The 230,686-nt window shown below is 38.9% G+C and carries 178 protein-coding genes, 1 tRNA gene and 4 pseudogenes (1 of these 183 cut by a window edge); 92 read left to right on the forward strand and 91 right to left on the reverse strand.

The features are described 5' to 3' along the window. Positions 1 to 594: 594 nt before the first annotated feature. The gene (locus tag RCZ04_RS06210) at positions 595 to 2,301 is read left to right on the forward strand and encodes a L,D-transpeptidase family protein (protein WP_460485117.1); all 1,707 of its coding nucleotides are present in this window, start codon (positions 595 to 597) and stop codon (positions 2,299 to 2,301) included. 44 nt (positions 2,302 to 2,345) lie between these two features. Here RCZ04_RS06210 and dapA read toward each other — a convergent pair whose 3' ends face one another. Next, positions 2,346 to 3,218, reverse strand: a complete 873-nt coding sequence (dapA, locus tag RCZ04_RS06215; RefSeq protein ID WP_460485119.1) for a 4-hydroxy-tetrahydrodipicolinate synthase family protein — start codon at positions 3,216 to 3,218, stop codon at positions 2,346 to 2,348. Between the two features lie 6 nt (positions 3,219 to 3,224). Then, positions 3,225 to 3,743 (reverse strand): DUF6913 domain-containing protein, encoded by a 519-nt coding sequence (locus tag RCZ04_RS06220; RefSeq protein WP_460485120.1) that lies wholly within the window; start codon positions 3,741 to 3,743, stop codon positions 3,225 to 3,227. Positions 3,744 to 3,807: 64 nt separating this feature from the next. Here RCZ04_RS06220 and RCZ04_RS06225 point away from each other — a divergent pair, with 64 nt between their 5' ends. The 3 genes from RCZ04_RS06225 (at position 3,808) to RCZ04_RS06235 (ending at position 5,676) form a co-directional block, all read left to right on the forward strand. Next, positions 3,808 to 4,593, forward strand: a complete 786-nt coding sequence (locus RCZ04_RS06225; RefSeq protein WP_460485121.1) for a bifunctional UDP-sugar hydrolase/5'-nucleotidase — start codon at positions 3,808 to 3,810, stop codon at positions 4,591 to 4,593. Between the two features lie 7 nt (positions 4,594 to 4,600). Continuing rightward, complete coding sequence (locus RCZ04_RS06230; protein WP_460485123.1) at positions 4,601 to 5,509, forward strand: bifunctional metallophosphatase/5'-nucleotidase; 909 nt, start codon at positions 4,601 to 4,603, stop codon at positions 5,507 to 5,509. A gap of 87 nt (positions 5,510 to 5,596) precedes the next feature. Then, positions 5,597 to 5,676, forward strand: a tRNA-Leu gene (locus tag RCZ04_RS06235). Positions 5,677 to 5,733: 57 nt separating this feature from the next. Here RCZ04_RS06235 and RCZ04_RS06240 read toward each other — a convergent pair. The 12 genes from RCZ04_RS06240 to RCZ04_RS06295 all read right to left on the reverse strand — a co-directional run bounded on the left by RCZ04_RS06240 (position 5,734) and on the right by RCZ04_RS06295 (position 21,669). Further along, complete coding sequence (locus RCZ04_RS06240) at positions 5,734 to 7,308, reverse strand: flotillin family protein (protein WP_460485125.1); 1,575 nt, start codon at positions 7,306 to 7,308, stop codon at positions 5,734 to 5,736. 170 nt (positions 7,309 to 7,478) lie between these two features. Then, positions 7,479 to 8,237, reverse strand: a complete 759-nt coding sequence (locus tag RCZ04_RS06245; RefSeq protein ID WP_460485126.1) for a hypothetical protein — start codon at positions 8,235 to 8,237, stop codon at positions 7,479 to 7,481. After that, the gene (locus tag RCZ04_RS06250) at positions 8,234 to 10,621 is read right to left on the reverse strand and encodes a YfhO family protein (RefSeq protein WP_460485127.1); all 2,388 of its coding nucleotides are present in this window, start codon (positions 10,619 to 10,621) and stop codon (positions 8,234 to 8,236) included. The genes RCZ04_RS06245 and RCZ04_RS06250 overlap by 4 nt, the downstream gene beginning before the upstream one ends. 41 nt (positions 10,622 to 10,662) lie before the next feature. Continuing rightward, entirely contained in the window at positions 10,663 to 10,971 is a 309-nt protein-coding gene (locus RCZ04_RS06255; RefSeq protein ID WP_460485128.1) for a DUF4834 family protein, read from the reverse strand. 582 nt (positions 10,972 to 11,553) lie between these two features. Continuing rightward, positions 11,554 to 13,497: a TonB-dependent receptor plug domain-containing protein gene (locus tag RCZ04_RS06260; RefSeq protein ID WP_460485129.1), complete on the reverse strand. Its 1,944-nt coding sequence runs from the start codon at positions 13,495 to 13,497 to the stop codon at positions 11,554 to 11,556. 70 nt (positions 13,498 to 13,567) lie between these two features. Next, positions 13,568 to 14,206 carry an HmuY family protein gene (locus RCZ04_RS06265; RefSeq protein WP_460485131.1) on the reverse strand — a complete coding sequence of 213 codons (639 nt, stop codon included), beginning with the start codon at positions 14,204 to 14,206 and terminating at the stop codon, positions 13,568 to 13,570. A gap of 130 nt (positions 14,207 to 14,336) precedes the next feature. Next, the gene (locus RCZ04_RS06270; protein WP_460485132.1) at positions 14,337 to 14,918 is read right to left on the reverse strand and encodes a 5-formyltetrahydrofolate cyclo-ligase; all 582 of its coding nucleotides are present in this window, start codon (positions 14,916 to 14,918) and stop codon (positions 14,337 to 14,339) included. Between the two features lies 1 nt (position 14,919). Further along, positions 14,920 to 15,780, reverse strand: a complete 861-nt coding sequence (locus RCZ04_RS06275) for a glycoside hydrolase family 25 protein (RefSeq protein WP_460485133.1) — start codon at positions 15,778 to 15,780, stop codon at positions 14,920 to 14,922. 434 nt (positions 15,781 to 16,214) lie between these two features. Continuing rightward, the gene (locus RCZ04_RS06280) at positions 16,215 to 16,796 is read right to left on the reverse strand and encodes a hypothetical protein (protein ID WP_460485134.1); all 582 of its coding nucleotides are present in this window, start codon (positions 16,794 to 16,796) and stop codon (positions 16,215 to 16,217) included. Next, on the reverse strand, positions 16,783 to 17,880 hold the full coding sequence (locus RCZ04_RS06285) for a methylmalonyl-CoA mutase family protein (protein ID WP_460485135.1): 1,098 nt from the start codon (positions 17,878 to 17,880) through the stop codon (positions 16,783 to 16,785). Before RCZ04_RS06285 ends, RCZ04_RS06280 begins: the two co-directional genes overlap by 14 nt. A 17-nt stretch (positions 17,881 to 17,897) precedes the next feature. Continuing rightward, positions 17,898 to 19,175, reverse strand: a complete 1,278-nt coding sequence (locus RCZ04_RS06290) for an NAD(P)/FAD-dependent oxidoreductase (protein WP_460485136.1) — start codon at positions 19,173 to 19,175, stop codon at positions 17,898 to 17,900. 85 nt (positions 19,176 to 19,260) lie between these two features. Continuing rightward, a complete protein-coding gene (locus RCZ04_RS06295) occupies positions 19,261 to 21,669 on the reverse strand; it encodes an efflux RND transporter permease subunit (protein WP_460485137.1) in 2,409 nt (802 codons plus the stop codon). 705 nt (positions 21,670 to 22,374) lie between these two features. Between RCZ04_RS06295 and RCZ04_RS06300 the strand changes: the two genes are divergently transcribed. The 5 genes from RCZ04_RS06300 to RCZ04_RS06320 all read left to right on the forward strand — a co-directional run bounded on the left by RCZ04_RS06300 (position 22,375) and on the right by RCZ04_RS06320 (position 31,188). Continuing rightward, positions 22,375 to 23,376, forward strand: a complete 1,002-nt coding sequence (locus RCZ04_RS06300) for a TonB-dependent receptor plug domain-containing protein (protein WP_460485138.1) — start codon at positions 22,375 to 22,377, stop codon at positions 23,374 to 23,376. Between the two features lie 60 nt (positions 23,377 to 23,436). Continuing rightward, positions 23,437 to 25,002 carry a hypothetical protein gene (locus tag RCZ04_RS06305; protein WP_460485139.1) on the forward strand — a complete coding sequence of 522 codons (1,566 nt, stop codon included), beginning with the start codon at positions 23,437 to 23,439 and terminating at the stop codon, positions 25,000 to 25,002. A gap of 46 nt (positions 25,003 to 25,048) precedes the next feature. Beyond that, positions 25,049 to 26,245, forward strand: a complete 1,197-nt coding sequence (locus tag RCZ04_RS06310) for a DUF4876 domain-containing protein (RefSeq protein WP_460485140.1) — start codon at positions 25,049 to 25,051, stop codon at positions 26,243 to 26,245. A gap of 147 nt (positions 26,246 to 26,392) precedes the next feature. Continuing rightward, positions 26,393 to 27,853 (forward strand): DUF6850 family outer membrane beta-barrel protein, encoded by a 1,461-nt coding sequence (locus RCZ04_RS06315; protein WP_460485141.1) that lies wholly within the window; start codon positions 26,393 to 26,395, stop codon positions 27,851 to 27,853. A 596-nt stretch (positions 27,854 to 28,449) separates the two neighbouring features. Then, the gene (locus RCZ04_RS06320; protein ID WP_460485142.1) at positions 28,450 to 31,188 is read left to right on the forward strand and encodes a beta propeller repeat protein; all 2,739 of its coding nucleotides are present in this window, start codon (positions 28,450 to 28,452) and stop codon (positions 31,186 to 31,188) included. 92 nt (positions 31,189 to 31,280) lie between these two features. Here RCZ04_RS06320 and lacZ read toward each other — a convergent pair whose 3' ends face one another. From lacZ to RCZ04_RS06355, 7 genes are all read right to left on the reverse strand, one after another. After that, positions 31,281 to 34,385: a beta-galactosidase, LacZ type gene (lacZ, locus tag RCZ04_RS06325; protein ID WP_460485143.1), complete on the reverse strand. Its 3,105-nt coding sequence runs from the start codon at positions 34,383 to 34,385 to the stop codon at positions 31,281 to 31,283. 73 nt (positions 34,386 to 34,458) lie between these two features. Then, positions 34,459 to 35,988, reverse strand: a complete 1,530-nt coding sequence (locus tag RCZ04_RS06330; RefSeq protein WP_460485144.1) for a sulfatase family protein — start codon at positions 35,986 to 35,988, stop codon at positions 34,459 to 34,461. Between the two features lie 523 nt (positions 35,989 to 36,511). Beyond that, complete coding sequence (locus RCZ04_RS06335) at positions 36,512 to 37,135, reverse strand: WbqC family protein (protein WP_460485145.1); 624 nt, start codon at positions 37,133 to 37,135, stop codon at positions 36,512 to 36,514. Further along, positions 37,136 to 38,689 (reverse strand): signal peptidase I, encoded by a 1,554-nt coding sequence (gene lepB, locus RCZ04_RS06340; protein ID WP_460485146.1) that lies wholly within the window; start codon positions 38,687 to 38,689, stop codon positions 37,136 to 37,138. 26 nt (positions 38,690 to 38,715) lie between these two features. Further along, positions 38,716 to 39,540: an HAD family hydrolase gene (locus RCZ04_RS06345; RefSeq protein ID WP_460485147.1), complete on the reverse strand. Its 825-nt coding sequence runs from the start codon at positions 39,538 to 39,540 to the stop codon at positions 38,716 to 38,718. 99 nt (positions 39,541 to 39,639) lie between these two features. After that, complete coding sequence (gene dapB, locus RCZ04_RS06350) at positions 39,640 to 40,341, reverse strand: 4-hydroxy-tetrahydrodipicolinate reductase (protein ID WP_460485148.1); 702 nt, start codon at positions 40,339 to 40,341, stop codon at positions 39,640 to 39,642. Between the two features lie 227 nt (positions 40,342 to 40,568). Then, a complete protein-coding gene (locus tag RCZ04_RS06355) occupies positions 40,569 to 41,345 on the reverse strand; it encodes a C40 family peptidase (protein WP_460485149.1) in 777 nt (258 codons plus the stop codon). 129 nt (positions 41,346 to 41,474) lie between these two features. On the opposite strand from RCZ04_RS06355, the pseudogene RCZ04_RS06360 reads away from it, so the two are divergent. From RCZ04_RS06360 to RCZ04_RS06370, 3 genes and pseudogenes are all read left to right on the forward strand, one after another. Then, positions 41,475 to 41,654: pseudogene (locus tag RCZ04_RS06360) on the forward strand (NTF2 fold immunity protein); the annotation flags it as partial. Then, entirely contained in the window at positions 41,617 to 42,372 is a 756-nt protein-coding gene (locus tag RCZ04_RS06365) for a class I SAM-dependent methyltransferase (RefSeq protein ID WP_460485150.1), read from the forward strand. The pseudogene RCZ04_RS06360 and the gene RCZ04_RS06365, both read left to right, overlap by 38 nt. A 755-nt stretch (positions 42,373 to 43,127) precedes the next feature. Beyond that, positions 43,128 to 43,331 carry a hypothetical protein gene (locus RCZ04_RS06370; RefSeq protein WP_460485151.1) on the forward strand — a complete coding sequence of 68 codons (204 nt, stop codon included), beginning with the start codon at positions 43,128 to 43,130 and terminating at the stop codon, positions 43,329 to 43,331. A gap of 4 nt (positions 43,332 to 43,335) precedes the next feature. Here the strand turns inward: RCZ04_RS06370 and RCZ04_RS06375 are convergent, their stop codons facing one another. The 7 genes and pseudogenes from RCZ04_RS06375 to RCZ04_RS06405 all read right to left on the reverse strand — a co-directional run bounded on the left by RCZ04_RS06375 (position 43,336) and on the right by RCZ04_RS06405 (position 54,845). After that, the gene (locus RCZ04_RS06375; RefSeq protein ID WP_460485152.1) at positions 43,336 to 46,044 is read right to left on the reverse strand and encodes a M16 family metallopeptidase; all 2,709 of its coding nucleotides are present in this window, start codon (positions 46,042 to 46,044) and stop codon (positions 43,336 to 43,338) included. A gap of 105 nt (positions 46,045 to 46,149) precedes the next feature. Beyond that, a complete protein-coding gene (locus RCZ04_RS06380) occupies positions 46,150 to 47,343 on the reverse strand; it encodes a DUF4929 family protein (RefSeq protein ID WP_460485153.1) in 1,194 nt (397 codons plus the stop codon). 237 nt (positions 47,344 to 47,580) lie between these two features. Then, positions 47,581 to 48,972: a RagB/SusD family nutrient uptake outer membrane protein gene (locus RCZ04_RS06385; RefSeq protein WP_460485154.1), complete on the reverse strand. Its 1,392-nt coding sequence runs from the start codon at positions 48,970 to 48,972 to the stop codon at positions 47,581 to 47,583. A gap of 10 nt (positions 48,973 to 48,982) precedes the next feature. Next, positions 48,983 to 52,003, reverse strand: coding sequence for a SusC/RagA family TonB-linked outer membrane protein (locus RCZ04_RS06390; protein ID WP_460485155.1), 3,021 nt, complete (start codon positions 52,001 to 52,003; stop codon positions 48,983 to 48,985). 129 nt (positions 52,004 to 52,132) lie between these two features. Next, positions 52,133 to 52,931, reverse strand: a pseudogene (locus RCZ04_RS06395) (class I SAM-dependent methyltransferase). Positions 52,932 to 53,179: 248 nt separating this feature from the next. Continuing rightward, on the reverse strand, positions 53,180 to 53,779 hold the full coding sequence (locus tag RCZ04_RS06400) for a 50S ribosomal protein L25/general stress protein Ctc (RefSeq protein WP_460485156.1): 600 nt from the start codon (positions 53,777 to 53,779) through the stop codon (positions 53,180 to 53,182). Positions 53,780 to 53,900: 121 nt separating this feature from the next. After that, positions 53,901 to 54,845 (reverse strand): ribose-phosphate pyrophosphokinase, encoded by a 945-nt coding sequence (locus RCZ04_RS06405; RefSeq protein WP_460485158.1) that lies wholly within the window; start codon positions 54,843 to 54,845, stop codon positions 53,901 to 53,903. 881 nt (positions 54,846 to 55,726) lie between these two features. On the opposite strand from RCZ04_RS06405, the gene RCZ04_RS06410 reads away from it, so the two are divergent. Both RCZ04_RS06410 and cysK read left to right on the forward strand, forming a co-directional pair. Then, positions 55,727 to 56,569, forward strand: a complete 843-nt coding sequence (locus RCZ04_RS06410) for a serine O-acetyltransferase (protein ID WP_460485159.1) — start codon at positions 55,727 to 55,729, stop codon at positions 56,567 to 56,569. A 71-nt stretch (positions 56,570 to 56,640) separates the two neighbouring features. Further along, entirely contained in the window at positions 56,641 to 57,549 is a 909-nt protein-coding gene (gene cysK, locus RCZ04_RS06415) for a PLP-dependent cysteine synthase family protein (RefSeq protein ID WP_460485160.1), read from the forward strand. A 47-nt stretch (positions 57,550 to 57,596) separates the two neighbouring features. Here the strand turns inward: cysK and RCZ04_RS06420 are convergent, their stop codons facing one another. From RCZ04_RS06420 to RCZ04_RS06435, 4 genes are all read right to left on the reverse strand, one after another. Beyond that, positions 57,597 to 59,501, reverse strand: a complete 1,905-nt coding sequence (locus RCZ04_RS06420; RefSeq protein WP_460485161.1) for a S9 family peptidase — start codon at positions 59,499 to 59,501, stop codon at positions 57,597 to 57,599. A 19-nt stretch (positions 59,502 to 59,520) separates the two neighbouring features. Continuing rightward, positions 59,521 to 60,651 carry an acyltransferase family protein gene (locus tag RCZ04_RS06425; RefSeq protein ID WP_460485162.1) on the reverse strand — a complete coding sequence of 377 codons (1,131 nt, stop codon included), beginning with the start codon at positions 60,649 to 60,651 and terminating at the stop codon, positions 59,521 to 59,523. A gap of 170 nt (positions 60,652 to 60,821) precedes the next feature. Further along, entirely contained in the window at positions 60,822 to 61,373 is a 552-nt protein-coding gene (locus tag RCZ04_RS06430) for a DUF4199 domain-containing protein (RefSeq protein WP_460485163.1), read from the reverse strand. Positions 61,374 to 61,542: 169 nt separating this feature from the next. Beyond that, complete coding sequence (locus RCZ04_RS06435; protein WP_460485164.1) at positions 61,543 to 61,875, reverse strand: hypothetical protein; 333 nt, start codon at positions 61,873 to 61,875, stop codon at positions 61,543 to 61,545. 225 nt (positions 61,876 to 62,100) lie between these two features. Between RCZ04_RS06435 and RCZ04_RS06440 the strand changes: the two genes are divergently transcribed. From RCZ04_RS06440 to cdaA, 3 genes are read left to right on the forward strand one after another with little or no spacing between them, the layout of a single operon-like run. Continuing rightward, on the forward strand, positions 62,101 to 63,519 hold the full coding sequence (locus RCZ04_RS06440) for a serine dehydratase alpha family protein (RefSeq protein WP_460485165.1): 1,419 nt from the start codon (positions 62,101 to 62,103) through the stop codon (positions 63,517 to 63,519). A gap of 44 nt (positions 63,520 to 63,563) precedes the next feature. Beyond that, positions 63,564 to 64,382 (forward strand): dihydropteroate synthase, encoded by an 819-nt coding sequence (gene folP, locus RCZ04_RS06445; protein ID WP_460485474.1) that lies wholly within the window; start codon positions 63,564 to 63,566, stop codon positions 64,380 to 64,382. After that, positions 64,379 to 65,155 (forward strand): diadenylate cyclase, encoded by a 777-nt coding sequence (gene cdaA / locus RCZ04_RS06450; protein WP_460485167.1) that lies wholly within the window; start codon positions 64,379 to 64,381, stop codon positions 65,153 to 65,155. The genes folP and cdaA overlap by 4 nt, the downstream gene beginning before the upstream one ends. 63 nt (positions 65,156 to 65,218) lie before the next feature. On the opposite strand, the gene RCZ04_RS06455 is transcribed toward cdaA, so the two are convergent. Both RCZ04_RS06455 and RCZ04_RS06460 read right to left on the reverse strand, forming a co-directional pair. Then, a complete protein-coding gene (locus RCZ04_RS06455) occupies positions 65,219 to 65,875 on the reverse strand; it encodes a hypothetical protein (RefSeq protein WP_460485169.1) in 657 nt (218 codons plus the stop codon). Positions 65,876 to 65,954: 79 nt separating this feature from the next. Further along, positions 65,955 to 66,557: a fumarylacetoacetate hydrolase family protein gene (locus tag RCZ04_RS06460; RefSeq protein ID WP_460485170.1), complete on the reverse strand. Its 603-nt coding sequence runs from the start codon at positions 66,555 to 66,557 to the stop codon at positions 65,955 to 65,957. A gap of 564 nt (positions 66,558 to 67,121) precedes the next feature. Between RCZ04_RS06460 and RCZ04_RS06465 the strand changes: the two genes are divergently transcribed. Next, positions 67,122 to 69,467 (forward strand): alpha-ketoacid dehydrogenase subunit alpha/beta, encoded by a 2,346-nt coding sequence (locus RCZ04_RS06465; protein WP_460485171.1) that lies wholly within the window; start codon positions 67,122 to 67,124, stop codon positions 69,465 to 69,467. A 30-nt stretch (positions 69,468 to 69,497) separates the two neighbouring features. Here the strand turns inward: RCZ04_RS06465 and RCZ04_RS06470 are convergent, their stop codons facing one another. Then, positions 69,498 to 69,887: an RNA-binding S4 domain-containing protein gene (locus RCZ04_RS06470; RefSeq protein ID WP_460485172.1), complete on the reverse strand. Its 390-nt coding sequence runs from the start codon at positions 69,885 to 69,887 to the stop codon at positions 69,498 to 69,500. An 82-nt stretch (positions 69,888 to 69,969) separates the two neighbouring features. Between RCZ04_RS06470 and RCZ04_RS06475 the strand changes: the two genes are divergently transcribed. Both RCZ04_RS06475 and RCZ04_RS06480 read left to right on the forward strand, forming a co-directional pair. Beyond that, positions 69,970 to 70,803, forward strand: coding sequence for an FKBP-type peptidyl-prolyl cis-trans isomerase (locus tag RCZ04_RS06475; protein WP_460485476.1), 834 nt, complete (start codon positions 69,970 to 69,972; stop codon positions 70,801 to 70,803). Position 70,804: 1 nt separating this feature from the next. Beyond that, complete coding sequence (locus RCZ04_RS06480; protein WP_460485174.1) at positions 70,805 to 71,509, forward strand: CDP-alcohol phosphatidyltransferase family protein; 705 nt, start codon at positions 70,805 to 70,807, stop codon at positions 71,507 to 71,509. On the opposite strand, the gene RCZ04_RS06485 is transcribed toward RCZ04_RS06480, so the two are convergent. The 3 genes from RCZ04_RS06485 to RCZ04_RS06495 form a co-directional block, all read right to left on the reverse strand. Next, positions 71,495 to 73,411, reverse strand: a complete 1,917-nt coding sequence (locus tag RCZ04_RS06485) for a ComEC/Rec2 family competence protein (protein ID WP_460485175.1) — start codon at positions 73,409 to 73,411, stop codon at positions 71,495 to 71,497. The genes RCZ04_RS06480 and RCZ04_RS06485 overlap by 15 nt on opposite strands. Beyond that, on the reverse strand, positions 73,408 to 74,319 hold the full coding sequence (locus RCZ04_RS06490; protein ID WP_460485176.1) for a C40 family peptidase: 912 nt from the start codon (positions 74,317 to 74,319) through the stop codon (positions 73,408 to 73,410). Before RCZ04_RS06490 ends, RCZ04_RS06485 begins: the two co-directional genes overlap by 4 nt. Positions 74,320 to 74,383: 64 nt before the next feature. Next, positions 74,384 to 76,915 (reverse strand): ATP-dependent Clp protease ATP-binding subunit, encoded by a 2,532-nt coding sequence (locus RCZ04_RS06495; RefSeq protein WP_460485177.1) that lies wholly within the window; start codon positions 76,913 to 76,915, stop codon positions 74,384 to 74,386. Positions 76,916 to 77,116: 201 nt separating this feature from the next. Here RCZ04_RS06495 and RCZ04_RS06500 point away from each other — a divergent pair, with 201 nt between their 5' ends. The 6 genes from RCZ04_RS06500 to RCZ04_RS06525 all read left to right on the forward strand — a co-directional run bounded on the left by RCZ04_RS06500 (position 77,117) and on the right by RCZ04_RS06525 (position 84,570). Continuing rightward, positions 77,117 to 77,926 carry a M48 family metallopeptidase gene (locus tag RCZ04_RS06500; RefSeq protein ID WP_460485178.1) on the forward strand — a complete coding sequence of 270 codons (810 nt, stop codon included), beginning with the start codon at positions 77,117 to 77,119 and terminating at the stop codon, positions 77,924 to 77,926. Between the two features lie 762 nt (positions 77,927 to 78,688). Continuing rightward, complete coding sequence (locus RCZ04_RS06505) at positions 78,689 to 79,639, forward strand: glycoside hydrolase family 18 protein (RefSeq protein WP_460485477.1); 951 nt, start codon at positions 78,689 to 78,691, stop codon at positions 79,637 to 79,639. A 51-nt stretch (positions 79,640 to 79,690) separates the two neighbouring features. Continuing rightward, positions 79,691 to 80,773: a UDP-N-acetylglucosamine--N-acetylmuramyl-(pentapeptide) pyrophosphoryl-undecaprenol N-acetylglucosamine transferase gene (murG, locus tag RCZ04_RS06510; protein ID WP_460485179.1), complete on the forward strand. Its 1,083-nt coding sequence runs from the start codon at positions 79,691 to 79,693 to the stop codon at positions 80,771 to 80,773. A gap of 5 nt (positions 80,774 to 80,778) precedes the next feature. Beyond that, complete coding sequence (locus RCZ04_RS06515; RefSeq protein WP_460485180.1) at positions 80,779 to 81,687, forward strand: hypothetical protein; 909 nt, start codon at positions 80,779 to 80,781, stop codon at positions 81,685 to 81,687. 54 nt (positions 81,688 to 81,741) lie between these two features. After that, positions 81,742 to 83,094: a UDP-N-acetylmuramate--L-alanine ligase gene (gene murC / locus RCZ04_RS06520; RefSeq protein ID WP_460485181.1), complete on the forward strand. Its 1,353-nt coding sequence runs from the start codon at positions 81,742 to 81,744 to the stop codon at positions 83,092 to 83,094. Positions 83,095 to 83,154: 60 nt separating this feature from the next. Then, the gene (locus RCZ04_RS06525; protein WP_460485182.1) at positions 83,155 to 84,570 is read left to right on the forward strand and encodes a Do family serine endopeptidase; all 1,416 of its coding nucleotides are present in this window, start codon (positions 83,155 to 83,157) and stop codon (positions 84,568 to 84,570) included. A gap of 103 nt (positions 84,571 to 84,673) precedes the next feature. Here RCZ04_RS06525 and RCZ04_RS06530 read toward each other — a convergent pair whose 3' ends face one another. The 4 genes from RCZ04_RS06530 to RCZ04_RS06545 all read right to left on the reverse strand — a co-directional run bounded on the left by RCZ04_RS06530 (position 84,674) and on the right by RCZ04_RS06545 (position 89,208). Next, positions 84,674 to 85,930, reverse strand: a complete 1,257-nt coding sequence (locus RCZ04_RS06530; protein ID WP_460485183.1) for a hypothetical protein — start codon at positions 85,928 to 85,930, stop codon at positions 84,674 to 84,676. Positions 85,931 to 85,981: 51 nt separating this feature from the next. Beyond that, complete coding sequence (locus RCZ04_RS06535; protein WP_460485184.1) at positions 85,982 to 87,517, reverse strand: hypothetical protein; 1,536 nt, start codon at positions 87,515 to 87,517, stop codon at positions 85,982 to 85,984. Positions 87,518 to 87,522: 5 nt separating this feature from the next. Further along, a complete protein-coding gene (locus RCZ04_RS06540) occupies positions 87,523 to 88,269 on the reverse strand; it encodes a hypothetical protein (RefSeq protein ID WP_460485185.1) in 747 nt (248 codons plus the stop codon). A gap of 180 nt (positions 88,270 to 88,449) precedes the next feature. Beyond that, positions 88,450 to 89,208: a DUF6261 family protein gene (locus RCZ04_RS06545; protein WP_460485186.1), complete on the reverse strand. Its 759-nt coding sequence runs from the start codon at positions 89,206 to 89,208 to the stop codon at positions 88,450 to 88,452. Between the two features lie 369 nt (positions 89,209 to 89,577). Between RCZ04_RS06545 and RCZ04_RS06550 the strand changes: the two genes are divergently transcribed. The 3 genes from RCZ04_RS06550 to rlmH are packed head-to-tail and all read left to right on the forward strand — an operon-like array spanning position 89,578 to position 90,947. Continuing rightward, entirely contained in the window at positions 89,578 to 89,949 is a 372-nt protein-coding gene (locus RCZ04_RS06550) for an SMI1/KNR4 family protein (RefSeq protein WP_460485188.1), read from the forward strand. A 15-nt stretch (positions 89,950 to 89,964) separates the two neighbouring features. Then, a complete protein-coding gene (locus tag RCZ04_RS06555) occupies positions 89,965 to 90,429 on the forward strand; it encodes a macro domain-containing protein (protein WP_460485190.1) in 465 nt (154 codons plus the stop codon). 44 nt (positions 90,430 to 90,473) lie between these two features. Then, positions 90,474 to 90,947, forward strand: a complete 474-nt coding sequence (gene rlmH, locus RCZ04_RS06560; RefSeq protein ID WP_460485191.1) for a 23S rRNA (pseudouridine(1915)-N(3))-methyltransferase RlmH — start codon at positions 90,474 to 90,476, stop codon at positions 90,945 to 90,947. Here the strand turns inward: rlmH and RCZ04_RS06565 are convergent, their stop codons facing one another. The 3 genes from RCZ04_RS06565 to RCZ04_RS06575 all read right to left on the reverse strand — a co-directional run bounded on the left by RCZ04_RS06565 (position 90,948) and on the right by RCZ04_RS06575 (position 93,631). Then, positions 90,948 to 91,742 carry a lysophospholipid acyltransferase family protein gene (locus RCZ04_RS06565; protein ID WP_460485192.1) on the reverse strand — a complete coding sequence of 265 codons (795 nt, stop codon included), beginning with the start codon at positions 91,740 to 91,742 and terminating at the stop codon, positions 90,948 to 90,950. Positions 91,743 to 91,927: 185 nt separating this feature from the next. Then, on the reverse strand, positions 91,928 to 92,878 hold the full coding sequence (locus tag RCZ04_RS06570) for an electron transfer flavoprotein subunit alpha/FixB family protein (protein WP_460485193.1): 951 nt from the start codon (positions 92,876 to 92,878) through the stop codon (positions 91,928 to 91,930). Positions 92,879 to 92,884: 6 nt separating this feature from the next. Then, positions 92,885 to 93,631: an electron transfer flavoprotein subunit beta/FixA family protein gene (locus tag RCZ04_RS06575; protein WP_460485194.1), complete on the reverse strand. Its 747-nt coding sequence runs from the start codon at positions 93,629 to 93,631 to the stop codon at positions 92,885 to 92,887. 157 nt (positions 93,632 to 93,788) lie between these two features. Between RCZ04_RS06575 and RCZ04_RS06580 the strand changes: the two genes are divergently transcribed. Next, complete coding sequence (locus RCZ04_RS06580; RefSeq protein ID WP_460485195.1) at positions 93,789 to 94,448, forward strand: class I SAM-dependent methyltransferase; 660 nt, start codon at positions 93,789 to 93,791, stop codon at positions 94,446 to 94,448. 15 nt (positions 94,449 to 94,463) lie between these two features. Here the strand turns inward: RCZ04_RS06580 and RCZ04_RS06585 are convergent, their stop codons facing one another. From RCZ04_RS06585 to lepA, 8 genes are all read right to left on the reverse strand, one after another. After that, positions 94,464 to 95,198: a shikimate dehydrogenase family protein gene (locus tag RCZ04_RS06585; protein ID WP_460485196.1), complete on the reverse strand. Its 735-nt coding sequence runs from the start codon at positions 95,196 to 95,198 to the stop codon at positions 94,464 to 94,466. A gap of 69 nt (positions 95,199 to 95,267) precedes the next feature. Continuing rightward, positions 95,268 to 96,248, reverse strand: a complete 981-nt coding sequence (locus RCZ04_RS06590) for a polyprenyl synthetase family protein (protein WP_460485197.1) — start codon at positions 96,246 to 96,248, stop codon at positions 95,268 to 95,270. Further along, entirely contained in the window at positions 96,245 to 98,095 is a 1,851-nt protein-coding gene (locus tag RCZ04_RS06595) for a DNA topoisomerase IV subunit B (RefSeq protein ID WP_460485198.1), read from the reverse strand. Before RCZ04_RS06595 ends, RCZ04_RS06590 begins: the two co-directional genes overlap by 4 nt. A 79-nt stretch (positions 98,096 to 98,174) precedes the next feature. After that, positions 98,175 to 99,080 carry a hypothetical protein gene (locus tag RCZ04_RS06600; RefSeq protein WP_460485199.1) on the reverse strand — a complete coding sequence of 302 codons (906 nt, stop codon included), beginning with the start codon at positions 99,078 to 99,080 and terminating at the stop codon, positions 98,175 to 98,177. Between the two features lie 43 nt (positions 99,081 to 99,123). Further along, entirely contained in the window at positions 99,124 to 99,882 is a 759-nt protein-coding gene (locus RCZ04_RS06605; protein WP_460485200.1) for a hypothetical protein, read from the reverse strand. Positions 99,883 to 99,958: 76 nt separating this feature from the next. Continuing rightward, a complete protein-coding gene (locus RCZ04_RS06610) occupies positions 99,959 to 100,486 on the reverse strand; it encodes a hypothetical protein (protein WP_460485201.1) in 528 nt (175 codons plus the stop codon). Between the two features lie 22 nt (positions 100,487 to 100,508). Further along, on the reverse strand, positions 100,509 to 101,747 hold the full coding sequence (locus RCZ04_RS06615; protein ID WP_460485202.1) for an FRG domain-containing protein: 1,239 nt from the start codon (positions 101,745 to 101,747) through the stop codon (positions 100,509 to 100,511). Between the two features lie 131 nt (positions 101,748 to 101,878). Continuing rightward, complete coding sequence (lepA, locus tag RCZ04_RS06620) at positions 101,879 to 103,675, reverse strand: elongation factor 4 (protein ID WP_460485203.1); 1,797 nt, start codon at positions 103,673 to 103,675, stop codon at positions 101,879 to 101,881. A gap of 240 nt (positions 103,676 to 103,915) precedes the next feature. Between lepA and RCZ04_RS06625 the strand changes: the two genes are divergently transcribed. Further along, entirely contained in the window at positions 103,916 to 105,100 is a 1,185-nt protein-coding gene (locus RCZ04_RS06625) for an alpha-hydroxy acid oxidase (protein WP_460485204.1), read from the forward strand. Positions 105,101 to 105,190: 90 nt separating this feature from the next. Here the strand turns inward: RCZ04_RS06625 and RCZ04_RS06630 are convergent, their stop codons facing one another. From RCZ04_RS06630 to RCZ04_RS06640, 3 genes are read right to left on the reverse strand one after another with little or no spacing between them, the layout of a single operon-like run. Beyond that, positions 105,191 to 106,075: a Ppx/GppA phosphatase family protein gene (locus RCZ04_RS06630; protein ID WP_460485205.1), complete on the reverse strand. Its 885-nt coding sequence runs from the start codon at positions 106,073 to 106,075 to the stop codon at positions 105,191 to 105,193. A gap of 7 nt (positions 106,076 to 106,082) precedes the next feature. Beyond that, positions 106,083 to 107,141 (reverse strand): PdxA family dehydrogenase, encoded by a 1,059-nt coding sequence (pdxA, locus tag RCZ04_RS06635; RefSeq protein WP_460485206.1) that lies wholly within the window; start codon positions 107,139 to 107,141, stop codon positions 106,083 to 106,085. A 23-nt stretch (positions 107,142 to 107,164) separates the two neighbouring features. Then, on the reverse strand, positions 107,165 to 108,082 hold the full coding sequence (locus RCZ04_RS06640; protein ID WP_460485207.1) for a leucine-rich repeat domain-containing protein: 918 nt from the start codon (positions 108,080 to 108,082) through the stop codon (positions 107,165 to 107,167). A gap of 66 nt (positions 108,083 to 108,148) precedes the next feature. Here RCZ04_RS06640 and RCZ04_RS06645 point away from each other — a divergent pair, with 66 nt between their 5' ends. Then, complete coding sequence (locus RCZ04_RS06645) at positions 108,149 to 109,048, forward strand: GYDIA family GHMP kinase (RefSeq protein ID WP_460485208.1); 900 nt, start codon at positions 108,149 to 108,151, stop codon at positions 109,046 to 109,048. 632 nt (positions 109,049 to 109,680) lie between these two features. Here RCZ04_RS06645 and bshA read toward each other — a convergent pair. Next, positions 109,681 to 110,805, reverse strand: coding sequence for an N-acetyl-alpha-D-glucosaminyl L-malate synthase BshA (gene bshA, locus RCZ04_RS06650; RefSeq protein WP_460485209.1), 1,125 nt, complete (start codon positions 110,803 to 110,805; stop codon positions 109,681 to 109,683). A gap of 100 nt (positions 110,806 to 110,905) precedes the next feature. Between bshA and RCZ04_RS06655 the strand changes: the two genes are divergently transcribed. After that, positions 110,906 to 111,331, forward strand: coding sequence for a hypothetical protein (locus tag RCZ04_RS06655; RefSeq protein WP_460485210.1), 426 nt, complete (start codon positions 110,906 to 110,908; stop codon positions 111,329 to 111,331). Positions 111,332 to 111,458: 127 nt separating this feature from the next. Here the strand turns inward: RCZ04_RS06655 and RCZ04_RS06660 are convergent, their stop codons facing one another. The 3 genes from RCZ04_RS06660 to RCZ04_RS06670 are packed head-to-tail and all read right to left on the reverse strand — an operon-like array spanning position 111,459 to position 115,829. Continuing rightward, the gene (locus tag RCZ04_RS06660; protein WP_460485211.1) at positions 111,459 to 113,828 is read right to left on the reverse strand and encodes an ATP-dependent helicase; all 2,370 of its coding nucleotides are present in this window, start codon (positions 113,826 to 113,828) and stop codon (positions 111,459 to 111,461) included. Between the two features lie 51 nt (positions 113,829 to 113,879). Then, entirely contained in the window at positions 113,880 to 115,094 is a 1,215-nt protein-coding gene (locus RCZ04_RS06665) for a metallophosphoesterase (RefSeq protein WP_460485212.1), read from the reverse strand. Between the two features lie 3 nt (positions 115,095 to 115,097). Further along, positions 115,098 to 115,829 carry a copper homeostasis protein CutC gene (locus RCZ04_RS06670; RefSeq protein WP_460485213.1) on the reverse strand — a complete coding sequence of 244 codons (732 nt, stop codon included), beginning with the start codon at positions 115,827 to 115,829 and terminating at the stop codon, positions 115,098 to 115,100. A 1,119-nt stretch (positions 115,830 to 116,948) separates the two neighbouring features. On the opposite strand from RCZ04_RS06670, the gene RCZ04_RS06675 reads away from it, so the two are divergent. The 6 genes and pseudogenes from RCZ04_RS06675 to RCZ04_RS06700 all read left to right on the forward strand — a co-directional run bounded on the left by RCZ04_RS06675 (position 116,949) and on the right by RCZ04_RS06700 (position 126,477). After that, positions 116,949 to 118,124 carry an AGE family epimerase/isomerase gene (locus RCZ04_RS06675; protein WP_460485214.1) on the forward strand — a complete coding sequence of 392 codons (1,176 nt, stop codon included), beginning with the start codon at positions 116,949 to 116,951 and terminating at the stop codon, positions 118,122 to 118,124. 10 nt (positions 118,125 to 118,134) lie between these two features. Further along, a pseudogene (locus tag RCZ04_RS06680) lies at positions 118,135 to 119,277 on the forward strand (cyclically-permuted mutarotase family protein); the annotation flags it as partial. Then, on the forward strand, positions 119,274 to 120,506 hold the full coding sequence (locus RCZ04_RS06685) for an MFS transporter (protein WP_460485215.1): 1,233 nt from the start codon (positions 119,274 to 119,276) through the stop codon (positions 120,504 to 120,506). The pseudogene RCZ04_RS06680 and the gene RCZ04_RS06685, both read left to right, overlap by 4 nt. A gap of 26 nt (positions 120,507 to 120,532) precedes the next feature. Next, on the forward strand, positions 120,533 to 121,456 hold the full coding sequence (locus tag RCZ04_RS06690; RefSeq protein WP_460485216.1) for a beta/alpha barrel domain-containing protein: 924 nt from the start codon (positions 120,533 to 120,535) through the stop codon (positions 121,454 to 121,456). Between the two features lie 61 nt (positions 121,457 to 121,517). Beyond that, positions 121,518 to 124,754, forward strand: coding sequence for a SusC/RagA family TonB-linked outer membrane protein (locus RCZ04_RS06695; RefSeq protein WP_460485217.1), 3,237 nt, complete (start codon positions 121,518 to 121,520; stop codon positions 124,752 to 124,754). Between the two features lie 133 nt (positions 124,755 to 124,887). Then, complete coding sequence (locus RCZ04_RS06700) at positions 124,888 to 126,477, forward strand: RagB/SusD family nutrient uptake outer membrane protein (protein WP_460485218.1); 1,590 nt, start codon at positions 124,888 to 124,890, stop codon at positions 126,475 to 126,477. Between the two features lie 161 nt (positions 126,478 to 126,638). On the opposite strand, the gene RCZ04_RS06705 is transcribed toward RCZ04_RS06700, so the two are convergent. From RCZ04_RS06705 to RCZ04_RS06725, 5 genes are all read right to left on the reverse strand, one after another. After that, complete coding sequence (locus RCZ04_RS06705; RefSeq protein ID WP_460485219.1) at positions 126,639 to 128,345, reverse strand: phospho-sugar mutase; 1,707 nt, start codon at positions 128,343 to 128,345, stop codon at positions 126,639 to 126,641. 110 nt (positions 128,346 to 128,455) lie between these two features. Then, entirely contained in the window at positions 128,456 to 129,217 is a 762-nt protein-coding gene (locus tag RCZ04_RS06710) for a carboxypeptidase-like regulatory domain-containing protein (RefSeq protein ID WP_460485220.1), read from the reverse strand. Positions 129,218 to 129,267: 50 nt separating this feature from the next. Further along, the gene (locus tag RCZ04_RS06715) at positions 129,268 to 130,677 is read right to left on the reverse strand and encodes a CCA tRNA nucleotidyltransferase (protein WP_460485221.1); all 1,410 of its coding nucleotides are present in this window, start codon (positions 130,675 to 130,677) and stop codon (positions 129,268 to 129,270) included. Continuing rightward, on the reverse strand, positions 130,677 to 131,468 hold the full coding sequence (gene kdsA, locus RCZ04_RS06720; protein ID WP_460485222.1) for a 3-deoxy-8-phosphooctulonate synthase: 792 nt from the start codon (positions 131,466 to 131,468) through the stop codon (positions 130,677 to 130,679). The genes RCZ04_RS06715 and kdsA overlap by 1 nt, the downstream gene beginning before the upstream one ends. A gap of 187 nt (positions 131,469 to 131,655) precedes the next feature. Next, positions 131,656 to 132,237, reverse strand: a complete 582-nt coding sequence (locus tag RCZ04_RS06725; RefSeq protein WP_460485223.1) for a MarC family protein — start codon at positions 132,235 to 132,237, stop codon at positions 131,656 to 131,658. A 499-nt stretch (positions 132,238 to 132,736) separates the two neighbouring features. Here RCZ04_RS06725 and RCZ04_RS06730 point away from each other — a divergent pair, with 499 nt between their 5' ends. From RCZ04_RS06730 to fumC, 6 genes and pseudogenes are all read left to right on the forward strand, one after another. After that, positions 132,737 to 132,946 (forward strand): hypothetical protein, encoded by a 210-nt coding sequence (locus RCZ04_RS06730; RefSeq protein WP_460485224.1) that lies wholly within the window; start codon positions 132,737 to 132,739, stop codon positions 132,944 to 132,946. A gap of 44 nt (positions 132,947 to 132,990) precedes the next feature. Beyond that, positions 132,991 to 135,685, forward strand: a pseudogene (locus tag RCZ04_RS06735) (SusC/RagA family TonB-linked outer membrane protein); the annotation flags it as partial. A gap of 16 nt (positions 135,686 to 135,701) precedes the next feature. Continuing rightward, positions 135,702 to 137,327, forward strand: coding sequence for a RagB/SusD family nutrient uptake outer membrane protein (locus RCZ04_RS06740; RefSeq protein WP_460485226.1), 1,626 nt, complete (start codon positions 135,702 to 135,704; stop codon positions 137,325 to 137,327). Positions 137,328 to 137,338: 11 nt separating this feature from the next. Beyond that, positions 137,339 to 138,439, forward strand: a complete 1,101-nt coding sequence (locus RCZ04_RS06745) for a zinc-binding metallopeptidase (protein ID WP_460485228.1) — start codon at positions 137,339 to 137,341, stop codon at positions 138,437 to 138,439. 3 nt (positions 138,440 to 138,442) lie between these two features. Further along, positions 138,443 to 139,792: a DUF4302 domain-containing protein gene (locus tag RCZ04_RS06750; protein ID WP_460485230.1), complete on the forward strand. Its 1,350-nt coding sequence runs from the start codon at positions 138,443 to 138,445 to the stop codon at positions 139,790 to 139,792. Positions 139,793 to 139,966: 174 nt separating this feature from the next. Further along, complete coding sequence (fumC, locus tag RCZ04_RS06755; protein ID WP_460485231.1) at positions 139,967 to 141,364, forward strand: class II fumarate hydratase; 1,398 nt, start codon at positions 139,967 to 139,969, stop codon at positions 141,362 to 141,364. Positions 141,365 to 141,454: 90 nt separating this feature from the next. On the opposite strand, the gene RCZ04_RS06760 is transcribed toward fumC, so the two are convergent. From RCZ04_RS06760 to RCZ04_RS06770, 3 genes are all read right to left on the reverse strand, one after another. Further along, positions 141,455 to 142,909, reverse strand: coding sequence for an aminoacyl-histidine dipeptidase (locus RCZ04_RS06760; RefSeq protein WP_460485232.1), 1,455 nt, complete (start codon positions 142,907 to 142,909; stop codon positions 141,455 to 141,457). A gap of 141 nt (positions 142,910 to 143,050) precedes the next feature. After that, complete coding sequence (locus tag RCZ04_RS06765) at positions 143,051 to 145,273, reverse strand: patatin-like phospholipase family protein (protein WP_460485233.1); 2,223 nt, start codon at positions 145,271 to 145,273, stop codon at positions 143,051 to 143,053. Positions 145,274 to 145,350: 77 nt separating this feature from the next. Continuing rightward, positions 145,351 to 145,992, reverse strand: a complete 642-nt coding sequence (locus tag RCZ04_RS06770) for an O-methyltransferase (RefSeq protein ID WP_460485235.1) — start codon at positions 145,990 to 145,992, stop codon at positions 145,351 to 145,353. Between the two features lie 597 nt (positions 145,993 to 146,589). Here RCZ04_RS06770 and pncA point away from each other — a divergent pair. From pncA to speB, 9 genes are all read left to right on the forward strand, one after another. Further along, positions 146,590 to 147,126 (forward strand): nicotinamidase, encoded by a 537-nt coding sequence (gene pncA, locus RCZ04_RS06775; protein ID WP_460485237.1) that lies wholly within the window; start codon positions 146,590 to 146,592, stop codon positions 147,124 to 147,126. Positions 147,127 to 147,133: 7 nt separating this feature from the next. Continuing rightward, positions 147,134 to 147,511, forward strand: coding sequence for a hypothetical protein (locus tag RCZ04_RS06780; RefSeq protein ID WP_460485238.1), 378 nt, complete (start codon positions 147,134 to 147,136; stop codon positions 147,509 to 147,511). 11 nt (positions 147,512 to 147,522) lie between these two features. Then, a complete protein-coding gene (locus tag RCZ04_RS06785) occupies positions 147,523 to 148,980 on the forward strand; it encodes a M14 family metallopeptidase (protein ID WP_460485239.1) in 1,458 nt (485 codons plus the stop codon). A 7-nt stretch (positions 148,981 to 148,987) separates the two neighbouring features. After that, entirely contained in the window at positions 148,988 to 149,770 is a 783-nt protein-coding gene (locus RCZ04_RS06790; protein ID WP_460485241.1) for a hypothetical protein, read from the forward strand. Positions 149,771 to 149,799: 29 nt separating this feature from the next. Further along, on the forward strand, positions 149,800 to 150,624 hold the full coding sequence (locus tag RCZ04_RS06795) for an endonuclease/exonuclease/phosphatase family protein (protein ID WP_460485242.1): 825 nt from the start codon (positions 149,800 to 149,802) through the stop codon (positions 150,622 to 150,624). A 15-nt stretch (positions 150,625 to 150,639) separates the two neighbouring features. Then, positions 150,640 to 151,830: a pyridoxal phosphate-dependent aminotransferase gene (locus RCZ04_RS06800; protein ID WP_460485243.1), complete on the forward strand. Its 1,191-nt coding sequence runs from the start codon at positions 150,640 to 150,642 to the stop codon at positions 151,828 to 151,830. 80 nt (positions 151,831 to 151,910) lie between these two features. Next, positions 151,911 to 152,816, forward strand: coding sequence for a YitT family protein (locus RCZ04_RS06805; RefSeq protein WP_460485244.1), 906 nt, complete (start codon positions 151,911 to 151,913; stop codon positions 152,814 to 152,816). Positions 152,817 to 152,871: 55 nt separating this feature from the next. After that, complete coding sequence (locus RCZ04_RS06810; RefSeq protein WP_460485245.1) at positions 152,872 to 153,240, forward strand: DUF4293 domain-containing protein; 369 nt, start codon at positions 152,872 to 152,874, stop codon at positions 153,238 to 153,240. 101 nt (positions 153,241 to 153,341) lie between these two features. Next, positions 153,342 to 154,247, forward strand: a complete 906-nt coding sequence (gene speB / locus RCZ04_RS06815; protein WP_460485246.1) for an agmatinase family protein — start codon at positions 153,342 to 153,344, stop codon at positions 154,245 to 154,247. Positions 154,248 to 154,305: 58 nt separating this feature from the next. Here speB and idi read toward each other — a convergent pair whose 3' ends face one another. The 4 genes from idi to RCZ04_RS06835 all read right to left on the reverse strand — a co-directional run bounded on the left by idi (position 154,306) and on the right by RCZ04_RS06835 (position 157,265). Continuing rightward, complete coding sequence (idi, locus tag RCZ04_RS06820) at positions 154,306 to 154,824, reverse strand: isopentenyl-diphosphate Delta-isomerase (protein WP_460485248.1); 519 nt, start codon at positions 154,822 to 154,824, stop codon at positions 154,306 to 154,308. Between the two features lie 18 nt (positions 154,825 to 154,842). Continuing rightward, positions 154,843 to 155,358 (reverse strand): DUF192 domain-containing protein, encoded by a 516-nt coding sequence (locus RCZ04_RS06825; RefSeq protein ID WP_460485249.1) that lies wholly within the window; start codon positions 155,356 to 155,358, stop codon positions 154,843 to 154,845. A 61-nt stretch (positions 155,359 to 155,419) separates the two neighbouring features. Then, positions 155,420 to 156,379, reverse strand: coding sequence for a prolipoprotein diacylglyceryl transferase (lgt, locus tag RCZ04_RS06830; RefSeq protein WP_460485251.1), 960 nt, complete (start codon positions 156,377 to 156,379; stop codon positions 155,420 to 155,422). Between the two features lie 517 nt (positions 156,380 to 156,896). Continuing rightward, the gene (locus RCZ04_RS06835; protein WP_460485253.1) at positions 156,897 to 157,265 is read right to left on the reverse strand and encodes a helix-turn-helix transcriptional regulator; all 369 of its coding nucleotides are present in this window, start codon (positions 157,263 to 157,265) and stop codon (positions 156,897 to 156,899) included. A gap of 163 nt (positions 157,266 to 157,428) precedes the next feature. On the opposite strand from RCZ04_RS06835, the gene RCZ04_RS06840 reads away from it, so the two are divergent. The 8 genes from RCZ04_RS06840 (at position 157,429) to RCZ04_RS06875 (ending at position 166,725) form a co-directional block, all read left to right on the forward strand. After that, positions 157,429 to 158,580, forward strand: a complete 1,152-nt coding sequence (locus RCZ04_RS06840; RefSeq protein ID WP_460485254.1) for a collagen-like protein — start codon at positions 157,429 to 157,431, stop codon at positions 158,578 to 158,580. A 66-nt stretch (positions 158,581 to 158,646) separates the two neighbouring features. Further along, on the forward strand, positions 158,647 to 159,294 hold the full coding sequence (locus RCZ04_RS06845) for a hypothetical protein (RefSeq protein WP_460485255.1): 648 nt from the start codon (positions 158,647 to 158,649) through the stop codon (positions 159,292 to 159,294). A gap of 24 nt (positions 159,295 to 159,318) precedes the next feature. Further along, positions 159,319 to 159,846 carry a DUF1643 domain-containing protein gene (locus tag RCZ04_RS06850; RefSeq protein WP_460485257.1) on the forward strand — a complete coding sequence of 176 codons (528 nt, stop codon included), beginning with the start codon at positions 159,319 to 159,321 and terminating at the stop codon, positions 159,844 to 159,846. A gap of 354 nt (positions 159,847 to 160,200) precedes the next feature. Further along, on the forward strand, positions 160,201 to 161,130 hold the full coding sequence (locus tag RCZ04_RS06855; protein WP_460485479.1) for an ABC transporter ATP-binding protein: 930 nt from the start codon (positions 160,201 to 160,203) through the stop codon (positions 161,128 to 161,130). A 152-nt stretch (positions 161,131 to 161,282) separates the two neighbouring features. Further along, the gene (locus RCZ04_RS06860) at positions 161,283 to 162,557 is read left to right on the forward strand and encodes an ABC transporter permease (protein WP_460485258.1); all 1,275 of its coding nucleotides are present in this window, start codon (positions 161,283 to 161,285) and stop codon (positions 162,555 to 162,557) included. 1 nt (position 162,558) lies between these two features. Then, a complete protein-coding gene (ppk1, locus tag RCZ04_RS06865) occupies positions 162,559 to 164,664 on the forward strand; it encodes a polyphosphate kinase (protein WP_460485259.1) in 2,106 nt (701 codons plus the stop codon). Continuing rightward, entirely contained in the window at positions 164,665 to 166,338 is a 1,674-nt protein-coding gene (menD, locus tag RCZ04_RS06870) for a 2-succinyl-5-enolpyruvyl-6-hydroxy-3-cyclohexene-1-carboxylate synthase (protein ID WP_460485260.1), read from the forward strand. Positions 166,339 to 166,377: 39 nt separating this feature from the next. Continuing rightward, entirely contained in the window at positions 166,378 to 166,725 is a 348-nt protein-coding gene (locus RCZ04_RS06875) for a DUF2853 family protein (protein ID WP_460485261.1), read from the forward strand. Between the two features lie 106 nt (positions 166,726 to 166,831). Here the strand turns inward: RCZ04_RS06875 and priA are convergent, their stop codons facing one another. The 8 genes from priA to porW all read right to left on the reverse strand — a co-directional run bounded on the left by priA (position 166,832) and on the right by porW (position 178,187). After that, positions 166,832 to 169,285 carry a replication restart helicase PriA gene (gene priA / locus RCZ04_RS06880; RefSeq protein WP_460485262.1) on the reverse strand — a complete coding sequence of 818 codons (2,454 nt, stop codon included), beginning with the start codon at positions 169,283 to 169,285 and terminating at the stop codon, positions 166,832 to 166,834. Beyond that, positions 169,285 to 170,196 carry a YihY/virulence factor BrkB family protein gene (locus tag RCZ04_RS06885; RefSeq protein ID WP_460485264.1) on the reverse strand — a complete coding sequence of 304 codons (912 nt, stop codon included), beginning with the start codon at positions 170,194 to 170,196 and terminating at the stop codon, positions 169,285 to 169,287. The genes priA and RCZ04_RS06885 overlap by 1 nt, the downstream gene beginning before the upstream one ends. 228 nt (positions 170,197 to 170,424) lie before the next feature. Continuing rightward, complete coding sequence (locus tag RCZ04_RS06890) at positions 170,425 to 170,868, reverse strand: SMI1/KNR4 family protein (protein ID WP_460485265.1); 444 nt, start codon at positions 170,866 to 170,868, stop codon at positions 170,425 to 170,427. A 50-nt stretch (positions 170,869 to 170,918) separates the two neighbouring features. Continuing rightward, a complete protein-coding gene (gene ung, locus RCZ04_RS06895; protein WP_460485266.1) occupies positions 170,919 to 171,584 on the reverse strand; it encodes a uracil-DNA glycosylase in 666 nt (221 codons plus the stop codon). A 6-nt stretch (positions 171,585 to 171,590) separates the two neighbouring features. Beyond that, positions 171,591 to 172,346: a DUF6261 family protein gene (locus RCZ04_RS06900; protein WP_460485267.1), complete on the reverse strand. Its 756-nt coding sequence runs from the start codon at positions 172,344 to 172,346 to the stop codon at positions 171,591 to 171,593. 477 nt (positions 172,347 to 172,823) lie between these two features. Continuing rightward, positions 172,824 to 174,995: a MutS2 family protein gene (locus RCZ04_RS06905; RefSeq protein WP_460485268.1), complete on the reverse strand. Its 2,172-nt coding sequence runs from the start codon at positions 174,993 to 174,995 to the stop codon at positions 172,824 to 172,826. Further along, positions 174,996 to 175,592, reverse strand: a complete 597-nt coding sequence (locus RCZ04_RS06910) for a lipoprotein signal peptidase (RefSeq protein ID WP_460485269.1) — start codon at positions 175,590 to 175,592, stop codon at positions 174,996 to 174,998. A gap of 84 nt (positions 175,593 to 175,676) precedes the next feature. Continuing rightward, entirely contained in the window at positions 175,677 to 178,187 is a 2,511-nt protein-coding gene (gene porW, locus RCZ04_RS06915) for a type IX secretion system periplasmic lipoprotein PorW/SprE (RefSeq protein ID WP_460485270.1), read from the reverse strand. 454 nt (positions 178,188 to 178,641) lie between these two features. Between porW and RCZ04_RS06920 the strand changes: the two genes are divergently transcribed. Then, the gene (locus RCZ04_RS06920) at positions 178,642 to 180,765 is read left to right on the forward strand and encodes a Tex family protein (protein WP_460485272.1); all 2,124 of its coding nucleotides are present in this window, start codon (positions 178,642 to 178,644) and stop codon (positions 180,763 to 180,765) included. Between the two features lie 98 nt (positions 180,766 to 180,863). On the opposite strand, the gene gltX is transcribed toward RCZ04_RS06920, so the two are convergent. From gltX to gyrA, 4 genes are all read right to left on the reverse strand, one after another. Next, on the reverse strand, positions 180,864 to 182,366 hold the full coding sequence (gene gltX / locus RCZ04_RS06925; protein ID WP_460485273.1) for a glutamate--tRNA ligase: 1,503 nt from the start codon (positions 182,364 to 182,366) through the stop codon (positions 180,864 to 180,866). Between the two features lie 6 nt (positions 182,367 to 182,372). Further along, positions 182,373 to 183,035 carry an aspartate kinase gene (locus RCZ04_RS06930; protein ID WP_460485274.1) on the reverse strand — a complete coding sequence of 221 codons (663 nt, stop codon included), beginning with the start codon at positions 183,033 to 183,035 and terminating at the stop codon, positions 182,373 to 182,375. A gap of 50 nt (positions 183,036 to 183,085) precedes the next feature. Then, a complete protein-coding gene (locus RCZ04_RS06935; protein ID WP_460485275.1) occupies positions 183,086 to 183,445 on the reverse strand; it encodes a PDDEXK family nuclease in 360 nt (119 codons plus the stop codon). A 539-nt stretch (positions 183,446 to 183,984) separates the two neighbouring features. Continuing rightward, positions 183,985 to 186,510 carry a DNA gyrase subunit A gene (gyrA, locus tag RCZ04_RS06940; RefSeq protein WP_460485277.1) on the reverse strand — a complete coding sequence of 842 codons (2,526 nt, stop codon included), beginning with the start codon at positions 186,508 to 186,510 and terminating at the stop codon, positions 183,985 to 183,987. 300 nt (positions 186,511 to 186,810) lie between these two features. On the opposite strand from gyrA, the gene RCZ04_RS06945 reads away from it, so the two are divergent. The 4 genes from RCZ04_RS06945 to nagB all read left to right on the forward strand — a co-directional run bounded on the left by RCZ04_RS06945 (position 186,811) and on the right by nagB (position 192,077). Continuing rightward, the gene (locus RCZ04_RS06945; RefSeq protein ID WP_460485278.1) at positions 186,811 to 187,761 is read left to right on the forward strand and encodes a glycosyltransferase family 2 protein; all 951 of its coding nucleotides are present in this window, start codon (positions 186,811 to 186,813) and stop codon (positions 187,759 to 187,761) included. Between the two features lie 53 nt (positions 187,762 to 187,814). Beyond that, positions 187,815 to 188,258 carry a DUF6232 family protein gene (locus RCZ04_RS06950; RefSeq protein ID WP_460485279.1) on the forward strand — a complete coding sequence of 148 codons (444 nt, stop codon included), beginning with the start codon at positions 187,815 to 187,817 and terminating at the stop codon, positions 188,256 to 188,258. Between the two features lie 26 nt (positions 188,259 to 188,284). After that, positions 188,285 to 189,763, forward strand: a complete 1,479-nt coding sequence (gene cysS / locus RCZ04_RS06955) for a cysteine--tRNA ligase (RefSeq protein ID WP_460485281.1) — start codon at positions 188,285 to 188,287, stop codon at positions 189,761 to 189,763. Between the two features lie 370 nt (positions 189,764 to 190,133). Next, the gene (gene nagB / locus RCZ04_RS06960; protein ID WP_460485282.1) at positions 190,134 to 192,077 is read left to right on the forward strand and encodes a glucosamine-6-phosphate deaminase; all 1,944 of its coding nucleotides are present in this window, start codon (positions 190,134 to 190,136) and stop codon (positions 192,075 to 192,077) included. Between the two features lie 229 nt (positions 192,078 to 192,306). On the opposite strand, the gene uvrA is transcribed toward nagB, so the two are convergent. From uvrA to nagA, 5 genes are read right to left on the reverse strand one after another with little or no spacing between them, the layout of a single operon-like run. Next, positions 192,307 to 195,144: an excinuclease ABC subunit UvrA gene (gene uvrA / locus RCZ04_RS06965; RefSeq protein ID WP_460485283.1), complete on the reverse strand. Its 2,838-nt coding sequence runs from the start codon at positions 195,142 to 195,144 to the stop codon at positions 192,307 to 192,309. A gap of 10 nt (positions 195,145 to 195,154) precedes the next feature. Then, positions 195,155 to 198,472 (reverse strand): transcription-repair coupling factor, encoded by a 3,318-nt coding sequence (gene mfd, locus RCZ04_RS06970; RefSeq protein ID WP_460485285.1) that lies wholly within the window; start codon positions 198,470 to 198,472, stop codon positions 195,155 to 195,157. 41 nt (positions 198,473 to 198,513) lie between these two features. Further along, positions 198,514 to 200,415, reverse strand: coding sequence for a RecQ family ATP-dependent DNA helicase (locus RCZ04_RS06975; RefSeq protein WP_460485287.1), 1,902 nt, complete (start codon positions 200,413 to 200,415; stop codon positions 198,514 to 198,516). A gap of 4 nt (positions 200,416 to 200,419) precedes the next feature. Next, positions 200,420 to 201,232, reverse strand: coding sequence for an endonuclease I family protein (locus RCZ04_RS06980; protein ID WP_460485288.1), 813 nt, complete (start codon positions 201,230 to 201,232; stop codon positions 200,420 to 200,422). A 28-nt stretch (positions 201,233 to 201,260) separates the two neighbouring features. Next, positions 201,261 to 202,403, reverse strand: coding sequence for an N-acetylglucosamine-6-phosphate deacetylase (nagA, locus tag RCZ04_RS06985; protein ID WP_460485290.1), 1,143 nt, complete (start codon positions 202,401 to 202,403; stop codon positions 201,261 to 201,263). A gap of 473 nt (positions 202,404 to 202,876) precedes the next feature. Between nagA and pyrH the strand changes: the two genes are divergently transcribed. From pyrH to RCZ04_RS07020, 7 genes are all read left to right on the forward strand, one after another. Continuing rightward, entirely contained in the window at positions 202,877 to 203,584 is a 708-nt protein-coding gene (gene pyrH, locus RCZ04_RS06990; RefSeq protein ID WP_460485292.1) for a uridine monophosphate kinase, read from the forward strand. 266 nt (positions 203,585 to 203,850) lie between these two features. Next, a complete protein-coding gene (gene frr / locus RCZ04_RS06995) occupies positions 203,851 to 204,405 on the forward strand; it encodes a ribosome-recycling factor (protein ID WP_460485293.1) in 555 nt (184 codons plus the stop codon). Positions 204,406 to 204,438: 33 nt separating this feature from the next. Further along, positions 204,439 to 205,543 (forward strand): peptide chain release factor 2 gene (gene prfB / locus RCZ04_RS07000; protein ID WP_460485294.1). Its coding sequence is split into 2 segments (ribosomal slippage): positions 204,439 to 204,498 and positions 204,500 to 205,543, totalling 1,104 coding nucleotides; the frame shifts between segments, so codons are not numbered across the junction. Positions 205,544 to 205,583: 40 nt separating this feature from the next. Further along, positions 205,584 to 207,326 carry an alpha-amylase family protein gene (locus RCZ04_RS07005; protein ID WP_460485481.1) on the forward strand — a complete coding sequence of 581 codons (1,743 nt, stop codon included), beginning with the start codon at positions 205,584 to 205,586 and terminating at the stop codon, positions 207,324 to 207,326. Beyond that, positions 207,323 to 208,081: a Mur ligase gene (locus tag RCZ04_RS07010; protein WP_460485296.1), complete on the forward strand. Its 759-nt coding sequence runs from the start codon at positions 207,323 to 207,325 to the stop codon at positions 208,079 to 208,081. Before RCZ04_RS07005 ends, RCZ04_RS07010 begins: the two co-directional genes overlap by 4 nt. Positions 208,082 to 208,108: 27 nt before the next feature. Then, complete coding sequence (locus RCZ04_RS07015) at positions 208,109 to 208,669, forward strand: hypothetical protein (protein ID WP_460485297.1); 561 nt, start codon at positions 208,109 to 208,111, stop codon at positions 208,667 to 208,669. 3 nt (positions 208,670 to 208,672) lie between these two features. Beyond that, the gene (locus RCZ04_RS07020; protein ID WP_460485298.1) at positions 208,673 to 209,143 is read left to right on the forward strand and encodes a hypothetical protein; all 471 of its coding nucleotides are present in this window, start codon (positions 208,673 to 208,675) and stop codon (positions 209,141 to 209,143) included. On the opposite strand, the gene mnmE is transcribed toward RCZ04_RS07020, so the two are convergent. Beyond that, the gene (gene mnmE / locus RCZ04_RS07025; protein ID WP_460485300.1) at positions 209,105 to 210,523 is read right to left on the reverse strand and encodes a tRNA modification GTPase; all 1,419 of its coding nucleotides are present in this window, start codon (positions 210,521 to 210,523) and stop codon (positions 209,105 to 209,107) included. The two genes, RCZ04_RS07020 and mnmE, sit on opposite strands and share 39 nt — an antisense overlap. A 52-nt stretch (positions 210,524 to 210,575) precedes the next feature. Continuing rightward, on the reverse strand, positions 210,576 to 211,025 hold the full coding sequence (locus RCZ04_RS07030) for a helix-turn-helix domain-containing protein (protein ID WP_460485302.1): 450 nt from the start codon (positions 211,023 to 211,025) through the stop codon (positions 210,576 to 210,578). Positions 211,026 to 211,413: 388 nt separating this feature from the next. Here RCZ04_RS07030 and RCZ04_RS07035 point away from each other — a divergent pair, with 388 nt between their 5' ends. From RCZ04_RS07035 to RCZ04_RS07120, 18 genes are all read left to right on the forward strand, one after another. Continuing rightward, positions 211,414 to 212,469 (forward strand): M14 family metallopeptidase, encoded by a 1,056-nt coding sequence (locus RCZ04_RS07035; RefSeq protein WP_460485303.1) that lies wholly within the window; start codon positions 211,414 to 211,416, stop codon positions 212,467 to 212,469. 538 nt (positions 212,470 to 213,007) lie between these two features. Next, positions 213,008 to 213,514 (forward strand): Lrp/AsnC family transcriptional regulator, encoded by a 507-nt coding sequence (locus RCZ04_RS07040; protein ID WP_460485305.1) that lies wholly within the window; start codon positions 213,008 to 213,010, stop codon positions 213,512 to 213,514. Positions 213,515 to 213,610: 96 nt separating this feature from the next. After that, entirely contained in the window at positions 213,611 to 215,917 is a 2,307-nt protein-coding gene (locus tag RCZ04_RS07045) for an McrB family protein (protein WP_460485306.1), read from the forward strand. After that, positions 215,918 to 217,195 carry a 5-methylcytosine restriction system specificity protein McrC gene (locus RCZ04_RS07050; protein WP_460485307.1) on the forward strand — a complete coding sequence of 426 codons (1,278 nt, stop codon included), beginning with the start codon at positions 215,918 to 215,920 and terminating at the stop codon, positions 217,193 to 217,195. A 12-nt stretch (positions 217,196 to 217,207) separates the two neighbouring features. Next, on the forward strand, positions 217,208 to 217,903 hold the full coding sequence (locus RCZ04_RS07055) for a class I SAM-dependent methyltransferase (protein ID WP_460485308.1): 696 nt from the start codon (positions 217,208 to 217,210) through the stop codon (positions 217,901 to 217,903). A gap of 185 nt (positions 217,904 to 218,088) precedes the next feature. Next, entirely contained in the window at positions 218,089 to 218,922 is an 834-nt protein-coding gene (locus RCZ04_RS07060) for a hypothetical protein (protein ID WP_460485309.1), read from the forward strand. Positions 218,923 to 218,934: 12 nt separating this feature from the next. Further along, positions 218,935 to 219,423 carry a DUF1877 family protein gene (locus RCZ04_RS07065; protein WP_002679046.1) on the forward strand — a complete coding sequence of 163 codons (489 nt, stop codon included), beginning with the start codon at positions 218,935 to 218,937 and terminating at the stop codon, positions 219,421 to 219,423. 27 nt (positions 219,424 to 219,450) lie between these two features. Further along, a complete protein-coding gene (locus tag RCZ04_RS07070) occupies positions 219,451 to 221,085 on the forward strand; it encodes an ABC-F family ATP-binding cassette domain-containing protein (protein WP_460485311.1) in 1,635 nt (544 codons plus the stop codon). Positions 221,086 to 221,252: 167 nt separating this feature from the next. Next, positions 221,253 to 222,122, forward strand: a complete 870-nt coding sequence (locus RCZ04_RS07075; RefSeq protein ID WP_460485312.1) for a hypothetical protein — start codon at positions 221,253 to 221,255, stop codon at positions 222,120 to 222,122. 4 nt (positions 222,123 to 222,126) lie between these two features. After that, positions 222,127 to 223,020, forward strand: a complete 894-nt coding sequence (locus tag RCZ04_RS07080; protein ID WP_460485314.1) for a DNA-methyltransferase — start codon at positions 222,127 to 222,129, stop codon at positions 223,018 to 223,020. A 213-nt stretch (positions 223,021 to 223,233) separates the two neighbouring features. Beyond that, positions 223,234 to 223,887 carry a PQLLE family protein gene (locus tag RCZ04_RS07085; RefSeq protein WP_460485316.1) on the forward strand — a complete coding sequence of 218 codons (654 nt, stop codon included), beginning with the start codon at positions 223,234 to 223,236 and terminating at the stop codon, positions 223,885 to 223,887. A 36-nt stretch (positions 223,888 to 223,923) separates the two neighbouring features. Beyond that, a complete protein-coding gene (locus RCZ04_RS07090) occupies positions 223,924 to 224,349 on the forward strand; it encodes a hypothetical protein (protein WP_460485317.1) in 426 nt (141 codons plus the stop codon). 117 nt (positions 224,350 to 224,466) lie between these two features. Then, positions 224,467 to 224,913: a GyrI-like domain-containing protein gene (locus RCZ04_RS07095; RefSeq protein WP_460485318.1), complete on the forward strand. Its 447-nt coding sequence runs from the start codon at positions 224,467 to 224,469 to the stop codon at positions 224,911 to 224,913. A gap of 43 nt (positions 224,914 to 224,956) precedes the next feature. Next, entirely contained in the window at positions 224,957 to 226,306 is a 1,350-nt protein-coding gene (locus RCZ04_RS07100) for a tetratricopeptide repeat protein (protein ID WP_460485319.1), read from the forward strand. A 2-nt stretch (positions 226,307 to 226,308) separates the two neighbouring features. Beyond that, a complete protein-coding gene (locus RCZ04_RS07105) occupies positions 226,309 to 227,763 on the forward strand; it encodes a lipopolysaccharide biosynthesis protein (RefSeq protein WP_460485320.1) in 1,455 nt (484 codons plus the stop codon). A gap of 252 nt (positions 227,764 to 228,015) precedes the next feature. Beyond that, positions 228,016 to 228,468: a hypothetical protein gene (locus RCZ04_RS07110; protein WP_460485321.1), complete on the forward strand. Its 453-nt coding sequence runs from the start codon at positions 228,016 to 228,018 to the stop codon at positions 228,466 to 228,468. 112 nt (positions 228,469 to 228,580) lie between these two features. Then, the gene (locus RCZ04_RS07115; RefSeq protein ID WP_460485322.1) at positions 228,581 to 230,056 is read left to right on the forward strand and encodes an SLC13 family permease; all 1,476 of its coding nucleotides are present in this window, start codon (positions 228,581 to 228,583) and stop codon (positions 230,054 to 230,056) included. A gap of 1 nt (position 230,057) precedes the next feature. Beyond that, a protein-coding gene (locus tag RCZ04_RS07120; RefSeq protein WP_460485323.1) for an SDR family NAD(P)-dependent oxidoreductase crosses the window boundary here: on the forward strand, positions 230,058 to 230,686 show its 5' portion. Its footprint extends 49 nt past the window's final position; the window shows 629 of its 678 coding nt (coding positions 1–629); its start codon is at positions 230,058 to 230,060; its stop codon lies off the right edge, out of view.

Here is a 230,686-nt window from a genome sequence, read left to right on the forward strand (position 1 = left end):
CCTGTCGCTTTTGCATCACATTTCCCCCTTTGAAGGGGGTTAGGGGGATGTTTCTACAATATGCTACCAGTATAATAAGCGTCCCCACATTCCCCCTTTGGAGGTTGTCCGCGATAGTGGAGTAAGTGAATAGCAGGAGGTTTCTTTCATTTTTCCGTCACTAATTCCCCCTCTCCGAGGGGGCTAGGGGGAGGTTTCCTCCTTCCTTCGTCTCTCTTAATTCATCATTCGTCCCTCGTCATTATCTGCTTGTGCGGCTCGCACTTCTCTTTCTTTCGCCTCGAAACCCTATTTTTAGCATTATTGGCATTATTGTATTACAGTATTAATCAATCACTTATACACCCTTTGTATACCAATCGTCCAAGATTCGTATAAGTATCCTATAAGCTTTGTATAAGCTAAGCATACCCTTCTAATGCCTCATCTTTTATCTTTTACCTAAAAAACCTCTTCCGAATTTCTCCGATATCTTCTGATATCCACAAAACCTCTACAGCTTGTCGTGCTACGACCTTTGCCAAAGTTCATTATTTGGTATTATTGTCATTATCAATATTATTATTATCTTTGCACCCAAAATATGTTTTTAATATGATTCATATTAATTTTAAGATAAAAATAGCACTGTTCATAGCTGTTTTTATCACTTTGCAAAGCTGTAAAAAAACTACATCTCACCCCAATTCTTCACTAAATGAAGCTGGTAAAGAGGTTTATGCTGAGGCTCTTACTATTGAAGTAGATACCTCTGCAACTTCATTTGAAAATCTCACAGTTCTCGATGCTACTTATAAAAAAGGAGTTCTCTCCGAGACACATACTTATTATGTTGAAAATGGAGGAAAAACTCGTTGGCTCTACGAAGATATCCCTTCTCGTATTTTTTCACAATATATAGAAACTTTAAAATGTGTTGATGAAGAAGGTCTCAACCCCGAAACTTATAGGCGTTCTGCCCTAAAAAAAGTGGTAGATAGCGCCTATGCATATAAACTTCCTAATGATTATAAGGCTTATTTAGACAAACAAATTACAGCCTCTTTTCTGCTTTTTGCCAAACATCTTACCTCTGGTCGATTTTCTAAAACTGCCTATGGTAAACACACTTGGATAAAACCAAAATATAAATACAGAAATATAGATATACTCTTGCATCTTGCAGATGATGATAATTTAGAAACTAAACTTACCGCTCTTTATCCTAAAGGAGAACAGTATAAGCGAATGAAATATAAGTACATACAGCTCAAAAACCAGCCTCTTGATACTGTCAAAACAATTAAATTCTCAGACCCTAAAAACTTTGTTTACGGATATACCGCTCCTGAGGTAGAGAGATTGCGCAATGCCTTAGCTAAAAAAGGATTTAGGTCAGTTCCCGAAATCGACCCTCAAGAAGTAGATAGTACCCTCATATGGGCTCTCCAAAGATTCCAGCGCAGTAATGGGCTTCCCTCCAATGGTTTTTTAGGCTATCAAACACTCAATCGTTTAAATATGAACAAAGCACGAGAGCGCGATTTGCTTCAGCTCAATATGGAGCGTATGCGTGTTTTCAATAATGATTTAGGTGATGATTATATAATTGTGAATGTCCCCGATTTTAAACTCTCTTTATATCATAAAGATTCGTTAATATATCAAACTAAAGTAGTCGTAGGTCGTTCTGAAACCTCAACTCCCATTTTCACCGATTCTATTCGCTCTGTAGAATTTCGCCCTACTTGGTCAGTACCTCAAAGTATTATCAGAAAGGAAATGATTCCGCAAATCCTATCGCAAGACGACCCCGAGAGATATAAGAACAGAGGTTATACAATGTATGAAAACGGTAAGATAATAGACCCCTTAGAGGTAGATTGGACAAGCCCCTCAGTCCGCAAACGTGCTTTTTACTTTGTTGAAGCTCCCTCTGAGCGCAATTCATTAGGCTTGGTGAAGTTTTTGCTGAATAATAATATGAGTATATATTTGCACGATACACCATCAAAGTATCTGTTTGAACGTGAGCAACGCGCCTTGAGTCACGGCTGTGTACGTGTGCAAAACCCTTCACAATTAGCCTATCATCTACTGAAGAATGAAGGTGATGGCAAGTCGTGGACAGAAGAAAAAGTCAAGGACTATATGAATAGTGATAAGCGCAATCAGTATCGCGTAAAGCTCAATACGAAATATATGATTAACATTTTATATTACACTATATCAGTAGATAATAAAGGTGAAACAACTATAAAAAACGATATCTACAATCTCGATAACGAACAGTTAAAAGACATAAAGCGGTTTGAAAGCTAACTTTCAAACCGCTTTTTAATTTGTTACTTATTTTCTATGAGCTTTTATCTTAAAGCTTCTCTAATTTCTTCTTTTAAACTATCTGAAGCCTCTACTAAAGGCAATCGCACATAAGGCTCACATAAGCCTTGAGCTGCTAAAATAGCTTTAATACCCGTAGGGTTACCTTCTTTAAAAGCTAAATTCATCATAGGTAATAGAGCATATTGCAGACTATTAGCTTTAGAAGTATTACCATTTAACCCTAATCTTACCATCTCAGAAAATTCTTTAGGATAAGCAATGCCAATCACCGAAATTGCACCACTACCACCCATATATACTGAAGGAAGAGTTGTAGTGTCATCTCCTGATAAGAAAGTGAAGTGTTTAGGCATATTTTTTAAGATATTCATATCTAATACCAAATTGCCAGAAGCTTCCTTTACAGCGACGATATTTTTAAAGTCATTAGCCAATCGCAACACAGTTTCAGCAGTCATTGATACCCCCGTACGTCCAGGTACATTATATAAAATAATAGGCAAAGGACTCTCTTGGGCTATAGCTGCAAAGTGTGCATATAAACCGTTTTGTGAAGGCTTGTTATAATAAGGTGTTACAGAGAGAATAGCATCAAAAGCCGTTAAATCTGTACTCTTGATTTCCTCAATAACACTTTGGGTATTATTTCCCCCAATACCCAATACCAAAGGTAAATGCTTTTTATTAGCCTTGATAATAGTCTCTCGCACAAGAGCCTTTTCTTCTTTACTGAGAGTAGGAGCTTCGCTGGTAGTTCCCAAAACTACAATAAATTCTACTCCGCCATCAGTTACATATTCTACTATACGAGTGAGCGCCTTAGTATCCACCCGATTCTCAGCTGTGAACGGTGTGATAAGAGCCACACCTGTTCCTTTTAGTTGTTTTGTCATAACTTTCTATTTGTGAATAATGGTTTCTAATATTTTTTTTAATTCATCAGCAAAAACCTTTTCATCAGCAGGAGAGCAAGCTATCACAATATCGTTGTACTGTAACCCTATTCCTTCAAAACCAGCTCTTAATTTGGCTTTGATAGATGAAGACAACAGCAACAATGGCAATTTAGGCTCACTAAAATAATTAATGAGCAAATCATATTCTTGTTCAGCTAACCTATCAGCGTGGTAATTCCTAATCTTTCCTTGCCAATTAATTTCCTTATCAATCAGAAAAGGAGTTCCATTAGCGTGTGTCTCTTCTGATTCACGCTTATATCCCAAGACAATGTAGTTCTCAGGACGAATAGAATAGTGTTTTATGAGCTCCAATAAGGGGTCTACATTCTTCACTACATCCATATCCACAATACAACCAACTTTAGCTAAGTCGTTGTCTAACCTCTTGTTATAACTCTCTAAGGCTCTAAAATTCTTCCGAATTTTATTTTTTATGTTATAATTCTTTAAGATGTCCAAAATATATTGTAATTTTGCGTGTGATTGCAAAGGTAAAAATAATTTTTAAAATAGAAATATATTTATGAAAAAGTTTGATGTAATGAAGCATTATTTTTTTGTATTACTTGTAATAATAGGATTTTTAGCTTCTTGCTCTTCGCCTAAAACACAGCTTACAACAGTAAAAGCTAAGAACATTCCTATTACTGATACTATTTCACAAAATGCTGAGATAGAAACTTTTATCACACCATATCGCGAACATATATCTAAAGAGATGAACACCGTATTAGCTCAAAATCCCGTCGATTTGGTGAAAGATAGAAAAGAAAAAGCATTAAACACCGCTATTGGTAATTTTATGGCTGATGCCGTCTTCGAAATTGTAAATCCCCTTTACAAAAAACGTACGGGTAAAGATATTGATTTTGTTATGCTCAATTGGGGGGGCATTCGTTCCGATTTGCCTAAAGGTGATGTTACAGTAGGTTCTGTTTATGATATAATGCCTTTTGAGAATAAAACAGTAGTACTTACAATGTCAGGAGAGAAAGTGCAAGAGCTTCTTAACTATCTCATTAAAGAGCGCAAACCTCATCCGCTTTCAAAGCAAATAGATTTGCAAATCACTAAAGATGGTAAGATGGTTCACTTCAATATCAATGGGAAGCCTTTTGATTCTAAAGCTACATATGTAGTTGCCACTTCCGATTATTTAATGAATGGGGGAGATGCAATGTACTTTTTCGAGAACTCTTTAAAAGTAGATGAAACGGATTATAAACTCCGTAATGTACTGATTGACTATTTCAAAAAAATAGATGTATTAGACGCTAAAAAAGATAACCGATTTGAATATAAACCTTAATATGATTATGAAAAGACGTACTTTTATTAAAAACATAGGAGCTTCATCTTTGCTAATAGGGGTAGGAGGTCTATCACTATCAATGAAGCCAAATAATGCAAAACAAATTACTATTTTGCATACGAACGACGTACACAGCCACATCGACCCTTTCCCTATTACTGACCCTCATAATCCTAATAAAGGAGGGATAGCACGTAGGGCATATCTCATTGACCAAGTGCGTAAGGAGAACCCTCATACCTTGCTTTTCGATGCAGGAGATATTTTTCAAGGAACTCCCTATTTTAATTTCTATGGAGGTGAGTTAGAGTTCAAACTAATGTCAATGCTCAAATACGATGCCGCTACTTTAGGGAATCACGATTTCGATAATGGGGTAGAAGGACTTTTTGCACAGCTTCCTAATGCCAAATTCGATTTTATCATTTCTAATTATGATGTAAGTAAAACGCTCCTCAATGGGCATACTAAACCTTATAAAATTTATATGGTAGATGGTATTAAAATAGGTGTTTTTGGTCTGGGAGTTGAATTGGAAGGATTGGTAAATAAAAAACAATACGGCGAAACAGTTTACCTGAACCCTATAGAGATTGCACAGGATATGGAACGCAAACTTCATAATGAAGAACATTGTGATTTAATACTCTGTCTGTCTCACTTGGGTTATGATTACAAAGATAGTCCTAAAGTCTCCGATTTAAAAGTAGCTGTTCAAACCTCATATATTGATTTAATTATAGGAGGTCATACACACACTTTTTTACCTCGTCCTACTTTGGTTACAAATAAAAGTGGAAAAACTACTTTGGTAAATCAAGTAGGTTGCTATGGTATTAATTTGGGTAGAATAGACTTCTTTTTTGAAGATAATAGTCTTATGAAAAATAAGGCTGTCACTATTGAAGTATAGGTTGTTATAAATTATTTTGTAAAAAAGTACTCGTTTTTTTTGTATATTTGAAAAACTTATGTACTTTTGCACCCGAAATTAAAAGGAGCCTGAGTGGCGGAATTGGTAGACGCGCACGACTCAAACTCGTGTTCTTCGGAGTGAGGGTTCGATTCCCTCCTCAGGTACAAAAAGGGAGCTACAGTAATGTAGCTCCCTTTTTATTTTATAGATAGTTTTAAAAACTATTTATTATTTTTAGGTTTTGTTCCAGTACTTACTTCTTCTGCAGGTGTATCAGTTGTTTTTTCAGCTTCTTTAGCGAGGTAAGTAGGGAGGTTGAGTCCTGCCATATTGAAGAGGTCATTAAGCGGAGGGACGGTTTTCATCATTCCCGACACAAAATTGGCAGTAGCGGTATTGCCGTCTTGATTTTTACCCGAATCCCATACGGTAACCTTGTCAATCTTGATATTTTTAACGGCTTCCACTTGGGTTTTAACGAGTTCAGGCAACTTTTCGATAAGGAGTAATTGGAATGCTTTGGTGGGGTCGCCACCAGCAGCTCCGACCACATCCTTGTAACCTTCTGCTTGTTTGGTAAGGATTTGGAAGAGACCTTTCGCTTCGGCTTCCATTTTGGCATAAATAGCATCCGCTTCCCCTTTGGCTTTCTCGCGAAGTCGTTCGGCTTCGGCTTGTGCCTCAATGATTGCGCGTTGTTTATCGATTTCAGCAGGCACGATGATGTTAGCCATTTGGGTAGCACGTTCGCGTTCTGAACGGGCAGTTTCAGCTTTTTCTTCAGCCGAATAGGCTTCTTCTAAGGCTTTGGCCTGTTGCACTTTTTCTGCCGAAATAGCGATGCGCAACGATTCCGCTTCTTTTTCACGGCGCAAGGCTTCTGAGTTCGCAATGGCAATTTTAGCCTCGTTTTCCCCTTTAATTGCTACTGCATTGGCTTCCGAAATCTTGATACGACTATCGCGGTCGGCTTCTGCTTTACCGATAGATTCAAACTTCTTAGCTTCAGCAATCCCTACGGTTTCGTCTTTCTTAGCCTCGGCGATACTAATTTCTTTGTCTTTTTGGGTAATCGCAATTTTTACATCTCTATCTCGGTGCGTTTCAGCGATTTGAGTATCTTTCTCACGATCGGCGAGGGCTTTACCAGTTTCCCCGATTTTCTCTTGCTCAGCCACACTGATTTTTGCTTCGTTGATCGCTTTAGCAGCCGCTTCTTTACCCAAAGCCTCAATATAGCCCGACTCGTCCTTGATATCGGTTACGTTCACGTTGATGAGCTTTAAGCCTATTTTCTTGAGCTCGCTGTCCACGTTCTTAGAGATGTTTTCGAGAAACTTATCGCGGTCGGAGTTGATTTCCTCAATGGTCATAGTAGCGATCACCAAACGCAACTGACCGAAGAGAATATCTTTAGCCAACTCTTGAATTTGCTCGGGTGAGAGCCCTAACAAGCGTTCGGCTGCCGCATTCATATTCTCGTGTTCGGTAGAAATGGCAATCGTAAAACGACAAGGCACGTCTACACGAATGTTCTGACGGCTAAGCGCATTGGTAAGGTTAGCTTCGATAGAAAGCGGACGCAAATCCAAATACGCATAATCCTGAATTACAGGCCATACGAAGGCACCGCCCCCGTGTATACACTTAGCCGAAGAGCCTCCAGTTTTACCGTAGATTACAAGGATTTTGTCGGACGGACAACGTTTGTAGCGCGCCACCAGCGACGAGATAGTAACGAAAAGGACAACCGCCAAAATGACGATAAGCCCAATAGGTGAAGTGAATGTTTCCATTAAAATATTGTTTTTTATTGTTTATTCTTTGTTGCGACAAAGGTAAGAAATAAATTAGGATTTACCAAATTTTCTCTTCTTCGTTTTACAATAAATTTCAAATCCCCCATAAAGCCCTTTGAGACTGTATTTTCAAGAGCTTAAAAGCTTCCTAAAGACTTTTTCATCATTTATCGCTGTTTTTTCCTTTCTTTAGCTCGTTGCTTTAAGTCCTTTTCGGTAAAGTAGTAAACAGTAACTTTATTACTGAAATATTCTTCCCGTAGGTAGTAATAAGTGTTCGTTTTGAGGTCTTTTACAAGGTAATGAGTGCTATAGTCACTGGGGAGAGCTTTGAGGATTTCATAGGAAGTGAGATGGAAGAGTTTGCGCACGAATTTACCAATGCGCTCGTCTTTAGGTACATCTCTTTTTAGTTGGAAAGAAGGATTGGGTGATTTTCCTCGTATATCATAAATTTTAATAAAGTACGCTAATGCTTCTACGTTCTTTATCTTCTGTTTGTCGGTTGCAATTTTTCCTGTGCTTTTGATGAGGTAAATTTCATCATTAGAAGCCTTGTGAATGTAGTAACTACCAAGTCTTTTATGGAGTTCTATAGGGATACTGTCACATTCTACCCCTCGTTTTTCCATTCTATCTACCTGAATAGATAAATATTTCCCTACCATTTGATAAGTGCCTATAGTAGGTGAAGAGCAAGTATTTCCACAATCAGCTACTAACCAAGACGAAAAAGTACCATCAGATTTAAATAAGATGCGGTCGCCAAAGCTGTATTTTCCATAGGGAGTTTTTAGGAAATATACATCAGTAACATCTTCGTATTCTGCTAAAAAATTATCAATTTCCCATTCTTTCCCGATAAAATCTTGAGCGTGAACGGCGCTGATTAGCAGTAGTCCAATAGTAGTAAAAAGCGTTTTCATTTTTTAAATCGTACAAAAATACCTCCCGCAAGCCATAAAAGCAATAAAATACCTCCCACAAGACTTAACCTGCTACCCGTTTTTACTATTTCTGGTTCAAAGGCAAAGCGTATCTCGTGTTTGCCCGCTGGAACTGTCATTCCCCGCAAGGTATAATCTACGCGATAAATAGGTGCTTCTTTACCGTCAATAGTCGCTTTCCAGCCGTGAGGGTAGTACATTTCCGAGAAAACTGCAAAGCCCTCGTGAGAGTTGTTACTTTCATAAGTCAGTTCATCAGGACGCATATGCTTTAGTGCAATCGTAGCCGTACTATCTACGGCGTATTGTGTTGGAAGAGCTGTTTTTAAATCTTTCAGCGTTGCTAAAGCCTCCTCCGCAGGGTGAAAATCTTTCAAGGCTTGCATCACCTCATCATCGTTGTTTTTTAAGCTCAGTTGCTTTACAAACCACGCATTACCTAAGGCATCTTCGTTGTGTATGGGTTGTATCTGTCCCTCTTGATTGCGCAAGATTATATATTTCACGTTCAGCATATTGAGCATCTCCATATTTCCTTTGGCTATTTGGTAATCGAAAAGCTCCTGCAAGCGCTTGGGTTTAGCTGCGTGATAGCCTCCAATCGAATGGTGAAAATACGAAGTACGTGCGCCATTAATCCCCACTTGTGGTTCGTGCACGCGGTAATAACTCTTGTCTTGAAGAATTGCCATATCGGCAGGAGTCGCCTCAAAAGGATTTTCTATTTGGTATTTATCCACAAAACTGTCTTTGTTCACATAACGTTTAGCTACCCCTCCTAAATCAAAGAAAAGTAAGAGCAGCAGTGCTACTTGCATTCCCCTAAGTGGAATTTTGTTGTACTGATAAAGCACCAACGCCAAAGCCGTGAGTAGTATAAGCACAGTGCTTCTTAGTAAATCAGCAGTGTAAATACTCTTGCGGTCTTCCACTATCATTTGCACAATCTCTCTGTTGCCGTAATATACATCGTTTGCGCTTTGGAAATCAAAGAATCCCTTGCCTAAGAAGAGCAACAACATCACCCCTAAGCAAATGTAAAGCGTGTTGAGTAAGTATTTCTTGCGCTCCTCTTCAGGAGTTTTGAGGAATTGTTGTAAGCCAATGATTGCCAATATAGGCACACAGAGTTCTAAAATTACTTGTATAGATGATACCGCTCTAAACTTATTGTATAACGGAAAATAGTCTATCATAAAATCAGTGAGCAGTCCGAAGTTCTTTCCCCACGAAAGCAAGAGCGCCATTACCGAGCCTGCAATGAGCCACCATTTAATTCTTCCTTTTACTACAAATAGTGCCAGAACAAATAAAAAGAATACCACAGCTCCTATATAAGCAGGAGCAGCCACGATAGGTTGATCGCCCCAGTAAGTAGGCAAGTGCCGTGTTTCTTGTAGTGCCTGCATAGGGGGGACTCCCATTTGCACCAAATACTGATACGTCTTAGAGTTTTCACCCAAGTCTTCGTGGTTAGAACCTCCAAAAAGGCGAGGTACGATAAGGTTTAGCGATTCACCGATACCATAACTGTATTCAGTGATATATTCTTTTGAAAGTCCGCTATTTTGTACTTTTGGTGTTCCCTCAGGCGTAATAGAAAGCGTCGATTTACTACGTGTGCTCCAGTCCGCATATTCTCGAGTTGTGAGCAGTAAAGTAGCGTTCGCCAATACACTCACCACTACAGCCCCAATGAGTACAGCCGTAGCTTTCCCAAAGTCTCTGAGTTGTTTCTCTTTGATAGCTTTATAAAGGAAGCCCAAACCTAAGAGCAATACCAATAAAAGCAGATAATACGTCATCTGGAAGTGATTAGCGCACAGTTCTAATGCCAAAGCAACTGCTGTGAGTAACCCTCCCCAAAGGTATTTCCGCTGGAAGACTAATAAAATACCCGCCAGTACAGGAGCAAAATAAGCAATAGCGTGCGCTTTAGCATTATGTCCTGCCCCTAAGATAATAATCAAGTAAGTAGAAAGTCCAAAAGCAATAGCCCCCAAGAAAGCATTCTTGTAATCCACTTTTAGCACCAAAAGTAGAACGTAAAAGCCTACAAAGTACAAGAAGAGATAATCAGCAGGGCGAGGCAAAAAGCGCAAGGTTCTATCTAATTGCTTTATAAAGTCATTAGGATATTGTGCCCCCAACTGATAGGTAGGCATACCCCCAAAAGCACTGTTCGTCCAGTAAGTCTCTTTGTTTTCTGTTTCACGGTAATCATTGCGCTCCTTCGCCATACCGGTATACTGAACAATATCGCTTTGGAAAATACCTTTTCCCTGTAACACAGGATAAAAGAAAGCAAGCGCTATCACAGCAAATAGCGCTATTATTACAACGTGAGGGACGAGTTTTTTCATTTAGTTATTTTTTATCTTTTATCTTTTATCTCTTACCTAAATCAAACTTCCTCGTAATCTATATACTCACCAACTTGTTTAGTCGTCTGAGGGTTTTTAGAGTGAGGATTCTTATTTATAATAGTTTCTTTACCTTCCTGTTCTTGCGAACGATTTTGTCCATAAGCATTTCGTTGATACTGATTTTGGGTGCGCTCAAATTCCTTTTGCATTCTTTCACCCACCTTGTTGATAAAGAAACGCATCATATAAGGAGCCAATATCCTCAAGAGGATTCTCAGTCCCCAAAATACCAATATTATAATAAGGATAGTTTGAATAAATCCTGAAAAAGAAGCTTCTGACATCATTTTATTTTTAGTTTTGGTGCAAAGATACAAAATAATTATGAATTAGCAAATTTGTAAATTTACTAACCCTCTCCATTTTCACCTCATTATGTTTTTACCTTTTACATCATTATCTCTCTATCTTCTCAGAAGAGCTTCTCAATAACTACCGAATAAGTAAAAGTTAAAAAGCTTCTTTCTTTCTCTTATTTTCGTCTCGAAACCCTGTTTTTAGCATTATTGACATTGTTGTATTATGCTATTAATCAACTTTTTATATAGCTATTGTATAACAATCGTCCAAGATTCGTATAAGGTTCCTATAAGCTTTGTATAAGCTAAGCATACCCATTTTACCTTTCACCTTCTACTTTTCACCTAAAAAATCCCTTCTGAATTCCTTCGTTTTCTTCCGTAAGTTCTAAAAACGCCACTACCTGTCAAAATTATCCTATTTATTTGAAAAATCTGAAAGAAAAATCCAATGAGTCGCTTTTCCAACACACACTTTGCCAAAGTTTCCTCCTGTCCGTGCCACTCGCACGGCTTGTCGTGCTACAACCTTTGGAAAAGTTTACCTGTTACTTGTTAATCTATTAACTGTCAATAGCTCCACTTCAGTCCTACTAAGTAAGTTCTCCCCGGAGAAATGCTGGAGTAGAAACTCGTGGTTTTAGTTACATAGTCAAAAAGATTGTCAATACCGGCAGTAAAGGTCAGGTGATAAGGAAGTTTAGAGAATAGCTGCAAATGCCAAACACTATAAGGCTCATAATAAGTATAAAGCTTATTGTTATTGCTGTCAGTATCGTGAATGCGAGTAGCACTTACGTATTTACCGCTAAGCACAATATTAGGAATGTAGAGAGCATCGTGCTTAGGAATGTATTCAGCTTTTACGGTAAAGGTATGAGGTCGGTTTTCGCCTGTGCTATTGCTAATGTAGTAGTACGCATACGAACCTTTAAAACGAAAGGCTTTCGTAGGGCGATAAGTCGCCGATATCTCAGAGCTTACAATCTCAGTATTACCATTAAAATTTACATAACGAATAGTATCGCTGGCAGCCGTCCAGCGGAAGGCTATTTTATCTCTTACCGACGAGAGTTGCGTCATCGCGGTAATATTCACCTTCTTGCTGTCGAAATCTACTGAAACGTTAAGGTTATTACTGGTTTCGGGTTTAAGGTTTTTGTTACCCATTATTTGGAAGCCACCCCCCCAAGGGTGAAACCAATTAGTGTAAAGTTCTTTGAGGGTAGGTGAACGGAATCCTGTGGAAAAACCTCCTCTAAAAGTAAACTGCTCTACCTTAAACATTCCTGACAAGCGATAAGTAAAGTGTTCTTTAAAAAGAGAATGATAATCTATACGTGCCCCAGTTACCAAGGAGAAAGCAGAAGAGAGAGCCCATTCTTGTTGGGTGAAAGCAGTGTAGTTTTGTGCGTTTTCTTTGGCTTCAGTACCTGTATTATCAAAACGGAAACTAAGCAGTTCATCTGAAAATACTTCTGCTCCTGCTACCAGCGAATGTTTTTCCCATAGTGATTGGTTGTATTGCATTCCTGCACGCCATATAGTGTTTTCATAGTTCTTTTCTTTTTCTTTTAATAACGGGAAGTAGTTAAACTTGTCGTAACGGTCAAAAGCCCCCGATAAGCTTAATTTTTTGCTCTCAGTGAGAGCCGTGTTCAACTTAGCCGATAGAGTGTAATTATAGTAACGGTCTCTTTTTCTATCGGAATCTTGGTTGCCTTGGTTGCGCTCACTAAAGTAGTAGTTAGGTGTAAGGGTAAGGTCAGTTTTAGGGGTTATATTAAAAGTGAGTTTAGGAGTAACTCCATAGGTAGTAAAGCCCGCAATATTAAGCTTACCCTTTTCAGAAATCACAGCTGTACCATTCTTATAAACGGTTAATGGCTCGCTGTCTTCCAACACATACGGTTCGCGGAAGTTGTAGAAAGAGGTCAAGCGGATACTACCCCATTTTTGCTTAGAGCCTATGCCTACATTAGCTTTATGGCTTTGGGTGCTCTCGTACTGATAGCTCGCACTGCCTTCAAAAGGTTTCTTAGCATTTTTAGTAATGATGTTAATCACTCCTCCCAGTGCATTCGAGCCGTAGAGAGAAGAAGAAGCCCCTTTAATGATTTCAATACGCTCAATATTGTCTAAGTCAATGCGATTATAATCAATATTGTCAAAAGTTTCACCTGCCATACGTTCGCCATCCATTAGGAAAAGCACATATTTACCTCCAAATCCCATCATATTAATATTAGGCATTCCACCGTCGTACGTAAAGTTAATACCTGCAAATTCCGTTTCTAAAAACGATTGAAAGTCGGTAGCTTGCGATTTCCGAATATCTTCAGCGGTAACTACTTGTACAGTAATAGGCACGTCTTTTAGATTCTTTTGTGCACGTGTAGCCGTTACAATTATTTCATTGAGTTTTATAGGTTCATCTTCCTTCTCATCGTTTTGAGCAAAAATAGATAATGAGTAGAATAATGAAATAAAAGCAGTGATAAAAATCTTTCGCATATTGATAATTTAATTTAGAAGAAAGAGGCTGCCTATGTTAAGACAGCCTCATAGTAATTATTTTTTAGGTTTAAAATTTACCGTCCTTACTAACTACATAGTTGAATTTAGGGTGTCCTCCTTTACCTTTTGCACTTAGATAATCTGTAAATTGTATTTTTACAAAATCACCATTTGCTGTTTTTAATACATAAACATATTTATAGAGTTCATAAGGACTTCCACCACCACTTTGCATTATTTTAGGGTCGTAAGTAACATAACCTGTAGTAGATTCTCCTTTCATACCTCCAGAAACCACTTTAGAAAAAGAACCTTCTACAGCTTTAGGAGGCATACCAAGTTGCATAGTACCGTTCTCATCTTTGGTGTAGCCTGAAGTAGGAGCTTCTTTTACTTCATTCCATACTGTTTTATCGGTTTTTAAAGCCTCACCTTTACCACTACCTGATTCACCTCCATTCAATTTCACATAGTAACGATTGAAGGCAATGTCCCAATCTAAACTTGTAGTAGGACTTGCTACTGATACTTCTTTTTCTTGTGAAAAAGAAAAGTATTTCCACTCAGTACCTGAAGAAGCGTCAATAGTTGCTTCTTTAGCATTAATTACGGGAGCTTCAGGATCTTTTTTATCATCTTTACTACAAGAGGTAGTAAGCACCATCATTCCTGCGATAAGCACAGGAGCTAAAAATTGTGATCTCATATCTTTTTTTGATTTTTATGATTTGACGGTGCAAAGATACGACTTATTTAGAATTATACAAAACAATTTAGTATTTTATTTTGAAAAGTTCAATATAAGCGAACTTTCTCTTCATAAAAAATTATCAATACTATTTCTTTATTAGCGTGTAAATTTCTGTAGGAGTGATAGTATAATCTAAAGAAACATCAGTAGTATTTCTTAAAGAATAGAAATTATCTTCGGGAGGGAAGTAGGATAGACCTATTTTAAGTGTTTCGTGTCTGCAATTACTTAAAAAACGGTCGTAATAGCCACCGCCATAGCCTATGCGGTTACCATATTTATCATAAGCTAAAAGTGGAACGAATACTACGTCTATAGCCTCAGGAGCTATGATAGCCCCTTGTTTAGGTTCGGGTATACCCCAATCATTTTTAATGAGTTGAGTATCTTTGGTGAGAAGAATAGAGGTTAGAGAATGAGTAGAGTTATCCATTTTAGGGATTGCTATTTGCTTATTCTTATCGCGTAGTATCTTCAATATATAATAAGTGTTGATTTCAGCTAATCGTTCTATGGGGAGGAATATATGATAAGTGTGATGTTTCCATATAAAATTGGGAAAATGGAGTAACCTTTCAGCTATTTGCTTACTGAGTAGCTCTCGCTCTTCAGCTGATAGTGTACTGCGTTTTTGCTTATAAAGTGTTCTGAGTTCTTTCTTTGTCATACTACAAGAGGAGTTGTTTCAGTTCGGTAGTATCACCATTGAAAATATTAAAATCTATTTTCACTTTTGCTCCTGCAGTAATGCCATTTTCAGTGAATTGCCATAACTGCCAAGAAAAAACAGAGGTGGGAACTGATACATTGTTGTAATTGGCTATCCATAATGGGTATTGTTTGAAAGTGGGATATAAATAATCTTCGTAAAAACTAATGTAAGTGTAAATGATTGGTTTGCGTTTATAGTGTTTTTTGACAATATCTAACCACGTTTGTATATCTTTGAGAAACTGTTCTTTGGATTTCTTTTTAGGGAGTTGTTCTATATCTAAGATTGGTAAGAAATCGCCTTTTTCTAACCGAGCGTTTTTTAAATAGGAGTTGGCTTGTAACTTAGGGTCTTCGTCTGGGCGATAATAATGATAAGCGCCTCTGATAAGCTGATGTTTTTTAGCTTCTGAAAAAAAGTGTGCAAAGTTCTTATCGGTGGCATCGTTTCCCATTGTTGCTCTAAAAATAGCGAATTGTATGGGGTATTTTACAGTTTTATTTTGGATATAGAGGCTATCCCATTCTATTTCTTCACGTTCTTGATAGTGTGAAAGGTCGATACCGAAGGTTTTATCGTAGTATAGACTTATAATATGCTCAATACGATTGCTTTCGTAGGTAGAATTTATCTTACGGGCAGTAATTTTGTTTAGTATTTTTTGGTAGATAGCGGGGTAATAGGTTCTGATATAGAAAACGCTACCTGCTCCCAAGAGCAAAAGGCATAGGAGGCATACAGTAAAAAAGTTTCCGAAAAGGGGTTTCTTTTTTGCAGATATACGAGACTTAGTTTTTTGTAGCTTTTTCTTTTTCATTTTGCAAATATACATTAAAAATCTGAATTACGTATAAAACTTTAAAAATATTAATTAGTGAATTAGCCGATTAGCAGATGTAATAATTAGCAAATAATGGGGGAGGGATGAAAATAGTTATTTGATTGGTGGGACTTGTAGGAGTATTTGGAAAGAGTGAGAGAGGCTCTAATAAATTCTGAGAAACTCAAAGAGATTTGGAGCTTCCGGAGGAAAACGAAAAATATCAGAAGCGATTTAAGAGAAGTTTTGAAGGAAAAAGACTATTGGGTGGGTATGCTTAGCTTATACAAAGCTTATAGGAAGCTTATACGAATCTTGGACGATTGGTATACAAAGAGTGTATAAATGGTTGATAGTTAATCCTTAAAGGTGAAGGTTAAAGAGGGATTTTAAGGAAAATAAATCGGAATAAAAGGAAAGGTAGGAGGGCTTTAGGGAAAGAAGGGGTCGATAGTTTTAGTGATTAGACTATTTTCTATTAGGAGTTGGCTTTCAGGTGAGGTCAACTCTTTATTCTTAATATCACATATCAAATCATCAGCTTGGGCGATGAGGGCATATAGATAATCGGTGATGGAATGGACTAGGCAGGTGATAGGCAGTTGGGCAAGAGCGCGCAAACTACGAAGCATTGCTATGATTTCAAAGCCGTTGTGAGTGCTATCTACTAAAATGCGGAGTTTATTGTTGGGGGTAAAATTGTTAATAAAGGTTTCTCTAAAGGTATTTTCTAAAAGGAGAGAAGCGGGGATATAAAAGAACTGAGCCTCTTTGAGTGATAGGGCTTGGGGTAAGGTATCAATAACAGTTATCAGTAACGATTTACAAGAAGCGTTACTGTGTGTAAAATTCTCAATGTTTTGGTAGAGTATTTCAATGGGCTCGCTGGGTGAAAGGTTTTCTTCTTCCATAGCCACGATGCGCAAAGAGGGCATACCATCTAAATACCCCATTGCGTGATAACCGCGTTCATAAGGAGGCAAACCAGCTATATTTTCACTATTTTTGCTCATACGATTCTTGTTTTATGCTTTTTTCAAAGGGTTCCCACAAGCGCTTGGGAGCTAATGAGTCAGCAGTATGATTTTTGGCAAAAGGGTAGAAATCCCATTCTTTACGGGGGTATGTTTCTACAAGGGTATCTTTAGAAAAAAAAGTAGTGCTCTGTTTGTTGAAAAGTAGCTGTTCTTGTTGTGCTTTTCCCTTAATTTGCTTTTGTAGATTGTGATTTTTTAGCATCACTGATAGTCCGCCTTGTTTTTGAACTTGCTGGTATAGCACAAGGGCTTTCTTGTACATTTCGTAGCTGAGTGCCTCAATGGCATACATTCCGTTAAGCATATTTGCCTTGCGTGTAGCGGTGATATGCTGAATTACAGCTACATTAGCTTTTTCGATATTTACACTATTCTTCTTGAAAAACAGAGGGTTTTTAGGTAATAACTCATCCACTCCACCTAACACAGCAGCTTCATAAGCCAATTGCACGTAGTTTTCGTTATACGATGATTTCAGTAGCGAGAGTCCTCTGTTAGATACTTCACCGATAAAGCAAAGGGGTAGGGTAGGAGCTTGCTCAGTGAGCAGTCGGCGGAAAGCACGCAGTTTAGCAATTTCCAATAGAAAGGTGCTACCTATTGCTATTTTTATAAAAACAGTATTTACTTTTGAAGTATTGAGGACTTCCTGCATTTGTGCTACCCCCAAAGCGATTTGTTGCACCATTGTAGCCCCTGCGTTTTGGTAAGCAGTAGTGTCAATACTGAATGAATCGGTAAAGGTATAGTGTAAATGAGTGGGGAGCCATTGCTTCACTTCTTCTTGGGTGAGTGAGGGATGTAAAGTGAGTAGAAAGAAATCCACCGATTGGCTTTGCCAGAAGGTAATGCGCTTGAGGGTTTGCTCTTTATCGGATACAAAAAGAGGAATAGCTACTTGGGTTTGGATATCAATGGGATAAGGACTTTTTACGTTCTCGGCGGTGTAAAAAGGCAAGATAGGAATATCTTCTGCTGAAGAGTAAATAAGCGACTCGTAGTCCTTTCCGTCCAGCAGATATTGCAATTGTTGTTTCCATTGTTTTGCAACGATGTCCATTCCTCTTTTACCTTTTGTTACTTATTACCCAAGTGACTATTAGGGCGCAATACCATACGATACGACTGGTCTTTGCTGATGTAATACCCTATCCAGTTGTACAAGGCTTTCAGCTTGTTGCGAAAGTTTACAAGCGACATTATGTGAATGAACGCCCAGATAGCCCACGCAATAAATCCTTTGAGGAAAATATTTTTAGGCAAATCGGCGACGGCTTGATTGCGGCCTATGATAGCCATAGAGCCCTTATCCACATAACTGAAAGGGGTAGGGTTTACAAAATTGTTGTTGAAGTTTTTACCTAAGTTGGCTGCTTGCTGTATAGCTACTTGAGCGAGCTGTGGGTGACCATCAGGGAAGTGAGGGTTGGTGGTCATAATAGAGGCATCGCCAATGGCATAGATATTGTCAAAACCGTCCATTTTGTTATAAGCATCGGTTTTCATACGTCTGCCGCGACCTAAATGTGCTTTATCATCAATCCCCTTGAAACTTTTAGCCGAAATCCCTGCTGCCCAAATGAGGTTGCGTGCATCGAGCACTGTACCGTCCGAAAGGTGCACTTCATCATTTACAAAGTCGGTTACGAGTACTCCTAATTTGAGTTTCACGCCTTTTTTGAGCAGTGATTTCTCAGTATAGGCTTGTGCTTTTTTGCTCATAGGGGCAAGCACAGTCTCTTGTCCGTCGATGAGATAAATATCTCCTAAATCTTCATAAGTAAGCTCAGGGTAGTCTTTGCGCATAATGTTTTGCTTCATCTCGGCAAAGATACCTGATAATTCCACCCCTGTAGGGCCTGCTCCAGCGATAGCAAACGATAGCAATTTGCGACGCATTTCTTTATCTTCAGTACGGGTAGCGCGTTCCAAACGCGTGTACACCAAGTTGCGGAGCATTAGAGCATCGCCCACGGTTTTCATAGGCATAGCTTTTTCTTCTACATTCTTGTTGCCAAAAAAGTTAGATTCAGCACCTGTCGCCATTACCAAGATGTCGTAATGAAGTTCGCCGTTGCTCAAGATGAGTTTGTTCTCTGCAGGAATGACCTCTTGCAGGGTAGCCATACGGAAACGCGCGTTCTTATACTTGCGGAACAAACGGCGAAAAGGGTAGGAGATAGACGACGGCTCCATAAATCCTGCCGCCAATTGGTATAATAGGGGTGGAAAGAAATTGTAGTTATTCATATCCACCAAGGTGATTTTATATTTATTGGAGCGGTTCAGTACTTTTACTAACTCCAAGCCAGCAAAGCCCCCGCCCACAATTACAATGTGTTTTTTGTTTTCCATAATAATGTTTTCTAATTAGCCAATTAGCTAATTAGCCAATAATTAAGTGTTTCTTTTTTATGAATTTGATTATTAAATTTGTAAATTATTTTTCACTATTCTCTTCTTTCTCTTCCTCTTCTTCTTTAGGAAAAATATCAATCTTAGGCTCTTTGATGGTTTCTTTGTTGGACAAACTGCGTTCTAAGGCTAATAGCAAACTTGGCAAGAGCAATAAGTTGGTCATCATAGCGAAGAGCAAAGTAGCCGATATGAGTCCGCCGAGGGCTTTGGTACCTCCAAAACTGGAGAGCAAGAACACTGAGAAACCGCAGAGCAACACGATAGAGGTATAGAACATACTCACCCCTGTTTCGCGCAACGCTGCATATACTGATTTGCTGATTTTCCAATTGCGCGACACGAGTTCTAAGCGGTATTTTGCCAAGAAGTGAATCGTATCGTCTACCGAAATACCAAACGCAATACTGAATACCAATATGGTAGAAGGCTTGAGCGGAATACCGAAGTACCCCATTAGTCCTGCAGTGATAAGTAGCGGCAAGAGGTTAGGAATCAGCGATACTACTATCATTTTGAACGAACGGAACATATAGGCCATAATGAGTGCAATGAGCAAAATGGCTAATGCTAATGACCATATAAGGTTGGTTGCTAAATAATTAGTACCTTTGGTGAACAAATAGGCTTTACCGGTAATCTTCACTTCGTACTTGTCGCTGGGGAAGAGCTTTTGCGCCTTGCCATAGATATTGTCTTCTATTTGTTGCATCTTCTCGGTGCCTATATCCTTCATAAAGGTAGTGATACGCGCCGTTTGTCCTAATGAATCCACATAAGCGGAAAGCATATTGGCATTGCCTTGAGAATTCTTTACGTACGAAAGGATAAAGTTTTGCTCTTGGGTAGTAGGCAAGTCGTAATATTTAGGGTTGCCGTTGTAATACGCTTGTTTGGCGTATTTTACCAAATTCACTAACGAAATAGGTTTGGATATTTCAGGAATTTCCTCGATATGAGTGCAGAGCTCATCCATACGTTTGAGGTTTACCAAACGCATTACACCGTTTTTCTGTTTGGTATTAATGGTAATTTCGAGTGGCATAATGCCCCCATAATTCTTTTCAAAAAAGCCAATATCGTCAAAAAAAGCAGCCGATTTAGGCATATCTTCAATGAGGCTACCCGAAACCTTGATTTGGTAAATACCGATGATGCTCACAATAAGCAGTGTTATAGCCGTTGTGAATACCGCAATGCGATGATGTTTTACTGTGTTCTCAATGAATTTGATAATCCCTCCCATCCAGTTGCGGTGCAAGTGCCTTAGGTGTTTCTCCTGAGGAATGCGCATATAACTGTAAATAATAGGGATAACTATCAGCGAAATCAAGAAGATAGATACGACATTGATAGAGGCGATTACCCCAAACTGTTTGAGCAAAGTGCTTTCGGTAAAAATAAAGGTAGCGAAACCGATAGCCGTAGTAAGGTTGGTGAGCAGGGTTACATTGCCCACATTGCGTATCACCCTAATCAATGATTTAGCTTGATTGCCGTGCTTGCTGATTTCTTGTTGGTATTTATTGATGAGGAACACGCAGTTAGGGATACCAATTACGATGACCAAAGGTGGAATGAGCCCTGTGAGAATGGTGATTTCATAATCAAAGAGTCCGAGGAAGCCAAACACCCACATTACCGCAATAGACACCACGCCCATTGAAATGAACATCGCGCGGAACGAACGGAAAAAGAAGAAGAAAATGGCTGAGGTTGAGAGCAAAGCTGCCAAGATGAACAAACCAATCTCGTCCATTATGTTCTGAGCGCTGAGGGTGCGGATATAGGGCATCCCTGAGGTGTGCACCTTGAGCCCTGTTTGTTGTTCAAATTTTTCGACTATGGGGATAAAATCGTTGAGGATAAAGTCCTTGCGGGCTTGTGTATTGACAATCTTTTTGTTCATATACACAGCGGTTTGCAAGGTATTGTTTTTCTTGTTGTAGATGAGCCCTTCGTAAAAAGGCAGTTTTTCGGAGAGTACTTGTTGCAGACTATCAGCTTGGGCTTGGGTTTTCACCTCACCTTCAATGAATTTGTGGGTAACAAAGCGTTGCTGAGCAGTGTCCTTCACTAAAATAGGCAGATTGTCAATAGAGATTACCGCGTCTATTTGTTTGAACTTTTTCAGTTCGCTACTGAGGGCAATCCACTTGTTGAGTACCTCGGGGGTATAGATTTTAGGGTCGTCCAGCGCCATTAATATGAGGTTACCTTCCTCGCCAAACTTGTCGAGAAAGTGCTTATACTCCATATTCACAGGGTGGTCGTCGGGGAGCATATTCGCTTCGGTAAAAGTAAAGCGAACGTTCTTCCATTGGGTAGCCAATCCTGCGGTGATAGCTGCTATGAGTAGTAGAAAAGCGATTCGGTTGCGCAATAGTAAGCCAGCAATGGTACCCCAAAAGCTGGCTTTTATCCATTTAAACATCTCGTAATTTGTTTATCTTTTTGAGGGTGCAAAAGTACAAAAATAATATACAATCACAAAAATAAATATCGATGATAAATGGTAAATGATTAATGATTAATGATGAATGACTATGTGATGTTAATTTATAAATTAACAGAGAGTTTGGTATAGGAAATAGCGTATCTTAGAAGATAAGAATCCTTAGCAAGACAAGAAAATTTAATTTTTTTTGCCAAAGAAAAGGAAAAGAAAATAAAAATAACAAGGGAAGACGCTTTTTGGCTGAAGGAATCTTATGCTTAGCTTATACAAAGCTTATACGAACCTTGGACGAATGTTGGACGATTGATATACAAAAGGTATATAAATAATTGATAGTGAATAGTAAAGAGTGAAGAAAAAAGTGCTAAAAATAGGGTTTCGATGCGAAGTAAAAAGAAATGTGAGAGCTACACGGGCAAGTAATTAGTAGATTAGGGAATTTAGAAATTAGCAAATGAAAAAGTGATTTTATCGGAGCTATTTGCTTATGATGCTATTGCGAGCAACCTCTAAAGCGAGAGGTACGACAGTGCAAATACGATTGAAAAAAGAGTGTTTTGTTATATTGAACAGACATTAAATTGAACATTTTTGCAAGTTACACGCGATATTATTTAGATTTGTTTTATATAATTGAAAAAAAGTAGTATCTTTGCACCCCGATTTAGTTTAAAGTTAAGATTGAATAGTGAAAGAAAACATATACAACCATTACATAACCAAAGACTTATTTCTTTGGGTATCATCTTTATTTGTCTTCTTTATACCTCTCTTCAAGCTCAAACTGTTAGTCCTACTACTGCAACTCCTACAACGGCTTCTGATACCACTGAACCTATCCAATTAGAGGAAGTAGTGGTAACTGCTAAGGAGATTGCAGCACCTACTTCTACCTCACTGATTGATCAGAAGGCGATGCGTCATCTTCAGCCTTCCAGTTTTGCCGATTTGGTGAGCTTGCTACCGGGGCGTAATGTAACGACTCCTTCATTGAATAACGTTAATCTACTCACTCTTAGGCAAGCAGGTACGCCCAGCAGTGGTTATGGTATTTCGTCTTTAGGTGTAGGTTTCAATATTGATGGCACGCCCTTGAATGTGAATAGCAATATGCAAGCTACCATAGGCTCTGGAATGGTTACCACGCCTCAATCGGGGTATGTGGATGCTAAGCGCAACAACACCCGACTTGGGGTGGATATGCGTACTATTGCAACTGATGATATTGAGAGTGTGGAGGTGATACGTGGGATTCCTTCGGTGAAATATGGTGATATCAGTAGTGGGGTGGTAACCATTCACCGTAAAAAGGGCTATACGCCACTGAGGGCACGTGCCAAAGCCGACGGTTTTAGCAAGCTCTTTTATGTGGGTAAGGGCTTTGAATTTGCTGAAAACTATCTTAAACTGAACCTGAGCTTAGATTTTTTAGATGCCCAACCTGACCCGCGCAATAGCTTTGAGAATTACAAACGCTACACGGCTTCGGCACTCGTAGAAAAGCGCTTTGAGGGCGAAAAACCACTTACGTGGAATTTTAGCATAGACTATACAGGCACCATTGATAAGGAAAAACGGGACCCTGATGCAGGTTATGACCGATATGATGCCTACCAGTCTACTTATAATAATATTCGTATTGCCAGTGGGGTGAGATGGGACTTACCTAAATCGTTTTTTTAAATACTAACTTTCAAAACGAGTTTTTCTCAGAGTTATGACCGTATTGAACAAGACAAATGGGTGCAAATTAGCAATGCACGTCCTGTTTTTCCGAATACTGAAGCTGGAGAGTTTTACGGGGCGTTTTCAGACCCTAACTATGTGTCGCATCTACTTGTAGACGGCAAACCTCAAAATTTATACGCTGATATTTCCGTAGGATCTTATAAACTTTTTTCAGGTTATCGCAATGAATTATTAATAGGACTCACTTATAACTACAATAAGAATAACGGTCTTGGGCAAGTATATGACTTGGCGCACCCGCCTTCTCCGGAAATGATTTTCCGTCCGCGTGCGTTTAAGAGCATTCCCGCAATGCAAGATATGGCATTTTATGCTGAAGAGCAATTGGAAAAAACTTTTTGGAATACTGAATTTCTTTTGCGTGCTGGAGTGCGTGCTAATACGCTCTTGGGGCTTGATGCGCGTTATACTTTGCACAACAAGGTGTACTTTGACCCTCGTGTGAATATGAAGATTACCTTACCAAAAATCAGTTTTGCTAATAGTAAAGTCTTAAGCATAAGTTTGACGGGTGGTTGGGGCAAGCACAGCAAGCTTCCTACCCAAGAGATGCTCTATCCTCAAGATATATATCAGGACTACGTGCAGCTGAATTACTATCACAGTCAAAAGGAATATCGCCAACTGCACTACAAGACCTATATCTTCCCGCAAGTGAATTACGCCCTAATGCCTGCTGTGAATAACAAAGTTGAAGTGCGGTTAGGGTTAGAATACGATCATCATTCGCTATTTATTACTTATTTTAACGAACGTATGCAATCGGGTTTTCGCAAGATGAGCGATTATCACAAAGTATTTTATAAGAAATACGACGCTACGGGACTCAACCACAGTGCCATTACCGCACCTCCTTTGGTAGAAAACTTGCCTTATGAGGTGCAAAATGCACTCGTGCTTTCCAGCATTGAGAGCAATGGTTCAGCGATTGATAAGCAAGGGATAGAGTTTCAATATACCGGCAAGCGACTTCAGTTGCTAAACACTCGTTTTACGGTGAGTGGAGCGTGGTTTCACAGTCAGTATTACAACTCACTGCCCATATATCGTTATGCCGATAAAGATATTATTAACAACCGAAAGCATTACAATTTAGGGGTTTATGACGAAGTAGAGCACTATAATCGCGAGCAATTACAAACGAGCTTTGTAGCCGATACTTACTTACCCGAATTGCGACTCATTACCTCGTTACGTTGTGACCTTACTTGGTTCTCTTTCAGTAAGACCCTGCCCATTAATCGTGTGCCTACTCATTACATCAGCGAAGATGGTGTGCGACACCCTTACACTTCAGTAGAGGCTACCGACCCTGTGTTACAATGGCTTATTCGCCCCACCAGTATAAGCCTAAGCGACCGTACTCCGTTTTCAATGAATATACACCTAAAGATATCTAAAGAGTTTTATAAATACTTTACCCTTTCAATGTATGTAAACAATCTGTTTAACTTTTATGAAGATTATCGGGTGAATGGGAAATACATCAACCGCCGTGGACTCATTAATCCTTATTTTGGAATGGAGATGAATGTTTTGTTATCAGGTGTCAGAAAATAGGAGTTGAGTTGGGTATTAGGAAATTATCAAATTAATTAAACATATTATGAAATATTTAAAACAACTTTTAGTATTAGCACTTGGTTTAGTGCTTTTGAATGCTTGTAAGAAAGACGATGAACCCAATAACTTACAGCAAACTTATAATGTAACCCTTCAGTTACAATTACCTGAAGGAGTAACCATTACAGGTGGTAATGTGAACGTTACAGCTACTGAGCTGAACCGAAAAGAGAAGACAGAGCGAACATTCACTGACCTTAGCAAAAAAGAAGTGTTATTGCAACTACCTGCGGGTAGCTATGAAGTAAGTGCCAAAGGGCAAGTTACTTACACTTTTAAAGGTGAAAGCAAACAAGATCAGGTAGCTCTTTTTATTAATAAGATAGATGTTACAGCTCCTGTAACACAAGCAGCCCCTTTGACCTTTAAAGTGTTTAGAGATGATTTTGTTATTGAAGAAATATTCTTTACAGGTAATCTCACTCCACAAGGAAAACAATATAATGGGGATAAGTATTTCAAAATCTACAACAATACTGATAGAGTACTATATGCCGACGGGCTTATTATTGCTGAATCTCAGTTTACTACACCTAATAAGCAAGAGTATACGCCTGATATTATGAAAGAAGCTTTTACAGCCATAGGCATTATTCAAATACCTGGCAATGGTACTCAATATCCAGTGCAACCTGGTGCATCTATTGTAATTGCTGACCAAGGAATTAATCACAAAGAAAGCAATCCTAATGCCATTGACTTATCAAAAGCTGATTTTGAGATAGGATCAGGTCTTAGTTACAGAGTAGATTCTCCCTCTGTGCCCAACGTGATAAATTTATATGACAACATTATTTTTGACAACCAAGGACGTAGAAGTTATGTAATTGCACGTTTGCCTCAAGGCATTACAAAAGATAATTTCTTAAATGACTATAAGTATGAGTTTAGTTGGAATACTGGAGTAAGTGTAAAGACTAATTCAGCTTACAAAATTCCTAATGAATGGATTATTGATGCCGTTAATTCAAGTGTAAAAAGCACTTTTCAGTGGATAATAACAGACCCTTCTATAGACGCTGGTTATACTTATATAGCTACTGTAGCAAGTGATAAAACCCGTTATGGTAAATCAGTGCGTCGTAAAGTGCTTTCAGAAAACAATGGCAAAACCATATTCAAAGATACGAACAACTCTACCGACGACTTTGAAATTACCTCACCCACACTTAAAAAGTGATGAGTGAAAAGTCGATTTTGCGTTACCCACTTTGCCAAAGTTCAAAACTTTGGCAAAGTTTGTAATGCTTTTTATCAATAAATCAAAGAACTAAAATTGATAACACTTCGCCAATTTAACATATTACTTTTCTTTTTTCTCTGCCAGATGATTGGTTGGGGACAAGAGAATGCTGATACCCTTCTGCTGAAACTTAAAGAGCAACAAAGTGCTCAGCACTTTTATGAGGCTTATTTTGGAAATCCGGCTGCGATGCCTGAATGGGGGAAGTATCGCTTTTCATCGGTGCAAACAGCTTATGAAGGTAGCGATAAAGAGGCTTATGCCCAGCAGTATCCTGAAGGACATAGGGCTTTTTCAGTAAAGGCGAGTTCTTATTTCCCTTGTGATAGCACTCGTACGCTTTGGGGGGATGCTTCGTACAAAAACCGCGACTTGAAGCATATTCGTTGGAATGAGTCGGTAGATGCTAATTTGCTGTACCCTTACTTCACTGCTGATACAATAGGAGGTGACTTGCATAGTGAGCAATACGCCTTTAAAGGGGGCTTTGCTAAGCAATGGCACCGACTACACTGGGGTATCACCATAGATTACCAAGCGGAATTGGCAAGCAGAGATAAAGACCCGCGCCCTAAGGACATTACTTCCAATTTGCGGTTGCGGTCGGGTTTTTTGTGGAGAGTAGGGGAGTGGCAAACCGGAGTTTATGGGGCTTTCCAAAAGTATACCCAATCAAACGAACTGAAGTTTTTTAATGAATTAGGAATGCCGTCGGTGTATCACCTTAATGGTTTGGGGTATTACAACCACCTGCTAAAAGGCACTAAACTGAGGGCTTTTTACGAAGGTTATGCTTATGGCGGGGGAATGACTATCAGCCGGAAAGGGAATCTTTTTCTTACAGGAGATTATCAGCAACTGAGGATTGAGAAATATATGACCGAAGATAATGGGGTGATAGCGGCAACCCTTACTAATAGTACACTCAATGCTGAACTAACCAAATTGTTCAGTTGTGCTCACTACCACTATGGACTTAAATTGGGGTATTATCAGCAAAGCAAAAAGGGCGTAGAACCTATTCTTTCAGGGCGCAATAGCAATTGGACTGAAGTTATTGCAAGGAACAAAAACTATACTTTCAAAAATGAGCGATATGAGTTAGGAGCGCTTTTTAGTTGGGATAAAGGAGGACTGTATCGCATAGCGCCTTATGTGAGTTATGAAACTTATCGTGAGGATTATACTTTGGTGCGCAGTTTTCAGCATTTTGATTACGCGAATGCTGGAATGGCGATGAGTGTGACCACCTGTTTAGGGAGGAAGAGTATAGGGCAGGCAGGCTTGCAGTATAGATATCGCAAGACGCTTAGCGAAAGTTACTTATTACGCAATGATAGCGATGAAGTAGCACTTAGCGAAATGCTTGCGCATAATGCCCGTTTTCTCGCTTCGGATTATCAACGCTTTGGGGTAAACCTTCAATACCACTACCAGCTATCGTCTTCATTGAGTTACTTTGTAGGTTTCAACAGTGAAATAGAAGTTTTTACTGGTCAAAAAACGAATACCTTCTATCAATTTAGTTTAGGACTTACTTTCTGAGTTTGATGTAGGGCGGTGAATTAACAGATAAGGGGGGAGCGGAAGTAAACGGAGGAAATCAAAAGAGAGGTGAGGGTGATTTTGGTGAGAAAAGGCTGTTGGAAGGGTATGCTTAGCTTATAGAAAGCTTATACGAACCTTAAACGAATCTTGGACGATTGTTATACAAAGGGCGTATAAGTGATTGATTAATACTGTAATACAACAATGCTAATAATGCTGATAATGGAGTTTCGAGGCGAAAGAAAGGGAATCCTCACCCCAGCCCTCTCCCAAGGAGAGGGAGAGAATTGCGCCGGAAAAATGAAGGAAAAATAGTGAAAACCTCCCCCTAACCCCCTCCCCGAGGGGGAATTGTAGTGACGGAAAAGTAGTGGGAAAGTGGTGGAAACCTGCCCCTATTCACTTACTCCGCTCTCGCGGACAACCTCCAAAAGAGGAATGTAGTGATGTAAAATAGATTGAAAAAAGGTAAGATTGAAAGTGAGATGAAGGATAATTCGGATAAATATTTCATAACGTATTAGCTCATTTCAATAAATTGTTGTATTTTTGCCCCCTAAAACAACGACTTAAAGATATTTCTGCAAATAAATATGAAAAACAAAATCTTTACTTTTATATTATTTTTATTAATCACTACGACTATTGTCACAGCGCAAGAGTTGTTGCCACTCTCTTTACGTCAGAAAGAGGAGCTTAAAGCGCGCTCGTGGGTACGTGAAACGCCTTTTGAACAGGTGATAGTAAAAGAAATAGGTAATCGCATCAGTGCGCTGAGTGTGAACCCTAAGAACAGTAATGAGTTTATAGTTGCTCCTAAAAACGGAGGGGTATGGCTTACCCAAAACGGAGGGGAAACTTACCAAGCACTATGCTTGACGCTTCCTACGCAGAGCATTACAGCTTTGGCGATGGATTGGCAATCGGGTACTTTAGTAGTTGGGACTTCTTATGGTGTATTTGTTTCTACAGATAAAGGCAAGACGACAAACTTTAAGGGATTGGCAGGGACACAGCATATTAGTAGCTTGTATATCAATCCTACTAACCCTCAAGAGCTTATTGTAGGAGTATTAGGAAACCCTTATAAGGCTGACGAAAAGCGAGGTGTATTCAAGACTACTGATGGGGGTAGAACGTGGCAACAAAAGTTATTTGTGAGCACTCGTGCGGGTATTACTCAAATTACAGCTTCACCTGATGGAACAATGCTTTTGGCTGTAGCGTGGGAAGTGAATAACAGTCAGTGGGACAGTGCGCCTTACGGTAGTAATAGTGCAATTTACAAGAGTGCCGATAAGGGGAATACGTGGACTAAAATTACATTGAATAACGGTTTTTTAAAAGGGAATAACATTGGTAAAATAGGGGTGAGTTGTTTTAATACACAAACTTACTATGCAGTGGTGGATAATCGTACTCCTAAGAAAAAGGAGAGTACCAACAGTGTACAGAAAGTAGTGCGCATTCATCTTTCTGCTCAAGATTTTGATGCGATGAGCAAAGCTGATTTTCTCAGTTTGGATAACAACCGTTTGAATGTGTTTTTGCATAATATTGGTCAGGATGAGAAATATACGGCTCAGAATCTTAAAGATATGATAGTTGCTGATGTTACTTCACCAGCCAAGCTTCTCAGTTATTTAGGTGTAAGTGCTCAGGAAGTTGTGGGTGCTGAAGTTTATGTTACTAATGACGGAGGTAACTCTTGGCAAAAGACTAACAACCAACCGCTAAACGATGTTTATTACCAAAATGGGGAGCGTTTTGGGGGGATTGCGGTAGACCTTAGTAATAAGAATCATCTATTTATTGGAGGTTATCCGTTATTGGAATCTACCGATGGGGGCAGAACGTGGAAAAGCAAGCAACCTATATCCTTACAGAACAGTTATGAACAACTTTACTTGCAGCAGGGGACATTGTTTTGCACCACTCTGAATGGCTTGCAACTCTCTTATGATAATGGCAAAAGTTTTGCGCTTAAGAATGTGCCCCAAGCAATGGCTTTCAGTCAGTTGTGTTATGATAAAGCTAACAAAACACCTTATTACGTAAGTGAACAGGCGGTGTTAGCACAAAACAATAGTCATTGGAATACTTTTAGAAAAACCATTCATTCGCTATCGTTTGGCAATGATGGTTATGCAGCAGAGTCTTATGGCAAGTTTTTTACTTTTTTGCCTGATAGAGACCAGCTTTTTCCTTTGGGAAGTGCTTATTACGGTGAGAACAAAGCTCCGTTGCGTTTTGGTGAAAATGCGCCATTACTGATCTCTCTTCAAAATAAAGATATCATTTACATAGGTAGCAATAAGTTGCATATCTCGATGGACAAAGGGAGAAATTGGCGCACCATTTCGGACGATGTAACCAACGGTAACAAGCAGGGCAATAGGGCGTATGGAACGATTTCGGCTATAGCTGAATCGCCTTTTATGTTCGGTTTGCTCTACACGGGTAGTGATGACGGTATGATTTACACCAGTGATAATGGTGGGGTATCTTGGAAACAGATATACAATGCTTTTCCACGTCCGCTGAAAGTGAATAATCTCATTGCTTCTAAACACCAGCGAAACCGTGTGTTGGCGACCCTTATTAGCACTGATGAAAGCAATGGCGACCCTATTATTTTTATGAGCAACGACAATGGCAAGAGCTGGACGGATATCCATTCTAACCTACCTGATGCAAAGGTGAATGTACTCAAAGAAGATCCTAAAAACGAACAGATACTTTATGTGGGTACTGATAACGGTTTGTATATTTCGTTTAACTTAGGTGAGAGTTGGCAACCTTTCAGCAAAGGATTACCTGAAACTGGTGTGTATGATATTTATATAGATGAAACCAATGGAGAAATGACGGTATCAACGTTAGGGTGTGGTATTTTTCGCACTTCGGTGAAGATGATGCAAGAGCTGAGAGTAGCAATTAGCTCACAAGATTTTTATCCACTTGAAACACCTATTACGCTTTCTTATTCTCCTAATTGGGGAAATGCTAATAGTGAATGGGAAGAACCAATGAAGCCTAATGTGTATTTTTATGCATTTGCATCTAAGGAAAATTTATCAATACCTGTAAAAGTTATGAAAGGGCGTGTTACTTTACAGACATTTACTTATAAGACAAATATTGGGTTTAACTATATACCTTATGACTTGACGATGTCTTATGCAGGGAAGACAGCCTATGAGAAGAGTCTTCAAAAGATATTCTTACCTACCGCTACTGATGGGAAAATATATCTACCTAAAGGTCGCTATACTGTTGTATTTACGCTTCCTGATGGATTTGAAGAAGAAAGAACATTGGATATATTTTAGAAGGATAAAGATTTTTTATAAGAGTTTTAACAGAAGCACAGACAACTTGAATTTATTAAGAAGTCTGTGCTTACTTATATAAGAATATGGTGTTAAAAAGCTTCTAACCTATAGCTATAACTATAAGGTTGATACAAATAGAGCAAATATTGCTCCATTGGCAAGTTGCCCCAACTGTTATCACCTCCTAAGCCTAACTGTTGCAAATCAATATCTAAATGAGTATAAGGCGAAGGCGTGAGTTCACCTGCGTGAGTTTGCCCTTTTTCTACCCCAGGGAATAGTTGCGACGGACTATAAGGCGAGGCGTTCACATTCAGCAAAGTGCCGTTGCTATAAATCTCAAGGCTCACTCCTTTCTTCTTACTGAGTTTTGCCCAGCGTACATCACTCTTATTACCATTTTCTTGCGGACGCACATAAGGGTGATACTGTTCAACTATACTTCCTTCGTACAAGCCTACCATCGCTGATGTTTTTCTATCCCAATAGCTTTCCCAAGGGCCACGACCATACCATTGCAAGCGCTCAAAAGGTCGCAAGGTAAGATGATTGCCTATTTTAAACGCAAGGGTTTTATCACTCTTTAGCGGTTTGAAGGTATTGTTCACCGTTACGGTAGGTTTCCCGCTAAAAAGCAATTCTTGTGTGTAATCAATAGAGCCTTCTATTAATCGCTTTTGTATGGTTACTTTCACCTGCCCTGTATTGAGTTTTGTCACCGATACGCGCAGGCTATCTGCTTTCTTATCGGCATTTTGCAGGTGTTGTAATTTTTTAGGCAAGCCAGCTCCAAAATCGTTATCGGTGCCAGGGCGCCACAAGTTCACTTCCAAGCCCTCAGGAGCAAAAAGCTCATCATTCTTCACTTCAAACGATACCCACTTGCCTGCTTTTTTATCTATTTTAGCCTTGTAATGCTTGTTGTGCAAAACTATTCGGTTAGTGTTTTCTTCTATTGTAATAGGCGTAGTATCAACAAGAGATTTTTGAGGTTGATAGGCTGTGAGAGGAAATTCGGCGAAAGCGAGCTCTGTACCTTTTTTGAGCAGTCCCTCATCTTGCTTGAGGCGAGCGGTACACTGCAAGATATATTCAGCTTGTGCATCAGTTTTGAGGGTAGGTAAAGAAAGAACAGCTTCACTCTGTGGTAAGACTACCAAATTGCTAATCACCCCATTTTGTACTGTTAGCCCATTTTTGAGCAATTGCCAAACTACCTCGTAATTTGACAAATCTTTAAAGAAATGTTTGTTGCGCAATCTCAATTGGTCATTTTGGTATTGGAAACCTATTTCCTGTTGTACTTTGCGCACTTCGTAGGCGTGTGGGTGCCAACTCCTATCGGAAGCAATCACCCCATTGATGAGAAAATTATTGTCGGAAGGAGTATTTTTATCACCGTAATCACCCCCATAAGCCAATATTTTTTTACCGTTAGGCAGTGTTTTGTAAAGCCCTTGATCGATAAAATCCCAAATAAAACCGCCTTGTAGTTTGGGGTAATGTTCGTACACATCCCAATATTCCTGAAAATTGCCCACACTATTGCCCATTGCGTGCGCATATTCACATTGCAAGAAAGGTTTGGTGTGATGGCTGAAGGCATAATCAATGAGGAAAGGAATGCGGCGGTACATACGCGATTCTATATCGGTATTCCAATCGTAATGTGCTAATTCATAGTGGATAGGACGTGAAGGGTCTAAGCCTTTGAGATGTTGGTACCCTTTGTAAAAGTTCCAACCATTCCCCGACTCGTTACCCATACTCCAAAACAATACCGATGGGTGGTTCTTATCGCGCTTTACCATACGTTCCATACGCAACAAGTGAGCGTACTCCCAAGCAGGATCATTGCCTAAAGTCTTGTCTACTGCGTAGTGCATTCCGTGACTTTCAATATTTGCCTCGTCCATCACATAGAGACCATATTTGTCGCAAAGGTCGTAGAAATAAGGATCATTAGGATAATGAGAAGTACGCACAGCGTTGAAATTGAGGGATTTCATTTGCTTCACATCGTTTTCCATCGTTTCACGGCTCACCACTTGCCCCGTATGTGGGTCGGTTTCGTGGCGGTTCACCCCTTTAAAAAGTACGCGTTTGCCATTTACCAAAATGTTACTTCCCTCTATCTCAACAGTTCTGAAGCCAATAGGGCGGTTTATTACTTCCTGTACTTTGCCCTCGGCATTGTACAACACGAGTTGCAAGCGGTACAAATAAGGTGTTTCGGCACTCCACGCCTTTACCTGTGGCAGCTGAGCTACGAATTGCAATTCGGTTTTACCGTGAGCTCTTTTGAGTCCTATAGTCGCTTTTTGCTCTTGGTAAAGCAGTCGGTCGTTGTCGAACACGCTTACTTCTACGCGATATTTGGAAGCGTCCTGAGGTGTTTCATTCCACACTTCGGCCAAAGCTGAGAATTTGCCATTGGTGTAATTCTTATCAAGTCCTGCGCTGATAGTCAGGTCGTAGAGGTGCACTTTAGGGCGCATATAGAGGTAGCAATCGCGGGAAATACCCGAAAATCGCCACATATCTTGGCATTCGAGGTAGCTCGCATCCGTCCAGCGACGCACTTCCATAGCAATGAGGTTCTTCCCTTGAGTGATATAAGGCGTAATATCAAATTCAGAAGCCAACTTGCTATCCTTGCCAACGCCCACAAACTTGCCGTTTATATACAATTTAAACGCCGATTTCACCGCTCCCAAATGCAGGTACACTTTTTCACCCTGCCAAGAGGTGGGCAAGTCAAAAGTTTTGCGATAGAGTCCCGCGTTTTGCTGAAGCGAGTCGGGGATATCAGGAGGGGTAGGGTTCTTTTGGTTAAACTCATAGGAAGCATTCACATAGATAGGAATGCCATAGCCCTGCATCTCCCAATTGGCAGGCACAGGAATTTTCGTCCATTGAGTTTCTTTAAAGTCAGTTTTGTAAAAATCCTTAGGCAACTGCTTGTAGTCCTCTTTCCAGAGAAACGACCATTGTCCGTTGAGATTGAGGAAACGCGCTGATTGTTCGTAAGTAGCATTTTGAGCTTTAGCCGTATTTTCAAACGGAAAATAGGAAGCACGCATAGGCATACGATTGATTTCCTGCACTGCTGGATTTTCAAAAATGGAATTTAAGTGCTGGGCGTAGGAGGCTACCGATAGGAGGAGTGATATAAGGTATAAAAAGTTTTTCATAGAATTGATTATTAGAACAATAGACTTTGTCAAAGTCCAAGGACTTTGACAAAGTATGTGATTGACAAATTGGCTAATTATCTAATTGGTTAATTATTTTTTCCGCTATATCGTCTTGTTTGTCACGGATTTCTTTGAGGAGTAAATCTTTTAGCTGTTTGGTAATCTTCTCATAGCCTTTTTTGCCATAAACATTGTTGAGCTCTTTAGGGTCTTTTTGTAAATCAAAAAGTTCCCAAGTGTTCACACGTTTGTAGTACCGAATGAGCTTATACTTACTGGTGCGAACGCCAAAATGAGGCGACACTGCGTGCTCGCCATTCTCGTAATAGTGATAAAACAACTGCTTGCGAATGGGCTTAGCTTTTTTGGCAAAGAGAGGTAAGAATGATTTGCCTTGTATATCTGCAGGAATAGGCAAACCTGCCAATGCTAAGAAAGTAGGTGCTAAATCAATATTCAATACGAAATCGTCATTGGTAGTACCTTTAGGGAAGAGCTTAGGGTAGGACACGATCATAGGAGTGCGGAAGGATTCTTCGTACATCCAGCGCTTGTCAAACCAACCGTGTTCGCCCATATGGAAACCTTGATCGGACATATAAATGATGACAGTATTGTCTTTCAAGTTGTGTTTTTCCAAGTAATCCAGCATTCGCTGAATGTTCTTGTCCATCGATTTTACGGTCGAGAGATAATCGCGCATATAGCGTTGGAATTTCCACTGGGCTAACTCTTTACCTTTAAGATTTGCACTGAAATACTGCTGACGGATAGGGTTGTAGAAATCGTTGTAATGCGCCAATTGAGTAGCTGTCATACGCGAGAAGTTAGCATCTTTCACCTCTTCTCTCTCATCTTTGAACATTTTGAGGTCGTAGCCCATCATCATATCTTTACCAATTTCCATTTCCTGCAAACTCGCTGGCTTGCGGGTGGCGTAATCGTCAAAAAAAGTATCGGGTAAAGGGAAATTCACGTGTTCGTAGGCACCAAGTTCAGGCAAATCGGGCATCCAAGTGCGGTGTACCGCTTTGTGTCCCACTACCAAGCAAAAAGGTTTGTTAGGATCGCGACGATCGAGCCATTTTTCAGCTTCATCTTCAATGATATTGCTCACATAGCCCTGTTCGTGTACGCGCTGTTTGCCCTCGATGATAAAGTCAGGGTTGAAGTATTTTCCTTGATCTACAAGAATTTTGAAGAAGTCAAATCCCTTAGGGTCATCGCCCAAGTGATATTTACCTACCCAAGCTGTTTGGTAGCCTCCTTGTTGCAAAAGGTTCACAAACTGCTGTTGAGAGGAGTTGTAATGAGAAGTCTCATTGTCCATAAAACCGTTTTTATGGCTATACTTCCCCGTAAGGATACAGGCGCGACTGGGGCCACAAATAGAGTTGGTTACAAAAGCCTTGTTGAACCTTACGCCTTGTTCGGCAAGCTTATCAATAGCAGGTGTAGCATCAGTAGCACCCTTGTTGTAAGCGCCAATGGTTTGATACGAATGGTCGTCGGAAACGATCAGAACAATATTAGGTTTGCTTTGCGCAAAAACCGTTGTAGCATATAAGAGAATGCCACAGAAGAGTACGATTTTTTTCATAAATGAATTGGTGTTAAATTGGAGTACAAAAGTATCACAACTTTTTTGAATTGCCAAATTAATCAAAGAAAATATTTAATTATGAGTGTTTATATAAAGAAGGAAGTTAGCAATAGTTTAAATATAAGATAAAAAAAGCTCTCTAATTTCTTAGAGAGCCTTTTTCACAATGCATATAAATACTACTACTAACTCCAAAAATGAAGAAAATTTTTCAGTTTTAGAAATCTCTATTACTTACTTTTAAGCAATAAAGTTTTTCACATAAGATTTTGTTTTTAAATTTGATAGTTTTAATGATAATGCTTTTTCTAATTCTTGTTTTAACAATGTTTCTTTTAGCAATCTTTGTCCAATATATTGAAAATTTTGTGCCAAAAGAAATATCTCTTTATGCTACATTTTATAAGTAGCTGATTATAAGTGCATATTTTATGATAAAATAGCAGTTACTTTTTTCGTAATTTTCTTTTTTTATTGTGTAATTATACGTTTGTGTTGTGTATTTACACATTTTGTTACACTAAACTTCTACTTTCGTTAAGTACTCTTGTGCATTAGGACCTTCGTGAAAAAGCAAGTCTAATATTGATAAATTAGGAATAAACCCATATTTATCTGAAAATATCTGGTGATAAGGAGGCATTGTTACAGGATACTCCTTTTTGGCACTACTCAAAAAGCGGTAGTCTTTTACTCCTTGAGGCTCGGCTTCATACATTTTTGTCTTATCAAAGTTAATATGTACCAATAAGCACGCTAAAACAGTTTCAATTGTGTCGATATTTACATCAAGCAGGTAAATGTATTGTTTTTCAAAAATGCGTATCAAATCATCCTCGTAATACTCAAAATAAGGCGAAGTACGATAGGCTGTTTCTAAACTTTTCCAGTGTAACCGTTGCCACGGAAATCCATTCTCTACTTTCACATCTTTGAAAAGCTGTCTGCCAGTATTTCCTCCTACGTGTTTGATAGGTAAATTGAGTGCTTGTTTGCCATTAGCTCCGTAAATATAAGCACGATTGCGCAAGGTCTGTTTCTGATAGTTATCTGATACTTCTAATACGCACGGGTGGTTCAATATCAAATGAAATTGGGCAATAGAAGGAAAATATGTGGGATGTAATAATACCTGCTCTACCATTTATTCTTTTACTTTTTTCTTTTTCACCAAACTATACACTAACCACAAACCAAGTAACCCAAAAACGATATAACGGTAAGATACAGGTTCACCCTCACCATTTACGGTAGTGAATAAGCGTTGCCAACGTACTTTGTTAAATCCTGAAGCATTACTGTCTAAACTCATCCAAATAAGTACAGGCTTGCCGAGCACGTGGTCTTCGGGTACAAATCCCCAAAATCGACTGTCTTCGGAGTTATGACGGTTATCCCCCATCATCCAATAATAGTCTTGCTTAAAAGTATAGCTATTAGCTTTCTGTCCGTTGATGTAAATCTCATTGCCTCTTACTTCTAATGAGTTCTTTTCATACTCACTGATAATACGTTTGTACAAAGGTAAATTTTCAGAGGTAAGGGTTATACTTTTTCCCTTAGCAGGAATGGTAATAGGTCCATAGTTGTCTTCATTCCAAGCAAAAGTAGGGCTGTGAGGAAAAATAGTAGGATTATATACTCCTGCTTTATTTACATTGCGTGTAACAGATACAATGCTTGGATTCGTTTCTAATGCTTTAGCTACTTCCTCAGTAAGGGAAGTAAAAATATACGTATCGTTATTGATAAGATAAGCGGGGTCAGTTACGCCATACTGTTGATACATCGCTATTCTAAACTCATCGGGGTGACTAAATAAATTAGGTTGTGTAACTACTAAATAAGAAGTTTGTAACTTAGCACGCACCGGATAAATCTCTTTTTTACCGTTAATCCAAACATCGCCATTTTTAATCTCTAATACATCATTAGGGATAGCTACTGTACGTTTTACATAGTTAGACTTTTTATCAATAGGCTTATCTATGTGTATGTTTGAGTTATCACGGAAGAATCTTACCGTATCAGTAGGCCAGTTGAATACTGTAATATCATTGCGCTGTACCTTCTGTAAACCGGGTAAGCGCAAATAAGGTAATTGTGGCGTCTTGAGATAAGATTTTGTCCCTATTACCGGAATAGAATCGTGTACCATAGGTAATGATAGGGGTGTCATAGGTACACGTACCCCGTAATGAAACTTACTTACAAAAAGAAAATCACCTACCAAGAGGGTTTTCTCCATAGAAGAAGACGGAATCATATAGGGTTGTATGAAGTAGGTGTGAATAGCTGAAGCTGCTACCACTGCAAAGATAGTAGCGCTTACCCAAGAGGAAACATTCTTCTTAATAACTTCTACATCCTTACCTACATAATGTGTAGAGGGCAGATAGGTTACATAAGCAGCAAAAAGTCCTAAAGTAATTACTGATAATAATGTATAGCGCTTTTTACGATAGTTAAACACGTGTAACCATTCGTAAGTCATCACGATTACCATAATATTGCCTATTACGGGCAAATATAACAAAAACACCCACCACCAAGGGCGTGAGATGATACGCAAAAAGATGACAGTATTATAAAAAGGTACAAAGGCTTGCCACGCTTTGTAACCTGCTTTTTCATATCCTTTCCAAAAAAATAGCCCATTGATGAGCTGTGCAATGATTAAAATGTATAAATATATCATATTGATAAATGATTAACGTTTAATGGTTAATTACTTTTCTGCTCTCTTAACTGTTTTAAGAAAGTTGCTACACCATCTTTTGAGTGATGAAGTGTTATGTGATTGGCTACGGCTTTCACTTCATCGCGTGCATTAGCGACCGCTACACCACAACCTACGCCCTCAAGCATCTCTAAATCGTTGTAGTTATCGCCGAAAGCAAGTGCTTCACTCAAAGGTAAGTGATATATTTCGTCTAAAACTACTTTTACACCTGTAAGTTTAGAGATACTGATGTCTGATAGTTCAATATAGGTTTCTTTTCCGCGATAGATTTGCATTACACCTGCGTATCTCTCGTTTAGGAGCTTGAACATTCGCTCTATGAGTTCTTCTTTGCCCATTAACATTAACTTGTGAGCACCGTGTCCTGCTTGTTTCCACTCAGCGAGTACATCGCGATTAGGTTTCACAGTAGGTGTTACTTTAGTGATGGTTTCTTCACGCTGTGCCCACTCATCATTCGCGGGGACGTACCACTCATCGTTATAGTAAAAGCTAATATGTATTTGTGCGTTGAACTCTTGCTCGTTGAGGGCTACTACCTCTTCCAAAATAGGAAAGGGGATAGTAGTAGAGTGTAGCACCTTTTCGCCATTGAGCACTAATCCGCCATTGTAGGCGATAAGTGGTAAGCCTGCAATGCCCAAATCCTTTTGGATGTGGTACATTTGCTGAGGCATACGCGAGGATACTAAGATGAAAGGTATTTTATCTTTCAGTTGTTTTACTTCGTGAATGGTGTTTTGCGTAAGGGTGCGCGAACCACTTAATAGAGTGCCATCGATATCAGAAAAGATAATTTTATACATTCTTTTAGTTAAGAGTTCTGAGTTAAAATTGTAAGTTATGAGGGTGCAAATATAATGCCTTTTTTTAAGATAAGCAGTTTTTTTGATTAAAAAATACGCTTAATGAAGGTTGAGTACATCACTCATCGTAAATACGCCTTGTTTTCCTACAATCCATTCGGCTGCCATTACAGCACCAAGGGCAAAACCTTTCCGATTGTGAGCTGTATGCTTAATTTCAATAGTATCTACCTCACTGGTATAGGTGATGATATGAGTGCCTGGTGTACTATCGATGCGTTTGGCTACGATAGGAATTTCGTGCTCGCCTGCTATATCCAAATGCCAACCGGTTTTATCAGTTTCAGCGATGATGCCTTCAGCTAAAGTTATAGCGGTACCGCTGGGTGCATCGAGTTTTTGAGTGTGGTGAATTTCTTCGATAGCTACGTCATAGTCTTTGAGTTTAGCCATCAGTTTGGCTAAGTTTTTGTTCAGTGCGAAGAATACATTTACCCCTATACTGAAATTAGAGGCGTAGAGAAAAGCGGTTTGGTGCTTTTGGCACAAAGCTACTGCCTCGTTGTATTGGGCTAACCAACCGGTAGTACCTGCAATCACGGGGACTTTGTGTGTGAGACAGTTGCTAATATTAGTAAAGGCACTGCTGGGAGTGCTGAATTCTATAGCCACATCGGCTATTGTAATGTCGTAAGAAGTTTCGGCATTATCTATTTTTAACACGATTTCGTGTCCGTGAGCGATGGCTATTTGTTCAATGGTTTTACCCATTTTGCCATATCCGAGTAAAGCTATTTTCATAATTGACTATTATAAATTAAATATTTTATTTCTTCTGTTAAAACACGCGAAGTAGTAGTAGCAAGATAGGCAGATAAACAATGAACGAACAAAAGACGGTGCGAGCCGCACGGGGAGATAAAAAAAAGACGAACAAAAGACGAACAAAAGACGAACAAAAGACGGTACGAACTGCACGAACAGATGAACGATAAACGAGACTAAGATGTAGGAATCTTGAATTTATACTACTTTTCAGTCGTTGAGATTCTTCGCAGGAGTCGTAGTTGGTGAGTGTAATTGCGCAGTTCACTATTAAAAATACCGATATGGTCTAAGCGGTCGATGCGCACTTTACCAAAAGAGTGAATAATCCTGTTGTCGCCTAAAAGAATACCCACGTGAATGATATTGCCTTCTTCGTCGTCAAAAAAAGCTAAATCACCTGCTTGGCATTCTTCTATAAAACTAAGAAAAACACCACAAGTAGCCTGTTTTTTAGCGGTGCGAGGTAGGTGTATGCCATTGAGTTTAAAAACCATTTGCACTAATCCGGAGGCATCTATCCCGAAAGGTGTTTTACCGCCAGTTAAGAAAGGTGCGTTCAAATATTCTAAAGCGGTGGGAATAATACCTTGATGAGGGTTTCTTTGGGTAGATTGTGATGTGTGCAAAAGATGATTATAGGAAAAAGTAGCCCCTTTGGGTATGTGTAGAAAGAGGTCGTCTCCGGTTTTCAAACGGAGTTTTGTAAGCCAACGATGTGCGTACTTTTCTTTTTTCTTGAGGCATTTTTTATAATCTTTATCGGAAATTTCAGTAAACTGACTGTTGGCTACCCAACCTTCCATATTGTCGAACAGCAAGCGCACGTAGCTAAAATGCTCTTCTTTATCAATTACTTGCAACAACTCGCCGAAGAGTAATTGCGTAATCATTTCAGCCCCCTCAAAGGGCTCTAAACGTACAGGAACAACGCTCAAATGGCATATTCCATAAGGTGTTTCTAATATCTTCATACTCATCACGCCCGCAAAGGTAACAAATAATTAAGTATTAGCAAGGAACTATTCATATTTTTTTGTGTTTTAGTGACATTTTGTTTACTTTTGCACTTATAACAATCATATTATTATGGACTCTTATAAAAAACTATTACCTTAGACGACGCTCTGAGAGAAGTAACTCAGGAGCGTTTCTGCAAAGGGCATCACTACGAAGATGTAGCCCTTACCGATGCAATGGTAGAACAAATTGCACAAGTAAAATCCTTAGTAAATCTTGATTATAATAAATATGATGACAAATATATCACAAAAACTAAAATCCGATATTAAAATAGAAGATTTAAAACAAGAAAATGGTATTTTGTGCTGTATGAATGACTATTTCATTAGTGGAGATAACCAAAAGTATATGAAAATGTACGATTGGATGTCTTTTCTCTATGATTTCGGAGAAAAATGGATAGGACGATTTAAGTACGGACACGCTATCGACTACCTCCGCACTGAATTAATGAGCCGTTTGGAGTGGCAAAATAATATTTCGGTGCTCTATGTTTCCATAGGTACAGGTGCCGACTTGCGTTACCTGCCACAAGGGATTGACCTGAAAACAATAGACCTCGTAGGGGCAGATATTTCACTGGGAATGCTCAAGCGATGTAAGAAAAAATGGCAAAAGAAAACCAACTTAGCACTTGTACAATGTCCCGCTGAAGACCTCCCTTTTGTTGATAACACCTTTGATATTGTTTTTCACAATGGAGGCATTAACTTTTTCAACGACAAAGCCCGTGCAATGAGTGAAATGCTCAGGGTGGCTAAGGCAGGGAGCAAACTCCTCATTGCCGACGAAACGGCCGACTTCGTAGAGTCTCAATACAAGAAAAGTACTTTTTCTAAATCGTATTTTGAAGGCAAAACAGTTGATTTAAAAGCCATAGAACAATGTATCCCTCCTTCAACAGAAGAAAGGCAAACAGAACTATTCTGGGATAATAAATTTTATGGCATTACTTTCAGAAAAAGAGAAAAATTAAGTCCGTAGAAACCAATATTAAGTCTGTAGAATACAATATTAAGTCTGTAGAATACAATATTAAGTCCGGAGAAAGCAATATTAAGTTTGTAGAACACAAAATTAAGTTGTGGGAAAGTAATATTGAGTCGAGGGAACGCAATATTAAGTCGAGGGAACACAATATTAAGTCGAGGGAACACAATATCAAGTCGAGAGAACACAATATTAAGTCGTGGGGACACAATATTGAGTGTGGAGAAAGCAATATGAAGTACAGGCAACACAATATTAAGTCGTGGCAATGTAATATTAAGTGATAAAATACTAAAAAATGAATAATAGGGTTCAGTTTTGTTATAAAATGGATAGCTATTGACTGATTTTCTTTCTAAAAACGATTAAAATGAACTGTATAAACTTTAAAAGTGACATAAATTAAATGAAAAAGAAAGTTTTATTTGCCTCACTATTGGCATTGTTCTCTTGTAAACATTCAATAGAAGTACGAAAAGCTGAAGGATGCCTTCTCTTTACAATCATTTCTTACCTATGAATATTGCGGAGAGAAAGATGGCTTTCAATATTTCTTATTAGGGAATGGTTGGGAGCGCAAAGTATTCAAAATTAAAGGCTCGGAAATAAACATTGCCTCTCAATATATCTTCCCATCCGATGTTGCTTTTGGAAAGAAGGTTCCTATTACCCCTATTGAGCAGGAAGAAGTCTTTGCAGAAATCTCTGCCAGCGGACAGAAGCTCTATCTTCACAAAGATGGTGTAGTAGTGCGCTATTTCCTAAGTTGTTCAGACCAGCACAAACAAAAAACTACCCACTCAACTTATTTATATGATGAAATTACTCAAAAAGATGCTGAAACGCACAGTAAAGAGCGTGCTTATTATATAGGATATTACAAAAATGAGAAACTGATTCGATATAAGAAACTCTATCAAGGAAAAGTATTAATGGATAAAGAAATACACTAACCTTTTATTGGTTTAATAAGTTAATACTTTCTAATATTTTTTCATAAGAAGAGAGTTCTTCTAACGAAGTATTGTTTTTAAAACAATCTATCAAATAATTGCGCCAGTAATAGGCGTTTTCATCAGAGAGATATTCTTTTTTGCTCACGATGAATGAATGTTTAAGGTCGGAAAGAGCTTTTTGGTTTATTTTCTTGTCTTTTACAAGATGATTTACAATCCTGATAACGCTTTTTTCTACCTCAGTAAAGTTTTTTTCATCAGTTTCTCCACTTACGATAAGCGCAAAGGTAGGGGAGGGGGTACTATAGTACTCTAATTCTACATACGGAGTGTATACCCAACCTTTTTTTTCTCGTATTTCAGCAATTACTTCTTTGCGCAAGAGCTCTCGTAGCAGTTTGATAGACAAAACACCCTTTAAACTTTTCTGATAACTATCTTTATATACGATATTAAAATTAGTACGTTTGTTTTGTGTTACTTTTAACGTCTGAAAGGAAGGATTTTGTACCCTTTCTTCTACTGAAAATCCATTTTGCTTTGTTAAATGAGATAGAGTGCCTACTAAATTTCTTTTTACATCCTCTATTTTAAAGCTACCGGTTACTACGCATAGGAGTCCGTCAGAAGATAGAAAGTTTTTTTGATAATAATTATAAAGTGTATCTAAGTTCATTTTCTGGACATCATCAGAAGTTTTATTGAGCTGAGTGAGCGGATAGGTAGCGCCTTTTACAGCTTCCAGTTTAAAAGCCATTTCTTTGAGAGGGTCTATTTTTTTATTGTTCTTTTTGCTGTTGAGAGATTGTATTTCATCATTCTTCACCTCCTCAAAGGCTTCATAAGCACGTTCAGGATAGCGCAACTTTTGGTAAAGAAGATTGCATAGCTCTTTGCTTTTGTTTACAGGAGCGGTTGCCATTGCCAAGTGGTGATAGCCTTCTGTACCTATGATAAAGGTAAGATTATTTTGGTATAGCAGTTCTTCATAAGCTTCCCCTTTTAATGATTCAATACCTCCTAAATGCACGTATTGCAAAATGTCTTCGTATTGTTTAAATTCATTTGTTGGCAATAGCGAGTAACCGCCTTTGAACAGCAAACTAACGTTTAGTTTTTCATCATTTTCCGTAGGTTTAAGATAAATAGTCGCACCATTAGTGAGTTCAATACGGTGGACTCCTATCTCTTTAAAATAAGTTTCGGATTTGATGTCGTTGGGATTGTATGTAATCTCTTTTGTAAATATTTCGGGCAAAGTAGCAGAGGTAACCTTTCCTTCCTCTTTAAAAGTAGGGACAGTAGTATTGGGGTGGGCTATTCCCTCTTTGATAATGTGCTCAAACTGCTCGTAAGTATATTTTTTGTTAGTGGTAGGAGTATATATAATAATAGGGTCTTTCAAGTTCAATATGCTTTCACAATAACGTTGCCAATGATGGAGTTGATAATCTTCTCTCAGTTCCTTGATAATCCTTTCCTTGTCCTTAGGTTGAGAAATAAAGCGTTCTCCAAAAATAAAATTGTCAATAAAACTCAGAGCCCAATCTTCTGAGGTTCTTTCTGTGGGTATTTTCTCAATAGCAGTAGTTACTTTTTCTAAAGCCTTGTCTACTTCAGCTTGTGTGAGGGTACTTTTTAACCCTTCAATAATAGCAAAAGTATTTTCCAATGTTTGTGCTATATCGTCAGAGGTCATTTCTATTTCCAAAAAACTCGTTTTGCGCAAATACCAATACTCACTGGTATGTATATCTTCTTTGCTTGCCTTGAAACGGTTGTTGAGGATTTCTAATACTACTTTGGGGACTTCTATTCTTTCTGTATATCCATCTATAAAAATAGCATCTATATATTCTATAGGATATAACAAAGATAACTTGGCTTTCTTGCCCTTTTCTTTTTCAATGGAGAGCTTTTTTTCATTAGGAAAGGAAATAGGCTTCAGCCACTCCACTTCTTCTCCTCGTTGTTCAAGTGTTCCAAAATATTCTTTTATAGCTTTTTGAGTAGCTTGTGGGTCAATATCACCTACTACAATAAGGGAGGCATTTTGCAGGTTATACCATTTCTCATAAAAAGACCGCAATTTTTCGGGGGTAACTTTGGCTATTTGAGCTTTAGTACCTATGGGTAGGCGCATTAGTTGCTCGTCATAACCTACCATAATGGGGTTGAGGTCTTTGTAAGGCTTGTAGCTGGCAATTTCTTGAGTGATGATTTTGCGCTCTTTTTCTACATCTGCTGGAGTAATATCCATATTGAACAACCAATCGGATAGGATATGAATGGTCTTGGCTACCTGCTCTGCATTTACGTTCGACAGACTTATGCTGTACACAGTGCGGTCGTCGGTAGTGTAGGCATTGATGTTTTCACCATATTTTGCCCCCAGACTCTCCCAGAATTTGAGTGCGCTATCCTTAGGGTAATGCTTTGACCCACTAAAAGCCAAATGCTCTAAAAAATGGGCAATCCCTTCTTCTCCTTTTTGTTCTTGAAACGACCCTACTTTGAGGCACAACCGGATTTCAACCCTTCCTTTAGGTTGGTCATTAGGCATTATCACATACGGGAATTCGTTGTTAATTGTCCCTTGAATAGCTTTTTCAGGTAGAGAGATTGGTTGAATAATACGACCAGTAGGTTGTGCTACTAATAGCGGACTAAAAAGCAGTAAGAGTAAAGTATATAGGTAAATCTTAGGCATATAAGCAGGTGTTAAGTAAAAAATAGACTTTGTCAAAGTCCTAATAGCCTCTCGTGCTACGAGCTTTGACAAAGTTTATGGTGCAAAAGTAATATTTTTTTTGAATTATTGAGCGGTATAAACTACTTTTACTTGTACATAGCCATTGCTATAAGTGTGATAAACCAGGAACTCAAAAGTCATTGTTCTTTTGGTAAAATTAATACTGCCTGAAGAAGCTTTCCAGTTGCCTACTTCGTATTCATCAGTTAAGATACCATCGTTGTTGATGTAGTGCTGAGGATTAGAAGTGCCATCTACGGTAAGTAAACGTCCTGCTTCTGCATTTCCTTTTGTAGCCAAATCTTTAAGTCGAGTCCAAGCGCTGTATTCCATTGCAAAAGGCACTGCTTTTACAGTGGTATCGTCGTCTTTTTTCACGTCGCCAATAAAATCAATGGTACTTACCCCATTGGTAGGAGTTCCAATTTTAATGTTGTCTAAGGTAACCCCAAAAGTCTCTTTACTGTCCTTATTCCAGTTGATGAGAGCCATTGTAGCTTGTGGGTCGGGTTGCTGAGTAAAGAATTCAGTATCTTCTATAGTATTTTTTCTGAGCAAGAAGTACAAAAATTCAGTAAGCCCCATAGGGTTATTGGTCATTTTAAGTGCGGGAGAGCTATTGTTAGCACTTTCGCTAAGGGTAATCACGGTTTGTCCATCAAAACTGCGGTCAAAAGCTGCAGCAAAGGCATCTGTTGTTCCATCGGCTGAGCTATGAACGGTAGTTTTTACGTTTACTTTTCCCATAAAGGGGTATAAATCCATTCCTTTTGCCTTATAAGCGTCTAACAAGGCGCGTTGAGCAGGAGTTAGATTGGCTACTGCTACAGTAGGTTTTACCACTATAGCCAAATCTTCTTGTACTACGAGCCCTGTAACATTTTCAAAAGTTACTTTTAGGCGTTGTTCTTCACTAACAGAAGCATTAGCACTTAAAGTAATAACAAAGGTGGCTTCACGGGTATCCTTAGTAATCGTAACGGGGTTGGTAGCAAAGCTCACAAGATTGCTAACCTTTCCTTGTGCATCTACCGCTTTTAATTGAAGAGCTGTATCAGCATTCACTTTGGTAGTTAATGAAATTTTAGCTTCAATTTTTTGATTAGTCTCTCCCACTGTAAGGGTTTTGTCGCCTTCAGCAGTGATGTACACACGGTTTTCACCGCTATACGGAGGAGCTGGGTCATCGTTCTTAGAACAACTCATAATGTTTAGGGTAATAAGCATACCCATCGTTAATTTACTAATAAATTTCATATATAATACTTATTTAATATTTGTAATTTGTATATTTATCTTATACTCAATCTTCGTTTATTCTTTTTTGTCCGTGCGGCTCGCACCGTCATTTGTTCATCTTTGCGTCGCTACAGTTCCCCCTTAGGAGGGGGATAGGGGGAGGTTTTGTTCGTCTTTTGTTCGTCTTTTGTCTATCTGTCCGTGCGACTCGCACCGTTCTTTATTCGTCTTTTATTTATCTACCTGCCTGTCGTGCTACAACTTCGCACTTTCAGCAACATTCCATCCTTTGTTTTGCAGGATAGCTGTATTATAGCGTTTTTCGGAGGCAGGGATAGGTAATGTCCATCGCAGGTCGGTTGCGGGTATAGTTATAGAGCTTCCTGAGGAGGTCATACGATTTATAGAGCGTTGGTTGCGCTTTAAGTCAAAAAAACGTATAGGCTCTCCTACAAACTCTTTTTGTTTTTCAGTTAGCATAATAGTTAAGAGCGTTGCGGTATCTGTAGTATTGGTACTAATAGAGTTTGCACTGCGCACCGTTAAAAACTCATTCAAGATATTTAAAGCAATATCTTTTTGTCCTTGTTTGATATAAGCTTCTGCAAGTAAAAAGACTAATTCCGAAGCTCGTGCTACCGTATAATACTGCATTTGCTCACGTGCTTTTACTTGCTTCCGATATTTACCTAATAGGAAAGTATTATTGTCAAACGGATTAACAAGGCGATACAGCTCATTGCGTATATCGGCAGTAGTGTATGAGATAGTTTGCGCTACTACTAAATAGTCACCAAGATTTTCGTTGTATTCTAAGCCTAAATAAGGAGAAGTACTCACGTTTTTAGTATCTAACGCGAAAAGTCGCAACGGCGAAGTATTGTTAGACCAAACAGAAGCTACTGATTGTGAACTCATCGTTGTTTTGTATTTTTCATAGAGAGGCTGTGCAAGAGTAATGGCTTTTTGGTTATTGCCACTCCATAATGCCAATTGTGCTTGTATGAGTTTGGCAACATCAGGAGTAATGTAATAGCTATCAGTATCTTCAACAGCAGTTGTTGTGAGCAGAGCCTCAATAGTGGCTACCGATTCACTGAGATTGAGTCTATTTTGGTTCTCGGTAAGGTCAAATTTGTTTTTTACCAAAATACCATAAGCGTCTGCATCAGCTGTTCCAAAGGCAGGTGAGAAGATTCTCAGTAAGTCGAAATAACACAACGCTTTCAAGTAAGATGCACGTTGCTTGATTTGTTGCAATTCTCTTCTTTCGGTACTGCTAATAGGACTTACATTGTCAATGCGTTCTAAAAGCACATTACATTGCGCGATAGTGGCATACAAGCTCTTCCAAATATCTTCCGATTGGTTAATGAGCTCTCGCTCTGCCCAATCATAAGTGTTTTTGAGGGTTACCTCACGCGATAGGTATTGGGTGGGCTCTAAATCATCTGAACGCACTACCCACGTGAGGGCATCGTTATAAGGTTTATACGAGGCATAAGCAGCAGCCAACGACCGCTGTGCTGTAATCACTGATGTAATAGCATTAGGGTCGCTCACCTCGTCTTCTGGCGGAAGGTCTAAAGAGCAACTCGTAATAGCTAAGCTAACGATTGATAAAAGTAATATTCTGTATACAAGCATAATACTCAATTTAAAAAGATAAGTGAAGGTTTAAGGTAATAGTAGGGGGCAACGGGTTTACGATGTTATTCGTCTCGGGGTCGCTCTCTTTGTATTTGCTCCACACCGCAATATTGGTAGCGGTAACTCCTAAAGTAGCGTGACGTATTTTGCCAATAGTAGCTAAATCGTCCTGACTAAACTGATACCTAAGTGATAGGTTTGAAAAACGCAGAAAGTCGGTTTTCATTAGGGTTTTGTTATTCGGCTGATTGAGGTTCTCAATCGCGCTTGCCGAATGGAAAGGGGTAGGGTATTTCTTGTTCTCATCGCCTACTTGCCACCACATATCGGTAAGCTGAGCTTTAGCGGCATTGAAACGTGCCGAATCTAAGTCTCTGATGTACTTGTTTGAGTAATTGCGCACCCCTCCCAGCGTGTAGTAGAAATCAGTAGTGAGTTGCCACTGTTTGTAGCTCACATAAAAGTTAAAACTTCCACTTACAGGCGGGGTAGATTGTCCTAAATAGATATAATCTTTACCCTCTAAGGTAGTATTAGCATTCACTTGTCTGCCGTCAGAGGTAATAAACTCGGGCAATCCTGTAATAGGATTAATACCGGTAGAGTTGAGTCCGTACAGTGCCTCAGTAGATTTTCCTAATTGGTACTCGGGTAGTTTCTGGTCAGCACTCGTGTAAATGCGCTCTCTGCCGTAAAGGTCTATCACTTTATTTTCGTTATATGAAATATTGCCACCCCAACTTACATTCCAATTATCAGATGTATACAACGGTTGATTGATACTCACTTCTAATCCCTTGTTCTCCAAAACGCCTATATTCTGCATTTGTACCTCAAAGCCAGAAGAAGACGGGATAGGAATACTGAGCAAGGCATCTTTGGTGGTGCGCTTGTATACTGAGAACTGCAGATTAGTTTTGAAGATAGTAGCCGAAAGTCCAATATCGGTAATGAGATTCTGTTCTGCCCGTAAATCTTTATTTGGTAGCGCTGTAATGTTCATTATGCGCGTGTCGCCATAACTTTCGGGTAAGTATTTAAAGGTAGCTGTGATGAGCGAAGGTGATATAGCTTGCGCATTGGCAGTGTGCCCATAAGAACCTCGTATATCCAATTGCGATAGCCATTCTACTTCTTTTAAGAAGGCGTATTCTTTGATGTTGATGCTTGCCCCCAATGCCCAAGCGCTATTCCAACGTTTTTCTTTGGGTAATATCGACGAAGCATCGAGCTTATAAGTAGCAAACAAATTGTAGATACTGCTGTAAGTATACCCAATGAGCCCTCCAAAACCGAGATTGCGGTCTGTTTGTTTACGTCCTCCCACAGTAGCCTTTCCCGCTCCTGTAAGTGAATTGTCAATCGCTGATACCGACCTTATTTTGCCGTACAAACCGTGTCCCACTACCGATAGATTATCGGTAATAGAAGTATAGTTGTCGGCATTAGCACCTAAGGTGAGTTCGTGTTTGCCAAAAGTTTTTTCGTAGTTAATACGCATATTGGCAGTGATATTGGTAAGCGTATTTTTAGCTTGGTACAGCGTTCCTAAAGCATTGCGCGCCCTACCTGAATTTCTTTCAGAAAAAGCGGTCTCAGGTGTTATCTGCAAGTCATCTGCCAACGAGTAATCTAAACCTGCTACTGCCGACAGTTCTAACTCAGGACGTATCTTCCAGTTAAAACTTAAAGATGTCCCTATATTTTTAGTGATGTTTTCTCTGCTAAACTGATTGAATAGGTCGGCGTAACTTCTATTGGGGTAAGAATACAAGCGCGCTGATTGTTTAGTTTCATAAGGATTGAGCTGGTAAATAAGGTCTTCTACCGAGAAGTTTGCCCCGTTAGGGGTATTAATCTTGGCATAAGAACCATTCACCGATAGCGTAGCAACTGCATTTTCCGATAGGGTTTGGTCTATAGCTAACCGAGAGGATACACGCGAAAGTCCATTGCCTTTTATCTGACCGTCTTGTTGCAAATATCCTAATGAAAAGAAGTAAGCCGTTTTCTCATTGCCATTTTGAAAGCTCAGGTCGTGCTTTTGATATACTTGTAGGTTAGTGAGTTCCTTGTGCCAATCGGTGTTAATGGCACGTAATGAATCTAACTTTTGCCTTCCTTCAGCTAACCGAGATTGTAATTCGGCGGTACCACTGTACTTTCTATTGATGTATTCCTCGCTGTACAAATACCCTGGTGTGCCGTCATTCTTCAACAATCGCTCTAATTCCAATTTTTCTGCACTGTTCATCAGTTGCACTTTTAGTGGTGAGGCAAAGGTAAATCCCGTTTGCAGGTGATAACTCAGTGCTTTTTCTCCCCCGCGTTTAGAAGTGATTTCTATCACCCCATTAGAGGCTTTGATACCGTACAGAGCCGTCGCTACGGCATCTTTCAGCACTTTCATCTCTTTGATATCTTCAGGATTGAGGTAGTAAAAGGTCTCTGCCGAAATCATTTTACCGTCCAATATAAATAGTGGCTGATTAGCTTCATCTCCTTTGCGCAACGACGAATTACCACGTATCCGTATTTCGGGAGTCGCTCCCACTTCTCCTCTGTTTATAATGCGCAAGCCCGGTGTTTTGCCCTGTAATGCCAATGCTAAGGAAGGAACAGGGATATTCTTAACCTCTTGCATCGCTATGGCTTCCACATTTCCCGTTTTAGCGCGCACATCTATCTCGTTGATATTTTGTTTGGCAGTCACCTGTACTCCTTCAAGCATCAACATATCTTCCTGCATTGTGATAGCAAATTCAGCATTCCCATTAAAGGTGCGCTTTACTGTTTTCATTCCTATATAGCTGAAAATAAGCTCACCTGTTTGTTGTGAAGTCTGTAGTAAAAAAGTACCATTGGCATCAGTCGCCATACCCTTAGTAGTATGATTAATGCGCACCGTTACTCCAGCAATGGGAGCTCCTTCGCTGTCTTTTACAACCCCTTTAAGAGTGATAGTATTTTGAGCTATCACATTACCAAAAGAGATAATAACAAACGTAAACCATATAATATATTTCATTTCACGCACTAATTAAATTCAGTGCGCAAAGATAGTATTTTTATTCTATCTAAATAACAAAGTTTGAGATATTTTTATCTTTTGGCAAAAATAAATAAAAAGCCCCCATAAAATATAGGAGCTCTTTTGTTACTTGTTAGCTGAAGAAATCGGTTTTTGAACGATGAGCGCAATAGCGTCTAAGTGTTCTTGGTGCTTGCGGAACGTTTTTTTTCATATTCATCACACGTTTGCGCAAATCGGAGTGAGTAAGAAGATTGAAAAAGAATTTCAAACTGCGGAATATCCCCTCATCTTGCCAGATGCGTTTGCTTTCCAAGAGGTGCATAGCGTTGTGCTGTTCTTTAATTACCTTAAAACCTTGTTCTTCAAACAATGCTTTCCATTCGCTAGGGGTCATAGGTCGTGCGTGTACACGTATGTTGGCGCTCAGTTCTTTAAAGATAGCATTTTTTACCTCATCAGTCACATTGTCAGGTTGCAAGCCCAATTCGTGAATAGCGTAATACCCACCAGGCTTGAGAATCCTAAAAGCCTCAGCAATGATTGTTTTTTTGTGTTCAAGTGGTTGCATAGTCAGCATTGCCTCTCCATACACTTTATCGGCAAAAGCATCGGGCAAGGTAGTCGCAGCAGCATCAGCTACAATCACGCGAGCACTATCGTAGTGAATATTTTTCTTGGCAAAAGTTGCAGCAGCCTCGTTCATATCCACCCCCGTATAGCTAAAAGGTTTGTAAGCACAAGCCAAATTAGCGGTAAAACCTAAGCCAGGAGCAAACTCTACAATATCGTCTTTAGACGTAATACTTAGGTTTTTTACTAACCATTCGGTGAGCACTCTCCCACCTGGGCGCAACACTTTTTTGCCCAATTTGGCAAGAATCCAGTGTCCTTGCTTTTCGTTAAATGATGTTTCTGTCTTCATTATATATACGATTATTTAATTTAGGACACAAAGGTATGAATTAATTTCCAAAGTTCACAAATTTAAGGGTTAGAAAATGATAAAATTATATCTAAAAATCACTTATTCATACTGTTATACTGATATTGTTCATCATCGTGAAGCTTTGCAGTTTGTTCAAAAACTACTTCTTCACTAATAGCAAACAAAAAACCATAACAAACAATAGTTCATTATGGCTTTCTTATAGAAAACTTATTTACTAAACTCTATTTTTTCTTTGCAGCTTTTTCAGCTTTAGCCGCATCTTGTGCAGCTTTCATAGCAGCACGCGATACTCTTATCTGGCAAACCACAGTGTTATCTGGGTGCATAATCTTGTAGTTATCTTGTGCTAATTTAGTAACGTATAGTTTGTTACCCATTTCCAAACCTGAAATATCTACAGGAACAAAATCAGGTAAATTGTCAGGAAGCGCTTTCACTTTAAGCTTGCGGTTCACAATGCGCAATGTACCCCCAGCCATAATACCAGGTGAAGTTCCTTCAATTTGAATTGGCACTTCAATAGTGATTTCTTTGTCTTTGTGAAGCTGATAAAAATCAATGTGAATGATTTTATCACTTACAGGGTCAAACTGAATGTCTTGTAGAATGGCGTTATAGGTCTTACCATTCAATTCAATCGCAGCGGTGTATACGTTAGGGGTGTACACGATGTTTTTGAATGCTAATTCAGGTGCTGAAAAATGCAGAACATTGTCTCCTCCGTATAACACGCAAGGAACCTGTCCAGCATTACGTAAGGCTTTGCTCGCAGCTTTGCCCACGCTTTCTCTTTGAGATCCTTTGATTGTAATTGATTTCATTTATTTATAAATAATTATTAAGTTACGATTTTAGGAGTTAGGAATTAGAATTTAGGAGTTAGCCCATAGAACTACTTCCTGATTTCTATTTCCTAATTTCTATTTTCTTATTCCTATTTTCCTACATAATAAACTTAGAGCTAATCGGCTCATTCCGGTGCACCCTATGCATCACATCAGCAAAAAGATCCGCACAACTCAGTACTTTTATTTTGCTCGAAGGCTGCTTTAGCGGAATTGAATCCGTTACAATAAGCTCTTCCAAAGCCGAATTCTCTATACGTTCATAAGCGTTCCCGCTCAGTATCGGGTGAGTAGCCACCGCTCTTACGCTTATAGCACCCCTATCCTTCATCAGTTGGGCAGCTTTCACAAGTGTGCCAGCCGTATCCACCATATCGTCTACCAATACTACGTTCTTACCTTCTACTTCACCAATGAGTTCCATTGTCTCAATCACATTAGCTTGTTTGCGCTGTTTATAGCAAATCACCACATCGCATTTCAAGAACTTAGAATAAGCATAAGCCCTTTTAGAGCCTCCCATATCCGGCGAAGCAATACACAAATTGTCTAAGTGCAAACTCTGTAAATAAGGCAAGAAAATGCTCGAAGCAAAAAGATGGTCTACAGGACGCTCGAAGAATCCTTGAATTTGGTCAGCGTGCAAGTCCATCGTCATAATACGAGTCGCACCCGCCGCTTGCAAAAGGTTAGCCACCAATTTTGCCCCTATCGGCACTCGGGGTTTATCCTTCCTATCTTGGCGTGCCCACCCAAAGTAAGGCATCACTGCTGTGATGTGCCGTGCCGAAGCCCGTTTCGCAGCGTCAATCATTAGTAAAAGCTCCATTAAGTTATCCGAATTAGGAAAGGTAGAACATACTAAGAAAACGCGTGCCCCTCTAATCGATTCTTCATAAGAGGGCTGAAATTCGCCATCACTGTAATAAGAAAGTTTAACTTCACCGAGCTGTGTACCGTATTTTTGCGCAATTTTCTCCGCAAGCTCTATGCTCTTAGAGCAAGCAAAGATTTTTGAATTAGGGGTGGTTTCACTAAACATTTTTATCAGTAAGTGTATTAAGGTATAAAAACTTCTAACTTTTCAGGGTGCAAAGGTACGAATATTAATTGTAATTGCAACTATCTTTATATGTTTTTTTTATTTTATAGAGCAAAAAACACTTCTCCTTACCATCCTTTTTGTATTAATATTTTGTCGCCCGCCATTCGCCATTCGCCTGTTTTACTTTTCTTTACTTTCGCCTCGAAACCCTATTTTCAGTATTATTGACATTATTGTATTATGGTATTAATCAATTATTTATATACCCTTTGTATATCAATCGTCCAAGATTCGTTCAAGGTTCGTATAAGCTTTGTATAAGCTAAGCATACCCATTTTACTTTTACCTTTTATCATTTACCTAAAAACACTCTTCCGAACTCCTTCGTTTCCTTTCGGTAGTTCTAAAAATGCCACTACCTGTCAGAATTATCCGACCTATCTAAAAAATCTGAAAAAAAATCTACTCTCTCACTTTTGCGATACATCTTCCCCCTTTGGAGGAAGTCTGCGAGAGCAGAGTATGTGAATAGCGGGAGGTTTTGTTATAACTTGTTACTGCTTTTGCCAAAGTTGATATTTCAAAAAGTTACTTCACAAGGCACAGTCTCACCTCTTTAAAATTTGTTACGTAACAAAAAAAATAAAAATATTTCAAATTTTATTTGTCAGTTAGAAAATTATTCTTACCTTTGCCCCGATTAATAGAATAGCACTATATGAAACTCTATACTTTTGAAATAATGATGATGTGTTGCGCCTTCCCTGTGAGCAGTGCAAGGCTCGTTATTTTTTAAAAGTATCAGCTATATATTTTTAATAAACGAAATAACAACACCCCACTGCTCATATAAGTAGTGGGGTTATTTTTTATAACAATGACAAAAGTAAATTGTACCGATAGTTTTATTGCTGAACTCTATCAAGAAAGCAAAAACATCAAACATCACGTAAGCAAACAGCGCATCAGCACCTTTGTTGAAGAGCTCTTTCAGTTCTTATTCCTGATAGACGAACGCACTTGTCTCTCTAAATCAAATATAGAAGCACGCTATGAAGAGTTACGTTTTGATTTCATCAGTATTGTAGATGATTTTCTTCAAAACGAACCTCAAAAAGAACAGGTAACTAATTATTACGATTGTATCTTGCCGGCTATTTATGCCCAGTTAAAACAAGATGCACAGTTTTTTATTGAAAGCGACCCTGCCGCTACATCTCTCAGAGAGGTACAAGTAACTTATCCCGGTTTCTTTGCCATTATGGTATATCGCATCGCCCACGAACTATGGACGCGCCAAGTGCCTCTCTTGCCCCGTATTCTCACCGAATACGCCCATAGCAAAACAGGTATCGATATTCACCCAGGGGCTACTATCGGCGTCCCTTTTATGATTGATCACGGTACAGCTATCGTCATTGGTGAAACTACGGTCATTGGTAACTATGTAAAAATATATCAAGGAGTTACCTTAGGAGCACTCTCAGTATCAGTAGACAAGGCAAATACCAAGCGACACCCTACCATTCAGGATAATGTGGTGATTTACTCTGGAGCTACTATCTTAGGAGGAGAAACAGTAATAGGGCACGACAGTATTATCGGTGGTAATGTATGGCTCACCCATAGCATAGAACCTTTTACAAAAGTTTTTCACAAAAGCCAAATCATTGTAAAAGACAATGAAATATATGAAGAACCGATTAACTTTGTAATTTAGTCTCTAATACTAATCATTAATCATTAACCATTAACCATTAAATAAACAAGTAACTAATAAATAATTATATAATGGCGTACAAAAATGTTTTAGAACTTATCGGGCGTACTCCCGAAGTAAAAATTAACCGATTGTTTGGCAAAGATGCCAACGTATTTATCAAATTAGAGCGCTTCAACCCAGGCGGTAGTATTAAAGACCGTATCGCACTCGCAATGATTGAAGATGCCGAAAACAAAGGTATCCTCAATAAAGATACGGTAATAGTAGAACCTACTTCAGGTAATACAGGCGTAGGACTCGCCTTAGTTGCTGCCGTAAAAGGCTATAAGCTCATCGTGGTAATGCCTGAATCAATGAGTGTAGAGCGCCGTAAATTGGTAGCGGCTTATGGAGCTGAAGTAGTATTAACTCCTAAGGAAAAAGGAACAGGAGGTGCTGTAGCCAAAGCTTTTGAAATCGCTGAAGGTAAACCTAACTACTGGGTGCCACAACAGTTTGAAAACCCTGCTAATCCATCAGTCCACGAGCGTACTACTGCCCAAGAAATTTTGCAATCATTCCCCGAAGGCTTTGATTATTTCGTAACAGGAGTCGGTACAGGTGGACATATTTCTGGGGTATCTAAAGTGCTTAAACAACATTTTCCTCATCTTAAAACCATTGCCGTAGAACCTGAACAATCGCCCGTTCTCAGTGGTGGAGCTCCAGGTCCTCACCCACTACAAGGCATAGGCGCTGGTTTTGTACCAAAGAATTACGACGCTTCAGTTATTGATGAAGTATTGTTAGTAAGTAAGGAAGAAGCTTTTGACTATGCACGTAGGTTAGCTAAAGAAGAAGGCATCTTAGGAGGTATCTCCACAGGAGCTTCATTGGCAGCAGTAGCCAAAGTGCTCAAAAGAGACCCTAAGGCACGTGTACTTACAGTAAATTATGATACAGGCGAACGTTATTGGTCAGTAGAAGGACTTTTTTAATATATAAGAACAAAGAGGCTACCCAAATAGGTAGCCTCTTTTTATTTTCACAACGTTTCTTTTAGCCACTTAAAGAAGGTGCGTTGCCATAGTAGTCCGTTTTGAGGTTGCAACACCCAGTGATTTTCGTCAGGGAAGTAAAGTAGTTCACTCTTGATACCTCGCAATTGTGCTGCTGTAAAGGCTTGAAAGCCTTGTTCTTCAGGTACGCGATAGTCCTTGCCTCCGTGAATGATGAGAATAGGGGTGTCCCATTCAGTAATCTTCTCTATAGGGTTAAACTCTTTATACGACTTTTGTGCTACAGCATTCTGTTTATCCCAATAAGCGCCTCCTATTTCGTTATTGTTAAAGAAGAGTTCTTCGGTAGTGCCATACATACTTTGCAAGTTGAACACACCGCAATGGGCTATAAAGGTCTTGAAGCGTTTTTGGTGTATTCCTGCCAAGTAATAAATGGAGTATCCGCCGTAGCTCGCCCCGATAGCCCCTAATCTATCTTTATCAACATAAGGTTCTTTAGCAATATCATCAATAGCTGATAGATAGTCGCGCATAGGTTGGCCTCCCCAGTCTCCGCTGATTTCGGCATTCCATTTCACTCCAAACCCTGGTAAACCTCGGCGGTTAGGAGCTATTACTATATAGCCCTGTGAAGCCATTAATTGGAAATTCCAACGAAAACTGTAAAACTGACTCACCACCGATTGAGGCCCTCCTTGACAGTAGAGTAGGGTAGGGTACTTTTTGTTGGGGTCAAAATCAGGTGGATAAATCACCCAAGCGTGCATATCTTTGCCGTCAGTAGTCTTGATAATGCGCTCTTTGATAGGGCACATCGCTATTTGTTTGTACTGCTCATCGTTGAAATGTGAAAGCTGTGCTAACGTTAAATATCTTTTCTTCTTCTCTTTTAAGTTGATAGTATACACTTCGGCTGCGTGGTTCATATCTGTGCGCATCACTATTAGCACATCACCTGCTTGTCCTACTATGCTGTTCACATCGAACGTTCCTTGGGTAAGTTGTTTTGGGGTAGTATCTTTGCCAAAAGGCGATACAACAAACACTTGTTCTGTTCCTTGTGTAGCTGCAATGAAATATATTTGCTTACCGTCATTGCTCCAGCGGTAACTAAACACAGTGTTATCCCAATTCGCAGTAAGGTTGATACGCTTGCCATCCTTCAATATATAAAGGTCGTTTTTATCGGCCTCATTACCGTCAGTAGCCATACTTAGCCACGCAAGCACGCCGTCTTTGCTGTATTGTGGGTTAGTATCATACCCCATCATTCCTTCAGTGAGGTTAATGGTTTTCTTAGTAGCGAGGTCGTACTCGTAAATATCAGTATTGGTGCTGAGCACATATTCAGTGCCTACTTTAGCTTTGGTAACATAAAGTACTTTTTTACCATCGGGACTCCATATATAATCCTCATCACCTCCAAATGGCAACTGCGGACAGTAATACGGCAATCCTTCCATTATATCAGTCTGTTTGCCAGAAGCATCTTCCACCATCACGTGATTGTAAGCACCCTCATTCCAACTGTCCCAATGACGATGATCTAAGCTACCGTACAGCTTCCCAGATGATTTTTCTAAATCGGCATAGAAGTCTTTTCCTAACACCGATTTTATTTTTACTTCCTTATGAGTGAGCTTCAAACTCTTATCGGCATTGTATTTTGTAGTGAGTTTTTCCACTTCCTCCTTACTTACAGGAATAGGAACACCTCCTTTTACGGCTAATTTGTAGTATTCCTTGTTGAAAGAATTTTCCTTCACATTAGGGGTGCTCACACTCACCAACACGTATTGTTGGTCAGGGGTGAGTGCAATGCCACTCACGCGGTGCAGTTCCCATAACTTTTCAGGGGTAAGCGGTTGTTGTGCTTGTATGCTATTGAGTGCCATAACCGAAGCGAATATAATAAACTGTTTTTTCATAAGTTCTAATTCCTAATTTCTAACTCCTTACGAATAGTCTAACTAATAACTTCACTATAAAACGATAACTCTCTATTAAAAACGCTCTGATTTCTTTTAACCAAAAAGCAATTCCCGATTTGATGACAGGTTTCACACGGTTATAAATAAACGATAACCATACACACACGGCTATAAAGGCAGGCGCTCCTAATACCACTTGGTAAGGTTTTAACTGTCCGCCAAAGTGTTGTATGAGCCCGTGAGAGGTAATACTGCCGTATATAATAAAGCAGTGTATCACGTAAATCGATAAGGTGTTTTGCCCAATAGTTTTAATCAGTTGAGAGGTAATCACATTGCGCATTAAGGCAAAAAAACCAAAAACCAACAGCACATTGCCTAAGCGCAAATAAGCAAAGTCTTGCATTAGTCGCTCAAAAAATGGCGAATGATTAATATAAAACAGTTGCTCTATCACAAAGTGAGAACCCCATAATAAGAATGCACCTACGCTTAAAAATAATAAAATAGCATTCCGGTATAGGTGAGGGTGATTTTTGTGTTGTTGAAATAGATAGCCCATAAAGCCCCCAAACGATACATAGCCAAACCAAGGAAAAATAGGAAAGAAGCTACCGTGTGCACGAGTGAGGTAATTAGCAATTGGTAGTGGTAGTGAGTCAAAACGCAGTTCCTTGTAAAAAGGCTCAAAGGTGAACGCCAGTAGGGTAGTGGTAAGCAATATAGTAGGCATCACCCACGGTTTGCGGTTGTATGAAATAAGGTAAGTAGCGATGAGCAACAAGAGCGACAACCCAATGCAGTGTAGCACATCAACGCTTTGAAAACTCATACGCAAGAAATAAGCAATCCCGATAAGCAACAAGCCACGGCGTATGCCCTTCATTACACGAGGGTTATTCCACCCCACTTTGGTAGCATTGCTTTCTTTTACTAATAAAAAAGTGAAGATAAAGCCCGAAACAGTGAAGAATACAGGAGCAGTAATACCCGTACAGTAATGCCAAAACCAATATATTAAGTTATTTTCGTCCCGGTAACGATCGGCGATGAGGCCGTTTACAAAGTGCCCTTGTAGCATCATACAGATAGCAAAGGCGCGAATTACATCAATGAAGTCAAGTCTGAATTTCTTTACTTTTTCCATAATATTAATGTCATAAAGGGGCTGCAAAGATACAAAATAATTAGTAAGTAACAAGTAATAATTAACAAGTAAAACTTTGCCAAAGATCTTATAGCTTGTTGTGCTACAAACTTTGGCAAAGTTTTATCGCTGATAATCAGTCGTTTTTATGTGCTAAAAAACAATAACTCCTAAATAGCCATTGGTCGTTCTTTCTTCTTAACAGCTCCTACAATAGCCGAAATAATAACACCTCCAATAGCTGAACTCAATATCGATGAAAAGAATGTCCATACTACAGAAGGCTTACTTTCAAGTGTTTTTTCACGGAGCTCTTCCATTTGTTCTTCACTGAAATTAGAAGTAAAAGCACTCATTTTTTCCATTGTAACCTCTACCACTTTTTCATAATAGTCAGGGTCAATAACAGTAGTGTAGAGCACAGCGTAAATAGCACCGATTACCCCTCCTACAAGAGCCGTTACTATCCCCACCTTAATAGCTTCACCTACAGTTAAAAAGCCTTCATTAGCCGTTTTGTACTGCTGAATAGCCATCACAATAAAAACTACACAAATAGCTAAATTCAATAGCCAAGTGATAGTACCTATTAAAAAGCTTCCGGTGTACAAAAGGTTGGTAACGTATAATAATACGCTGAGAACAACACAAGCAATACCTAATAAAAGTCCGTTTCTAAGTGCAATACTTAGGTAATTTACATTTTTTGTTTCCATAAACAATCAATATTTAAGTTAATGCCACAAAAGTAGAAAAAATATTCATACACGCAATAAAAAATTTTATTTTTCTTCTCTTTTTTCTCACTCTGAAAATCCCTATATATAAATCACTTCTTATAAACATCTGTATTATAATATTTTACCTATTATCCTTCATCTTACCTTCGCTTTAGCTCCGCCTTATCTTCGCTACAGTTCCCCCTTTGGAGATAGCCAGCGAGGGCTCACAGCTGGGTATGTGCACAAAGAGTATGTGAATAGGGGGAGGTTTTCTTCGTCTTTTCTTCGTCTTTTCTTCGCTGATGAGCCGATGTAGAGCCGATGTAGAGCCGATGTAGAGCCACTCATCAATCGTCTTTCCTTCGTTCTCTCTTCGTCTTTTGTTCGTCTTTTGTTCATCTGCCCGTGCGGCTCGCACCGTCTTTTGTTCATCTGCCCGTGCGGCTCGCACCGTCTTTTGTCTATCTGCCCGTGCGACTCGCGCCGTTCTTTGTTCGTTCATTCTTTGTCTACCCACCTGTTGTGCTACTACCTCACTCCTTTTACGTCATAAAAACATAGTCGAACTCCTAAGCTTTGATTAAGTTAAAATGTAAGTTTTTCTAACTAAAATTCGTCCGTTTGACTTACCTTAGTTTTTAGATGTTACTTAATTTGCTAATTTTCAAATTTGCTAATTTGCTAATTTCTCTTTACTTTTGCGGTCTTAAATTCTTATGACAATTCAATGGAACGAATAAGTGTATTCGATATGCTCAAAATAGGGGTAGGTCCTTCCAGCTCTCACACTTTAGGACCTTGGCGCGCTGCCGAGGCTTTCCTTAAAGAACTGAGAGAGCAGCAGCTCCTACTCAAAACTAACAAAGTGCGTGTAGATTTATACGGCTCTCTTTCTCTTACAGGTAAAGGTCACGCTACCGATTTGGCGGTGATGCTCGGTCTCAGTGGCGCCGACCCTGAGTATGTGCCTATTGAGAGCTTAGATGTGATTATCACAGCAATTACCAATAATCAAGAACTCTATCTCGGCAATGAGCGCATCATCGCTTTTAATCCTAAAGAGGATATTGTATTCAACCGAAATTTCTTGCCCTTTCACGCTAACGGTCTCACTTTTACAGCTGAAGGCGAAGACTTTAGTTACGACTCTACTTTTTATTCCATAGGGGGTGGTTTTATCGTAAAAGAAGGTCAGCAAACGCTTACTCAAGAAGAAAAACCGCGTATTTTCCCTTTTCCTATTGACAAAGCGGAACAACTCATTAGCTACTGCCGACAAGAAAATAAGAAAATTTCGGAAATCGTCTATGAGAACGAAAAATCTCTGCGCAGTGAGGAGGAAATCCACCGCGAACTGATGCGAATTTGGCATACAATGCTGGAATGTACTTACATAGGTTGCCATACCGAAGGGGTACTTCCTGGAGGATTACACGTGCGCCGTCGCGCTTATGACATTCACAAAAACCTCATCGGGGTAGTAACTTACGATAGCCCTGAGAATTGGCTGAACTCTATCAAAAAAACGAATATCAAGTTCCGCGAAATTCTCAAGTGGGTGAGCTGCTTTTCATTGGCAGTGAACGAAGTAAACGCTTCTTTAGGGCGGGTAGTAACGGCTCCTACCAATGGTAGCGCTGGGGTGATTCCTGCGGTGTTACTCTACTATGTAACTATTGAAAATCAAGAAGCTACCGAGGAGCAAATCCAGCAATTCCTGTTGGTGGCAGGCGAGATAGGCAGTTTGTTCAAAAAAGGTGCAACTATCTCAGCCGCTATGGGTGGTTGTCAAGCCGAAATAGGGGTGTCGTCCGCAATGGCGGCAGGAGCACTGTGCGAGCTCTTAGGCGGCTCGCCTGAACAGGTGCTTATAGCTGCCGAAATAGCAATGGAACACCACTTAGGGCTCACTTGCGACCCTATCGGTGGATTGGTGCAAATTCCTTGTATTGAACGCAATGCGATGGGAGCTGTCAAAGCGATTAACGCTGCCGAATTGGCTATTGAAACCGACCCTAAGAATGCAAAAGTACCGCTCGATAAGGTGATCAATACGATGTGGCAAACAGCCAAAGATATGAACTCTAAATACAAAGAAACCTCTGAAGGTGGCTTAGCCGTCGCTGTAAATATGGCCGACTGCTAATTCAGATAACAGGTAACAAGTAACAGGTAACAAGCCAACAGATGATGACAATTAATTGCAGAGGAGAACTCCTCTCTATGGATAGCCCTCGTGTGATGGGCATTCTCAATCACACGCCCGACTCTTTCTATGAAGGCAGTCGTGTAACCGAAAAAACGCTCTTGCAACGGGCGGAAACGATGCTCGCGCAAGGCGCTGATTTTGTTGATGTAGGCGGTTATAGCACCCGCCCCAATGCTCCTGAAGTATCAGAAGCCGAAGAACTGAGTAGGGTAGTGCCCGTAGTGTGCACTTTGGTACAACACTTTCCTGAAATCCGCATTTCGGTCGATACTTTTCGCAGTGAGGTGGCACGCCAATCGCTCTCGGAAGGTGCGTGTATCATCAACGATATTTCTGCCGGACTTTTAGATGAGCAGATGTTGCCTGTAGTAGCGCAATTTCAGGTGCCTTATATTGCAATGCACCTCGTGGGAACGCCCCAAACGATGCAGCAACACACGGATTATAAGGATATCATCAGCGATATGCGCTACTATTTTTCCGAACGCAAAGCTAAAGCCTTGCAAGCGGGAATCAACGATTTTATAGTAGATGTAGGCTTTGGTTTTTCTAAGACCTTAGACCAGAATTACGAAGTCTTGAAACATTTAGAGCTATTTCAGGTTTTTGACTGTCCGCTATTGGTAGGTTTTTCGCGCAAATCAATGTTGTACAAACTTTTAGATACCGACCCTGCAGGGGCACTGAATGCTACTACGGTAGTCAATACCATTGCCTTGATGAAAGGGGCACGCATCTTGCGGGTACACGATGTGAAAGAAGCGAAAGAATGTGTAGAACTCTTTAAGAAAATACAATGAAACTATTCGATATTTTAGACTTTACAGTCGTCGATGCGATTGATATACTGCTGTTTGCAGCTCTTTTGTACTACCTCTACCGATTGATTCGGGGTACGGTAGCTATCAATATTTTTATGGGGATTGTGATCATCTATTTGATTTGGAAGATTACTGAAGCCCTGCAAATGCAGTTGCTCAGCAGCATACTGGGGCAGTTTATTGGGGTAGGGGTGTTTGCCCTCATAGTGGTATTTCAGCAAGAGATACGCCGCTTTTTGCTCACGATTGGGTCTACTAATATCACCGCGCGCAATAAGCTACACCGCGTGTTTCATTTTTTCAAAGAAAAAGAAATTGTGCTCAATATCCAGAGTTTAGTGAATGTATGCCAAAAGTTAGCCAGCACCAATACGGGTGCGCTCATCGTCTTGGAACACAATATGCCGCTGGATTTTGTAACCGAAACTGGCGACAAGGTAAATATAGAGTTTTCTGAGCCTATCATTGAAAGTATCTTTTATAAGAACAGTCCGTTGCACGATGGTGCCATAGTGATCAAAGGTGACCACATTGTAGCCACCCGAGTGATCTTGCCCGTCGCCAGCGAAATCAGTCTTCCCAAACGCTATGGCTTGCGACACCGCGCAGCTGTTTCTATCACCGAGAAAACCGATGCCACCGCTTTAGTAGTCTCCGAAGAAACCGGTCACATTTCCTATTTTAAGAACGGAGCTTTTGTAAAGTTCAAAGACAATGAAGAACTTGTTAAGGTGTTACAAGCTGATTTTTAGTAGTTTGCGTCGCACACTTTGTCAAAGTCCTTGGACTTTGACAAAGTCTAAAAACAGAGTTTTTTACTCCTCCTCAACATTTCCATAGCCAAATATTACCTTATCATTAAAAGCTTTTTTTGTAATGATTTGAAGGCAACTCCCTAAAACCTCAATTTCAGGGTCTAATCTAAGACTATAGATTACATCTCCTTTTTCCCAAACCATACGATCAGGATAGATAAACTCTCCATCTTCTCTTCTAATATATGAGGGTAATGCTTCTGCCATCTCTTGACAAGGTATTTGGTGAAATTCTTCGGTGACACTACGTTCATAGATTTTTGTTGGTTTTCCCAACATATCCATTAAATAAGCTATTAATTTTAATGTATCAGAACTCTCAATGTAAACTTGAATATAAGCTATTTTTCCATCATAGTCTGATATAACAGCTCCAGAAGCAGAGTTAATTTTTAAGCCTGCAAAATGAATATTTTTCACAGACTCATCCATAAAAACATAACGGATAACACGCTCTCCATTATCAATTAAATTCAAGGTTTTGTCTTTCTCAGAATATTCATAATGACCTTTTTGCTCCTCTCTTTTAAAAACATCATAGTCGTCTAAGTGATAGCTTTTTGAATCACTATTGAGTTGTATTTTTGACAAATCTAAAGGTTGGCTACATCCTATTAATACAAAAAGGGCACTGATAATTAATATACTTTTTCTCATATCAAAAAATGTTTGTGTTTCTTTATATAGTATGCTCTGTGAAATCTGTGAAATCCGTGTTAGACTTTTAGAAATTTAATTACCTAATTTTCAAATTAAACGCCTTTTCTTCCCCTAGGAACCCCTCAAGCACATCGCCTGCCGCTACTCTTCCTGCGCCTTTAGGTGTTCCTGTGAAAATAAGGTCACCTTTGCGAAGTGTGAAGTACTGTGATACCTCCGCAATGATCTTGTCAAAGCTTCTGAGCATCTGTAAAGTATCGCCTTCTTGTACGATCTCGCCGTTTTTGCTGAGGTGAAAGTGAATAGGGGAGGAGTCACCGAAAATTTCTTTAGGCACAAATTTCCCTACAATAGCCGAACTGTCAAACGCCTTCGCTTGTTCCCACGGCAATCCTTTTTCGCTGAGGCGAGCTTGCAAGTCGCAGGCAGTAAAGTCAATACCCACCGTAAGCTCATCATAGTATTTATGAGCGAATTTTTCCGAAATGCACTTGCCGTTTTGATTGATTTTCAGTACCAATTCTATCTCGTAGTGCAAATCCTGAGTGAAGTCGGGAATATAATAAGGGATCTCAATATTGTGAATAGCTGTATCGGGTTTCATAAACACCACGAGAGGTTGAAGCGTTTCCTTATTGGAGGGCTCGCCGTAATTTTTACCTATACAAATGATTTTCATATTTATTTTAATGTCAGTTTAATATGACAAAATTTATTTTTCAAAAGTTTTTGTAATGCTACACTTCTCCCTTAGGAGATACCAATAAGAGCAAAATAAGTGAATAAGAAAAAAGTTTATTTTGTTTTTCGCCACTTTATTTTCGTTCAATCTCTTTTTAAGATTCTCTTCTAATGATTCATTCTCAACTCCTTACATAGCTATTGTATAACAATCGTCCAAGATTCGTATAAGCATCCTATAAGCTTTGTATAAGCTAAGCATAAGATTTCTTCAAGTAAAAAACACTTTTTCTACTCATCTATAATTTCTTTTTCTTTCTCTCAATAACTGTAAAACATTTAAAAAATTGAAACACCCATTTGTAATTAATTCTTGACGTAAGAATATGGTTCATACACAATGATTTTTAATTAAAAAATACAGTTATAGATTGCAAATATAAAAATAAAAATTGTATTATATTTGTAAATTAAAAAAAAAAGTAATACATTTGCCCGAGTTTTTGTAATAAAGACAAGAATGATTATGGAATTAAACGAATATTATTTTTAGATATAACCAATGAAAAAAGAGAATATTTTAGAAGACTATGGCATCGCTGTTCTCAGTAGGGAATGTAGCTTGATGGGAAAGAAAGAAGTGCTTACTGGTAAAGCAAAATTTGGTATTTTTGGTGATGGGAAAGAAGTCCCCCAAGTAGCAATGGCAAGAGCCTTTCAAGACGGAGACTTTCGGAGTGGTTATTATAGAGACCAAACTTTTATGATGGCTATTGGAGTACATACAGTTGAAAATTTCTTTGCAGGACTATATGCTCACGCTGATATAAAAGCAGATCCTACTAGTGCAGGACGCCAAATGGGTGGACACTTTGCAACCCATAGTTTAGATGAAGAGGGAAATTGGAAAGACTTATTAAAACAAAAGAATAGCAGTAGTGATATATCTTGTACTGCAGGGCAAATGCCTCGTTTGTTGGGTTTAGCGCAAGCCTCTAAAGTGTATCGTGAGTTACCTAATGCTGAAAGCAAAGGTTTCTCAAATCACGGCAATGAGGTAGCGTGGGGCACTATTGGGAATGCAAGTACCAGTGAAGGACACTTTTTTGAAACGCTTAATGCTGCGGGTGTAATGCAAGTGCCTATAGTAATGTCTGTTTGGGATGATGATTACGGAATTTCAGTACCTAAAGAGTACCATACTACTAAGGAAAGCATCTCAGAAGTAATGAAAGGATTTCAACGTGATGCTAATCACAAAGGGTTTGAAATATTTATTGCTAAGGGTTGGGATTATCCCACTTTGTGCGATATTTACCAAAAAGCTGCTAAAATAGCGCGCCAAGAACATGTGCCTGTATTGGTACATGTGAAAGAACTCACTCAACCCCAAGGACATTCTACTTCAGGCTCTCACGAGCGCTACAAAAGCCCTGAGCGCTTGCAATGGGAAAAAGATTTCGACTGTATTGCTAAAATGCGTGAATGGATATTAGCAGAAGGCTATGCTACCGAAAAAGAATTGCAGGTAATAGAAGAGGCAGCTAAAAAACACGTACGCGAAGGTAAAAAAAAGGCTTGGGAAGCGTATATGAAACCTATGGAAAAAGAGCGCAAGGAACTTTTACAATTGCTTAACAGTATAAAACCTAAAAGTATCTTTGCTACTGAACTGTCTCAGATTTCAACTCTCTCTCGTAAGGCGATAATGAATATAGCACGTAAGGCTTTGAGACAGTTTTTAAAAGAAAGTAAGGAAGTATCAAACTTGCGTACTTGGATAAAAAATTATTTAGAGACTAATGAACCTAAATATAGCAAACATTTATATACGGAAGGAGCGTATAATGTTATGAAAATAGCAGAAGTAGCTCCTATATATGAAACAGATGCTAAACTTGTTGATGCACGAATAATCTTGCGCGAGAACTTTGATGCGTTGCTTACTAAGTATCCAAATCTATTGATTTTTGGAGAGGACGTAGGAAATATAGGCGATGTAAATCAAGGCTTAGAAGGCTTACAAAAGAAACACGGCGTTACTAAAGTTTTTGATACGGGTATCCGTGAAACAACTATTGTTGGACAAGGGATAGGAATGGCAATGCGAGGCTTGCGCCCTATTGCCGAAATTCAGTATTTGGATTATATTCTCTATGGTTTGCAAACTCTTAGTGATGATTTGGCTACCTTGCACTATCGTACTTTTGGTCGCCAGTCAGCGCCACTGATTGTTCGTACACGTGGCCACCGCTTAGAAGGAATATGGCACGCGGGTTCTCCTATGGGAGTTCTATTGCACTCACTTCGAGGTGTGTGTGTGCTCACTCCTCGTAATATGGTGAAAGCAGCAGGCTTTTACAATACACTCTTAGAAGGCAATCAACCTGCAGTAGTGGTAGAATGTCTTAATGGTTACCGGCTAAAGGAAGCAATGCCTACGAACCTTACCGAGTTCAAAACGCCTATTGGGATAGTAGAAACTATTCGTGAAGGGAAAGATATTACCGTAGTTTCTTATGGTTCTACTTTGCGCATAGTGAGTGAAGTAGCTGATGAACTCGCATCCTTAGGTATTGATATCGAAATCATCGATGCGCAATCCTTAGCACCATTTGATGTGCGTCACGATATAGTGAAAAGCATACAGAAAACCAATCGCTTATTGGTAGTAGATGAAGATATGCCTGGAGCTACTTCGGCATATATTTTGCAGAAGATAGTGGAAGAACAAAATGCTTATCAGTATTTGGATAGTGCGCCACAAACCTTGGCAGCAGGAGAACACCGCCCAGCCTATGCTACCGATGGTGATTATTTCTCTAAACCCAATGCCGATAGCATTATCGAGAAGATTTACAGTATAATGCACGAAGCTAATCCTGCAAAATACCCTACATTATTATAAGAAATTGTAGGAGCGAATGGTAATTCACTCCTACAATTCATCATCATCTTCTTGAAAATCATTCAATAGATTATCAATTGCACGGCGGTCTTTCTTAGTAGGGCGACCTTCACCTTTTTCACGGTAATAATCTTGGGTGAGCCGTTGTATTTCGGCACGTTCAAAAACCTCAGGAGGGGTGTTGTCTTGACGATAAAGGTTTACTAACTTAGCACCTACACGGTTTTCGGGAATATCTAAAACCTCCAACTCGTAGTTGATTTGGTTCTTGCGCACTATAATTAGGTCGTTCTTGTAAACCTCACGAGAAGGTTTTACCGTTTCGCCATTTACTTTGATATGACCTTTTTTGCAGGCTTCAGTTGCAATGTTGCGCGTTTTAAAGTAACGTACGCACCATAAATATTTGTCAATTCGCATTTTTTTGTCATTTTAGAAATGATATTAGTTGCAAAAATAATAAATTAAATATTATCTTGTTCAAAAAATAAAGAAATTTTATATTATGAATAAATTTACATTTACTGTTAGTTTAATAGCTTTATTATTCGCTGTTTCGTGTAAGAAAAATGAAAGCTCTAATATAACTCCTCCTCGAGATGTTACAGAAGTCAGAAATGAAAATAATCAGGCTATTGAAACATTTTTAAAAGCGCATACTTATACTTTTTCAGCAACAACTACTGTTTCTGAAACGGTTGTCTTTGCAACAACCTCTAACACAGCAGTATCTATTTTTAATGATAGTAAGTTAAAACGATTGGAATTAGATGTCTTTGATGCTAATAATACTCTTGTGCGTCATACACTATACTATCTTATTTTACAAGAGGGGACAGGAACTACCACTACTATTGCAGATTCAGTTTATGTGAATTATAAAGGGCAGTTATTAGATTTAAGTATATTTGATGAAACAACTACGCAATCTACAGCTAATTGGATGGATCTCATAGGTAATATTGTTACTAATAGACCTTCAGGTACTATTAGAGGTTTTAGAGAGGGTGTTGCTCAATTAAAAGCATCAGCTACAGGGCTTACGAATAATAGTGATGGTACTCTAAATGCACCTACTGATGGAGGTATAGGAGTTTTCTTTATTCCTTCAGGTTTAGGCTATTTCAATAATAGCCAAGCTAAAATACCTGCTTATTCACCTTTAATATTTACAGTAAGGCTTATAGCTACACGTCGTGCCGACCACGATCACGACGGCAAACCCTCTATAAATGAGATTGAGCGTAATGAATATGGTGTAGTAACTTATCCTGATTGTGATGCTAATAAAGACACATCATATCTTCCTGATTATTTAGATGCTGATTGTAAATAAAATGAAGAGCTATATTCCTAATTTAATTACTTTGGGTAACCTATTTTGTGGGACGGTAGCAATTGTCTTTGCTGTACGAGGGGCGCTTGATTGGGCAGCTTTGTTTGTAGCTTTGGGTATCTTCCTCGATTTTTTTGATGGGTTCTTTGCTCGCTTGCTACACGTAAAATCTGATATGGGGTTGCAGTTAGATTCCTTAGCCGATATGGTTACCGCTGGGGTAGTGCCTGGTATTGTAATGTTTCAACTGCTCAGCAATAGTACTTATGTAAACGAAAATACGACAACTTGGGTAGCTTATTTGCCTTATGCAGGCTTTCTTATCACTTTAGCTTCAGCCTATCGCTTGGCAAATTTCAATATAGACACCCGTCAAACCTCTGGATTTATAGGCTTGCCCACGCCGGCAAACACGATGTTTATTCTCTCATTGCCACTTATTTTGCAATATCAATCTACTGAACTATTGGATAGCTTATTGCACAATACGTGGGTGTTGTTAGCAATCACCTTACTGAGTGCCTATCTGTTAAATGCAGAGATTGCTCTATTTGCCTTGAAATTTACTGATTATTCTTTTAAGAATAATACATTGAAGTACATATTTTTAGCACTTTGTATAGTACTGCTTGTAGGAGTAAAAATAATTGCTATACCGCTAATTATACTTTTGTACATTATTCTTTCTTTACTACCTAAGCGATAAATCACGTCTCATCCTATCCAAATTAATTTTAGGTGTTTGCTGAACAAAGATGACACTATCAATAACTACTTGCTTGGATTTAGGGTAAATGCCTAAACTATCCATCAGCAAGTAGTTTTTTTGTTTAAAGTGCAATATATGAGGGAGTTTTTTAACGGAGATATTACTAATACCCTTGTTCTTGATGTAGTTATTCACCATTGGATTTACAGAAGTAGTATCCATTTGATAAATACAGAGCTTGTTTCCTTGCCTAATAGTAATTATTTTCTCCTTGTACTTGCTGAAAACGAGCATTTCTTCAGTAGTTTCTAATTGATACTTGTAATAGAAAAGCAATACTTGGAAGAGAAGTACTGAAATGAGAAGAGCTACCACTACTTTGTACTTTCTGTAATGCACAAAAACCACAAGTATAAGTACAGTTAATAGTGAAGAGAGAAGTAGAGGAGTGGTGAAAGGAATATTACGGATGATAAATACCTCTTGATGCGCTATAAAGGCTACTAAAAAGTTCATCAAAGCAATTAATTTTTCTAAAAGAAAGACGATAGGGTAAGGCAAAAAACCAAAACTACCCAAGGATAAAGCAACAATCCCCCCAATGAGTATGGGTTGCAACAAAGGTACTACTACTAAATTAGAGACAAAGAACAATACAGGAAATTGGTGAAAGTAGTACAAGCTAATAGGCAAGACCACTATTTGAGCAGATACCCCTACCAAAAACAGCGACCATACCCAACGTATATACTTGTTTTCAGGTTGCCACCATTTGAGCATTACGGGGTAGAACTTCATTATAGAAAATACAGCAGCATAACTCAGCTGAAAGCCCACATCGTACAAATAGTAAGGATTGATGAGCAGTAAAAAGAACATAGAGAGTATCAGTGCGTCAAAACGGCCTTGTTTTCGGCGGATGAGGGTAGCTATTCCCACAAAACTGAACATTACTGTCGCTCTGAGTACAGAAGGAGAGACACCCGCTACTAAAGCAAATGTCCATAAGCCAATGAGCAGGATAAAGAATCGCAACGGACGATAAAAGCCCAAATTAGGCATCCTTTGGAGCAACAAAAGAAGAATAGCTGTAATAATCCCCACGTGTAACCCAGAAATTGCTAAGATATGTACCGCACCAGCATCTACATACTGCTGATATACTTCTTCATCTAAATCAACACGTTTGCCTAAGAGTAATGTCTTCAATAAAGCCGATGATTCGCTGTTAAAATGCGTCTCTATTACAGTAGCCAAATGCGTACGCACTTTCTCAATACTTCCTTTAAAGCCTACATTATTAGCCTTGATGACAGAAAAACCAATGACTTCAGCTCTCCCATATACCCCTTTTCGCTCCATATAGCGCTTGTAATCGAATTGATACGGATTTTTAGGAGGGGATATGAGGGTGTATTTAGCTGCAAATATCAATCTATCGGTGGGGACTAATCTTTTTACATCATCAGTAGCTATTGTTTTAGCAGGGAAGAAACACAAAATTTCCCCTTTTACCTCAGTGCGATTAGCGGTTAATAGCTTTGCTTTAAAAGTAGTTCCGTAATCGGTGTGGGAGGTTTGTTCTATGAGCTCAGCTTCTAAGGTGTAGTATTCATTAGCTTTTAACTTTTGTACATAGTGTTGAGGGTTATATGTGGGTGTATGAAGAATAGTAATGACTATCCCTACTGATACCGCAGTGATAAAAGTATGTAGTACAATTCCGTGGCGAAAAATATATCGTTTAGTAGATAGAAAATAATGTGTTGTTAAGGTAAGTAATAAACAAATACAGATGCTTATAGCAAACAAAAAAGAGGGAGCTATTACATCAGTAATAGTAATCCCTCCTATGAGTCCTAATAAGATTGTTAATATGGGTATATTTACGAATCTCACATCACACGTTTTGCCATACGAAATGCTTTCTTGTAATATTCATCGCTTAATGAAGAGATTACAACTCCTCTTTTAGAAGATGAGTGTATAAACTTAATATCTCCATCTATATCTACTACCATACCAACGTGTGATATTCTGTTTTTCTTTGTTGTTCTGAAGAAAAGCAAATCACCTACTCTCACTTCTTCTAAGTCAATCTTTCTTCCTTGTGTTGCCATTTCTTGTGAGGAGCGAGATAATGGCACTGAAATAGATTTAAAAGTAGTACTTACAAAACCTGAACAATCCATACCATTACGAGTAACCCCCCCGTGTCTGTAAGGTGTTCCTAAATAAGAGAAAGCAGTATCTAATAACACTTTCTGTTGTTTGGTATCTACTTTACTTTTGGACAGCGCAGGAAGCGCTATATCGGTAGTTTCAAAACTCTCAGGTTCTTCAAATAGTTCATCGTCTTCTAAATCATCTTCCAATTCAGCCTCTGCAAGGGTATTTTCAGCATATTGTTGTGGAGATTTATTGGTTGTATGTTTTTTAGGAGCATACTTTTTAGTTTTTGCAACTGCTGTGTGTTGTGCTTTTGCAGGAGTTTTCTTTTTAGCGGTAGTGGTAGCTACAGCTGTTTTAGTAGTAGCCTTTTTAACGGTTTTTTTAGCAGAATGATGAGCAATAGCACGCTTAGGAGGCAACTTATGACCTTTTTTAGCTGTTGTAGCCACTCTTTTGGTAGCTTTTTTTCCTTTCTTAGGAGGAGAATAAGTCTTTTTCTTAGGCTTACTCTTATTTTCTACAGCTTTTGAGGTAGCTGTATTTACAACTACACTCTTTTCGGTCTTTACCGCCTCTGAAAAAGAGGATAAACTGAGTAGTAGTATAAATAAGCCTAAAATTCTTAAAATGTACATAGTAAACTGAGAGATTAAATTCTGAACATTGAGGACAACCTCAATGCTCAGAAGGTTGATATTATTAAATAAATTCTTTTTGCGTTATTACAAGGTTTTCACCTTTCTCATCTAAATCAAATTGAATGCTATCGCCTTCGTGCACTTGGTTAGATACTATTTCTTCAGCTAATATATCTTCTACATATTTCTGAATAGCGCGTTTCAAAGGGCGAGCACCGTATTGTTTATCATAGCCTTTATCTGCAATAAATTCTTTTGCTTTATGGCTAAGTTGGACTCCATAGCCTAAATCATTAATGCGTGAGTATAATTTAGAAAGTTCAATATCAATGATTTTAAAGATATCTTCTTTGCTAAGCGGATTGAAAGTAATCACATCATCAATACGGTTTAAGAACTCAGGAGCAAATACTTTTTTCAAAGCATTTTCTACAATAGACTTCTCATTGGCTTCTGATTGTGCAATTTTTGCTGAGGTACCAAAACCAACGCCTTGCCCAAAATCTTTTACTTGACGAGCTCCTATGTTAGAGGTCATAATGATGATAGTATTTCTGAAATCAATCTTTCTTCCTAAACTATCAGTTAAGAAACCATCATCAAGCACTTGTAAAAGCATATTGAAAACATCAGGGTGAGCTTTCTCTATCTCATCTAAGAGCACTACAGAATAGGGTTTGCGACGTATTTTCTCGGTGAGTTGACCACCTTCTTCATAGCCTACATATCCAGGAGGTGCTCCAATGAGGCGAGAAACTGAGAATTTTTCCATATACTCGCTCATATCAATACGCACCATTGCCTCTTCTGAATCGAAAAGTTCTTTGGCAAGAACTTTAGCGAGTTGTGTTTTTCCAACACCTGTTTGCCCTAAAAAGATGAAAGAACCTATAGGTTTATTAGGGTCTTTTAAGCCTGTACGGTTACGTTTGATAGACTTCACGACTTTCTCTACAGCCTCATCTTGACCAATGATTTTAGATTTCATTATCTCAGATAACCCTGAGAGTTTGCTCATTTCGGTTTTTGCAATTCTGTTTACAGGAACACTGCTCATCATTGAGACTACATCGGCAATATGGTCGGCAGTTACTACATCGCGATGTAGTTTAGAATCTTCCTCCCATTTCTTATTCATCTCAATTAATGAATTTTCGATATTTTTTTCATTATCGCGTAAACGGGCAGCTTCTTCAAACTGCTGACGTGAAACGGCTCTGTTTTTGGCTTGAGTAGCCTGTTCTAAACGATCTTCTAATTCCACAATATATTGAGGAACTTTTATTTGCATAATATGTATTCTCGCGCCAGCTTCGTCTAAGGCATCAAGAGCTTTATCAGGCAAATAGCGGTCAGTAATATAGCGATTAGTGAGTTTTACACAAGCCTCAATAGCCTCATCGGTGTAGGTAACGTTGTGGTGTTCTTCGTATTTTCCTTTTACATTGCGAAGGATTTGTATGGTTTCATCTACACTTGTAGGTTCAACAATTACTTTTTGGAAGCGACGCTCTAAAGCGCCATCTTTTTCAATAGATTGGCGATATTCATCTAAGGTAGTAGCTCCAATACATTGTATTTCGCCACGTGCTAGGGCAGGTTTGAACATATTGGAAGCGTCTAAACTTCCTGAAGCACCACCAGCTCCCACTAAGGTATGAATTTCATCGATGAAGAGAATGATATCTCTATTTTTTTCGAGTTCACTCATTATAGATTTAAGGCGTTCTTCGAACTGTCCGCGATATTTAGTTCCTGCTACTAACGAAGCTAAATCAAGGGTTACCACGCGCTTGTTATACAATACTCGTGCCACTTTTTTCTGTATAATACGCAAAGCTAATCCTTCGGCGATGGCACTTTTACCAACACCAGGTTCGCCGATGAGTATTGGGTTGTTCTTCTTACGGCGGCTGAGTATCTGGGATACGCGTTCTATTTCTTTTTCACGACCTACTACAGGGTCTAAACTACCTTGTTCGGCTAAAGCGGTTAGATCTCTACCAAAATTATCTAAGACAGTGAGTTTTCGTTGCCCATATTGCCCGCCTTGATTGGGTTGCTGAGTTCTATAGCCAGCTTTGTTTTCGTGAGGCAAACTGTAGTCTCGGTCGTATTCATCAACTTCATCAGTGGGTGATGTGATTTGGTAATTATCGTCGCGTATGGGCTGGAATTTATCTCTTGCTACGTCATAATTTACGCCCAGCTTATTAAAAACTTTAGTAGTAGGGTCGTTTTCGTTGCGCAAAATGCTTAGTAATAGATGAGCTGTGTTGATCACATCGTTTTGAGAGCGTTTTGCCTCTAAGTAAGTAGCCTGCATTGCTCTTTCGGCTTGTACGGTAAAATGAACTGCATTGAAGTTAGGTGGATTGAGACCTCTTGCTGAAGTGAGGGTGTGAATGTTTTGCCGCAGTCTTTCCATATCGATATTTAAACTGTGCATTAAGTCTATTGCACTACCTTCACCTTCTTGCAATATGGCTAAAACAAAGTGTTCAGTGCCTACCGTAGATTGACCTAAACGAATGGCTTCTTCTTTGCTATATGTAAATATTCTTTTAACTCTTGGTGAAAAGTTATCGTTCATAAAAATCTCCTCTTGTTTGTATTAAATAGTTCAGTAGTAACAAAAACTATTCCGTTTCTTTCTATCGGAAAAAATGGCAGTTTCTTACACTGGGGGCAAAGGTACGAAAAAAAATATTAATATGAAAGAAAAATGAAAAATATTTTGTAACTACCACAGAAAAGCATAAATTTGCGCCGTTATTTTTAAAAAGAATTTCAAATGAAAAAAATTATCTTAATTGCAATGTCCATAGGCTTTTTTTCTGTGGTACAAGCTCAAAAAATCAATTTAGGGAAAGCTACAAGTGCTGTTACAAAAGGAGCACAAGCTTTATCATTTAGTAATGAAGATGCTAAAAGGCTTTCAAAAGAGTCAGTAGACTGGATGGACGCCCATAATCCGGTAGCTGGTAAAAACAGTCCTTATACTAAACGCTTGAATCGTGTGTTTGGGAAACACCAAAATGAGGACGGTTTGAAGCTCAATTACAAAGTGTATGTGGTAACGGATATCAATGCGTTTGCTTGTGCTGATGGGAGTGTGCGTGTGTTTTCATCGTTGATGGATTTGATGACTGATGATGAATTATTGGCGGTTATCGGTCACGAAATAGGTCACGTGAAGAATGAGGACACTAAAGATGCTATCAAATCGGCTTATATGCGTGCTGCTGCACAAGATGCTGCAAGCTCGGCTTCGGGGGTTGTAAGAAAACTAAGCGACACTGAATTGGGTGAAATGGCTAATGCTATGCTTGATGCTAAACACAGCAAAAAACAAGAATCACAAGCCGATGAATATTCTTACAATTTTATGAAGAAACACGGCTATAATGTGGTGGCTGTTTATACAGCATTTAAGAAATTGGCTTTGCTTTCAGGTGGAGCAACCCAAAGTAAATTCCAAAAGATGATGAGTTCGCACCCTGACAGCGAGAAACGTGCTGAAGCGGCTAAAAAGAGAGCTATCAAAGATGGGCTTTGGAAAGACCCAGGAGAGGTTACTTTACCTAAAACGCCTATTAAATAAACAATTTTATTAGTAAAAAATACGATGGAAATTAAAATACCTTCAGAAAGTGAATAGCTTTTTGGAGGTATTTTTTTAATACTAAATTAATACCATAATGCCAATAATACCAGTTGTTGAAGATAAAAGATAAATGATTAGTGGTTAATGATTGATGGTAAAATTAGAGGAAACTTAAAAAAAAGCTTGTACAAAGTTTATACGATAAAGGATGCGAGCTGCACGTGCAGGTGTGAGCCACACAGGCAAATAATAAACTTTAAATAAAGATAAGACGAAGGAAAGACGGTGCGAGCCGCACGGGCAGATAGACAAAAGACGAAGGATGAACGAAGGATGAACGAACAATGAACGAAGCTAACCTCCCCCTATTCACATACTCTGCTCTCGCAGACTTCCTCCAAAGGGGGAACTGTAGCGACAGAAAGGCGAAGGAAAGACGGTGCGAGCCGCACGGATAGATATACAAAAGACGAACAAAGGACGAACAAAGAACGAAGGTAAGTTAAAGTTAAAACAGAGATAAAAAGAAGGTTATTGGAGGGATTCAACTTTGCCAAAGTTTTAAACTTTGGCAAAGTTCATAACAAAAATTGAATTTAAAGCAAAGAAAGAATGGGTAATAACAAAGGGCAAAAGGCAAAAGAGTGGATTTTTGAATTTTCAGATAATCTTTTTGTGGCTGTTTAAAATAAAAATACTACCTTTGTACTTTCAAAATAAAATTACTTACAAATGAGAAGAATATTGTATTTAGCGTGTATGGCAATCGTTTTTATAGCTTGCCAGAAAAACAATAACGATGTACCCCAACCAGACCCTAATAAACCTACTCCCGACAATCCGACTCCGGATAACCCTATCCCTGATAAGCCAAAACCTGACAAGCCTGCCAACGATTATTTGTATGGCATTACTATAGACGACAGTTGGGAGGAATCGGGGGTTACTGTTCAGCATATTGTAGAGGCTATCAAGGCAATGCCTGTAAAGCCTACGGTGCGCATTGTGATGTCTAAAGGTACAGCGATAAGAGATTATAAATCGCTTTTTTCGGCTGTTCATCAAGTGGCTTATGTGATGGCAACACCTGCCGATTCAGAAGATATGAAGAGCTATAAGAGTGTGGATAGTTATGTAAAGAGATTTCAGGACGTGTATAAAGAGCTATCGGCATATATTGATTTTTGGGAAGTAGGCAATGAAATCAACGGGGAAGGTTGGTTGGGTAACGACCCTCAGTTTATTGCCGATAAAGCCTATGGTGCTTATCAGTTTATCCGCAGTAAAAATGCGAAAACAGTGCTTGTGAGCTACTATTTTAAACCAGGAGACCAAAAGGTAACAATGGAAAATTGGCTTAAAAAATATATCCCCGAAGATATGAAAAAGCAATTGGATTACGTATTGGTGAGCTATTACGAAGATGATAACGACAATTATCAGCCTAATTGGCAAGAAGTATTTAACAATTTGGAGTCTATTTTTCCGAATGTAAAATTAGGCATAGGGGAATGTGGCAATAATGATTACAAAAAATACTCTGTGCAGAGTAAAGTGGAAAGAGCCAAATACTATTATTCGATGCCTAAATATGTAAAGAACTACGCAGGCGGTTATTTTTGGTGGTATTGGGTGCAGGACTGTGTACCTCATCAAAACAGTGAAGTTTTTAAGGCTATCAATGGCGCTATTAATCAAACGCTCAAATAATATTGTTATTTGTGAAGATTTGCTTACCTTTGCACCAAATTAGAACAGAAAATGAAAAAGTTTATCATATCAGGAGGAGGTACAGGCGGGCATATTTTTCCTGCTATTGCCATTGCCGATGAATTGAAAAGACGTATTCCCGATGCCGACATTCTGTTTGTGGGCGCCAAAGATCGCATGGAGATGCAAAAGGTGCCCCAAGCAGGTTATCCTATTGAAGGGCTCTGGATTTCGGGCATTCAGCGCAAAATTACTTTGCAGAATCTGCTATTCCCCTTTAAATTTATCAGTAGTTTGCTGAAATCGCGCCAAATTATCAAGCGTTTTAAACCTGATGCGGTAATAGGTACTGGAGGTTTTGCCAGTGGTGCTGTGGTGAAGGTAGCAGGCGGAATGGGTATCCCTACTTTTATTCAAGAGCAGAACTCATATGCAGGGATTACCAACAAAATGCTTTCTAAAAAGGCAAAGAAAATATGTGTGGCTTACGATGCAATGGAACAGTTCTTCCCCAAAGAGAAAATTGTAAAAACAGGCAATCCCATTCGCGATGGGCTCTTGGATATAGCGAAACACCGCACCGAAGGATTGACATATTTTCAGCTGAACCCTGAGCGAAAAACGCTATTGGTATTAGGAGGGAGTTTGGGCGCCCGGCGTATCAATCAGCTGATAGAAGAGCAGTTGCCTTTATTTGAAAAATTGGGGGTACAAGTGTTATGGCAGTGTGGTAAACTGTATTATGAAGAGTATAAGAAATATGAGAGTGAGCGAGTGAAAGTTTTGGCTTTTATTGACAAAATGGAGCTTGCGTATGCTGTTGCTGATGTGATTATTTCACGTGCAGGAGCCAGCTCAGTAAGCGAATTGTGTGTGGTGGGCAAACCTGTGATATTTATTCCTTCGCCTAATGTGGCAGAAGACCACCAAACCAAAAACGCACAAGCTATTGCACAGAAACAAGCTGCTATTTTGATACGCGAAACTGATTTAGGCACTACTTTTGCTACTACTTTTGCTGAACTCATAAACGACGAGGCAAAGCAGCAGAGTCTGTCGCAACACATTAAGACGTTGGCTTTGCCTAATGCTACCAAAGAAATAGTAAATATTATCTTAGAAAATAGAAATTAGAACTGATGAAGAGACTTTTAACATTTATAGCGTTGGGTTTTACTGCAATTACTTTTGCGCAAAATCAATTGGGGAAACAGTTTTTTATAGACACTAAAAGCGATGAATTTAAGAGAGGGATTGTGGAAGTGAAGGAGTACGTAAACTACAACGTGTACTTGCAGTTACAGAGAAACCTTAAATCGGGCAATTCGGCAGATATCAATAGCGATATGATTCGCCAAGCGTATATGACTCGTAGGGTTCTTCTTCCGAAAGGGAATTACGTTATTGACAACGATGAACAACGCTTTGAATTTGAGATAGACAACAACGGGCAGTTTGTAGGCGAAGGACAGTTTGAGAATAAGAAGAGAAACCTAAAATCTACTTATATCTTCGCTAATGGGAAGCTTTCGGAAATACACATATTCAATACTGAAGGCAGGTTGCGCAAGAAAAACATCTTCAAAGGAAACATTATTGAGGGACACGTGTTTGACCACGCTGGTAAGCTTGCTCAAAAGATAGAAATACACACCAACTTGAAAGAAGGAGCTGACCAAATAGTTACTAATTACCACAAGAATGGCAACCCCAGCAAAGAAGTGAATACCATCAAGAATACTACAAAAGAATTTTACCAAAATGGGAAACTGAAATTAGACCAAGTGGATAGCAAAATCACTACTAAATACGACCCTACAGGGAAAATTACTGAGAAATGGTATGTTACTGAGAATGGCAATTGCCGTGAAACTTATGACAAAGGGGTAATTAGTCAAAAAACTTGTGAAGACCGCAGTACGAAAGAGACTACTGTTTCCTTCTACAAGAATGGAAAGTTAGATAACTATACCGTAACTGACGCTAAGAAGAAAGAAGTACGCAAATACGATGCTTCAAGAAAGCTATTAGAAACTAACAAATTATAAGGTAATTGAGTGAGAAATTAAAAACTCTTACCTCTTACTTCACATTTTATACAAATGGATTTACAACCTATACAGAACGTTTATTTTATAGGCATAGGTGGCATAGGAATGTCAGCCCTTGCTCGTTACTTTAATGCCAATGGCAAGCAAGTGTGTGGTTACGACCGTACCCCCACTGAAATTACTGAAATGCTCGAAAAAGAAGGTATAAAAGTACATTTTACCGATGATGTAAATGCTATTCCAGCCTCTTTTAAAGACAAGCACACTACGCTGGTAGTCTATACACCTGCCGTGCCGAAAGACCACAAGGAATTAAACTATTTTCAGCAAAATGGCTACGAAGTAGTAAAACGCTCAGAAGTATTAGGGTTCATCACCAAAAATACTTTCTGTCTTACAGTGGCAGGAACGCACGGTAAGACCACTACTTCAAGTATTCTCGCCCATTTATTAGTGGAAGCAGGCGCCTCAGTAAGTGCGTTTTTAGGAGGAATCGCTGAAAACTTTAACAGCAACTTGGTGCTCAAAGGCAGTGAGTATACCGTGGCTGAAGCTGATGAGTTCGACCGTTCTTTCTTGCGACTCTCGCCCAATATAGCTTGTATCACCTCTATGGATGCCGACCATCTCGACATTTATGGCGATAAACAACACTTGATAGAAGGTTTTAGAGAGTTTGCAGGTAAGATAAAACCAGGAGGAAGTCTTATAGTACGCAATGGTTTAGATATAGAAGGTGAGACCTACGGATTAGAAGATAATGCCGATTATACTTTCCAAAATATAACCGTAAAGAACGGTATTTACCATTTTGATTTTCATTATAAAGGAGGCGTCTATAAAGACTATACTTTATTGAAGCCAGGAAGACACAATCTACTCAATGCCTTAGCAGCCGTATCGATGGCGGTAAAAGCAGGATTTGCCCCTGAAAAGTTACTCCCTCATTTGGCTACATTTAAAGGTGTGAAAAGGCGTTTCTCATATATTATCAAGGAAGACAACTTTGCTTTTATAGACGATTATGCACATCACCCTTCGGAAATCAATGCGTTGTTCCAAGCGGTAGATGAGATGTACCCCCACACTCCTAAAACTATTGTCTTCCAACCCCATTTGTTCACCCGTACACGTGACTTTTTAGACGATTTTGCAAAGAGCCTATCGCAGTTTGACGATGTGGTTCTATTGGATATATACCCAGCTCGCGAGCTGCCTATTGAAGGTATTACCTCACAAGTATTGTTAGACAAAGTGACGGCCAAACAAAAAATATTGGTGAGCAAAGCAGAATTGATACCTTTATTGCTTAAAAAACAGCCGAAGTTATTACTTGCCGTAGGAGCAGGCGATATAGGTGCTGAAGTAGAGAAAATTAAAGAAGCTTTTACCGTTAGTCATTAAAATGGCACAGTTGTTGCCTAATCGTTTTACGATATAAAACAAATTAGTAAAACAAAGAATATGATGAAGAATTACGCAACAATGATAGCTACTGCCTTCCTCGGCGGAGCTATGACCTTAGGAGGGTATAAACTCTTTATAGATAAACACGATGCCAAACAAGAGGCGCTTGATTTGCTTTCACGTCCCGCTTTGGTGCAAACCAATCACACTACCCCTGAAAGAACGGTAGCAGGTGAAACCAACTTTGTAGAAGCGGCTAACAAAACGGTGAATAGCGTAGTACACGTGAAGAACACTGTAAAATCACAAGGAGGGATTACTTCTATCTTCGACCTTTTTTACGGTAATGGGGGTGGCGAACAAACCCAAGTGGGTACAGGTTCTGGAGTGATTATCACCCCTGATGGTTATGTAGTAACCAATAACCACGTAATTGCCAACGCTACTTCTTTGGAGGTTACCCTCAATAACAACAAAACTTACAAGGCTAAACTCATAGGTACCGATGCTTCTTCGGATATTGCCCTATTGAAAATAGAAGCCGACGAAAAGCTACCTTTTCTCACCTTTGCGGACTCCGATAACACACAGGTAGGCGAATGGGTGCTCGCTGTGGGGAATCCTTTTAACTTAAATTCTACTGTTACTGCGGGAATCATCAGTGCGAAAGCGCGTAACATCAGCGAACGCGGTAGTGATAAAATAGAATCATTCATTCAAACAGATGCTGTGGTGAATATGGGGAACAGTGGGGGAGCTTTGGTAAACCTTAACGGTGACCTTATTGGTATCAATACAGCCATTTCATCTACTACGGGTGTGTATATGGGCTACTCATTTGCCGTGCCCAGCAACATCGCTAAGAAAGTGGTAGAAGACTTGATAGAATACGGGAATGTGCAACGTGGCGTGATGGGCGTACGCGGACAAGGGTTAGACTCTGAAGTAGCTAAGAAACTCAACGTAAAAGAAACAGAAGGCTTCTATATAGATTCAGTAGACGATGAGTCAGGAGCTGGTAGTGCCGGACTTAAAAAAGGTGACATCATCAAACAGATTGACAATGTGAAGATACATAAATACTCCGACCTCAGTGGTCATATTGCCTCTAAACGTCCGGGTGATATGTTAAAAGTAACTTATGTACGCGAAGGTAAAGAACGCACTGCCAATATTACACTCAAGAAAAACACTACTTATGTAATACAATCCTTAGGTTTGGAAGTGAAAAACCTTTCGGATGCTGACCACAAACGATTTAAAACTAAAAATGGAGTGAAGGTAACCGCTGCGGGTCAGTTTTATGAGTATAACAATATTAATATAGTAGGAAAAGTATTGCTTTCAGTGAATGGAAAGACCATCAAAGATGTAGACGAATTGAAAAATATAATGTCTACCCTTTCTTCACGCAATCGCAACTCGTTAGAAATCTTGAACGAAAAAGGAGAAAAAGAAAGATTCTTTTTCTAATTTGGTTAATAGAAAAGGGCTGATTAACGCCCCTCATTTGGTTATGTTTTTATTACCCTATACTTTGCATTTAGTAAAGTATAGGGTATCTTTTTGTTATAAATTACCTTTTAGAGTAATAAAACTTTGTGTGGGTGAAAAGTAAATGTTTACCATCTATATAGCGGTAGACTTTTTGTTCGCTGAGGGCTCTTTTGCCTATCCTTCCTGCCGAATTGTTTAAACGTCCTTTATCTAAGACATTCTCAAATAAAATAGGGGATAGTGTATTTTCAATAAGATCAGTAGGTTTCCATTCTTCTGCTGATGACTTGCGCTTATATCTCGTTTCTTTTAGCAGATTTCCTTCGCTGTTATACTCATAAATGCTTTTGTTTTCTCCTTCCTTTGGGTTGATAAATAGATACTCAATAAGCTCATTGTTTTCGTTGTAGAAGTACTTATTAGTGTAGTATAGCTCGTATGTTTGGGTCTTTTTGTTCCAATTCTCTGAAGTAACAGAAGTACTATAGTTATTTTCACCTAATATATCGGTGAGTTTACTTTCATTCTGCCATTTGCTTTGTTCTTTATCCCAAACTTGTACCATATTAGTGAAGGTTCTGTTTGTCTTATTTTCTGTATAAGTAACTTTATATGTTGGTAGCCAGCCTTCTTCTCTATAAACATATTGTATAGAGGTTCTTTCATTCTCATTGGGGTGAATATGCTCTGTTTTTTCGCTTTCAAACCATTCATTATTTCCAAAAGTATAAGTAATTTCTTCTGTAAGAAGTGTATCATTTGCAAAGGTACGCACTACTTTACCATATCCTTGCCACTGCTTAGCGTCACTATCCCAAACTTCATCAACAGAAAGCACTGTACGTCCTTTTTCATTTTGGGTATAAGTGTTGCGAGTATCTTTAAGCCAACGCTTATTGAGATATTTGTAATACGTAGTTTCGGTGCTACGACCTATTGTTTTGCTAATGCGTTTACTGTCAGGAGTTAGCCTTTTTCCGTTTTCACTGATGTAACTAATAGTGATGAGTTTATTTTTCTTTCTCTTAGTTTCTTCTTTCTGGATTGCTCTCCACTTTTTACTCAAAGAATCTTGGCGGAAAAAAGCATCATATATCTCATTCCCGTCTTTGTCATTCTTAATAACAGTTTTGGTAGCATAACGGGAGGGGGTAATGTGCTTATCACCTACTACTAATAGGTGTTTTTTATCGTTATAACGTTGCCATTCCGTAAGTTGATAGGCACTGCTGAGTGAATCTACCTTATAACCTATATGAACTACACTATCCAATTGATATTGCTGTGCTTGCATTGAGCATACTCCCAATACAAGCCAAAAAATAAATATTCTCATAACAACTCAATTTAAAATGTTATTAGTATCTCTTACCTTGTATTAATACTATTAAAATCTCCCGTCGGGAAAGGATATCACCCTGTTATTTTGCTTCTCCACAGGTGGGAATAGCAATTGCAACTTCCTGAAATATATCATTGCGCGATAGTATCGTGGAGTGTTGCCAAAATTTGCTTCATATTCTTCACCATCTTCCTCTTCGTTGATGAGTAGCACACAATTTCTTTCGGCATTCCATTCATAATGAAAGTACAGATAATTAACAGAGCCGTCCTCATTGTAATCACTGTGTTCACCAAGGCTAATTCTCGCAGGGGTTGCCTCATCGTTACTTATTTTTAGTATAAAATCATCTTTTTGAAGCGTTACATAACCATCGGTATTCTTTCCTTTCTGTGTGTAGAAATCTTGGAGTCTTTCATTGGCTAAAAGCGACTTAAAGTTTGCCTCATTCACTTTTGAAAGATAGTAGATACGACTATTGATAAGCTCTTCATAACGCCCGCAGAAGTAAGCAAACTCTTTTTCTAAGAAAGCATAATATTCGGGATGTGAGGCTGGGGTTATAGGTATCAAATCCTCACCTGTAAACGTATTGACTGAGGTGTATAACTCGCCTTTATACACTTGGGCAAGCACGCCATACGCTTCATCGTTTTGGATAAAAACAGAATAAGCATCGTAATCGGGGTCGTAAAGCACGCGGTAAAGCACCTCATTATCGTCCCACATTTCAAAACGTGGGTTATTGTTTTTGTCAGGTTTACACACAAGTGAGAAGAGGGGCGGATAGGTAAAACGAAGTAAATTCTCTATCGAAATATCGGTATTAGGGAACAGATGTACTTGTTTTTTGCTAATTTCATCGCGACGTTTTTGTGTTTCTTCAGGGCTTACGAATATAGTTTCACCTTTGGCTAAAGTAGGGAATATATCATCGTTTATCCAGCATTTCCAGCTCCAAGGGATATAATCTATCTTTAAAATATCGTCTAACACAAAAGAAAATTCGGGTTTTAAGTACAAAACAAGCTTTTCCCCTAACAAAAGCCCTTCGTAATCATCATCGGTGAGGTATTCGGTAATATCGGCATTGCGTCTTTCTTCAAAACGCTTGTTATCGTGATTGTAATCAGTTTCCAAGAACACGTAAATGCTGATATGCCCCATCACGGTAAGGCTTCCGTGATTGTAATCGCCCCAATAGAATCCCGAAACGCGCAAATCACCGCCTACGAAAATCTCTTGCCCGCCGACCACTATGTTTTCGGCAGTGAGATTGCCCAAAACCACTAATCCGCAAGAACCTTCTATCTCACCATTGTAGATATTCGTAGCCTGCATATTGCCTTTTACGAGGATAAAAAGGGGCAGAGAATCGTAGTCATCGGGGTTGTAGTAAGGAGAAAGCTCATCGACAGCGTCTAAATCCAAAGGTTCGTCCAAAATCCAGTCGCCGTCAATCACGATTACGCGATTTCGCCAACGAGTGTCATAATGCTCTTTGTAGAGAGACGACTCAGGTAGCTCATAGGCAATTTCGTCATAAGAAGTAGTTCGATAGGGAAGGTTAGAGAGGTTCATAACAATTATTTTTTATAAGTATCTACGCTGATAAGTGGATTTTCTCCGTTTTTTACCAACTGAAAGAAACGATTGACAGAGAAATAAGAGAAAAGCTCATTTTCTTCCCATACTTCTGGTCTGAGGAGTTTCCAGCTCTCTTCCAAATAGCCTGTTTCAGGGTCGTGAAGATAGCAATCTTCTTGTTCAGTTTCGTTTTCGGCTTCTACGAATATAAACTCAGTAACCTTACTTTCATCAGGCATATAGTGTCCAACTTCTACGAAATACGGCGTATTGGTATTGCCTAATACATCAAGCATACCATCATTATACTCACCATACAGACCAAAGGTAGTATAAAGGTCTTTCATTATGAAGATAGCACCGTTATAGGTGAAGAGATAATCGCAAATCACGTTGCCCGATACTCTTAGATGCAAGTAATTATCATCTAAAATATCACCTGCAACGGTAAGATTTCCATCGATAAAGATACCATAAGCATTGCCTTCCCAGTGTAAGCCTTCCATAAGATCTTCCGTCCATTGGCGGGTGATGTTGCCTTTTACCAGCACATCGCCTTTGAGGAGCAATAGTTTGTCGTCATCATTCAGATAGATAGGAATTTTAAATTTTTCCTTCGCTTGCTTTACAGTGATAAATTCCTTTTCGGGGATTACGGTTTCGCTCACTTGTGGACGCTGAGCCATACGTGCGGGCATCGCATTGTTGATGCGTTGTGCCTTTTCTAATAGTGTTATTACTGACATATCAAATTGTTTTTACAAAGTTATGAATAAATTATTGATAAGTAAAATTAATATTGCGAAGCTTCTTTATCTTGAAAAAGATAAAGAAAAGAAATGTTTAACAACTTTGCCAATGTTAAAAAAAAAGCAAAGTTTGTAACTCGAAAGTAACTTTATATTAACTTGTATCGTTCTTTTAATCTACTTCCCTTCCTCTTTTGGTGGTTCGGAGAGAACTTTTCCTCCTGCCTTACGGCGTGCCAATACATCGGCGTAGTATTTACGGCTGTTGTTGAGCACCTCGAGGGTTTTTACAAAGAACTCATCGGGTTTTACTTGTGCATTGGCATTGATGTAAGCCGAAAGTTTTTGGTAAATATCGGTGAGCTCTTTTCGCAATCCTTTTACGTTATACACTTCTTTTTGAAGGTCTTTAAGCGAACGATGAGAGAAAAGCTCATTGAATGCCGTGTTGGAAGTTTCCAGCTCACCCAGAAACTCGCCTATCTTCAGAGTCTCTACCTGCGCCTGATATTGTGCCGATTTGAGGGTGCTGATAAGCGTTTTCACGCGGTTGGTTTCCTCTTCGTAAGTATCCTTTATCACATCTTTATAACCGTCCAAAACCAATTTAATAGCGTGATAGGCTTTTTGTTTAGCCTCTGTTTTGGCGTTGCGATAAGGCTTGATACTGTCTTTCAGGGCTTGCACGTCGGCATCACGCACTTTATCGAGTTCTGATATTTTCTTCGATTCTCCTTTGGCGCGCACTTGTTCAAGCGCCTTGTTATAAACCGATATTTTGTTGTTGAGACTTTCATACAACTCTTTAAAAGTAGCGTCTGTCTCTAATGAAATACCTGAACCCGCAAAGTCTTCGAAAAAGCGAGTAAGGAACTGACTGAACTCGGCGTTATGCAAGTTTGCAGTGTGCATAACTATTAATTTGGGTGTTTTCATTTTTTCTATTTGTTAAATTGTTTAACGAATTAGTTAATTATTTTTGGCAAAGGTAATAAAAAATTTCATTCTATTTCATTTTATGTAATAAAAATTTCAAATTATTTTTGTTTTTCTTCGTCACCGTTTCTGATTTCTTGAAGTAGTTTTACTTTTGCATTTCACCAACGGTGACGATATAAAGCACTTTTTCTTTTCGCTTTCACAGCGTGTGAAGAGCTGAAGTAACTTTACTTTTCGTTTTCACCACCTGTGACAGGGTAAAACAGTTTTGCTTTTCGTTTTCACTACGTGTGAAGGTTTGGAGTAATATTTTTGTAATACAATAAAAAGTATTATCTTTGTGCATTATTGTTAAAGCCATAATATATGAGTAGAGCTTCTGAATTAAAAAGAATTCAACATCTTAATCTTCCTGATTCTTATAAGGAAGTTCTTACGCAATTTGAGTTTTTTTGTTTATATGAATATAAAGGTAGAGAGATAGAGCTTTGGAGCTTTGCTAACTTGTTTTCTTATATAAACAGAGATTATTATCAATGGGAATTGCTCAAGTATTTTTCGGCTCCTAATGCTGAACGTACTTTTACTTTTGGCAGCTCGCACGATGACGCCCGATTGTATTTTGACCTTACTGACTTTTCGGTATGGGAATATTGGCTTGATGATGACTCTACCGATAAAGTGGCAGATAGTTTTGATGAAATTATTTCAAAGGCAAAACTTATAGATAAAGAATAACAAAAGATTTAAGCGATGATACACTATTTAAAAGCAGATGCAACTGTGCCACAAGCCGAAGGAAACATTGTTATCGTCCATATTTGTAATGATATAGGCGCTTGGGGGAAAGGCTTTGTGTTGGCACTTTCTAAACGCTGGAAATACCCCGAAGAGCAATACAAACAATGGTATAAAAAAGGTGAAGATTTTGCCTTAGGAGAGGTACAATTTGTGTCGGTAGAAAAGAAGATATGGGTTGCAAATCTCATTGGGCAACACAACATATATAAAGATGAAAACGGTGACCCGCCTATTCGTTATGAGGCAGTGAAAAAAGGTTTGCAACAAATAGCCGATTTTGCTTATGAAATAAATGCCAAAGTGCAAATGCCTCGCATAGGTTGCGGATTGGCAGGAGGCTCTTGGGATAGAATTGAGAAACTTATAAGGCAAACACTTTTAAGGAAAAACATCGAAGTATTTGTTTGTGATTTATAACCTTATTTTTATTTTTTACCTTTTAGCTTTTATTCTGAAAAATAATGAACATCAAACTTTTCGCGGTGGGCAAGACCGATAATCCTGCTTTGCAACAGCTTATTGATATGTATGAAAAACGACTTTCGTATTACATCAATTTTGAATTGCAACTCTTGCCCGATATTAAGAATAGCAAATCACTATCGGAAGAGCAACAAAAAGCAAAAGAAGGGGAGCTTATCCTCGGCAATGTAGCCTCGTCTCATCATCTGATACTCTTAGACGAACGTGGCAAAGAGTTTACCTCAGTAGCTTTTGCCGATGAATTGCAAAAGAAAATGAATGCCGGCATCAAGCAACTCACCTTTGTGATTGGGGGACCTTATGGTTTTTCAAAAGAAGTATACGACCGTGCTAATGGCAAGTTGTCACTTTCCAAACTCACCTTTTCACACCAAATGATACGCCTATTTTTTGTAGAACAACTCTACCGTGCTTTTACGATTCTCCGTAATGAGCCCTATCATCATCAGTAATTAGGGTTGTGGCGTTGTTACTGTTTTAGGAGCTTCTTCACCGTCTAATTTCTTAACTTTAAGGAATGATTCGTGTTGTTCGATAGCCATTTCTATTTTAGCTACAATTTCTTCAACCGTATCATTTTCGTAATCTATTTGCAAAGGCGATTTGATAATCATCGATTGTTGCACTCCTTTCTTTTTGATATTTATTCCCTTTTTATCAAACGAGCGACGGAATCCATCGATTACGATGGGCACTACCACAGGTTTGTATTGCTTGATGAGGTGCGCAGTACCCTTGCGGATAGGCTTCCACGGCGAGGTAGTGCCCTGCGGGAAGGTAATCACCCAACCATCGGCAAGGGCGATACCTATGTTTTCCACATCAACTCGGCGGACTTCGCGATGTATTTCTTTACCTTTTTCGCGCCAGGTTCTGTTCACCGGTATAGCTCCTGCGTAACCTAATATTTTGGGCAGAATCCCTGATTTCATAGTCTCGGAAGCCGCCACGTAATAAATGTTGAGTTTCGGGTTCCACAGATAGCCCAGATTATCCAAGGAGTTCTTACGTCCTTTAAGACTTGCGTTGAACACGTGAAACATAGCCGTTACGTCGGCAAAATAAGTCTGGTGATTTGAAATGAACAGTACATTCTGTGGTGGCAATTCACGAATAACGTCCGAACCCTCAATCTTCAGTTGGTTAAAACCATCATACCTGCTGTGAGTAAGGATACCAAAAACGCGGATGAGCCATCGTTTTACGAAAAGTGTATGTCCGAAAGGGTCTTTTTTAAATAAAGGCATTGTTCAATTTTTTGATTAGGTGATAAGCTAAAAAGTCAATTACTATAGTAACAAATTAACTCATTAACTCATCAGTTTAGTTTATTGAAAAGTCTCTCTTGCTATCTGCATAGCATTTTGTGTATTTGTTGTTAATCTTCACAGTTTCTTGGGTATTTCCCAGCCGTGAAAAGCTATTACAAATATTAAAGTTTAGCTTTTAGTTTTTCTATAAGCTTGGGAACAATTTCAAAAGCATCGCCTACCACGCCGTAATCGGCAGCTTTAAAGAAAGGAGCCTCGGCATCGGTGTTGATAACCAGCTTCACTTTTGAGGCATTAACTCCCGCCAAGTGTTGTATAGCCCCTGAAATGCCAATGGCAATATACAAATTAGGTGCAACGGGTTTTCCTGTTTGTCCCACGTGCTCGGCGTGTGGACGCCAGCCCATATCGGCTACAGGCTTAGAACAAGCAGTAGCTGCGCCTAATACTTCGGCAAGACCTTCTACTACGTACCAATTCTCGGCAGCTTTCAGTCCGCGCCCTCCTGATACCACAATAGAGGCGTCTTCTAATGATACTTTGCCTGTAGTCTTCTCGGTAGCAATTGTCTTTATATCGAAATCACTATCTGAAAGGGTAGGGGAGAAGGGTTCTACAATTGCCGGAGTAGGATTTTCTTTTACTCCGAAGGCATTAGGAGCTAATCCTATTATTTTTATAGGTGTTGTGATTTTGTTTAAACTTACGGCTTTGTTAGAAAAGGCATTACTCTTAATAGTAAAATCGTTTTCAGGGAGTGAAATGGCGTTAGGTACATAACCAGCTTGCATAGAAATGGCTAACAAAGGGGCAATATTCTTGGCTTGCGACGAGGCGCTGAAAAGCACGGTGGTGCTTCCTTCTTTTTCTGCCACTTGTTGTAATATTTGTGCTACAGCCTTCGCCGAAAAGTGTTGTAGCTTTTCATCGGTTACGTTCAATACTTTATCAATACCATAAGTACCTAACACTTCGGGATTTGCAGTATTAATAGTCAGTGCTACTATTTTGCTATTTTGTTCTTGAGCAAGAGTTTTGGCGTAAGTAGCCACTTCATAACTACTTTTCTTTACCTTTCCGTTTTCGGAATCTATATATATAAGTATGGACATTTTTTATTAAATTACTTTAGCTTCGTTGTGTAATAAATCAATAAGAGTATCTAAATCATCAGCCGATACCATTTTTACAGGTTTTTTGGTAGGAAGTTTCTCAAAACCTATGGTTGTTACTCTCTTATCTGTATTTTCAGCAGGCAACACGGTAATTACTTTAGTACGAGCTGCCATTAAGTTGCGCATATTTGGTATACGTAGGTCTTTCTCTTGGGTAAGTCCTTTTTGTCCCGCGATTACTAATGGAAGAGTTGCGGAGAGTTTTTCCTTACCGCCGTCTATTTCCCGCTCAGCTGTTACCTCTTTCCCATTGATTTCTAAGCCTATGCATTTGTTGATAAAGGGTAGATTTAGCAATCCTGCCAAAAATCCTCCCACCATTCCGCCGTTATAATCAATAGACTCCTTTCCCGTAATAATAAGGTCGTAATTTCCCTCTTTAACAACTTTAGCCAACTGAGTAGCCACAAAAAAAGCATCAGTGGGAGTGGCATCAATACGGATAATATCGTCAGCACCAATGGCGGAAGCCTTGCGCAATACGGGTTCTGTTTCTTGGGTGCCTACATTCACAAGGGTGATAGTAGCGCCTAATTTTTCTTTAAGTAAGATTGCCTTAGTGAGGCAGAATTCATCGTTAGGATTGATGATAAACTGCACTCCCGTAGGGTCAAACTTCTTGTTTTCATCAGTAAAATTTATTTTTGAAGTAGTGTCGGGGACGCTACTGATACATACTAATATCTTCATAATCTTATAGATAATATAATTAAAATGATACATTAATAACCAAAAGATGATTATTTTTGAAGCGGTAAAAGTACTTCCTTTTATATAACTGTGCAAGCTATTATGCGAAAAAAATGTACCTTTGCCCTCTAACTATTTGAAATACTATATAAAAATAATGAATCCTCCAGTAACCGATATGCAACTTTTAGGGCAGTTATTGCGTTGCCCCAGCGGAATATATGCAAAACAAGTAGGTGAATTTGCTTTCTTTTCCAATCGCACTATGATTTTTAATACGATTGATTGTTTATCACTTTTGCCTAATAGCAATGTTTTAGAAATTGGTTTCGGCAATGGTAGCCATTTGCCTTATTTATTTAAAAAAGAGCCAACCATTCACTATACAGGAGTAGAAACTTCTGTGGAAATGATTACTGAGGCTACTGTAAGCAATCCCGAACTGGTAGCGCAACAATCTGTTTCTTTTCTGCAAGTACAACCCGATGAAAAACTTGAGTTCAATGTGCTTTTTGACGTTTGTTTTTCAGTCAATACACTTTACTTTCTCAAAAATCCTGCTCGTTATTATTACAATATTTATCAGTCGCTCAAACCTATGGGAAAGGTAGTGATTACTTTTATTGACAAGTCAGTAGGTGAGAAAGCTCCTTTTGCACAAGAGGGATTTAAATTTTATACTGTTCCCGAAGTGCGAAAGATGCTCTCACACATAGGGTTTAAGAATATTAAAGAGTACACTTTTGAAGAAACACTTGTCTCTAAAAATGGTAAGAAAATACGTCGTCCTTATTGCATAATGATAGGAGAAAAATAAAAACCTCTCTGTTTTTTATCCTTCATTCCATATTTCCCACGCTTTTTCAGCTTGAAGTTCTAGCATTAGTTGTCCATTAGAAATAGTAGCTCCCTGCTTTTCTCCTTTGTGTAGAAATGTAGTTTGTGAAGGATTATAAATAAGGTCATAAAGCAAGTGCTCAGGAGTGAGATACTCATAAGGAATAGGAGGACAATCGTTAATATTAGGAAATGTACCTAAAGGAGTACAGTTAATAATAAGGTGATAATTTTCTATAATCTTTTTGGTAAGCTCTGTATAACCAAACTGATTTATCTGTGGGGTACGAGATACAAAACGATAATCAATATTTAGTTGCTTGAGCGCATAAGCAACAGCACTCGATGCACCTCCCGTGCCTAAGATAAGAGCGTGAGTATGTTGTGGCAACAGTAGTGGAGATAGTGATTTACTAAAGCCGTAGCAGTCGGTATTATAACCAACGAGTCCATCAGGGGTAACTTTTATAGTATTTACAGCTCCAATGGCTTGAGCAGTAGCATCAACGGCAGTAAGTAGCTTCATTATTTCTCGCTTATACGGAATGGTAACGTTCATTCCTCGTAAATTGGGAGTGCTTTTTAAGAGAGCGGGTAATTCATTGAGATTTTGTATATCAAAATTGATATATTCGCAGTCAGTAATACCTTCTCGTTTAAATTTCTCAGTGAAATATTTTCGAGAAAAAGAATAGCCAATGTTGCACCCTACAAGAGCAAAAGTTGTCATAAGGAAACGTTTTTTAATTGATGAACTATATACTATTATTTGTACTGAATGTTATCTCTGTTATCTAACTCAAATTTTCCTATCAATCACGTAATTTACCATTAGGGTTAAGGCTTCTTTATAAGGTGAGACTGGGAATTCATCTAATATATTTAGGGCTTTTTGTTGGAACTCTTTCATTTTATCTGTGGCATATTCTAAACCTTTATGAGTCTTTACAAATTCAATTACTTCTTTGACGCGCTTTTTGTCTTTGTTGTATTTCTTTACCGAATTGATAAGCCATTGTTTTTCTTCTTCGGAACAAGTATTGAGTACATAAATAAGAGGAAGAGTCATTTTCTGTTCTTTAATATCTATACCCGTAGGTTTGCCAATCGCATCTTCGGTATAATCAAAGAGGTCGTCTTTTATTTGGAAAGCCACTCCTATGTATTCACCAAAGAGCCTCATTTTCTCTATCAGTTCGGTTTGTTCTGGCTGTACTGAGCAAGCTCCCATCGCACAACAAGCGGCTATAAGCGTTGCGGTTTTCTGACGGATAATCTCGTAGTACACATCTTCTACAATGTCTAATCGACGTGCTTTTTCTATTTGTAGTAGCTCACCTTCACTCATTTCACGCACAGCTACTGAGATGATGCGCAACAAGTCGAAATCGCCGTTATCAATAGAAAGGAGCAGACCTTTAGAAAGTAAGTAATCACCTACCAATACCGCTATTTTGTTTTTCCAAAGTGCATTGATTGAGAAGAACCCTCGGCGCTTGTTGCTGTCGTCCACTACATCATCGTGTACAAGGGTTGCAGTGTGTATGAGCTCTATTACAGAAGCTCCACGGTAAGTGCGCTCGTCCACTTTACCACCTGATACCATTTTGGCTACCAAGAACACAAACATTGGTCGCATTTGTTTGCCTTTACGGTTCACTATATAGTAAGTGATACGGTTCAGCAAGGCGACCTTAGACGACATCGAGCTACGGAACTTCTGTTCAAAAAGTTCCATTTCTTCACGGATAGGTTCTTTTATTTGAGCTGTTATCTTCATTGCTCGAAGTTATCAATTTCTACTTTTAGATTATTGATGATAAACTCTTGACGGTCAGGAGTGTTTTTGCCCATATAGAACTCCAAGAGCTGTTCGGTATGGATAGTTTTATCCATCATTACAGGGTCTAAGCGTATATCTTCCCCTATAAAATCTTTAAACTCATCGGGAGAGATTTCGCCCAATCCTTTAAAACGAGTAATTTCAGGTTTGCCCTTTAACTTGTCTATGGCAGCTTCCTTTTCTTCTTCGCTGTAACAATATATTTTTTGTGTTTTGTTGCGCACACGGAATAGAGGTGTTTGCAGTATATATAAATGCCCTTCTTTGATGATTTCGGGGAAGAACTGCAAAAAGAAAGTGATAAGCAAAAGACGAATGTGCATACCGTCTACATCAGCATCGGTGGCTACAACGATGTTATTGTAGCGAAGGTCGTCCATAGAGTCTTCAATATTTAGGGCGGCTTGTAATAGGTTGAACTCTTCATTTTCATACACTATTTTCTTACTCATTCCGTAGGTATTCAAAGGTTTACCACGTAGTGAGAAAACGGCTTGTGTGGTCACATCACGTGATTTAGTAATAGAGCCCGAAGCTGAATCTCCCTCAGTAATGAACAAGGTACTTTGTAGGGCACGCTCGTCTTTGGTATCGGTGAGGTGCACCCGACAGTCGCGTAGTTTACGGTTGTGTAAGCTTGCTTTTTTAGCTCTTTCTTTTGCCAATTTGCGAATACCTGCCAAGTCTTCACGTTCGCGTTGTGCCTGCATAATCTTCCGTTGTAGCGCATCGGATATCTCAGGGTTTTTATGTAGGAAATCATCTAAGTGGCGACTGATGAAATCATTGATATAGGTGCGTACGGAAGGCATTCCTTCTCCCATTTCGGTAGAACCGAGCTTGGTTTTCGTCTGGCTCTCAAACACAGGTTCCATCACTTTGATTGAGAGACCCGCGATGATAGACTTACGCACATCGGAGGCATCGTAGTTCTTTTTATAGAAGTCGCGAATGGTCTTTACATAAGCCTCTTTGAAAGCGTTGAGGTGCGTACCCCCTTGTGTGGTATTCTGACCGTTTACAAAGGAGTAATACTCCTCGCTGTACTGAGTTTTACTGTGAGATATGGCAATCTCAATATCTTCACCTCTAAGGTGAATGATAGGGTAAAGAAAATCCTCTTCATTGTTGTTTTCGGTGAGGAGGTCTTTGAGTCCGTTTTCAGAATAGTACTTTTCACCATTGTAGTTGATAGTAAGTCCTGGGTTGAGGTATACGTAATTTTTGAGCATACGCACCACATACTCATTACGGAACTTGAAGTTCTTAAAGATAGTGTCGTCTGGAATAAAAGCTACGCTGGTACCGCGCCTTTTCTGGCTTTCCTCGATAGCGCTTTCTTCTTTTAGCAGACCTCTCTCAAAAATAGCCGATTTAGACTGACCATCGCGCACCGATTCCACTTTGAAGTAGGTAGAAAGGGCATTCACAGCTTTTGTACCCACCCCATTGAGTCCGATAGATTTCTTAAAAGCTCGGGAGTCGTACTTACCCCCCGTATTCATTTTCGATACTACATCTACTACCTTTCCTAAGGGGATACCGCGCCCATAGTCACGTACTTCTACTTGGTTATCGGTGATTTTTACGTCGATGGCCTTACCAGCTCCCATCACGAACTCATCTATACAGTTATCGATGACCTCTTTGAGAAGGATATAAATACCGTCGTCGGCTGAAGAGCCATCGCCCAGCTTCCCGATATACATACCAGGGCGTGTGCGAATGTGTTCTTGCCAGTCCAAAGAGCGGATACTATCCTCGTCATATCTAATTTCTTCCATAAAGTTTACTTTCGTTTTTAGATGTGCAAAAGTATTAAAAATTATTCATATCCAAAAAATAAATATCTCTCTCCTTTGATTACAATTGTTTTGAAAAACAATTATAACATAAAGGTGTCGCTACCGTTACTTTCTTCTCCTCTCCACAGCAATGGCAGTAGTTTTCCTCATAAAAGCGATTGCCGGACTTTGCCCATTCTTGGTAACAACTGTTACACAAGGGCATCAATGGGTTAAAGGGTATTTCTGTATTACAACGAATACAGTGTCCTTTTTTCTCTTCTTGTACGGCATTTTCCTGAGGTGTTTCGGTTTCTATAGCTCTTTCAGAGGTAGGCTCGCGCTCTGCGGGTGGTCTGTTCTCAGCATTTACGTAGTTTTCGGGTACAAAAGAGGAGTAGCGGATAGGCTTCACCCCTCTGTTAGACAATACATCGTCTACCAAATCCAAATGCACGGTAGAGCCTACATAGTCTTTCGCCAGACCTAAAAACTTCTTGTTGTAGTTAGGACGTTTGGCAAAGATAGTGTAACCGCTGTCGAGCACACTCATAATGGTGTTTTTGGAAGTCTCGAAGAAGTTGTTTTTGTTTACAAGGTCGGTGAGGGCTTTTTCTGCGAGTACGCCAAACTCTACCTTGTTTACCAGCGAGTAATCCAAAAGGTTCATAGAGGTAATCACCGATTGCTTTTCGTTGGCATAATATTGTCCGTGTAACTCTGGAATATACACCATTGTGATATTCGGGAAGCCCAAAAAGTACTCAATATCTTCACGCTTACAATTTTCTTCTCCATTAGAGGTACTTTTACCAAACCCAATGAGTATATGCAGTTTGGTGTTGTTTAAAAGCTGTTTAAAAACATTGTCTTTGAGGTAATCCCCCAGCTGAATATAAGGCGAAATGATAATAAGCTCCTTTTCTGCCTTAAAAAGGGTATCGTAAATAGTGTCGGATAGTGGTTTTCCTGTTAAAAAGTCCATAGTATGTTTTTGTTAAGAGTGTGCTTAGTTTTATACATTAAGATTAAGGAGTAAAAGATATTTCTTGTATATCAGAAGTAGGTTTGATAATAACCTTATTCAGAGAGTCATCTTTGATAAATATGTAATCTGTTGTTTTATAGATGAAATATCTATTAGGGTCATTATATCTTAAAATAGTATCATTATTTTTTAATACTATATTAAATGTCTTTCGTCCTTTCTTTACATTTTTTATCTCTTTTGCCTCTCCTATTCCTATCATATATGAAGAGACAGAAAAAATAGCTATTCCTATTATAATAGCAAAAGTACTATCTAAAAAGAACCATATTATAACAATAGATACAATAACTAGGGCTATTATTCCTGTACTTTGCAATGATAGAAAATTAGACTTGTATAAAAAAAACAAGCAAAATGAAAGAATAAGTATTAATAAGACTACCCTTATAATATTTATTTTATTCCTTACATTATTCTTGCCCATCTGAATAAGAAAAGCTAAAAATGGGGTGCAAAAAAGTATTACAATTGATATTAGAAAATAGTATAATAGTGATTTTATATAAAGAAAATTTATACAATCACTAATATTAAAATATATTTCATAAGAAATACCAAATTCCCCTAAAAAAGAAGTTAAATATATGAAACCTATAAATATAAAAATAGGTACGGAGATAAGACTCATTAGAGCCCAATCATTTTTTTGTTGATTGATATTTTTTTTATTTCTATTTTTATCTAATAGAGAGCTACCTATAGAAGTATAATACTGATTTCTTTTAATAATTCTCATTTCTAAAAATATTTATGTAAATTTTTTAATCTTATGAATTAATCTTTAACTTTGCTATTTAACTCTGAAAAATCAATTAACATCCTAATATATCTTTCAACTTCTTATTAGTATCAAAAGTTTTATTTTTGAACTTATTAAGTGGGTTTGCAGAACCTCTCAGCACGTTTTCTAATACACTAATTTTGGAAGGCTTTTGAGCATTAGGATTATTTTTTATATTAATTAATACAAGAGAACAATTATTAAAGACATATTTTGAAGCCTCTCTATAACCTTTTTCATCTTTTGCTCCAAAACCTAATTTCTTCATAGAAATGACATATAGCAATCTATTAAACCATGCATTTGTTCTCAAATCAAAATGCTTAGCTATCCTTTCAGTAAAAGAAACTGTTTCAGCTTTTCCTACCAAAATAATATCCTCTTTTTCTTTAAAAATATATACTCCACATCCTCCTTCAATAAACTCGTCATTACAATAAGTTAAGTCTTTAACCTTCAATTCATTTAAAGGAATTCCTTCTATTTTTTTGATTACTTCAATAAAGTCACCAAGTGTGAAATCTTCGTAATTTTCAAATTCTATAATGTAATTTTTCATATTCATTATTTTATAAGAATGATTACTTTTGAGTATACTTTTCTTTAATATAATCAGCTACTTTATCTATTTCAGGGAATAAAGTGCTTTGGTTTATTCCTAATTTGCTTAATTCATTTTTAATATCTTGCTTATGTGAACTTTTAATTATAATTCGATTTTTATCTTTCCCTTTTACAATCCAATTTGGATTAATTTTTGGAATTGGTTTAATTTCTTTTTTATTAGGCAAATAGAATAATGTTTCTTTTACTCCGAAGATTAGAAAGGCCCCATGTTGTCTCACTATACGAGGATTATCTAACTTAGGCTTAATGGCATATACTTGTCCTATGTGATTAGGATTTATGATTGACTTAAAATATGATTTATCTTCTCGTATATAGTGCAATAGTTTTCCAAAATAGCGTTCATTTAAGTATTTTAAAGTACTATTAATTGAAAAAATGAAGCATTTTATAAATTCTTCTAATAGTAATTTTTTTAGATATTTTATGTTAGATTCATCGTTCTTCTTATTATGTTGATATTCAAGAGTCAATTGATCTAATTTGCTATCTATATTTTCTATTTCAAATCTTTCATTAACTAAAAACTCTTGTATTTCTTGATTTTTATCATATGCATAATCAAAAATTGAATCATTATTTTCTAATTTTGTAAAATCAATTTGTTTTGTTATTTCTTCTCTTTTTCTTTCCAAATCGCTTTTGCCTTGCTCATAAGATTGTAGTAATTCAGATTTATAATTAAAGTCACTTTCACATTTTGCTAAATTAGCTAAGATAGTGATTTTATCACTATCAAAATAACAAGTACTTTCTTCGGGAATATCAAAAACTACAACCTCTCCATCTTTATCTTTATTTTCAATACAAGCAAAATAAAGAGCCACTAAGGGATTTGTTGTTAAATCTAATATTCGTGTAGGTACTCCATAATGTTGCATTAGTACTAATGATTCTATAGTATTTTTTTCTTTAAAATCATAAGGTACTTTGGATATAGTTTCTCTATAGATTTTGTCTTCATTCTCTATATAAAGAAATCCACCTTCTTCATTTTTCCTATAGATAGAAGGCTCTAATTCATAAACTTCATTAGAATGTCCTCTATAGAATAGATTATTTTCTTTTATCTCATTTTCTTCTTTTCCTATCTCATTTTCTTCTTTTCCTATCTCATTTATCTCGTTTAAAAAATCACTTACACTTTTTATGTATGTGATATTCTCTTTGTTTTCTACATTTTGTGTGTCCATATTTTCATTTATTAAAGAGGATTTACAAAATTTGTAAGATATGTCCCAGTTTCCTTCTATTCAACTTTGCCAAAGTTTTGAGACTTTGGCAAAGTGTAGAGGTGTAAAATAATTGCCCGACCGTGCTACGGTCAATCATTCAACTTCAGTACCGCCATAAATGCACTTTGTGGTATCTCTACGTTACCCACTTGGCGCATACGTTTCTTACCTGCTTTCTGCTTTTCTAAGAGTTTACGTTTACGCGAGATATCACCCCCGTAACACTTGGCGGTAACGTCTTTACGCAGGGCTTTAATAGTCTCACGCGAGATAATTTTAGCCCCAATAGCTGCCTGTATCGGAATATCAAACTGCTGACGCGGGATCAGCTCGCGCAGCTTCTCGCACATCTTCTTACCTATATTATAAGCATTATCAGCGTGGATAAGGGCAGAGAGCGCATCTACCGACTGCGAGTTGATAAGGATATCCACCTTCACAAGGTTAGAAGCGCGCATCCCAATAGGCGAATAGTCAAATGAAGCATACCCCTTGCTCACTGTTTTAAGTCGGTCGTAGAAGTCGAACACGATTTCGGCAAGTGGCATATCAAAGTTCAGCTCTACACGCTCAGGGGTGAGGTAGTGCTGATTGGTGATCTGTCCACGTTTCTCAATACAGAGCGACATCACCTGCCCTATAAAATCCGATTTGGTGATGATGCTCGCCTTGATATACGGCTCTTCCACACGGTCTAATTTAGAAGGGTCGGGGAGGTCAGAAGGGTTATTTACAATAATCGCTTTTTCGGGTTCTTTCTTGGTAAAAGCGTGGTAACTTACGTTGGGCACGGTGGTAATCACGGTCATACCAAACTCGCGTTCCAAGCGTTCTTGCACAATCTCTAAGTGTAGCATACCCAAAAAACCACAGCGGAAGCCAAAGCCCAAAGCGGCAGAACTTTCGGGGGTAAACACTAAGGAAGCGTCGTTCAGTTGAAGTTTTTCCATTGAGGCGCGTAGCTCTTCGTAATCTTCGGTGTCTACTGGATAAATTCCTGCAAATACCATTGGTTTCACGTTCTCAAAGCCGTCAATAGCTTCTGTACAACCGTCTGCTGCCGAGGTAATCGTATCACCCACTTTCACCTCACGCGCATCCTTAATACCGGTGATAAGGTAACCCACATCGCCGGTGCCAATCACTTGCTTGGGTACTTGGTTGAGTTTGAGGGTTCCCACTTCGTCGGCATCATAGATTTTGCCGTTGGACATAAACTTGATTTTCTGCCCTTTGCGTATTTCACCGTTCATCACCCGGAAGTAAGTCTCCACCCCGCGGAAAGAGTTGTATACCGAGTCGAATATCAACGCTTGTAGCGGTGCCTTAGGGTCGCCAGTAGGGGCAGGAATGCGCTCTATAATAGCCTCTAAAATTGCCTCTACGCCCAAACCTGTTTTACCACTGGCAGGGATAATATCATCGGGCGAACAGCCCAAGAGGTCTACTATATCGTCTTTCACCTCTTCGGGGTTAGCACTGGGTAGGTCTATTTTGTTGAGTACGGGAATGATTTCAAGGTCGTTTTCGAGAGCCAAGTAGAGGTTAGAAATTGTCTGTGCTTGTATGCTTTGGGCAGCATCTACGATCAGGAGTGCCCCTTCGCAAGCAGCAATAGAACGCGATACCTCATAAGAGAAATCTACGTGACCGGGGGTATCGATAAGGTTAAGAATATACGTTTCGCCTTTGTACACATATTCCATTTGTATCGCGTGGCTCTTGATAGTGATACCGCGCTCCCGCTCCAAGTCCATATTGTCGAGCAATTGGTCTTGTTTTTCGCGTTCGGTTACGGTTTGGGTAAAGTCGAGCAAACGGTCGGCTAAGGTACTCTTTCCGTGGTCTATATGGGCAATAATGCAGAAATTACGTATGTTTTTCATTTAAATAAGTATGTTCTTTGCTAATTAAGGCGCAAAGATAGTAAATAATTGTCAATTCACAAATCTATTGTGTGTAGCAATCTTTTGTAAATTTTTCTTGATAGATTTATTTTTACTTTTTTCAAAAGAAAATGTTGCTAAATCAAAATTATTGTTTATATTTGCGACCGAATTAGAAAAAGAAAACGGTAGCTCTTTTTTTAAGAGTACTAAAATTATCAATTAAAAAAACTTATCTAAATGAGAGATTTAACTAAAATGACAAACATTGAGGACTTACGCGTGGTATGCAAACGCAACGTCCCCAAAATGTTCTACGAATATGTAGACACTGGTTCTTGGACTGAATCAACTTACAGAGAAAACGCTTCTGATTTTAACCCTATCAAATTCCGCCAGCGCATATTAGTAGATATGGAAAATCGTACGCTCGAAAGTACGCTTCTTGGTCAAAAAGTAAAGTTCCCTGCTATGACGGGTCCTGTTGGCTTTATGGGAATGATGTGGGCTGACGGTGAAATCCATATGGCAAAAGCCGCTCAAAAGTTTGGTATCCCCTTCACGCTTTCTACGATGTCTATTTGTTCTATTGAAGATTTAGTAGAGGCTGGTGTAGAACCCTTTTGGTTTCAGTTGTATGTAATGCGCGACCGCGAATTTATGAAAGACCTCATTCGTCGTGCCAAAGACGCTAAATGCTCTGCCCTAATGGTAACTGTCGATTTGCAAGTGCTCGGTAATCGTCACCGCGATATTAAGAATGGTCTTTCTACACCTCCTAAGTTTACCATTCCTAATATGATAAACCTCTCAACTAAAATTCCTTGGGGATTGCGCTATGTGTTTGGTAACCGCCGTTGGACGTTCCGCAATATTGCAGGTCACGCCAAAAACGTATCCGACCTCTCTTCGCTTTCTTCTTGGACAAAAGAGCAGTTCGACCCAAGTCTTAGTTGGAAAGACATCGCCGAAATTAAAGAATTGTGGGGAGGTCCTATCATCTTAAAGGGTATTATGACCCCTGAAGATGCCATCGAAGCTGTAAAATACGGTGCTGATGCTATCATCGTGTCTAACCACGGCGGTCGCCAGATGGACGATACAATTTCCACTATCAAAGCCCTCCCCGATATCGTGAGTGCTGTAGGTAGTCAAACCGAAGTGTGGATAGACTCTGGTTTCTACACAGGACAAAATATGCTCAAAGCGTGGGCGTTGGGGGCTAAAGGTATTATGTTGGGTCGTGCTCCTGTCTATGGGCTCGGAGCTTATGGCGAAGATGGCGTAACACGCGCTTTGCAAATATTATATGACGAAATGGATACGACTATGGCTTTTTCAGGTCACCGTAACCTTCAAGATGTAGATAGTAGTATTTTAGTAGAAGGTACTTACCCTCTACCAAGCAATAATTTCCGAGTTTAATTTAACTTTCATTGTAAAAAGAAAGAGCCTAATGCATTATTTGCATTAGGCTCTTTCACTTAAAATATAAACTATTAAAAATTTAAACTCCTATTTGTTATTATAAATAGTCCTCACAATACCGTCGGCAAGACCAATGCGGGGCACGTGCACAATGTCAGCCCCTGACCATTTCATCGCACGAGTAAATACCGTAAGTGCGTAAAGGATTACGTCAGCACGGTCGGGATTAAAGCCTAAGAGCCTGATACGCTCGTCATAAGTAAATCCTGATACGTATTTATAATAATCAGTGAGGTACTGATAGCTCAGTGGCTCACCTTCTTTGCTGTTGGAGTTCTTGTGTATCTTGTTGATGTTACCGCCTGAACCTATAGCTTCTATATGCTCACAATCCTTGGTGTGCTTTTTAATCCAACGTTTTACCTCTTCCCACGTTTCATCACTCACTTTATTGTCTAACAAACGCACCGTACCAATAGGAAATGAACGCGACTTCTTTACCTTTCCTTTAGAGAAGACAGTGAACTCGGTACTACCTCCTCCCACGTCTATGTAAAGGTAATCTTTGTCGTTTTGTATCAAACTCGAAATATCGGTAGAAGCAATAATGCTCGCCTCTTCAGCGCCATCTATAATATCAATGCGCACACCAGTACGTTTGTACACCTCATCGGCTACTTGTTGTCCATTGGTAGACTCTCGCATTGCCGAGGTCGCACAAGCACGATACTTTTCCACTTGGTATACTTTCATTAGCAAACTGAAGGCTTGCATTGCGTCTGCTAATCTATCAGTGTTTTCTTCTGAGATGAGTCCATCTAAAAATACATCGGCACCCAAACGGATAGGTACACGCACTAAGCTGGCTTTGGTAAATTTCGGAGCTTCGTCAGGCTCTTCCAATACGTTCGAGATGAGCAATCTCACCCCGTTTGACCCTATGTCTATCGCTCCTAATTTCTTGATATCCATATCGTGATTATTTGTCTTTATCTATTTCTAAACTGCGAATTTTCAGAGGATTTTTGGTCAATTCGGCGTACTCTTCACGGTTTCTAAACACATCTAAAGCAGTGAAAATAGCGTGACGGAACGACTCGGGGTCAGCTATGCCCTTGCCTGCTATTTCGTAAGCAGTACCGTGGTCGGGCGAAGTGCGCACTTTGCTGAGTCCTGCTGTGTAGTTCACTCCACTGCCAAAAGCAATGGTTTTAAAGGCGATAAGTCCTTGATCGTGGTAAGGTGCTAATACTGCATCGTAGTTCCGATAGGTTTGTGAACCAAAGAAACTATCGGCAGCAAAAGGTCCAAACACCAATATATTTTCATCGAAATACAGCTTTTTAAGAGCAGGACGCAACACTTCGTCGTCTTCACTACCTATCACCCCCTTGTCTCCACAATGTGGGTTGATACCTAATACGGCTATTTTCGGGCGTTGCAAACGAAAGTCCTTCACAAGCGATTCGTTCATCAAGCGCGCTTTCTCCATAATTAGGGCTTCGGTAATAAGTGAAGAAACCTCTTTGAGTGGCACGTGGTCAGTGAGTAAGCCCACTTTTAGGTCTTCACTCACCATAAACATCAGGCTGGTGCCGTTCAGCTCTTGTGCCAAATAATCGGTATGACCAGGAAAGTGAAACTCGTCCGACTGTATATTGTTTTTATTGATAGGAGCAGTTACCAGCACATCAATAGCGTTGCTTTTAAGGGCATTTACAGCAGCTTGCAATGATAGAAAAGCGTATTTGCCACCCTCTTCCGTTTCTTGCCCAAAGGTAACCGTAGGCGTTTCTTTCCAACAGTTCAGCACATTTAGCTTACCGTCAATAGCAGCCTCTACCGTCTCGATACCTTGAAAATTAGCAGTCGTATTGAAATGTTTCTTCTGAAAAGAAACTAACTTGTTCGATGCAAAAATAATAGGCGTACAGAGTTCCAATATTTGATGGTCTTCAAAGGTTTTAAGTATAATCTCAAGCCCTATACCATTCATATCACCAATCGAAATACCTACTTTTATCGGTTTATCTTTCATAAAATGAAATGTATTTTAGGATATTATTCTTCTTTTTGAGTGTAGAATACACTTATTTTGGGTAAGCGTTTTTCCACTTCTCCGTATTGCTGAGTAGTAAAATTACGGTTGTTGATGTACAAAACACCTTTCCACTGTATTTTTTCTATTGATTTCATAAACTGTTTGAAATCAAGTGGATTGTCGTTGATATTCACGTAAGTTAAACGTGGATTTTCAGCCAATGCTTGTGGTAATTTAGTAAGATTGTTCGCATTAAAATATACGTTTTCTAACTTTGTCAAACGCCCTACTGAAGCAGGTACTTCACTAAGCGCAGCATTGCGTAGCGATAGTTCTTCAAGCTGTGGCAACTTGTCGAAGTTATCAGGAAGCACTTTTATCTTGTTCTTTGTGTCAAACTGACTGATAATAAGTGATTTTAACTTTGGTAAAGCAAATACTTGCTCGGGGAAATCTGTAAATTCAGCCCCTTCAAACTTCAAATTTTCCAACTGTTTTAAATTCATAAGTGAGGCAGGCACTTCGGTAATCGGGTTGTAAATGTCTATAGTTTGCAAAGCCGAAAGACTGCCGATGTTCTCAGGTAGTTTATGAAGTCCGTTAAGGCGTAACACCAAAACTTTTAATGATTTGTTTTCATTGTTTAGTTCAGGAAAAGAAGAAATACCTACTTCTTTTATTTCCAACGCTTCAAGTTGCTGAGCTTCACTGAATAGCTTTCTCAATAAAGCCTCACTCACTTGTACTTCATTGTTAGTATTACCGAAAATTCTAACCTCTTTTAGCTGAGCAAAATTACTCTTCATAAGCTCTTCAGCACTGCCAAAACTCTTTTCTTCACCGCTGGTAGTACTGACTCTCACTTGCATAGATTGTGCCCCCGCAACAAACGGAATTGCAAAGGCAAACACACATAAAAGTTGTTTTATTTTTTTCATTGTTCTATTTTTTATCTGTAAATAATTATTACTTTTGTCCTTTCAGAGTGCAAAGATATAAAAAATATGGAAGTAACACAAACTTATTCTTTTCATAGTAATGGTAAATTGCTCATTACAGGCGAATATGCAGTGCTCGATGGGGCACTTGCTTTTGCCTTACCTACCCAAAAAGGACAGTCCTTAGAAGTTACAGAAGCCCAAAATAGCGGGCGTTGGCAAGCCTTTGATATCAATGGCGATTTGTGGTTCGACAGCGCCACGCTCACTACTGAAACCCATCAACAAATAGCACAAACTTTACAAAAAATTCTTACCACAGCAGCTCAATTAAACCCTAATTTTAATGAGCGATGGTTACACAGCCACGTACAAACACATTTAGAATTTCCTCGTTTATGGGGCTTAGGCACCTCTTCTACACTCATCAACAATATAGCGCAATGGGCTGAAGTAAATCCGTATGAACTGCTTTTTAAGAGTTTTGGGGGTAGTGGTTACGATATTGCCTGTGCCAAATGCAACTCCCCGTTACTTTATAGGTTAGAAGACGGCAAACCACATAGTTACCCTTTGCAGTTTTTGTTTCCTCATACGCATCAAACCTATTTCGTTTATCTCAACCAAAAACAAAACAGCAAGGACGGAATTGCGCGCTATCGTTTAGTGAGCAAGAGCAAACGCAAACTTGCTGAGAGCATTACCCATCTTACTGAACAGTTTGTTTTAGCGCACACCACAACCGATGTTTGCCAAATATTAAACGAACACGAACGCCTCATTAGCGATTATTTGGGGATACCCACCGTTAAAGACCGCCTTTTCCCCGATTTTAATGGAACAGTAAAGAGTTTAGGGGCTTGGGGCGGAGACTTTGTATTAGCCATTTCCGAAACCGAAGATACACCCGCTTATTTTGTAGCAAAGGGCTTTGATACTTGTATCCCTTATAACGAAATGATATAAATATGAATCAAGAAATGAAAAATAATTATCACTGATTTACATCACATTGTCACTTTTGCGTCACATCTCCACCCTTGAGGGAAGTCTGCGCTAGCGAAGTATGTGAGGGGGAGATGTTTATAATTAGCAAGTTAATCCACCCCTTGAAATGTGAAATTCCTCACCTTTAGGTGCAAAATCCGTGTACTAATATGTGGTTTATTTAAATTTGTATTGAAAAATCCGTGAAATCCGTGAAATCTGTGCGAGACTTAAAAATAATTTTAAATACAAAAATAATTCAAGTAATCTCCTAAATTTCAGCATCTTTACCATAGTCATCACTATTTTTGCATTTTTTCTGTTAAAAACGGGATTTTACCTTTTTTGTTCAATATTTTAAAACCGTCTTATCTCCCTCTGATATTCAGCTTAGTAAGCTCATTCCTTCGTCTTTCCTTCGTCTTAGGTTCGTCTTACCTTCGTCTTAGCTTCGAGTAACCTATAAGCTACCTATATGATGTGAAAATAGCTATTCATACTGTTTTTCAGTGCTTTATAAAAATAGGATTGATAAAAACTCCCCACTCTTATTTTTGAAGAAAAAGAAGTGTTTTAACAATGTTTAACAGAAAAAACGCAAAGTAATTTTTCTATTCATTATTGATAGCACTATAGTAAAGTGCTTCATACATTGGCACTATTTTATCCTCGTCAAAACGTTCGGCTACTTTGCGGGCGTTTTGTTTGAAATGTGCCAATCGGGCTTTGTCTTCAAGTATATAGATAGCTTTTTCAGCCATTGCTTGTACATCGCCTATAGGGCACAAATACCCCGATACCCCTTCTTCATTCACCTCAGGCAGTCCGCCAACATTGCTGGAGACTACCGGCACACCAGCTGCCATTGCTTCTAAGGCTGATAGTCCAAAGCTCTCAGAGGCTGAAGGGAGCAAGAACAAATCGGTAAAGCATAAAATCCGGTCGATGTCATTGGTATTTCCCAAAAACAATACTTTGCTTTTAATGCCTAAATCTTTGCAGAGCTGGTCAGCTATCTCGCGCTCAGGCCCGTCGCCTACCATTATGAGTTTAGCAGGTAGTTTTTCTTGAATACCATAGAAGATACGCACCACATCGTCTACGCGTTTTACCTTTCTAAAATTACTGATGTGAGTAACGATAAGCTCCTCGGGCTTTGCCATTACAGCACGCTTGCAAGGAGAGGTTTCTTTAAGTTTTTTGAGGTCAATAAAGTTCGGAATTACTTGAATATCCTTATCTACTTGAAAAAGTCTCAAAGTGTCTTGCTTCAAACTTTCAGATACTGAGGTTACCACATCCGATTCGTTGATGCTAAAAGTTACTGCCTCTTTATAAGTAGGGTGGTTGCCCACAAGAGTAATGTCGGTACCGTGGAGGGTCGTTATCATAGGCACTTCAATGCCTTCCCGCTTTAGCATTTGTTTAGCCATATACCCCGCATAAGCGTGCGGTATAGCGTAATGTACGTGCATAACATCTATATGGTAAGTCTTTATCACGTAAGCCATTTTGCTTGACAAAGCTAATTCATAAGGCTGATAATGGAATAAGGGATATTCTTCAACGTGCACTTCGTGAAAGTGAATGTTCATTTCCAAGAAGTCTAACCGCACAGGGTAACTATAGGTGATAAAGTGCACCTGGTGACCTTTGCGAGCTAAAGCAAGCCCGAGTTCAGTAGCTACAACACCGCTCCCCCCAAAAGTAGGATAACACACTATGGCTATATTCATTTTTGATTTGTATTAGAGACGCAAAAGTACTAATTTTTGAGCGGGTATGAAAAATATTAACAAAAAATTATACCTTTGCCCTCAGTAAATAGTACTCTATATGAAAACCTTAAATACTTTTCTAAACACTCACAACGGCGATTTTCTCCTTATAGAAGGAGAGACCATCACTGTTAATACCACTTTTTCTACTCTTAGAGAACGTTTTCCTAACAATAAAATATGGAACGTAGGAACAGGTTACTATTGGTTGTATTTCAGCGATTGTCTTTTTGAAGAGAAATTGTTCAACGTATCACTTTGCTTTAAAGGAGAAGAACTAAAATTCTTAAGTTTTGCAATGAAAGAAAAACAAACTTCTTGGGACGATTGGAGTGAAGAACAAGAGTTACAGAATGAAGAATATTACGACCAATGGCTTACAGCACACATAGGTAAAAAACGTATTTTTTCTTGGGGAACTATTGAGTCTATTTATGACCGTAAAGGAGGGAGTACATCCATTTGTGTAAAATATAACAAATAAAAGAGGTTTTCTATAAAGTTATAGAAAACCCCTTGTTATCGGGTGAGCCTATCAGTGAGGAGTTGCTACCTCAGCTTGAAATAGGTATAATGCTCTTTAATTTGAAAAAAAGAATAGGTAATGCGGGTTATAAATCTTCGTTCGTACTATCAATAATTGTTAGTTTGGCAAAGCGTAACAGTATATTTTTTAAACCTCCTGCTTCAAAGTTTATTTGTGCTTTTTTATCGTTACCAGCACCTTCTAAAGCTATTACCTTACCGCGCCCAAATCGTTCGTGATAAACAGTAGTACCTATGTCTAATCCATTATAGGTAGCTTTATTGCTGTTATTAGAATTGTAAAGTGTATTGACAGGTTTTAACTTTCGCAACTTCTGTTGTTCTTCACCTATAGGGGCATTTTTATGAGGAGGCGTACCACTTATAGGTTTCTGTAAGCGTAACTTGCTTTTATCTACTTCACCAAAAATATCTCTATCTATTAGAGGTTTGTAGCGGTAATTAGGATTCGATAGGGTAGGAGTGAGGTATTGCAAGTAGCGGTCATCTATTTCTTCAATAAATCTGCTGGGTTCTGCGTCCGAAAGCTTTCCCCATCTATAACGATTTTCAGCGTAAGTGAGATAAGCCTGCTTTTCGGCACGTGTTAAAGCTACATAAAACAAACGTCGTTCCTCTTCTAAATCACTACGCGATTGTATACTCATTGCCGAAGGGAATAGGTCTTCTTCCATACCTACAACGTATACATATGGGAACTCTAATCCTTTAGCCAAGTGAATAGTCATTAAGGCTACACGGTCATCATCGCCAATATCCTTATCCATATCAGTAGCTAAGGCTACATCTTCTAAGTATTCAGCTAAACTTGCCGTGCTATCAGCCACGTCTTGTTGTCCTTCCACAAAGTCCTTCATACCGTTGAGCATCTCTTCGATATTCTCCATTTTAGCAATACCTTCAGGAGTACCATCTTTTTTGAACTCTTGTAATAAACCTGTTTTCTTAGCTACTTGTTCTGCTACTTCAAAGGCATTAGCTTGCTGGTTGAGAGCTTGTAGATTCAGAATCATTACCACAAAGTCAGTAAGTTTTTGTTTTGTGGTACTGTTGATATGAAGGTCAGGTAGCTTATTGATGTTGTACATTATCTCAAAGATAGACTTCTTATAATGATTTGCAGCTAAGGTAAGTTTTTCCATAGTAGTCTCACCTATACCACGAGCAGGAAAATTGATAATGCGCACTAAAGCTTCTTCATCATTAGGGTTTATGATAAGTCGCAAATAAGCAAGCATATCTTTAATTTCCTTCCGTTGATAAAAAGATAAACCTCCGTAGATACGGTAAGGGATATCACGCTTCCTAAGAGCATCTTCTATAGCACGTGATTGCGAATTAGTACGATAGAGCACAGCAAAATTCCCATTAGGTAGTTGGTATTGCATCTTATTTTCGAAAATAGAGCCTGCTACGAAGCGTCCTTCATCAGCATCGGTAGGGCTACGGTGTACTTTAATGGGGTCGCCTAATTCATTTTCAGTGAAAACTACTTTATCTAAGCGTATTTTATTGTGCTCAATTACACTGTTGGCAGCTTCTACAATATTTTTTGTAGAACGGTAATTTTGCTCTAATTTATATTCTTTTGCTTCGGGGTAATCACTTTTAAAATTGAGAATATTATTGATGTTAGCACCACGAAAGGCATAAATACTTTGAGCATCATCACCTACTACGCAGATATTGTGAAAACGGTCGGCAAGGGCTTTTACAATAAGATATTGTGAATGATTGGTGTCTTGATACTCATCAACAAGTATGTAGCGGAAACGTTTTTGGTATTTAACTAATACATCGGGGTAGAGATTGAGGAGCTCATTAGTTTTCAGCAATAAATCGTCAAAATCCATAGCACCTGCTTTGAAACATCTATCAACATATTCTTGATAAATTTCGCCTAAACGAGGTTGTCTTGCCATAGCATCGGCTTCCATAAGTTCTGGATTATTAAAATAGGCTCTGACTGTAATAAGATTGTTTTTAAAAGATGAAATGCGAGATTGTATTCGTTTATACTTATAAATATCTTTATCTAACCCCATTTCTTTTATAATACCATTGATAAGGCGTTGAGAGTCTTGAGTATCGTAGATAGTGAAGTTCTGTGGGTAACCTAATTTATCAGCTTCAATGCGGAGTATTTTAGCAAAAACGGAGTGAAAGGTACCCATCCAAAGATTCTTAGCTTCAGTACTGCCTACAAGGTCGGCAATGCGCTTTTTCATTTCGTTGGCTGCCTTATTAGTAAAAGTAAGAGCAAGTATATTAAAAGCATCGACTCCTTGACGCATTAGGTTTGCGATGCGAAAAGTCAGCACACGGGTTTTACCTGAACCAGCTCCAGCAATTACAATAATAGGACCTTCTTTTTGAAGTACAGCCGCTTGTTGAGGAGCATTGAGTCTTTGAAGTTCCTTTGAGAATGTATCCATAAATACTGTTTTAAGGGTGCAAAGGTACGCACAAAAAAGCTAATTCACAAACTAACTACATTTCAGTTCAATAACGGTAATCTCTGGCCATACACCGAGTCGGCCTGGGAAAGCGTGATAACCGAAACCGCGGTTTACGTTTAGATATTTACCGTCTTCTTCGTACATTCCGCCCCAATACTTATAAACGTATTGCGACGGACTCCATTTGAGCCAACCAGGAATTTCGATACCACACTGCATACCGTGAGTATGACCGCTGAGCGTAAGCTCGATATTCTTACCCTCAGGCAAAACTACTTCCTGCCAATGGGTAGGGTCGTGACTCATCAATATCTTGAAATCCTCGTCATTTACACCTTCCATTGCTTTATTGAGGTCGCCGTACTTAGAAAACCTGCCGTGTCCCCAATTTTCCACCCCTATAAGGGCTATTTTCTCGCCATTGCGTTCTAAATAGCAATGCTCATTAAGCAACAATTGCCAGCCCATTTCTCTTTCTATACGGAAAAGTTGTTGTAAGTTCTGCAATTTAGCTTCAGGACTTTCCCAAGATGAATAGTCGCCGTAATCGTGGTTGCCCATAATTGAGAATACCCCATCGGGAGCGTGCAAGGTAGCAAAAAGTGACTTCCAATCGTGTACCTCATCGGCTAAGTTGTTTACCAAATCGCCTGTAAAAAGGATTACATCACCTTTTTGCGCATTGATGAGCTCTACTCCATAGCGTATTTTGTCGTAGTTGTCGAAACTTCCGCAGTGGATATCGGATATTTGCGTAATGCGATAGCCATCGAATGCTTTGGGGAGATTGTCAAACTCAAGCGTGTATTTCCATACTTTGTAGTTATATTTACCCTTAAAAATGCTGTAGAGGATAGAAGCAAACGGAATCGCCGCTAAGCCCCAGCCCAAAGTACTCACAAACTTACGGCGTGAAGGAATGCGAGGTGCATTGCTAGCAGGTTTGCGAAACAAAGCTCTTACAAGGCGAGTGATATCTTCCAATAGTAGCGGGATGCTTACAAACAAACAGATGATAAGCCACGTGAGTAAGCCCGCAACGGCGTATTGCTGAGGAGCACTCCACACTACTTTCCCCCTGCAAAACCAATGATAAAGCAAGTGAGCAACAACTGCAATAGCTACGAGCCAAAATGCCCATTTGAGCCAACGAGGAGCTTTGAGGGTGTTCAGACTTCTACTCGCATAGAAAGACAGTAGAAAATAAACAGCAAGAATGCCGATGAGAATAATATATAACATAAATTAATTGCTTGTGCAGCTCGCACTTATGATTTTTTCAATATTTTCAACGCTTGAAATGGGGCGTTTGGTTTCATCTAAGAAAGCCTCTGTTTTAAACGAGAAAGGCAACGATGTGCCTAAGTCTTCAAAAACCGTACCTGAAAAATGCACCTCAGTAAAACCAGCAGCCTTTATTTGCACAATACTCTGCTGATTGATGCCACCGCCAGGCATAATAGTAGGTTGCCCTGCTGCAATCTGGTTGAGCTCCTTGAGGAGTTCTAAGCCTTCAATAGCAGACTTTTTACCACCAGAAGTGAGAATACGTTCTACCCCCAAACGCTTGAGGGTTTTTATCGCTACAATAGGGTCGGGAGCACAATCAAAAGCGCGGTGATAAATGAACTCCATAGTACCCGCTGCTTCTTTGAGCTGGGCAGTACGTTCTTCATCAATGGTATTATCGCGGTGCAATACGCCTGTTACCACGCCTTGGCAACCCAACTCACGGCAAAGTGCTATATCGCGCAACATCACGTCAAACTCTTCCTCGGTGTAAGTAAAATTACCACTGCGCGGACGTATCAGCACACAATTACCGATGGTGAGCTCGTCCATTACTTTTTTAATCAATCCATAGCTGGGAGTTACGCCTCCCACGCCTAATTCGCTACACAATTCTATACGGGTAGCACCTGCTATTTCAGCATTTTTAGCCGACTCAAATGAGCTGGCACATATTTCATAAATCATAGTCTTTTGTTAATTTTAGGGTGCAAAGATACAGAATAATTAATAAATGAGCAAATGTGCTGTTAATACCACAGTGCGAGTCACACAGGCAGGTGCGAGCCGCACAGGCAAATAATAAAGTTTAAATAAAGATAAGACGAACAAAAGACGGTGCGAGCCACACGGGCAGATGGACAAAAGACGAACAAAAGACGAACAAAAGACGAACAAAAGACGAACAAAAGACGAACAAAAGACGAACAAAAGACGGTGCGAGCCGCACGGGCAGATATAGAATGAACGTACAAATGAAGGTGCGAGCTGTATGGACAGATATAGAATGAACGAACAAAAGACAGCGCGAGCCGCACGGGCAGATATAAAATGAACGGACAAATGACGGTGCGAGCTGTATGGACAGATATAGAATGAACGAACAAAAGACAGCGCGAGCCGCACGGACAGATAAAGAATGAATGAGCAGAGAACGGTGCGAGCTACACGGGTAAATATAGAATAAACAAATAAAAACGGTGCGAGTCGTACGAGAAGATGATGAATAAGTGACTGAAAAATGAATAAGGAGCAAACATAAAACAGGAGTAAGATGAAAAGAAAACGCTCTTATTTACTTATTTTTGTCATTACGGACACCCTTAGAGCAGGGACTGTAGTGAAGTAAAGAAGAACAAAAAGCATAGTACAAAGTTATGTATGTTACTTTATACATAACACACATAACAAAATTAATTTAATTGATTTACCGCAATTAATTGTTAATATAAGTTATTTCTCAGTTATTAATTAAAAGTTTTATTATATTAGTTCTTTTGGAAGAAAAAGTTTGTGAAATAAATTATTTTTGAACATTTCTTATGACGAAAAATTGAACAAAATGGAAATGTAAAAGTGTCTTTACAGTTATTTTTACGAAATAATACGAAAATATAATATTTAATTTATAATTATTATATATATGAAAATCAGTTGATTAAATTGAAGGATATCTATTTGTAAAAAATATATATAAAAAACTTTATTAAATATTTGGTTATATCATTTTTTATTTGTTATTTTGCTCCGTCGATTAAAAAAGAATAGAAATTTTATCACAATAAAAACTAAGGTACTATTTAAACAATGGATTTTAAACAATTAGAAAAACAATACCGCGATGAATTGCTACAAAACGTTATTCCGTTTTGGTTAGAAAAATCGCAAGACAAAGAATACGGTGGCTATTTGACTTGTCTCGACCGCCAAGGAAATGTGTTTGACACCGATAAGTTTATCTGGTTACAAGGGCGTGAGGTATGGCTCTTCTCGATGCTCTACAACCGTGTAGAAAAACGCCAAGAATGGCTCGATGCTGCTATTCAAGGAGCTGAGTTCCTCAAAAAATACGGTCACGACGGTCAGCTCAATTGGTATTTCTCTTTAGACCGTGAGGGTAACCCGCTCGTAGAACCTTATAATATATTTTCTTATACCTTTGCCACTATGGCGTTCGGTCAGTTGAGCATTGCTACAGGCAATCAAGAGTATGCTGACATTGCCAAACGCACCTTTGATATTATCTTATCCAAACAGGATAACCCTAAGGGCAAATGGAGTAAATCCTATCCTGGTACGCGTTCGCTTAAAAACTTCGCCCTCCCTATGATTCTTTGTAATTTAGCTTTGGAGATTGAACCTTTATTAGACGAGGCTTTCATCAAACAAACTATGGAGACTTGCATTCACGAGGTGATGGACGTGTTCTTGCGCCCTGAACTCGGCGGTATCGTAGTGGAAAATGTAAATGCCGATGGTTCGCTTTCTGATACCTTTGAAGGTCGCCAGCTTACCCCTGGTCACGCTATTGAAGCGATGTGGTTCATTATGGATTTAGGCAAACGCCTCAACCGTCCTGAACTCATTGAAAAAGCCGTGCAAACCACTCTCAAAATGATTGACTACGGTTGGGATAAGCAGTACGGTGGTATCTATTACTTTATGGATAGAAAAGGTTGTCCGCCTCAACAGCTCGAATGGGATCAGAAACTGTGGTGGGTGCACATCGAAACGCTCATTTCGCTCATCAAAGGCTATGAATTTACTGGCAATAAAGAGTGCTTAGCGTGGTTTGAAAAAGTGCACAACTACACTTGGCAACACTTCAAAGACAATGAATACCGCGAATGGTGGGGCTACTTGAACCGCCAAGGCGATGTACTCCTCGACCTGAAAGGCGGTAAATGGAAAGGCTGTTTCCACGTGCCTCGTGGCTTGTATCAAGTTTGGAAAACAATTTCAATGATTAATGATAAACGATAAATGGTTAATGGTGCTTTTGTTGATATTCACCTCTTGCACCCAAAAACAACAACCTATGAAAATTGATATTACAGAACTCACTACCCAGGGCTTAGAAGGTAACCTCCAAAAAGGGGTATCTGCTTCGTATGCAGCGCTCTTCAGCGGCGAATTGTTCGTAGCGGGTGGTTGTAACTTCCCTGATAAATTAGGTTTTGAAGGGGGTAAAAAAGTGTTTTATGACGATATTCTTCACTTTGATACCGCAAAGAATACTTGGCAAACCGTAGGTAAACTGCCTGAAGCAGCTGCTTATGGGGTGTCAGTAGCTATTCCCGACGGTTATCTGTGGATAGGCGGACAAACAGCTACCAGTTCTCTACCCAATTGCTATAAAGTGCAGTATACTAAAGAAAAAGGTCTTACCCTTACTGGTTTTCCTACTTTGCCTGAACCTATTGACAATTTTGCAGGTACGAGCGTAGGCACGAAAGTGTTTGTAGCAGGCGGGAGCGCTTCAGGCAAACCGTCTAACAAAGTGTACTACATTGATATAGCTACCGATACCGAGTGGCATCGCTTGCCCGATTTCCTTGGTGTGGCAAGAGTGCAACCTGTAGTAGTGGCTGTTGAACGAGAAAACGACACTTTTTTGTATATGCTAGGAGGGTTCTTTGGTGGCGATACTTCACAAAAGCCTGTGATGGGCGACAATGTATTAACATTCAGTCTGCAACAACAGCAATGGCAAGAAGTAGCCGTGCAAGAATACCCTGCTAAAGACTTATTTTCGCTCACAGGTGCTACTGCTTTGGCTATTGATAACCGCTATATTGCTTGCTTCGGAGGCGTGAATCATCGTTTGTTTATTAACACTATTACTGACCTTTACCTCTTAGGCAAGGACTCTACCCTTACTGATGAGCAGCGCAAGCAAAAGAACTATGAGTATATGTCGCATTATATGACACAACCTATTGAATATTACAACTTCAATAAGGAGTGTTATCTATTTGACACCGAGACTAAACAGTGGAGTGTTTTAGCTACTCAGTCTGAATTTGCCCGCGCTGGAGCTACCTTAGTAGGTACTCCTAACGAGTTTTATCTCGTACAAGGCGAACTCAAACCTGGGGTGCGCAGTCCAAAAACTTACAAATTGAAACTCAAATGAAAAACAGTAAAATATACCCTTGGATAGTAGTGGCACTGCTATGGGTAGTTGCCCTACTGAATTACTTAGACCGGCAAATGCTCTCTACAATGCAGGAGTCGATGAAAATGGACATCAAAGAACTTGCCGAAGGCGAAAACTTTGGTCGCTTGATGGGTGTATTCTTGCTCATCTACGGACTGATGAGCCCTGTAGCGGGTATCATTGCCGACCGTGTGAACCGCAAATGGATGATTGTAGGAAGCCTCTTTGTATGGTCGGCAGTAACTTATGGTATGGGTTATGCGACAACCTTTAATCAGGTGTATTGGTTGCGCGCCCTAATGGGACTCAGTGAAGCACTCTACTTGGCAACTGCTCTCTCTATGATAGCCGATTATCACTCGTCCAAAACGCGCTCTTTAGCCGTCGGGATTCATATGTCGGGACTCTATGCGGGGCAAGCCTTAGGTGGTTTCGGTGCTACGATAGCCTCCAACTACTCTTGGCATACTGTATTCCACTGGTTTGGTATAGCAGGGATTATCTATGCGATTTTCTTAGTGTTTATCCTCTTTGACATAGAGCGTAAACCACAAGTAACTGTGCAAACTGCTACAGCACCTAAAAATTCACTGTTGCAATCGCTTACCTTAGTATTTGGCACATTCTCCTTCTGGATACTCTTGTTCTACTTTATGGCATCGAGCTTCCCAGGATGGGGCACTAAGAACTGGTTGCCTACGCTTTTTGCAAGCAACCTAAACGTACCTATGGCAACCGCGGGACCAATGGCTACGATTTCTATTGCCATCTCCTCTTTCTTAGGAGTGCTCATAGGCGGTACGCTGTCCGACCGCTGGGTGCAAACTAACATCAAAGCGCGTATTTACACCAGTACCATTGGGCTTGGTCTTACTATTCCAGCTTTGATACTCATAGGTTTTGGTCACTCGTACGCTGCAATGATAGGCGCTACACTGCTCTTTGGTATTGGTTATGGTATGTTCGATACGAACAATATGCCTATCTTGTGCCAAATTATACCTCCACAACAGCGCGCTACCGCTTATGGTATTATGAATATGGGAGGTGTGTTTGCAGGTTATGCTGTAACCCTAATGCTCGGTAGCTCTACTGATGCTGGGAACTTAGGAGCCGACTTCAGTAAACTTTCTATTATTATATTAGTAGCTATCGTACTGATGCTCCTATTCCTAAAACCTAAAAGAGAATTGTGTGAAAACTAACGACTAATAAATAACGACTAAACATAATGACATTCGAAAAAATTAATGGGCTCATAGTAGCACCTTTCACTCCTTTTGATAAGAAAGGAGAGGTAAATTTAGAACCTATCGCCGATTATGCTAAACTCTTGCAAAAAAACGGCTTGATTGGGGTATTTATCAACGGCTCATCTGGCGAAGGCTATATGATGACCGTAGAAGAGCGTATGAAAGTAGCTGAACGCTGGCTATCAGTAGTGCCTAAAGATTTCAAAGTGATTGTGCACTGCGGGGCTACCTGTATCAAAGATAGCTACAAAATGGCACAACACTCTCAAGAAATCGGGGCTTTCGGTATTGGGGCTATGGCATCGCCTTTCCCTAAAGCTGGCAGAGTGGAAGAACTCGTGAAATACTGCGAAGAAATAGCTTGCGGAGCTCCTAATTTGCCTTTCTATTTCTACCATATTCCGGTGCTCAACGGAGTGTACCTCCCTATGTTGCCTTTCCTAAAAGCCGCCGATGGTCGTATTCCTAACTTAGCAGGGATTAAATACACCTATGAACCTTTGTACGAATACAACCAATGTATGCTGTACAACAACGGCAAGTACGATATGCTCTACGGCTTAGATGAGACTATCCTCAATGCTCTTGTAATGGGTGGAGCTCGTGGCGGTATCAGCGGTACAGGTAGCTATATAGGCAATGTATTGGTAGGCATCATTGAGGAATACCACAAAGGCAATATTGCCAAAGCTGCCGAGTTGCAAAACTACGCTCAGGATGTGATCAACGTGATTGCTAAATACCGTGGCAATATCGTGTGTGGCAAACGCATAATGAAACTTCTCGGGGTAGATTTGGGGATCAACCGTACCCCATTCCAAAACATCACGGATGAAGAAGAAGTGATTATCAAAAAAGAATTAGAAAGCATCGACTTTTTCAGCAGATGTAACCAAATGTAAAAACAATATATAACTAACCTATTACCCCATTGTATAAAATCAATCAGTAAAAATTAAAGTAATGAAGCAAAAGTATTTATTAAGTGTATTTTTCTTGTTGCTATTTTCAGTTATGGGCTGGGCACAAGAGAGAAAGATTATAGGGACGGTTGTTTCTGGAGATACACCGTTGCCAGGTGCTTCAGTAGTCGTAAAAGGTACTACTCGAGGCACGCAAACTGATTTTGATGGAAATTATTCTATCAATGTGACAGATGGCGAGACACTTGTGTTTAGCTTTGTAGGATATACTACCCAAGAGAGAAGAGTATCTGGGAGTCGTCCTATTAATGTATCATTAAAGGAGGAAGCCAATGTGTTAGATGAAGTAGTAGTTACAGCCTATGGAGGTACACAGAGAAAGGCTAAGGTAACAGCCTCTATTGCGACGGTAAAAGCAGAAGCACTCTCTACGGGTTCGTTTGCTAACCCAGCACAAGCACTTTCTGGAGCTGTAGCAGGATTACGTGTATCACAAACCTCAGGAAATCCAGGTTCAACCCCTAATTTGATTCTTCGTGGGGGTACTAATCTCGACGGTTCAGGTTCACCGTTAATTGTAGTAGACGGACAAGTGAGAGGTGGTTTGAATGATTTAAATCCTGATGATATCGAATCAATGGATATCTTAAAAGATGCGGGAGCTACGGCTATATATGGTGCGAGAGCCAGTAACGGGGTTGTGTTAATTACTACTAAAAGAGGTAGAGAAGGTTCTTCATCACTTTCAGTAAAGTTAAAACACAGTTATGCTTATATGAATAATCAGATGAAATTCTTAGATGCAAGAGATTATTTATATTGGCAACGTATGGCAATTTACAATAGCTCTCATATTTGGCAGGACGCTTCTGGTAATTGGCAAGGTTATACCTCTGACAATTCTTTAAGTGGGGTACAACCTTACGGAACAGGCAATAAACATTTTGTGAGTAAAACAGATAATACCTTATTAAATCCTAATGAAAACGCAAATGCCTATTGGTCTACGATGCTTTCTGAGAATCTTTCACCAGAACAAAAACAAATATTGCTTTCTCAAGGTTGGGAAACAATGATAGATCCTGTAACGGGTAAAGAACTTATCTTTAGTAACTTTGATTTAAGTAAAAATGCCTTTCGCCCATTTGCACTTACCCGCGACTATACGGTTTCAATGACTGGTGGGAATGATAAAGGGAAATACTATGCAGGTTTAGGTTATTATCATCAAGAAGGTTTACCAATAGGCAATTGGTATCAAAGGCTTACCGGAACGCTTAATGCCGATTATAAGTTACGCCCTTGGCTTACCTCAGCAAGTAACTTTTCTATTGCTTATGCCACTTGGTATGGCAATATGAATGGTCGATCAAACACCTCTTATTTTGGTCGTATGCTTTCAGCTCCTCCTACTCAAAAAGAAAGAGTAAATGGTGAATTAGTGATGGGACGAGCTGTAGAAGATGGAAACCCTCGTTATTTTGAAGGAATTTTTGACCAAGATAGAAGTACTAATAAAATTAATTTTGGTGAGAGTCTAAGAGCTGATATTTATAAAGGACTTTCTCTCACCGTCAGTGGTCAAATAATGTTTGATGAAAGCTATGATGAATATTTTACCAGAGACCATAGAGTTGCACCAGGTAGAGGTGACAGTTATTGGAGTAGAGAAAGATCCTCTTCAGCTTCTTTTAATAGAACAATCCGTCAAACTTATAATGCCATTTTAAATTATAAGTTTAATGTAGCTGAAAAACATCATTTCGATGCAATGGCAGGGTATGAGTTTTACGATAGTTACAACAGAGGGCTTAGTGCTTCAGGTAGAGAAGCTCCTACCGATGAGTTTAAAGATTTAAGTCTCACTTCAACTAAAGAAGGAAAACGCGGTACTGATTCTTGGCATAGTAGAAGCCGTATCAGGTCTTATTTTGGGCGCTTGAACTATGACTATGCCGATAAGTATTTGCTCTCTCTTACAGTGCGTCGTGACGGTTATTCACGCTTGATAAATAATCGTTGGGGTAACTTCCCAGCGGCATCAGCCGGTTGGATTATTACACGTGAAGATTTTATTCCTGAAAAAGTGAAAGATGTTCTTTCTTTTGCAAAGCTAAGAGCGAGTTGGGGATTAAACGGAAATGTACCTAGTACTGATGTCAATGGAAATACTCTTATAGGTGATTATACCTTGCAAGGAGCTTATAATACGAATAAGTATAAAGGACAAGTAGGATATGCTATTGGCTTATTCGCTAATAAAGGACTCTTATGGGAAAAAACACGTACTTTCGAAGTTGGTTTAGATTTAGGCTTCCTAAACAATCGTATTACTACTAATTTTACAGTGTATGATCGTTTAACACAAGATAAGATACAAGATATGGATATTCCTCACTCTTCAGGAGCGTCTTCTTTCAAGTCTAATAATGGTACCTTCCGAAATAGGGGTATTGAAATTGAAACGAATTTCCGTATTATTGATAAAGAAGATTGGAAATGGAATTTAGGTATCAATGCTGCCCATAATAGAAATAAAGTAATTAAACTTCCTTATAATGGATTGAAAAATAATAGGCAAAATGGTTTTGAAGTATATGATGGTACTTCAGGAGAAACAAAATGGGTAGGAGGTTATCAAGAAGGGCAAATGCCTGGCGATATGTATGCTTTTGAAGCCTTAGGGATCTATCAAAATGAAGAGCAACTTCGAGAATTAGCTAATAATTTGGTAGATGTAACAGGCTCAAAAAAATTATATGGACCTGCAGCTTGGGCTAAGCTTCCTGATATCGAAAAAGCTAAAGGATTACCTCTTAAACCAGGTGATGTGATTTGGCGAGATGTGAATGGCGATGGAATGATTGATGCCTACGATTTAGTAAAAGTAGGAAATATGTATCCTAAATGGACTGGTGGTATCACTACAAGTGTAAGCTATAAAAATATACGTCTTTCAGGAAGAATGGACTATGCACTTGGTTTCAAACAACGTATAGGGCAAGCAAATGCCTTACCTTGGTATTTAGGAAACGGGCAAGGTACATTCAATACAGTAGAACAGGTAAAAGATACTTGGACACCTGAGAATCCTACTGCCAAATATCCTAAATATATGTGGGCAGACCAATTAGGAAAACGAAATTATTTCCGCAGTTCTTCAATGTTTATTTATGAAGGTAGTTATTTAGCTTTTCGTGAAGTAGCCTTGTCATATGATTTTGAAAAGGATATTTTAAAGAAAATAGGGCTTACAGGCTTAGAACTTTTTCCTTAATAGGACAAAATTTAGGCTATCTTACTAAAGCTGAAACTTATTCTCCTGAAGCATTAGGTGAATCATCATCTGACTATCCTTTGCCAAGAACTTTAATTTTAGGACTTAATATAACTTTTTAATACAGTAGAAAATGAAAATATTAAACTATATATCAATAACAATAGGTCTTTTAGGTATTACGGCTTGTAGTAGCTTAGATCTTCCACCTGAAGACTACAATGGTAGTGGAAATTTTTGGAAGAATGAAGCACAAGTACGAGGAGCTATTTTAGGAGCTCATAGTCAGTTTCGTGGGCACGTTTTTGATTATTGGCTGATGGGAGAAGTGCGAGGTGGGACTCAAATCCCCAGCGGTACTTCTTCAATGGATCAAAATCTATATTATACTAGAGAAAAATCTCAGACATTTTCAGAACAATATCCTAATAATAGTTCTTGGTTTGATCTTTACGGACGGATATTGAATCTTAATGAGGCCATTATTCGTATTGGAGAAGCTTCTTTTTTAAGTGAGACTAATAAAAATTATTATTTAGGGCAGGCCTATGGTTTGCGTGCTTGGTATTACTTTTGGTTGTATCGTACTTATGGAGGAGTTCCTATTAATACAGATATAAAAATTTTGGAGGAAGCACCTAAAACTGCTGATCCTCTCTATACAGCTCGTAGTACACCAAGAGCAACCTTAGATTTTATCAAGAGTGATATTAGTGCTTCCGAAAATCACTTTACAGCTTCTGGAAGACAAAGCAATTTTGAACGCTCTCAGTGGTCTTATTACGCTACTTTGATGTTGAAGGCTGAAGCTTATCTGTGGTCAGCTAAAGTAACTACAGGTGACCAAGCTCCTGGTGCATCTGATTTAGCTACAGCCAAAGCAGCTTTAGATATTGTGATGTCTTCAGGACAATTTGCCTTACTATCTAATTTCGCTGATGTATTTGCTCATAATAATAAGGAAAACAGAGAAATTATATTTACAGTAGCTTACTTAGAAAACGAAGCAAGTACACCTTTTAGTTCATTTTTGTACTACCCTTCTAGTTTTGTAGGTAAATATGATGAGAACGGTAATCCTTTCCCTAATAACGACCCATTAAGGATAGGTTCAGGATTCTTGTTCAATGAGTATAAATTTGAGCTATTCCAATCATATGATGCTCAAGATACTCGTAGAGATGTTACCTTTTTGTCCTATTATTCCAATGCGGCAAAAACACAAGGTAGAGGACTTTCTTTAAGCAAATACTTAGGCTTTATTAACTCAGCAGGTACTCGTGTATTTTCAAGTGATATTCCTATTTATCGCTATGCTGATGTATTGTTAATGTATGCTGAAATCGTAAATAAAGAAGGTGGCGATCCTGCACAGTATATCAATCAAATAAGGCAACGTGCCTATGGTTCTAATTATTCTACTGCAGTAGCTTATACTCATACGACTTTTGCCGATGGAGAGCTTGCTATCTTACACGAAAGAGATAAAGAATTCGTAGCTGAATTTAAGCGTTGGTTTGATGTCCGTCGCTTACAAGATGCGAGCGGAGAACCTCTTGTTTTCTCAACAACAGCAAGCTATGGTACAATAAATGGTAACGTAGTACCTATATTAAATAGAGCTACTGAAGCATACAAGGTTTTATGGCCTATTGATACTGGGGTAATGTCTCACGATAAAGAGGTAAAACAAACCCCAGGATATGAAAACACTAAAGGCTAAATCGTTTCCTCAAGAAGCATTGATTTTTTTATAATGGGGGAAACCTCAAACTTCCCTTCCTATTGTTTTGGGAAGGGAAGTTTTTTATTTTGTTTTCAAGCATAAAAAATATTCCCTCTATAAAAAGGGAATATTTTTTAACATCTATATACTTGTATTTCTTATTTCAATTTTAATTCTTCTACAATCTTTCGGATTTTGCTATCCAAAACCTTCTGAGTTTCCTCAAAAGTGTCAATACTGCTCAAAGGAGTGTTTACACTGAAATAAAACTTAATCTTAGGTTCTGTACCGCTGGGACGTGCTGCCACGCGGGTACCTTTATCGGTATGGTAGATAAGCACATTTGATTTAGGTACATCAATCTCTTCGGTTTTGCCTGTTAGAGGGTGAAATGCCTTAGACGATTGGTAATCACAAATCAAGCTCACTTTTTCTCCGTTAATTTCCTTCAACGGATTTTCGCGCAAGTCTTTCATCATTTGGGCAATCTCTTCTGAGCCCGAAATACCTTTCTTCACTAAAGAAATGAGGTATTCTTTGTAAAAACCGTATTTAGTGTAAGCGTGTAACAATTCTTTGTAGAAGGAACTACCTTTTGCTTTGGCAAATGCTGCAATCTCGCAAGCCAAAAGGGTGGCGGTAACCGCATCTTTATCGCGTACAAAATCACCTACCATATAGCCAAAACTTTCTTCACCACCACCTACAAAGGTGAGTTTAGGGAAATCTTTGATCATTTTGGCAATCCATTTAAAGCCTGTTAAGCCTTCTTTGTACTGCACTTTGTAAGCATTGGCAATCGCGTGAACCATAGGGGTAGACACGATAGTTGACGCTACGAACTCGTTGCCTTTGAAGCCTTTTTTGCTTTGTTGTTCCAAAAGGAAATCGGTCATCATTACCATCGTTTGGTTACCGTTGAGCAGTACCATTTTGCCGTGAAGGTCGCGTACCGCAATACCGATACGGTCGCAATCGGGGTCAGTACCTATTACAATATCAGCGCCTATCTCGTCTGCTTTTTTAAGGGCGATAGTAAGCGCTTCAGGCTCTTCGGGGTTAGGTGATTTCACGGTAGGGAAATTACCGTCGGGAACGGCTTGTTCTTCCACGATATGTACATTGGTAAAGCCCGCGCGTTTGAGCACTTCTGGTACCATAGTGATAGAAGTTCCGTGCAAAGAGGTAAATACGATTTTGAGTTTGTCCTTTTCAGGAGCGTTGAAGTCACCGTGCTTGATAGAAGCTTCGGCAAAAGTATTGTCCAAATCCTTGTCGATGTAGTGAATGAGGCTTTCATCGGCGTTGAATTTGATATCTTTGAAGTCAAGTGCTTCAATAGCTTTCATAATGTCGCCGTCTTCAGGTGGTACGGTTTGTCCACCGTCTTGCCAATACACTTTATAACCGTTGTATTCTGGTGGGTTGTGTGAGGCGGTGAGCACGATACCTGCTTGGCAACCTAAATAACGCACTGTGAACGATAGTTCAGGGGTAGGGCGTAGGTCGGAGAAAAGATACACCTTAATGCCATTGGCAGCAAACACATCGGCTACTACTTTGGCAAACTTTTTAGAGTTGTTCCTACAGTCGTGAGCAATAGCCACTTTAATTTCTTTGTTAGGGAAGCACTTTTTGAGGTAATTGCTCAATCCTTGGGTGTTTTTTCCCAAAGTGTATTTGTTAATACGGTTCGTACCGATGCCCATAATACCGCGCATACCGCCTGTACCGAACTCTAAGTTCTTGTGAAAGGCTTCATTGAGCTCATCGGGATTCCCGTCGATGAGTGCTTGAACCTTGCTACGTGTTTCTGCATCAAAAGTGTCAGAAAGCCACATTTTTGCTGTTTCAATACTTTTCATAAAATTAAATTTATATAGAGGCTGACTCTTATTATTTTATCAGCGTTGTTTTTCGTTAGCAAAGGTACGAATTATTTTTTAATTAGCAAAATTTTCAATTGGCAAATTTACTAATTACTTGTCTGTGTAATTCGCATTTCATTTAAACATTCGTACAACATAAATTCTAATTGCTTGTTGTCTTTTCGTTCTACAAGCCTATGGACTTCTGGTTTCTCCATTACATAAAAAGCCAAAGTCCCTATTTCTTCTTCCGTTAAGTGATGTTCATTTTTGAGGTAATTGCTCATCTCATTCACTATGTAATGCGCTACCTTTAGGTTCTTTTCATTTACTACTTGCTTTTTGATAATCTTCGCTTTTCCGCTCAGGTGGTTGATGATTGCATTAAAGTTAAAACTCACATTTCCCACCAATAACTTGTAAAGGGTGAGCTTGTCTATTTGAAGAATATCCACATTGGCATATTCGCGCTTTTCTTCCCAAGTGCGTTCTTTAGGGGTATGTTGCAAAATTCCTAAACTCTGTGCTGTAATCTTGGGCTTTTCAGTCACACTCACTTCATCTAAGGCGATGGTAATATCAGCTATTTTTAAGACGATTAATTTCTGTAAATCTACCTGCGTAAGGGTGTGGTAAGCTGTTTTTTTACCCACATAGGTAGCTTTTAGGGTATGTCCTTTCTGTGCTTCTATGGTAAACGACCCTTCTGCATCGGTAATAGTATAGTGCTGGTTGTCTATGTTCTCAATGTGTACGCTTTCTATGGGCACATTATTGTAGAATACCTTTCCTCTGATGCGTGTCACTTCCTGCCCCCTCATCAAAAGCGGATTCATCAACAATAATAATATCAAAAACCACAATCTCATTACTAAATTAATCGCCTGTGTGGCTCACACGGCTTGTGTAGCTCACACCTTTAAATCAACTTCATCTTCTTTGCTTTCTCCATCATAAATGCTTTGGCTGCCTCGTATTCATTAGGGATTTTACCCTCTAAAATCGCTTCTTTTATTGCTTCTTTCAGCACCCCTACAGGTCGCGACGGAGGTAGGTTAAACGTTTGCATTATTTCTTCACCGCTCACTGGGGGTTGAAAATTGCGAATATGGTCTTTTTCTTCTACTTCTACCACCTTTTGCCGTACTATCTGAAAATTGTCGTGATACTTTTTGTATTTCTTAGGGTTTTTAGTAGTAATATCTGCTTCACACAGCGTCATTAGGTCTTCAAACTCCTCTCCAGCATCAAATACCAAACGGCGTACGGCTGAATCAGTAACGATATCATCAGCAATGATAATAGGGCGTGAACTCATCTTAACGATTTTTTGCACGTACTTCATCTTGTCGTTCAGTGGCATACGCAAACGTTTGAACAGGTGGTACACCATCTTGCTCCCCACAAACTCGTGCCCGTGAAATGTCCAACCTATCTTCTTATCGAAGCGCTTGGTTGGTGCTTTCCCTATATCGTGTAAGAGTGCAGCCCACCGCAACCAGAGGTTATCGGTGTTTTCTGATATATTATCTACCACTTCTAAAGTATGCCAGAAGTTATCCTTATGGCGTTGTCCGTCGTGTTCCTCTACTCCTTGCAAGGCGATAAGTTCTGGAAGAATATAGGGTAGCAAGCCTGTTTCGTACAGTAATTTAAGTCCAATAGAGGGCTTAGGAGAGGCAAGTATTTTGTTGAGTTCTTCTACGATACGCTCGTTGGAAATAATTTTTAACCGCTCTTTATTATCGGTAATAGCTTTGAGCGACTGCTTTTCAATCTGAAAATTCAGTTGCGTAGCAAACCTAATAGCACGCATCATACGTAGCGGGTCGTCCGAATATGTAATATCAGGGTCTAAAGGTGTACGAATGAGTTTGCGTTCTAAGTCGCCTAAGCCGTCAAAAGGGTCGATAAGCTCTCCAAAATTCTCTTTATTCAGTGAGAAAGCCATTGCATTGATTGTAAAATCTCTGCGGTTTTGGTCGTCTTGTAGCGTACCACTCTCCACATACGGTTTGCGCGAGTTAGCCTCATAACTCTCACGTCGTGCCCCTACAAACTCAATATCCAAACCATCAGCTTTAATCATAGCCGTACCAAAGTTCTTAAATATCGATACTTTAGGGTTGTCTGGCAATCGCTCAGCTACCTTTTCTGCCAAAGAAATGCCACTGCCAATCGATACTACATCAATGTCCTTAGGGAGTTTTTTTTCTAATAAATAATCACGTACAAACCCTCCAATTACGTAACTTTCAAGTGGTATTTCAGCTGAAATATCACTGATAAGTTTAAAAATAGGATTGGAGAGCGCTTCAGTATAGTTCATTAAAATTCGTTTATTGTTTTGCGAATGGCAACCAAACGCGTTAAAAGACCCTCAAGAAGGTCGAGGTGCAACATATTTGCGCCATCACTTTTCGCATTAGCTGGATCAAAGTGGGTTTCTATAAACAGTCCATCTGCATTGTTTACAATAGCAGCGCGGGCAATAGTTTCAATCATATCCGGGCGACCGCCTGTTACCCCACTACTCTGGTTAGGCTGTTGCAACGAGTGCGTAACATCCATTACCACAGGGGCAAACTCCCGCATCGTAGGTATTCCACGGAAATCTACTATCAGGTCTTGATAACCGAACATCGTACCTCGGTCTGTGATTAACGCTTTTTTATTACCGCTATCAAATACCTTTTGCACCGCAAATTGCATACTCTCAGGACTCATAAACTGACCTTTTTTGAGGTTTACCACCTTACCCGTCTTAGCAGCTGCCACCACCAAATCGGTCTGGCGTACTAAGAAAGCTGGGATTTGTAGCACATCCACATACTCAGCCGCCATCGCAGCATCACTCACCTGATGAATATCCGTTACCGTAGGTACGCCAAAAGTTTGTCCCACTTTTTGAAGTATTTTAAGTGCCTTTTCGTCACCTATGCCCGTAAACGAATCTACACGACTCCTATTGGCTTTCTTAAAACTTCCTTTAAAAGTATAAGGTATATTCAGTTTTTGAGTGATATTTACTATACGTTCAGCAATTCTCATCGCCATATCTTCTCCTTCTATAGCACAAGGTCCCGCTAAGAGAAAGAAATTATCTTCTTTGTTTATCATTTTGTTCAATTGTTAGTTATAAGTTATAAGTTATCATTTTTTAGTGTTAGATGTTAGTAATATGAATCAAGATTTGAAAAATAATGATATTTGATTTACAGCACACTATCACTTTTGCGTCATATTTCCCCCTTTGAAGGGGGTAGGGGGATGTTTATAATCAATAAATTATTCAACCAAAGACTCATCATTGCCCAAATAACATCGCTCTAATATTAGTAGTAAACAAGTTTACCGCAATAGCCAAAAGAATAACCCCAAAAAGGTTGTGAATTACAGTAATACCTTGTTTGCCTAAGAACTTTTCTATTTTCTCTGAAGATTTCAGCACTACATACACAATAATCATATTGATAAGTATTGCCACTATAATATTTTCTACGTAAAATTTAGCCCTGAGCGAGAGTACAGTAGTCAGAGCTCCTGCTCCTGCCACCATAGGGAATGCTAAAGGAACAATAGAGGCAGTTTCAGGAGTAGTCCCTTTGTAGAGAGTAATCCCTAATATCATTTCTAAGGCAAGGAAAAATAAGATAAATGAACCTGCCACAGCAAATGCCTCAACACTTACTCCAAACAAATTCAGTAATTGTTTGCCAATAAATAAGAACAAAACAAGCAACACACCCGCTACAATAGCAGTTTTTTCGGATTGTATACGTCCTACTTTTTTACGCAGATTGATAATGATAGGCACACTCCCAATGATATCCACTACCGCAAAGAGTACCATAGTAGCAGAGACAATCTCCTTTACATCGAAATTCATAATCTAAAAAATTTGTGCAAAAGTAGTAAAATAATTACGAACTGCGAAAAAAAAATGTCTCAATTTGTTAATTAATTGATTTACCAATATTTTAATCTAATTAATAGTTATATTTTATTCATATCATAATACAATAAAAATGCTTTCTTACAATCATCATAGCTTCATCTTTCCCTCATTTATTCATTAATTGCCCGTGTGGCTCGCACCGCTACAATTCCCCCTTTGGAAGGGGTTAGGGGGAGGTTTCCTTCGCCTTTCCTTCGCTATAGAGCCGATGTAGAGCCGATGTAGAGCCGATATAGAGCCGATATAGAGCTGATATAGAGCCACTCATTGTTCGTTTATCGTATAAGCTTCCTATAAGCTTCCTATAAGCTTTGTATAAGCTCGCTTTAAATTATTAACCATTAACCACTAATCATTAACCATAAAAAAAAATATTTGCATTATTCCGTTTAATGTTCTATATTTGCGACCTCATACCACAAAAATGAATATGAACAAACTAAATTTAAAATCACTATTCTTGTCGTGTGTTTTTGTGGCAATAGGGCAATGGACGTTAGCACAAACGCAACTGCCTTTGCCTAATGCTAATAGCACACTCACAGGCACTACTACTCAAACTACTACAGCAGCTCAAGCTCCTATGAATACTAATCACTTGGCTTTAAGTCGATTTCTTCCTCTAAAATCACCCCATTGAGCACCCATAGCGGTTTGGTATTTCCGGAAATAGAAGTTTCTCCACGGGTATTAGGTTTCCGACGATGCTAAATTGCTCATCGCATCGGCTATTCCTGGACTTACTGCCGAGAGCATTGAGAGCTTTAGGGTACTCCGTGACGCTTCGGCTACAGCTATCTATGGCGAGCGTGCTATCGGGGGAGTGGTGGTAGTAACTACTAAACGCGGTACAGCGGGCAGTAGTAGCTTTACCTATACCAATGAGTCTACTTTCCGATTTATTCCTACCTATGGCGAGTATAATATTATGAACTCGCAGGAGCAAATGTCTATCATCCAAGAACTGATTCAAGGTGGCCATTACAAGTCGGAAACGCAAACTATCGCCCGCAACAAAGGGCTTATAGGCCGAATGTACGAGCTTTTTTGCGAGTTAGACAAGAACGGCAATTCGGTAGTGCCTAATACCGAACAAGGTCGATTGGCATATATGCAAGCTGCTGAACGCCGCAACACAAACTGGTTCAACCAGCTGTTTCAAACCAGCATAATGCAGAACCACACAGTTTCTTTTTCTTCAGGAGGCGAAAAATCTACTTACTACGCTTCACTGAGCGTACTATCCGACCCAGGTTGGGCAAAGGGCAATAATCTCACTCAGTACACGGGTAACTTGAATGCCAACTACAATCTATCTCCTAAGTTGCGCCTCAATGTAATTACCGACCTCGCTTATCGCAATCAAAAAGCTCCTATACAAGATGTGTATGACTATGCGGTAGAGCAATCGCGCGTGTTAGACCCTAAACAATACTACACCACTAACTATGCGCATTACAATATCTTCAACGAAATCGATAATGCCTATCGCGATACCGATATTGCAACTCTTCGCTTGCAAGCGCAATTCAATTGGAAAATTACTCCTAAAATAGAAGCCACCCTAATGGGGGCTATTCGCTATCGCTCTAATATCCAGAATACTGAATACCGAGAAAACTCTAATTACGCAATGTCCTTCAGAGCGATGCCTAACTCCTTAGTACGACAATACAACCCCCGTTTGTACGACGATCCTAATGATCCTTATGACTTGCCTACCATTATTTTGCCGGCAGGAGGGGTGCGTAGCAAACGCGACAGAACGGCTATGGGTAACAATGTGCGTGCGACTCTTCGCTATAATGATTCCTTTAAAAATGGCTTGCACACAGTAGAACTCTTCGCAGGGGTAGAGATGGACAATACTAAAAATACTGATGATGTGAACCGCAACTATGGGGTGCTGTACGATTCAGGCTATTCCAGTTATTTCTCTTATCTATTCTTCAAATATTTGCAAGAACAATCCGATAGCTATTACACCATTAATAATACGGTGAACAACAATCAGGCGTTCTTTGGGAATGCTACTTATACCTTTAAAAATAGATATACACTGAACGGTACTTTGCGTTATGATGCTTCCAATAAGTTTGCTGAATCTCGTTATATTCGCTGGATGCCCACTTGGAACGTAGGCGTTTCGTGGAATGTAGCCCAAGAGGCGTTCTTTGCCAAACTCAAACCACTTTCTAACCTTTCGTTCAAAGCTTCGTTTGGGGTAACTGCAATTTCTCCTTCGGTAACCAACTCACTCTCTCAAATTTACACTGATTTGCCTTGGCGTAATTCAGGACAACGCGAGATAGGTCTCGATATTAAGAACGTTGCAAATCACGACTTTACTTATGAAAAGAACCAAGAACTCAACTTAGGAACTCAATTGGGGCTTTTTAATAATCGCATCAATATTTCAGCCGAATGGTTCAACCGCCGTAGTTATGACCTTATCGGCGATATTGTTACCCAAGGGGTAGGCGGTGTGATTACCAAAAAAGGAAATATGGCCGAAATGCGCATTCGCGGAGTAGAACTTGGCTTAGAAACCGTAAATGTAAAACTCAAAGATTTCACCTGGCGCACTTCATTCATCTATTCTCGTTCTACTAATGAAGTGACTGAATTGCTTACCAATCCTACTATCCGCGATATGATAGGCTATTCTACCGATGCGAAATCTTCAGGAGGATTTGCCAAAGCGGGCTTTCCTCTTAAATCTATTTTCTCAATTCCTTTTAACGGATTGAACGACCGCGGCTTACCTACTTTCTTAGACTCCAATGGCAATACGACTATCAGTGGTATTCGTTTTGACAACCGCAATGTCAATTTCTTAAAGTACTCAGGTACGCTTGTCCCCACCGATAAAGGTAGCTTTAGCAATTCATTTTCCTATAAAGGACTTTCATTGGGTATTGTCTTTACCTATTCTTACGGCAATGTGGTGCGTTTGCGCAAGATTACCGAAGCGTATAGTGACTACAAAGTGGCACCTCGCGAACTCAACAACCGTTGGCAGTACTTAGGCGATGAGCAGAAAACGAATATTCCTGTGCTTTTCACTACTTATATGTATGAACTTTACGGTGGAGCTGCTAATTTAGCTCAAGCGTATTACACTTATGATTATTCTGATGTGCGCATCGCTAAAGGGGATAATATCCGCCTCAAAGAAATATCTTTAGGTTATACTTTTGATAGAGATTTCTTGCGCAAAACGCGTTTGAAACAGCTGAGTGTGCGATTGCAAGGTACTAATCTCGCTTTGCTTTACGCCGATAAGCGCCTCAATGGTGATGATCCCGATTTCTTAGCCAATGGCTATACCCCTATACAACCCAAACGCCTCATCTTTACCTTGCGCGTAGGTTTTTAATTTAAAACTCAAAACGATGAAAAAAATATATTACACCTTATTTATATATGCACTCTGTTTCACCTCTTGCAACAGTCTGCTTGACGAGTTACCCGATAACCAGGTGCGCATTGATACCCCCGAAAAAGTGAAAAGGGTAGTAACCAATGCTTACCCTACCGCGAGTACCGCTCTTATCAGCGAACTTTCGTCTGATAATATTGATGATATAGGTACCGTAGTTACTAATTTCACTTTCTTAGCCAATGAAAGTGCTTATTGGAATGTAATCCAAGAATATGGCGATTACGATGGGCTCAGAGAGATTTGGACGAGCCACTACAAAGCTATTAACCAAGCAAATACAGCTTTGGAGGCTATCCAAAATTTAGGAGATACCGAAGAGATGCGTCCCAGCAAAGGGGAAGCCTTAGTAGCTCGTGCTTATGCACATTTTAACTTGGTAAACCTCTTCTCCAAACCTTACAACCCTACCACTAGCAGCAGTGATTTGGGAATCCCTTATATGCTACATCCCGAAACTGAGTTGGACGGTCGCTATAGCAGGGGAACGGTTGCTCAAGTGTATCAGCAAATTGATGCAGACCTGCAACAAGGTTTACCACTAATAAGGGATAGCCATTACGAGATGCCTAAATACCATTTTAATCGCCGTGCGGCTTATGCGTTTGCAGCGCGTTTTTACTTGTATTACCAGCAATGGCAAAAGGCTTTAGATGCTGCCAATGTAGTCCTCACTACCAACGATGCCACTACTCGTAACCTCTTGCGCAATTGGCGAGAATTTAGAGATGCTACCAAAACAGGTGGTAGTGATATAGAAAAATTTGCTATTCACTACACTCGCGACGATGTAGATGCCAATCTGCTATTGATTCCTGTGTATTCACTTATTTCTACCAATTATTTTACTGTTACTTATGCCCACCGCTTCATTCACAACCACCGCTTGGTGCGCAACGAAACTTTGGCTACCCAAAATTTGTGGGATCCTTCAGGCAGAAGCGGTAGAAGTCCGTATGGTTATGAATTTTATTGGTTTAGTCCGTTTGAAGTATCCGATAACCGTCGTGATGCAGTGATTTTTGGCAAGTTCCCTACTTTCAAAGAAGGCAGTAACACCACTCGTACAATTATGGTGCCTTTCACTACCGATGAAACCCTTTTGGTGCGAGCTGAAGCTAAAATACACTTGACACAATACGCCAGTGCTTTGACCGACCTGAATATGTTTACTTCCAACTTTATTCAAGTAAAAGAGATTAACGGCTATACCAGTAGCAATACCGTTACCCAGCAACAAGCAGTAGATTTCTACAACGCAATGGCTTACTCCCAAAGCACAAATAGCGGAGCTACCCAAAAGAAAAAATTAAACCCTTCGTTCACCATCACTGCCGATGGCGTGCAAGAACCCCTATTGCACTATGTGTTGCAATGCAGGCGTGTGCTCACCTTAGGCGAAGGCTTGCGCTGGCAAGATGTAAGGCGCTACAATATAGAAGTAGCGCGTTATCAAAACGACAATATCAATAGAAATCAATCACGAGTGGAAGCTATTTTGCCTCCAGATGATTTGAAACGCACTATACAGCTCCCCGATGCTGTCATAGGTAAGCAAATGACTCCTAACCCTCGATAAAATAAAAGCAAATGAAAAAGACGTTATACCTCCTGTGTGCAGCCCTCTTGTTCTTAGGCTGCGAGAACGACGATCAGCTCTCCGATGAGAGTGTGATTATCCAAAACGGCGAAGGCACTCAAGTGCTGAACCCTCAAAACGACTTAGATAAATTTTTAGACCGCAACTTTGCGCAACCTTATAATATCCAGATATTATATCGTTTCTTGGAACGCGAAATCGATCGTACTTATACGTACACCCCTACACGTTACGACAAGGCGATTGAATTTGCTAACATTTTCAACTATCTGTTTATCGAACCTTACGTAAAGATGACCTCGCGCACCTTTATGAAAGAACACTCGTTCAATACGCTCATTCTCATTGGCGAACCTGCTTTTAACCCCTCAGGGTCAAAATTGGTAGGCTTGGCAAGTGCGGGGGTGAAAATTCACCTTACCGAAATCAACCATATTGAGCGCAACAATATCTATTGGCTGAATGAAAACCTTTTAGCAACTCTTTACCACGAGAATGCTCATACTTGGCATCAAGCGCGATTCTACACCACCGACTATGAAAAAATTTCAGCAGCCGATTATAAAAAAGACCGCTGGGGTAATGAGTGGGATATCTATGCCAAAGATTATCTACCTGCGGGATTTATCACCGCTTATTCCAGCTATGACCACGATGAGGATTTTGTAGAACTCTTGGCGCGTTATATAGTATACTACAACGCTTCGTTAGATTGTAATTGCGCTACTACTAATGCCACTTTGGATACCGATGGCGATGGCTTTGACGATAGTTTGTACAACGCTTGGAAAGCTAAATTCTCTAACTACGGGTCGCTTACCGATAGTCAAGGTATAGCCTATGAATCAACCAGTGTGTGGGAGGAAGTGCTCAAGCAAGCCGATGTGAAAATACGCCCTACTGAGCAGTACACTGGCAAACAGAAGATAGAACAGAAAATGGCCATTATGAAGAAATATCTCATCGATGAATGGCATATCAATTTAGATGAGTTGCGCGCCGAAATTCGCAGTCGCTACCCTTATGTAGCAGGCAAAACTTTTGACGGTACCCCTGTAACTCCTATTGATTTCACTAAACTAAACAACTAACAAATGAAAAAATACACTGTCTTTATATTACTATTCATCTTGCTTACGGCTTGTAAGTATACTGATGATGTTACTTTTGACCAAAAAGCTTCCGATAGAACAGTTGCTACCCTTAACACCTATAAAAAGGCTTTTGAAGAAACCGATACCTATTGGGTACTCACTATTTATCCTGAAGTGTACCGTGCGGGCTATTGGGTATATCCATTTTATCCCGAAATTTACAAAACAGACAGAGAATTTCCCAGAGCGCATAGAAGCGTGGGAGGGTATAATTTCGTGGTCAAACTCAAAGATGGCAAGGTAACAGCTTCTTCTGAAGTGAACGGCAATAACGATGAGGTTGATTCTTTTTTCACTTATTCGGTTACTGAAGGGCCTACCATTAGTTTTGATACTTACAATAGCGTGTTGCACCATTTCCGCTTTGTATCAGGTTTATTTCCCAATGCGCGTGGAGGTGAAACCGAGTACATCATCGTAAATGAAGAGAACGGGGTGTACACCTTGCGCGGCCGTACGACTAACAACACCGCAACTCTCACCCGATTGCAAGGCGACCGTGAAACTTATTTGAACAAATTGGCTGAGAATACTGAAACATTAGCAGGAAAAGGACTCTCGTCTATCAGCGTGAATGGTACGAATGTAGATTTGTACTTATTTCCTAGCTATCACCAGCTCACGTTTATTTATGGCGACCACCAACACCAGCAACAGGCTTTTGTAATGACTGAAAGAGGTATTAAGTTTTACGAGCCGGTAACTATTAACGGCGTTACCTTTAGCGAATTCTATATCAATGAGGCTAAAACGGCTTTAGTAACCCCCGATGACACTTTTACAACTGAGTTTGTCGCTTCACCCATTACCATTACTGATGAGGCTAAAACTATTACGTTCGATTCCGGTTATGTGTGTGATGGTCTATTAAATCTCTACAACAGGGTGGCTACCGCTATTGCCAATAATTACTCTTTTTACGATTTGAACCGCGATAAGGATTTGACTATACAAGCCTTAAAAGGCAACGACCAAAGAAGTGCCACCGTATTCAATAAATTTGTCCCTTATTCGGCTGGCTATAATGGAGGTGCTTATACTTACTACGAAGTAGAATTTGTAGGCGTACCCAATCAGCCTAATCAAGTGCAAATATACCTCAAAGACCGCTTAGCACACCCCGACTATTTGGAAGGGTACTATCGAAACCAAATTCAGTTCTTTGACGAGGTTACTGCTCTTTACAGATACATAGCTCAAAATGGTCCTTATATAGTAGCTGAAGCTGGTAATTACTATTCGTTTTCAAGTACTAAAAATTCTGATATATGGTTTTATATGAGTAAGTAAGGTGAGTTTTTTATTTCATTTGGAATTGTTATATATTTTTCCTGCTGCTAAATCTTTTTCTTAAGAGGAAACAGTGATATCAAAAAACTCTTAGAAAAATTTTAATAATTAGAAAATACAACGTATCTTTGTAGCGTTTTTAAAAGAAAAATTATTTCAACTAATACAAACAAAATGAGTTATAGAATTGAAAAAGACACTTTGGGTGAAGTGAAAGTCCCTGCCGATAAATATTGGGGGGCACAAACTGAACGTTCTCGCAACAACTTCAAAATCGGTACACCCGCTTCTATGCCGATTGAAATTATCCGTGGCTTTGCTTACCTTAAAAAAGCTGCTGCTTATGCCAATTTTGATTTAGGTGTGCTTTCAGCTGAAAAACGCGATGCTATTGCTCAAGTTTGCGATGAGATTCTCGAGGGTAAACTTGACGACCAGTTCCCATTAGTAATTTGGCAAACAGGTTCAGGTACTCAATCTAATATGAATGTGAACGAAGTGATTGCTAACCGTGCACAAGTGTTAGCTGGCAAACAAATAGGTGAAGGCGATCCCGTACTAAAAGCTAATGACGATGTGAACAAATCACAATCGTCTAACGATACTTTCCCTACTGGTATGCATATTGCTTGTTACAAAATGGTAGTTGAGAAAACTATTCCTGGTGTTCAAAAATTGCGCGATACGCTTGCTGCTAAATCCGAAGCTTTTAAAGATGTAGTAAAAATAGGTCGTACTCACCTTATGGACGCTACTCCACTTACTTTAGGTCAAGAACTTTCTGGCTATGTAGCTCAATTAGACCACGGTTTGCGTGCCCTTAAAAACACTTTGGCTCACCTATCAGAACTTGCTTTGGGAGGTACTGCCGTAGGTACAGGATTGAACACCCCCAAAGGTTACGACGTGAAAGTAGCTGAATACATTGCTAAATTTACTGGACTACCTTTCATCACTGCTCCTAATAAGTTTGAAGCGTTAGCTTCTCACGATGCAATCGTTGAAAGTCACGGTGCTCTTAAACAATTGGCAGTATCTCTCAATAAGATTGCCAATGATATTCGTATGATGGCTTCAGGTCCTCGCTCTGGTATTGGCGAAATTTTGATTCCTGCCAACGAACCTGGTAGCTCTATTATGCCTGGTAAAGTAAACCCTACTCAATGCGAAGCAATGACAATGGTAGCCGCTCAAGTAATGGGTAATGATGTAGCTATTTCAATAGGAGGTACTCAAGGTCATTATGAATTGAATGTGTTTAAACCGCTAATGGCTTCTAATTTTCTTAGGTCAGCTGAGTTGTTAGGAGATGTTTGTGTGTCATTTGAAGAACATTGTGCAAGTGGTATAGAACCTAATTACAAACGCATCAAAGAATTGGTAGATAATTCGCTAATGCTCGTTACAGCTCTTAATACTAAGATAGGCTATTACAAAGCTGCCGAAATTGCTCAAACAGCACACCGTAATGGCACTACCTTAAAAGAAGAAGCTGTTAGATTAGGTTATGTTACTCCTGAGGACTTCGATAAATGGGTTCGCCCAGAAGATATGGTGGGAAGCCTTAAATAAGTAATGCTGTTAATTTATAATATTTCAAAAAGGAAAAGCTATCTAATTGATAGCTTTTCCTTTTTTGTATAAATAATTGTATCTCTCCCTTTATTTGTTAGGAATATGCTCTAATATGGCTAACAAAAATTTCCAAAACTTCTGTACAGAAGCTATATTTACTCTTTCAGCAGGCGAATGAGCTCCTTTGATAGTAGGTCCAAAGCTTACCATCTCCATTTCAGGGTAATTAGTGCCTAAAATACCACACTCTAATCCTGCGTGGCAAGCCACTACATTAGGTGTTTCACCAAAAAGTGTTTCGTACTGTGCTTTTACAATCTTCAAGATTTCAGCATCCACTTTTGGTTCCCAACCAGGGTAACTACCCGTGTATTCCACTTCAAAACCAGCCAACTCAAAGGCTGTGCGAATCGTATCAGCTAAGTCATACTTAGATGTTTCGGAAGCTGAACGAGTAAGACAGTACACGTTTATCTCGCCGTCTTTAATGATTACTCTTGCCACGTTGTTGCTGGTCTCTACAAGGTCAGTTATTGTCTGACTCATTTTGTACACACCGTTAAAAGCTGCATAAAGAGCGCGCAATACGTCTTCTTGCTCTTCTGCTTCCATTACACTTTCAGGTACCGCAGTAGGTTCAAGTAATACGGTAAGTGTAGGTTCGGTTACTGAATACTCGTGTTGGATAGCTTGAGTGAGCGTAGCTACCTCTTTTTTAAAAGCCACTTCGTCGTTTTTATCAATAGTTACCACCGCTACGCTTTCTCTCGGAATCGCATTGCGTAAACCGCCTCCATCTACGCTTGCAATGTGCAATCCAAATTTCTCAGTACAAGTAAACAAGATGCGGTTCATCAGTTTATTGGCGTTGGCATAGCCTTTATGGATATCCATACCACTATGTCCGCCGTGCAAGCCTTTTACTGTAAGCGTATAAGCTACTGAATTTACGGGAGTCTCCACTACATCGTACTCTCTAAAAGCCGATACATCTACACCACCAGCGCACCCTATATCTATTTCATCGTCCTCTTCGGTGTCTAAGTTAAGCAAATAAGCCCCAGAGAGCAATCCGCCTTTAAGTCCTTTAGCCCCTGTCATTCCGGTTTCTTCATCAATAGTGAAGAGTGCTTCGAGGGTAGGGTGGGGGATATCTTTACTTTGAAGTATCGTCATAATGCTCGCTACCCCAATACCGTTATCAGCCCCCAAAGTAGTACCATCAGCACGCACCCAGTCACCATCTACCAGCATTTTGATTCCTTCACTACTGAAATCAAACACAGTGTCGTTGTTCTTCTGGTGTACCATATCAAGGTGTGATTGGAGTACCACCGTTTTGCGGTTTTCCATTCCTGCTGTAGCGGGCTTTTTGATGATTACGTTGCCCGTTTCATCTTGATAGGTATCAAGACCTAAATTTTTACCGAAAGCCACCATAAAAGCAATGACTCTCTCTTCTTTTTTTGATGGACGAGGCACGGCATTCAAGCTCGCAAAGTTCGCCCATAACTGTTTTGGTTCTAACTCTGTTATTTTCATTATATTAGTTATTAGTTATTAGTTATTAGTTATCAGTTGTTTGTTATCAGTTGTTTGTTATCAGTTGTTTGTTATCAGTTGTTTGTTATCAGTTGTTTGTCGCTACAACTTTTTACCTTTTACCTTTTACCTTTTATCTAATCAAAACCAGTAGCCGATATTGAACAGCCATATTGCTTGCCGTATTTCAGGAGAGTAAGTACATTTCAGTTCTATAGGACCTAAAAAACTCTCAATACTATATCCTATGCCATAGCCCGAATAATCAGGGTATTTTTGCCATTGAAAACTCTCAAAAAGATTGTTATCAGCTTTAGCAATGTTGGCAAGTAGTAGTAAGTGTTGTTTTTTAAACGGCTGGATATCTATAGTCAGTTCTGATTTTAAGTAGTTTTTAGCACCTATGCTCAAGAAATCATAGCCGTAAAAAGGCGAGTAGTTAGCAAATACATTCTTGTTATAGCCTCCTAAAAAGAAATCTAACGAGTAAACATTAGAACCTCCTATGGTTACACCTCCTTCTAATCCTATTCGTGCACTTAACTTGGGTAGTATCGGGAAAGCAAATGAGAGCTCTGCCTTACCTGTCGTAAATTTATTAAAATCTGAAATGTTTGAGGCAAGAACATAAAAATTAAACTGTGTATTGAAGTAAACACCCCTACTGGGGAAAAAGGTGTTGTTAAAGCTATCGTATTTTAAATAGGAATACAAACTGCCAAAATGATTCTTTTCTGAATAAGAGGGCGATGAACTTATTAAAAGCACCCGCTCAGTATCAAACTGTATTTTCCGGTGTTCTGCTCCTAATCCAAATACAAATCCATTCCCTAAAAGCGTTTGTAAATATAGCTGATTTACCCAATCGTAAGCCTCTACGTCCATTCGGTTGAGCTCCGATTGCTCTATGCGATAGTTAGCCAAACGCCTTGTGTTCAGTTTACGGTCGAATTGCACAAACTTAGACCGTAATCCGTAGCTGATGTAAAACCCTTTATCCACAAAGTAATCAAACTGATAGCGTATATTATCTCCCACAATTAGGTCGAGCGAAAGAAAATCACTACTCTGTAAGAAATAGTTCCGAGTATAGTTCATCAAGAACCCTGTTTTGAGCAGATTATCGTAATGAATACCAAATTTCAAAAAAGTGCGTTGCGGATTCTCTCTTAAAAAAAAGTCTATATGTTCTCCCTCAAAAGTATGCCTAATTTGATGATTGATAGAATGAAAGTTGTTAGTAGCCATCAGATTATCTATTCCGTCGTTTAGTTGGTCGAACGAAATTTTACGGTTTAAATATTTCAAATGCAACTTACCACGCAAATAGCTACGCGTAAAGTGTTCGTTATTGTGAAAATGGACGTCCTTTAAGTAAAAAGAATCTATTTTTTCTATCCGCTCTCTTTCCTCTGTATGTATTTGTTGAGCCGCTATTTCACGCAAGCGTGGTAAAAAGTGTTCTGCAGCTATTTTGCCATTGTTAATAATTGTCTCCCCTTTGTCAAACGAAATAACATTGAATCCCTCTATATCAGGCTTGATGTAAACATCGGTCTCTTTTACTTTTTCTGGCATATTGTCTACCATCGGGAAGGTAGTAATCTGTGAAAAAATACTCAAAAAAGAGTTGATATCCTCCCGTTTTGCCAGCGGACTCTGTACGTCTACCCCTATGATGATATCCATTCCCTTCTTTTTCACTTCGTCTACAGGGTAATTATCGGCAATTCCTCCATCAGTAAGCCATTTGCCGTCTATTTCTACCAAATCGAATAGCGAAGGAAACGAACCGCTCGCTTGTATCGCTTGAGGCAAGAAACCGTTCTCAAGAACTACGCCTTTACCTGTTTCTATATCCGTTGCAACGCATAAAAAAGGAATCGGTAATTGCGAAAAATCATAAATTTCATTCACCGGATAGAGTAGTTTTACAAACTCGTTGTAGATGTTTTGTCCTTTTGATACCGCACGTGGCAACCCTACTTTAAAATTGTTGAAAGGCAATGCCACCGCATACCTATCGTATATATAGCGCTCGTGCAATGATTTTGCTCGCCGTGAAACCTTGTCTTGTAGCAGTTTATCAAAGTCTAACTGACGAAAAATAGAGTCCAACTCATTCGCTGAGTAGCCTGCTGCATACATAGCACCTACCATAGCCCCCATACTCGTGCCCCCGATGTAATCAATACGCACTCCTGCTTCTTCCAATACTTTTAGCACACCTATATGAGCTAACCCCTTCGCACCTCCGCCACTGAGCACTAATCCCACTTTCAAATCCTTTTTGTGGATAGTATCTTGTGCACGCAGAAGAGGGCTGCTAAGTATCAAAAATATGGTTGCTAAGAATATTTTCATTCAATAAATTGGATTTTAAAACAGGTACAAAGGTATAAAATAATTAGTAAATGACAATAGAAAAAATAATGATTTATTTATTTTACTCTTGATATGGTAATGCCGTCCCGTATGGGTAGTAGCACAGTCTCCACGCGTGGGTCGTCCTTCAGTTTCTGATTGTAAGCCATTAAGGCTTGGGTATGTTTATCCGAAGGCTTAACTTCTTGTACCACTTTACCACTCCACAGCACATTATCTGAGAGAATAATACCTCCTTTGTTCATTTTTTCTATCACTAAGTCAAAGTAATGAGTGTAGTTTTGCTTGTCAGCATCAATAAAAACAAGGTCAAAAGTTGTGTTGAGTGTAGGAATAATATCCGTAGCCTTACCCAAATGTTGCACGATTTGTGCCCCGTAACCACTGCGGTCAAAAAACTCTCTTTGCAAGTCGGTAAGCTCCTCTTTGATATCGATAGTATGCAATATCCCATTAGGCTGTATGCCTTCTGCTAAACACAAAGTAGCATAGCCCGTATAAGTGCCTATTTCCAAAATAGTTTTGGGCTGTATCAATTTAGAAAGCAAACTGAGGAAGCGCCCTTGCAAATGACCACTAATCATCCTTGGTTGCAATACGGTAAGGTGAGTGCGCCTACTGAGTTCTTGTAGTAAAAGAGGTTCGTTGTCAGTATGTTCATTGGCGTAAATCTCTAAATCTTCTGATAAAAAGTGCATCGGTAAAATATTTTTTCGGCAAAGATAGCAATAATATTCAAAAAAGCTGTACCTTTGCCACAAAAGCTAAAGGGTAAGAAAATTGATAAAAATGTAAAAAGCATAAAGTAAAGCACTTTTTATCTCTAATATAACAATAGCTTTACTGTATCATTTGTTCGTTCATTGTTCGTTCATTGTTCGTCTTTTGTTCGTCTTTTGTTCGTCTTTTGTTCGTCTTTGCGTCGCTACAATTCCCCCTTTGGAGGGGGATAGGGGGAGGTTTTATTCGCTGATGAGCCGATGTAGAGCCGATGATGAGCCACTCATTGTTCGTTCATTGTTCGTTCATTGTTCGTTTATTGTTCATCTGCCTGTGCGGCTCGTACCGTCTTTTGTTCGTCTTTTGTTCGTCTTTTGTTCGTTCTTTGTTCGTCTTTGCGTCGCTACAATTCCCCCTTTGGAGGGGGATAGGGGGAGGTTTTATTCGCTGATGAGCCGATGTAGAGCCGTTGATGAGCCACTCATTGTTCGTTTATCCTATAAGGTTCCTATAAGCTTTGTATAAGCTTCATTTATTTTGCTAATCGAATAGCTATATTTAGAAAAAGAGTTACTATGAAAGCACTTGTAATTATAGATGTCCAAAACGATTTTATGCCCTCAGGTGCGCTCCCAGTACCCGAAGGTGACCAAATCATTCCCTTTGTCAATGCCGAAATGACGCAAGGGTATGACCTTATTGTCGCAACACAAGATTGGCACCCTGCCAATCACAAAAGTTTTGCTTCTCAGCATTCAGGTAAAAAGCCATTTGAGGTTATACAGCTCAATGGTATCGACCAAATACTGTGGCCTGACCACTGTGTGCAAAGTACTTTTGGAGCTGAGCTGCATAAAGATTTAGATATCCGCCCCATTGCAGCCATCTTCCGCAAAGGAATGAACCCCGAAGTGGATAGCTATAGTGCTTTTTTTGATAATAATAAACAGAACAACACAGGTTTACACGGCTTCCTGCAAGATAAAGGAATCACAGAACTCGTATTTTGTGGTTTAGCAGGTGATTTTTGTGTAGCCTATAGTGCCAATGATGCTCGTTCATTAGGCTATAAAGTAAGTTTGTTTGACAAAGGAATAAGGTCTATCAATTAGCAATAAAATGGCGAAGATATTTTCTTATAAAAAACAAGACGGAACAATCGTATCGATACCACAAGATATTCTGTATGATGTTTCTGTATTAGATAAGCCAAGAATATGGATAGACTTTAATACTCCTTTTGATGATATGTATTTTCTCTCAAGAGTAGATACTGTAAAAGATTCAGAAGACAATGAAATAGAGTTAAAAGAAAATATGAAGGTTTCTGTTTTTGATTATGATTTAGATGAAAATGATAATCCTGACCATTTACTGGCTGACGGAATTGCTATTTTAAATCATACGGGACAATTTACTCACGTCAAATGGCTTGTTAAGGTACTTCCTAATGAGAAATATGGAAGATTCTATTGGGTGTCTGACACAAAAAAGTAAACACTGAATATATGATAAAAATGAAATATATTACATACATAATATTAGCTGTGGTTTTAGCCAGCTGTGATACTCCTTTCTTCTCACCAAGAGAAAACTACCAAACCCCCTTTGAGCAAACCGATGGTACCAAGAGCTCATCGTATGAGGAGGTAATAGATTATTACAAAGATTTATCTAAAGAATTTGCGTCTATTTCCTTTAAAACAATGGGAGAGACCGATAGTGGTCAGCCGTTGCACTTGGTAATCTACAGTCCTGATGCCGAGTTTAATCTCTCTAAATACCGCAAAGAAAGAACCATAGTATTTATCAATAACGCTATTCACGGTAACGAACCTGATGGAGTGGACGCTACTATGTTGCTCTTTCGCAATTTGGCGCAGAATGAAATTAAGCTTTCTGAAAATGTAATAGTGGTAACCATACCTGTGTACAATATAGGCGGAATGCTCACAGGTAAGAAAAACAGTGAAGCAAACTACAATTTGAACTGCGATTTTGTAAAAGCCGATGTAGAGAATACTTTATCGTTTGCTAAAATATTCCAAGAAGTACAGCCAGATATCTTTATTGATAACCACGTAACTGATGTGGCTAATGCTCCTTATGTGTTGAGCTATTCTACTTCACAAATTGAGAAGTTAGGTGTCTTTACAGGAGGGTATGTACGCGATGCTTTATTGCCTCGCCTCTCTGAGCAGTTAGAGAAAAGGCAACTCCCTTTCCAAAGTGATAGTTTGAGGGCACCTTTTAAGCAACTAACCTTAGCTCCTCATCCCGATACTCCTCGATATGCTACTGGTTATGTGAGCCTATGGGATTGTATGAGTATCCGTATCAATACCAATGGGCAAAAGCCTTATAAGCAACGTGTAGAAGCCAATTATGAAATGATGAAGACCCTTGTAGAAATAGTCGATGCGGATAATCAGTATATCAAGCAGGTGAAAATTAAGCAAGAAGAAGCTAATAGCTCACAGAAAGAATACACATTAGAATGGGAAATAGATTCTACTCAATATGTAAAAGCAGATGAAAAACCTCTTTATAATCATTTTAAACCTCTGCAGAGCGTGAGTATTCCTCAAAGTTATATTGTTCCTAAAGTATGGCAAAGAGTAATTGACCGCCTAAAAGCTAACGGTATAGCAATAACAGAAATAGAGAAAGATACACTGATGGATGTAACATCTTATCGCATTGAGAGTTTTAAGACTTATACCTATCCGTTTGAGGGGCATTATTTGCATTACCAAACACAAGTGAGCCCTCAGAAAGAAAAACTACAACTTTACAAAGGCGATTATCTTATAGAGATAGCGCAACCTGCTAAACACTATTTGTTAGAAACCTTAGAACCTCAAGCTCCTGATTCTTTCTTTAATTGGAATTTCTTTGATAGCGTTTTAGGAAATGAATCTAATGATGAAGATAAACCTATTTATCCTATTTACCGAAAAGAATAATGTGTATATGAAGAACATAACTAATTATTTTATCTTCTTATGCTGTGTCCTGCTAATTTCTTCTTGCAAACAAAAGTCTAAAGAAGAACCTTCGGAAGAGGAGCAGACTGCTATTGTTTCTGATACCATTTCTCAAAAACAACAACTTTCTTGTGAAGAATGGCTTACAAAAGTGATGCGTTCTTCGAACTTTATGCGTTTCGCTAAAGTATCTATTGCAGATTGTTACATCTGGATAGATAGTGCAGAGTTAGATAATATTACTATGTGTGTATACCTCCCAACCGATGGAGATAGCAAGCGAATGCCTATGGGTTGGTTGCGATTAAATGTTACTGAGAGAAAACTTTATGATATATCTTCAGGTCCCGATAATCCTAAAGAACTAAAGTTTGATACCTCTTTGTTAGATCAATACGATTTTGAAACATTCTGTGGAGTATTCTCTCAAATAAAAGAAAAAGTCAATGAAAAGAGTAAGAATTGTAAAGATATTGCTAACTACAATAATTTCACATTCAGTACTATATGCGAATACCCTAATGTTATAAATTTTACTGCCTTATATGATTCTCTTAGAGCAGTTGAAAAAGATGAAGATTTGTTAAAGAAATTACCTAAAAAAGATACAGTATTTACTAAAGGTGAATATTTAAAGATTAAATATCAATTGTATAAAGATAGTATAACAGTGAATATGCTTTGGATTCAATCATCAGGAACTGTTGATTACAAGATTTACAAAGAAGGAAATAAAGGAATTATCCTAACAATTAACGCTCTAGATTAATAAAAAACAACTTCTAAAATATCTGATATATGAAACAATTACTATTTATTTTATCTGTATTGCCTGCTTTTTCTATAGGGCAAAATCTAACTGTAATGACCTATAACATTCGTTGTGAAGTTCCTCAAGACGGTGTAAATGCTTGGACTGATGGTAATAGGAAAGAAAAGGTATTTACAGTGCTTACACAGGCAAACCCCGATATCTTTGGAGTACAAGAAGCCTTACCACACCAACTTAAATTTTTGGAAGAACGTTTTTCTACTTATCAGTGTGAAGGCGTAGGGCGTGACGATGGTAAGGAAGCAGGTGAACACTCGGCTATTTTCTTCAGGAAGGATAGTTTTACCTTGCTTGACAAAGGTAACTTTTGGCTTTCTCAAACGCCTGATGTGCCCTCTTTGGGTTGGGATGCTACTTGTTGTAACCGTATCTGCTCTTGGGTAAAACTCAAAGGTAAGAAGACAACTTTTTGGGTGTTCAATCTCCATTTTGATCACGAAGGTAAAGTAGCTCAAGTACAAAGTGCCGATTTGGTATTACGAAAAATTAAAGAGATTGCCAAAGGCGGAAAAGTCATCTTAATGGGTGATTTCAACCTTCCTACGGAACACCCTGCCGTACAGAAAATAGCATCTCAGCTATATGATACTCAGTTGTCACCTACTAATAAAACACCTAATATGGGTACATTCAACGCTTTTAAAACTGATGAACCCCTCAAAGGACATATAGATTTTATCTTTGTTCAGAAGTCTATAAAAGTAAAACAATACAAAATTATAGAAACTCGTATTGATGGGCTTTATCCGTCTGACCACCTACCTGTATGGGTACAATTACAGCTAAAATAAACTCTTCAAGATAATATGAAACAGTATTTATCCGACCGTATCAACGCTATGGAAGTATCGGCTACCTTAGGAATGGCAGCCAAAACACGTGAACTCAAAGCCGAAGGCAAGGACATCATTGGTCTTAGTTTAGGTGAACCTGATTTTGATATTCCCGATTTTATAAAAGAAGCAGCTATTGAGGCTGTGCAACAAAACTACAGCAAATACACACCTATCGATGGGTATTTGGAACTAAAAGAAGCGATTTGCGAAAAGTTCCAACACGACAATCACCTTACTTATAAACCTTCACAAATCGTAGTTTCTACAGGAGCTAAACAGTGTTTGGCTAACGTAGCCTTAGCAATGATCAACCCTGGTGATGAAGTGATTTTTCCAGCCCCTTATTGGGTGAGCTATAAAGAAATTGCTAAAATGGCGGGTGGAGTACCTGTAGAAGTGTACACTACTATTGAAAATAACTTCAAAATTACCCCTGAGCAATTAGAAGCAGCTATAACCCCTAAAACAAAAATGGTGTGGTTCAATACCCCTTGCAACCCAAGTGGTTCTATCTACAGCAAAGCAGAATTAGAAGCACTCGGTGCTGTGCTTAGGAAACACCCTAATATCTTCATTCTCTCTGATGAGATTTATGAGTATATCAACTTTACTGACAAACGTGTTACCAGTGTAGCCGAAATTGATGGACTTTATGAACGTACTATTACCGTGAATGGTATGTCCAAAGCTTTTGCAATGACGGGTTGGCGTATAGGCTATATGGGAGCCCCTGAATGGATTGCTAAAGCTTGTACGAAAGTGCAAGGACAAGTAACTAGTGGTGCCAATGCTATTGCACAACGTGCTTCTATTGTAGCGCTCAAGGCTCCTAAGAGCAAAATACAATATATGGTAGACGAGTTCAAACGTCGTCGCGACTTGGTATTGCAACTACTAAGTGAAATTGACGGCTTTAAATTGAACATTCCTGAAGGTGCTTTCTACGTATTCCCTGATATATCATCTTTCTTTGGTAAAACGTTAAGAGGGCGCACAATTCACAACGCAACCGACTTTTCGTTGTATCTGTTAGAAGAAGCAATGGTGGCTACCGTAACAGGTGCTGCTTTTGGCGATGCCAATTGCATTCGCTTTTCGTATGCAGCATCTGAAAAGGATTTGCGAGAAGCTATCCGCCGTATCAAAGAAAGTTTACAGTAAATTTATTTGCCAATTTACTAAAAAGTATTACTTTTGCGCCGTTTTAAAAAAGCTAATTATTCATTTAAAATCTTATAGTGATGGCTATATCCGAGAGTAGAACTATTAAATACTTAAAATCTTTTTACCTAAGAGATTATCTTACCATATTTGTGGGTTTGGTGCTATATGCCGTAGGTATTACAGGCTTTATTATTCCTAATAAGATTGTAACTGGAGGATTGGCAGGTATCTGCTTAATCATCAATTATAAAACAGGTATAGAAATAGCGATTTCTTATTGGACTATCAATATCATACTTTTGCTCATAGGGTTTAAGGCGGTGAGCAAACAGTTTACTTATCGCACTTTTCTTTCTATTTCAATACTTTCATTATTTCTTTGGTTGGGTAGGCAATACCTAATGCCTTACTTTTCAGAACACCCACCATTGAGTGATGATTTCCTTACTGTGATTATGGGAGGCTTGCTCTGCGGTACCGGCTTAGGCTTAGTGTATTCGGCTAACGGAAGTACAGGAGGTACTGATATTATTGGTTTTGTACTTACTAAATATTGGAATATGAGCATTGCGCGCATTCTATTAGTGGTAGATGTATGTATCGTACTCTCTTCTTTCTTCATTTTGGAACACAAAGAAGACACGCTTGAAAAAACTATCTATGGCCTTATTCTTTTACCGCTGATGTGGCAAATGGTGGAAATTGTTATCAATGGGGCGCGACAATCTGTACAGTTGTTTATTTTTTCAAAACACTACGATGAGATAGCTAACCATATCAATAGTGAATTAAAACGTGGTTGTACTATTATAGATGGGATAGGTTGGTACTCTAAATCATCACAAAAAATAGTGATTGTAATCGCTCGTCGTACAGAATCCACTTCTATATTCCGATTGGTGCGCAGTATTGACCCTGCTGCCTTTGTGACCAAGACGAACGTAATGGGTGTATATGGTAATGGCTTTGATAAATTGAAATAAATTTTTTAGTTTAAGTGAAAAATAGTATATTTGCACACTTGAAAAACAATAACAGATGATTCAGAGAATACAAACTGTTTATATGCTGATAGTTGCGATAGTAGCAGCACTTCCTATCCTCTTTGGATTAGATATATTGAGAACGATCCTCTTTGTGCTCTCAGCAGTATTGGCTATCTACAGCATTTTCAAATTTAAGAAAAGAAGTGTTCAGCAGTGGCTTAACTGGCTGAACGTCCTTATAAATTTTACTTTACTAGGAATATTTGTATATCGAATGCTAAATTCACCTGGAGAAAGTTTTATTTCTGAGAAAGGTGTTGGGGTTTTCGTACCCGTGCTTTCTATCGTTTTTTTGTTTATGGCCAACAAGGCTATTAGGCGGGACGAGAAACTCGTAAAATCTGCTGACCGATTGCGATAGACCTATAATCTTAGTAGTGTTGTGCGTTAAAAAAATCCTAAGTGCGTAAACTTAGGATTTTTTTATTACCTTTGCGCACTATTTATTAAATAAGTTGAACTATGGAAAGAACGTATGCAGGTATTCCAGCAGAAAATGCAACACTGGAAAATGCTAAAGTAATGTTAGTAACTGTACCTTATGATGGTACCTCTACTTGGGGCAAAGGAGCTGACAAAGGTCCTGAATTGTTTTTAGATGCCTCAGAAAATATGGAACTCTACGATATCGAAACTGATACCGAACCATACCTCAATGGGGTATATTTAGCAGGTGAAGTAAGCGAAAATAGCTCACCTGAAGCTATGACACAAGCAGTGTATGAGAAAACAAAAGAACTATTGAAAAATGAAGGTAAGCTCTTTACATTATTCGGGGGAGAGCACTCTGTGTCTATTGGGTCTATACGTGCCGTAGGTGAAAAGTATGAAAAACTCACAGTATTGCAACTTGATGCCCACACTGATTTGCGCCCTGAATATCACGGTTCGACCTCTAATCACGCTTGTGCTGTGTTTGAAGCTAACCAGAAACACAAATTGGTACAAGTAGGCATACGCTCAATGGATGCTGAAGAAAAACAATATTTACCTAAAGGGCGCGTGTTCTTTGCTCACGAAATAGCTAAAAACAAAGAGTGGATTGATGATGTACTCGACAAAGTATCGGGAAATGTATACATTACTATTGATTTAGACGCTTTTGACCCTGCTATTGCACCATCTACAGGCACTCCTGAACCAGGAGGATTACAGTGGTATCCTACGCTCAAGCTCTTGCGCAAAGTGTTCAAGAAGTGCAATGTGGTAGCGTTTGATATTGTAGAACTAATGGATAGTCCACAGGCAAAACCTACCGCTTTCTTAGCAGCTAAATTATACTACAAGATGTTAGCTTACTATTTCAAGTATCAAAGTAAGAAAAAAGTTAGTAAAGGTGTAGAGATGGACTTTATTAAGAAGGGATAAAATCAATTAATATAAATGACAAAAGAGGCTTTTTGATTTTTCAAAAAGCCTCTTTTGTTTATCCTTTTAGTACTTGATGTAAGAACTTATCGAAAATAATCTTAAACCATTCGGTATACCGATGTGGATGCTTTGCAATATCTTCTTTTATGTTTTCTGGAAGTTCCCAACGCCAATCGGTTACTTCTTTAGGGTTGATAGTAGGGGAGGCGTTATAGTATCCTATGAGAATATGGTCGAGTTCGTGCTCTGTAAGCCCGTTATCAAAAGGGGCTTTATAAATAAAACTCAATATATCGGTAAGTTCTGTAACAAAGCCCATTTCTTCTTGTAGACGACGTTTACCTGCTTCAATAGTAGTCTCTCCTTGACGTGGATGACTACAACAAGTGTTCGTCCACAAGTTAGGTGAATGGTATTTATCGGCTGCCCTTTGTTGTAACATAATCTCCCCTTTATCATTAAGTATAAATACTGAAAAAGCCCTATGTAGTACTGCTTTTTGATGCGCTTCTAACTTTGGCATCAAGCCTATAGGAGTGTCGTGTTCATCTACTAAAATTACTTGTTCTTCCATATTTACAAATAGGAGTGCTTATTTTACTTCCATTCTATCGCCTTTTTCAATGCCCCATTTATCGGACAATCCTCCATTGATTTCTAATACATACATAGCAGGTTTCTCTGAGGGTAAAGAAGTTTCGTCGTATGGGCGAGCGTTTTTAGCTATACTTACTACCTTTTTATCTTTATCTAAATAGATAATATCCAATGGTATTTCAGTATTTCTCATATAAAAAGAGCGGGGAGCTTCTTCTGGAAAGATGAACCACATTCCTTGATTTTCGTCCATTGAAGAGCGGTACATTAGTCCTAAGGCGCGTTCCATATCGTTCTTAGCAAACTCAACATCAATAGTTTTAATAAGGCTATCGTTTTTAAAGATAGAGAGTTCACCGTCTTGAGTAAAATCAATATCCTGAGGAGTGATTTCTATTTCTTGCACTCTATTGCTTTCATTAGAGAAGAAGCGAGGTAAGATAAGGGCGATAGCGGCTAAGGCTACCAATGCTAAGGCTACAGTTACAAAGTGTTTTCTAAAAAAATGCATTTTAATTATAAAATTTAAATGTAAACTCTAAGTAAGTTATAAAATGTTTACAAAGTTAATATTAAAGCTTGTGTGTTTTGGTGCGATTTCTGAATAACAAGTAGAAACCTACCAAGATAAATGGAATACTGAGCCACTGACCTGTAGAGAACAAGCCCAGAGAGCTTTCAAAACCACCTTGACTTTCTTTTACAAATTCGACTGCAAAACGGATACTCCACAAGCACACCAAGAAAAGTCCAAAAATGAAGTAAGGCTGGTCTTTTTTATCAGTTTTCCAATACACGTACCACAGTACCCAAAACAGGCAGAAATAGCCAAAGGCTTCGTATAATTGGGCAGGGTGTTGGTAAGGGATAGAAGCTAAAATATCAGTATAACGAGGGTCGTGAGCAATGAGTTTATAAGCAGTTTGAGGGTCGGTTTGTTCAGTAATAGCCATTGCTCGATGCGGTGAGATAGCTCCTCCTTGTACAAACTTGACCCCTAACGGATAGGTATTGCTTACTATTTTGCCGTTGATTTCGGAATTGAAAAAGTTACCAAAGCGCACGAACATACCTCCGATAGTAATAGGAATTACTACGCGGTCTAATATCCACGATAGGCTGATATCTTTATACTTACGCACATATAATATCATTGCGATAATAATACCCACAGCAGCTCCGTGACTTGCCAAGCCCGAAAAGCCTGTAAGTTCCCAACCACCACCGGGTTTTTCTTTAATAGGCAGGAAAATTTCCAGCAAGTGGTCTTTAAAGTAATCCCAATTGTAGAAGAAGCAATCGCCCAGACGTGCGCCTACTAAGGTGGCTATAGCAGTATAGACGAACAAAGTGTCGAGCTGTTGTACTGTTTTACCTTCGTTGAGGTATATTTTTTTAGTGAGATACCACCCCAAGCTAAAAGCCACGATAAACATCAAGCTGTAATAACGCAATGAAAAAGTGCCTATAAAAGGTAAGTTTATAGAGGCAAGAATCTCATTAGAATTCCATATAAAATTTAAAGCAATCATTAGTATTTATTTTTGAGATGCAAAGGTACGATTTTTATTTAAAACGACAAGTTATTTATAAAATTAATACCGAGCTAATGCCAATAATGCTAATAATACCGAAGTTAATACTATAAATACCAATAATGCTAATAATGATGGTTGAGTGAATAGAATAGGGCAGATTGGGGCTTGAAGTAGCAAGCTGAAATATGCTGAATTTTTTCTGTTAAAGAATGTTAAACACATTAGATTTTTTAAATTTATACCACAAGGTCTTATTTTGAAGCTCAAAAACACAAAGCGTTGATAAACAACATATTGTTTAAAATTTTATCTTTTACTTTTGAGCCATCTCAACCGAAGGAAGAGCGAAGGTAAGGCGAAGGTAAACCGAAGCTAAGGCGAAGCTAAGCCCTTAGTATTCTGTATATCAATTCATAAAAAGGGTTTTTTCAGTTATTGAATAAAAAGTGTTAAAATGGGGAATATTGCGAGAAAAATGCAAAAAGTTTGCGGTATAACTATAAACTATTGTTTACTGTTTATTAAGCTGATTTCTTAAAAAAGCAATTTCTTCCTCTTTCATAGCAATAATACGCTCATACAACTTTCTTTCTTCCTCAAAGCTTTGTTTATTATAGATTAGATCTCCTCCTTTATTTTTTGTAGCTGTATCATTAAAGTTATTATGAAGTACACTACCTCCTTCGTACTCAAAAATCTCAGGCAGAGAGGTATCTAATATCTTTATAATTTCAAACAGACGCTCTACCGTAAGTTGTGTTTTCCCGTTCTCAATACTGCTATAAGCGCGCTGAGAGATATTCAGTTGAGCTGCTACAAATTCTTGCTTGTAGTCTTTAGCCTCTCTAATTTTTCTTATTTTATCGTGATAATCGTACATATAGAAACAATTTTTCTGCAAATGTACAAAATATTTCTAACATAGAAGTAAAAAGTACTAAATATTTTTACAAAAAGCACGTACTTTGCCACCAGAAAATAAGGCAGAGCCCGAAAAGCCTGTAAGAGAGTAGGGATAGCAATTATAATTTTTTATTAAACAAATGAGAAAAGTAATTTTAATGGCAGTAGCTGTATTAGGACTACTGACTGCAAGCAGTTGTAAAAAAGAGACTGAAACTATTATTGAAAGAGTAGAGGTGCAAAAAGGGAATCTTATTCTCTCAGGTATGGGTGCTCCCGATGCTTCTTTAGGAAGCGTAGGTGATTATTACTTAGACCTTTCTAATTCTAATCTCTACGGAGCCAAAACCGCACAAGGCTGGGGAGCTCCTATCAGCCTCAAAGGTATACAAGGTGATAAGGGAGAGAAAGGTGACAAGGGAGAGAAAGGTGACAAGGGAGATACCGGTGCTACAGGTCAAAAAGGAGACAAGGGCGATAAAGGTGATACTGGAGCCACTGGTCAGAAAGGTGACAAAGGACAAAAGGGTGATACTGGAGCTACGGGACAAAAAGGCGACAAAGGAGAGCAAGGAACGCCTGGGCAAAATGGTTCTAAAATCTATACAGGTGCAGGAGCTCCCACAAGCAATATAGGTATGGTTGGTGATTGGTATATTGACAGCCAAAACAAACGACTATATGGTCCTAAAGAAGCCAGTGGTTGGAATAGTGAGTATATTCCTCTTACTGTAAGTTCAGAAATACGAGACTCTGACTATGTATTAAGTGAAGATAAGAAACAGCTAATAAAGTGGCTAAATAAAGGTGTTCGAAAAATAGATATGAATAATGTACCTGAATTGAGAAATATTGTGGGTATTTATTTGGATACAGAGGGTACTATCGAATATTGTTTTCAGAATTGTACCGAATTAGAAAGCATTATTATAGGAGACAATGTTCTCTATATTCAAAACAATGCTTTTGCAGGTTTAAAAAAACTAAAAACAGTAGTTTTGAGTAATAAAGTACAATCAATAGCAACAGGTGCTTTTTTTGGTTGTACAGGTTTAACAACCCTTACATTCCCTAAAAGCATAAAAACATTTGGTGGTAGTGCTTTTGAAAAGTGTACTAACTTAAGAACATTCATTATAAAAGCAGAAACTCCTCCAGGAATAAATGCTTACCCAACATTATTTTCAGATGGTGCTGTACCCACAATTTATGTGCCTGCAAATAGCGTAGAGACCTATAAGAAAGCAGAGGGGTGGAAACGATACGCTAACAAAATTCAAGCAATACCTTAAAAACAAACCCAAGGCGGAACCCGAAAAGCCTGTAATAGAGTAGGGAATATTAAAAAACTAAACCAAATGAGAAAACAATTTTATTTTACTTTGCTATTTTGCTTTGCAACATTTCTCTTGTCAGCACAGAATGAAGAAACTGAAGAAGTAAATGAAAGCAATAATGAAATACCACGCGGAATACTTCAAGATGAAGTTTCTAATAGTACTGATGAAGATAAGATGTTTTATGATACTATCGTAAAGCAAAATAATATTGCATCTACAGAAAATCACCATAAAAACACTAAAAAACAGGAAAAAAACAAGGTAAAAAAAGAAAAAAACTCTACCATTCAGCCATTACAAAATGATACACAAGCAAATCCTGCTAAAGAAGAACCAAAATCCAAAGGGGCTGGTTGGGTACTTATCAAATGGATAGGCATTATTTTAGGTACTATAATCTTACTTTTTATTATCTCTGATAGGTATTCTAAAAAATGTCGTTCTTGTGGAAAATGGAATGCTATGGTTCGATATCATACAAAAATAGTAGGTAGAAGAAGAACTGTAATAACAGAAATTAGAAAAACGAGAAACGGCGAAGGTAAAGTTATCCGAACTCAAGAAGTAGATGTACCTGCTACTGTCACTGATTATGAAGTTCATCGTAGATGTAAATATTGTGGACACAAAGATGTTATCACAGAAACTGAAACAAAGAAAAACTAATTACAAATTTTATAAAAAGAACTTATGGCAAATTTAAAGTATGCTCCGACACATTGTGAGCAAACGGGAACAGAGCAAGGCGATTACCGCTTTTATATTGAACAAGCTGGCGATAAAATGCTTTTTGTGGTAGGTTTAAACCCCAGCACTGCAAATGACAAAGTAGCCGATAGAACAATGACTCGTGTATTACAGTTTGTAGAAAAAGCAGGGTATAACGGCTTCGTAATGCTTAACTTATCAGCAAGACGACAAACCGACAAACACCAATTACCTGCTCAACAAGAGGAAGCACAACACCAAAAGGCTTTGGACTTCATCAAAAAGTTAGGGAATAAATACCCTATTGCTGATGTGCTATTGGCTTTTGGTAATGATATTGTTTTACGCCCTTACCTAAAAAGCAATCTTATAGACATTGTAAATACTTTGGGTAAAAGAAACTTCCTGCAAATAGGAAAACTCACTGCCAAAGGCTATCCTCGTCACCCTTTGTACGCTTCAGGAAGTTTTACATTAGAGCCCTATAACACTGAAAAACTCAAAAAATAGTACTTTCCAAGTAGTTTTTGTTTGATTAAATATTATAACCGTAAAAGAGCTCTATTCATCTAAGATTCTTAGATGTTTTGCTATGGAGAGACTTTTTATATATGGTTGGAAGTATTAATCTTTGATGAATAGTGAAAGATATTTTTTGTTATATTGAAAATCATTAAAATAGTAAAAACCTCCCCCTGCCCCCTCAGAGAGGGGGAATGTGTGAAGGTCATCGTATATTGGGCACTAATAAAAATGAACAGGTTATTACGATAGCCTGTTTTTTTATTTGCTTTTCATTTTGAATTGCTATATCTTTGCACTTTGAAATTAACCATAAACCGTTTATTATTTATCATTATCACTATGCTAAAAATAGAACATATCAGTAAACAATATGGCGATTATACCGCGCTTGACGATGTGTCGCTACATATCCCGAAAGGGAGTATCTTTGGTCTGCTGGGACCTAATGGGGCAGGAAAAACCTCACTGATACGTATTATCAACCAAATTGTATTGCCCGATGCGGGTAAGGTGTTCTTCGACGGAGAACTGTTACAACCTAAGCATACGGCACAAATAGGCTATTTACCCGAAGAGCGTGGTTTGTACAAAACGATGAAGGTAGGTGAGCAGGCTTTGTATTTAGCACAACTGAAAGGATTGAGCAAGGAAGAAGCTAAGGAGCGACTTAAATTTTGGTTTAACCGCCTTGATATTGGCGATTGGTGGCACAAAAAAGTACAAGAGCTCTCCAAAGGTATGGCACAGAAAATACAATTTTTGGTAACTGTACTTCACAACCCTAAACTGCTGATATTCGACGAACCTTTTAGCGGTTTCGACCCCATTAATGCTAATATTATTAAGGATGAAATTCTATACTTACGGGAGCAAGGAGCAACGATTATCTTCTCTACTCACCGAATGGAATCGGTTGAAGAGTTGTGCGACCATATTGCGCTAATCAATAAATCACGTAAGATATTAGATGGTAAGCTTATCGACATTAAGAGGGCTTATAAAAACAACTTGTATGAAGTAGGTTTAAAAGTTGCTGAAGAGCAGAAAACAGCCCTCTTAGCTGAACTTAAAAGCCAATTTGAAGTGAGTGAGACAAATTTTAAAACGCTATATAACGAGTTAAAATTACATATCCAGAAGAAAGAGGGACAAACGGCTAACGATTTGTTGCAATACCTCACTACACGTGCCGAAGTAACGCATTTTGTAGAGTCTATCCCCTCAGTAGATGAGATTTTTATATCGACCATTAATAAATTGAAAGAATAGTATAAGATGTCTGAAAGCTTGTCTGCTATAACGGAGTAAGTGAATAAAGAGAGGGAAGGTTCTTTATTGAATATAGCTTTTTAACCCCCAAGAGGAGGAGCTGTAGCGACACAAAAGAGACTTTTAGATGGCACATAAATTGACAAATTAAGATGAAATACTTAGGAATTATTACTCGAAGAGAGTACTTGAATAAAATACGTAATAGGTCGTTTGTAATAATGACGTTTGTAAGTCCGCTGATAGTGGTTATCTTTGCGCTTGTGATTGGTTTTTTGACCAACGTAAACAATAAGAGCAAGGCTAAGGATATTGTGATTGTAGACGAAAGTGGACTCTATACCAACACTTTTGAGAATACCGAGACTATTCAGTACGAATATCTCAGCAATGTTTCACTCAAAGAAGCCAAAGCCGAAGTGTTGGCAAAAAGCAAATACGGATTGTTGTATATCCCTGATAAAGGCGACCAAAATATTGCTTTTTACAGTGAAGAGTCGCCTTCGTTATCGCTTACCAGTGAGCTTACTAATGCTATGGAGCGGACGCTCTTTCAGCATAACCTTACTAAAAAAGGGATTGACAAAAAGGAGATAGATGCTGCTAAAACGCATATAAGCATACAAATGGAGAATTTTACGGGAGAGAAGACCTCCGAGTTGGATAACGTAATGAAAATAACCATTGGAGGCATAGCGGGGTATCTTATTTTTATGTTTATCATCATCTATGGTAATATGATAATGCGCAGTGTGATAGAAGAGAAAACCAATCGCATTGTGGAAATCATTATCTCATCAGTTAAGCCTTTTGAACTAATGTTAGGCAGGATATTGGGTACTTCATTAGCAGGTCTTACCCAGTTTGCGATATGGATAGTTATAGGTGGTGTACTGTTGGCATTAGCACCCTCTTTCTTTGAAGTAAATACCTCTGCCCAAGCGGTACAAGGAGCGAGTAACGTGTCGGAAATCAACAATATAGTGGCTACCTTGTACCATTTCCCTTTTGCGGAAACCTTTGTGGTGTTCCTATTGTTCTTCATAGGAGGTTATTTGCTATACAGTTCGCTTTATGCGATGATTGGCGCAATGGTAGACAACGAAACTGACACACAACAGTTCCTAATGCCTATATTATTACCGCTAATATTAGCCTTTTATGTAGGTATGTTCTCAGTAATTGAAGAGCCTCACGGTACGATTTCGGTAGTGTTTTCATACATACCTCTCACTTCGCCCGTAGTAATGTTGATGCGCATACCGTTTGGGGTAGCGTGGTGGGAAGTACTGATTTCTCTCGTTATTTTGTATCTCACTTTCTTTGCAGTCATTAAATTAGCATCTAAGATATACCGCATTGGTATCTTGATGTACGGCAAAAAAGCTAGCTATAGAGAGGTGTGGAAATGGCTCAAAATGAAGTAAAATGAAGATAAAAAATCAATATATCAACCGCGAATTGAGTTGGCTAAAATTCAATGCACGCGTACTTCAAGAGGCAGCTGATGAGCGAGTGCCCCTATTGGAGCGTTTGCGTTTTGCGGGTATCTTCTCCAACAACTTAGATGAGTTCTTTAAAGTGCGTTATGCTACTGTAAAACGAGTGGCGATGAACGAAACCTCAGACAAAGAACTGGGGGTACACGCCAAAGAGCTCTTGGAAGAAATTACCAAAGAGGTAATACAACTACAAGAAGAGAGCTTGAAAATTATTGCCACTATTACCAAGGAATTGGAGAAAGAGCAGATATTTATAGTAGATGAAAAAACGTTATTACCTGAGCACGAATCCTTTGTAAATACCTATTTCTACGACAAAGTACGCCCCGCCCTCTTTACTATTATCCTTAACGATTTAGAGAAGTTCCCACAACTGAAAGACGATGTGGCGTATTTGGCAGTGAAAATGACCCTAAAAGAAGAAGACGAAAAAACCTCAGGAGTACAAAAGTTCTTTTCATCACGTGTTTATAAAGAAAAAATACAGTATGCCCTTATTGAGTTGCCTGCTACCCTCGACCGTTTTATAGAGTTGCCTCAAATAGGAGATAAGCATTATATTATTATGCTTGATGATGTGATACGCTTTTGCTTGCACAAGATATTTAACATTTTCAATTACGAATCGCTTACGGCAAATATGATTAAAATCACTCGTGATGCCGAGTTGGACATAGACGATGATTTGAGCAAGAGCTTTATCGAGAAACTCTCGACCAGTATAGAAGACAGACGCAAAGGCGAGCCGGTGCGCTTTGTGTACGACAAGATGATAGACAAGGACACCTTGCAATTTTTATTAGAGAAAATGGGTATTATGAAAACCGACAGCGTAATCCCAGGAGGGCGCTACCATAACCGCCGCGACTTTATGAACTTCCCCAGCTTAGGGCGTAAGGATTTGACATATGCCTCTATACAGCCACTACCTGTACAAGGACTCACCTCAGAAGAGAGTTTGCTAAAGAAAATTGCCGAAAAAGACTATTTGCAATACACGCCTTACCATACTTTTTCTAACATTATATGGTTTTTGAGGGAAGCTGCCCTTGACCCTAAGGTAAAATCGGTGAAAATAACCATTTATCGTTTGGCAAAGAACTCGCAAGTAGTTAATTCACTTATCAATGCAGTGAAAAATGGCAAACAAGTAACCGTACAGATAGAATTGCAAGCTCGTTTTGATGAAGAATCGAATATACGATATGCTGAACAGCTAAAAGCAGAAGGTGTAAAAGTCATCTTCGGCGTACGCGGACTGAAAGTACACAGTAAAATATGTGTGATTGAACGTAAAGAAGGTAAAGAACTGAAACGTTATGGATTTATCAGCACTGGTAACTTCAATGAAACTACTGCTAAAATCTATACTGATTATACGCTTTTTACTGCCAATCAGGAGATACTCAAAGAAGTGAACAAAGTGTTCAACTTCTTTGATGCCAACTACAATGTGCAAAAATTCAAGCATCTAATAGTGTCTCCACACTATACCAAAAAGCAACTCAAACACCTGATAGACGAAGAAATTAAGAATGCTAAGGCGGGCAAAGAGGCGTATATCAAACTGAAGATGAATAACATTACTAGCTACAAGATGATAGACAAACTGTACGAAGCCAGTCGTGCAGGGGTGAAAATACAAATGATTGTACGTGGTATTTGTTGCTTAGTTCCTGGTATTGAAGGAATGAGTGAGAATATTGAGGTGATTAGCATCGTGGATAAATTCTTAGAGCACCCACGTTTGTTTATTTTTGGTAACGGAGGCGACCCTAAAGTGTACATCTCTTCAGCCGACTGGATGACGCGCAATATTTCATTCAGAGTGGAAGTAGGTTGCCCTATTTACGACAAAGCAATACAGCAAGAGTTGATAGACACTTTTGAAATAAGCTGGGCAGATAATGTGAAAGCGCGCATCATCAACAAAGCGCAAGACAATATCTATCGCCCTCATACTACCCCGGCTTTGCGCTCACAGGTAGCCCTATATGAGTATTATCAGCATAAAAACAAGCTCACCGATTAAATGAAAAGACCTCAAATTAAGTTGGCTCAGCAAGTGATTGAAGCCTGCAAAACCAAACAAATCAAACATATTGTTATTTCGCCAGGCTCGCGTAATGCGCCACTGACGATTGGCTTTGCAAACGACCCTTACTTTAGTTGTTACAGCATCGTAGATGAGCGTTGTGCTGCTTTTTTTGCCTTAGGGATTGCCCAACAAAGACTTGAACCTGTGGCAGTGGTGTGTACTTCAGGCTCTGCCTTGCTGAACTATTATCCCGCTTTTTCAGAGGCTTTTTATAGCAATATACCTTTAGTAGTCATCTCAGCCGACCGTCCCTCAAACAAAATTGATATAGGCGACGGGCAAACTATACGTCAGGTAAATGTGCTGGCAAACCACAGTGGCTACAATGCCAATTTATCAGATGAGGAACACAGTGATAAGAGCAACTTTTACGAACTCAACAGAGCGCTGAATACCGCTATTGAGGAGCAACTCCCAGTACACATCAATGTGCCTTTTGAAGAACCTTTGTACCTTACGACTGAAGAGCGTTATACCTTTGACAATATTTCTGCAAAGACTCAAAAATCTATTGTAAATGAGGAAAAAGTAGCTGATTTTGCAAAAAGTTGGAACACGTCAGCTAAAAAGATGGTATTGGTAGGTGTGTTAGCCCCTAATAGTTTGGAAGCACAGTATATAGAGTGGCTTGCTCAAGACCCATCAGTATTAGTGTTTACAGAAACTACCTCGAACTTGCACCACTCGCACTTTATCCCTTATATTGACAAACTACTCACTTATACTGAAAAAGACTCGGGTTTAAAAGAAGCCTTACGCCCTGATTTGCTACTTACTTTTGGAGGCTTGGTAGTTTCTAAAAAGATAAAACAGTTCTTGCGCACCTTTAAGCCTACTTATCATTACAATGTAGATTTGCACAAAGAGTATGATTCTTATTTCTGTTTAACAGCAAGTTTTAAGGCAGATATCAACACTTTTTTAAGGGAAGTAACACCTAAATTAATTACGGTTACTTCTGACTATCAACAGCAATGGTTAGCGGTTAAAAACGAGATACAGCAAATCCATTTAGAGTATATCAGCCAAGTGCCTTTCTCCGATTTGAAAGTGTACAGTGAAGTATTCAGTAATATTCCTAATGATTATATTATACAGATAAGCAATAGTTCTGCAATTAGGTATGCCCAGCTGATGAAAGCTCACCCATCGTGGAAAGTGTTTTGTAATCGGGGTACCAGTGGTATCGATGGTAGTATGAGCACCGCTATTGGGGCTGCTGTAGGGAGCGCATCTCCCACAGTGTTTATTACAGGTGATTTGAGTTTCTTTTACGACAGTAATGCGCTTTGGAACAAATATATTCCGCAAGATTTTAGAGTGATTCTTCTCAACAATCAAGGAGGGGGAATTTTCAGAATACTACCTGGTGATAAAGCTGACCCTAACTTTGAATATTTTTTTGAGACGCCTCATAAGCTCACAGCAGAACATTTTTGTAAGATGTATGGTATTAGCTATCAGTTAGCAACCAATTTGTCTGATTTACAGAAAGATTTAAGTAATTTCTTCGAACTATCAGAAAGTCCTAAGCTGTTAGAAATCCAAACACCGAGAAAAATAAATGATAAAGTTTTGTTAAAATATTTTGAGGTATTGAAAAAATAACTACCTTTACCGCATTATTAATTTTAAATATAAAAAATTATGAGTAAACGCGATGAATTAATTGCTGTGTACACCCAAGATTTAAAAGAAAAATGTGGTGAAAAGAACCCAGATGTAGCGTTCTTGACAAAAGTAACTGTGGGCTTAGGTCCTTCTATCTACAACGCTGATGCGTCTAAAGTATCAGGCTCTGACCAAGCAGAGTTAGACCGTGTAAAACAAAACTTCCTAATCAAAAAATTAGGTTTGAAAGACGGTCCTGAGTTAGACAAAGCTATTGATGCTGTATTGGAAAAATACGGTAAATCAAACAGAAACAAGCACCGTGCAGTTGTTTATTATTTGTTGGCTAAACACTTCAAAAAAGAAAGTGTTTACAATAAATAGAAAAGATTTTGATAAAAATAAGAGGTTACCTTATTTGGTAGCCTCTTATTTTATTATATGGGAACTTCTTGAAGGAGTGTTTATATTAAAAAATAGTGAACCCAAACTATTCTACCAAGTAACTCACCCGAATGGCACGAAAATTACTGATAGCTTGAAAACTAATCTCTATTCGTTTAATCTGTTCCTTAGTACGATGTAAAGAAATAGCAGAAGGGTGTACTTTCACCAAAATATCTTTTAAATATTCATTCCTAATACGAGAAACAAGAGGAAACTCAGGACCTAAAACTTCTATTCCTTTCTGGGAGGCAAAAACTTCTCGAAGTGTGTTTGCAAACCATTCAGCCCCTTCATTTGTCTGACTAAAGTTATTGTTTTTCAGTGTTATTTTTATCATTTGTACAAATGGTGGATATAAAAATGATTGCCGTTCCTCTATTTGACTTTGATACATTCCTCTGAAATCGTTTTGTAATACTTGTTGTATTACGGGGTGCTGTGGATTATACGTTTGTATCAATACTTTTCCTCGCTTCGAACTTCTCCCTGCACGTCCTGACACTTGCAGTAAGAGCTGGAAACTGCGCTCGTATGCCCGATAATCGGGATAGTGAATTAACGAATCGGCATTCATTACACCTACTAGACCTATATTTTCAAAGTCTAAACCCTTAGAGATCATTTGGGTGCCTACTAATATTTGTGTTTCTTGTTGCTCGAACTTCGATAGTATCTTTTCATATCCATACTTACCATTAGTAGTATCCTGATCCATTCTGTCGATAGTTATTTTTGGGAAAAGCACTTCTAATTCTTTACTGATTTGCTCCGTTCCGAAGCCTTTCGTTCTTAAATCAACACTTCCACAAGCAATACAGGCTTTAGGCATAGGTATCGCATAACCGCAATAATGGCATCGCAACTGATTACTACTTTGGTGAAAAGTGAGACTTACATCACAATGCGGACATTGGGGCACTGTACCACAATGCATACACTGCACGATGGGAGCATAACCTCTTCTGTTTTGGAAAAGCAACACTTGTCTGCCTTGCGATAAAGTATTGGTAATTTCTTCTATTAACACGTCAGAAAAATGACCATTCATACGTTTGCGATGGTGCTTATCTTTGATGTCTATCAGCTCAATAATAGGAGGAAGAAAATCGGCGTAGCGTTTTGATAAGTATACAAATCCATACTTTTCAGTCTTCACATTGTGCATACTCTCCAATGATGGCGTTGCCGAACCCAGCAAAGTTTTAGCCTTGAAAATATTTGCCAACATAATAGCAGTATCCCGAGCTTGCATTCGAGGGGCTGGTTCAAACTGTCTGTAAGAACTATCGTGCTCCTCATCAATTACAACTAACCCTAATTGTTTGAAAGGCAAGTAAACTGATGAGCGAACACCTATAACTAATTGCGCTTTAGGGTTATTATGTAGTACATTATTCCAAACTTCCACCCGTTCGTTCGTACTATATTTAGAGTGATATACTGAGAGGCTCTTACCAAAATGTTGCTTCAATCGGTTAATAAGATGAACCGTTAAGCCGATTTCAGGAAGAAGGTAGAGCACCTGTTTTCCCGTCTTTAAATATTGGTCTATAAGTTCAATGTAAATTTCAGTCTTCCCAGAGGCAGTAACTCCTTGTAGAAGAACTGTGTTTTTAGTCTGAAACTGTTGTTGAATTTGATAAAGAGCTTCGTTTTGTACCTCGTTGAGTGTTTTCTTTTCCAAAACATCACTATCAGCAAAGCTAACACGGTCTTTCTGTAAGTAATATTCTTCAAAAATACCCTTTTCTATTACTGATTTTAGTACTGTTGTCGATACGTTAGCTTCTTCTAATAATTTTTCTGCTTTTAAAGGCAATATTTCTCTGTTGATATAATTAAAATAAGCCATTATCGACTTCTTTTGCTTTTCTGATCGTTTCAAAAGTTCTAAGGCTCTTTGCAAGCCTTCTTCGGTTTGATATTCAGAAGATAAACGAATGTATTTAATGAGTTTTGGCACATATTTCTCAAATATTCTCTCCGAAATGCGAGCAGCTCCTTTCTCTACCAAGCTCTTCATCACTTTCAGCGCCTTGTTTTTGGGAATTATCTTGCTTACCTCACTGCCTTTGAGGGCTGTTTTGTAATGTAAGGCTTCGTATACCTGCCACTCGTCATCGGTAAAAAGGTCTGAATTTAGTTCCTTTTCTGCAATTTCTATAATCGTTTCACTTTCTAATAAAAAGGCTGATGGCAAGGCGGCTTTTACAACCTCCCCTAAAGTGCACATATAGAAATCGGCTATCCACTGCCAATGTTCTATTTGTTCAGGAGTCACGATAGGCGTTTCATCTAAGATATATTCAATGTCTTTAGTGTCATAAGAAGGCTCAACCGTATGTATATGATGTACTATAGCCGTGTATACCTTCGATTTACCGAATGGAACAGCCACGCGCATTCCCATTTGTAAGAAATGCGCCTCGTTTTCATTAATACGATAAGTAAAAAGTTTAGAAAGCGGAAGTGGCAAGATTACATCTACGTAATACATCAGTCTTGTTTTTTAAGTTTCAAAAGCGAAGCATTCAGTTCAAACCCCAATAACAATATGTTAGCATTTAGCCATATATAAAGCAGGAAGATAAGCAATGCCCCGATAGACCCATACAGCTGGTTGTAGCGAGAAAAATTTTCGATATAAATACCGAACAAATAGGTTGTCACGCCAAACAATAACACAGTAAAGAGCGAACCTGCTGAAAAGAATTTACTTTCCCTGCCTTCAACTGTGCCGAAGTAAAACAGCAGTCCTGTACCAAAGTAGGTAATCAGTGCGACGAAAACTATTTTCGATATTTTAAGTAGCGTTTCATAATCGGTAATAAAATTGATTTTATCGAGGTAAGGCACTAAATACACTTCGTAATAAATGAATACAACCACAGCAAATAGAACAAGAAGTGCCAAAATAATTGCTACCATTAGGGCGTAGAGATATTGCTTGATATAAGTGCGTGTGATTTGCCGATGGTACGAATACTCAAACCCTCCAAAAATTGCCATAATACCATTGGTCATTAAGAAAATAGAGAGAAAAAACACCGAAGACAACAAGCCACCACGTTTTTTATCGGCGATATCGAAAAAAATATCTGAAAAGAAATCGTGCGTACCTGGGGGAAGCATATCTTCAATAAAAGCCCAAAAGTCTCCCTGGAAATTTTCGATAGGAATATAAGGGATTAAGTTTAAAATGAATAGCAAAAAAGGAAAGATTGCCAAGAAAAAACTATACGAGATAGCGCTCGCCCGATAGGTAAGTGCACCTCTAATAATCCCCACGGTATACAGTTCGAGCAAATCATACAATGAAAAAGCATTCTTAGCTAAAGGAACACTTTTCAAAAAGAGTACGAAATGCTTGATTATAGGTAGGTTCTGTATTCTTTCTTTTAATGTCATCAGTAGTTAGTTTTTTGGGAAAAGCATATTGCTTTTGGTTGATTTTCTTTCTTTGAGTCGCTCTTTTATTGTTCCGATAATCCAATATGGAATCACCAAGCATAAAAAGCATAGTAGCCAAAAACCAATTAGGAAAATGACTACAAAAAGGAGAAAACCCAAATATTGCTCAATGCTAAATGATAGAGAATATATGCTCATAACTTTTTTATATATTAAACAAAGTTACTATTTCAATATTATACTAAAAAACTGTTCTAAAAATTCTTGAAAGTTATTGGCATATAAATTATCTTCACTAGTCATATAGTCCCGAACGTAAACAGGATATTCATTAGCTTGACCAGCTTCTTCAATTTTAAAGAAATAAGTTTCTTCGTCCATCTCTAAGAAAGCCAATTCATCTTTTTGAAATAGATTATTTTGTAAATTTATTTGATAAGTATAATAAATATCACTATCGGCACCCTCTTGATATTCAGGCGGAGCAATAGTTTTAAATTCAATTCCAAAAACAGTGACAAATTCATAGTTTAATAACATCTCTTTATAACTATCGGGTAAAGGAAAGCCTAATTTTTTTTCCGCTTGCTCAATCCAAGTTATATTTATATAGTCTTTAGTTCCTACAGCTATTCTATCTTTATACTTTTCAATGATGGATTGTATCATTTTCTACAATATTATCACCTTATTATATTTTATCTTTTAATACTATCTAATTACCAGTTTATGGTTTCCTTCCCTACGGATGTAAGATAGGCATTAGCTTTGCTGAAATGTTTGTTACCAAACCAATAGCCTTTGTTTGCGCTCAGAGGGGAGGGATGACCAGAAGTGAGAATACAGTGTTTATTTGTATCGATAAGGCTTGTTTTCTTCTTAGCATAACCGCCCCATAACATAAACACTATATTGTTACAATGTGCTGAAACTGCTTTAATAACAGCGTCAGTAAAAGTTTCCCACCCTTTATTTTGGTGGCTACCAGCTTCGTTGGCTCTTACGGTGAGAGTGGCGTTCAGCAGCAAAACCCCTTGCGATGCCCAGCGCTCCAAATTGCCACTGATAGGGTAGGGGATACCCAAATCCTGCTCTATTTCCCTAAAAATATTAATAAGTGAAGGTGGGTGGGCAATGCCATCGTGTACTGAAAAGCATAAACCATTTGCTTGCCCTGCGCCGTGATAGGGGTCTTGCCCAATGATAACCACTTTCACCTTGTCCAGCGGACAATGGTCGAAAGCCGAAAATATTTGCTTTCCTTTTGGGTAACAGATATTTTCGGCATATTGTTGTTTCACATATTCAGTGAGCTGACTAAAATACGGCTTATTAAATTCTTCTTGCAATACCGCTTTCCAGCTGGGGTCTATTTGTACGTCCATTATCGGCTATGTATTAGCGTTCTCTTTATTTTTAGAGGCGGTAGCACTTGGCTTTCTGCGGGCAATCACATCAGCGTAATACTTCCTGCTGTTATTGATGACTTCCATCACTTTCTTGTAAAACGGTTCTTGTTTCACGCCCGATAGGGCAACAATGTAATTCACCATTTCTCGGTAATCATCAGCGAGTTCTTTGCGTAGCGGACGTATGTGATAGGCTTCTTTTTGCAAGGTTTGGAACGACCTGTGCGAAAAAAGTTCATCAAACGCCTTGTTAGATTTTTCCAGCTCACTTACAAACTCCTTAATCTGCAACGTTTTCACTGCATTTGCATAAGGTTCAGCTTTGAGCTGGGTAATGAGAGTTGTAAGGTCGCTGGTTTCTTCCTCATACGTTTCTTTTGAAACCTCTTTATAAGGGTCTATAAGCCTTTTTATGGTTTCAAAAGCTTTCTTCTTATCCTCCGTCTTCGCATATTTATAGGGGCGAATACTCAAACGCAAGGCACGCATATCGGTATCCCTCACGTGGTCGAGCTCAGCGAGTTTTTTGGTCTCTTCGCTGGAGCGGATTCTTTCCAATCCCTTTTCATAGGAAGGAATTTTGTTCCTCAACTTTTCAAAAAGAGCTTTAAAATCGGCGTCTGTTTCCAAGTTTAAATCGGTTTTACCGAAGTCTTCAAAAAAACGCACTACAAATTGTTTGAACTCAGCATTGTGTAGCCGAGCGAGGTCTAAATTTACCAGTTTTTCTTTTTTCATAATATATATTTAATATTTAAGGTTGTTAAACACTTTGTTATTATAACTCAGAGGTTGTCTAAAGAAATGAACCTCTCATTTTTATGCGACAAAATTACGAATTTCTTTTTTTATAGGCAAAATTATTTTCAAAGTTTTTTATTGACAAATATGAAAAACAGTATGATGTACAATATTTGTCGCTACATTCCCCCTTGAGGGGGGTGGGGGGGGGTTGCATTATAATTGTAATAGTTTACGCAGAAATACCTCCCACGTTCCCTCTCCAAAGGGGATAATCTATAAAAACATACTTTTCGATGACTTTATAAAGTTAAACTACTCAAAAAGTGGCTCGCTATTGATTTTATAAAGTTCGGCAATTCAAAAAGCGACTTTTTATTCACTTTAAAAAGATATAGAACTTAAAAAGTGATTGTATTTTGAACAATCACTTTTTTGAGATATTAATAAGGTGTCTTTTCAATAAGTTGAACTTTATCGAATTTTCTGTACGAGTTCCAATTCGTCCAAAGAAACAGAGGTAGTAAACGCCCCGTAATTTACTATGGCTTTGCCTTTTTCAATCTTATCGATACTTCCCACGCTCCGGCTGTCTTTAATGCGCACACGGTCGCCTATGGCAAGGGCGCGTTGTAGTTTTTCTTTTTCGGCGCGTTCTTGGGCAATGCGCTCTTTTTTCTCTTCTTTGCGTTGCTGGCGTATCGCCTCCATTTGCTTATGAACTTCTTCGGTAGTGGCTTTTTTCTCCTCTTTCTGCTTAATGCGTTCTTCTTTACTCACTTGTTTGCGCTTGGCGTTTTCCATTTCAATGAGTTTGAGAAATTCGGATACCAAAGGGCGACGCTTACCATCGTAAAAATAACGTTCAGCCAGCTGGTCTACCTTTGTACCTAAAGTAACCATTCGTTGGCTTTGGTCATAAAGTTCCTGATAATTTACGAGTTTGCTTTTTACTCTATCATTCAGTTCCTCCAAACGTTTGGCTTCTTCGCGGGCTTTAGTTTCCTCGTCTTTTAGTGTTTCGGCAGTCTTTTCCATTTTGGAGCGTTCTTTCTGCAATTTGGCGATAGTGGCATCAAAACGCACTTTTCCTTTCTCTATTTTTTTCTTAGCCCGATTGATGAGGCTGAACGGAATGCCATTTTTCTGCGCCACTTCAAAAGTGAAAGAGCTCCCCGCCTCGCCAATAATCAGCTTATAGATGGGCTCTAAGGTTTTGTCGTTGAACAACATATTAGCATTGGTAGCGTGGGGCAATTCGTCTGCCAACATTTTTAGGTTGGTGTAATGGGTGGTGATTACGCCAAAAGCCTTTCGGAGGTAGAACTCTTCTAAGAATATTTCAGCCAAAGCACCTCCTAATTCGGGGTCGCTTCCCGTTCCAAACTCATCTATCAAAAATAAGGTACGACTGTTGCACTTCTTGAGGAAGTAATTCATATTCTTGAGTCGGTAACTATAAGTGCTTAAATGGTTTTCAATAGATTGATTATCGCCAATATCGGTAAGGATACGCTCAAACAAACACATTTTAGACCAATGATGCACCGGAACGAGCATTCCACTTTGTAGCATTAATTGCAATAAGCCAATGGTTTTAAGCGTAATACTCTTTCCACCCGCATTAGGTCCCGAGATGACGATAATACGTTTTTCATCATTCAGTTCGATGGTTTGAGGGTAGGTAGTTACCCCTTTTTTAGTATTATTGAGCAACAATAAGGGGTGATAAGCATCGCGCAACAGCAGTTCTCGCTCCTCGCTGATTTCTGGCAAAAGGGCGTTCATTTGGTGGGCGTACTTGGCTTTAGCATAGATAATATCAATAGCCGTGATATACCGCTGATAGTCTTTCAGCAGTTCCGTAAACTCACTGATGAAGGCGGTAAGTTCTCTTAATATACGCTGGATTTCCTCTTTTTCGTCGTACAGAAGATTAGAGAGTTCGCGAGAGTAGATTTCGGTTTGTCGCGGTTCTATATACACTATGCTACCCGTTTTTGAGCTCCCCCATACGGTGCCCTGTACTTTCCGGCGGTACATCGCTTTCACTGCCAATACGCGGCGGTTTTCTACTATGGTCTCTCGGATATCATCGAGATAGTCGGCAGTGTTATATTCGGCAAGAGCACGGTTGAAACTCTCGTTGAGTTTTCCTTTCAAGGCGCTCAGCTCGCGACGTATATTGCCAAGCATAGGAGAGGCTTCGTTTTTTATCTCGCCGTACTTGTCTAACACTTTATCGATAGCGTTCAGGAGTTCGGTAGTATACTCGATACTATCAGCCGTTTCGAAAAGGGTAGGGTATAGCGTTTTGAACTTCTTAAAGAAGAGAATTTGAGAGTTTACAACCTCGCTAATACGATAAATCTTCCTAATACTCGACACTTCTAATAAGGCGTTTTCAATAGATAGGAGTTTAATTTCGGAAGTGATAGATTCGCAATAGTGTGAAGGGATTGTGTTGTTATTATCAAAAGACGATAGGTATTCATTGGTTTGATAAAGTGCCAAAAGCAGGCTGTCTTTATCGTTAAACGGCTGAATGCGCAGGGCGTACTTCTTGCCGAGATCTGTAAGGCAAAGGTCGGACAGGTGAGAGAGTACCACAGGGAACTCCAAATCTTCCAATGTTTTTGTATTCATTTAGTTTTTAGGAAATATCTTTTTGTGATATATAATCATTAGCCCCACTGCTATGCAAATGGCAGAATCTGCCACATTAAACACGGGCTCGAAGAAACGAAAGCGTTCGCCTCCCCAAATGGGTACCCAGCTGGGAAGTGTAGTATCAATAAGCGGGAAGTAGAACATATCCACCACTTTGCCGTGCAGGAGGGTTCCGTAAGGATTTTCGGCAAATAGGGTAGCAATGTTACCATAACTATGGTCGAAAATTATGCCGTAAAACACCGAATCGATGATATTGCCCAGTGCTCCTGCCAATATCAAAGAAATGCAAACGATAAGTATCTTGGGTTGCTGCTTTCTCACTGCCGACACCAGCCAATAGCCAATGCCCACCACCGCTACAATGCGGAAGAGGGTAAGAATGAGTTTGCCGTATTCACCGGGGATTTTAGTACCCCAAGCAGCCCCTTCGTTTTCTACAAAGTAGATTTGAAACCAACTGAAAACGGTTACGGCTTCGTTGAGGATAAAGTGTGTTTTGATGTATATTTTGCTCCATTGGTCGATGATAAGTACCAACAGGATAATGAGGATTGCGTGTTTTAATTTCATATTGTTTTTTTGCTAAATGAGGCGCAAAGATACTAAAATAATGGTAAATGACAAGCCATAAAGTAATAAATACTATAAACTGACTTAGTTTTCATTCTTTTCTTTCTCCAAGAATTTTTCTTTGTCTTTGCGAATTTGTACTAATCGGTAGTTTTCAGTGGCTATAACAAAAGCAGATAGTTTGTTTTTCTCCAAGAAATCCTTCAAATCAGTAACAATGCTCTGAGCTGAATAAGCATCGCGGATATTATGAACTACCAACCACGTTTCATCGGTATTATAGAGGTCTTCTGAAAGGGTGAGTACTTCAGAAATTGCCTTTAATTTCTGTATAAGTTGTTCTTTTATAGTATTGCGTGTCTCGGAAACCGTACCTGTAATGACTACTTTCCATTTTGTAGCCTTATCGTCGGTAACAAAATCTTCGGTTTCTACATCTTTAAGCTCATCTAATAGATTTTTAGCCTCTTCACTTTCAGCAGTGGCAGGATAGTTAGTCGCTATCTGTTGTAACTGCGTTTGGTAAGGAGCAAGCCCCTCTAAACGTGCCGTTGTTTTGGCTTGCAACAGTGCGATAGCAGGTGCTACTGAAGTTTCACGATACTGCGCCCCTTCTGTTTGCAACTGATGTGCTGTTTCGATGATTTCACCACGATTGTACTGTGCCATAAGGGTATCAACAAAAACTTGTGCCTGTTTGTTGCGCTCTTGTTGTGAGGTTTCGCTTCCTTGCAAGAGTTTTGCATAATCAGTATTAGGATAATTAGCAAGTAGTCGCCCTTTGATGGTTTCAGCTTTAGGGTTATGAGTATCAGTGTAATTCTTTTGAAGCTCATAAAGTGTAACAACCTCTAAATCGGGAGAAGGGTTGTTGGCAAGAACGCGTTCTAAACGTTGTATTGCCAATTCATTCTCACTAAATTTAGAACGATAAAGCACACCCAACTGGTACAGGGCTTTATTTCTATCGACATTAAGTTGAGCGATTTCAGCTTCGGTCTTAGGAAGTTGAGAAAGGTAAGTATCAGGGGTTTCCACTTCTTTTTCAGCTACTTGTTGTGTAGTTGCCGAAACAGTGAGGTTTGCCACATTGGCATTTCCCATACTCGACCAACGCCAGTTATCCTCCAATTTGCGGTCTCCCCAATATTGTTGAAACTGTTGTTTCCCATAGGCTACGCTCATCGGGTTGTAGAAATAGAACTTGCCACCCTTTTCAGTAGTAGCATCGGGCATCGTTACCCCCATACCTGTGTTGGCAACCTTTTTATTGTGTTGCTTTTGTGTGCGAAGAGCAATTGCCTGCTGTACAGAATCGATGTGTTTTTGGTAATATGCACGACGTTCTGCCACCGGCAAGCGCATCACTTTTAATACGCTATCATTTTTCTTAACAACGTATTCTAATTCAGCAATCTTGGACAAGTTGTCTCTTTTTCTGCGAATAAAAAGATGTTCAAAAGTATGTTCAGGGATATAAGTAAGGGTGCTATCCAAATGCTGGTAAGCTCCTGTGTAGTCTTTTTGGTCAAAGAACAGTTCGGAGAGACGTGTATGAGCTTTTGCTTTTAACGGATTGTTGTCCTTATTGTTAGCAAGAGAACTCCGATAAAAATCGGTAGCCATAATCTTATCGTCATCTCTTAAAAGTTCGCCGTGAGTGTAGTAAAGCACATCGAGATAGTTTTTGTGCTCATAACGGCGTTCAAGTTTAGTAAGGTAAGCCAAGAATTCTGCCTTTTCTTCGGGGGTAAATGTTTTATTGCGAGCCTTTCCTGCTTGAGCTTCTACCCATAGCTTACGCGGAATCTTCCAGTTTTGTTTCACAACCTTCTCAAAAGCTACTTGGGCAGAGTCTTTTTGATGCTGTTTTTCATAAAGCTGAGCTGCAATAAAGTAATATCTACCGCGTAAAGCCTTATTACGAGTGTATTTACCAGCATTGTAGAGCGCATCGGCAGCCTCAGGATATTGTTCTTGGTTGATATAAGCCTGACCTAAGGTAGCATAGGCTTCAGCTCTGTCATTTTTGCGCAGTTTAGGGTTCTCTTTTAAAAATTCAGTAAGTTTTTCTATAGCAATTTTATCTTTACCCAAACGGAGATTCGCTTTTTGTGCCCAAACGGCAGCCTCAGGAATACGTTCACTCGTTCCGTAGTTCGTAAGCAAGTGATTAAAAGCCTCTAAGGCAGGGAAGAAGCGCTCATCGTAATAACGAGCTTGACCGAGTAGCATATAAGCGTCATCAATTTTATAGTTGCGTTGCACTCCTTTAAAAACCATTGAGTGTCTCTGAATGGTTTTAATAGCTTTTTCTTCAGCACGTTGAAAATCAGCATTACCCGTACCGTCTAATTGTACTTTTCCACTCATACCAATAGGCTCTACAGGAAGAATTTCACTAAAATTATCCTGATATTTATCGCGTAGCTCATTAAGACCTTTAGCATATGCTTCCTCCCCATTGAATAGTACATTGTACTTGGTAACAATAGGTTGCATCTGACGGTTATAATAGGTATTAGCATTAGGTGTACAAGCTAAATATAGCAAAAAAACAACTAAAAAACTACTGTATAGAAAAACTTTTTTCATACTTTTTCACAAGTGCTGTTACAGAGTGCGAAAGTACTACTTTTTTTTAAAAGAGCGAAATATTATTTCAAAAAAATAAGTTTTCTCTACCAAAGTACTGCTTTATATACAGTTTAGATATATTTTTACTCTTGTTATCTTTCGTTCTTCCTTCGTCATTTGTTCGTCTTTTGTTCGTCTTTTGTTCGTCTTTTGTTCGTCTTTTGTTCGTCTTTTGTTCGTCTTTTGTTCGTCTTTTGTTCGTCTTTTGTTCGTCTTTTGTTCGTCTTTTCTTAATTTAAACTTTATTATCTGCCTGTGTGGCTCACACCTGCCTGTGTGGTTTGTATTGTCATCAATTTAGTATTATTGGCATTATTAGTATTGTAGTATTAAAAGCACATTTGCTAATCTGCCAATTCTTCAATATCTTTGCACCTTCAATTTAAAACTATCAAATCGATAACACATTAGTATGACGAACATTCAATATATAAAAGCCCAGACACAACTACCTGAAAAAGCTATTGAAAACACACTTTCTCTATTAACCGAAGGCTGTACTATTCCTTTTATTGCGCGTTATCGGAAGGATAGCATTCAGAATTTAGATGAAGTAGCCATTGAACACATTGCCAAAGCTCAAGCTGATTACGACAATATCTGTAAGCGCAAAGAAACGATTCTCACTTCTATTGAAGAACAAGGAAAACTTACAGACGAGCTACGCAAACGTATTGAGCAGTCTTTTGAACTCAATGAATTAGAAGACCTCTATTTACCTTATAAGAAACGTCGTAAAACCAAAGCCGATGTAGCCAAAGAAAACGGCTTAGAACCGCTTGCAAAACAGATAATGAGTCAGCGTGTAACCGACTTGGAACTATTAGCAGGGCGTTACCTTTCCGACAAAGTGCCTACTGAAGAAGAAGCTCTACAAGGGGCTTCGGATATTATAGCTGAATGGATTAACGAGAATACCTTTATTCGTCGTACTCTTCGCCGAATATTCCAGCGCAAAGCAATCATCAGTAGCGAAGTAACCAAAGGTAAAAACGAAGAGGAAGAAGCTCAGAAATACGCTCAGTATTTTGATTGGGAAGAGTCGCTTAACAAAGCACCCTCACATCGTGTATTAGCAATGTTGCGCGCCGAAAAAGAAGGCTTTGTAAAGCTAAAAGTACAGGTGGACACGGAAGATACTTTACCTTTTATGGAAGAAAACATCATAAAGAGTCGGGGAGAGGTAGCCGATTTCTTGAAGAAGACAGTAAAAGATAGCTACAAACGCTTGTTAGAGCCTTCTATTTCCAACGAAACACTACAGGAGGCAAAAGATAAAGCAGACGCTAAAGCTATTAGTGTGTTTGCAGAGAACCTCTCACAGTTGTTGTTGGCGTCTCCTTTGGGTGAAAAGCGCATTTTGGCTATTGATCCAGGTTATCGTACAGGTTGTAAGGTAGTGTGTTTAGATGAAAAAGGTGACCTTTTATATCACGATGTTATCTACCCTCACGCTCCCCAGAATGATGTGACTATGGCTGCCAAAAAGCTCAGCACAATGGTTTCTCAATACAACATCGAAGCCATTAGTATAGGTAATGGAACTGCTTCTCGTGAAACAGAGTCTTTTGTGAGAAGTATTACTTTTTCTAAAAAGGTAGAAGTATTTGTGGTGAGTGAAGCAGGAGCATCGGTCTATTCAGCTTCTAAAATAGCCCGCGATGAGTTCCCTGATTACGATGTAACTGTACGTGGGGCAGTATCCATAGGTAGGCGTCTTGCTGACCCATTAGCTGAGTTGGTGAAGATAGACCCCAAGAGTATAGGTGTTGGTCAGTATCAACACGATGTGAATCAATCGCTATTGAAAGAAGAACTCGATGCCACAGTAATTCGCTGTGTAAATAAAGTGGGAGTAAACCTCAATACGGCAAGTAAATCACTACTCAGTTATGTATCAGGAATAGGGGAGAAGATGGCTGAAAACATAGTAACCTACCGCTCGGCTAATGGTGCTTTTAGCAAACGAGAAGACTTAAAAAAGGTGCCTCGTTTAGGCGATAAGGTATACCAACAAGCAGTAGCTTTCTTGCGAGTGCATAACAGTGAGAACCCTCTTGATAACTCAGCAGTACACCCCGAAGCTTATCCTATCATCAAACAAATGGCGAAGGACACAGGTGTTTCAGTTGCACAACTCATAGGTAACAAACAAGCCATTGCCACTATTGATATTCAGAAATATAAAACTGATAAGGTAGGTGAACTTTATTTAAAAGATGTATTAAAGGAATTAGAGAAACCGGGGCTCGACCCTCGTACTACTGCTAAAGCATTTACTTTCGACCCTAATGTAAAGACTTTTGATGATGTACGTGTGGGAATGATACTTTCTGGTATAGTAAACAATATTACAGCTTTTGGTTGCTTTGTGGATATAGGGGTAAAAGAAAGTGGATTGGTGCATATCTCTCAACTCAAAGATGGTTATGTCTCCGATGTGAACGAAGTAGTTAAACTCCATCAACAAGTGCAAGTAAAAGTTATAGAAAAAGACGAAATACGGAAACGCATTTCACTAAGTATGGTCTGGTAATGATAACTATTTAATGAGGTTTGCATTATCAGAATAAAACAAGGCTGTATGAAAAGCTCTTCATACAGCCTTATTTTATATTAGAAACTTTATATGTACTATTTGTTTGCTAAAAGAATTGCATCTAAACGGCGTAAGGTTTCCTCTTTGCCAATCACTTCTATAATATCGAATACGTGAGGTCCTTTGAGTTCACCTACTAAAGCCAAGCGCAATGGAGGCATCACTTGTCCAAAGCCTAAACCTTTAGCTTCCATATATTGTTTTACTGCTTCTTCTAAAGTTATTGAAGTAAAGTTAGATGTACTTTTAAGTACCTCACTTACTTCTTTTACGATTTCAGGAGTTTGTTCTTTCCATTGTTTTTTGAGTGCCTTTTCGTCGTATTGAGCAGGTGCTTCAAAAAAGAATTTACTCAATTCCCAAAAGTCAGATACAAAGGTAGCACGCTCTTTGATAAGGCCTACCACTTTCTCAATAGTAGTAATTGGAGGTGTGATACCTCTTTGGGTAAGGTCTTTTTGGAAAAGAATAGCTAATTCTGCATTGGGTTTCATTTGCAGGTATTGGTGATTAAACCACTTGATTTTCTCAGGGTCAAAGCGAGCACCTGCTTTGTGCACTTTTTCTAAATCAAAAAGTTGCACAAGCTGCTCTACAGTAAAGATTTCTTCATCAGTACCAGGATTCCAACCTAAGAGTGCTAAGAAATTGATGAGTGCTTCGGGAAAATACCCTTCTCCACTAAAGCCTTTGAGGGTTTCGCCATTCTCTGTCCAATCCATCGGGAAAACAGGAAAGCCTAATTTGATACCGTCACGCTTGCTGAGCTTACCATTGCCTACTGGTTTGAGGATAAGAGGCAAGTGTGCAAAAGCAGGGGCTTGCCAACCAAAAGCGCGATAGAGCAATAGGTGCAATGCCATAGAAGGCAACCACTCTTCGCCACGTATCACGTGAGTAATTTCCATTAAGTGGTCATCTACTATATTTGCTAAATGGTAAGTGGGCATTCCGTCGCTTTTGAAGAGCACTTTGTCGTCTAAGGTGCTCGTATCGATAGTTACCTCACCACGAATCATATCGTTCATTTTTAGCTGTTCGTTATGTGGCATTTTAAAGCGAATTACATATTCATCACCACGCGCTAAGCGCTGTTGTACTTCTTCTTTGCTAAGCGAAAGCGAGTTTTGCAATGTATCTCGTGTCGCCCAATTGTATATAAAGGTCTCTCCTTTGGCTTCTGCTTCCTTACGAGCTGTATCTAAAGCCTCAGCAGTATCAAAAGCGTAGTATGCCCAACCGTTATTGATAAGGATATCGGCGTATTGTTTGTACAAGGGTTTGCGTTCACTTTGGCGATAAGGAGCGTGTTTACCTTCTTTGCCTACTCCTTCATCATAGGTAAGACCTAACCAATTGAGGGAGTTGATGATGTACTGTTCTGCGCCTTCAACATAACGGTTTTGGTCGGTATCTTCTATACGAAGTAAGAAGTCACCGCCGTGTTTTTTGGCGAACAAATAATTAAATAAGGCGGTACGTACGCCTCCGATATGCAATGCTCCCGTAGGACTGGGAGCAAATCTAACTCTAACCATTTATTTTTATAATAATTTTAAATCTTTAATTACTTTAAAAGCTATATCGACGTGGTTTTCTGGAATTACGATAGTAAACTCATTGGCAGTAGAAATTACCTCGTTCATATTTACTCCTTCCCACGCCAGACGTTGGAATATGAAATAATAAATACCTGATACTGACACATTTTCTTCAGGAAGTTTTACACTGATAGCTCCTAAATCAGTAAACTTGTGCAAAAGGCGTTCTTTTTTAAAGATATTCTCAACGATAGACTCCATTGAGTTACTGACAATGATATTTGCTTCATTTACGCCACGAGTGGTAGCATAGAAGACATCTCTGTTATTTTTGATTTTATTGAGCAGTTGAGCTTGAGCATTCATAAAGGTTTCGGAGGTTAAGAAGGTATAATCGGTTAAATTTGAACGGATTATAATATCACCTATGTTCTTCAGTACTTTTACAATGCGATGAGTGGAACGGAATTCCATATCTACTGAAAGGCGTTTGAGAGCCATCACGATAGCTCCATTGCGCACCTCACGTTGAGTAGTTTCGGCTTGTATATCTTTGCGTATAATACGAGCCAAAGAGGTAAGGTTAATAATTCCGTCAGAGAGAGCAGTTTGCAAGAAAGGTTTTGATTTGATATAGTGCTCAACGGCTGATGCTATTGTTTTCATTTGTATTGGATATTATAAGTTTATTAAAAAGTAATTGGTATTTTAAATCGTTAGAAAGGGTAGAAAGCATCTTCTATGTAGTTTAAGCTAAATTCTACATTGTTTTTCACGATTGAAATAATATCAAATTGTATTTCTACATCTAAGTCTTTTTTCTTTATATAAAAATCGGTGGCTTTTACTAATAGTTCTATCTTCTGTTGATTTACAAAGCTCTCTGGCTCACCATATGCGCTTGAACTACGTGTTTTTACTTCTGTGATATGCAAAATGTTCCCTTTTTGCGAAATGATATCAATCTCGGCGTGTCCAAATCTAAAATTGCGTTCTAAAATAGTATGCCCATTTTGTATTAAAAAGTTTACTGCATCTTCTTCTCCTTCATTTCCTAAATCGTTGTGTATTGCCATAATAAGCGTTGGTTTTTATAATTTACCGCCAAAAGTACGAAATATTAATATATGTAACAAAAAATATTAGATTTTTTTTATTTCTGTGAATTGAGAGGGGGTAATCTATTTAATATTATAATGCTAAAAATACCACATTATAGGAAAAAGATGAAAGGTAAAAGGTAAAACGGTGCGAGCCACACAGGCAATCGTAGCACGACAGGCGAGTAAAAAATAAATGAACGAACGTGTGACGAAGGAAAGACCAAGAGAAAATACTAAAAACATCCCCCTATTCACATACTCTGCTCTCGCAGACTTCCTTCAAAGGGGGAACTGTAGCGACGCAAAGACGGTGCGAGCCGCACGGGCAGGTGCGAGCCTCACAGGCAAATAATAAAGTTTAAATAAAGATAAGACGAACAAAGAACGAACAAAGAACGAAGAGTAACTAAAGAAATGGTGAAGGTAAGACGAATGGAATTAGGTTAGAGAAAAGCTCGTAATACATAGGTATTACGAGCCTTTCTAACATTAGTCTATTATGAACACAAATTTTATTCTTGGGTATCGAAAGGTTCATTACCATCAGTAGGGGCTTCTTCAGTGTTTTCATCTTCATCTTCCTTCATTACTTTGGTAACGGCAGCTATAGAATCTTTGCCTTTGATGTTGATGAGTTTGACACCTTGAGTAGCACGTCCTGAAATGCGAAGGGTATCTATCGACAAGCGAATAGCAATACCTGATTTGTTGATAATCATCAAATCTTCACCTTCTAATACGCTTTTAATGGCTACTAACTGGCCTGTTTTTTCGGTAATAGAGATGGTTTTAACCCCTTTGCCTCCACGGTTGGTAATGCGATATACCGCTTTGTGTGTTTCGGGGTCATCGATATATGAACGTTTACCGTAGCCGTTTTCGGAAACTACTAATACGGTTTCTTCACGTGGGTTCTCAATAGCTATCATTCCTACTACTTCGTCTTTCTCAGTATCTAAGTCGATACCGCGTACCCCTTGTGAATTACGCCCTACGGCACGCACTTTTTCTTCGGCAAAACGAATTGCCCTACCTGATTTCACTGCCAACATTAGCTGGCTATTTCCAGAAGTGAGTTTAGCCTCAATGAGTTCATCACCTTCTTTAATGGTAATGGCATTGATACCATTTTGGCGTGGGCGGGAGTATTCTTTGAGGAGCGTTTTCTTAACAATACCCTTTTTAGTTGCCATAATAAGGTAATTGTTACTAATGTAGTCCTCATCTTTGAGGTTTTGTACACTCACGAAAGCTTTAATTTTATCGTCTGATTCGATATTGATAAGGTTTTGTATGGCGCGACCTTTGGCGGTTTTACTACCTTCTGGGATTTCATATACGCGCATCCAGAAGCACTTACCTTTTTGAGTAAAGAACAATAAATATTGGTGATTAGAACTTACGAAGAGGTGTTCTAAGAAATCTTGGTCGCGTGTGGTAGAGGCTTTTTGTCCTACACCGCCACGGCTTTGGGTCTTATATTCGCTAAGCTGAGTGCGTTTGATATAGCCTGCGTGAGAAATGGTAATTACCATTTTATCATCAGGAATCATATCTTCTACACTGAACTCACCACCGGCATACTCAATAGTAGAACGACGTTCATCGCCATACTTTTCTTTTACTTCAAGGAGTTCTTGTTTGATAATTTCAGTACGACGTTCTTTGCGAGCCAAGATATCTTCTAAATCGCGTATTTCAGCGAGTTTTTCTTCGTATTCTTCTTTGGTTTGCTGGATAAGAGCTTTATTGATACGACGTAGTGCTAATGCCAAGATAGCTTCAGCTTGTACATCGGTAAGGTCGAATTCTGCAATTAAATCTTCTTTAGGTTTATCGTGGAAACGGATAATTTGGATAGCTTTACCCATAGTATCTTCGGTTGCCATTACCTTCATATATCCTTCCAAAATATGAATACGCTCCTTGGCTTTGCGAAGTTCATAATCGGTACGCCTATAGACTACATCATAACGATGTTCTACGAAGTGGGAAATGAGGTCTTTAAGGTTTAACAACTGAGGGCGACCTTTCACTAAGGCAATGTTATTTACACTAAATGAAGTTTGTAGCTCAGTATGTTTAAAGAGATTGTTGAGCACTACATTGGGTACGGCATCGCGTTTGAGAATATAAACGATGCGTATTTTGCCACGAGCTGATTCGTCGCGTACATCGGTGATACCTTCTAACTTACCTTCTTTTACGAGGTCGGATGTTTTTTTCAATAGTACTGACGTATCGACTTGATAAGGTACTTCGGTTACCACGATGCAATCTTTACCTTTAATTTCTTGGAACTCAGCTTTGGCACGAATGATTACACGTCCGCGTCCTGTTTTGAAGGCTTCTTTTACGCCTTCATAGCCATAGATAATACCTCCTGTAGGGAAATCGGGGGCTTTGATGTATTTAATGAGTTCATCAATTTCAATATCGTTATTGTCGATATAAGCAATAGTTCCATCGATAACCTCATTAAGGTTATGAGGCGCCATATTGGTAGCCATACCTACGGCAATACCTGCTGAACCGTTTACCAATAGGTTAGGGATGCGAGTAGGGAGTACTACGGGCTCTTCGCGAGAGTCGTCATAAGTAAGTTGGTGATCTACTGTCTCCTTATCGATATCAGCGAGCATTTCTTCAGAGAATTTACGCATACGGGCTTCGGTATAACGCATTGCGGCAGGGGGGTCACCTCCCATTGAACCGAAGTTACCTTGCCCATCTACGAGCATATAACGTAAACTCCAATATTGTGCCATACGCACCATAGTATCGTAAACAGCTGTATCGCCGTGAGGGTGGTATTTACCGAGTACCTCACCAACAATAGCGGCTGATTTTTTATAGGGGCGATTGCTGAGCACCCCCATATCGAACATACCGTAGAGTACGCGGCGGTGTACAGGTTTTAAACCATCACGAACATCGGGCAATGCGCGCGAAACGATTACCGACATCGAATAATCGATATAGGCAGATTTCATTTCATCGCTGATGTCTACAGGAATCAGTTTTTCTCCTTCTGTCATAATATATTAATAGGTATGTGTTATATAAATTAGCGTGCTAAGATACAACCTTTTTTTATATTGGCAATAAAAAAATGTTTGTTTTTTTGTTATTAAATTGTAAGTGTTTGATAGTAAGTAGAAAAATGTTTTGTAAAAAAATGATAAAAAAGAGTAAAAAGAGCTTAGTATATTGAGTAAGAAAGCCCCTAATAGATGAGATAGCATAGCTATTTTATGCAGTGATAAAATGAATTTATTTACCATATTTATTGGTATTCATCATTAATTTATTACCTTTGCCCCTCAAATTGTTATAAGATGCAAATATCAATCGTTATACCGCTTCTCAACGAACAAGAATCATTGCCTGAGCTCTACCAGTGGCTACACAAAGTACTCACTGAACATCACTATTCTTATGAAATTATTTTCGTAGATGATGGGAGTACTGATGGTTCTTGGCAGGTAATCAAAGAATTATCAGCTAAAGATGCTAATGTACAAGGTATTCGCTTTTTGCGTAATTATGGCAAATCACAAGCCCTGCACGCTGGCTTCAAACAAGCGCAAGGCGAGGTAGTCATCACTATGGATGCCGATTTACAAGACAGTCCTGATGAAATCCCTGCGCTCTACCAAATGATTACACAAGAGGGTTACGACCTTGTATCAGGATGGAAGAAAAAGCGCTACGACTCAGTATTGGCTAAAAACTTACCTTCTAAACTCTTTAACTGGGCTGCCCGTAAAACCTCTGGGCTCACTCTCCACGATTTCAACTGCGGACTCAAAGCTTATCGCCACGAAGTAGTAAAAAACGTAGAAGTATCAGGCGAAATGCACCGCTATATCCCCGTATTAGCAAAGAACGCAGGGTTTAACCGCATTACCGAAAAAGTAGTGCAACACCAAGCTCGCAAATACGGTGTGACCAAATTTGGTATGAGTCGATTTATCAACGGATTTTTAGACCTTATCACTATCAGTTTCCTATCGCGTTTTGGCAAACGACCTATGCACTTTTTTGGAGCATTGGGTGTACTGATGTTCTTTATAGGATTTTTGTTCTCGGCTTATCTCGGTATAGATAAACTGTTTATCAATCCTCACGGACGCCTTATAGCCGACCGACCGCAATTTTACCTCGCCCTTACCACTATGCTCATCGGTACACAACTGTTTATTGCAGGTTTTTTGGGAGAAATCATCTTAAAAACTAAAAGCAATGAAGAGAGATATAAAATTAAAGAAAAGACGAGTTACGAATGACAAATTACGAGTTACGAACGACGAAAAACAGTAAATACAAATTAAAATAAATTATGGATAATCAAGCAAATGAAGAAAAAATCTTCTTTCAACAAAACAATGTATTAGTATCTCAGTCACGATTGGTGATAGGAGATAAAACCTATGTTTTAGGAAATATTTCATCAGTTTCAGTAGCTTCCGATTTTTGGATAAAGAAACCTAACAAAGGTTTATACAAATTTATTCTAACCATTGCTTTAGTATTATTTTTTTGGCAAATTAGGTTTATTGATGTAAACTCTTCTGTTACAACTTATTTTATGCTATTTGTTTATATCGCTCTAATCATTTTTGCATTACGAAAAATGAGCAAGCTAAAGCCTGAATACTTCTACAACTATTATGTAAGAATCAGTAGTAACTCAGGTACTTCAGATGTATTGGATTCTCCTGATCAGCAATACATACAAAAAATAGTTGATGCCCTAAATCAAGCTATTATCTATCGCGGCTAATCTTTAATACTTAAAATAATATCAGAATGAATCATCAATTAAAAATATTCAATTCCTTAACAGGAGAAAAAGAAGTATTTGTGCCTTTACACGAAAATAATGTGGGAATGTACGTGTGTGGCCCTACTGTGTACAGCAATGTTCACTTAGGAAATGTGCGTACCTTTATGTCATTTGACTTTGTATACCGCACTCTTAAATTCTTAGGCTACAAGGTGCGTTACGTGCGCAACATCACTGATGCTGGCCACCTTACTGATGACGGCGATGTGAACAACGACCGCTTTGTAAAACAATCACGCCTCGAAAAACTCGAACCTATGGAAATTGTACAAAAATACACTGTAGATTTCCACAAAGTGCTCGAAATATTCAACTTGTTACCCCCCACCATTGAACCGACCGCTACGGGACACATATTAGAACAAATACAGCTCACCGAAAAACTCTTGAAAGACGGATTTGCTTATGAAAGTAATGGTTCAGTATACTTTGATGTATTGGAATACAACAAACGCGGACTCAATTACGGAGAACTTTCCCGACGGAATATAGAAGAGCTTTTTGCTAATACCCGCGATTTGGACGGACAAGGTGAAAAACGCAATCCTCAAGATTTTGCGCTTTGGAAGAAAGCTTCACCGGCACATATTATGCGTTGGGCATCACCTTGGGGCGATGGTTTTCCCGGTTGGCATTTGGAATGTACCGTGATGAGTACCAAATATCTCGGCAACCAATTCGATATTCACGGAGGCGGTATGGACTTAAAATTTCCACACCACGAATGTGAAATTGCTCAAGGCAAAGCAGGTCACGGCGAGAGTCCTGTACGCTACTGGATGCACGCCAATATGCTCACAATGAACGGACAGCGTATGAGTAAATCTACTGGTAACTACATTTTACCTATGCAACTCATCAGCGGAGAAAATACCTTCTTTGAGAAACCTTTTGCTCCTGCCGTAATTCGTTTTTGCTTTATGCAAGCCCACTACCGCAGTGTGCTCGATATTTCTAATGAAGCAATGCTTGCTGCTGAAAAAGGATTTTCAAGACTTATGGAAGCTCTTAAAATTCTCAACGAACTCAGCACTGAGGTAGAACACCCTACGGCTCTCCCTATAGCTGAGTGGAAACAAAAGTGCTACGATGCTCTTTTAGATGATTTTAATTCACCTATACTCATAGCTCACATTTTTGAAGCCGTGAAATGGATGCACCAAATAAAGAACGGGGAAGAAAAAATCTCAGCAGATGAACTCAACGAACTCAAAGCATTGATGAATGCTTTTGTATTCGATGTATTAGGGTTGCAGAGTGAACAACAAGTTGCCAATAACAACGACAAGTTAGACGGCGTATTGCAAATACTTATCAATATGCGAATGGAAGCTCGTGCCAATAAAGATTGGGCACTTTCTGATAAAATTCGCGATGAGCTCTTAGCGATGGGTATTCAGCTCAAAGATGGCAAAGAAGGCACCACCTATAGTGTAAACTAAAGTGTGAAAGAAAAACTATTTTTAAATGTAAGAAATTTATCTTTAAGTGAATTAGTAGAAAAGTAAGAGGAGAGCAGTTAGCTTCTCTAATAATGACAGTACATAATGAGAATAAGAAGTCTAAAGGCTATCATTTGTATAGTATTATTAGTTCAGGAAATATAGAGATTGTATTTTCGGTGACTGAAAGATTGATAATCAATTACAATTGATTCAATAATATTGATTTAATTATGTTCTATAATCTAAAAAATCTCTTTCAAAAAACAAAAATACAAAGATATGTTAAATTTATTTGCTCAATTCATAAAAAAGAATTACTTTTGCAGTGTCAAAACTGAATTATAATAATAATCATTCATTAACAAAAATGAGAACACATACCAAAAAAGAAGTTTCTTCAATTGCTCATCAGCCTGCAGGCTCCGTTGAGGAAACTCGTTTCGAGAAAATTTACAACGTCGTTTTCTCAAATTCTGTAACAGCTTCTATTAGCGTCGCACACGAAATTGCCGACCTTATTAAAAGAAAACAAGCTGAAGGCAAACCTTGTGTATTAGGCTTAGCTACTGGTTCATCTCCAGTGAAAGTGTACGATGAATTAGTGCGTATGCACAAAGAAGAAGGACTTAGCTTCAAGAACGTGATTACCTTCAACTTGGACGAGTACTATCCTATGGAAAAACAGGATATCCAAAGCTACTGGTACTTTATGCACGAACACCTCTTCAATCATATTGATATTCCTAAAGAAAATATCAATATTCCTAACGGCACTGTATCTCACGATGACTTAGAGGCTTATTGCGCTAACTACGACAAGAAAATCCAAGAATGCGGCGGTCTTGACTTCCAATTGCTCGGTATCGGTCGTACAGGTCACATCGGGTTTAACGAACCTGGTTCTAACCGCAATTCAGGTACTCGTATCATCACCCTTGACCACATCACTCGTGCCGATGCTGCCGAAACCTTCCACGGTATCGACAACGTACCTCGCCAAGCTATTACTATGGGTATTCGCACCGTACTCAAAGCTCGCCGTATCGTATTGCTCGCTTGGGGTAGCAGCAAAGCTTCTATCGTAGCCAAAGCTGTAGAAGGAGACATCACCCCTGAAGTGCCTTCAAGCTGCCTCCAACTACACGAAAACACTACATTTGTATTAGATGAAGAGGCTGCTGCTGATCTTACTCGCATCAAAACTCCTTGGCTCGTTACTGATGTACAATGGGACGAAGACCTCAAAGCAAAAGCTATCGTTTGGCTATGCGAATATCTCAATAAAACCATTCTCAAACTCACTGATTCCGACTACAACGAGTACGGTATGTCAAAGCTCTTGGCCGAATCAGGCCCTGCTTACGATTTGAACATCGCTATGTTCAACCGCTTGCAACACACCATCACTGGCTGGCCAGGGGGCAAACCTAATGCCGATGATACCAACCGTCCTGAACGCGAACATCCTCACAAAAAACGCGTGATCATCTTCAGTCCTCACCCTGATGACGACGTAATTTCAATGGGTGGTACTTTTGACCGCTTAGTATCTCAAGGTCACGAGGTACACATCGCTTACCAAACTTCAGGTAACTTTGCTGTATCCGACCACGAAGCGCTTAAATTCGCCGAAGTATTCAAAGATATCGTAAAAGAAAATAAAGCTGAAGTAGCTGTTCTTGACGAAATTATCAGCAATATTACCCACAAGAAATCTAACGAAATCGATAGCCTATTAGTGCGCCAACTCAAAGGCAACATCCGTCGCCACGAATCATTGGCAGCTACTCGCTACGAAGGGGTACCCGATAACCAAGTACACTTCCTCAACTTGCCTTTCTACGAAACAGGAGGCGTGAAAAAGAATCCTATAGGGGAAGCCGATATCAAAATCATTATGGATTTGATTGAAGAAGTGAAACCTCACCAAATCTACGCAGCTGGCGACCTCGCCGACCCTCACGGTACGCACAAAGTATGCCTCGATGCGATCTTTGCCGCTTTGAAAAACCTCAAACACAAAGATTATATGAAAGACTGCTGGGTATGGTTATACCGCGGTGCTTGGCACGAATGGGACATCCACGAAATCGAAATGGCTGTACCTATGAGCCCTGCTCAAGTACTCAAAAAACGTCAAGCGATCTTCTTCCACCAATCTCAAAAAGATGGGGCTATGTTCCAAGGAGACGACTTGCGTGAGTTCTGGCAACGCGCCGAAGCTCGTAACAGCGAAACTGCTCGCCGTTACCGCAATTTAGGCCTAGCTGATTACGCTGCCATTGAAGCGTTCAAACGTTATTTCTTCTAAGAAATTGATAGATAGTTTTATTATAAATATAAAAGTAACTACTTGTTTCAGAAGTTTTAAAGATTGTTTATCAATATAAAAACTGAGGCTATCAGATAATAGATAGCCTCAGTTTATTTTTTATACCTTACAAGAATTGTCTACTATATTACTTGTGAAAAGAACTGAATTCTACAAAAGATTAAGTCCTAATTTTACATTTTAATAAGTTTACCAGATACTCTAATAATTATCTTAGATATTCAGCAGTGAAGCTCTTCTTATTTTTGGCGACCTCTTCGGGAGTACCAAAAGCAACGACTTCACCGCCTGCTTTCCCTCCGTCATACCCTATATCAATGATATAATCTACTTTTCTAATTACATCGAGATTGTGTTCTATTACCAACACGGTGTTGCCTTTGTCGACCAAACGATCAAGAACATCAAGCAGTACTTTTACATCTTCAAAATGGAGGCCTGTAGTGGGTTCATCTAATATATAAAAAGTATTGCCAGTGTCTATTTTCGATAGCTCAGTAGCTAATTTCACTCTTTGGGCTTCACCTCCCGACAAAGTAGTAGATTGTTGCCCGAGTGTGATATAGCCTAACCCTACCTCTTCAATAGTTTTGAGTTTGCGGTATATTTTAGGAATAGGTTCAAAGAACTTTACAGCCTCGCTGATGGTCATATCAAGCACATCGGCAATGGATTTACCTTTGTAGCGCACTTCTAAAGTCTCACGGTTAAAACGCTTGCCTTTACAAGTTTCGCAAGGTACATACACATCGGGCAAAAAGTTCATCTCAATCACTCTTAAGCCAGATCCTTCACAAGTTTCACAGCGACCACCTTTTACGTTAAAACTAAAACGTCCAGGTTTGTAGCCACGTATTTGCGCTTCGGGTACTTGAGTGAAAAGATTGCGTATTTCGCTGAAAACGCCCGTATAGGTAGCAGGATTAGAACGCGGTGTACGCCCAATAGGCGATTGGTCAATATCGATTACTTTATCGATATGCTCTAAACCTTCAATACTTTTGTAAGGCATCGGTTTTTTTACTCCGTTGAAAAAATGAGCATTCAGGATAGGATATAGCGTTTCATTGATAAGCGTTGATTTACCACTACCCGATACGCCTGTAACCCCTATCATCAATCCCAAAGGGAATTTCACAGTAACATTCTTGAGATTGTTGCCTGTACAACCTTTTAACACAATTTCTTTGCCGTTTCCTTTACGCCTTTGAGCAGGAATTTCTATTTTCTTTCGTCCGCTCATATAATCGGCTGTGATGGTATTGGCTTTCATCAGTTCTTTAGGTGTTCCTTTAAAAGTGATATCACCGCCATTTACTCCTGCCTTAGGGCCTATATCTACTACATAATCAGCTTCTTGAATCATTTCCTCATCGTGTTCCACCACTATTACCGAGTTCCCTATATCTCTCAGTGATTTCAGTGAGTTGATAAGGCGTTTGTTATCTCGCTGATGTAGCCCTATACTGGGCTCATCGAGAATGTAGAGCACGCCTGTGAGTTGAGAGCCTATTTGGGTAGCCAGCCTAATCCGCTGAGCTTCCCCTCCTGACAGTGATTTAGAACTGCGATTCAAAGCTAAATAGGTAAGCCCTACATCCACCAAAAATTGCAAACGCGTGCTGATTTCTTTGATGATTTCTTCGGCTATTTTGCGCTGTTTGGTAGAGAGACGTTTGGGTAAATCTTTAAACCAAGCTAATAAGTCGGTAATGTCTAAAGCCGAGAGTTCAGCAATATTTTTGTCGTCTATTTTAAAGTAAAGTGCTTCTTTTCTGAGGCGAGTACCTTCGCAGTGATCGCAAGGTACGGTATCCATAAACTCTTCAGCCCAACGCTTGATCGCCACCATATCAGCATTTTCGTGCTGACTTTTGATAAAGTTTACAATACCTTCAAAATCAATTTCAAAATCACGGGTAATACCCAAAACCTCCGATTTGATAGCGTACTTATCTTTTCCTCCATAGAGAATGATATCCATCGCTTCTTTGGGGAGTTTTTCAATGGGATCGGAGAGCTTGTGACCAAATTTTTGAACAATGAGTTCTAATTGTTTGAAAATCCAAGTGTTTTTTTGCTCACCCACCGCTGCAATCCCCCCATTCTTGATAGATATCGAAGGGTCGGGAATCATTTTTGCTAAGTTGATTTCTTGCATTTCACCCAAACCGTTGCAATGAGGGCACATTCCCTTAGGCGAATTGAAAGAGAAGGTATTAGGTTCGGGCATTGGGTAAGAAATACCAGAAGAAGGACACATTAAATGTCGGCTGAAGTACTGAGCTTTCTTTTGGTCGTGTTCTAACACCATCAGCACATCATCGCCGTAGTTCATCGCTATTTGAATGCTCTCTTGCAATCGTTTTTGAGTATCCTCAGTATCATCAATGAGCATTCGGTCAATCACAATTTCTATATCGTGAGTTTTGTAGCGATCCAGCTTCATACCCTTTTCGATATCGCGGATTTCGCCATCAGTACGCACCTTTACAAAACCTTGCTTGGCAATCTGTTCAAAAAGTTCGCGGTAATGCCCTTTGCGTGATTGTATCATAGGAGCTAATATATTGATGCGCTTGCCGTTGTATTCCTTGGTAATGAGCTCTTGAATTTGATTATCGGTATAACTCACCATTTTTTCGCCCGTTACATAACTATAGGCATCGGAAGCGCGTGCAAAGAGCAAGCGTAAGAAGTCATAGATTTCGGTAATCGTACCCACTGTAGAGCGCGGTGATTTAGAGGTAGTTTTCTGTTCGATAGCAATCACAGGCGAAAGTCCGTCGATTTTATCTACATCGGGACGTTCCAAACCACCGAGAAACTGACGAGCATAAGCTGAAAAGGTCTCGATATAACGGCGCTGGCCTTCGGCATAAATAGTATCAAACGCCAAAGACGACTTACCACTACCCGAAAGTCCTGTGAATACTACGAGCTTTTCACGAGGAATAGTAAGGTCTATATTTTTGAGATTGTGCACCCTTGCCCCTTGAACTTCAAGGCTATCATCGGGAGCTATATAATTGGAGGTCTTTTTCATTTTTTAACTGTTATGATTCTAATAGTTGCATTACTTTTAAGGCTTGGTACACACTGCTGATATTCTCAAAAATCAGCAATAATCGCAAGCCGTTGCGGGTTTCTTTTTCTTGCATTCGGCACTTATCGGGGTATCGTTGTACAAAGAGCAATATCTTTTGGAAACGAGCACTTTGGTAAAACGGACTGTTTTGGTCGGCAATGAAATACCCCGTCATTTTACCGTTTTTCATCACGAGTTTTTCAATACCCATACGAGTAGCAATCCACTTCACGCGCACACTGTTGAGCAAGTCGATAGCTTGAGGAGGCAACTTGCCAAAGCGGTCAATCAGATTATTTTGGTATTGCTGTAAAGCTTCTTCGGTAGTGAGGTTGCTCAATTCATTATAAAGCGACAAACGCTCTGCCACGCGATTGATATAGGTATCGGGGAACAGCAATTCAAAATCACTATCTATTTGAGTATCGCTAAGGTAGCTTTTATCTTCTTCGGCAGTGTGATACAATTCTGAAAACTCGTTTTCTTTGAGTTCTACTATTGCCTCTTGTAATATTTTCTGGTAGGTTTCAAAGCCTATTTCATTGATAAAACCACTTTGTTCTCCACCTAACAAATCGCCAGCACCACGAATTTCTAAGTCTTTCATAGCAATGTTAAAGCCACTACCCAAATCGGAAAACTGAGCAATAGCCTCAATTCGTTTGCGGGCATCATCGCTCATAGCCACGAGTGGAGGCGTGATGAAATAACAGAAAGCTTTTTTGTTGCTTCGCCCCACGCGACCGCGCATTTGGTGCAAATCAGACAATCCAAAGTTATGAGCGTTATTGATGAAAATAGTGTTGGCATTAGGCACATCTAAACCACTTTCGATAATAGTAGTGGCTACCAACACATCATAAGCACCATCCATAAAGGCGAGCATCGTCTCTTCCAATTTCTTGCCGTCCATTTGTCCGTGGCCAATAGCCACACGAGCATCGGGCAATAGGCGTTGAATCATACCCGCAACTTCCTGAATATTCTCCACACGGTTGTGCATAAAGAACACTTGTCCGCCCCGTTGAATCTCATAGCGTATCCCATCGCGTATCACCTCTTCATTGAAAGGCACAACCTGAGAATCAATGGGGTAACGGTTAGGCGGAGGCGTATTGATAACCGATAAATCACGAGCCGCCATCAAGCTAAACTGCAAAGTTCTAGGTATAGGAGTAGCTGTAAGAGTGAGTACATCGAGGTTTTCCTTGAGCGTTTTGAGTTTATCCTTTACACCCACGCCAAATTTCTGTTCTTCATCTACGATTAGCAGGCCTAAATCTTTGTATTTTACCTTCTCACCTACAATTTGGTGCGTACCGATGATAATGTCCAACTGCCCTTTGGCGAGCTCATCTAAAATATTATTTTTTTCTTTAGCCGTACGGAAGCGATTGAGGTAATCAATGCGCACAGGGAAATCTTTCATTCTCTGACTAAACGTCTGGAAGTGCTGAAAGGCGAGTACTGTAGTAGGCACGAGCACCGCTACCTGTTTGCCATTATCAACCGCCTTAAAAGCAGCCCTAATGGCTACTTCGGTTTTACCAAAACCAACATCGCCGCACACCAATCTATCCATAGGTTTAGGGCTCTCCATATCAGCTTTTACCTCAGCAGTTGCTTTGCTTTGGTCGGGGGTATCTTCATAGAGGAAAGAAGCTTCGAGTTCATTCTGCATATAGCTGTCGTGTGCAAAAGCAAATCCTTGAGCTTCTTTGCGTTTGGCGTATAGCTTAATAAGGTTGAAGGCGATTTCCTTTACACGAGCTTTAGTTTTCTGTTTTAAGGCTTTCCACGCGCCAGAACCCAGTTTGTATATTTTAGGAGGTTTCCCATCTTTGCCGTTGTACTTAGTGATTTTGTGCAAGGCGTGAATGCTTACAAATAGCACATCGCGGTCGCCATAAATGAGTTTGATAGCCTCTTGCTGTTTTCCTTCTACCTCTATTTTCTGCAGTCCAGCGAATTTACCAATGCCGTGGTCGATGTGGGTTACATAGTCACCTACCTCTAATTGCATCAACTCTTTGAGCGTGATAGCTTGTTTTTTGGCATAGCCATTTTTGAGTTGGAATTTGTAGTAACGTTCAAATATCTGATGATCGGTAAAGACATTCAGTTTGCGCTCGTTATCCACAAAGCCCGCGTGCAAAGAGAGCAATAGCGTTTGGTAATGCACTTTTTGTTCCATCTCCTCAAAGATGTCGTGAAAACGCTTGGCTTGTTGTTCGGTGCCACAGAGAATATAATTCTGATAACCTTCAGCGTGTTTATCGTTAAGATAACCGATGAGCAGCTCAAATTGTTTATTGAATGAGGGTTGTGGGGTAATGCGGAATGTTTCGGCTTTAGAGTGAGGAGCGTTTATATTCACTTGTTGGAACTCACTCATTTGTTTTACTAATTCTTCCGCTTGGCAATACAATACATCGGGGGTAGCGCGTTTTACCTCATTGGGGAGTTTTTCATAGATGTCGGTAGCTTTAGTGAAGAGCTTATCAATTTTAGCGGGAAAGGTGCTCATATCTTTGGCAATCACCAACGTTTGGTTACTGATATACTCCAAAAACGATTGGCGCACCTCATCACCTTCTTTGTTTTCTACATTCGGGATAATAGTAACCTGAGAGAGTTGAGCGGTTGATAGTTGGCTTTCCACATCAAAGGTGCGAATACTCTCTACCTCATTACCAAAAAACTCAATGCGATAAGGCTCATTATTGGAGAAAGAAAATACATCAACAATCCCTCCGCGCACTGAAAACTCACCAGGTTCAGTTACAAAATCGGTGCGGTTGAAGTTATAGGAGAAAAGTACTTCGTTGAGGAACTCAATAGTAAGTTCATCGCCTTTGCTGATTTTTAGTGTGTTTTTTTCTAATTGCTTGCGAGTAATAACTTTTTCAAAAAGCGCTTCGGGGTAAGAAACTACAATTAATGGTTGGGCACTATTGCTCAACTGATTGAGTACTTCAGCACGCAGTAGCACATTAGCGTTATCCGTATCTTCAATTTGATACGGACGGCGATAACTATCAGGGAAAAAGAGTACTTTTTGTTCGCCTACTAAGGTTTCTAAGTCGTTTAGCACATAAGCACTTTCCTCTTTATCAGGCAAAAGTACCAATAGCGGACGCTTAGTAGCGTTGTACAAGTTGGCGATAAGCAAGGACATAGAAGCCCCTGCCAAGCCATTGGCAACGGTACTATGATGTGTTTTAATTTCAGTTAATAAACTTTTGTAAGTGCTATTTTCAGCGAATAATTGTAATAACTCTTTCACAAATGGGGATTATAATTACAAGGTGCAAAGGTACACATAATTTAGCAATTAACAATTAATTCATTACAGTTGTTATAAGTTATCTTTTCCATATACATAAGTTCTTCCAATACTTTATTAATATCCTTTGCAGGGAAAGGCAAAGCAATAAGAAGGTCATTAGGAGTTATAGGTCTGGATTTTAGTAGAGTCCAAACGGCTTCTTTAACCTCTTTTTTATCAACTTTGGGAGGAGGTAGTTTAGCTACACAATTTGAACATATCCCACAAGGCTTTTCAGATTCTTCTCCAAAGTATTGCAAGAGTTGGGTATTGCGACAAGTATCCTCATTTTCAAGATATCGAAATACAGCTTCTTGTAGGGTTTGTTTGGTGTGATTATACTCTTTTAGATTCTTAGAAATACTATTGATAGTGCGATCATCATCACGAGGCACATTAAAGATAATTTGAATATCAGAAGATTCATTTTTTAAGATAGCTATTCCATCATTGTGTAAACGCTCTAAATTCTCAATAATATCACGGTAGTCAAGCTCTGTAAGTTCAGTAATTTTTTCCATCTCCAAAGCTATAGGCTGACTGTAGATAAGAGGGTAAGACCTTATGAGATAGATAACAAGATTCTTTAAATAACGATGTGTTTGCAGATAAGCGATAAGTTGAGGAGCAGTCACAGTGATATGAAAAGAAACTTTCTTGTAAAACTGTTGGTTGAGTGAAATAATAGACATTCGGTCTAAGACCTGTAAACCATTATAAGACTTTATGGGCGATAGCTGATAACGCTTCCAGAAGTTGGGGAAGAAGAAACTGTATACTCCTTCTTGCCCTTCACCTATAGCAATTTGCAAGTAAGCATTGAGTTTTGCATAAAGTAGCTTGAGAAAAGGAATGTCTACCAAGTAGTCTTTCAGCAGTTTATTAGCATTCTCAACATCGATTTTACCATAGAATAAAATAGCATCGGCGGGGTTACCATCACGACCTGCACGTCCAGCTTCTTGAAAATAGTCCTCTAAAGTTTGAGGTATATCCCAATGAATTACGAAACGTACATCGGGTTTATCTATTCCCATACCGAAGGCATTGGTAGCTACCATTACACGCACATCATTCAGTAGCCACATACTGAGCTTTTGGTTCTTCTCTTCGGCAAGAAGACCTCCGTGAAAATAAGCTGCTGAAATACCGTGATTTTTCAATAACTCTGCTAATTGTACACAACCATTCCTACTGCGCAAGTATACAATAGCACTTCCTTCAGTCTTTCTTAGCAGTTGTAGTAACTCGTGCCACTTATCAGAAACCTTATACACTTTATAAGCAATATTGGGTCGTGCTAAAGAGGTATTGATGATTGTAGCATTCTCTATGCCTAAATGATGTAAGATATCTTGCTGTACTTGTGGAGTAGCTGAAGCGGTAAGTGCCAATAGTGGAACGTTAGAAAATTGTTCTTTCAGCCATTTACACTGTAAATAAGCAGGACGGAAGTCTTTACCCCAATGTGATACGCAGTGAGCCTCATCAATTACCATTAAGTTAATGGGCATTGCTTTGAGATAAGTACGCACCAATTCTTGTTGTAAACGCTCGGGGGATAAGTATAAGAATTTATATTGCCCATAGAGGGCGTTATTGAGTAAACGTTCTAACTCAGGGTAGGGGAGACCACCCGCTAACGATAATGCACGTATTTCCCTATTCTTTAAAGCCTCTACTTGGTCAGTCATTAGAGCTACGAGGGGGGAAACTACCACACAGATACCTTCTTTCATCATAGCAGGTACTTGAAAAGTAATAGACTTTCCACCACCCGTAGGCAATAAGGCTAAGGTATCTTTTCCTGACAATACCGAGTTAATAACTGCCTCTTGAGAGTTGCGAAAACCATCGTACCCCCAATACTTCTTTAATATGTACAGAGGTTCATTCTCCATAGAACTATTGCTTATAGCCTTTATAAGCTGGGCGAACTAATTGAGGAAAATCAATAAATGGATTGCGATTGCCTTGCGCCCCTTGAATTACATTGTTACGCTGACGCTCAAGGTCAGAAACAGGGTCTTCGTCGTTCCATTTTAGAAATAATTCAACACCTCCGGTACTAATGTCGCCATCTAAAGGTTCGTGATAACGCAAGTTTAAATATAATACCATTCGGGCTACATCGCCCTTCCATTCATCACCTGGATACCAAGCTCTGTTACTAAGTTTAGCATTACCTTTACCTTCGGTGAACGGATAGTTTCCTCTACGCGAATTAACACTCTTATCACATACCCGTAGGTGATGTAGGTCTCCTTTAGCAGTGTTTTCTATCTTAGACTGAGGGTAGACGTGTTCGGTATTGAAAGTCGTAGGACTATAGCCTTTATTACCTTCATATTCCTTCCAAAAGCGTTCCTCATCTGTATAAACGAGCACTACATTTTGTGGATTTTTAAGACTGGCATCGGCTTTATAGAGATATTTATGGCGATCGTTATAGCTTAAAAACTTAGTGTGTTTGGTAATTGTGAGCGATGCCAAATCATTGTATAAAGCTTCTCCTGTTTTAGTAAAATCAAATCCTTTATAGTAAGACTTCAACTCCTCAGGAACTGTAATTTTAACAGGAGGAATGGGATCCTCTGTGGTAGGAGTGGTCGTGGTAGGAGGTTGCACTGGTGGTATAAAAGGGAGCTGTTGCGCTTGGTCGTCGTTCTTGCAAGCCAACAATACTGTTACGAATAATAAAATGTAAAGTCTTTTCATATGTCTTTAGTTTTAAGTTATTTATTTCTTAGATAGAGAAAGCTACGTTACCTTTGGTAAAAGTTTTAAGCACCTTATACTCTTTGCTAATCACTACCAAATCGGCATCATAGCCTACTTTTAGTTTACCCTTGCGGTTACCAAAACCGAGCATCTCAGCAGGGTTTTTAGTACAAGCATTGATAGCTGTTTCTACGGGCACTAAGGCGTCTTCGATGAGAATACGCAATCCATCAATAATGCGCAAAGTAGAACCTGCGAGTGTGCCATTAGCAAGGTGAGCACTGCCGTCCTCGTAAATTTCAAGAGGCTCGCCGTCGTATTGATAAGTGCCTTTACCACAGCCTTTGGCGTAAAGCGAATCGGTTATCATAATGCCGTGGTCACGACCTTTGGCTTCAAAATAGATATGAAGGGCATCAGGAGTGGAGTGAATACCGTCGCATACTATCTCACCATATACACTGTGATTGCGCAAGGCGAAACCTACTTGACCACCTTCGCGATGATGAAAACCTGTCATACCATTGAACACGTGTGTTTGAGAGGTAGCTCCGTTAGCAAAAGCCATACAGCTCTGGTGATAGTTAGCGGTTGAATGTCCTAAACTCACCCGAATACCTTCATTAGCTAAGTATTTAGTGAGTTCATAATTGGTATCTTGTTCGCAAGCAAGGGTTACCAACTTGATGAGGTTGTTACTCGCTTGCTGAAAACGCTTGAACTGTGCTACATCGGGGGAGAGAATACAATGTAAAGGCTGTGCCCCACGCTTCTCGGGGTTTAGGTAAGGACCTTCTAAATGGATACCTAATATTTCAGCACCTTGATAACCTTCGTTATGCACTTTGGCGATATTAGCTACTGCTTTTAGCAATACTTCTTCGGGTTGTGCTATAGTGGTGGGCAAAAAAGCGGTTACTCCTTCGCTGGGTATTTGCTTCGTCCAACGGCGTAGTCCTTCTTCGTTTACCTCAGTAGCATCAAAACCAAAAGCTCCGTGGGTGTGTATATCAATAAAACCAGGGAGGATACGTTCCTCACCAAAATCATAATCTACTTTTTCTGAGGGGGCATTATCAGAAATACTTGTGATCTTATCGCCCTCAATATGTAAGGTTAGTGGTAAAAACTGACTGTTACACCATACTTTTTTACTTCTTATTTTCATTAAATAATAGTTATTGAAACTGTTACAAAACTCTTTATATGATAAATGGAGTTGCAAAGATACGAAATAATTAATAAATTAACAAATGTGATTAATGGTTAATGATGAATGGTTAATGATGAATGGTTAATGATGAATGGTTAATGATGAAAATTGGATAGAGCTTATACAAAGCTTATACGATAAACGAACAATAAGTGGATCTACAACGGCTCTACATCGGCTCTACATCGGCTCTACAACGAACAAAGAACGAAGGAAAGACGAACAAAGAACGAAGGCAAGGTGAATGAAAAGCGGAGACAAGAAAGTGACAAAATGAACATAAGAGGGAGAAAAAATGTATTTTATAAAGTTTATTGTTAGTTAGTTTTTGTTTATTACTAATTAATCACTATCTTTGCCCCCAGAATAACAAAGCAAATAAGGTTTGTTATAAAACGGACTCTTTAGATAAAATATACTTTCGATATATGAAATACAAACGAATTTTACTCAAACTCAGTGGGGAAGCCCTTATGGGTAGTCGCCAATACGGCATTGACCCCGCGCGTTTAAAAGAATACGCTACCGAAATTAAAGAGGTAGTGAACCAAGGCGTACAAGTGGCTATCGTGATTGGCGGAGGAAATATCTTTCGTGGGGTAGCGGGTGCCAGCAATGGTATGGACAGGGTACAAGGCGACTATATGGGTATGTTGGCTACTGTTATCAACTCGCTTGCTCTACAAAGTGCCTTGGAAGATGAGGGACTTTTTACACGTTTGCAAACGGCTATTAATATGGAAGCTATTGCTGAGCCTTTTATCAAACGTCGCGCAGTACGCCATTTAGAGAAAGGACGTGTAGTGATTTTTGGTGCGGGAACGGGAAATCCTTACTTTACCACCGACTCGGCAGCAGTGCTCCGCGCTATTGAAATCAATGCTGATGTAATCCTTAAAGGTACTCGTGTAGACGGTGTGTACACTGCCGACCCTGAAAAAGACAAAACCGCTGTAAAGTTCGATACTATTACTTTTAGTGAAGTGATGGAAAAGAACCTTAAAGTGATGGATATGACTGCTTTCACCCTTAGCCAAGAAAACAAATTGCCTATTATTGTGTTCGATATGAACCAAAAAGGCAATCTTGCCAAAGTAGTAGCAGGAGAAAATGTAGGGACAACGGTTAATTGTTAATGGTGAATGATAAATGGAGACACTATTCAATTTGTATGTGCTTTTCATAAAAAGAATAAGAACCTACAAAGGAAAATTCAGAAATTACTAATGCCAATCAAGGGTTAAATTAACTATTTGATTATAAACATCCCCCCACCCCCCCTCAAGGGGGGAGATGTAACACAAAGGAGATAATGCGCTGTATATCAGTGATAATTATTTTTCAACTCTTGATTCATATTACGATCAAACAAAACTAATGACTAACGACTAAATAAACACGTATGAACGAAGAAATTAATATTATTTTAGACACCACCAATGAGGCGATGCAAGAGGCATTGCAACACTTAGACAAGGCTTTAGCCAATATTCGTGCAGGCAAAGCAAGTCCACAAATGGTAAGCAGCGTATTGGTAGATTACTACGGAGCGCAAACACCGCTTAGTCAGGTAGCGAACGTATCTGCTCCCGATTCACGTACTATCTCTATCCAGCCTTGGGAAAAGAAAATGATTCAGCCTATCGAGAAAGCTATCCAGATAGCTAACTTAGGCTTTAACCCTATGAACAATGGCGAAATGGTGATTATCACCGTACCGCCGCTTACTGAGGAACGCCGTCGCGAACTCGTAAAACAAGCCAAAGGCGAAGGCGAAGACGCTAAAATAAGTGTGCGCAACGCGCGCCAGGACGCTAATAAAGAGATTAAAAAGGTAGAAGCATCGGACGATGTAAAAAAAGAAGCTGAAGAACGCGTACAAAAACTCACCGACAAGTATATCAAGAAAGTAGAAGAAGTATTAGCCGTTAAAGAAGCAGAAATACTAAAAGTTTAATTCAGGTAAGAGATAAGAGGTAAGAGATAAGAAATGACAAACTACGAACAAGTTAAGGATTTAGTGAATCGCCTGGGTGCGTTAAGGAGGTATCTTTGACATAGATGCCAAACGCATTGAAATAAGCAACGAAGAAGAAAAAACTTTTGCACCTGACTTTTGGGATAACGCTAAAGAAGCTGAGAAAGTGATGCGCGAGCTCCGCGCCAAAAAGAAATGGGTGGAAGACTACGAAGAAGCTGAAACCCTTACCCAAGATGTGGAGGTACTGCTCGATTTCTTTAAAGAAGGCGAGGCTACTGCCGATGAGGTAGACCAGCACTACGCCCAAGCTCTCCACGCCATCGAGGCATTGGAGTTCCGCAATATGCTTTCGGATGAGGGCGATGCAATGAGTGCTGTACTACAAATTACGGCAGGTGCGGGCGGTACTGAGAGTTGCGACTGGGCATCGATGCTACTACGTATGTACACAATGTGGTGCAACAACCAAAAGTATAAGGTAAAAACGCTCAACTTCCAAGAAGGCGATGTGGCTGGGGTAAAAACGGTTACTATTGAGATAGAAGGCGAATACGCTTTTGGCTACCTGAAAGGGGAGAACGGCGTGCACCGTTTGGTGCGTATTTCACCTTTTGATAGCAATGCCAAACGCCACACCTCGTTTGCCTCAGTGTACGTATACCCTTTGGCAGACGATACTATTGAGATAGAAATCAACCCTGCGGATATTACGTTTGAGACGATGCGCTCCAGCGGGGCTGGTGGACAGAATGTGAACAAGGTAGAAACAGCTGTGCGCTTGCGTCACCACCCTACGGGTATTATCATTGAGAACTCCGAAACCCGCAGTCAGCTGGATAACAAGAACAAGGCGTTGCAGTTGCTCAAATCACAACTCTATGAAATAGAGCTTAAAAAACGTCAAGCTAAGCGCGATGAGATAGAGGCAGGCAAGATGAAGATAGAGTGGGGTTCGCAAATACGCAATTACGTAATGCATCCTTACAAACTCGTGAAAGACGTGCGTACCAATTACGAATCAACCGATGTAGATAGCGTAATGAACGGTGAACTCGACGAGTTCCTCAAAGCCTACCTAATGCTTATGGGTACAAGCCGTACAGGCGACTTGTAATGGTTAATGATTAATGGTTAGTGGTTAATACTTTTGGAATATAAGTGTAATGAATGATAATAAAATAGTAGTTTATCAGGTGCTTACAAGGCTCTTTGGCAATACTAATACCACTAATAAACCTTGGGGTACGATAGAGGAGAACGGTGTAGGCAAGTTTTCTGACTTTACAGAGGAAGTTCTATGGCAAATCAAGAAACTGGGGATAACCCACATTTGGTTTACAGGGGTACTACACCACGCCCTGACTACTGACTATACCGCTTATGGCATCAGTAACGATTTTCCTGCGGTAGTGAAAGGAAGGGCGGGCTCGCCTTACGCTATTAAGGATTACTACACTGTAAACCCTGACCTTGCCGATGATCCTGCGCACCGCTTGGAGGAATGGGAAGCACTTATCAAGCGTACTCATCAATGCGGACTGAAAGTGATTATGGACATAGTGCCTAACCACGTGGCACGCAAGTATGAGAGTATTGCGAAACCAGCAGGCGTACGCGGTTTTGGAGAAGATGACGATACTACGGTGCAATATGCCATAAACAACAATTTTTATTACAACCCTAACGAGGCTTTTGAGTTGCCAGAGGGTATTTATGGTGAGTATCACGAGTTTCCTGCTAAATGGACAGGCAATGGAGCTCGCGCTTCCAAACCCGACCGTAATGATTGGTACGAAACGGTAAAACTGAACTACGGCATACGCCCTGACGGTACAAAAGATTATCCTGCATTACCTGCGGGGTTTCAAGATGAAGATATTGAAGTGCATTACCGTTTTTGGGCTGAAAAAACAGTGCCCGACACTTGGAAAAAGTTTAAGGATATAGCTTTGTACTGGCTTGGGAAAGGGGTAGATGGCTTTCGTTATGATATGGCTGAAATGGTGCCCGTAGAGTTTTGGAGTTACCTTAATTCGGCTATCAAACATCAAAAACCTGAGGCTTTTCTGTTGGCAGAGGTGTATAACCCTAATGAATATCGCTCTTATCTGCACTTAGGCAAGATGGACTATCTGTACGACAAGGTACAATTGTACGATACGCTACGCAATATTGTAGCTCACGGACATAGCACCGATGCTATTGTGGCTATACAACGTAGTCTTGCCGATATTACACATCGTATGTTGCACTTCTTGGAAAACCACGACGAACAGCGTATTGCTTCGCCTGAGTTTGCTGGATATGCCGAGAAAGCTAAGCCTGCAATGGTGGTTTCTACTCTTATCAGCGAATCGCCAGTGATGCTGTATTTTGGTCAAGAAGTAGGTGAAAGAGCGGCAGAAGCAGCGGGCTTTGGCAGTCCGTCGCGCACTTCTATTTTTGATTATATAGGTGTGCCTGCACACCAACGCTGGTTGAACAATAAGAAGTTTGACGGCGGTCAGTTATCAGAAGCTGAACACGCCCTACGCGATTTTTATCAGCGATTACTAAACTTAGAAGTGAATGGGGCATATACCGATTTGCACTTGCACAACCGAAATCATACTGCTTATTACAACGATAGTGTCTATAGCTTTGCACGAGGCAATGAAGAAGAACAATGGGTGATAGTGAGCAACTTTAGTGAGCATCACGGCTTTGGCTTTGAGTTGCAAATGCCTTCTTACTTATTGGGCAGTTGGTTCTTAAATGATGGCACTTATACGCTTACTGATATTCTTTATGGAGAAAAGAAAACCATCTTGTATATTAGACAAGGAAAAGGAACAATGCGGGTAGATATAGCCCCTTTGGAATCACTGATATTCAAAATTAGTAAATTGACATTATGAACATTCACTTTATAGTAGCTCCCAGTACGCATTTACGTCCGCTGATGGCTGAACTACACAAAAAGCATCACATTACTACACTCCCTGAAGAGATGACGGTTACAATTGATTATGTGGTGGTAGACCCACATCTTTCATCTACTCACCCCGACTTGTTGCAGGCACAGCAATTAGGACTGAACATTCTATCACCTACCGCTTTTCTATATGAGTATTTTAAGCATAAAACACGTGTAGTGATTGCGGGCAATAAAGGAAGAAAAGAAGTGTTAGCAAGGGTGCTACACACTATGGATTTTTACAATCAACCAATAAGTTACTACTTTGAAAGTCCTATTAATGGTGAACAAATACATTTTACTGATACAGAGTTTGTGCTTATAGAAGGCAATGAAGAAGGGGCTATGTTGCACCCCACTGTAGCTCTTATCAGTGATATGGTAGAAGAAAGTAGTGATATTTACAAACAATTTATAGAAGGAATAACCAAAGGAGGAATACTTATTTACAATGAAGAAGACGAACTTTTAAATAAATTGGTAGGAAGCAATGAGAGTCCTATTCGCAAGATGGAATATCGTACTCCTGCATTTGAAACTCATAATGAGGAATTTTACCTCATTACTCCTGAAGGAGAATTGCCCTTGGGACAAACAACAGCTGAACAACTGAGCTACATAGAAGCAGCCAAATGGGTATGCCAGAATATGGGTATAGATGAAGCTGATTTTTACGAAGCAATGGCGAGTATTTGATAAGATAATAATTAAAAATTTAAATATATGAAGTTTTATTTTTCACTCATAGTTTTAGCGTTAGGCTTTTTTACAGCTTGTAATTCGAGTAATCAGATAAGTAAAGATGAGGCAACCGATCTCATTGCTGATTATTTAGAAGAGCACCCTTTGTTTGAAACAGGGAAATTTAATACTAATAAGCAGAAATTAAGTAGTACCAAAGATAAAGATTTGATACTTACCATACAGGAATTGGTAGATGAGGGACTTATAGATATCAATAGTGAGAAAAGTAGGAAGAAATGGTTTTCAAAGGATAGTGTATATGTGATAACTCCCACGCTTACTAAAGAAGCACTTCCTTACCTTGTAAAACAGAATAAAAATAGTGCAAATGTGAAGACTATTATTTATAAATTCAATGATAAAGGAGTTACCATTGATAAGAATTCAGAAAAAGTAGTCACTTGCAGTGTAGTACTGGATAAAGAAAAAACACCTTTTTACAATTTTGGTAAAGACCCTTATCCTAATTCAACCTTTATTACTCAGAAGTTTAAATTAAAGTATAATGAGAAAAACGGTTGGAAAATTATAAAGAAATAAGCTATGAAAAACGTAACTATACTTAGCTTGGTACAAACATTATTAAGCCTTATATCTGGGGTTTTAATATCTAAAATGTCGTTTATTGGGAAAATAGGCATAAGTACAATGTACCGTGAATACACTATTTTTAAAACTTGGTGGAAAACAGCACTCCTATTGCTGATAATACAGTTAGTACTTATAGCTGTATTACAACTGTTTAGAACAAAAGTAAGTATATCTTTTAGTAGGTTGTTAGCCTTCTTGCTTATTGTTTTAGGAGGTGTAGGAGCTTACTTTACTTATATTGACTTCACAACGACTTCGCACAAAATGATGAGGTTGAGCTTTCATTTAGGGTTTTATCTGTTTTGGGTAGGGTGGTTTATCACTTGCTTTTATTATTTATTGATCAAGAATAAGAAGAAAGAGGATAATACTCAACAAGATATCTTATTTGCCGATACAGAAGCGGGAAAAGATGTTTCCTAAGACCTCCTCATTGCTTACAGCTCCTGTGATAGTTCCCAAATGATAAAGAGCTTCACGGATATCAATGGCTAACAAGTCGCCTGAGAGTTGTAATTGTAAACCTTCTTCTATCCTCTCAATACTTTGCAAAGTATTGTGGAGAGCCTCGTAATGGCGGATATTAGTAATAATAGTAGCTTTACCTGTATTATTAAGGCTCTGAGCATAGTGAGTGAGAAAATCTTTAAGGGCTGAAATATTATTCCCTTCTTTAGCTGATATTCTCAGTAGTGTATCAGTATAGTCTTTTAAGGATTGCAAAATCTCATTATCAAAAGGAGTTATATTACTTTCTATGGACAAGTCGGTTTTGTTGTGTAATAGTACAAATTTAGTTTCTTTGCGGTAATTTTCTTTTACAAAAGAGATGATTTCATCAACTGTATTACTTTTATCATCAAATAAGTAAAGCACAATAGAAGCTTTTTCTATCTTCTCCTTAGCTTTTTGTACACCTATAGCCTCGATTTGGTCTTGAGTATCACGAATACCTGCGGTATCTATAAACCGGAAAGCAACGCCACCTATATGAAGTGTCTCTTCAATAGTATCTCGGGTTGTACCTGCGATATCTGATACAATAGCACGTTCCTCATTCAGTAGCGCATTTAACAAGGTAGATTTGCCAGCATTAGGCTTCCCTACAATAGCCACAGGAATACCATTTTTCAGTACGTTACCTACTGAAAAAGATTGCATAAGAGATAAAACTGTGGTTTTAATAGTGCTCAAAAGCGCTTTAAACTGAGTTCTATCAGCGAACTCTACATCTTCTTCCGAAAAGTCTAATTCAAGTTCTATTAATGAGGTAAAGTTCAATAATTCTTGTCGTAATCCTTCTATTTCAGAAGTAAAACCACCTCGCATTTGCTGTAATGCTACCTGATGAGAAGCTTGGCTATCAGAAGCAATAAGGTCGGCAACGGCTTCCGCTTGATTGAGCGCTAATTTACCGTTGAGAAAAGCACGTTTAGTAAATTCACCAGCATCGGCTAAACGAGCTCCTTTTGTCAAGCATAGCTTGATAACTTCCTCTACAATATAATTACTTCCGTGACACGAAAATTCAACTACAGGTTCTCCTGTATAAGATTTAGTTCCTTTGAAAATAGTAGCTAAACATTCATCTATTACTTGGTCTTTACTTTCGAGAGTTCCTAAATGTACTGTATGGGAGGGAGCTTCAGCTAATGATTTTCCACTATAAGGTTTGAACACCGAATCGGCAATAGCTATGGCATCTTTTCCCGATAGGCGAATTACAGCAATAGCGCCTACCCCTGAGGCAGTTGCTAAAGCTACAATAGTATCGCTTATATATAACGAATTCTCTTTCTTCATTCTATGTTGTTGAAAATTGGTGCAAATGTAGTGATTTTTTTATTATTATCATTTACGAATTTTCAAAAACCTCAAAGCGATTATCATCATAAAAGAAAATAATTCGTTTAATATGCTTATCATTGGGTAATGAAGCTATTTTTGTCTGAACTTGCTTTTCTTCAACCGTAATAGGAGGTAGAGTAGGAGAGGAGGCTTCCATTTCTATTTCAGGAATATCGCTAAAAAGGTCTGGTTGTTGTGTTTTTTTAGCACTGGCAAGCTCTTTATCTTCCTTACGAGGGAAACTTCCTTTTCCTTGTGTAATCCAATACATATCTACTTCAGGAAATTTCTCGATGAGTTTTAAAATAAAATCTAAGCTTGGTTTGTTACGTTCAGATAATAGGTGAGATATTCCTGAACGCTGAATTTCTAAGCTATCTGCAAAAGCTGCAGCATTTAATCCGTAATAGTCCATCACTTGTTGTAAGCGAATGGCAAAGTCTGACGTGTTTAACATTGTAACTGTTATTTATTTCATTAAGAATGTACAAATGTAAATCAATATTTTGAGATACACAAATATAAACAAAGATATTTTTTACTATATTAAAGTATTTATTTAGGAAAATGATATAAGTGACTTATATAAAGAACAATAGAATATTATTATAGAAATAATCTATAAGAGAAACCTTTATGGATATAATCTTCTAAAATAGTATTAATAGCCTTTTTGTAAAACAGAGTAAAACTTGACTAAGTACAAGATTATATTAGCAGTAATTTACACTTGTAACTTCATATAGGTAGAAGTGTACTAACTTGAGTATACTATGCTTTTATTATATTATTAGTTGTACTTTAGCTAATATTTACTACTTTTGCTTTTCAATATTAACATACAGATGGAAAAACAACTTTTTGGACGTTATATCAATTATTCGATGATAGCTCCACTCTTAGAAAAATATCCTTTTGAAGAGATTATACCTTTAGGGACTTCAGTTAAAGGGACGCCTATCAATTTATACCAAGTAGGAAAGGGCAATAAAAAGATACTTATGTGGTCGCAAATGCACGGTAATGAATCAACTACTACTAAAGCGTTTTTCGACGTTTTAAACGAACTTAAAACAGCTGATTTCTTATCAGAATTAAGTGTCTACTGCATTCCTATGCTCAACCCTGATGGTGCAGAAGTGTTTACACGTGTAAATTATAACGGTATAGACCTTAACCGCGATGCTAATGAACTTACACAACCTGAGAGCAAGTGTTTACGAAAGGCTTATGACCTTGTGCAACCTGATTATTGTTTCAATCTGCACGACCAGCGCACTATTTTTAGTGTAGGACAAACTTCCCTGCCAGCTACTGTTTCTTTTTTAGCTCCTGCTTATAACAATGAGCGCAGTATTAATGCCGTACGCCAGAAAGCTATGGAAGTGATTATTGTAATGAATAACGCTTTACAACGCCATATACCTAACCAAGTTGCACGTTTTGACGATAGTTTTAACATTAACTGTACTGGAGATCAATACACATACTTAGGTACTCCTACTATTTTGTTTGAAGCAGGACATTACCCTAATGATTACAATCGTGAACAAACAAGAGAGTATATTGCAATTGCTATTTTTATAGCATTACAGTATATAGCTTTTTATGATGTTACAAATGTGAATTACAAGAATTACTTCAGTATACCTGAAAATGACAAATGTTTTTACGATATCATTTTAAGGGACGACTCGCACAGTGGTAATGATGTGGGGATTCTTTATAAGGAAGTTTTAGAGAATGAACAAATCTCATTTGTACCTTATATTGCTGAAATAGGTGATCTATCTAAAAAATACGGACATAAGGAGGAAACTTTATCGGAATTTATAACTTCTGCTACTGATGAGGATTACATTAGAAAACACTTAGATTTATCGGTATTGAAAATAGATTAATGATGAATGATGAATGATGAATGGTTAATTAGGTGGGGACTTATAGAATAAACGAACAATCTGTGACTTATCAGTGAACAAGAGACGAACAAAAAATGAAAGTAACCTTCCCCTATTCACATACTCTGCTCTGGCGCTGTGCACATACCCAGCTGTGAGCCCTCGCTGGCTATCTCCAAAGGGGGAATTGTAGCGATGCAAAGACGAACAAATGACGAGCAATGAGTGACTCTACAACGGCTCTATATCGGCTCTACATCGGCTCTAAGATAGACGATAAACAAAGGAAGAGCGAAGGTAAGGGGGAGATAAGGAAAAGATAAAACAGAGAAAAATGGTATGAATTTAAATACTTTTGTTGATATGTTTGGTATTTGTTATGGTAAAGCTTCCTACTTCCTCTCAAGAAAGTAAGAAAATGTGATTGATAAATTGGCAGAGTTTGTACTGAAAAATATATTGTTTTATTTGTTATATACAAAAAAATATTGTTACTTTGCGCTTTAAAAATTGATGGACTCATAAAATTTAATTATAGATGGCAAAATATAGATTAAACGAAACTGACCTTCAGATATTAGATATGCTTATAAAAGATGCCCGAAAGCCTTATGTGGATATTGCTAAGGAGTTGGATATGTCGGCTGGGGCAGTGAATGCGCGGATACGAAAATTAGAAGAGTTGAATATTATAAAAGGTTCTACTATTACAGTAGATTATGAAAAAATAAAATATAATTTTATTGCTTATGTGGGGGTTTTATTGGAGCGCAATCACCAAGCAGAGTATGTTTTAGAGCAATTAGAAGCAATTCCGTTTGTGACAGAATCGCATATTACCTCTGGGAAGTATAATATTTTTTGCAAAATAAGAGCAAGGGGACTAAAACACGCTAAGGAAATTATTTATATGATAGATGAAATTCAAGGTGTGGCGCGCTCGGAGACAATGATATCAATGGAAGAAGTTTTTAATGATGAGGGACGTTTGATTTACAAGGCTTTCAGTGATTTGGATTTACACGAATATTTAAATAGCAAATAGAATACTCTTTAAAGAGAGCTACCTAAGAGAAAAACAGGTAGCTCTTTTTGTATATACAGGTATTTTAGTACTTTTGTCACATTAAAAAGAAATACTATGAATGAGAAAGAAAAAATACAGGAACTTATTAGTAATTATATCAGCTTTTTGCAAGAAGAACCTTCTAATCCTAATGAAGTGTACAAATGGCAAGCAATAAAACATTTTGAGCAGCATTGGGATATTAATGCCCCTGATTTTTACGAAATGTTCAAAGAAGCTTTTCGGAAAAGAGACAATTTAGTGGATTATCGCCCTTTTGGTATATTGGAAGCGTTAGGAGAAAACTATCCAACGAAATTAAAGGAATTGTTTGAGATTGTTTATGGGGTTGGTGACTTCTATAGCAAATTAGGAAGCTGTAGGACTTTCATTGAAAATATTATTGACGACTTAAAAGAGAAAAGTAATACAAATTTCAGTACAAAAATTGACGAGCGCACTCTTTCTTTTTTACTGACGATGAAGTTTCCTAATGAACATACTTTTTATAAAAAGGATATTTATACTAAGTTATGTGAGTATTTAGGAGAAGTTCCTCGAAAAGAACACAGATACGCTCATTATATTGAGTTACTGACCGAAATTACACCTTATCTCAATAATCCGACATTACAGCAACTCACGAGCAACTTTATTCCACAAGGTCTTGATGAACCTTTGCTATTAGCTCAGGATATTGTGTACCAGAATATGACAAGTTCTTCAGAAAGAGTATTTCGAAATGTATTGGATAAGATTCCTAAGCATTGGGCATCAGTATTCTTTTATAAATTAGGAAATATTATAGAGGATTTGACATTGGAAGACACCGATAATCAAGTATTCAGTGTTAGATTAGATGAAAAATCACTTCGTTATCACATAGGAAAGAGAATTTGTTTAAGTGTAAGTGCTAAAGAATTTCTTTTTATTACAGGAAGGGAAGTAGATATTCCAAAACTAAGAAGGGAAGAGTTTGAAAGACCTAACAATGCTTTTCTTTATTACCAAGGAACCCTACAACACATTGAAACATATTACTCTGATATTAAGAATGCTATCAAAGAAGAGATAGCACTTGATAAGGGGACTTACCCTAAAAGTTACGACAATAGCTATTTCAGAGCGTATGTTTTTGAAAAGAAATACAAAAAAGAATTTGAAAAAATAGAAAGTAATATGACAAATCAAACGATTGAACCTACGATTATTGACCTTCTTCACTACAAACCTCAAATCATCCTACAAGGTCCTCCAGGGACAGGTAAAACTCGTGAAGCTAAACGCATTGCTAAACAGCTTTTAGGTTTAGGGGAAGATGCCAGTTTGGAAGGCAATGAACAGTTCAAACTCATTCAGTTTCACCCCAGTTATTCGTATGAGGATTTCGTAAGGGGTATTGTTGCTAAGCCTAATGAAACAGGCGAGGGGATTGTCTATACCGCTGAGAATAAAGTGTTAGCGGAGTTTGCTGAGAAAGCTTTAGAAAACTACAATAAGGCTCAGCAAAGCAACCAAACTTTGAAAGAACAAGACGTTTTCAATGCTTTTATTGACCATATCAAAGAGGAATTGGCGCAAAGTGAAGATTATAAATATCCTCTTACTGATTCGGTATACCTATTTGATGCTGATGACAAACGCTTTAAATACAAAGGCGATAATTGGGAAGTTCACAGCAGAGGCTTAAATATGAACTATGCAGAAATTAAACGAATTATAGAGTCCGGAGTAAAAGATAGGCAAAGTGTTACCAAACTAACAAGTATAGGAGGTCAAGCACGACAACACGCTTCCTATTTTCTAAGAATTGTAGAGAAGTTCTATGAGTTTAAGAAAACTTATACTCCTATTACAACAGAAAAAATATCTCTTAAAAACTACATCCTTATCATTGACGAAATCAACCGAGCCAATCTCTCTTCAGTGCTCGGGGAATTGATCTATGCCTTAGAATATCGTGGGGAAGCCGTGGAAAGTATGTATGCTGTAGAGGAGGATAACCAACTTATTTTGCCTCCTAATCTCTACATCATTGGTACGATGAACACGGCCGACCGTTCCGTAGGGCATATTGACTACGCCATTCGCCGTCGCTTTGCCTTTGTAAATGTCTTGCCAAAAGACCTGACAAACGAATTAGGAGACCAGTTTGAAAGTGAATTATTTGCTAAAGTAACTAACTTGTTCAATACCAATCTATCGCCTGAGTTCAAAAAAGAGGACGTGCAATTAGGTCATTCGTACTTCATTACCGATAAAACTCCTATCAATATCCGTTGGGAATACGAAATCAAGCCTATTTTACTCGAATACGTGAAAGATGGTATCCTCGTAGGACAAGATATTGAAAGTACTATAAACTCCTTAATCACTGTTTAAATGGCGATTCATCTATCTGAGCATAAAGAACATATCCTTGGCACAGAGGACACTCTTCTGTTTGAAGCGCTCAAAACAAAACAGGTGAGAGTGTTCAAAACGGAAAGAGGGGAAGCCGTTTTTCCTTTCTCACTATGGGTAAGCGAGGAGTCTATTACCCTCAAAACCAATTATTACATAGGGGTAGATTGGTTAGCGGGTGACGAGTATGTGTATGTTACCCCCAAGATGAATCACCGAGAGGCGGAAGTAGAAATCGACTTTCTGAAAATGCTCCTCGATATCTATATTGCTGATATAGAGGCAAGGCATACGCAAGACCTACTCAAAATCTATTGGGAAGAACCTCTCATTGCTATTGAACAACAAAAAGACGCGCTTACTCCTTTCCTAATGGCGCAATTTCTCTTGCTCCTGAAACGCATTGTCCGCAAAGGACTCAAAAAATCGTACTACAAGGTGGAGGAAAACCTTCAGAGTCGTATCAAAGGCAAAATACAGCTCGGGAAACAGCTGAAACAGAACGTCTTTAAGAACAAACTGACGGCTCACGTTTGTCAATATCAGGAGTTTGGGTACGATAACCTCGAAAATAGATTCTTAAAGAAAGTCTTGCAGTTTATCATCAGCTTTAAGAATACACATCCTAATTATTTTGCAGGTAATGACAAATCAATTCGCAAATTGATTACCTATTGTAGTCCATATTTTGAGTTGATTTCAGAAGAAATTAATATAGAAAACCTCAAAAAACTTACTACCAATACTTTTTTCAAAGAATATGAGGAAGCTATTCGCATCGGAAAGCATATCTTAAAGCGTTTTTCGTATAATATTACCGAAACAACCCAACAAAAAGTAGCTATTCCGCCTTTTTGGATAGATATGCCCAAACTATTTGAGTTATATGTCTATAAAAAGCTACAAGAACAGTTTGGAGGTAGGAAAGAGGTACTCTATCATTTTATTGCCGATTATACCGAATTAGATTTTTTGCTCAACACTCCAGAATACAAAATGGTCATTGATGCCAAGTATAAACCTATTTATAAAGATAGCAGAGATATAGACGACATCCGCCAAGTAAGTGGCTATGCACGTTTAGAAGCAGTCTACAATGAGTTTAAAATAGAAGAAAATAAATTGATAGATTGTCTTATCATTTATCCTTCATTGGAAGAAAACAAAAGTTTGAACATAGAAAACAAAAAAGAAATTTCTAAATATAGAAATATCTATAAATTAAGTGTTTCTATACCATTAATTACTAATCTTTAGTCATTCATCATTATGTCAAAATTCTATAACGAAATTGCAGAAAAATACGACTTTATCTTTCCACTATCTCCAGCTCACCAAACATTTTTTGTGGATGAACTTCGAGGGCATACTGTCCTTGATGTAGGTGCTGCTACGGGCAATCTTACCACTTACCTAAGCTCACAAGGATACGAAGTTACCGCTATCGACCTCAGTGAGCGACTGATTGCCAAAGCTGCTGAAAAGGGCGTTAACATACAACAACGTAATATGCTTACTATTGACGAACTTTCCACCTTTGATAACATTGTTTGTACCGGTAATACGCTACCACATTTGGATAGTAAGGCCTCTGTACAGCTCTTTTTGCAAAAAGCTTATGGACAACTCACCCAAGGGGGTAAACTTGTCCTGCAATTGGTCAATTTTGAAAAATATTTTGCCCAGCAACAAGACGATTACCTCGGTAATCTCCCCCTGATAGCCAACGATAAGGTGAAGTTTGAGCGATTTTACTATCTCAATAAGGAAGGAAAAATTCGTTTCAAGACTATTTTAGACGATACTATAGAAAATGAGGAATTATTACAGCCTATTTTTGCTGACGAACTTATCCAATGGCTTACTCAAATAGGATTTCAAGCCATCAACTTATATGGTAATTTCAAAAAAGACCCTTTTGATAAGGAAAAATCAATGGCACTAATAATCACTGCAGAAAAATAATTTATTGATTATAAAAATCTTCAAAACAGTATCATTTATAGTTGTTTTGATTTTTATGAAAGCAAAGAACTAGAGCGTTTCGTAAGAAAAATAGAGAGAGAACAAAGAGAATAATTTTCTTTTAGAATCACAACTATTTCCATATCTTACAAATATTGTGTACTTTTGCAGAAAATATGATCGCTATGCAATTTATTATTTTTAGAAAAGTCTTATTTCTATTTAGTATTCTATCTCTTTTCCTATTAGGAAGTTCTTGTAATTTCTTATCTAAGAAAAAGGATGCTAATGTGATTGATACCAATGAACTTGTTACTTCAACAACAGATGAAGAATCAATTACCTCAGTAACAGAAGAATATCCGACTGATTTTCCTGAACAAGGAAATAAAATGGAAGATTTTGTGCCTAAACATTGGTCTGCTATAATGAAAGTAGATGGAGATCTCAACAAAGATGGCTTAACAGATACAGCTCTTATTGTAGAACAAGAAAATCCTAATAATATAAGTGTTACAGAATATAATGATACGTTGAATACCAACCCAAGGGCTCTTTTGGTACTATTCAAACAGGAAAATGGTATTTACAAATTAGCCGCTAAGAATGATAAAGGGTTTATAGAGCCTCCAAAAGAAAATTCTTCTCTATTAGATCCGTTAGGGGAAGGTGATATAAACATAAAAAACAATACCTTACGACTGAATTTTCAATATTTCTTTTCAGCAGGCTCTTGGTATATTACCAATGTAGAGTATGTGTTCAGATACCAGAATAGCCATTTTGAACTTATTGGAGTGGAAACCAATAGTTTTGATAGGAGTACTGGAGAGGAAACTATAGTGAGTTTTAATTTGAGCACCAATAAGTTGGAAACCACTATGGGAGGAAATGTATTTGAAGAGAATGAGAATAATCCTAAAAAAGAAACCAAAACTTTTATCTATAATCCGAAACCTATTTTGGATAATATGGAAGCAAGTGCTTACTTAACAATTTTATATAACCGAGACGAATAATAAAAATATATTATGGCACGATTAGGCGTTTTTTATGCACTTAGTGATGAGCAGGTAGATGCTATTGCAGAACAAGATGATGACAAGATGTATGCTTATATGCTCAACACTATTGAAGAAAATCTCTTGGGTACACCCAAAAGTTATCAGATAGATAAAGCGTGGGAAGGCATTCACTATTGTCTTTGTGAGGGTGATTGGTACAAAGAAGAAGGAATAGCTCCTAATATTGTTTTTGGAGGTTATTTATTATTAGATCATAATGATTGTGTAATATTTGTGAATGACCTTGATAATATTCAAAAAATTGTAGACTATCTTGAAGAGAATAATCTACAAGAGATTATCAAAAAGAATTTTGACAAAATTCCCTCAGACTACTCATATACTAAAAATGAGGAAGAACTTAACTACTTGTTGAGTTGGAGCAAAGGGGTATTAGATTTTTATAAATATGCTTTGAAGAACCAACTAAATACTATTTTTACCGTAGACCTTTAATTTATCATTAAACATTAATCATTAACAATGTTATCAGTATCCAATTTATCAGTACAATTCGGCAAACGTGTCCTTTTTGACGAGGTAAACGTTACCTTTACGCAGGGCAACTGCTACGGCATCATCGGTGCCAACGGGGCAGGGAAATCTACCTTCCTCAAAATCCTTTCAGGCAAGCAAGAACCTACTTCGGGACGCGTGATCCTCGAACCGGGCAAGCGTATGTCGGTGCTTGAACAAGACCACTACGCTTACGACGATTACACTGTGCTCGACACGGTGATTATGGGCAATAAAGTCCTCTCCAAAATCAAAAAAGAGATGGACGACCTCTATGCCGACTATTCCGATGAGCACGCCGAACGCATTGGTGAGCTACAAATACAGTTCGATGAGATGAACGGCTGGAATGCCGAGAGCGATGCCGCCGCCCTGCTCTCCAACTTGGGCATCACCGAAGATATGCACTATACCCTAATGTCCGAAATGGACGGCAAACTCAAAGTGCGAGTACTTCTCGCGCAAGCACTTTTTGGTAATCCCGATGTACTCATAATGGACGAGCCTACGAACGACCTTGACTTTGAGACCATTGGCTGGTTGGAGAACTTTTTGGCAAACTATGACAATACGGTGATTGTGGTATCCCACGACCGCCACTTCCTCGATGCTGTTTGTACTCATATCTCGGATATTGATTTCGGGAAAATCAATCATTATTCGGGTAACTATACTTTCTGGTACGAAAGTAGTCAGTTGGCAGCCCGTCAGCGTGCGCAACAGAACAAAAAGGCGGAAGAGAAAGCCAAAGAGTTACAGGAATTTATCGCGCGCTTCAGTGCCAACGTGGCAAAATCAAAGCAGGCAACCTCTCGTAAGAAGATGTTGGAGAAACTCAATATCGAGGAAATCAAACCGTCCTCTCGTCGTTACCCTGCCATCATTTTCGAACGCGACCGCGAGGCTGGCGACCAAATCCTACACGTGGAAAACCTCGCTGCTTCTATCGACGGACAGGTATTGTTCCAAAATGTAGACATCAACCTTGCCAAAGACGATAAAGTAGCCGTGATTTCTAAGGATTCACGCGCCACCACTGCCTTCTATGAGATACTGAACAACAATCTCAAGCCCGATACGGGTACTTTTGCGTGGGGCATCACCACCTCGCAGTCCTATCTGCCCGTGGATAACTCCGATTTCTTCACTCAAGACCTTTCTTTGGTGGATTGGTTGCGCCAATGGGCAAAAACAGAGGAAGAGCGCGAGGAAGTGTACGTGCGTGGCTTCTTGGGCAAGATGCTTTTCAGTGGCGAGGAAGCCCTCAAGAACTGCAAAGTGCTTTCGGGAGGCGAGAAAGTGCGCTGTATGCTCAGCCGTATGATGATGTTGCGCGCCAACGTGCTTATGCTCAACGAACCCACCAACCACTTGGATTTGGAGAGCATCACCGCCTTCAACAACTCGCTGAAAAACTTCAAAGGCACGGTGTTATTCACCACCCACGACCACGAATTTTCACAAACCGTCGCCAATCGTATCATCGAGCTTACCCCTAGTGGTATCATAGACCGCTATATGACCTTTGATGAGTATATGGACGACAAAAACATTCACGAACTGAGAGAAAAAATGTACGGTGCGAGCCGCACAGGCAATTAATGTGAGCCGCACAGGCATTTTTGTAATACTTTTACAGCACTTTGACAAAGGTCGAAGCACAAAAGGTAATTTAAATGACCTTTGTCAGGGTGTTTTTCAGTAATTAATGGTAGATTCAAGTCATAAAGGTAACTTTTAGAGAACAAATTAAAATAATAAAATTAAAAATGAAGACACAAATGGATTTTTGGAACAGCGAAGTAGAAGTACAATTTTTTAAAGAAGCATTAAAAAGTTTCGCTTCTCCTGAACAGCTCTTTTATAGTTTAAAATCAGGTAAGTATGCCTATGCTCCTAAAGGAGAAAGTGCAGAAGGGAAAGCCTTACAAAGTAGAAATTCTTTAATAGGGAATTTTACTGAGAAATGGGCAAGAGATTTTTTTGCTCCCATAGCAGAAAGTTTAAACTTATATGCTGTAAATAGTGTAGTTTGCGAGGAATTAGGGCTATCAAGACAAACTAGCGCAGATTTAGCTTTCTGTACAACAAATGAAGTACAGCAAAAAGCAGAAAATATAAAACTCATTTGTGAAATTAAAATGAGTGTAGTATCTAATTATCAATATAAAAATATTGATGATATAATTTGTATAGGAGATTATCACACACATCAGGGAAATCCTTCTTTACTACGTTCTGATAGTATGTTAAAAGCTATTGGAAAATCTATAAATATCAGAGTTTCGGGTATAGCTTCTACAAAAATACCTATTTTAATAATAGGAAACTCACCAATTACACAAAGTTACATTAAAAAAGTAGATTTTCTAAAACAATCTGGAGTAGTTCAAGGATTTGTTTCATTAAATCCAAATATAAAAGGTGATTTTTTGAAAAATTCACCTGAAAAAGGATTCCAAACATTTTTCTCTTATGAAGAACTTGCTAGCTTCTGTAAAGGTCTTACAGATAATGATATGAATTATTTCTCTTCAATGTTACCAAAAGCTAAACTAGGAGAAATAATCACTATAGCTAGTAAAGAAAAATCCGATATACTTAAGGCTGAAAAATTCTTATCACTTATCCAAAAATAAAAATATGAAAAGGCAAAACGGAACTCAAACAAGTGCTTTCGGAACAAGTGGAAGAATAAATCACGACAGCTCTAAGTTTTATAATTCTAAATTATATAAAGAGTTAGAAGAAAAAGAAGTACTTGATAAAAATGAAAATATTTTCCCTGCTCATTTAGAAAATAGTATTATTTTGGGTAGCTCGGAGAATATGAGTAGTATTCCCAATAATTCAGTACATTTAATGATAACTTCTCCTCCTTATAATGTATCAAAAGAATATGATGATGATCTCTCATTGAGTGAATATCTAACTTTGCTTAAAAATGTATTCACCGAAACCTATCGCGTATTAGTTAATGGAGGTAGAGCTTGTATTAATGTGGCTAATTTAGGAAGAAAGCCTTATATTCCTCTATCTGATTATATTTCAAAAATGATGATAGAAATAGGCTTTAATATGCGCGGTGAAATTATTTGGAATAAGGCAGCAAGTGCTAGCCCATCAACTGCTTGGGGAAGTTGGCAGAGCGCAGCAAACCCCACTTTAAGAGATGTCCACGAGTATATTTTAGTATTTTCAAAAGGAGAATACAAACGTGAAAAAGGTAAAAAGGAAAACACCATTTCTAAAGAACAATTTATGGAATGGACAAAATCTATTTGGACAATGAATGCAGTAAGTGCTAAGAAAATAGGACACCCTGCACCTTTCCCTGAAGAATTACCTTTCCGACTTATTCAACTTTACTCATTTGTGGGAGATATTATATTAGATCCTTTTATGGGAAGTGGTACAACGGCAATATCAGCTTTAAAAGCTGATAGAAAATACATAGGCTTTGATATTTCGCAGGAATATATAACACTTGCTAATAATCGCATTGCCCCATATAAGCAACCTAAACTGTTTGTATAACTAATATAATTTGTAGAACCTATATTAAGTATAGGCATTGCAAAATCAATCACAGGCAACCTAATATTGTATTCAGGCAGTACAAAATAAAGTGTAGGCAAAACAATATTAAGCACAGGCAACCCAATATTAAGCACAGGCAGTGCAAAATAAAGCATTGGCAATACAAAATTAAGTAATAACACATCAAAAATAATTAAAAATACTAGAATTATGATTAGATTCCACATTTCATTCGAGAAATTCAAGAATTATTCCTTCATTTTTGAGAATATTTCTAAGAATGATGTCCTAAAAAAGGAATTAGCTGAGTACGGCTATGGCGATAAGGAAATCGCACAAGGCAAAGCCCTATACGATACCGCCGCCCAGATGTACGAAACTAACAAGCGCGAGACCTCCGAGGAAGCTCTCGCCTATAACGAGTTCTCCAAAAAGCTCGAAGCCTTTAAAAACACTTACACTACCGACCGTAAGAAGGCTAAAATCATCTACAAAGAGGAGCCTAAAATCCTTACCGCCCTCCACATCAAGGGTATGACGCCTTTGCGCACGAGCAAACTCATTGAAGACATCGAGGCGTTCTACAAAGAGCTCAAAGCCAAACCCGATTTGCTCACCCCGCTCAACAAACTTAAAATCACTGCTGAGCACGTGGATGCCCAGCTCACCGCCCTCACCGCTGTGAAGCAAGCCGAAGCCACTTATACCCTCGAAAGAGGTGAGAGTCAGCAGGCAACGAAGGACAAAGACGCCGCTTTTGCCGCCTTCGAGAAGTGGGTACGCGAGTTTTACGCCATCGCTAAAATCGCTTTGGAAGACAAACCCCAACTTTTAGAGAGTATCGGCAAGTTTGTAAGAAGTTAAAAAGAATTTATTAAAAACTATTTAAATAAAAAGAAAATGACAAAGAATATTACTATTTGGATCTTTAGCGTATTATTTTTACTGATTACTTGCGTAGGTATCAATGATTTTTGTCATACAATGACCTACGACGAAGTCTATATAGGTAGCCATTTTGGAGCAGGAGGACTGATTTATTTCAAAAATTATCCTTTGGCATTAGCTATTTTATTCGGTATTACCGTATTCTTGCCTCCTATAAGTGTTATTACGGTGTTGTTGTTTCGCAAAAAGGTCGCCACTTCTATAATGATGTGCGCACTTGTAGCAATGTTGCTTTTAGATGTTTATACCTTTTGCTTTCGTCAGCGTTGGCAATTATTAGGGGAGCAAACCTCTATATATGATGTAGTCATATTAGGGATTTTTCTTTTATACTACCTATATCTTTTGTTGTTAAAGAGAAAACACATCATTAAGTAACACAAATTTGCTCTTCGGATTGCATTTCGTAGGTAAAAAAACTAACTTTTAGAGAGTATCGGCAAGTTTGTAAGAAGTTAAAAAGAATTTATTAAAAACTATTTAAATAAAAAGAAAATGAAAATCATAGGAATTAGTGTACGCACTACCAATCAGAACGGACAAGCGATGCAAGACATAGGAAACCTTTGGCAACGCTTTTTTAGCGAGCAAATTTTGGCAAAAATACCCAATAAGGTAAGCGATGCCATTTACAGCATCTACACCGATTACCAAAAGGACTATACCGAGCCTTATACTTGTATAATAGGAGTAGAAGTTACCACGCTCAGCACGATTCCCGACGGCTTAGAAGGCAGGGAATTCCCTGAACAAACTTTTGAAAAGTTTGTAGCCAAAGGCACAATGCCTCAAGCAGTAGGGGCGATGTGGCAACATATCTGGGACAACGACGCCACGCTCAATCGCACTTATATATACGACTATGAGTGCTACACCGAGAAGTCTCAGCAAGGTGATACCTCCGAAGTAGATATTTTTATAGGTGTAAAAGAGAATAAATAGCGAACTTAAAAATAGAAGATTGTAAAAATACCTCTTACCTAATATGATGTTACCAGAAGAAGAAAATTATGCCGTAAACAAATTCGAAGCGATGCTCAAAGAGAATAATATTCTCTTTTTTGACGTGGACGAATTTGAGGAAATCATAGAATATTACTTAGAATACGGGCGTATTAGCAAGGCAAAACGCGCCTTAGAAATCGGGTTGTCGCAACATCCCGATGCTTCCTCATTGAAATTGCTAAACGCAGAACAATTGGTGTTTGAAGACCGCTTGGAAGAGGCTTCGGAACTCCTCAATGAGCTGTTGGTCATAGAACCTATGAACGCCGAAGTGCATACGCAGCAGGCAAATTTGTATTCTAAGATGAACAAACATCAGCAAGCTATTGAACTCTTGCAATACGCCTCCACACTCACCGATGATGTGGCAAATATCTATGCTCTAATGGCAATGGAATACCTTTATATTGAGGATTATACCAATGCTAAAAGCTATTTTATCAAATGTCTACAAGAAGACCCTCAAGATTACACCGCTTTGCAACAATTGGTGTTCTGTTATGAGGTATTGGGCGAGGTAAAAGAGGCTACAGCCTTTATAAACGATTACTTAGACCAAAATCCTTATTGTGAGGTGGCTTGGTATTACCTCGGCAAGCTGTATTTATCTACTGGAGACCACAAAAATGCGCTCCGTTGTTTTGATTTTGCCATCATCAGCGATGATACTTTCACAGGTGCCTACTTTGAGAAAGCTCGTGTGCTCGAAATGATGGAAGACTACGATAAAGCGATTGAAAACTACAAGATTACCCTTACTTTAGACGACCCTTCGGCGTTGGCGTTCTTGCATATTGGGCGTTGTTACGAGAAAATGCGCAACGATGCCAAGGCAGAAGAGTATTACTTTAGGGCTACCCACGAAGATCCTCAGTTGGACAAGGCTTGGATTACCTTAGCCGACTTCTATTACTTGCGACGCAACCACAGCAAAGCTTTAAAATACCTTTTGAAGGTGCTTACTTTTGAACCTAACGAACCTTACTACTGGCGACGCTATGCCGAGCTGAATTACTTCGAGTTTCACAACCTCGAAGAAGCGGAATACGGCTACAGAAAGGCAGTACAGAACGGCGATTACTCGTATACTACCCTCATAGAGTGGATAGACCTGATGTTGCTTACCAAAAAGTACAAAGATGCGCTCCCCATCATCGCCGATGTGGCTCATATCTATCCGCACGAGTTAGAAAATTACTATCGTATCGCTTTGGCATATCAGGGCGTAGGCGATGCCGAAGGGGCAACTCATTATTACCAATTAGGAGTACAACACGCTCCCGAATGGCAATCGTTTTTTGAAAATAAATTCAACTTTAAAATAGGATAATTATGGGGATAGTGCTCCGTCAATCGTTTAAGAATGTGCTCGCTACCTATTTGGGCTTTGCCATAGGGGCACTGAACACCCTTTTCCTGTTTACTTACTTCCTCTCCAAAAACGAGTACGGATTGGTGAGCTATGTTACTTCCACCGCTACCATTCTCTCTCCGCTTATCGCTTTTGGGGTGCACAATACCCTCATTCGTTACTATACCGCTTATCAAGACAAGAAAGAGCAAGCGCAATTCAACTTGATGTTGTGCTTTTTGCCTCTTTGGGTGATTGTACCCGCCACAATTATTGGCGCTATTAGCTATGAAGCTATTGCACAATGGCTTTCGGCTAAGAATGAAGAAGTGCGCGATTACGTTTTGCTCATTTTCCTCACTTCTGTAACGATGGCCTACTTTGAAATGGCTTATGCGTGGACGCGCGTACAACTGAAAACCGTCTTTGGCAACTTTTTGAAAGAAGTATTCCACAGGGTAGGGGTGATGATGCTGCTACTGGCTATCTACTTTCAGCTGATTGACTTTCACCAACTGATGTGGGGCGTGTTTTGGGTGTATGCCTTGCGTATGTTACTGATGTTTATGTCTGCTTTTTATATCCGTCGTCCGCAATTTGCTTGGGGATTGCCTAAAAATAGGCGAGAAGTCTTCTTGTACAGTCTGTTTGTGATATTATCGGGGTCGGTAGCATCGGTATTGATGGATATCGATAAGTTTATGCTGAACCAATACCTGCCTATAAGTGAAATTGCCGTGTACAACGTGGCTATCTTCACCGCCACGGTGATTGCCATTCCGTATAGGAGTATGTATCAGATAGTGAGTCCGCTGACGGCGCAGTTTATGAACCAAAACAAGCCCCAAGAGCTCGCCGACTTGTACAAACGCAGTACGGTAAACACTTATTTTGTGAGTATGGTGATTTGCGTGCTTATTATTGTGAATGCCCAGCAGTGTTACGCTTTGTTGCCCGATAAGGATTACAGCGCGGGGCTTGCGGTGCTCATCATCGTGTCGGTAGTGAAGTTAAGTGATGCTTTTATGGGGTTCAACAATGCCGTGTTGCTCAATTCGCCCTACTATCGCACCGTGCTTTTTTTGGGCGTTTTTTTGGTTATTGGCACCGTTTTGATGAATATGTGGCTTATTCCCCTTTACGGTATCAATGGGGCAGGATTAGCCACTCTTTTGGCTTTTACTTCGTATAACTTACTTAAGGCAGCCTTTGTATATCGCAAATACGGCTTGCAGCCTTTTAATAAAGCAACCATTCAGACCACCCTCTTTGGTGCAGTAGCCATTGTAGGGTTCTTCTTTTGGGATTTTTCGTTTCACCCGCTGGTAAATATCTTCTTAAAATCAGTGTTGGTGGGAGGCGTAAGTGTATTGTTTCTGCTTAAATTTAATCTCTCTGAAGATTTAGCGAGGCTTATTAGACAATTTAGAAATTAGCGAATATGTTAGCGTTTGCCATATTATACTTTGGGTATTTGTTCGCTGTTCCTTCGCTATGAGTTCGGTGTAGAGCCGATGTAGAGCCGATGTAGAGCTGATGGAGGTTCGCTATTCCTTCGGTATTTGTTCGTTCATCGTTTGATAATCTTGGGACAACAATAGGTGTGTGGTGTAAAAATTGTTGTTGCTTCTTTGTCAATTACTTATTTTCTTCTTAACTTTGTACTTTCATTTAATACCTGTAAGCTAATGAATGATATGCACCCACGTGTTAAACATATTTTAGAGGAGTACATTTATCCTATTGTGAAATCTATTAGTTACCCTAATGGCGATATGCTTGTTTTGGGAGGGCAATGGATTGAGCAGAAGTATCACCTAAGAATATTGTGTAAAACAACTTTGGATAGTTATTTTGATTATAACGAAGAAGATTGTGTAGCTAATCTTTATCCGCAAGTTATAACTGAAAATGCTCAATATACAGTTTATGGAGGAGAAACTAGTTGGGAAGGCGATGGCTTTATTTATGTTATTGACAAAGAGAGTCAAGCGCCTTTGTGGTTTCTGTTTTTGGACAATAGCGAGTATTTTAAAGAAGTCTATTTTGAGGATTCGAACTGTATAATTGCAGGTTCTGAGCTTGGCTTACGACTAAGAATTCCTATTGATAAACCTGAAAAAGTAAGTGTAATAAAATGACTTTAGAAGAAATAAAAAACTTTTGTTTTTCTTTGGTAGGTTATTATTTTTTCTGTACTTTTGTCACTTAAAATATAACACGCTAATAACTTTTTAAACTTACCAAAATATTATGTCTAAAGAATTAGAAAATGTAATGACGAATCGCTTCGAAAAGAAGCACCTTATTGCACTTGTGTGCATCTTGATTATTACGGCTGTGGTGTGGAATTTACCTATTGAGGTATTTCATATCAACGGACTTACAGTAATACACCAGCGAATTATCGCTATCTTTGTATTTGCCACCTTGATGTGGATTAGCGAGGCTATTCCATCGTGGGCTACTTCACTTTCAATCATCACTTTGATGTGTTTGACGGTCTCAAATCACAGTCTGTTTTTCTTCAAAGGAGAAGAAAATGAGGTGTTTGGCAAGCTCCTCAGCAGTAAGGAGATTATGGCTACTTTTGCCAACCCTGTGATTATGCTCTTCTTGGGCGGTTTCTTCTTAGCTATTGCCGCTACCAAATCGGGCTTAGACGTATTGCTCGCCAAGAATTTGATACGACCCTTCGGGCGCAAAAGCGAGAATGTGCTGTTGGGCTTTTTGCTCATTACAGGGGTATTCTCGATGTTTGTGAGCAATACAGCCACGGCAGCGATGATGCTCACTTTTCTCACACCTGTTTTTGCGGCTTTGCCTGCCAATGGTAAAGGACGTACAGCACTCACAATGAGTATCCCAATTGCGGCTAACTTAGGAGGTATGGCTACCCCTATCGGTACGCCTCCTAACGCTATTGCGCTACAAGCTCTTAACGATCCTAAGGGACTCAATATGGGCGTTGATTTCGGTGAATGGATGGCGTTTATGTTCCCCTTAGTGCTCTTGTTGCTCTTCATTTCGTGGCGAATTATCTTGAAATTCTTCCCTTTCACTCAAAAGACAATTAACTTGCACATTTTGGGCAACATACACAAAGGTTGGCGTATGTGGGTAGTGAGTGGTACCTTTATCCTTACTATTCTTTTGTGGTTGATACCCAGTGATGTAACAGGCGTTGATGCCAATACGGTGGCTTTAGTGCCTATGGGCGTTTTTGCGGCTACGGGGGTTATTACTGCCAAAGACCTACAATCCATCAACTGGAGTGTGATTTGGATGGTAGCGGGTGGTTTTGCATTAGGCTTAGGTATGAACGATTCAGGCTTAGCCGACCTTGCCATTGAAAGTATTCCATTTGGTTCGTGGTCACCTATCTTAATACTTATTGCTTCAGGTGCTATTTGTTATTTGCTCAGCAACTTTATATCAAATACAGCGGCTGCCGCTTTGTTAATTCCTATTTTGGTAACCATTTGCAAAGGAATGGGCGATAACTTGAGTGTGATAGGTGGTACTTCCACCGTGCTTATAGGGATAGCATTGGCAGCATCCTCAGCGATGTGCTTACCAATTTCTACACCGCCAAATGCGATTGCCTACTCTACAGGCTTGGTAAAACAAAGCGATATGCTAAAAATGGGACTTATTGTGGGACTTATAAGTATGGCGATAGGCTATCTTGTCTTATTCCTTATTGGAGAAACTCACTTTTTAGGATAATATGAAAAATATCATCATCACAGGTACCAGTAGGGGCATAGGCTTTGCGCTGGTACAACAGTTGGCTGCGGAAGGGCATAACATTTTAGCCCTTTCGCGGCATACTGCTTCTATAGAGGCACTTGGGTTGCCTAACGTTCATTGCTTTCCTTTTGATATTACCCAAGAGGAAGATTTAGAGGCTGTAACCCATTACTTGCAACAATGGAGGCGCGTAGATATTCTTATTCACAATGCAGGAAAACTCATCAACAAGCCTTTTGAAGAGCTTACGAGCACCGATTTTGAGGAGGTTTATAAAGTGAATGTGTTTGGGGTAGCACGCCTTACCCAACAAGTGTTACCTTTTATGCAGAAGGGTGCCCACGTGGTGAGTATCAGCAGTATGGGAGGGGTACAAGGGAGCTTAAAGTTTGGTGGATTGGCAGCTTATAGCTCTTCCAAAGGAGCCTTGATTACCCTCTCGGAGCTCTTAGCAGAGGAGTACAAAGAGCGGGGTATTGCTTTTAACACTTTGGCTTTAGGAGCGGTACAGACCGAAATGCTCACAGAGGCTTTTCCAGACTATCAAGCCAATATCACCCCCGAACAAATGGCGCGTTATATCGCCAATTTTGCTGTGAATGGGGG

It is taken from the genome of Capnocytophaga sp. HP1101 (assembly GCF_054772415.1).

Coding starts and splice junctions, on each gene's coding strand:
- RCZ04_RS06210 (WP_460485117.1), top strand. CDS start 595: ATGATTCATATTAATTTTAAGATAAAAATAGCACTGTTCATAGCTGTT.
- dapA (WP_460485119.1), bottom strand. CDS start 3,218: ATGACAAAACAACTAAAAGGAACAGGTGTGGCTCTTATCACACCGTTC.
- RCZ04_RS06225 (WP_460485121.1), top strand. CDS start 3,808: ATGAAAAAGTTTGATGTAATGAAGCATTATTTTTTTGTATTACTTGTA.
- RCZ04_RS06230 (WP_460485123.1), top strand. CDS start 4,601: ATGAAAAGACGTACTTTTATTAAAAACATAGGAGCTTCATCTTTGCTA.
- RCZ04_RS06240 (WP_460485125.1), bottom strand. CDS start 7,308: ATGGAAACATTCACTTCACCTATTGGGCTTATCGTCATTTTGGCGGTT.
- RCZ04_RS06245 (WP_460485126.1), bottom strand. CDS start 8,237: ATGAAAACGCTTTTTACTACTATTGGACTACTGCTAATCAGCGCCGTT.
- RCZ04_RS06250 (WP_460485127.1), bottom strand. CDS start 10,621: ATGAAAAAACTCGTCCCTCACGTTGTAATAATAGCGCTATTTGCTGTG.
- RCZ04_RS06255 (WP_460485128.1), bottom strand. CDS start 10,971: ATGATGTCAGAAGCTTCTTTTTCAGGATTTATTCAAACTATCCTTATT.
- RCZ04_RS06260 (WP_460485129.1), bottom strand. CDS start 13,497: ATGCGAAAGATTTTTATCACTGCTTTTATTTCATTATTCTACTCATTA.
- RCZ04_RS06265 (WP_460485131.1), bottom strand. CDS start 14,206: ATGAGATCACAATTTTTAGCTCCTGTGCTTATCGCAGGAATGATGGTG.
- RCZ04_RS06270 (WP_460485132.1), bottom strand. CDS start 14,918: ATGACAAAGAAAGAACTCAGAACACTTTATAAGCAAAAACGCAGTACA.
- RCZ04_RS06275 (WP_460485133.1), bottom strand. CDS start 15,780: ATGAAAAAGAAAAAGCTACAAAAAACTAAGTCTCGTATATCTGCAAAA.
- RCZ04_RS06280 (WP_460485134.1), bottom strand. CDS start 16,796: ATGAGCAAAAATAGTGAAAATATAGCTGGTTTGCCTCCTTATGAACGC.
- RCZ04_RS06285 (WP_460485135.1), bottom strand. CDS start 17,880: ATGGACATCGTTGCAAAACAATGGAAACAACAATTGCAATATCTGCTG.
- RCZ04_RS06290 (WP_460485136.1), bottom strand. CDS start 19,175: ATGGAAAACAAAAAACACATTGTAATTGTGGGCGGGGGCTTTGCTGGC.
- RCZ04_RS06295 (WP_460485137.1), bottom strand. CDS start 21,669: ATGTTTAAATGGATAAAAGCCAGCTTTTGGGGTACCATTGCTGGCTTA.
- RCZ04_RS06310 (WP_460485140.1), top strand. CDS start 25,049: ATGAAATATTTAAAACAACTTTTAGTATTAGCACTTGGTTTAGTGCTT.
- RCZ04_RS06315 (WP_460485141.1), top strand. CDS start 26,393: ATGATTGGTTGGGGACAAGAGAATGCTGATACCCTTCTGCTGAAACTT.
- RCZ04_RS06320 (WP_460485142.1), top strand. CDS start 28,450: ATGAAAAACAAAATCTTTACTTTTATATTATTTTTATTAATCACTACG.
- lacZ (WP_460485143.1), bottom strand. CDS start 34,385: ATGAAAAACTTTTTATACCTTATATCACTCCTCCTATCGGTAGCCTCC.
- RCZ04_RS06330 (WP_460485144.1), bottom strand. CDS start 35,988: ATGAAAAAAATCGTACTCTTCTGTGGCATTCTCTTATATGCTACAACG.
- RCZ04_RS06335 (WP_460485145.1), bottom strand. CDS start 37,135: ATGGTAGAGCAGGTATTATTACATCCCACATATTTTCCTTCTATTGCC.
- lepB (WP_460485146.1), bottom strand. CDS start 38,689: ATGATATATTTATACATTTTAATCATTGCACAGCTCATCAATGGGCTA.
- RCZ04_RS06345 (WP_460485147.1), bottom strand. CDS start 39,540: ATGTATAAAATTATCTTTTCTGATATCGATGGCACTCTATTAAGTGGT.
- dapB (WP_460485148.1), bottom strand. CDS start 40,341: ATGAAAATAGCTTTACTCGGATATGGCAAAATGGGTAAAACCATTGAA.
- RCZ04_RS06355 (WP_460485149.1), bottom strand. CDS start 41,345: ATGAGTATGAAGATATTAGAAACACCTTATGGAATATGCCATTTGAGC.
- RCZ04_RS06365 (WP_460485150.1), top strand. CDS start 41,617: ATGATGACAAATATATCACAAAAACTAAAATCCGATATTAAAATAGAA.
- RCZ04_RS06375 (WP_460485152.1), bottom strand. CDS start 46,044: ATGCCTAAGATTTACCTATATACTTTACTCTTACTGCTTTTTAGTCCG.
- RCZ04_RS06380 (WP_460485153.1), bottom strand. CDS start 47,343: ATGAAATTTATTAGTAAATTAACGATGGGTATGCTTATTACCCTAAAC.
- RCZ04_RS06385 (WP_460485154.1), bottom strand. CDS start 48,972: ATGCTTGTATACAGAATATTACTTTTATCAATCGTTAGCTTAGCTATT.
- RCZ04_RS06390 (WP_460485155.1), bottom strand. CDS start 52,003: ATGAAATATATTATATGGTTTACGTTTGTTATTATCTCTTTTGGTAAT.
- RCZ04_RS06400 (WP_460485156.1), bottom strand. CDS start 53,779: ATGAAATCAATTACAATCAAAGGATCTCAAAGAGAAAGCGTGGGCAAA.
- RCZ04_RS06405 (WP_460485158.1), bottom strand. CDS start 54,845: ATGTTTAGTGAAACCACCCCTAATTCAAAAATCTTTGCTTGCTCTAAG.
- RCZ04_RS06410 (WP_460485159.1), top strand. CDS start 55,727: ATGACAAAAGTAAATTGTACCGATAGTTTTATTGCTGAACTCTATCAA.
- cysK (WP_460485160.1), top strand. CDS start 56,641: ATGGCGTACAAAAATGTTTTAGAACTTATCGGGCGTACTCCCGAAGTA.
- RCZ04_RS06420 (WP_460485161.1), bottom strand. CDS start 59,501: ATGAAAAAACAGTTTATTATATTCGCTTCGGTTATGGCACTCAATAGC.
- RCZ04_RS06425 (WP_460485162.1), bottom strand. CDS start 60,651: ATGGAAAAAGTAAAGAAATTCAGACTTGACTTCATTGATGTAATTCGC.
- RCZ04_RS06435 (WP_460485164.1), bottom strand. CDS start 61,875: ATGAACGAACAAAGAACGGCGCGAGTCGCACGGGCAGATAGACAAAAG.
- RCZ04_RS06440 (WP_460485165.1), top strand. CDS start 62,101: ATGGAACGAATAAGTGTATTCGATATGCTCAAAATAGGGGTAGGTCCT.
- folP (WP_460485474.1), top strand. CDS start 63,564: ATGACAATTAATTGCAGAGGAGAACTCCTCTCTATGGATAGCCCTCGT.
- cdaA (WP_460485167.1), top strand. CDS start 64,379: ATGAAACTATTCGATATTTTAGACTTTACAGTCGTCGATGCGATTGAT.
- RCZ04_RS06455 (WP_460485169.1), bottom strand. CDS start 65,875: ATGAGAAAAAGTATATTAATTATCAGTGCCCTTTTTGTATTAATAGGA.
- RCZ04_RS06460 (WP_460485170.1), bottom strand. CDS start 66,557: ATGAAAATCATTTGTATAGGTAAAAATTACGGCGAGCCCTCCAATAAG.
- RCZ04_RS06465 (WP_460485171.1), top strand. CDS start 67,122: ATGAAAAAAGAGAATATTTTAGAAGACTATGGCATCGCTGTTCTCAGT.
- RCZ04_RS06470 (WP_460485172.1), bottom strand. CDS start 69,887: ATGCGAATTGACAAATATTTATGGTGCGTACGTTACTTTAAAACGCGC.
- RCZ04_RS06480 (WP_460485174.1), top strand. CDS start 70,805: ATGAAGAGCTATATTCCTAATTTAATTACTTTGGGTAACCTATTTTGT.
- RCZ04_RS06490 (WP_460485176.1), bottom strand. CDS start 74,319: ATGTACATTTTAAGAATTTTAGGCTTATTTATACTACTACTCAGTTTA.
- RCZ04_RS06495 (WP_460485177.1), bottom strand. CDS start 76,915: ATGAACGATAACTTTTCACCAAGAGTTAAAAGAATATTTACATATAGC.
- RCZ04_RS06500 (WP_460485178.1), top strand. CDS start 77,117: ATGAAAAAAATTATCTTAATTGCAATGTCCATAGGCTTTTTTTCTGTG.
- RCZ04_RS06505 (WP_460485477.1), top strand. CDS start 78,689: ATGGCAATCGTTTTTATAGCTTGCCAGAAAAACAATAACGATGTACCC.
- murG (WP_460485179.1), top strand. CDS start 79,691: ATGAAAAAGTTTATCATATCAGGAGGAGGTACAGGCGGGCATATTTTT.
- RCZ04_RS06515 (WP_460485180.1), top strand. CDS start 80,779: ATGAAGAGACTTTTAACATTTATAGCGTTGGGTTTTACTGCAATTACT.
- murC (WP_460485181.1), top strand. CDS start 81,742: ATGGATTTACAACCTATACAGAACGTTTATTTTATAGGCATAGGTGGC.
- RCZ04_RS06525 (WP_460485182.1), top strand. CDS start 83,155: ATGATGAAGAATTACGCAACAATGATAGCTACTGCCTTCCTCGGCGGA.
- RCZ04_RS06530 (WP_460485183.1), bottom strand. CDS start 85,930: ATGAGAATATTTATTTTTTGGCTTGTATTGGGAGTATGCTCAATGCAA.
- RCZ04_RS06535 (WP_460485184.1), bottom strand. CDS start 87,517: ATGAACCTCTCTAACCTTCCCTATCGAACTACTTCTTATGACGAAATT.
- RCZ04_RS06540 (WP_460485185.1), bottom strand. CDS start 88,269: ATGTCAGTAATAACACTATTAGAAAAGGCACAACGCATCAACAATGCG.
- RCZ04_RS06545 (WP_460485186.1), bottom strand. CDS start 89,208: ATGAAAACACCCAAATTAATAGTTATGCACACTGCAAACTTGCATAAC.
- RCZ04_RS06550 (WP_460485188.1), top strand. CDS start 89,578: ATGAGTAGAGCTTCTGAATTAAAAAGAATTCAACATCTTAATCTTCCT.
- RCZ04_RS06555 (WP_460485190.1), top strand. CDS start 89,965: ATGATACACTATTTAAAAGCAGATGCAACTGTGCCACAAGCCGAAGGA.
- rlmH (WP_460485191.1), top strand. CDS start 90,474: ATGAACATCAAACTTTTCGCGGTGGGCAAGACCGATAATCCTGCTTTG.
- RCZ04_RS06565 (WP_460485192.1), bottom strand. CDS start 91,742: ATGCCTTTATTTAAAAAAGACCCTTTCGGACATACACTTTTCGTAAAA.
- RCZ04_RS06570 (WP_460485193.1), bottom strand. CDS start 92,878: ATGTCCATACTTATATATATAGATTCCGAAAACGGAAAGGTAAAGAAA.
- RCZ04_RS06575 (WP_460485194.1), bottom strand. CDS start 93,631: ATGAAGATATTAGTATGTATCAGTAGCGTCCCCGACACTACTTCAAAA.
- RCZ04_RS06580 (WP_460485195.1), top strand. CDS start 93,789: ATGAATCCTCCAGTAACCGATATGCAACTTTTAGGGCAGTTATTGCGT.
- RCZ04_RS06585 (WP_460485196.1), bottom strand. CDS start 95,198: ATGACAACTTTTGCTCTTGTAGGGTGCAACATTGGCTATTCTTTTTCT.
- RCZ04_RS06590 (WP_460485197.1), bottom strand. CDS start 96,248: ATGAAGATAACAGCTCAAATAAAAGAACCTATCCGTGAAGAAATGGAA.
- RCZ04_RS06595 (WP_460485198.1), bottom strand. CDS start 98,095: ATGGAAGAAATTAGATATGACGAGGATAGTATCCGCTCTTTGGACTGG.
- RCZ04_RS06600 (WP_460485199.1), bottom strand. CDS start 99,080: ATGGACTTTTTAACAGGAAAACCACTATCCGACACTATTTACGATACC.
- RCZ04_RS06605 (WP_460485200.1), bottom strand. CDS start 99,882: ATGAGAATTATTAAAAGAAATCAGTATTATACTTCTATAGGTAGCTCT.
- RCZ04_RS06610 (WP_460485201.1), bottom strand. CDS start 100,486: ATGAAAAATTACATTATAGAATTTGAAAATTACGAAGATTTCACACTT.
- RCZ04_RS06615 (WP_460485202.1), bottom strand. CDS start 101,747: ATGGACACACAAAATGTAGAAAACAAAGAGAATATCACATACATAAAA.
- lepA (WP_460485203.1), bottom strand. CDS start 103,675: ATGAAAAACATACGTAATTTCTGCATTATTGCCCATATAGACCACGGA.
- RCZ04_RS06625 (WP_460485204.1), top strand. CDS start 103,916: ATGAGAGATTTAACTAAAATGACAAACATTGAGGACTTACGCGTGGTA.
- RCZ04_RS06630 (WP_460485205.1), bottom strand. CDS start 106,075: ATGGATATCAAGAAATTAGGAGCGATAGACATAGGGTCAAACGGGGTG.
- pdxA (WP_460485206.1), bottom strand. CDS start 107,141: ATGAAAGATAAACCGATAAAAGTAGGTATTTCGATTGGTGATATGAAT.
- RCZ04_RS06640 (WP_460485207.1), bottom strand. CDS start 108,082: ATGAAAAAAATAAAACAACTTTTATGTGTGTTTGCCTTTGCAATTCCG.
- RCZ04_RS06645 (WP_460485208.1), top strand. CDS start 108,149: ATGGAAGTAACACAAACTTATTCTTTTCATAGTAATGGTAAATTGCTC.
- bshA (WP_460485209.1), bottom strand. CDS start 110,805: ATGAATATAGCCATAGTGTGTTATCCTACTTTTGGGGGGAGCGGTGTT.
- RCZ04_RS06655 (WP_460485210.1), top strand. CDS start 110,906: ATGAAAACCTTAAATACTTTTCTAAACACTCACAACGGCGATTTTCTC.
- RCZ04_RS06660 (WP_460485211.1), bottom strand. CDS start 113,828: ATGGATACATTCTCAAAGGAACTTCAAAGACTCAATGCTCCTCAACAA.
- RCZ04_RS06665 (WP_460485212.1), bottom strand. CDS start 115,094: ATGTTATATATTATTCTCATCGGCATTCTTGCTGTTTATTTTCTACTG.
- RCZ04_RS06670 (WP_460485213.1), bottom strand. CDS start 115,829: ATGATTTATGAAATATGTGCCAGCTCATTTGAGTCGGCTAAAAATGCT.
- RCZ04_RS06675 (WP_460485214.1), top strand. CDS start 116,949: ATGGATTTTAAACAATTAGAAAAACAATACCGCGATGAATTGCTACAA.
- RCZ04_RS06685 (WP_460485215.1), top strand. CDS start 119,274: ATGAAAAACAGTAAAATATACCCTTGGATAGTAGTGGCACTGCTATGG.
- RCZ04_RS06690 (WP_460485216.1), top strand. CDS start 120,533: ATGACATTCGAAAAAATTAATGGGCTCATAGTAGCACCTTTCACTCCT.
- RCZ04_RS06695 (WP_460485217.1), top strand. CDS start 121,518: ATGAAGCAAAAGTATTTATTAAGTGTATTTTTCTTGTTGCTATTTTCA.
- RCZ04_RS06700 (WP_460485218.1), top strand. CDS start 124,888: ATGAAAATATTAAACTATATATCAATAACAATAGGTCTTTTAGGTATT.
- RCZ04_RS06705 (WP_460485219.1), bottom strand. CDS start 128,345: ATGAAAAGTATTGAAACAGCAAAAATGTGGCTTTCTGACACTTTTGAT.
- RCZ04_RS06710 (WP_460485220.1), bottom strand. CDS start 129,217: ATGAGATTGTGGTTTTTGATATTATTATTGTTGATGAATCCGCTTTTG.
- RCZ04_RS06715 (WP_460485221.1), bottom strand. CDS start 130,677: ATGAACTATACTGAAGCGCTCTCCAATCCTATTTTTAAACTTATCAGT.
- kdsA (WP_460485222.1), bottom strand. CDS start 131,468: ATGATAAACAAAGAAGATAATTTCTTTCTCTTAGCGGGACCTTGTGCT.
- RCZ04_RS06725 (WP_460485223.1), bottom strand. CDS start 132,237: ATGAATTTCGATGTAAAGGAGATTGTCTCTGCTACTATGGTACTCTTT.
- RCZ04_RS06730 (WP_460485224.1), top strand. CDS start 132,737: ATGAACAAACTAAATTTAAAATCACTATTCTTGTCGTGTGTTTTTGTG.
- RCZ04_RS06740 (WP_460485226.1), top strand. CDS start 135,702: ATGAAAAAAATATATTACACCTTATTTATATATGCACTCTGTTTCACC.
- RCZ04_RS06745 (WP_460485228.1), top strand. CDS start 137,339: ATGAAAAAGACGTTATACCTCCTGTGTGCAGCCCTCTTGTTCTTAGGC.
- RCZ04_RS06750 (WP_460485230.1), top strand. CDS start 138,443: ATGAAAAAATACACTGTCTTTATATTACTATTCATCTTGCTTACGGCT.
- fumC (WP_460485231.1), top strand. CDS start 139,967: ATGAGTTATAGAATTGAAAAAGACACTTTGGGTGAAGTGAAAGTCCCT.
- RCZ04_RS06760 (WP_460485232.1), bottom strand. CDS start 142,909: ATGAAAATAACAGAGTTAGAACCAAAACAGTTATGGGCGAACTTTGCG.
- RCZ04_RS06765 (WP_460485233.1), bottom strand. CDS start 145,273: ATGAAAATATTCTTAGCAACCATATTTTTGATACTTAGCAGCCCTCTT.
- RCZ04_RS06770 (WP_460485235.1), bottom strand. CDS start 145,992: ATGCACTTTTTATCAGAAGATTTAGAGATTTACGCCAATGAACATACT.
- pncA (WP_460485237.1), top strand. CDS start 146,590: ATGAAAGCACTTGTAATTATAGATGTCCAAAACGATTTTATGCCCTCA.
- RCZ04_RS06780 (WP_460485238.1), top strand. CDS start 147,134: ATGGCGAAGATATTTTCTTATAAAAAACAAGACGGAACAATCGTATCG.
- RCZ04_RS06785 (WP_460485239.1), top strand. CDS start 147,523: ATGATAAAAATGAAATATATTACATACATAATATTAGCTGTGGTTTTA.
- RCZ04_RS06790 (WP_460485241.1), top strand. CDS start 148,988: ATGAAGAACATAACTAATTATTTTATCTTCTTATGCTGTGTCCTGCTA.
- RCZ04_RS06795 (WP_460485242.1), top strand. CDS start 149,800: ATGAAACAATTACTATTTATTTTATCTGTATTGCCTGCTTTTTCTATA.
- RCZ04_RS06800 (WP_460485243.1), top strand. CDS start 150,640: ATGAAACAGTATTTATCCGACCGTATCAACGCTATGGAAGTATCGGCT.
- RCZ04_RS06805 (WP_460485244.1), top strand. CDS start 151,911: ATGGCTATATCCGAGAGTAGAACTATTAAATACTTAAAATCTTTTTAC.
- RCZ04_RS06810 (WP_460485245.1), top strand. CDS start 152,872: ATGATTCAGAGAATACAAACTGTTTATATGCTGATAGTTGCGATAGTA.
- speB (WP_460485246.1), top strand. CDS start 153,342: ATGGAAAGAACGTATGCAGGTATTCCAGCAGAAAATGCAACACTGGAA.
- idi (WP_460485248.1), bottom strand. CDS start 154,824: ATGGAAGAACAAGTAATTTTAGTAGATGAACACGACACTCCTATAGGC.
- RCZ04_RS06825 (WP_460485249.1), bottom strand. CDS start 155,358: ATGCATTTTTTTAGAAAACACTTTGTAACTGTAGCCTTAGCATTGGTA.
- lgt (WP_460485251.1), bottom strand. CDS start 156,379: ATGATTGCTTTAAATTTTATATGGAATTCTAATGAGATTCTTGCCTCT.
- RCZ04_RS06835 (WP_460485253.1), bottom strand. CDS start 157,265: ATGTACGATTATCACGATAAAATAAGAAAAATTAGAGAGGCTAAAGAC.
- RCZ04_RS06840 (WP_460485254.1), top strand. CDS start 157,429: ATGAGAAAAGTAATTTTAATGGCAGTAGCTGTATTAGGACTACTGACT.
- RCZ04_RS06845 (WP_460485255.1), top strand. CDS start 158,647: ATGAGAAAACAATTTTATTTTACTTTGCTATTTTGCTTTGCAACATTT.
- RCZ04_RS06850 (WP_460485257.1), top strand. CDS start 159,319: ATGGCAAATTTAAAGTATGCTCCGACACATTGTGAGCAAACGGGAACA.
- RCZ04_RS06855 (WP_460485479.1), top strand. CDS start 160,201: ATGCTAAAAATAGAACATATCAGTAAACAATATGGCGATTATACCGCG.
- RCZ04_RS06860 (WP_460485258.1), top strand. CDS start 161,283: ATGAAATACTTAGGAATTATTACTCGAAGAGAGTACTTGAATAAAATA.
- ppk1 (WP_460485259.1), top strand. CDS start 162,559: ATGAAGATAAAAAATCAATATATCAACCGCGAATTGAGTTGGCTAAAA.
- menD (WP_460485260.1), top strand. CDS start 164,665: ATGAAAAGACCTCAAATTAAGTTGGCTCAGCAAGTGATTGAAGCCTGC.
- RCZ04_RS06875 (WP_460485261.1), top strand. CDS start 166,378: ATGAGTAAACGCGATGAATTAATTGCTGTGTACACCCAAGATTTAAAA.
- priA (WP_460485262.1), bottom strand. CDS start 169,285: ATGTATTACGTAGATGTAATCTTGCCACTTCCGCTTTCTAAACTTTTT.
- RCZ04_RS06885 (WP_460485264.1), bottom strand. CDS start 170,196: ATGACATTAAAAGAAAGAATACAGAACCTACCTATAATCAAGCATTTC.
- RCZ04_RS06890 (WP_460485265.1), bottom strand. CDS start 170,868: ATGATACAATCCATCATTGAAAAGTATAAAGATAGAATAGCTGTAGGA.
- ung (WP_460485266.1), bottom strand. CDS start 171,584: ATGGACGTACAAATAGACCCCAGCTGGAAAGCGGTATTGCAAGAAGAA.
- RCZ04_RS06900 (WP_460485267.1), bottom strand. CDS start 172,346: ATGAAAAAAGAAAAACTGGTAAATTTAGACCTCGCTCGGCTACACAAT.
- RCZ04_RS06905 (WP_460485268.1), bottom strand. CDS start 174,995: ATGAATACAAAAACATTGGAAGATTTGGAGTTCCCTGTGGTACTCTCT.
- RCZ04_RS06910 (WP_460485269.1), bottom strand. CDS start 175,592: ATGAAATTAAAACACGCAATCCTCATTATCCTGTTGGTACTTATCATC.
- porW (WP_460485270.1), bottom strand. CDS start 178,187: ATGAAAAAAGTTTTTCTATACAGTAGTTTTTTAGTTGTTTTTTTGCTA.
- RCZ04_RS06920 (WP_460485272.1), top strand. CDS start 178,642: ATGACGAACATTCAATATATAAAAGCCCAGACACAACTACCTGAAAAA.
- gltX (WP_460485273.1), bottom strand. CDS start 182,366: ATGGTTAGAGTTAGATTTGCTCCCAGTCCTACGGGAGCATTGCATATC.
- RCZ04_RS06930 (WP_460485274.1), bottom strand. CDS start 183,035: ATGAAAACAATAGCATCAGCCGTTGAGCACTATATCAAATCAAAACCT.
- RCZ04_RS06935 (WP_460485275.1), bottom strand. CDS start 183,445: ATGGCAATACACAACGATTTAGGAAATGAAGGAGAAGAAGATGCAGTA.
- gyrA (WP_460485277.1), bottom strand. CDS start 186,510: ATGACAGAAGGAGAAAAACTGATTCCTGTAGACATCAGCGATGAAATG.
- RCZ04_RS06945 (WP_460485278.1), top strand. CDS start 186,811: ATGCAAATATCAATCGTTATACCGCTTCTCAACGAACAAGAATCATTG.
- RCZ04_RS06950 (WP_460485279.1), top strand. CDS start 187,815: ATGGATAATCAAGCAAATGAAGAAAAAATCTTCTTTCAACAAAACAAT.
- cysS (WP_460485281.1), top strand. CDS start 188,285: ATGAATCATCAATTAAAAATATTCAATTCCTTAACAGGAGAAAAAGAA.
- nagB (WP_460485282.1), top strand. CDS start 190,134: ATGAGAACACATACCAAAAAAGAAGTTTCTTCAATTGCTCATCAGCCT.
- uvrA (WP_460485283.1), bottom strand. CDS start 195,144: ATGAAAAAGACCTCCAATTATATAGCTCCCGATGATAGCCTTGAAGTT.
- RCZ04_RS06975 (WP_460485287.1), bottom strand. CDS start 200,415: ATGGAGAATGAACCTCTGTACATATTAAAGAAGTATTGGGGGTACGAT.
- RCZ04_RS06980 (WP_460485288.1), bottom strand. CDS start 201,232: ATGAAAAGACTTTACATTTTATTATTCGTAACAGTATTGTTGGCTTGC.
- nagA (WP_460485290.1), bottom strand. CDS start 202,403: ATGAAAATAAGAAGTAAAAAAGTATGGTGTAACAGTCAGTTTTTACCA.
- pyrH (WP_460485292.1), top strand. CDS start 202,877: ATGAAATACAAACGAATTTTACTCAAACTCAGTGGGGAAGCCCTTATG.
- frr (WP_460485293.1), top strand. CDS start 203,851: ATGAACGAAGAAATTAATATTATTTTAGACACCACCAATGAGGCGATG.
- RCZ04_RS07010 (WP_460485296.1), top strand. CDS start 207,323: ATGAACATTCACTTTATAGTAGCTCCCAGTACGCATTTACGTCCGCTG.
- RCZ04_RS07015 (WP_460485297.1), top strand. CDS start 208,109: ATGAAGTTTTATTTTTCACTCATAGTTTTAGCGTTAGGCTTTTTTACA.
- RCZ04_RS07020 (WP_460485298.1), top strand. CDS start 208,673: ATGAAAAACGTAACTATACTTAGCTTGGTACAAACATTATTAAGCCTT.
- mnmE (WP_460485300.1), bottom strand. CDS start 210,523: ATGAAGAAAGAGAATTCGTTATATATAAGCGATACTATTGTAGCTTTA.
- RCZ04_RS07030 (WP_460485302.1), bottom strand. CDS start 211,025: ATGTTAAACACGTCAGACTTTGCCATTCGCTTACAACAAGTGATGGAC.
- RCZ04_RS07035 (WP_460485303.1), top strand. CDS start 211,414: ATGGAAAAACAACTTTTTGGACGTTATATCAATTATTCGATGATAGCT.
- RCZ04_RS07040 (WP_460485305.1), top strand. CDS start 213,008: ATGGCAAAATATAGATTAAACGAAACTGACCTTCAGATATTAGATATG.
- RCZ04_RS07045 (WP_460485306.1), top strand. CDS start 213,611: ATGAATGAGAAAGAAAAAATACAGGAACTTATTAGTAATTATATCAGC.
- RCZ04_RS07050 (WP_460485307.1), top strand. CDS start 215,918: ATGGCGATTCATCTATCTGAGCATAAAGAACATATCCTTGGCACAGAG.
- RCZ04_RS07055 (WP_460485308.1), top strand. CDS start 217,208: ATGTCAAAATTCTATAACGAAATTGCAGAAAAATACGACTTTATCTTT.
- RCZ04_RS07060 (WP_460485309.1), top strand. CDS start 218,089: ATGCAATTTATTATTTTTAGAAAAGTCTTATTTCTATTTAGTATTCTA.
- RCZ04_RS07065 (WP_002679046.1), top strand. CDS start 218,935: ATGGCACGATTAGGCGTTTTTTATGCACTTAGTGATGAGCAGGTAGAT.
- RCZ04_RS07070 (WP_460485311.1), top strand. CDS start 219,451: ATGTTATCAGTATCCAATTTATCAGTACAATTCGGCAAACGTGTCCTT.
- RCZ04_RS07075 (WP_460485312.1), top strand. CDS start 221,253: ATGAAGACACAAATGGATTTTTGGAACAGCGAAGTAGAAGTACAATTT.
- RCZ04_RS07080 (WP_460485314.1), top strand. CDS start 222,127: ATGAAAAGGCAAAACGGAACTCAAACAAGTGCTTTCGGAACAAGTGGA.
- RCZ04_RS07085 (WP_460485316.1), top strand. CDS start 223,234: ATGATTAGATTCCACATTTCATTCGAGAAATTCAAGAATTATTCCTTC.
- RCZ04_RS07090 (WP_460485317.1), top strand. CDS start 223,924: ATGACAAAGAATATTACTATTTGGATCTTTAGCGTATTATTTTTACTG.
- RCZ04_RS07095 (WP_460485318.1), top strand. CDS start 224,467: ATGAAAATCATAGGAATTAGTGTACGCACTACCAATCAGAACGGACAA.
- RCZ04_RS07100 (WP_460485319.1), top strand. CDS start 224,957: ATGATGTTACCAGAAGAAGAAAATTATGCCGTAAACAAATTCGAAGCG.
- RCZ04_RS07105 (WP_460485320.1), top strand. CDS start 226,309: ATGGGGATAGTGCTCCGTCAATCGTTTAAGAATGTGCTCGCTACCTAT.
- RCZ04_RS07110 (WP_460485321.1), top strand. CDS start 228,016: ATGAATGATATGCACCCACGTGTTAAACATATTTTAGAGGAGTACATT.
- RCZ04_RS07115 (WP_460485322.1), top strand. CDS start 228,581: ATGTCTAAAGAATTAGAAAATGTAATGACGAATCGCTTCGAAAAGAAG.